This window comes from Micromonospora sp. NPDC048063 (genome assembly GCF_043202855.1).
GTDB lineage: Bacteria > Actinomycetota > Actinomycetes > Mycobacteriales > Micromonosporaceae > Micromonospora.
In genome coordinates this window covers 57,000-283,239 of record NZ_JBIDBG010000003.1, presented here as the reverse complement: position 1 = coordinate 283,239, position 226,240 = coordinate 57,000, and the positions used below count along the sequence as shown (strand labels likewise).

199 protein-coding genes, 3 tRNA genes, 7 pseudogenes and 1 riboswitch (1 of these 210 running past the window's edge) are annotated in these 226,240 nt (G+C 74.6%); of the genes and pseudogenes, 67 read left to right on the top strand and 142 right to left on the bottom strand.

What is annotated here, in order from left to right:
• On the bottom strand, window positions 1–1,286 hold the 5' portion of the coding sequence (gene rimO / locus ACGFZ2_RS09695) for a 30S ribosomal protein S12 methylthiotransferase RimO (RefSeq protein WP_393265528.1). The gene continues 217 nt to the left of window position 1, outside the view; only the first 1,286 of its 1,503 coding nucleotides appear in the window; its start codon is at window positions 1,284–1,286; its stop codon lies beyond the left edge, outside the window.
• 133 nt (window positions 1,287–1,419) lie between these two features.
• Window positions 1,420–2,343, bottom strand: coding sequence for an ornithine cyclodeaminase family protein (locus ACGFZ2_RS09690; RefSeq protein ID WP_393265531.1), 924 nt, complete (start codon window positions 2,341–2,343; stop codon window positions 1,420–1,422).
• Between the two features lie 97 nt (window positions 2,344–2,440).
• Window positions 2,441–2,505: riboswitch (guanidine-III (ykkC-III) riboswitch) on the top strand.
• A gap of 62 nt (window positions 2,506–2,567) precedes the next feature.
• Between ACGFZ2_RS09690 and ACGFZ2_RS09685 the strand changes: the two genes are divergently transcribed.
• Together ACGFZ2_RS09685 and ACGFZ2_RS09680 are read left to right on the top strand one after the other, a co-directional pair.
• Window positions 2,568–2,882: a multidrug efflux SMR transporter gene (locus tag ACGFZ2_RS09685; protein WP_350705037.1), complete on the top strand. Its 315-nt coding sequence runs from the start codon at window positions 2,568–2,570 to the stop codon at window positions 2,880–2,882.
• A gap of 84 nt (window positions 2,883–2,966) precedes the next feature.
• Window positions 2,967–3,212 carry a hypothetical protein gene (locus tag ACGFZ2_RS09680; protein ID WP_393451806.1) on the top strand — a complete coding sequence of 82 codons (246 nt, stop codon included), beginning with the start codon at window positions 2,967–2,969 and terminating at the stop codon, window positions 3,210–3,212.
• 112 nt (window positions 3,213–3,324) lie between these two features.
• On the opposite strand, the gene ACGFZ2_RS09675 is transcribed toward ACGFZ2_RS09680, so the two are convergent.
• Window positions 3,325–5,781 carry a DNA translocase FtsK gene (locus tag ACGFZ2_RS09675; protein ID WP_393451803.1) on the bottom strand — a complete coding sequence of 819 codons (2,457 nt, stop codon included), beginning with the start codon at window positions 5,779–5,781 and terminating at the stop codon, window positions 3,325–3,327.
• Window positions 5,782–5,894: 113 nt separating this feature from the next.
• Between ACGFZ2_RS09675 and ACGFZ2_RS09670 the strand changes: the two genes are divergently transcribed.
• From ACGFZ2_RS09670 to ACGFZ2_RS09660, 3 genes are all read left to right on the top strand, one after another.
• Complete coding sequence (locus tag ACGFZ2_RS09670) at window positions 5,895–6,374, top strand: YbjN domain-containing protein (protein ID WP_393265537.1); 480 nt, start codon at window positions 5,895–5,897, stop codon at window positions 6,372–6,374.
• Between the two features lie 101 nt (window positions 6,375–6,475).
• A complete protein-coding gene (locus ACGFZ2_RS09665; RefSeq protein WP_393452567.1) occupies window positions 6,476–8,197 on the top strand; it encodes a YbjN domain-containing protein in 1,722 nt (573 codons plus the stop codon).
• 74 nt (window positions 8,198–8,271) lie between these two features.
• Window positions 8,272–9,102: an isocitrate lyase/phosphoenolpyruvate mutase family protein gene (locus tag ACGFZ2_RS09660; protein WP_393265543.1), complete on the top strand. Its 831-nt coding sequence runs from the start codon at window positions 8,272–8,274 to the stop codon at window positions 9,100–9,102.
• Between the two features lie 69 nt (window positions 9,103–9,171).
• On the opposite strand, the gene ACGFZ2_RS09655 is transcribed toward ACGFZ2_RS09660, so the two are convergent.
• The 5 genes from ACGFZ2_RS09655 to ACGFZ2_RS09635 form a co-directional block, all read right to left on the bottom strand.
• A complete protein-coding gene (locus ACGFZ2_RS09655; RefSeq protein ID WP_393451800.1) occupies window positions 9,172–10,860 on the bottom strand; it encodes a ribonuclease J in 1,689 nt (562 codons plus the stop codon).
• A 52-nt stretch (window positions 10,861–10,912) separates the two neighbouring features.
• Window positions 10,913–11,839: a 4-hydroxy-tetrahydrodipicolinate synthase gene (dapA, locus tag ACGFZ2_RS09650; protein ID WP_393265547.1), complete on the bottom strand. Its 927-nt coding sequence runs from the start codon at window positions 11,837–11,839 to the stop codon at window positions 10,913–10,915.
• Between the two features lie 46 nt (window positions 11,840–11,885).
• The gene (gene thyX, locus ACGFZ2_RS09645; RefSeq protein WP_393265615.1) at window positions 11,886–12,629 is read right to left on the bottom strand and encodes an FAD-dependent thymidylate synthase; all 744 of its coding nucleotides are present in this window, start codon (window positions 12,627–12,629) and stop codon (window positions 11,886–11,888) included.
• A gap of 721 nt (window positions 12,630–13,350) precedes the next feature.
• Window positions 13,351–14,037: a DUF2752 domain-containing protein gene (locus ACGFZ2_RS09640; protein ID WP_393451797.1), complete on the bottom strand. Its 687-nt coding sequence runs from the start codon at window positions 14,035–14,037 to the stop codon at window positions 13,351–13,353.
• Window positions 14,034–15,263 (bottom strand): winged helix-turn-helix domain-containing protein, encoded by a 1,230-nt coding sequence (locus ACGFZ2_RS09635; protein ID WP_393265553.1) that lies wholly within the window; start codon window positions 15,261–15,263, stop codon window positions 14,034–14,036. The genes ACGFZ2_RS09640 and ACGFZ2_RS09635 overlap by 4 nt, the downstream gene beginning before the upstream one ends.
• A 78-nt stretch (window positions 15,264–15,341) precedes the next feature.
• Here ACGFZ2_RS09635 and ACGFZ2_RS09630 point away from each other — a divergent pair, with 78 nt between their 5' ends.
• Window positions 15,342–15,893, top strand: a complete 552-nt coding sequence (locus ACGFZ2_RS09630; protein WP_393265556.1) for a GNAT family N-acetyltransferase — start codon at window positions 15,342–15,344, stop codon at window positions 15,891–15,893.
• Here ACGFZ2_RS09630 and ACGFZ2_RS09625 read toward each other — a convergent pair.
• Complete coding sequence (locus ACGFZ2_RS09625) at window positions 15,810–17,099, bottom strand: glycosyltransferase 87 family protein (RefSeq protein WP_393451794.1); 1,290 nt, start codon at window positions 17,097–17,099, stop codon at window positions 15,810–15,812. The two genes, ACGFZ2_RS09630 and ACGFZ2_RS09625, sit on opposite strands and share 84 nt — an antisense overlap.
• A gap of 35 nt (window positions 17,100–17,134) precedes the next feature.
• On the opposite strand from ACGFZ2_RS09625, the pseudogene ACGFZ2_RS09620 reads away from it, so the two are divergent.
• From ACGFZ2_RS09620 to ACGFZ2_RS09610, 3 genes and pseudogenes are all read left to right on the top strand, one after another.
• A pseudogene (locus ACGFZ2_RS09620) lies at window positions 17,135–17,710 on the top strand (GNAT family N-acetyltransferase); the annotation flags it as partial.
• Window positions 17,711–17,855: 145 nt separating this feature from the next.
• Complete coding sequence (locus ACGFZ2_RS09615; protein ID WP_393451791.1) at window positions 17,856–18,887, top strand: sigma-70 family RNA polymerase sigma factor; 1,032 nt, start codon at window positions 17,856–17,858, stop codon at window positions 18,885–18,887.
• Between the two features lie 82 nt (window positions 18,888–18,969).
• Window positions 18,970–19,188: pseudogene (locus ACGFZ2_RS09610) on the top strand (VOC family protein); the annotation flags it as partial.
• A gap of 26 nt (window positions 19,189–19,214) precedes the next feature.
• Here ACGFZ2_RS09610 and ACGFZ2_RS09605 read toward each other — a convergent pair.
• The 7 genes from ACGFZ2_RS09605 to truB form a co-directional block, all read right to left on the bottom strand.
• Window positions 19,215–19,697, bottom strand: a complete 483-nt coding sequence (locus tag ACGFZ2_RS09605; RefSeq protein WP_393265564.1) for a GNAT family N-acetyltransferase — start codon at window positions 19,695–19,697, stop codon at window positions 19,215–19,217.
• A gap of 108 nt (window positions 19,698–19,805) precedes the next feature.
• Window positions 19,806–20,579 (bottom strand): 4-hydroxy-tetrahydrodipicolinate reductase, encoded by a 774-nt coding sequence (dapB, locus tag ACGFZ2_RS09600; RefSeq protein WP_393451788.1) that lies wholly within the window; start codon window positions 20,577–20,579, stop codon window positions 19,806–19,808.
• Between the two features lie 89 nt (window positions 20,580–20,668).
• Window positions 20,669–22,093 carry a M16 family metallopeptidase gene (locus ACGFZ2_RS09595; protein WP_393451785.1) on the bottom strand — a complete coding sequence of 475 codons (1,425 nt, stop codon included), beginning with the start codon at window positions 22,091–22,093 and terminating at the stop codon, window positions 20,669–20,671.
• 52 nt (window positions 22,094–22,145) lie between these two features.
• Window positions 22,146–24,530, bottom strand: coding sequence for a polyribonucleotide nucleotidyltransferase (locus ACGFZ2_RS09590; protein ID WP_393265573.1), 2,385 nt, complete (start codon window positions 24,528–24,530; stop codon window positions 22,146–22,148).
• A gap of 228 nt (window positions 24,531–24,758) precedes the next feature.
• Window positions 24,759–25,028, bottom strand: coding sequence for a 30S ribosomal protein S15 (rpsO, locus tag ACGFZ2_RS09585; RefSeq protein ID WP_043962418.1), 270 nt, complete (start codon window positions 25,026–25,028; stop codon window positions 24,759–24,761).
• A 181-nt stretch (window positions 25,029–25,209) separates the two neighbouring features.
• Entirely contained in the window at window positions 25,210–26,139 is a 930-nt protein-coding gene (locus tag ACGFZ2_RS09580; protein WP_393451782.1) for a bifunctional riboflavin kinase/FAD synthetase, read from the bottom strand.
• A gap of 114 nt (window positions 26,140–26,253) precedes the next feature.
• Window positions 26,254–27,138, bottom strand: a complete 885-nt coding sequence (gene truB, locus ACGFZ2_RS09575; RefSeq protein ID WP_393451779.1) for a tRNA pseudouridine(55) synthase TruB — start codon at window positions 27,136–27,138, stop codon at window positions 26,254–26,256.
• Window positions 27,139–27,323: 185 nt separating this feature from the next.
• Here truB and ACGFZ2_RS09570 point away from each other — a divergent pair, with 185 nt between their 5' ends.
• Complete coding sequence (locus ACGFZ2_RS09570) at window positions 27,324–28,349, top strand: hypothetical protein (RefSeq protein WP_393451776.1); 1,026 nt, start codon at window positions 27,324–27,326, stop codon at window positions 28,347–28,349.
• Window positions 28,350–28,400: 51 nt separating this feature from the next.
• Here ACGFZ2_RS09570 and ACGFZ2_RS09565 read toward each other — a convergent pair whose 3' ends face one another.
• The 12 genes from ACGFZ2_RS09565 to rimP form a co-directional block, all read right to left on the bottom strand.
• Entirely contained in the window at window positions 28,401–29,726 is a 1,326-nt protein-coding gene (locus ACGFZ2_RS09565) for an MATE family efflux transporter (protein ID WP_393451773.1), read from the bottom strand.
• A 47-nt stretch (window positions 29,727–29,773) separates the two neighbouring features.
• On the bottom strand, window positions 29,774–30,637 hold the full coding sequence (locus tag ACGFZ2_RS09560; RefSeq protein WP_393452564.1) for a DMT family transporter: 864 nt from the start codon (window positions 30,635–30,637) through the stop codon (window positions 29,774–29,776).
• A gap of 367 nt (window positions 30,638–31,004) precedes the next feature.
• The gene (locus ACGFZ2_RS09555; protein WP_393451770.1) at window positions 31,005–31,517 is read right to left on the bottom strand and encodes an adenylate kinase; all 513 of its coding nucleotides are present in this window, start codon (window positions 31,515–31,517) and stop codon (window positions 31,005–31,007) included.
• A gap of 538 nt (window positions 31,518–32,055) precedes the next feature.
• Window positions 32,056–32,265 carry a DUF6186 family protein gene (locus ACGFZ2_RS09550; RefSeq protein WP_393266999.1) on the bottom strand — a complete coding sequence of 70 codons (210 nt, stop codon included), beginning with the start codon at window positions 32,263–32,265 and terminating at the stop codon, window positions 32,056–32,058.
• Complete coding sequence (locus tag ACGFZ2_RS09545) at window positions 32,265–32,672, bottom strand: hypothetical protein (protein WP_350680576.1); 408 nt, start codon at window positions 32,670–32,672, stop codon at window positions 32,265–32,267. Before ACGFZ2_RS09545 ends, ACGFZ2_RS09550 begins: the two co-directional genes overlap by 1 nt.
• Window positions 32,673–32,758: 86 nt before the next feature.
• Complete coding sequence (locus ACGFZ2_RS09540) at window positions 32,759–33,736, bottom strand: bifunctional oligoribonuclease/PAP phosphatase NrnA (protein ID WP_393267002.1); 978 nt, start codon at window positions 33,734–33,736, stop codon at window positions 32,759–32,761.
• A 101-nt stretch (window positions 33,737–33,837) separates the two neighbouring features.
• Entirely contained in the window at window positions 33,838–34,317 is a 480-nt protein-coding gene (gene rbfA, locus ACGFZ2_RS09535) for a 30S ribosome-binding factor RbfA (protein ID WP_393451767.1), read from the bottom strand.
• A gap of 241 nt (window positions 34,318–34,558) precedes the next feature.
• The gene (locus ACGFZ2_RS09530; RefSeq protein WP_091096658.1) at window positions 34,559–34,852 is read right to left on the bottom strand and encodes a DUF503 domain-containing protein; all 294 of its coding nucleotides are present in this window, start codon (window positions 34,850–34,852) and stop codon (window positions 34,559–34,561) included.
• A gap of 87 nt (window positions 34,853–34,939) precedes the next feature.
• A complete protein-coding gene (infB, locus tag ACGFZ2_RS09525) occupies window positions 34,940–37,942 on the bottom strand; it encodes a translation initiation factor IF-2 (protein ID WP_393451764.1) in 3,003 nt (1,000 codons plus the stop codon).
• 93 nt (window positions 37,943–38,035) lie between these two features.
• Complete coding sequence (locus ACGFZ2_RS09520; protein ID WP_350704988.1) at window positions 38,036–38,368, bottom strand: YlxR family protein; 333 nt, start codon at window positions 38,366–38,368, stop codon at window positions 38,036–38,038.
• 16 nt (window positions 38,369–38,384) lie between these two features.
• Window positions 38,385–39,428, bottom strand: a complete 1,044-nt coding sequence (gene nusA, locus ACGFZ2_RS09515) for a transcription termination factor NusA (protein WP_357453215.1) — start codon at window positions 39,426–39,428, stop codon at window positions 38,385–38,387.
• Complete coding sequence (rimP, locus tag ACGFZ2_RS09510; RefSeq protein WP_393266621.1) at window positions 39,425–40,126, bottom strand: ribosome maturation factor RimP; 702 nt, start codon at window positions 40,124–40,126, stop codon at window positions 39,425–39,427. The genes nusA and rimP overlap by 4 nt, the downstream gene beginning before the upstream one ends.
• Before the next feature lie 230 nt (window positions 40,127–40,356).
• Between rimP and ACGFZ2_RS09505 the strand changes: the two genes are divergently transcribed.
• From ACGFZ2_RS09505 to ACGFZ2_RS09480, 6 genes are all read left to right on the top strand, one after another.
• Window positions 40,357–40,806, top strand: coding sequence for a hypothetical protein (locus ACGFZ2_RS09505; RefSeq protein ID WP_357693945.1), 450 nt, complete (start codon window positions 40,357–40,359; stop codon window positions 40,804–40,806).
• The gene (locus tag ACGFZ2_RS09500; protein WP_393451761.1) at window positions 40,803–41,255 is read left to right on the top strand and encodes a ferritin-like domain-containing protein; all 453 of its coding nucleotides are present in this window, start codon (window positions 40,803–40,805) and stop codon (window positions 41,253–41,255) included. Before ACGFZ2_RS09505 ends, ACGFZ2_RS09500 begins: the two co-directional genes overlap by 4 nt.
• Before the next feature lie 64 nt (window positions 41,256–41,319).
• The gene (locus tag ACGFZ2_RS09495; protein ID WP_350704982.1) at window positions 41,320–41,907 is read left to right on the top strand and encodes a PadR family transcriptional regulator; all 588 of its coding nucleotides are present in this window, start codon (window positions 41,320–41,322) and stop codon (window positions 41,905–41,907) included.
• Entirely contained in the window at window positions 41,904–42,662 is a 759-nt protein-coding gene (locus ACGFZ2_RS09490) for an ABC transporter ATP-binding protein (protein ID WP_393266627.1), read from the top strand. Before ACGFZ2_RS09495 ends, ACGFZ2_RS09490 begins: the two co-directional genes overlap by 4 nt.
• On the top strand, window positions 42,659–45,361 hold the full coding sequence (locus ACGFZ2_RS09485) for an FtsX-like permease family protein (protein ID WP_393451758.1): 2,703 nt from the start codon (window positions 42,659–42,661) through the stop codon (window positions 45,359–45,361). The genes ACGFZ2_RS09490 and ACGFZ2_RS09485 overlap by 4 nt, the downstream gene beginning before the upstream one ends.
• 198 nt (window positions 45,362–45,559) lie before the next feature.
• Window positions 45,560–46,297: a nucleotidyltransferase domain-containing protein gene (locus ACGFZ2_RS09480; RefSeq protein WP_393266631.1), complete on the top strand. Its 738-nt coding sequence runs from the start codon at window positions 45,560–45,562 to the stop codon at window positions 46,295–46,297.
• Window positions 46,298–46,379: 82 nt separating this feature from the next.
• On the opposite strand, the gene ACGFZ2_RS09475 is transcribed toward ACGFZ2_RS09480, so the two are convergent.
• Together ACGFZ2_RS09475 and map are read right to left on the bottom strand one after the other, a co-directional pair.
• On the bottom strand, window positions 46,380–47,096 hold the full coding sequence (locus ACGFZ2_RS09475) for a VIT1/CCC1 transporter family protein (RefSeq protein WP_350704974.1): 717 nt from the start codon (window positions 47,094–47,096) through the stop codon (window positions 46,380–46,382).
• Window positions 47,093–47,950: a type I methionyl aminopeptidase gene (map, locus tag ACGFZ2_RS09470; protein WP_357453238.1), complete on the bottom strand. Its 858-nt coding sequence runs from the start codon at window positions 47,948–47,950 to the stop codon at window positions 47,093–47,095. Before map ends, ACGFZ2_RS09475 begins: the two co-directional genes overlap by 4 nt.
• A gap of 96 nt (window positions 47,951–48,046) precedes the next feature.
• Here map and ACGFZ2_RS09465 point away from each other — a divergent pair, with 96 nt between their 5' ends.
• Window positions 48,047–48,364 (top strand): STAS domain-containing protein, encoded by a 318-nt coding sequence (locus ACGFZ2_RS09465; RefSeq protein WP_363702578.1) that lies wholly within the window; start codon window positions 48,047–48,049, stop codon window positions 48,362–48,364.
• A 34-nt stretch (window positions 48,365–48,398) separates the two neighbouring features.
• Here the strand turns inward: ACGFZ2_RS09465 and ACGFZ2_RS09460 are convergent, their stop codons facing one another.
• The 8 genes from ACGFZ2_RS09460 to pcaF form a co-directional block, all read right to left on the bottom strand.
• Entirely contained in the window at window positions 48,399–52,061 is a 3,663-nt protein-coding gene (locus ACGFZ2_RS09460; protein WP_393451754.1) for a SpoIIE family protein phosphatase, read from the bottom strand.
• 178 nt (window positions 52,062–52,239) lie between these two features.
• A complete protein-coding gene (locus tag ACGFZ2_RS09455; RefSeq protein WP_393451751.1) occupies window positions 52,240–53,007 on the bottom strand; it encodes a 3-oxoacyl-ACP reductase in 768 nt (255 codons plus the stop codon).
• Between the two features lie 5 nt (window positions 53,008–53,012).
• Window positions 53,013–54,377 (bottom strand): aldehyde dehydrogenase family protein, encoded by a 1,365-nt coding sequence (locus tag ACGFZ2_RS09450; RefSeq protein WP_393451748.1) that lies wholly within the window; start codon window positions 54,375–54,377, stop codon window positions 53,013–53,015.
• Between the two features lie 27 nt (window positions 54,378–54,404).
• Window positions 54,405–55,769, bottom strand: a complete 1,365-nt coding sequence (locus ACGFZ2_RS09445; RefSeq protein WP_393266642.1) for a glutamine synthetase family protein — start codon at window positions 55,767–55,769, stop codon at window positions 54,405–54,407.
• A 325-nt stretch (window positions 55,770–56,094) separates the two neighbouring features.
• Entirely contained in the window at window positions 56,095–56,595 is a 501-nt protein-coding gene (locus tag ACGFZ2_RS09440) for a DUF456 domain-containing protein (protein WP_393266645.1), read from the bottom strand.
• Window positions 56,592–58,766, bottom strand: a complete 2,175-nt coding sequence (locus tag ACGFZ2_RS09435; protein ID WP_393266648.1) for a putative bifunctional diguanylate cyclase/phosphodiesterase — start codon at window positions 58,764–58,766, stop codon at window positions 56,592–56,594. The genes ACGFZ2_RS09440 and ACGFZ2_RS09435 overlap by 4 nt, the downstream gene beginning before the upstream one ends.
• A 4-nt stretch (window positions 58,767–58,770) precedes the next feature.
• Window positions 58,771–59,589: an SAM-dependent methyltransferase gene (locus tag ACGFZ2_RS09430; RefSeq protein ID WP_393266650.1), complete on the bottom strand. Its 819-nt coding sequence runs from the start codon at window positions 59,587–59,589 to the stop codon at window positions 58,771–58,773.
• A 280-nt stretch (window positions 59,590–59,869) separates the two neighbouring features.
• On the bottom strand, window positions 59,870–61,075 hold the full coding sequence (pcaF, locus tag ACGFZ2_RS09425) for a 3-oxoadipyl-CoA thiolase (protein ID WP_393266652.1): 1,206 nt from the start codon (window positions 61,073–61,075) through the stop codon (window positions 59,870–59,872).
• A 107-nt stretch (window positions 61,076–61,182) separates the two neighbouring features.
• Here pcaF and ACGFZ2_RS09420 point away from each other — a divergent pair, with 107 nt between their 5' ends.
• From ACGFZ2_RS09420 to ACGFZ2_RS09405, 4 genes are all read left to right on the top strand, one after another.
• The gene (locus ACGFZ2_RS09420; protein WP_393266654.1) at window positions 61,183–62,148 is read left to right on the top strand and encodes a glutathione S-transferase family protein; all 966 of its coding nucleotides are present in this window, start codon (window positions 61,183–61,185) and stop codon (window positions 62,146–62,148) included.
• Complete coding sequence (locus ACGFZ2_RS09415) at window positions 62,141–62,818, top strand: DUF998 domain-containing protein (RefSeq protein ID WP_393451745.1); 678 nt, start codon at window positions 62,141–62,143, stop codon at window positions 62,816–62,818. Before ACGFZ2_RS09420 ends, ACGFZ2_RS09415 begins: the two co-directional genes overlap by 8 nt.
• A 264-nt stretch (window positions 62,819–63,082) precedes the next feature.
• Complete coding sequence (locus ACGFZ2_RS09410) at window positions 63,083–64,390, top strand: dicarboxylate/amino acid:cation symporter (RefSeq protein WP_393452561.1); 1,308 nt, start codon at window positions 63,083–63,085, stop codon at window positions 64,388–64,390.
• Between the two features lie 196 nt (window positions 64,391–64,586).
• On the top strand, window positions 64,587–65,654 hold the full coding sequence (locus tag ACGFZ2_RS09405; protein WP_393451742.1) for an NADH:flavin oxidoreductase/NADH oxidase: 1,068 nt from the start codon (window positions 64,587–64,589) through the stop codon (window positions 65,652–65,654).
• Between the two features lie 47 nt (window positions 65,655–65,701).
• Here ACGFZ2_RS09405 and ACGFZ2_RS09400 read toward each other — a convergent pair whose 3' ends face one another.
• From ACGFZ2_RS09400 to ACGFZ2_RS09345, 12 genes are all read right to left on the bottom strand, one after another.
• Window positions 65,702–69,241, bottom strand: coding sequence for an ATP-binding cassette domain-containing protein (locus tag ACGFZ2_RS09400; RefSeq protein ID WP_393451739.1), 3,540 nt, complete (start codon window positions 69,239–69,241; stop codon window positions 65,702–65,704).
• A gap of 95 nt (window positions 69,242–69,336) precedes the next feature.
• Entirely contained in the window at window positions 69,337–69,930 is a 594-nt protein-coding gene (locus ACGFZ2_RS09395) for a TetR/AcrR family transcriptional regulator (RefSeq protein ID WP_393266665.1), read from the bottom strand.
• 38 nt (window positions 69,931–69,968) lie between these two features.
• A complete protein-coding gene (locus tag ACGFZ2_RS09390; protein WP_393451736.1) occupies window positions 69,969–72,203 on the bottom strand; it encodes a YhgE/Pip family protein in 2,235 nt (744 codons plus the stop codon).
• Window positions 72,200–73,063 (bottom strand): ATP-binding cassette domain-containing protein, encoded by an 864-nt coding sequence (locus ACGFZ2_RS09385; protein WP_393451733.1) that lies wholly within the window; start codon window positions 73,061–73,063, stop codon window positions 72,200–72,202. Before ACGFZ2_RS09385 ends, ACGFZ2_RS09390 begins: the two co-directional genes overlap by 4 nt.
• Before the next feature lie 116 nt (window positions 73,064–73,179).
• A complete protein-coding gene (locus ACGFZ2_RS09380) occupies window positions 73,180–74,019 on the bottom strand; it encodes a GNAT family N-acetyltransferase (protein ID WP_393266673.1) in 840 nt (279 codons plus the stop codon).
• A 54-nt stretch (window positions 74,020–74,073) separates the two neighbouring features.
• Entirely contained in the window at window positions 74,074–75,300 is a 1,227-nt protein-coding gene (locus ACGFZ2_RS09375; RefSeq protein ID WP_393451730.1) for an MFS transporter, read from the bottom strand.
• Between the two features lie 120 nt (window positions 75,301–75,420).
• A complete protein-coding gene (gene ispG / locus ACGFZ2_RS09370) occupies window positions 75,421–76,593 on the bottom strand; it encodes a flavodoxin-dependent (E)-4-hydroxy-3-methylbut-2-enyl-diphosphate synthase (RefSeq protein WP_357693921.1) in 1,173 nt (390 codons plus the stop codon).
• A 9-nt stretch (window positions 76,594–76,602) separates the two neighbouring features.
• The gene (locus tag ACGFZ2_RS09365) at window positions 76,603–77,853 is read right to left on the bottom strand and encodes a M50 family metallopeptidase (protein ID WP_393451727.1); all 1,251 of its coding nucleotides are present in this window, start codon (window positions 77,851–77,853) and stop codon (window positions 76,603–76,605) included.
• Window positions 77,853–79,067, bottom strand: a complete 1,215-nt coding sequence (gene dxr / locus ACGFZ2_RS09360) for a 1-deoxy-D-xylulose-5-phosphate reductoisomerase (RefSeq protein WP_393451724.1) — start codon at window positions 79,065–79,067, stop codon at window positions 77,853–77,855. The genes ACGFZ2_RS09365 and dxr overlap by 1 nt, the downstream gene beginning before the upstream one ends.
• 43 nt (window positions 79,068–79,110) lie before the next feature.
• A complete protein-coding gene (locus tag ACGFZ2_RS09355) occupies window positions 79,111–79,776 on the bottom strand; it encodes a Uma2 family endonuclease (protein ID WP_357693929.1) in 666 nt (221 codons plus the stop codon).
• A gap of 177 nt (window positions 79,777–79,953) precedes the next feature.
• Window positions 79,954–80,460: a YcxB family protein gene (locus tag ACGFZ2_RS09350; protein ID WP_393452558.1), complete on the bottom strand. Its 507-nt coding sequence runs from the start codon at window positions 80,458–80,460 to the stop codon at window positions 79,954–79,956.
• A gap of 27 nt (window positions 80,461–80,487) precedes the next feature.
• Window positions 80,488–81,036: a GNAT family N-acetyltransferase gene (locus tag ACGFZ2_RS09345; protein ID WP_393266681.1), complete on the bottom strand. Its 549-nt coding sequence runs from the start codon at window positions 81,034–81,036 to the stop codon at window positions 80,488–80,490.
• 51 nt (window positions 81,037–81,087) lie between these two features.
• Here ACGFZ2_RS09345 and ACGFZ2_RS09340 point away from each other — a divergent pair, with 51 nt between their 5' ends.
• Complete coding sequence (locus tag ACGFZ2_RS09340; protein ID WP_393451722.1) at window positions 81,088–81,927, top strand: YhjD/YihY/BrkB family envelope integrity protein; 840 nt, start codon at window positions 81,088–81,090, stop codon at window positions 81,925–81,927.
• 57 nt (window positions 81,928–81,984) lie between these two features.
• On the opposite strand, the gene ACGFZ2_RS09335 is transcribed toward ACGFZ2_RS09340, so the two are convergent.
• The gene (locus ACGFZ2_RS09335; protein WP_393451719.1) at window positions 81,985–84,159 is read right to left on the bottom strand and encodes an MMPL family transporter; all 2,175 of its coding nucleotides are present in this window, start codon (window positions 84,157–84,159) and stop codon (window positions 81,985–81,987) included.
• Between the two features lie 103 nt (window positions 84,160–84,262).
• Between ACGFZ2_RS09335 and ACGFZ2_RS09330 the strand changes: the two genes are divergently transcribed.
• Together ACGFZ2_RS09330 and ACGFZ2_RS09325 are read left to right on the top strand one after the other, a co-directional pair.
• Complete coding sequence (locus tag ACGFZ2_RS09330) at window positions 84,263–84,976, top strand: TetR/AcrR family transcriptional regulator (RefSeq protein WP_393266688.1); 714 nt, start codon at window positions 84,263–84,265, stop codon at window positions 84,974–84,976.
• 61 nt (window positions 84,977–85,037) lie between these two features.
• Complete coding sequence (locus ACGFZ2_RS09325) at window positions 85,038–86,633, top strand: phytoene desaturase family protein (protein WP_393451716.1); 1,596 nt, start codon at window positions 85,038–85,040, stop codon at window positions 86,631–86,633.
• Here the strand turns inward: ACGFZ2_RS09325 and ACGFZ2_RS09320 are convergent.
• A complete protein-coding gene (locus ACGFZ2_RS09320; protein ID WP_393452555.1) occupies window positions 86,614–87,267 on the bottom strand; it encodes a TMEM175 family protein in 654 nt (217 codons plus the stop codon). The two genes, ACGFZ2_RS09325 and ACGFZ2_RS09320, sit on opposite strands and share 20 nt — an antisense overlap.
• Before the next feature lie 108 nt (window positions 87,268–87,375).
• On the bottom strand, window positions 87,376–88,965 hold the full coding sequence (locus ACGFZ2_RS09315; protein WP_393451714.1) for a Rieske 2Fe-2S domain-containing protein: 1,590 nt from the start codon (window positions 88,963–88,965) through the stop codon (window positions 87,376–87,378).
• Window positions 88,966–89,235: 270 nt separating this feature from the next.
• On the opposite strand from ACGFZ2_RS09315, the gene ACGFZ2_RS09310 reads away from it, so the two are divergent.
• On the top strand, window positions 89,236–89,457 hold the full coding sequence (locus tag ACGFZ2_RS09310; RefSeq protein WP_393266697.1) for a DUF2631 domain-containing protein: 222 nt from the start codon (window positions 89,236–89,238) through the stop codon (window positions 89,455–89,457).
• 100 nt (window positions 89,458–89,557) lie between these two features.
• Here ACGFZ2_RS09310 and ACGFZ2_RS09305 read toward each other — a convergent pair whose 3' ends face one another.
• The 9 genes from ACGFZ2_RS09305 to ACGFZ2_RS09265 all read right to left on the bottom strand — a co-directional run bounded on the left by ACGFZ2_RS09305 (window position 89,558) and on the right by ACGFZ2_RS09265 (window position 99,525).
• Window positions 89,558–91,021: a DivIVA domain-containing protein gene (locus ACGFZ2_RS09305; RefSeq protein ID WP_393451711.1), complete on the bottom strand. Its 1,464-nt coding sequence runs from the start codon at window positions 91,019–91,021 to the stop codon at window positions 89,558–89,560.
• Between the two features lie 31 nt (window positions 91,022–91,052).
• Window positions 91,053–92,201, bottom strand: a complete 1,149-nt coding sequence (gene rlmN, locus ACGFZ2_RS09300) for a 23S rRNA (adenine(2503)-C(2))-methyltransferase RlmN (protein WP_357453331.1) — start codon at window positions 92,199–92,201, stop codon at window positions 91,053–91,055.
• Between the two features lie 104 nt (window positions 92,202–92,305).
• A complete protein-coding gene (locus ACGFZ2_RS09295; RefSeq protein WP_393451708.1) occupies window positions 92,306–93,517 on the bottom strand; it encodes a phosphatidate cytidylyltransferase in 1,212 nt (403 codons plus the stop codon).
• Window positions 93,518–93,824: 307 nt separating this feature from the next.
• Window positions 93,825–94,382: a ribosome recycling factor gene (frr, locus tag ACGFZ2_RS09290; RefSeq protein WP_091096739.1), complete on the bottom strand. Its 558-nt coding sequence runs from the start codon at window positions 94,380–94,382 to the stop codon at window positions 93,825–93,827.
• Between the two features lie 78 nt (window positions 94,383–94,460).
• Window positions 94,461–95,228, bottom strand: coding sequence for a UMP kinase (pyrH, locus tag ACGFZ2_RS09285; protein WP_357453337.1), 768 nt, complete (start codon window positions 95,226–95,228; stop codon window positions 94,461–94,463).
• A gap of 163 nt (window positions 95,229–95,391) precedes the next feature.
• Complete coding sequence (gene tsf, locus ACGFZ2_RS09280) at window positions 95,392–96,219, bottom strand: translation elongation factor Ts (RefSeq protein ID WP_357695217.1); 828 nt, start codon at window positions 96,217–96,219, stop codon at window positions 95,392–95,394.
• Between the two features lie 135 nt (window positions 96,220–96,354).
• Window positions 96,355–97,200, bottom strand: a complete 846-nt coding sequence (gene rpsB / locus ACGFZ2_RS09275) for a 30S ribosomal protein S2 (protein WP_350704894.1) — start codon at window positions 97,198–97,200, stop codon at window positions 96,355–96,357.
• A 397-nt stretch (window positions 97,201–97,597) separates the two neighbouring features.
• Window positions 97,598–98,929 (bottom strand): hypothetical protein, encoded by a 1,332-nt coding sequence (locus tag ACGFZ2_RS09270; protein WP_393451705.1) that lies wholly within the window; start codon window positions 98,927–98,929, stop codon window positions 97,598–97,600.
• Window positions 98,930–99,042: 113 nt separating this feature from the next.
• Window positions 99,043–99,525, bottom strand: coding sequence for a diadenosine tetraphosphate hydrolase (locus ACGFZ2_RS09265; protein WP_393451702.1), 483 nt, complete (start codon window positions 99,523–99,525; stop codon window positions 99,043–99,045).
• 264 nt (window positions 99,526–99,789) lie between these two features.
• On the opposite strand from ACGFZ2_RS09265, the gene ACGFZ2_RS09260 reads away from it, so the two are divergent.
• The 3 genes from ACGFZ2_RS09260 to ACGFZ2_RS09250 are packed head-to-tail and all read left to right on the top strand — an operon-like array spanning window position 99,790 to window position 102,965.
• Window positions 99,790–100,149 (top strand): YraN family protein, encoded by a 360-nt coding sequence (locus tag ACGFZ2_RS09260; RefSeq protein ID WP_350704888.1) that lies wholly within the window; start codon window positions 99,790–99,792, stop codon window positions 100,147–100,149.
• A 51-nt stretch (window positions 100,150–100,200) separates the two neighbouring features.
• Window positions 100,201–101,721 carry a YifB family Mg chelatase-like AAA ATPase gene (locus ACGFZ2_RS09255; protein WP_393451699.1) on the top strand — a complete coding sequence of 507 codons (1,521 nt, stop codon included), beginning with the start codon at window positions 100,201–100,203 and terminating at the stop codon, window positions 101,719–101,721.
• On the top strand, window positions 101,718–102,965 hold the full coding sequence (locus tag ACGFZ2_RS09250) for a DNA-processing protein DprA (RefSeq protein ID WP_393266711.1): 1,248 nt from the start codon (window positions 101,718–101,720) through the stop codon (window positions 102,963–102,965). The genes ACGFZ2_RS09255 and ACGFZ2_RS09250 overlap by 4 nt, the downstream gene beginning before the upstream one ends.
• A gap of 17 nt (window positions 102,966–102,982) precedes the next feature.
• Here the strand turns inward: ACGFZ2_RS09250 and ACGFZ2_RS09245 are convergent, their stop codons facing one another.
• Window positions 102,983–103,318 carry a hypothetical protein gene (locus ACGFZ2_RS09245; RefSeq protein ID WP_393451696.1) on the bottom strand — a complete coding sequence of 112 codons (336 nt, stop codon included), beginning with the start codon at window positions 103,316–103,318 and terminating at the stop codon, window positions 102,983–102,985.
• A 470-nt stretch (window positions 103,319–103,788) separates the two neighbouring features.
• Between ACGFZ2_RS09245 and ACGFZ2_RS09240 the strand changes: the two are divergent.
• Both ACGFZ2_RS09240 and ACGFZ2_RS09235 read left to right on the top strand, forming a co-directional pair.
• Window positions 103,789–103,989: pseudogene (locus ACGFZ2_RS09240) on the top strand (site-specific integrase); the annotation flags it as partial.
• Entirely contained in the window at window positions 103,975–104,943 is a 969-nt protein-coding gene (locus ACGFZ2_RS09235; protein WP_393452552.1) for a tyrosine-type recombinase/integrase, read from the top strand. The pseudogene ACGFZ2_RS09240 and the gene ACGFZ2_RS09235, both read left to right, overlap by 15 nt.
• Before the next feature lie 142 nt (window positions 104,944–105,085).
• Here ACGFZ2_RS09235 and ACGFZ2_RS09230 read toward each other — a convergent pair whose 3' ends face one another.
• Window positions 105,086–105,676 carry a GNAT family N-acetyltransferase gene (locus tag ACGFZ2_RS09230; protein ID WP_393295405.1) on the bottom strand — a complete coding sequence of 197 codons (591 nt, stop codon included), beginning with the start codon at window positions 105,674–105,676 and terminating at the stop codon, window positions 105,086–105,088.
• Window positions 105,677–105,768: 92 nt separating this feature from the next.
• Here ACGFZ2_RS09230 and ACGFZ2_RS09225 point away from each other — a divergent pair, with 92 nt between their 5' ends.
• Window positions 105,769–106,950, top strand: a complete 1,182-nt coding sequence (locus ACGFZ2_RS09225) for an aminotransferase class V-fold PLP-dependent enzyme (RefSeq protein WP_393266720.1) — start codon at window positions 105,769–105,771, stop codon at window positions 106,948–106,950.
• A gap of 78 nt (window positions 106,951–107,028) precedes the next feature.
• Here the strand turns inward: ACGFZ2_RS09225 and ACGFZ2_RS09220 are convergent.
• Window positions 107,029–107,604 (bottom strand): annotated as a pseudogene (locus tag ACGFZ2_RS09220) (murein hydrolase activator EnvC family protein); the annotation flags it as partial.
• A gap of 197 nt (window positions 107,605–107,801) precedes the next feature.
• Between ACGFZ2_RS09220 and ACGFZ2_RS09215 the strand changes: the two are divergent.
• Window positions 107,802–108,431, top strand: a complete 630-nt coding sequence (locus tag ACGFZ2_RS09215) for a class I SAM-dependent methyltransferase (RefSeq protein WP_393451693.1) — start codon at window positions 107,802–107,804, stop codon at window positions 108,429–108,431.
• A 219-nt stretch (window positions 108,432–108,650) separates the two neighbouring features.
• On the opposite strand, the gene ACGFZ2_RS09210 is transcribed toward ACGFZ2_RS09215, so the two are convergent.
• The 12 genes and pseudogenes from ACGFZ2_RS09210 to proS all read right to left on the bottom strand — a co-directional run bounded on the left by ACGFZ2_RS09210 (window position 108,651) and on the right by proS (window position 116,940).
• A complete protein-coding gene (locus tag ACGFZ2_RS09210) occupies window positions 108,651–108,974 on the bottom strand; it encodes a DUF2469 domain-containing protein (protein ID WP_007075222.1) in 324 nt (107 codons plus the stop codon).
• On the bottom strand, window positions 108,971–109,783 hold the full coding sequence (locus tag ACGFZ2_RS09205) for a ribonuclease HII (protein ID WP_393451690.1): 813 nt from the start codon (window positions 109,781–109,783) through the stop codon (window positions 108,971–108,973). The genes ACGFZ2_RS09210 and ACGFZ2_RS09205 overlap by 4 nt, the downstream gene beginning before the upstream one ends.
• Window positions 109,777–110,250 carry an NUDIX hydrolase gene (locus ACGFZ2_RS09200; RefSeq protein ID WP_393451687.1) on the bottom strand — a complete coding sequence of 158 codons (474 nt, stop codon included), beginning with the start codon at window positions 110,248–110,250 and terminating at the stop codon, window positions 109,777–109,779. Before ACGFZ2_RS09200 ends, ACGFZ2_RS09205 begins: the two co-directional genes overlap by 7 nt.
• 48 nt (window positions 110,251–110,298) lie before the next feature.
• Entirely contained in the window at window positions 110,299–110,919 is a 621-nt protein-coding gene (gene lepB, locus ACGFZ2_RS09195; protein ID WP_357453366.1) for a signal peptidase I, read from the bottom strand.
• A 9-nt stretch (window positions 110,920–110,928) separates the two neighbouring features.
• Window positions 110,929–111,803 (bottom strand): annotated as a pseudogene (gene lepB, locus ACGFZ2_RS09190) (signal peptidase I).
• 183 nt (window positions 111,804–111,986) lie between these two features.
• Window positions 111,987–112,343, bottom strand: coding sequence for a 50S ribosomal protein L19 (gene rplS, locus ACGFZ2_RS09185; RefSeq protein WP_089001547.1), 357 nt, complete (start codon window positions 112,341–112,343; stop codon window positions 111,987–111,989).
• 141 nt (window positions 112,344–112,484) lie between these two features.
• Entirely contained in the window at window positions 112,485–113,258 is a 774-nt protein-coding gene (trmD, locus tag ACGFZ2_RS09180) for a tRNA (guanosine(37)-N1)-methyltransferase TrmD (RefSeq protein ID WP_393451684.1), read from the bottom strand.
• Between the two features lie 20 nt (window positions 113,259–113,278).
• Window positions 113,279–113,833, bottom strand: a complete 555-nt coding sequence (rimM, locus tag ACGFZ2_RS09175) for a ribosome maturation factor RimM (RefSeq protein WP_393267015.1) — start codon at window positions 113,831–113,833, stop codon at window positions 113,279–113,281.
• Between the two features lie 2 nt (window positions 113,834–113,835).
• Entirely contained in the window at window positions 113,836–114,096 is a 261-nt protein-coding gene (locus ACGFZ2_RS09170; RefSeq protein WP_172862164.1) for an RNA-binding protein, read from the bottom strand.
• Window positions 114,071–114,538: a 30S ribosomal protein S16 gene (rpsP, locus tag ACGFZ2_RS09165; RefSeq protein WP_393266730.1), complete on the bottom strand. Its 468-nt coding sequence runs from the start codon at window positions 114,536–114,538 to the stop codon at window positions 114,071–114,073. The genes ACGFZ2_RS09170 and rpsP overlap by 26 nt, the downstream gene beginning before the upstream one ends.
• A gap of 248 nt (window positions 114,539–114,786) precedes the next feature.
• Window positions 114,787–115,434, bottom strand: a complete 648-nt coding sequence (locus ACGFZ2_RS09160) for a DUF402 domain-containing protein (protein ID WP_393451681.1) — start codon at window positions 115,432–115,434, stop codon at window positions 114,787–114,789.
• A gap of 99 nt (window positions 115,435–115,533) precedes the next feature.
• On the bottom strand, window positions 115,534–116,940 hold the full coding sequence (gene proS / locus ACGFZ2_RS09155) for a proline--tRNA ligase (RefSeq protein ID WP_393266736.1): 1,407 nt from the start codon (window positions 116,938–116,940) through the stop codon (window positions 115,534–115,536).
• 113 nt (window positions 116,941–117,053) lie between these two features.
• Here proS and ACGFZ2_RS09150 point away from each other — a divergent pair, with 113 nt between their 5' ends.
• Window positions 117,054–117,650, top strand: coding sequence for a TetR family transcriptional regulator (locus tag ACGFZ2_RS09150; RefSeq protein WP_357695252.1), 597 nt, complete (start codon window positions 117,054–117,056; stop codon window positions 117,648–117,650).
• A gap of 60 nt (window positions 117,651–117,710) precedes the next feature.
• Here ACGFZ2_RS09150 and ACGFZ2_RS09145 read toward each other — a convergent pair whose 3' ends face one another.
• The 12 genes from ACGFZ2_RS09145 to ftsY form a co-directional block, all read right to left on the bottom strand.
• The gene (locus ACGFZ2_RS09145) at window positions 117,711–118,790 is read right to left on the bottom strand and encodes an amidohydrolase family protein (RefSeq protein ID WP_393451678.1); all 1,080 of its coding nucleotides are present in this window, start codon (window positions 118,788–118,790) and stop codon (window positions 117,711–117,713) included.
• 227 nt (window positions 118,791–119,017) lie between these two features.
• The gene (locus ACGFZ2_RS09140; RefSeq protein WP_357695256.1) at window positions 119,018–119,596 is read right to left on the bottom strand and encodes a Uma2 family endonuclease; all 579 of its coding nucleotides are present in this window, start codon (window positions 119,594–119,596) and stop codon (window positions 119,018–119,020) included.
• Between the two features lie 67 nt (window positions 119,597–119,663).
• On the bottom strand, window positions 119,664–121,223 hold the full coding sequence (ffh, locus tag ACGFZ2_RS09135) for a signal recognition particle protein (RefSeq protein WP_357695258.1): 1,560 nt from the start codon (window positions 121,221–121,223) through the stop codon (window positions 119,664–119,666).
• A gap of 127 nt (window positions 121,224–121,350) precedes the next feature.
• Window positions 121,351–122,007 (bottom strand): response regulator, encoded by a 657-nt coding sequence (locus ACGFZ2_RS09130; RefSeq protein ID WP_393266744.1) that lies wholly within the window; start codon window positions 122,005–122,007, stop codon window positions 121,351–121,353.
• Window positions 122,004–123,128: a sensor histidine kinase gene (locus ACGFZ2_RS09125; protein WP_393266746.1), complete on the bottom strand. Its 1,125-nt coding sequence runs from the start codon at window positions 123,126–123,128 to the stop codon at window positions 122,004–122,006. Before ACGFZ2_RS09125 ends, ACGFZ2_RS09130 begins: the two co-directional genes overlap by 4 nt.
• Before the next feature lie 20 nt (window positions 123,129–123,148).
• Window positions 123,149–123,970: an ABC transporter permease gene (locus tag ACGFZ2_RS09120; RefSeq protein ID WP_393451675.1), complete on the bottom strand. Its 822-nt coding sequence runs from the start codon at window positions 123,968–123,970 to the stop codon at window positions 123,149–123,151.
• Window positions 123,960–124,862 (bottom strand): ABC transporter ATP-binding protein, encoded by a 903-nt coding sequence (locus tag ACGFZ2_RS09115; protein ID WP_393451672.1) that lies wholly within the window; start codon window positions 124,860–124,862, stop codon window positions 123,960–123,962. Before ACGFZ2_RS09115 ends, ACGFZ2_RS09120 begins: the two co-directional genes overlap by 11 nt.
• Window positions 124,863–124,943: 81 nt before the next feature.
• Window positions 124,944–127,310, bottom strand: coding sequence for a [protein-PII] uridylyltransferase (locus ACGFZ2_RS09110; RefSeq protein ID WP_393451669.1), 2,367 nt, complete (start codon window positions 127,308–127,310; stop codon window positions 124,944–124,946).
• Window positions 127,311–127,326: 16 nt separating this feature from the next.
• Window positions 127,327–127,665: a P-II family nitrogen regulator gene (locus ACGFZ2_RS09105; RefSeq protein ID WP_350705125.1), complete on the bottom strand. Its 339-nt coding sequence runs from the start codon at window positions 127,663–127,665 to the stop codon at window positions 127,327–127,329.
• Window positions 127,666–127,691: 26 nt separating this feature from the next.
• Window positions 127,692–129,107 carry an ammonium transporter gene (locus ACGFZ2_RS09100; RefSeq protein ID WP_393451666.1) on the bottom strand — a complete coding sequence of 472 codons (1,416 nt, stop codon included), beginning with the start codon at window positions 129,105–129,107 and terminating at the stop codon, window positions 127,692–127,694.
• A gap of 194 nt (window positions 129,108–129,301) precedes the next feature.
• Window positions 129,302–130,165, bottom strand: coding sequence for an aminoglycoside phosphotransferase family protein (locus ACGFZ2_RS09095; protein WP_357453396.1), 864 nt, complete (start codon window positions 130,163–130,165; stop codon window positions 129,302–129,304).
• A 7-nt stretch (window positions 130,166–130,172) separates the two neighbouring features.
• On the bottom strand, window positions 130,173–131,360 hold the full coding sequence (gene ftsY / locus ACGFZ2_RS09090) for a signal recognition particle-docking protein FtsY (protein WP_393266756.1): 1,188 nt from the start codon (window positions 131,358–131,360) through the stop codon (window positions 130,173–130,175).
• A gap of 151 nt (window positions 131,361–131,511) precedes the next feature.
• On the opposite strand from ftsY, the gene ACGFZ2_RS09085 reads away from it, so the two are divergent.
• The 4 genes from ACGFZ2_RS09085 to ACGFZ2_RS09070 all read left to right on the top strand — a co-directional run bounded on the left by ACGFZ2_RS09085 (window position 131,512) and on the right by ACGFZ2_RS09070 (window position 134,912).
• Window positions 131,512–133,224 carry an alkaline phosphatase D family protein gene (locus ACGFZ2_RS09085; protein WP_393451663.1) on the top strand — a complete coding sequence of 571 codons (1,713 nt, stop codon included), beginning with the start codon at window positions 131,512–131,514 and terminating at the stop codon, window positions 133,222–133,224.
• Window positions 133,225–133,249: 25 nt separating this feature from the next.
• The gene (locus ACGFZ2_RS09080; protein WP_363703017.1) at window positions 133,250–133,690 is read left to right on the top strand and encodes a MarR family transcriptional regulator; all 441 of its coding nucleotides are present in this window, start codon (window positions 133,250–133,252) and stop codon (window positions 133,688–133,690) included.
• A gap of 67 nt (window positions 133,691–133,757) precedes the next feature.
• Window positions 133,758–134,252, top strand: a complete 495-nt coding sequence (locus ACGFZ2_RS09075) for a universal stress protein (RefSeq protein WP_350704838.1) — start codon at window positions 133,758–133,760, stop codon at window positions 134,250–134,252.
• 138 nt (window positions 134,253–134,390) lie between these two features.
• Complete coding sequence (locus tag ACGFZ2_RS09070) at window positions 134,391–134,912, top strand: DinB family protein (protein WP_357453412.1); 522 nt, start codon at window positions 134,391–134,393, stop codon at window positions 134,910–134,912.
• A gap of 117 nt (window positions 134,913–135,029) precedes the next feature.
• Here ACGFZ2_RS09070 and ACGFZ2_RS09065 read toward each other — a convergent pair whose 3' ends face one another.
• From ACGFZ2_RS09065 to ACGFZ2_RS09055, 3 genes are all read right to left on the bottom strand, one after another.
• Entirely contained in the window at window positions 135,030–135,653 is a 624-nt protein-coding gene (locus ACGFZ2_RS09065; RefSeq protein ID WP_393266765.1) for an HAD family hydrolase, read from the bottom strand.
• Window positions 135,653–139,267: a chromosome segregation protein SMC gene (smc, locus tag ACGFZ2_RS09060; RefSeq protein WP_393451658.1), complete on the bottom strand. Its 3,615-nt coding sequence runs from the start codon at window positions 139,265–139,267 to the stop codon at window positions 135,653–135,655. Before smc ends, ACGFZ2_RS09065 begins: the two co-directional genes overlap by 1 nt.
• 312 nt (window positions 139,268–139,579) lie before the next feature.
• Complete coding sequence (locus ACGFZ2_RS09055) at window positions 139,580–139,774, bottom strand: hypothetical protein (protein WP_091096806.1); 195 nt, start codon at window positions 139,772–139,774, stop codon at window positions 139,580–139,582.
• Window positions 139,775–140,148: 374 nt separating this feature from the next.
• Here ACGFZ2_RS09055 and ACGFZ2_RS09050 point away from each other — a divergent pair, with 374 nt between their 5' ends.
• Window positions 140,149–141,450 (top strand): CAP domain-containing protein, encoded by a 1,302-nt coding sequence (locus tag ACGFZ2_RS09050; RefSeq protein WP_393451655.1) that lies wholly within the window; start codon window positions 140,149–140,151, stop codon window positions 141,448–141,450.
• A gap of 108 nt (window positions 141,451–141,558) precedes the next feature.
• Window positions 141,559–142,401, top strand: a complete 843-nt coding sequence (locus ACGFZ2_RS09045; protein WP_393451652.1) for an endo alpha-1,4 polygalactosaminidase — start codon at window positions 141,559–141,561, stop codon at window positions 142,399–142,401.
• A 168-nt stretch (window positions 142,402–142,569) separates the two neighbouring features.
• On the opposite strand, the gene ACGFZ2_RS09040 is transcribed toward ACGFZ2_RS09045, so the two are convergent.
• The 11 genes from ACGFZ2_RS09040 to ACGFZ2_RS08990 form a co-directional block, all read right to left on the bottom strand.
• On the bottom strand, window positions 142,570–144,786 hold the full coding sequence (locus ACGFZ2_RS09040) for an MMPL family transporter (protein WP_393266777.1): 2,217 nt from the start codon (window positions 144,784–144,786) through the stop codon (window positions 142,570–142,572).
• A gap of 222 nt (window positions 144,787–145,008) precedes the next feature.
• Window positions 145,009–145,866 (bottom strand): bifunctional DNA-formamidopyrimidine glycosylase/DNA-(apurinic or apyrimidinic site) lyase, encoded by an 858-nt coding sequence (gene mutM, locus ACGFZ2_RS09035; RefSeq protein ID WP_393266779.1) that lies wholly within the window; start codon window positions 145,864–145,866, stop codon window positions 145,009–145,011.
• Window positions 145,859–146,677: a ribonuclease III gene (rnc, locus tag ACGFZ2_RS09030; RefSeq protein WP_393451649.1), complete on the bottom strand. Its 819-nt coding sequence runs from the start codon at window positions 146,675–146,677 to the stop codon at window positions 145,859–145,861. The genes mutM and rnc overlap by 8 nt, the downstream gene beginning before the upstream one ends.
• A complete protein-coding gene (locus tag ACGFZ2_RS09025) occupies window positions 146,674–147,648 on the bottom strand; it encodes a phosphate acyltransferase PlsX (protein ID WP_393452549.1) in 975 nt (324 codons plus the stop codon). The genes rnc and ACGFZ2_RS09025 overlap by 4 nt, the downstream gene beginning before the upstream one ends.
• A 135-nt stretch (window positions 147,649–147,783) precedes the next feature.
• Complete coding sequence (gene rpmF / locus ACGFZ2_RS09020; RefSeq protein WP_091096818.1) at window positions 147,784–147,957, bottom strand: 50S ribosomal protein L32; 174 nt, start codon at window positions 147,955–147,957, stop codon at window positions 147,784–147,786.
• Window positions 147,958–147,962: 5 nt separating this feature from the next.
• Complete coding sequence (locus ACGFZ2_RS09015) at window positions 147,963–148,526, bottom strand: YceD family protein (RefSeq protein ID WP_357695289.1); 564 nt, start codon at window positions 148,524–148,526, stop codon at window positions 147,963–147,965.
• A gap of 109 nt (window positions 148,527–148,635) precedes the next feature.
• Window positions 148,636–149,133 (bottom strand): hypothetical protein, encoded by a 498-nt coding sequence (locus ACGFZ2_RS09010; RefSeq protein ID WP_350680447.1) that lies wholly within the window; start codon window positions 149,131–149,133, stop codon window positions 148,636–148,638.
• A gap of 222 nt (window positions 149,134–149,355) precedes the next feature.
• Window positions 149,356–149,844, bottom strand: a complete 489-nt coding sequence (gene coaD, locus ACGFZ2_RS09005) for a pantetheine-phosphate adenylyltransferase (protein ID WP_350704816.1) — start codon at window positions 149,842–149,844, stop codon at window positions 149,356–149,358.
• The gene (gene rsmD, locus ACGFZ2_RS09000; RefSeq protein ID WP_393451646.1) at window positions 149,841–150,404 is read right to left on the bottom strand and encodes a 16S rRNA (guanine(966)-N(2))-methyltransferase RsmD; all 564 of its coding nucleotides are present in this window, start codon (window positions 150,402–150,404) and stop codon (window positions 149,841–149,843) included. The genes coaD and rsmD overlap by 4 nt, the downstream gene beginning before the upstream one ends.
• 100 nt (window positions 150,405–150,504) lie before the next feature.
• The gene (recG, locus tag ACGFZ2_RS08995) at window positions 150,505–152,706 is read right to left on the bottom strand and encodes an ATP-dependent DNA helicase RecG (RefSeq protein WP_350704813.1); all 2,202 of its coding nucleotides are present in this window, start codon (window positions 152,704–152,706) and stop codon (window positions 150,505–150,507) included.
• Entirely contained in the window at window positions 152,703–154,316 is a 1,614-nt protein-coding gene (locus tag ACGFZ2_RS08990) for a DAK2 domain-containing protein (protein WP_393451641.1), read from the bottom strand. Before ACGFZ2_RS08990 ends, recG begins: the two co-directional genes overlap by 4 nt.
• Window positions 154,317–154,686: 370 nt before the next feature.
• On the opposite strand from ACGFZ2_RS08990, the gene rpmB reads away from it, so the two are divergent.
• Together rpmB and ACGFZ2_RS08980 are read left to right on the top strand one after the other, a co-directional pair.
• A complete protein-coding gene (rpmB, locus tag ACGFZ2_RS08985; protein ID WP_088963534.1) occupies window positions 154,687–154,878 on the top strand; it encodes a 50S ribosomal protein L28 in 192 nt (63 codons plus the stop codon).
• Between the two features lie 253 nt (window positions 154,879–155,131).
• The gene (locus ACGFZ2_RS08980; protein WP_393451638.1) at window positions 155,132–156,388 is read left to right on the top strand and encodes an ATP-grasp domain-containing protein; all 1,257 of its coding nucleotides are present in this window, start codon (window positions 155,132–155,134) and stop codon (window positions 156,386–156,388) included.
• Window positions 156,389–156,496: 108 nt separating this feature from the next.
• Here the strand turns inward: ACGFZ2_RS08980 and ACGFZ2_RS08975 are convergent, their stop codons facing one another.
• Both ACGFZ2_RS08975 and ACGFZ2_RS08970 read right to left on the bottom strand, forming a co-directional pair.
• Window positions 156,497–156,964, bottom strand: a complete 468-nt coding sequence (locus ACGFZ2_RS08975) for a GNAT family N-acetyltransferase (protein ID WP_357453453.1) — start codon at window positions 156,962–156,964, stop codon at window positions 156,497–156,499.
• Window positions 156,965–156,993: 29 nt separating this feature from the next.
• Entirely contained in the window at window positions 156,994–157,932 is a 939-nt protein-coding gene (locus ACGFZ2_RS08970) for a thiamine-phosphate kinase (RefSeq protein ID WP_393451634.1), read from the bottom strand.
• A 123-nt stretch (window positions 157,933–158,055) separates the two neighbouring features.
• Between ACGFZ2_RS08970 and ACGFZ2_RS08965 the strand changes: the two genes are divergently transcribed.
• Together ACGFZ2_RS08965 and ACGFZ2_RS08960 are read left to right on the top strand one after the other, a co-directional pair.
• Window positions 158,056–158,289 (top strand): Lrp/AsnC ligand binding domain-containing protein, encoded by a 234-nt coding sequence (locus ACGFZ2_RS08965; protein ID WP_013284547.1) that lies wholly within the window; start codon window positions 158,056–158,058, stop codon window positions 158,287–158,289.
• Entirely contained in the window at window positions 158,290–158,934 is a 645-nt protein-coding gene (locus ACGFZ2_RS08960; RefSeq protein ID WP_393451631.1) for a DUF3515 family protein, read from the top strand.
• A 96-nt stretch (window positions 158,935–159,030) separates the two neighbouring features.
• On the opposite strand, the gene ACGFZ2_RS08955 is transcribed toward ACGFZ2_RS08960, so the two are convergent.
• Window positions 159,031–160,137 (bottom strand): D-alanine--D-alanine ligase family protein, encoded by a 1,107-nt coding sequence (locus ACGFZ2_RS08955; RefSeq protein WP_393267021.1) that lies wholly within the window; start codon window positions 160,135–160,137, stop codon window positions 159,031–159,033.
• Window positions 160,138–160,345: 208 nt separating this feature from the next.
• Here ACGFZ2_RS08955 and ACGFZ2_RS08950 point away from each other — a divergent pair, with 208 nt between their 5' ends.
• The gene (locus ACGFZ2_RS08950) at window positions 160,346–161,629 is read left to right on the top strand and encodes an ATP-binding protein (protein WP_393451628.1); all 1,284 of its coding nucleotides are present in this window, start codon (window positions 160,346–160,348) and stop codon (window positions 161,627–161,629) included.
• Between the two features lie 114 nt (window positions 161,630–161,743).
• Here ACGFZ2_RS08950 and ACGFZ2_RS08945 read toward each other — a convergent pair whose 3' ends face one another.
• Window positions 161,744–161,962 carry a hypothetical protein gene (locus ACGFZ2_RS08945; RefSeq protein WP_350704800.1) on the bottom strand — a complete coding sequence of 73 codons (219 nt, stop codon included), beginning with the start codon at window positions 161,960–161,962 and terminating at the stop codon, window positions 161,744–161,746.
• 278 nt (window positions 161,963–162,240) lie between these two features.
• Here ACGFZ2_RS08945 and ACGFZ2_RS08940 point away from each other — a divergent pair, with 278 nt between their 5' ends.
• Together ACGFZ2_RS08940 and ACGFZ2_RS08935 are read left to right on the top strand one after the other, a co-directional pair.
• Window positions 162,241–163,086 (top strand): helix-turn-helix domain-containing protein, encoded by an 846-nt coding sequence (locus tag ACGFZ2_RS08940; protein WP_393451625.1) that lies wholly within the window; start codon window positions 162,241–162,243, stop codon window positions 163,084–163,086.
• A gap of 4 nt (window positions 163,087–163,090) precedes the next feature.
• Entirely contained in the window at window positions 163,091–163,291 is a 201-nt protein-coding gene (locus ACGFZ2_RS08935) for a DUF397 domain-containing protein (RefSeq protein WP_393451622.1), read from the top strand.
• 214 nt (window positions 163,292–163,505) lie between these two features.
• Here the strand turns inward: ACGFZ2_RS08935 and ACGFZ2_RS08930 are convergent, their stop codons facing one another.
• From ACGFZ2_RS08930 to ACGFZ2_RS08915, 4 genes are all read right to left on the bottom strand, one after another.
• The gene (locus ACGFZ2_RS08930) at window positions 163,506–164,294 is read right to left on the bottom strand and encodes a putative protein N(5)-glutamine methyltransferase (protein WP_393266809.1); all 789 of its coding nucleotides are present in this window, start codon (window positions 164,292–164,294) and stop codon (window positions 163,506–163,508) included.
• 241 nt (window positions 164,295–164,535) lie between these two features.
• Entirely contained in the window at window positions 164,536–165,648 is a 1,113-nt protein-coding gene (locus ACGFZ2_RS08925) for a cystathionine gamma-lyase (protein WP_393451619.1), read from the bottom strand.
• A gap of 4 nt (window positions 165,649–165,652) precedes the next feature.
• Entirely contained in the window at window positions 165,653–166,651 is a 999-nt protein-coding gene (locus ACGFZ2_RS08920; protein ID WP_393451616.1) for an NAD(P)H-dependent glycerol-3-phosphate dehydrogenase, read from the bottom strand.
• A 76-nt stretch (window positions 166,652–166,727) separates the two neighbouring features.
• Entirely contained in the window at window positions 166,728–167,462 is a 735-nt protein-coding gene (locus ACGFZ2_RS08915; RefSeq protein ID WP_393451613.1) for a lysophospholipid acyltransferase family protein, read from the bottom strand.
• A gap of 127 nt (window positions 167,463–167,589) precedes the next feature.
• Between ACGFZ2_RS08915 and cofC the strand changes: the two genes are divergently transcribed.
• From cofC to ACGFZ2_RS08895, 4 genes are read left to right on the top strand one after another with little or no spacing between them, the layout of a single operon-like run.
• A complete protein-coding gene (gene cofC, locus ACGFZ2_RS08910; RefSeq protein ID WP_393451610.1) occupies window positions 167,590–168,285 on the top strand; it encodes a 2-phospho-L-lactate guanylyltransferase in 696 nt (231 codons plus the stop codon).
• 10 nt (window positions 168,286–168,295) lie between these two features.
• The gene (locus ACGFZ2_RS08905) at window positions 168,296–168,493 is read left to right on the top strand and encodes a cold-shock protein (protein WP_350684722.1); all 198 of its coding nucleotides are present in this window, start codon (window positions 168,296–168,298) and stop codon (window positions 168,491–168,493) included.
• 53 nt (window positions 168,494–168,546) lie between these two features.
• Entirely contained in the window at window positions 168,547–170,868 is a 2,322-nt protein-coding gene (locus tag ACGFZ2_RS08900; protein ID WP_393451607.1) for an RNA degradosome polyphosphate kinase, read from the top strand.
• A 24-nt stretch (window positions 170,869–170,892) separates the two neighbouring features.
• Window positions 170,893–171,861 carry an NUDIX domain-containing protein gene (locus tag ACGFZ2_RS08895; RefSeq protein ID WP_393451604.1) on the top strand — a complete coding sequence of 323 codons (969 nt, stop codon included), beginning with the start codon at window positions 170,893–170,895 and terminating at the stop codon, window positions 171,859–171,861.
• 117 nt (window positions 171,862–171,978) lie between these two features.
• Here ACGFZ2_RS08895 and ACGFZ2_RS08890 read toward each other — a convergent pair whose 3' ends face one another.
• The 4 genes from ACGFZ2_RS08890 to leuC all read right to left on the bottom strand — a co-directional run bounded on the left by ACGFZ2_RS08890 (window position 171,979) and on the right by leuC (window position 176,974).
• Window positions 171,979–173,943, bottom strand: a complete 1,965-nt coding sequence (locus ACGFZ2_RS08890; RefSeq protein WP_393451601.1) for an endonuclease/exonuclease/phosphatase family protein — start codon at window positions 173,941–173,943, stop codon at window positions 171,979–171,981.
• Window positions 173,944–174,081: 138 nt separating this feature from the next.
• Window positions 174,082–174,750, bottom strand: a complete 669-nt coding sequence (locus ACGFZ2_RS08885) for an HU family DNA-binding protein (protein ID WP_393451598.1) — start codon at window positions 174,748–174,750, stop codon at window positions 174,082–174,084.
• 172 nt (window positions 174,751–174,922) lie between these two features.
• Window positions 174,923–175,510, bottom strand: a complete 588-nt coding sequence (gene leuD, locus ACGFZ2_RS08880) for a 3-isopropylmalate dehydratase small subunit (protein WP_393266827.1) — start codon at window positions 175,508–175,510, stop codon at window positions 174,923–174,925.
• Between the two features lie 15 nt (window positions 175,511–175,525).
• Window positions 175,526–176,974 (bottom strand): 3-isopropylmalate dehydratase large subunit, encoded by a 1,449-nt coding sequence (leuC, locus tag ACGFZ2_RS08875; protein ID WP_393266829.1) that lies wholly within the window; start codon window positions 176,972–176,974, stop codon window positions 175,526–175,528.
• Between the two features lie 49 nt (window positions 176,975–177,023).
• Between leuC and ACGFZ2_RS08870 the strand changes: the two genes are divergently transcribed.
• Window positions 177,024–177,710, top strand: coding sequence for an IclR family transcriptional regulator (locus ACGFZ2_RS08870; RefSeq protein WP_350684716.1), 687 nt, complete (start codon window positions 177,024–177,026; stop codon window positions 177,708–177,710).
• A gap of 230 nt (window positions 177,711–177,940) precedes the next feature.
• Here ACGFZ2_RS08870 and ACGFZ2_RS08865 read toward each other — a convergent pair.
• From ACGFZ2_RS08865 to ACGFZ2_RS08850, 4 genes are all read right to left on the bottom strand, one after another.
• Window positions 177,941–178,013, bottom strand: a tRNA-Glu gene (locus ACGFZ2_RS08865).
• A 258-nt stretch (window positions 178,014–178,271) separates the two neighbouring features.
• A tRNA-Glu gene (locus tag ACGFZ2_RS08860) sits at window positions 178,272–178,344 on the bottom strand.
• Between the two features lie 136 nt (window positions 178,345–178,480).
• Window positions 178,481–178,552 (bottom strand) — tRNA-Gln (locus tag ACGFZ2_RS08855).
• A gap of 107 nt (window positions 178,553–178,659) precedes the next feature.
• Window positions 178,660–179,463: a fumarylacetoacetate hydrolase family protein gene (locus ACGFZ2_RS08850; protein ID WP_393266832.1), complete on the bottom strand. Its 804-nt coding sequence runs from the start codon at window positions 179,461–179,463 to the stop codon at window positions 178,660–178,662.
• A 285-nt stretch (window positions 179,464–179,748) separates the two neighbouring features.
• Between ACGFZ2_RS08850 and ACGFZ2_RS08845 the strand changes: the two genes are divergently transcribed.
• The 3 genes and pseudogenes from ACGFZ2_RS08845 (at window position 179,749) to ACGFZ2_RS08835 (ending at window position 182,391) form a co-directional block, all read left to right on the top strand.
• Window positions 179,749–181,035, top strand: coding sequence for a hypothetical protein (locus tag ACGFZ2_RS08845; RefSeq protein ID WP_393451595.1), 1,287 nt, complete (start codon window positions 179,749–179,751; stop codon window positions 181,033–181,035).
• Between the two features lie 34 nt (window positions 181,036–181,069).
• Window positions 181,070–181,468, top strand: a pseudogene (locus tag ACGFZ2_RS08840) (3-methyladenine DNA glycosylase); the annotation flags it as partial.
• Window positions 181,459–182,391 carry a 3-methyladenine DNA glycosylase gene (locus tag ACGFZ2_RS08835; RefSeq protein WP_393451592.1) on the top strand — a complete coding sequence of 311 codons (933 nt, stop codon included), beginning with the start codon at window positions 181,459–181,461 and terminating at the stop codon, window positions 182,389–182,391. The pseudogene ACGFZ2_RS08840 and the gene ACGFZ2_RS08835, both read left to right, overlap by 10 nt.
• A gap of 129 nt (window positions 182,392–182,520) precedes the next feature.
• Here the strand turns inward: ACGFZ2_RS08835 and ACGFZ2_RS08830 are convergent, their stop codons facing one another.
• A complete protein-coding gene (locus ACGFZ2_RS08830; protein WP_393451589.1) occupies window positions 182,521–183,915 on the bottom strand; it encodes a recombinase family protein in 1,395 nt (464 codons plus the stop codon).
• A 46-nt stretch (window positions 183,916–183,961) separates the two neighbouring features.
• Here ACGFZ2_RS08830 and ACGFZ2_RS08825 point away from each other — a divergent pair.
• Window positions 183,962–184,213: pseudogene (locus tag ACGFZ2_RS08825) on the top strand (3-methyladenine DNA glycosylase); the annotation flags it as partial.
• Between the two features lie 64 nt (window positions 184,214–184,277).
• Here the strand turns inward: ACGFZ2_RS08825 and arfB are convergent.
• The 7 genes from arfB to ACGFZ2_RS08790 all read right to left on the bottom strand — a co-directional run bounded on the left by arfB (window position 184,278) and on the right by ACGFZ2_RS08790 (window position 189,803).
• Complete coding sequence (gene arfB / locus ACGFZ2_RS08820) at window positions 184,278–184,703, bottom strand: alternative ribosome rescue aminoacyl-tRNA hydrolase ArfB (RefSeq protein ID WP_357695345.1); 426 nt, start codon at window positions 184,701–184,703, stop codon at window positions 184,278–184,280.
• A 9-nt stretch (window positions 184,704–184,712) separates the two neighbouring features.
• Window positions 184,713–185,015 (bottom strand): hypothetical protein, encoded by a 303-nt coding sequence (locus ACGFZ2_RS08815; protein ID WP_393266839.1) that lies wholly within the window; start codon window positions 185,013–185,015, stop codon window positions 184,713–184,715.
• 110 nt (window positions 185,016–185,125) lie between these two features.
• Window positions 185,126–185,989, bottom strand: a complete 864-nt coding sequence (locus ACGFZ2_RS08810; protein WP_393451586.1) for a S1C family serine protease — start codon at window positions 185,987–185,989, stop codon at window positions 185,126–185,128.
• A gap of 44 nt (window positions 185,990–186,033) precedes the next feature.
• Window positions 186,034–186,993, bottom strand: coding sequence for a VWA domain-containing protein (locus ACGFZ2_RS08805; RefSeq protein ID WP_350704764.1), 960 nt, complete (start codon window positions 186,991–186,993; stop codon window positions 186,034–186,036).
• Window positions 186,990–187,976, bottom strand: a complete 987-nt coding sequence (locus ACGFZ2_RS08800; RefSeq protein ID WP_393452546.1) for a DUF58 domain-containing protein — start codon at window positions 187,974–187,976, stop codon at window positions 186,990–186,992. Before ACGFZ2_RS08800 ends, ACGFZ2_RS08805 begins: the two co-directional genes overlap by 4 nt.
• 29 nt (window positions 187,977–188,005) lie before the next feature.
• Window positions 188,006–189,055, bottom strand: a complete 1,050-nt coding sequence (locus ACGFZ2_RS08795) for a MoxR family ATPase (protein ID WP_357695351.1) — start codon at window positions 189,053–189,055, stop codon at window positions 188,006–188,008.
• A 220-nt stretch (window positions 189,056–189,275) separates the two neighbouring features.
• Window positions 189,276–189,803, bottom strand: coding sequence for a hypothetical protein (locus ACGFZ2_RS08790; protein ID WP_393451583.1), 528 nt, complete (start codon window positions 189,801–189,803; stop codon window positions 189,276–189,278).
• A 413-nt stretch (window positions 189,804–190,216) separates the two neighbouring features.
• Here ACGFZ2_RS08790 and ACGFZ2_RS08785 point away from each other — a divergent pair, with 413 nt between their 5' ends.
• The gene (locus ACGFZ2_RS08785) at window positions 190,217–191,212 is read left to right on the top strand and encodes an endonuclease/exonuclease/phosphatase family protein (protein ID WP_393451580.1); all 996 of its coding nucleotides are present in this window, start codon (window positions 190,217–190,219) and stop codon (window positions 191,210–191,212) included.
• A gap of 91 nt (window positions 191,213–191,303) precedes the next feature.
• On the opposite strand, the gene cimA is transcribed toward ACGFZ2_RS08785, so the two are convergent.
• Window positions 191,304–192,884: a citramalate synthase gene (gene cimA, locus ACGFZ2_RS08780; protein WP_393266849.1), complete on the bottom strand. Its 1,581-nt coding sequence runs from the start codon at window positions 192,882–192,884 to the stop codon at window positions 191,304–191,306.
• Between the two features lie 340 nt (window positions 192,885–193,224).
• Here cimA and ACGFZ2_RS08775 point away from each other — a divergent pair, with 340 nt between their 5' ends.
• From ACGFZ2_RS08775 to ACGFZ2_RS08760, 4 genes are all read left to right on the top strand, one after another.
• Entirely contained in the window at window positions 193,225–193,785 is a 561-nt protein-coding gene (locus ACGFZ2_RS08775) for a peroxiredoxin (protein WP_350704756.1), read from the top strand.
• A 2-nt stretch (window positions 193,786–193,787) separates the two neighbouring features.
• Window positions 193,788–194,318: a carboxymuconolactone decarboxylase family protein gene (locus ACGFZ2_RS08770; RefSeq protein ID WP_357695359.1), complete on the top strand. Its 531-nt coding sequence runs from the start codon at window positions 193,788–193,790 to the stop codon at window positions 194,316–194,318.
• A gap of 187 nt (window positions 194,319–194,505) precedes the next feature.
• On the top strand, window positions 194,506–194,964 hold the full coding sequence (locus ACGFZ2_RS08765) for a PRC-barrel domain-containing protein (protein ID WP_357695361.1): 459 nt from the start codon (window positions 194,506–194,508) through the stop codon (window positions 194,962–194,964).
• 60 nt (window positions 194,965–195,024) lie between these two features.
• Window positions 195,025–195,762, top strand: coding sequence for a tyrosine-protein phosphatase (locus ACGFZ2_RS08760; RefSeq protein WP_393266853.1), 738 nt, complete (start codon window positions 195,025–195,027; stop codon window positions 195,760–195,762).
• Window positions 195,763–196,057: 295 nt separating this feature from the next.
• Here ACGFZ2_RS08760 and ACGFZ2_RS08755 read toward each other — a convergent pair whose 3' ends face one another.
• Both ACGFZ2_RS08755 and ACGFZ2_RS08750 read right to left on the bottom strand, forming a co-directional pair.
• Window positions 196,058–197,155 carry a branched-chain amino acid aminotransferase gene (locus ACGFZ2_RS08755; protein WP_393266855.1) on the bottom strand — a complete coding sequence of 366 codons (1,098 nt, stop codon included), beginning with the start codon at window positions 197,153–197,155 and terminating at the stop codon, window positions 196,058–196,060.
• Between the two features lie 203 nt (window positions 197,156–197,358).
• Window positions 197,359–198,390, bottom strand: a complete 1,032-nt coding sequence (locus tag ACGFZ2_RS08750) for a 3-isopropylmalate dehydrogenase (protein WP_393266858.1) — start codon at window positions 198,388–198,390, stop codon at window positions 197,359–197,361.
• Between the two features lie 221 nt (window positions 198,391–198,611).
• Here ACGFZ2_RS08750 and ACGFZ2_RS08745 point away from each other — a divergent pair, with 221 nt between their 5' ends.
• Together ACGFZ2_RS08745 and ACGFZ2_RS08740 are read left to right on the top strand one after the other, a co-directional pair.
• Window positions 198,612–199,457, top strand: coding sequence for an FAD:protein FMN transferase (locus tag ACGFZ2_RS08745; protein WP_393266861.1), 846 nt, complete (start codon window positions 198,612–198,614; stop codon window positions 199,455–199,457).
• Between the two features lie 393 nt (window positions 199,458–199,850).
• Window positions 199,851–200,207, top strand: coding sequence for a hypothetical protein (locus ACGFZ2_RS08740; protein WP_357695369.1), 357 nt, complete (start codon window positions 199,851–199,853; stop codon window positions 200,205–200,207).
• A 236-nt stretch (window positions 200,208–200,443) separates the two neighbouring features.
• Here the strand turns inward: ACGFZ2_RS08740 and serA are convergent, their stop codons facing one another.
• The 5 genes from serA to ACGFZ2_RS08715 form a co-directional block, all read right to left on the bottom strand.
• Window positions 200,444–202,042 carry a phosphoglycerate dehydrogenase gene (gene serA, locus ACGFZ2_RS08735; protein WP_393266864.1) on the bottom strand — a complete coding sequence of 533 codons (1,599 nt, stop codon included), beginning with the start codon at window positions 202,040–202,042 and terminating at the stop codon, window positions 200,444–200,446.
• Window positions 202,043–202,416: 374 nt separating this feature from the next.
• The gene (gene ilvC, locus ACGFZ2_RS08730; protein ID WP_357695373.1) at window positions 202,417–203,430 is read right to left on the bottom strand and encodes a ketol-acid reductoisomerase; all 1,014 of its coding nucleotides are present in this window, start codon (window positions 203,428–203,430) and stop codon (window positions 202,417–202,419) included.
• Window positions 203,431–203,554: 124 nt separating this feature from the next.
• On the bottom strand, window positions 203,555–204,070 hold the full coding sequence (gene ilvN / locus ACGFZ2_RS08725; RefSeq protein WP_091096900.1) for an acetolactate synthase small subunit: 516 nt from the start codon (window positions 204,068–204,070) through the stop codon (window positions 203,555–203,557).
• A 73-nt stretch (window positions 204,071–204,143) separates the two neighbouring features.
• On the bottom strand, window positions 204,144–206,030 hold the full coding sequence (locus tag ACGFZ2_RS08720; RefSeq protein ID WP_393266867.1) for an acetolactate synthase large subunit: 1,887 nt from the start codon (window positions 206,028–206,030) through the stop codon (window positions 204,144–204,146).
• Between the two features lie 187 nt (window positions 206,031–206,217).
• On the bottom strand, window positions 206,218–208,710 hold the full coding sequence (locus ACGFZ2_RS08715) for a putative bifunctional diguanylate cyclase/phosphodiesterase (protein WP_393452543.1): 2,493 nt from the start codon (window positions 208,708–208,710) through the stop codon (window positions 206,218–206,220).
• A 129-nt stretch (window positions 208,711–208,839) separates the two neighbouring features.
• Here ACGFZ2_RS08715 and ilvD point away from each other — a divergent pair, with 129 nt between their 5' ends.
• Both ilvD and ACGFZ2_RS08705 read left to right on the top strand, forming a co-directional pair.
• Window positions 208,840–210,687 carry a dihydroxy-acid dehydratase gene (ilvD, locus tag ACGFZ2_RS08710; RefSeq protein ID WP_393266870.1) on the top strand — a complete coding sequence of 616 codons (1,848 nt, stop codon included), beginning with the start codon at window positions 208,840–208,842 and terminating at the stop codon, window positions 210,685–210,687.
• Window positions 210,688–210,769: 82 nt separating this feature from the next.
• Window positions 210,770–210,955, top strand: coding sequence for a hypothetical protein (locus tag ACGFZ2_RS08705; protein WP_393266872.1), 186 nt, complete (start codon window positions 210,770–210,772; stop codon window positions 210,953–210,955).
• Window positions 210,956–211,178: 223 nt separating this feature from the next.
• Here the strand turns inward: ACGFZ2_RS08705 and ACGFZ2_RS08700 are convergent, their stop codons facing one another.
• The 3 genes from ACGFZ2_RS08700 to ACGFZ2_RS08690 all read right to left on the bottom strand — a co-directional run bounded on the left by ACGFZ2_RS08700 (window position 211,179) and on the right by ACGFZ2_RS08690 (window position 215,733).
• Window positions 211,179–212,843 carry a SulP family inorganic anion transporter gene (locus tag ACGFZ2_RS08700; protein WP_393451576.1) on the bottom strand — a complete coding sequence of 555 codons (1,665 nt, stop codon included), beginning with the start codon at window positions 212,841–212,843 and terminating at the stop codon, window positions 211,179–211,181.
• The gene (locus tag ACGFZ2_RS08695) at window positions 212,840–213,178 is read right to left on the bottom strand and encodes an ArsR/SmtB family transcription factor (protein WP_393266878.1); all 339 of its coding nucleotides are present in this window, start codon (window positions 213,176–213,178) and stop codon (window positions 212,840–212,842) included. Before ACGFZ2_RS08695 ends, ACGFZ2_RS08700 begins: the two co-directional genes overlap by 4 nt.
• A 185-nt stretch (window positions 213,179–213,363) precedes the next feature.
• A complete protein-coding gene (locus ACGFZ2_RS08690) occupies window positions 213,364–215,733 on the bottom strand; it encodes a putative bifunctional diguanylate cyclase/phosphodiesterase (protein WP_393451573.1) in 2,370 nt (789 codons plus the stop codon).
• Window positions 215,734–215,938: 205 nt separating this feature from the next.
• On the opposite strand from ACGFZ2_RS08690, the gene ACGFZ2_RS08685 reads away from it, so the two are divergent.
• Window positions 215,939–216,316, top strand: a complete 378-nt coding sequence (locus ACGFZ2_RS08685) for a PH domain-containing protein (protein ID WP_393266884.1) — start codon at window positions 215,939–215,941, stop codon at window positions 216,314–216,316.
• Window positions 216,317–216,341: 25 nt separating this feature from the next.
• On the opposite strand, the gene ACGFZ2_RS08680 is transcribed toward ACGFZ2_RS08685, so the two are convergent.
• The gene (locus ACGFZ2_RS08680; protein WP_393451570.1) at window positions 216,342–217,268 is read right to left on the bottom strand and encodes a 2-hydroxyacid dehydrogenase; all 927 of its coding nucleotides are present in this window, start codon (window positions 217,266–217,268) and stop codon (window positions 216,342–216,344) included.
• A gap of 112 nt (window positions 217,269–217,380) precedes the next feature.
• Between ACGFZ2_RS08680 and ACGFZ2_RS08675 the strand changes: the two genes are divergently transcribed.
• A complete protein-coding gene (locus ACGFZ2_RS08675; RefSeq protein WP_393266888.1) occupies window positions 217,381–218,556 on the top strand; it encodes a PQQ-dependent sugar dehydrogenase in 1,176 nt (391 codons plus the stop codon).
• 58 nt (window positions 218,557–218,614) lie between these two features.
• Entirely contained in the window at window positions 218,615–220,174 is a 1,560-nt protein-coding gene (locus ACGFZ2_RS08670) for a metallophosphoesterase (RefSeq protein WP_393451567.1), read from the top strand.
• A gap of 510 nt (window positions 220,175–220,684) precedes the next feature.
• Here the strand turns inward: ACGFZ2_RS08670 and ACGFZ2_RS08665 are convergent.
• The 3 genes from ACGFZ2_RS08665 to gatA form a co-directional block, all read right to left on the bottom strand.
• Window positions 220,685–223,042, bottom strand: a complete 2,358-nt coding sequence (locus ACGFZ2_RS08665; protein WP_393451564.1) for a pyruvate dehydrogenase — start codon at window positions 223,040–223,042, stop codon at window positions 220,685–220,687.
• Window positions 223,043–223,247: 205 nt separating this feature from the next.
• Window positions 223,248–224,741: an Asp-tRNA(Asn)/Glu-tRNA(Gln) amidotransferase subunit GatB gene (gene gatB, locus ACGFZ2_RS08660; RefSeq protein ID WP_350704713.1), complete on the bottom strand. Its 1,494-nt coding sequence runs from the start codon at window positions 224,739–224,741 to the stop codon at window positions 223,248–223,250.
• 13 nt (window positions 224,742–224,754) lie between these two features.
• Window positions 224,755–226,230 carry an Asp-tRNA(Asn)/Glu-tRNA(Gln) amidotransferase subunit GatA gene (gene gatA / locus ACGFZ2_RS08655; protein WP_393266896.1) on the bottom strand — a complete coding sequence of 492 codons (1,476 nt, stop codon included), beginning with the start codon at window positions 226,228–226,230 and terminating at the stop codon, window positions 224,755–224,757.
• Window positions 226,231–226,240: the final 10 nt, after the last annotated feature.

Sequence of the window (226,240 nt, the reverse complement as noted above, 5' to 3'; positions counted from 1 at the left end):
TCGACCAGCACCTCGACGGTGGAGCCAAGCCGCTCCTCGGCCCGCTGCGAACAGAGCTCGTCGGCGAGCGCGCCGAGCCGGTCGTACCGGCGCTTGACGGTGGCGGCGGAGACCTTGCCGGGCAGCCCGGCGGCCTCGGTGCCATCCTCGTCGCTGTAGTCGAACACGCCGATCGCGTCGAGCCGCGCCTCGGTCAGGAAGCGGACCAGCTCCTGGTAGTCGGCGCGGGTCTCGCCCGGGAAGCCGACGATGAAGTTGCTCCGCGCGCCCGCCTCCGGGGCCAGGGCGCGGGCGCTCGCCAGCAGCTCCAGGAACCGGTCGGTGGAGCCGAAGCGGCGCATCCGGCGCAGCACCGACTCGCTGGAGTGCTGGAACGACAGGTCGAAGTACGGGGCCACGCCGGGCGTGGTGGCGATCGCCTCGACCAGGCCGGGCCGGGTCTCGGCCGGCTGGAGGTAGCTCGCCCGCACCCGGACGATGCCGTCGATCGCGGCGAGCTGCGGCAGCAGCTTCTCCAGCGCCCGGGGATCACCCAGGTCCTTGCCGTACGAGGTCGAGTTCTCGCTGACCAGCACCAGCTCGCGGACGCCGGTCTTGGCCAGCCACTCCGCCTCGGCGAGCAGCTCGTCCGGCGTACGCGAGACGAAGGCGCCGCGGAAGGCGGGGATGGCGCAGAACGCGCAGCGCCGGTCGCAGCCGCTGGCGAGCTTCAGCGAGGCGACCGGGCCGGTGTCGAGCCGGCGGCGCAGCACCTGGCGCAGGTGCGCCGGGGTGTGCTCGTCGGTCTCGGTGACGCCCCGGGCGGGGGTGCCGTGGCCGGGCAGCGACACCGCGCTGTCCCGGCGGGAGACCGGGGTCAGCGGGAGCAGCTCGCGGCGGTCGCGTGGGGTGTGCGCGTGGATCGCCTCGCCGGCGACCACGGCGTCCAGCCGGGCGGCGATGTCCGGGTAGTCGTCGAAGCTGAGCACGGCCTGCGCCTCGGGGAGGCTGTCGGCCAGCTCACGGCCGTATCGCTCGGCCATGCAGCCGGCCGCGACCACCTTCGCGCCGGTGTCGGCGGCGGCCAGCAGGGTCTGGATGGAGTCCTGCTTCGCCTTCTCCACGAAGCCGCAGGTGTTCACGACCACCACGTCGGCGCCCTCGCCGTCGGTGGTGACCTGCCAGCCGTCAGCGTGCAGCCGGGCGGCCAACTCCTCCGAGTCGACCTCGTTGCGGGCGCAGCCCAGCGTCAGCAGGGCGACCCGGCGGCCGTCGGAGTTGTCGGAAGAGGAGGTGGCAGACACCATCCGAGGGTACCGGGCCGCCCGCGACCCCCCACGCACGCCCGTCCTGCAAGGAAGGGCACCTTGTTAACGGATTCGGTAGAGGAAGGGGCCCTTCCTTCGTGGCTCGGCGCCGGGGTGACGGACGCCGCGCCGGTCAGACGGTCGCCGCGCCGACCCGGACCAGGCGGTCGAGCAGGAACACCTCGGTTCCGGCCAGGCCGGTCGAGCAGAAGACCGAGACCTGGTCCGCGCCGGTCCGGCCCGGCACCGCGCCGGCCAGCACCCCGCCCAGGTCGCGCAGGCGCCCGGCGTACGCCGGGAGCGCCGCGAGCATCGGCGGATCGTACGCGGCGGCCTGCGCCGGCGAGTCGGTGACCAGCAGGTCGGCGGCGTCCAGCAGGTCGGGGCCGAACTCGTGCCGGTCGGCCTGCTTGAAGCCGACCGTGTTGACGTGGGTGCCGGGAGCGAGGTCGGCGGCGTCGAGCACCGGGGTGACGCTGGTGGTGGCGAGCACCACGACGTCGCGGTCGGCCACGGCGGCCCGGGCCGACGCCACGGCGCGCGCCGGCACGCCCAGCTCGGCGCGCACCCGGGCGGCGAACGCCTCTCGCCGGACGGCGGAGCGGCTGTGCACCGTGACCTCGCGCAGCGGGCGGACCGCAGCCGCCGCCCAGACCTGCGTCCACGCCTGCCGGCCCGAACCGACCACGCCCAGGGTCGCGGCGTCCGGGCGGGCCAGGGCGTCCACGGCGGCCCCGCCGAGCCCGCCGGTGCGGCGGGAGCCCAGCTCCTCCCCGACCGCCACCGCCCGGACCGCCCCCGTACGCCCGTCGTGCAGCACCACCACCTGCTCGCTCTCCGGGTGCCCGAACGTGTCGTACGAGCGGAAGCCGTACCACTCGCCGGTGAGGTGCCCGGCGGTGAGCACCATCCGCCCCCCACCCAGCGGCGCGGCGGCCCGGGGCGGGGCCACCAGGCGGCCGGCGTACGCGGCGAGCAGGGCGTCCCGCATGGCCGCCACGGTGGTGGGGGCGTCCAGCGCGGCGGTGACCTCGGCGTCGGAGAAGAGCAGCGGCATGCGCCCATACTGCAAGTTGAAGTCAAGTTAAGGTCAACGAGGGGTGGCGGGGCTCACCACCCTCCTCCGGCACGTCCCGTTCGGTGCTAGCGTCGGCCCTGACGGCCACGGCCGTCCCGGACGAGTGGTGGGCGTACCCGGTCAGGCCAAGACGCCCGCGTGACGTGCAGACCCGACTCGTCCCGGCCCCGGAGGTCCGGGCGCAACCGCAGAGGTGATCTTCAATGGCCTGGATCGTGCTGGTGATCTCCGGACTCCTGGAGACGGCGTGGGCGATCGCCCTCGACCGCAGCGCCGGCTTCAGCCGTCCCGTCCCGTCGGCGGTCTTCGTGGTGACGCTGGTGCTCAGCATGGCCGGGCTGGGGTACGCGCTTCGCGAGATCCCGGTCGGCACCGGCTACGCCGTCTGGGTCGGCATCGGGACGGTCGGCACCGCCCTGGTCGGGATGCTCGCGCTGAACGAGCCGGCCAACCTGCCCCGGATCGCCTGCCTCCTGTTGGTGATCGCCGGCATCGTGGGCCTGAAGATCTTCCACTGAGGACACGGGCCCGAGGCGTGACGAACGGCCACAGTGGGTAGAGGTCGGCCTGGTAACGCAGGCTCTCACCCACCGGAGGCAGACATGGCCGACATGCCCACCACCGCCCGCCCGCGCAGTGGCGCCGCCCGCATCTGCACCATCCTGGGCTTCGTCTTCGCGGTCATCGCGATCCTGTTCCTGCCGCCGCTGTTCGGCCTCGCCGGCCTGATCCTCGGGATCGTCGGCGCCGTGCTCGGCGACAAGCCGCTCGGCTGGTACGCCGCCGTCGCCAGCGTGGCCGGCGCGATCATCGGCATGGTCATCGGCGCTGCCCTCTACAACTCCTGACCGCCGCTCCCCCACGGACGGGCCCGCCGGCTTCCGGCGGGCCCGTCCGTGTCCTACCCGGTCGACCAGGGCGGGCCGAAGGAGCCGGCAACGCGTCGGCGCCCGGTCGGCGTCACTCCTCGCCGCCGCGCAGGCCGACCAGGACCTCCTCCAGCTCGTCGGGCTTGACCAGCACGTCGCGGGCCTTGGAGCCCTCCGACGGGCCGACCACGCCCCGGGTCTCCATCAGGTCCATCAGCCGCCCCGCCTTGGCGAAGCCGACCCGCAGCTTGCGCTGCAACATGGAGGTCGAGCCGAACTGCGAGGTGACCACCAGCTCGACGGCCTGCACCAGCAGGTCGAGGTCGTCGCCGATGTCCTCGTCGATCTTCTTCTTGCCGCTGTCCGGCGCGGCGAGCACATCGGGGCGGAACTCCGGCTCGCGCTGGCTCTTGCAGAACTTCACCACGTCGGCGATCTCGCGCTCGGTCACCCAGGCGCCCTGGATCCGGATCGGCTTCGAGGCGCCCATCGGCAGGAAGAGACCGTCGCCGCGGCCGAGCAGCTTCTCCGCGCCCGGCTGGTCGAGGATGACCCGCGAGTCGGCCAGGGAGGAGGTGGCGAACGCCAGCCGGGACGGCACGTTCGCCTTGATCAGGCCGGTGACCACGTCGACCGACGGGCGCTGGGTGGCCAGCACCAGGTGGATGCCGGCCGCGCGGGCGAGCTGGGTGATCCGGACGACCGAGTCCTCCACGTCGCGCGGGGCGACCATCATCAGGTCGGCCAGCTCGTCCACGATCACCAGCAGGTACGGGTACGGGCGCATCTCCCGCTCGCTGCCCGGCGGGGCCTTGATCTCGCCGGTGCGCACCTTGCGGTTGAAGTCGTCGATGTGCCGGACCCCGTTGGCGGCGAGGTCGTCGTAGCGCATGTCCATCTCGCGGACGACCCACTCCAGCGAGTCGGCCGCCTTCTTGGCGTTGGTCACGATCGGCGTGACCAGGTGCGGGATGCCCTCGTAGCCGGTCATCTCGACCCGCTTCGGGTCGATCAGCAGCAGCCGCACCTCGTCCGGCGTGGCCCGGGTGAGAATGGACACCAGCAGCGAGTTCAGGCAGGACGACTTGCCCGCGCCGGTCGCGCCGGCGATCAGGATGTGCGGCATCTTGGCGAGGTTTGCCACCACGTAGCCGCCCTCGATGTCCTTGCCGAGCGCCACCACCATCGGGTGGTGGTCGCCGGTGGCGGCCCGCGAGCGCAGCACGTCGCCGAGCGCCACGTTCTCCGGGTCGGTGTTCGGGATCTCCACGCCGACCGCGCTCTTGCCCGGGATCGGGCTGAGGATCCGCACGTCCGGCGACTTCACCGCGTACGCGATGTTGCGGGAGAGCTGGGTGATCCGCTCGACCTTGACGCCCGGGCCCAGCTCCACCTCGTAGCGGGTGACGGTCGGCCCGCGGGTGAAGCCGGTGACGGCGGCGTCCACGTCGAACTGCTCGAAGACGCCGGTGAGCGCGGCGATCACCTCGTCGTTGGCCCGGCTCCGGCTCTTCGGGGCCGCGCCGCTGCTGAGCATGTTCGCCGGCGGCAGGGTGTAGTCGCCGGCCAGCCCGGTCAGCGCGAGCTGCTCGGCCCGGGTCGGTGCGGGCGAGTGCTCCGGCGGCTCGACCGGCTTGCGGCTGGCCGGGACCTTGCCGGGGCGCTTGCGGGGCAGCACGAGGGTTTCCTGGAGGTCCGCCCCGTCGAGTTCGTCGTCGAACTCCGCCGGGTCGACCGGCGGCGGCGCCGCCCGCTTCGTCGCGCGCTTGCGGGCGGGCTTCGCGGGCGCCTCGTCCGTCTCCTCCTCCGCCGGCGGGGCGACCAGGGTGCCGGCGAGCAGGCCGAGCCGCTCCGGGATCTTGTTGATCGGCGTCGCGGTGACCACCAGCAGGCCGAAGACCAGCAGCAGGATCAGCAGCGGCACGGCGACCCAGGCGGTGACGGCCCGCTCCAACAGGCTGCCCACGCCCGCGCCGACCAGGCCGCCGGCGAAGTCGCGCTGGACCGCGTCGACCGGGTTCTGCCCGATGTGCAGCATCGCGGCGGTGGCGACCAGCATCGAGCCCCAGCCGACCAGCCCCCGGCCGCGGTGCTCCGGGTCGCCGGGCTCGCGCATGAGACGCCAGGCCCCGATCATCAGCAGCACCGGCACCACGATGGCGATCGCGCCGAGGAAGAGCCGGACGGTGTCGGCCAGCTGCTCGCCGACCGGGCCGGCGCCGGAGAACCAGATGGCCACCGCGCTGAGCAGGGCGAGACCGAAGACCAACAGCCCCGCGCCGTCACGGCGGTGCTCCGGGTCGAGCCCGCGGGCCGAGGCGGCCTGCCGGCCGGCGGCGCGGAACGCCCAACCGACGCCGTGCGCCAGCCCCATCCACAGTGCGCCGACCGCGCGCCCGACGAGGAGCCCCGGGCCCGGCCGCGCCGCGGGCCGCCGCCGGGGGGCCGGCCGGGCGGTCTTCTTCGCCGGCTGGCGGGCACGGCTGTTCGTGGTGCCACGCGGCGACGCGCCGCGCCGCCGACTCGCCTGAGAGGTACGGCCCGCCATAGCATCAACTTAACGGCGTGACCCGGCAGATCGCCGCTTTTCCGGGTCGTGTCCGCGCGTCGCAGCGCGGACCGCGCCGCTTCACGTGATATCTGCCTCAGAAGGGATGCCCGATGGCGTCGCCGGGAATCGAGGACGGTCCGGACGGCCCCCTGGCCGGACACCCGGCGGCGCTGCGACCGCTGACCGGTGAGCTGATCGCCGCCGTGCTGCACAGCCGGGGGTACGTGGTCCAGGCCGACGCGGACGGCGACCTGGTCGGCCGCTGGGCCGACAGCCTGATCTGGTTCCTGCGGCCGGGCGCCGCCGGTGAGCTGCTCCAGGTCCGCACCCTGGCCGCGCCGACGTTCCCGATCGAGTACGTGCCGGCGCTGCACGCCTTCTGCAACGCGTGGAACCACGACCGGCTCTGGCCGAAGGCGTTCGTGCACGTCGAGGACGACGGGCGGGCCCGGGTCTGCGGCGAGGTCATCACCGACCTGGAGCGCGGGGTCACCCCGCACCAGCTCGACCAGCTGCTCGACTGCGGCATCGCCACCGGCTGCCAGCTCGCCACCGAGGTCGCCCGGCTGCCCGGCGGGGTCGTGGCGTGACGGGCCGGGGCGGGGAGCCGGCCCCTCGCGGGCTGGACCCCTTCGGGCCGACCGGCCGGTGGGGCGGGCGGCGGCGCGGGGGCGGGCACCGGGACCCGGCGCTGGCCGAGGCGCTCGCCGACGCCCGCGACGCGCCCGACGGCGAGGCCCGCGGCGCGGAGCTGGAACGGATCGCCGCGCACGCCGACGCCACCGGCGACGACCGGTCCGCGGTGGAGGCCCGGTTCGCGCTGATCGAGGGCTATCTGCTGCACGGGGAGCGGTGGCGGCTGGTCGAGCCGGTACGCCGCTGCCTCGCCGCCGTCGACCGTCGCCCCGACCTGCTGCCCGGCCCGGACGCCGCGCTGCTGCTGCGGTACCAGCGGTACGCCGTGGAGGCCCTGCTCGGCAGCCCCCGGGTCGGGCTGGACCAGGCCCTGGCCATGCTGGACGATCTCGCCGCCCGGGCCACCGCCCGCTCCCCCGTCCCGCCGGACGGCGACGCAGCCGACCCGGCCTGCGGGACAGGCTCCGGCGGTGCCGCCCAGGCGGGCGTAACGGGCCACGGCCCCGTCCCGGCGGGCGTAACGGGCCACGGCCGCGCCCCGGCGGGCGCGACGGGCCACGGCGGCGCCGGCGGGTCGGGCGGGGACGCGGCGGTGGTCGCCGAGCTGCGCTGCCGGATCGCCGACCACCTGGGCGACGAGCCGGCCGCCCGGCGGTGGTTCGACCGCTGGTCGGCGGCCGGGGCAGCGCCGGCCGGCGGCTGCCCCGGCTGCGCGCCGGCCCGGCGGGCGGAACTGCTCGCCGGGTGGGGCGACCACCGGGCCGCGCTGGACGCGCTGGCGGAAACGGCGGCCGGCACGGGCGGCTGCACCGAGCAACCCGAGCGGGCGCTGGCCGCCGGGCTGCTGCCCTGGCTGCGCGCCGGGGAGCCGGCGCGGGCAGCCGAGGCGCACGTGCGGGCGTACCGGCGGCACCGGCGGGAGCAGGCCGCCTTCCCGTACCTCGCCGCGCACCTGCGGTGGTGCGCGCTGGGCGGGCACCCCGCCCGGGGGCTGGACGTCCTGGCCGAGCAGCTGCCCCGGCTGGACCGGCCGCACGACGACCTGTCCGCGATGGAGTTCGCCGCCGCCGGGGCGCTGGTCTGCGCGCTCGCCGTCGAGGCGGGGCTGGGGGGCCGGACGGTGCACCGACCCGGGTACGGCGACCGCCCGGCCGCCGACCTCGACGTGGCCACGCTCGGCGCCACCCTGCTCGGGTTGGCCACCGCGCTGGCCGGCAGCTTCGACGCCCGCAACGGCACCGGCCACCAGTCCGGCCGGATCGCGTCCTGGCTGGCCGAGCGGCCGCTCGCCGCACCGGTGCCGCTGCCGCCGGACGACGCGCCCGACGACGACCCGGGCGACCCGGCCGACGACGACCCGCCGGCCGACGGGGAGCCACGCCCGCTGAGCGTGGAGATGATCACGGCCGCCCTGGACCGGCGCGGGGACCACTACGCCGTGGACGCCGACGGCACCGTGGTCGGCCGGTGGGGCGAGGCGCTCATCCAGTTCCGCCGGGCCGGCGAGCGGGGCGAGATCCTCCGGGCGCGCGCGGTGGCGAGCCGCCGGCTGCCGGCCGACCGGCTCGCCGAGGCGTACGCGTTCTGCAACGCGTGGAACCACGACCGGCTGCTGCCGAAGGCGTACGTGCACGACCTCGGGGGCGAGCTGGTGCTGGCCGGCGACGTCAGCACCGACCTGGCGCACGGGGTGGCCCCGGCCCAGCTCACGGTCCTGCTCGACGCGGCCGTCGACACCGGCGTCGCGTACGCCGATGCCGTGGCCGCGCTGCCCTGACCGGCCGGGCGGGCACACGGGTGAGGTCCGAAACCCGCCGGACGGTCTCCTCCCGCCCTGGTGGACTCGTGCCTATGACGACGCACCGACAGCGCACCGCCCTGCTCCTGCACTCCCTGCACCGGCCCGGCTCCCCCCTCGTGCTGCCCAACGCCTGGGACGCCGCCAGCGCGCGGATCGTGGCCGACTGCGGCGCGACCGCCGTCGCCACCACCAGCGCCGGCGTCTCCTGGAGCCTGGGCGCGCCGGACGGCGACGAGCTGGACCGGGACGGCGCCCTGGCGGTGGTCGCCCGCGTCGCCGCCGCCGTCACCGTCCCGGTCACCGCCGACATCGAGAGCGGGTACGCCGCCGACCCGGCCGGGGTCGCCCGCACCGTGACCGCGGTGCTCGCCGCCGGCGCGGTCGGCGTCAACATCGAGGACGCCCCGCCGGCAGGGACGTCCCCGCTGCGCCCGGTCGACGGGCAGTGCGCCCGCATCCGGGCGGCCCGGGAGGCCGCCGACGAGGCAGGGGTACGGCTCTTCGTCAACGCCCGCACCGACGTGTTCCTGCGGGCCGTCGGCGACCCGGCGGACCGGCTGGCGGAGACGCTGCGCCGGGCGGCGGCGTACCGGGCGGCGGGCGCGGACGGCATCTTCGTGCCGGGCGTGGTCGACGCGGAGACCATCGGGGCGCTGGTCGCCGGGATCGACGGGCCGGTCAACGTGCTCGCCGGGCCGGGGTCGCTCCCCGTGGCCGCCCTGGCCGGGCTGGGGGTGGCCCGGGTCAGCCTCGGCTCGGCGCTCGCCGAGGCCGCGTACGGGCTGGTCCGCCGCGCCGCCACGGAGGCGCTGCGCTCCGGCTCGTACGACTCGCTGGCCGGCGCGATCAGCTACGGCGAGCTGAACGCGCTGCTGGCCTGAGCCGACGGCCCCGGACGCCGCGACGCCCGCCGGCACACGGGGTGCGGGCGGGCGTCGGTGAAGCGGGGGTCAGACCTCGACGACGGTGGGCACGATCATGGGCCGGCGCCGGTACGCGTCGTTCACCCACCGCCCCACGGTGCGCCGGACGATCTGCTGGAGCTGGTGCGGGTCGGTGATGCCGTCGGCCGCCGCCCGGTTCAGGGCCTCGGTGACCAGCGGGATCACCGGGTTGAACGCCTCCGGGTCCTCCGAGAAGCCCTTGGCGGAGAGGGTGGGACCGCCGACCACCTTGCCGGTCACGGAGTCGACGACCACGGTGGTGGCGATGAACCCGCCGTCGCCGAGGATCCGCCGCTCGGTGAGCAGCGACTCGCTGACGTCGCCGACGGCGAGGCCGTCGACGTAGACGTAGCGGCTCTTCACGTGCCCGACGAGGCTGGCCCGGCCCTCGACGAGGTCGACGACGTCGCCGTCCTCGCAGAGCACCACGCGGTCGGGGGCGACACCGGACTCGATGCCGAGCCGGGCGTGCGCGCGCAGGTGCCGCCACTCACCGTGCACCGGCATCAGGTTGCTGGGGCGCACCACGTTCAGCAGGTAGAGCAGCTCGCCGGCGGGGGCGTGGCCGGAGACGTGCACCTTGGCCACGTCCTTGTGCACCACCACCGCGCCGGCCCGGGCCAGCCGGTTGATGACCCGGTAGACGGACGTCTCGTTGCCGGGCACCAGCGACGAGGCGAGCACCACCGTGTCGCCGGGGGCGATGGTGATGTGCCGGTGGTCGCCGCTGGCCATCCGGCCCAGGGCGCTCATCGGCTCGCCCTGCGAGCCGGTGGACATCAGCACGATCTGCTCGGGCGGCATGGTGGTCGCCTCTTCCAGCCCGACGACCAGCCCGGCCGGGATGTTGAGCAGCCCGAGGTCGCGGGCGATGCCCATGTTGCGGACCATGGAGCGGCCGATCAGGGCGACCTTGCGGCCGTGCTCGGCGGCGGAGTCGAAGACCTGCTGCACCCGGTGCACGTGCGAGGCGAACGAGGCGACGATGATCCGGCCGCGCGCCTTCGCGAAGATCGAGTCGAGCACCGGCCCGATCTCGCGTTCGGGGGTGACGAAGCCGGGGATCTCCGCGTTGGTGGAGTCCGACAGCAGCAGGTCCACGCCCTCGGCGCCGAGCCGGGCGAACCCGGCCAGGTCGGTGATCCGGCCGTCCAGCGGGAGCTGGTCCATCTTGAAGTCGCCGGTGTGCAGCACCAGGCCGGCCGGGGTGCGGATGGCCACCGCGAGCGCGTCCGGGATCGAGTGGTTGACCGCGAAGAACTCGCACTCGAACGGGCCGAGCCGCTCCCGGCCGCCCTCCCGCACGGTCAGCGTGTAGGGCTGGATCCGCCGCTCGGCGAGCTTCGCCTCGACCAGGGCCAGCGTGAACTGCGAACCGACCAGCGGGATGTCGGGCTTGTGCGCGAGCAGGTAGGGAACCGCGCCGATGTGGTCCTCGTGGCCGTGGGTGAGCACGATCGCCTGGACGTCGTCGAGCCGGTCGAGGATCGGGCCGAAGTCCGGCAGGATCAGGTCGACGCCGGGCTGCTCCACGTCCGGGAAGAGCACCCCGCAGTCGACGACGAGCAGCTTGCCGTCGTACTCGAAGACGGTCATGTTGCGACCGATGGCGCCGAGCCCGCCGAGCGGGATGATCCGCAGCCCACCCTCCGGCAGCGGCGGGGGCAGTTCCGCCTCGATGTGCGCCTCGGTCACGCGTCCACCTCATTCTGCGGCGCCGTCACCCGGCGCCCGTCGTGTCGTTCGGTCATTCGGGCAGTTCCAGGCCCGCTGCCGCGCAGTCCGCGCGGAGCTGGGCGATCTCGTCGTCGGTCGCGTCGACCAGCGGCGGACGCACCGGGCCGGCGGGCATCCCGGCGGCGGCCAGGCCGGCCTTCACCAGGATCACGCCCTGGGTGCGGAAGATGCCGGTGTACAGCGGCAGCAGCCGCCGGTGCAGGTCCAGCGCGCCGGCGGTGTCCCCCGCGTCGTACGCCTCGATCATCCGCTTGGTGAGCGCGCCGGTGAAGTGGGTCGAGGTGCCGACCACGCCGACGGCGCCCACGGCCAGCGCGGGCAGGGTCAGCGAGTCCTCGCCGCTGTAGAAGGCGAGGTTGGTGCGGGCGGTGACCCAGCCGGTCGCGGTCAGGTCACCCTTGGCGTCCTTCACCGCGACGATCCGGCCGTGCTCGGCCAGCCGCACCATCGTCTCGGTGGCAATCGGCACGCCGGAGCGGTGCGGGATGTCGTAGAGCATCACCGGCAGCCCGGTGGCGTCCGCGACGGCGGTGAAGTGGCGCAGCAGGCCGGCCTGCGGCGGCTTGTTGTAGTACGGGGTGACCACGAGCAGGCCGTGCGCGCCGGCCTTCTCCGCGCCGGTGGCCAGCTCGATGGTGTGCCGGGTGTCGTTGGTGCCGACCCCCGCCACGACCTTGGCGCGGTCGCCGACGGCCTCCACCACCGCCCGGATCAGGTGTTCCTTCTCCGCGTCGGTGGTGGTCGGCGACTCGCCGGTGGTGCCGTTGACCACCAGCGCGTCGTTGCCCTGCTCGTCCACCAGGTAGCTGGCGAGGCGCGCCGCGCCGTCGAGGTCGAGCGAGCCGTCGGCGGTGAACGGGGTCACCATGGCCGTGAGCACTCGCCCGAAGGGGCGGGACACCGCCCGGGCGGGGGTGTCAGGGTGGTCGTGCGTCATGCCACCAACCTAGCGGACGACCACCGGCACCCCGCCGGGGAAGGGCTCAGGACAGCTCGGCGTGCGGGCTGGCGGCCACCTCGGTGCCGTCGGGCAGGGCCGAGACGACGAAGTCGGCGAAGACGTTCGGGGCGACCCGCTGGAGTTGCCGCAGGCACTCCACCGCCAGCTCGCGGATCTCGACGTCGGCGTGCTCGGTGGCGCGCATGGCGATGAAGTGCCGCCAGGCCCGGTAGTTGCCGGTGACCACGATCCGCGTCTCGGTGGCGTTGGGCAGGACGGCGCGGGCCGCCTGGCGGGCCTGCTTGCGCCGCAGCGTGGCGTTCTCCACGTCCGCGAAGCGCCGCTCCAGCCCCTCCAGCAGCTCGTTGTACGCGCGCACGCTCGCCTCGGCGGCCTCCACGAACTTCTTGTGCAGCTCCGGGTCCTCGGCGATCACCGAGGGCTCGACCATGGCGGCGTCCCGCTCCGGCACGTACCGCTGGGAGAGCTGGGAGTAGGAGAAGTGGCGGTGCCGGATCAGCTCGTGGGTGAACGAGCGGGACACGCCGCTGAAGTAGAAGCTGACCGAGCCGTGCTCCAGCACGCTCAGGTGCCCGACCTCGAGGATGTGCGCGAGGTAGCCGGCGTTGGTGGCCGTGGCCGGGTTGGGCTTCTTCCAGCTCTGGTAGCAGGCCCGGCCGGCGAACTCGGCGAGCGCCTGGCCGCCCTCGGCGTCGGTCGACCACGGCACGTCGTCCGGGGCCTCGAAGTGGGTCCACGCGATGAGCTTGACCTGTGGCTGCACCATGTCCGGCATTCCTGGCACTGTAGTGGCCCCACGGTCGTGGGGGAAAGTTGGGCTCACGAGCCGAACGGGTCGTTGAGCTGCGAAACGGTCGGACAGGTGCCGGTCCGCCTGACCGACACGTGGCCAAGATCTCGACGCGCTCGGGCTGCCGCTGGGTGGATGCGCGACGACGCTGGCGAGCTGCCCTCACAGACGGGGCAGCCACCCGAGCGGTCGGGCAGCCACCCGAGCGGTCGGGAGCCACGCGAGCGGTCGGGAGGCCGGCAACCGCCACCGGTCGTCGGCGCGGACGACAGCGGCCACGACCGGGCCGGCGGCGCGGAAGCGCCACCACCGGGTCGGCGGCGCGGGCGGCGGCCGCGAGCCCGGCGCGCAAGGAGGGTGCGCGCCGCCCGCCGGTGGAACGCCATGGGTGTCACGAGCCCTGCGTGACACCCATGACGTTCCACTCTGCGAGGTCAATGCCCCGGCGGGCGGCCGGGCGAGGCGAGCAGACCCCCACCACCCGTGGTGGTCCTACAGACGGGGCAGCTCGACAGTGTCGCGGCAGGGCACCGTGGGCTGCCGGAAGTCGATGGTGCGACGGGCCGACGACCGCCGCGCCCGACCCACCCGACCCACCGCGCCCGAGCCGCGCCCGACCCACCCGACCCATTCGACCCTGCCGGGAAGTCTGGAGGCGTGGGCCGCCTCGGAAAGCGTGGGCCGCGCCGGAGGAGGGTCAGACGTAGAGCGAGGTGAACGGCGCCCAGGGGAGGTTGCGTACCACCGAGAAGGCCAGCCAGGCGGCGAGGAAGCCGCCGATCACCTTCGAGCTGAGTTGCAGCTCGGGCAGGCGCCAGCCGAACGCCTGCTTCCCCGCCCAGGCGACGAAGAGGTAGGCCAGGAAGGGCAGCGCGAAGACGAAGAGGAAGTGGTGCCGGGCGGCGGCCGGCAGATCGGCGTGCAGCACGTACCAGAGCGCGCGGGTGCCGCCGCAGCCCGGGCAGTCCAGCCCCGTGGTCAGCTTGAGCAGGCAGGTCGGCGCGGCGTCCGGCGCGGCGTGGGTCGGGTTGCTGAGCAGCGTGTAGCCGATGCCGGCGGCGACGCAGCCGAGCGCGGCCAGCGGCACGGCCCAGCGCGGCGAGCGGTCGTAGAGGCGGACGACGAAGCGGGTCAGCCGGTCCGGCTCCGGCACCGGGTAGGGCGGCACCTGGCCCGCGGGCCACGCACCCGGCTCACCGGCGGGCCAGGCACCCGGCTCGCCCGCCGGCCAGGCACCCGGCCCGCCCGCCGGCCAGGCACCCGGCTCGCCCGCCGGCCCCGTGTGGGGCTGCCCCGACTGAGACGCCTGGGGCGGGGCGTCGACCCCGCCGCTCTGCGGATGCGGCTGGGGGGCCGGCCCGTCAACGCTCGTCACGTGGCTCACCGTACACCGGCCACGCCCAGCAGCGCGGCGGCCAGCGGGGCGGCCAGGTCGCCGGCAGCGGGCGGCGCCACCGCATCCAGGCCGAGCCAGCCGGCGAGGCGGTGCAGCTCGGCGGCGAGTGCCAACGCGGTCTCGCCCGGGTCGGCGCCCGGCTCGACCCAGGCGGCCGGCACCAGCAGCACCCCGGCCTTGCGATCGGCCTTCAGGTCGACCCGGGCGGTGAACCGCTCCCCCTGCAGGAAGGGCAGCACGTAGTAGCCGTGGACCCGCTGCGGCGCCGGGACGTAGATCTCGATCCGGTAGCTGAAGTCGAAGAGCCGCTCGGTGCGGGCCCGCTCCCAGACCAGCGGGTCGAACGGACTGACCAGGGTGTTGCCGCGCACCCAGCGGGGCAGCCGCGCCCCGGCGTGCAGCCAGGCGGGCTGCCGCCAGCCCTGCACGGCGACCGGCAGCAGCTCGCCCGCCTCGACCAGCTCCGCGATGGCCTGCCGGGCGCCGGCGAGGGGCAGCCGGAAGTAGTCGCGCAGCTCCGGCTCCGCGGCCACCCCGAGCGACCGCGCGGCGATGGCCACCAGCGTGCGGTACGCCTCGGCGTCGGTCGGCGTGGGCGCGTCCAGCACGGTGGCCGGCAGCACCCGCTCCGGCAGGTCGTAGCGGCGGGCGAACGAGGAGGTGCGGTCGGCGGCGGTCACCTCGCCGGCCCAGAAGAGGAACTCCAGCGCCCGCTTCACCGCCGACCAGTTCCACCCCCAGTTGCCGGTCTCCCGGGGCGCGTCGTGCTCGATCTCGGCGGCGGTGAGCGGCCCCCGGGCGGCCACCTCGTCGCGGACCCAGGCGACCAGCCCGGGCTGCTCCTCGGCGATCCGGCGCATCCCGCCCCACGCCTGCGAGTGGGCGCGGGCCATCCGCCAGCGCAACGCCGGGTGCGACCCGACGGGGACCAGCGACGCCTCGTGGCCCCAGTATTCGAACAGCTCCCGGGGACGTCGGTAGGCGGCGGTGTCGAGCAGCGACGTCGGGTAGGGCCCGAGCCGGCTGTAGAGCGGCAGGTAGTGCGCGCGTTGCAGGACGTTGACCGAATCCATCTGGATCAGCCCGACCCGGTCGAGCACCCGGCGCAGGTGTCGGCGGGTGGGCACGCCGGTGGGCGCGGGGTCGGCGAAGCCCTGGGCGGCGAGCGCCACCCGGCGTGCCTGGGCGAGCGAGAGTGTTTCCGGTGCGGCCATCGTCGGGCACCCTAATCCACCCGTACGACACGGGAGCGGACGCTGGACCGATCGCCCGCCGGGGCATAGAACGGACGCATGCTCACGATCCGGCACGAGGAGCCCGAGGACGCCGAGGCGGTCGCCCGGGTGCACATCCACGGGTGGCAGGCCGGCTACGCGGGGATCATGCCCGACGAGGTGCTGCGGCGGCTCAACGTCGCGGCGTGGGCGCAGCGCCGCCGGGACCTCGGCACCGCCGATCCGGAGCACCCGTTCACCACCCTGCTCGCAGAGGCCGACGGGACGCTGGCCGGGTTCACCACGTTCGGCCCGTACCGGATCAACCAGGACCGGGGCGACCTCGACCTCGCGCACGGGGAGGTGGTGGCGATGTACGTCGAGCCGGCGCACTGGGGCGACGGCACGGCGGGGGCGCTGCTGGCCTCGGCCCGCGCCGGCCTGGCCGGGCGGGGCTGGTCCGACTACCGGCTCTGGGTGCTGGCCGACAACCACCGGGCCCGCCGGTTCTACGAGCGGGCGGGGCTGTCACCGGACGGTGAGCGGTCAACCTACCCGGTGCCGTTGGCCGGCGGGCGACCCCCGGTCGGGCTCGTCGAGCTGCGGTACGCCGGACGCCTCGACGGCTGACCTGGCCGGCGTCGCCCGGCGGCGGCTGATCCGGCCGGCGTCGCCCAGGCGACGGACCGGCAGAAACGCCAGCAGCGCCAGGCTGATCCAGACGTAGGTGTTGCTGCCGAGGAAGCCGTCGAGCCCGGTGAAGTCCTTCTCCCAGGCCCAGACGATCCGGCTGATCAGGAAGCCGTACCCGACGATCGCGGCGCCCAGCAGGACGCGGCGTCGGCGGCCGCCGGCCGGTGCGGCCACGCCGTTGTCCACCAGCAGGATCAGCGCGGGCAGCAACCAGACCAGGTGGTGCACCCAGGTGACCGGGCTGACCAGGCACATCACCGCGCCGGTCAGCGCCAGGCCGGTCGCCTCGTCGCCGGCGGCCACGGCGGCCCGGGAGCGCCACGCCCACAGCGCCAGCGTGGCGAGCACCAGCGCCAGCCAGGCCAGGGTGCTCGGGTGTTCCGGATTCAGCCGGGCGACCACCCCGCGCAGCGACTGGTTGGAGACGAACGCCAACTCGCCCACCCGGCCGGTGTTCCACAGCGCCTCGGTCCAGAACTCCCGCGACGCGTCGGGGAAGAGCGCGGCGGCGAACAGGGTCGCGCCGGCCGCGGCGGCCATCGAGGTGAGCGCGGCCCGCCAGCGCCGGGTGACCAGCAGGTAGACGATGAAGATGCCCGGGGTCAGCTTGATCGCCGTGGCCAGGCCGATGCCCACCCCGGCCCAGCGGTTGCCGGCCGGCAGCAGCCGGAGCAGGTCGACCGCGACCAGGAAGAGCAACAGCATGTTGACCTGGCCGAAGTTGACCGTCTCGCGCATCGGCTCGTACGCGGCGGCCAGGCAGAGCGCCACGGCGAGGGCGTACCAGCGGGTCCAGCCGGCCCGGCGGGAGATCGGGTCGACCAGCCACCAGAACAGCACGGCGGTGACCACCACGCTGGCGGCCACGCTCACCACGATCGCCGCCGACCACGGCAGGTACGCCATCGGCAGCATGACCAGGGCGGCGAAGGGCGGATAGGTGAAGCCGTACTGCGTGCCGGGCTTGAGGAAGTCGTAGATCTCCCCGCCGTCGTGCACCCACCAGGTCAGCGCGCCGTAGTAGACCTTCAGGTCGAAGAATCCGTGTCGGACGGCCGCCACGGACAAAAACGCGGCCACCGCGACGGCGAGCCCCACCACGCTCACGACCTGCCGGACCGTCCGTCGGGGACCCTGCGCCACCGTCGCCTCCCTCGCCCTGCGTAGGCTTCCGTCCCATGGCTCTCGGGTACGTCCGCCCGGCGCGTCCGGAAGACGCCGGCGAGATCGCACGCATCCAGCTCGCGACCTGGCGGGTCGCCTATCGCCGGATCCTGCCCCGGCACGTGCTCGACAACCTGGACGAGACGTGGCTCGCCCGGCGGTGGAGCGCGGCGGTGCAGGAGCCGCCCTCCGGCACGCATCGGGTGCTCGTCGCCGTCGAACAGGCCGAGCAATCGTATCTGGTGGGGTTCGCCGCCTCCGGTCCGGCCGATGCCGAGGCACTCGCTCCGGGCGAGCCGGCCGAGGCGCTCGGGCCGGGCGTGGCGGCGGTGACCGACCTGCTGGTGGAGCCGCGCTGGGGGCGGCGCGGGCACGGTAGCCGGCTGCTCGCCGCGACCGTCGACCTGTGGCGCGCCGACGGGTTCGCCCGGGCGGTGGCCTGGGCGTTCGACGACGACGAGGCGACCCGCAAGTTCCTCACCAGCACCGGCTGGGAGCCCGACGGCGCGGCGCGTGCCCTGGACGTGGACGACATGCTCGTCCCGCAACTGCGCCTGCACGTGGCGGTGCCGACGGAGGCGGACCCCGCGGACGCGACGCCCACGGAGGCGACGCTGCCGGACGTCCCGCCGGCCGGGTCGGTGCCGTCGCCGGCGCCCCCCGTGGACTGACGACAGGCCTCCGCGCGGGCCCGGATCGGCGGACACTGTCGGGGGCGTCGCCTACGGTGACCCCATGACCGCAGCGACGGCGACCAGCGGAGCGGGCGTGGCCCACGGCGGCGCGACCGGTCGCGACCCCGACGGTGCCGCCGGGCCGGCGTCGGGCCCGGCCGACGCGACGTTCGAGGCGCACCGGGTCGGGCTGACCGGTTACTGCTACCGGATGCTCGGTTCGATCTTCGACGCCGAGGACGCGGTGCAGGAGACGCTGCTGCGCGCCTGGCGCGGGCGTGACGGATTCCAGGCCCGGTCCTCCACCCGGACGTGGCTCTACCGGATCGCCACCAACGTCTGCCTGGACCAGTTGCGGGGGCGGGCCCGGCGGGCCCTGCCGATGGAGTTCGGCGGGCCGGACGAGCCGGTCCTCGCCGCGCTGGGCGCGCCGGCGCCCGAGCGCTGGGTGGGCCCCGCGCCGGACGCGGCCGTGCTGCCGTCCGGTGATCCGGCGGCGGTGGCCGAGGCCCGCGAGTCGGTCCGGCTGGCGTTCGTCGCCGCTCTGCAGCACCTGCCGCCCCGGCAACGGGCCGTGCTGATCCTGCGCGACGTGCTGCGCTGGCGGGCCGACGAGACCGCCGAGCTGGTCGGCGCCTCGGTCGCGGCGGTGAACAGCGCCCTCCAGCGGGCCCGCGCCACCCTGGCCGCCCGCGACGGGCTGCCGCGCGCCCCGCTCGACGGGCGGCAGCGCGACCTGCTCGACCGCTACGTCGCCAGCTTCGAGCGCTACGACATCGACTCGCTCGTCGCGCTGCTGCGGGAGGACGCGGTGCAGAGCATGCCGCCGTTCGCGCTGTGGCTGCGCGGCCCCGGGGACATCCGGCGGTGGATGCTCGGCCCGGGCGCCGAGTGCCGCGGCTCGCGGCTGGTGCCGGTGTCCGCCAACGGCGGCGCCGCCTTCGGTCACTACCGCCCCGACCCGGCGGGCGGGCACCGGCCGTTCAGCGTCCACGTGCTCGAGTTCTCGGCGGGGCGGATCAGCCGGCTCACCCACTTCCTCACGCCGGAGCTGTTCGCGCGGTTCGGGCTGCCGCACCGCCTCGACCCCTGAGCCGGGCCGCCGCGCCCGCCCCGACCCGCCGGGGCGATGAGTTCCGAAGGCCCGGGCCGTCCACCCCTCGTACGCCACGACAAGGAGGAGCGACATGTTCACGGACACGAAGGCGATGAGCAGCTTCGCGGTGGACGACATCGACCGGGCCGTCGACGAGCTGACCGGGCGCGGCGTCCGGTTCGAGCGCTACCCCGGCATGCCGCAGGACGACAAGGGCGTCATGCGCGGCCAGGGGCCGTCGATCGCCTGGTTCACCGACCCGGCCGGCAACATCCTCTCCGTGCTCCAGGAGGGCTGACGCCCCGCCCGCGAACCGGCGGGCGGTCAGGCGGAGGCGGCGGGGCGCAACTCGGCGACCAGTTCGTCGTCCTCCATCGCGCCGGTGGGCGTGAAGCCCAGGCTCGTGTAGAGCCGGGCGGCCGAGGCGTTGTCGGGGTGGTAGGAGAGCCGGACGGGGTGCCCGCCGTCCTGGGCGGCGAGCCACGCGGCGAGGGTGCGCACGGCCGCCCGGCCGACGCCCCGGCCCTGCTCGGCCGCGTCGATGACCATCCCACCGATCCAGCGCGAGCCGTCGTCGTCCACGCCCCACATGACGTGCCCGGCCACCGTCTCGTCCGCGTACACGGCGAGCGAGTTCCAGACGTCGGAGCGCATCGTCAGCAGCAGGTAGCGGGCGGCCAGGGCCGGCACCCAGGCGCGCTGGTCGTCGCGGGGGGCGACGTCGGCCACCGCCCGCCAGTTGTCGTCGTCCACGGGGCGCAGGGTGACCCGGCGGCCCGCCCGGTCGAGGATGTCAGCGTCGATCACCCGGGCAGCCTAGGAGCCGCCCGGCAGCCACGCGACGGGATTCCCCCGGCGGTGAGCTGCATCTCGCCCATCAGGTGGCTGGAGACGAAGACGGTCCGACCCTCGGCGTCAGTCGAGCAGGGCGTCCAGGCCGACGGTCAGCCCCGGCCGGTTGCGGACCGCGCGGACGGCCAGCAGCACGCCCGGCATGAACGACGCCCGGTCGTACGAGTCGTGCCGGATGGTCAGCGTCTCGCCGGTGGTGCCGAAGAGCACCTCCTGGTGGGCGACGAGGCCGGTGGCGCGCACGGCGTGCACGCGTACTCCCTCGATGTCGGCACCCCGGGCGCCCGCCACCTCGTCCTTTGTCGCGTCGGGCGCCGGACCCAGCCCGGCCTCGGCGCGGGCCGCGGCGATCAGCCGCGCGGTGTGCGTGGCGGTGCCGCTGGGCGCGTCCAGCTTGCGGGGGTGGTGCTGCTCGACGATCTCGACCGACTCGAAGTGCCGGGCCGCGCGGGCGGCGAACTGCATCATCAGCACCGCGCCGATGCCGAAGTTGGGGGCGATCACCACGCCCACGCCGGGCTTGCGGGCCAGCCAGCCGCGCACCCGATCCAGCCGCTGCTCGGTGAAGCCGGTGGTGCCGACGACCGCGTTGATGCCCTGGTCGATGCACCAGTGCAGGTTGTCCATGACGACGTCGGGCGTGGTGAAGTCGACGACCACCTCGGCCCCGGCGTCGGAGGCCGCGAACAGGCCGTCGCCCTGGTCGACCATGGCCACGAGTTCCATGTCGCCGGCGGCGTCCACGGCCTTGCACACCTCGACGCCCATCCGGCCCCGGGCGCCCAGCACGCCGACCCGGATCGGCTCGTCCGCGCTCTTCTCCTGCTCGTCAGTCACGGGGCACAACCTATCCCAATCGGGACGTCCGCATCCCGCCGGACCCGAGGCAGGGCCCGGCCACGGGCGCGGGCGGGTGGCGCGGCCGGTCAGCGGGCGGAGAAGTCGCCCTCGCCGAACGGGCCGACCACGGCCAGCGACATCGGCCGGCTCAGCAACTCGGCGGCGAGGGTGTTCACGTCGGCCACGGTGACCGCGTCGACCCGACGGAGCAGCTCGTCGACCGGCATCAGGTCGCCGTAGAGCAGCTCGCCCTTGGCCAGCCGGCTCATCCGCGAGCCCGTGTCCTCCAGGCCCAGCACGAACGAGCCCTTGCTCATTCCCTTGCCGCGGGCCACCTCGGCCTCGGTCAGGCCGTCGGCGGCCACCCGGGCGAGTTCGGCCCGGGTCAGCTCCAGCACCTCGTCCACCTTGCCGGGCGCGCAGCCGGCGTAGACGGCGAAGAGGCCGCTGTCGGCGTACTGGCTGGCGTAGGAGTAGACCGAGTAGGCCAGGCCACGCTGCTCGCGGATCTCCTGGAACAGCCGGCTCGACATGCCGCCGCCGAGGACGTTGTTGAGCACGCCGAGGGCGAAGCGGCGCTCGTCCATCCGGTCGATGCCGGGGCAACCGAGGATGACGTGCGCCTGCTCGGTCTCCTTCGGCTCCACCAGGGTGGCGGCGGGCCTGGTGCGTACCGCCGGGGTGGCCGACCGGTGCGGCGCCGGCACCGCCGGGTCGGTGTCCAGCGGGGTGCCGCGCAGCGCCTGGCGGACGAGCTTCACCACCGCGGTGTGGTCCAGGTTGCCGGCGGCGGCGATGACGATCTGCGGGGCGGTGTAGCGGCGGCGGTAGAAGCCCTGGATCTGCCGCCGGGTCATCGGGGTGACCGTCTCCTCGGTGCCGGAGATCAGCCGGCCCAGCGGGTGGTCGCCGTAGACCGCCCGGGCGAAGAGGTCGTGCACCTCGTCGCCGGGCTCGTCGTCGTGCATGGCGATCTCTTCGAGGATCACGCCCCGCTCGGTCTCCACGTCGGCCGGCTTCAGCACCGAGTCGGCGACCAGGTCGCACATGACGTCGATGGCCAGCGGCAGGTCCTCGTCGAGCACCCGGGCGTAGTAGCAGGTGTATTCCTTCGTGGTGAAGGCGTTGGTCTCGCCGCCCACCGCCTCGATCTCGGAGGAGATGTCCAGGGCGCTGCGCTTGTTGGTGCCCTTGAACAGCAGGTGCTCCAGGAAGTGCGCCGCGCCGGCCTGCGGGCCGGTCTCGTCGCGGGAGCCGACCGCGACCCAGATGCCGAACGACACGCTGCGCATCGCCGGGATCGCCTCGGTGAGCACGCGCAGCCCGCTGGGCAGCACGGTACGGCGTACCGTGCCGCCCAGCGGGTCGTCACTGATCGTGCGGGTCACCGCCCGGGAGGCGCCGCCGGAGCGGGCCCCTCCGGTGCCGCGGAACGCGGCGTCCGAGGGGCCCGGGAACGACGCCACCCCCCGTCGATCCGGCGGAAACGGCGCACGAACGGCCCGACTCACGTGTTGTTGCTCCCAGATCGACGAGGGGTGGGTGGTGCGGTGCGCTGGTGCGTCAGCTGTGCCGGGTCCGGCGGCGCGGACGCTCGCCGCCCTCGCCACCCTCGCCGCCGCCCTGGCCGCGCTCGCCGCCGCCCGGGCCACGACCGCCCCGGTCGCCGCCGCGGTCGCGGTCGCCGCGGTCGCGCGGGCCCCGGTCACCCCGGTCCCGGCCGGCCGGCCGCTCGCCACCGGCGGCCTCGTCGGCGGCCGGCGCCTCGGCACCCTCCGGGCGGACCTTGTCCAGGTAGATCTTGCCGCGGGCGTCGATGTCGGCGATCTCGACCTCGACCCGGTCGCCGACGTTGAGGAAGTCCTCGACCTTCTCGACCCGCTTGCCGTCGCCCACCTTGGAGATGTGCAGCAGGCCGTCGCGGCCCGGCAGCAGCGAGACGAACGCGCCGAACGCGGCGGTCTTCACCACGGTGCCGAGGAACTTGTCGCCGACCTTCGGCAGCGTCGGGTTGGCGATCGCGTTGATCCGCTCGACCGCGGCCTGGGCCGACGGGCCGTTGGTCGCGCCGACGTAGATCGTGCCGTCGTCCTCGATGGAGATCTCGGCACCGGTCTCGTCCTGGATGGCGTTGATGGTCTGCCCCTTCGGGCCGATCACCATGCCGATCTTGTCCACCGGGATCTTGACGGTGGTGACCCGCGGCGCGTAGTCCGACATCTCGGCCGGGGCCTCGATGGCCCGCTGCATCACGTCGAGAATGGTCTGCCGGGCCTCGTGCGCCTGCTGGAGCGCGGCGGCCAGCACGTCCGACGGGATGCCGTCGAGCTTGGTGTCGAGCTGGAGCGCGGTGACGAAGTCCCGGGTGCCGGCGACCTTGAAGTCCATGTCGCCGAACGCGTCCTCGGCGCCGAGGATGTCGGTCAGCGTCACGTACTGGGTCTTGCCGTCGACCTCGTCGGAGATGAGGCCCATGGCGATGCCGGCGACCGGCGCCTTCAGCGGCACACCGGCGGACAGCAGGCCCAGCGTCGAGGCGCAGACCGAGCCCATCGAGGTGGAGCCGTTAGAGCCGAGCGCCTCGGAGACCTGCCGGATGGCGTACGGGAACTCCTCGCGCGACGGCAGCACCGGGATCAGCGCCCGCTCGGCGAGCGCGCCGTGGCCGATCTCGCGCCGCTTCGGCGAGCCGACCCGGCCGGTCTCACCGGTCGAGTACGGCGGGAAGTTGTAGTTGTGCATGTAGCGCTTGGACTTCTCCGGGGAGAGGGTGTCCAGCGACTGCTCCATGCGCAGCATGTTCAGCGTGGTGACGCCCAGGATCTGCGTCTCGCCGCGCTCGAACAACGCCGAGCCGTGCACCCGCGGCAGCACGCCGACCTCGGCGGTCAGCGGGCGGATGTCGCGCGGGCTGCGGCCGTCGATGCGGACCTGCTCGCGCAGCACCCGGTTGCGGACCTCGGACTTGGTCAGCGACCGGAGGGCCGCGCTGAGCTCCTTCTCCCGGCCCTCGAAGCGCGGACCGAGCTCGGCCAGCACGCGGCCCTTGATCGCGTCCAGGGCCTCCTCACGGACCGCCTTGCCGGCGATCTGCAGGGCCTCGGCGACGTCGGCGCGGGCCACGTCGGCCACCGCGTCGTACGCGTCGTCCTGGTAGTCCAGGAAGACCGGGAACTCGGCGACCGGCTTGGCGGCCACGTCGGCCAACTCGCTCTGCGCGCGGCACAGCTCGCGGATGGCCGGCTTGGCGGCCTCCAGGCCGCTCGCCACGACCTCCTCGGTCGGGGCGGGGGCGCCGCCGGCGACCAGCGCCACGGTGTGCTCGGTGGCCTCGGCCTCGACCATCATGATCGCGACGTCGCCGTCGGCCAGGGCGCGGCCGGCCACCACCATGTCGAAGGTGGCCCGGGCCAGCTCCTCGTGGGTCGGGAAGGCGACCCACTGGCCGTCGACGTGCGCCATCCGGGTCGCCCCGATCGGGCCGGAGAACGGCAGGCCGGAGAGCTTGGTCGACATCGACGCGGCGTTGATCGCCACGACGTCGTAGGGGTGCTGCGGGTCGAGCGCGAGGACGGTCTCGACGACCTGGACCTCGTTGCGCAGGCCCTTGACGAACGACGGGCGCAGCGGCCGGTCGATCAGCCGGCAGGTGAGGATCGCGTCCTCGCTGGGGCGGCCCTCACGGCGGAAGAACGAGCCGGGGATACGGCCCGCGGCGTACATCCGCTCCTCGACGTCGACGGTCAGCGGGAAGAAGTCGAACTGCTCCTTCGGCTGCTTGCCGGCGGTGGTGGCGGAGAGGACGACCGTCTCGCCGAGCTGGGCGATGACGGAGCCGGCGGCCTGGCGGGCCAGCCGGCCGGTGGAGAAGGTGATCTCACGGGTGCCGAAGGACCCGTTGTCGATCACGGCGGTGCGGGATTCGGTGCCGAGGTTGGTCTCGGTCATGGTGCTGTCGTGCTCCTTCGCATCGGGGGCCCACGACGCGGGAGCTGCTCAGACGGCCGGTCTTCGATCGAAGCGCCCGGGTGGCCGGCGAGGTGCCGGGGTGCCCGGGGGCCACTACCGGAGACCGGTACGCTGACCTGCTCCCATTCTCGGGTGGTCGCGCGACCCTGGTTTTCGGGTGGTACCGGAGCGGGGGAGCGGCCCGAGTCAGGCCACTCCCCCGTCACGTCACCGGCGCAGACCGAGCCGCTCGATGAGCGACCGGTAGCGGTTGATGTCCTTCTTCTGGACGTAGTTGAGCAGCCGACGGCGACGGCCGACCAGCAGCAGCAGCCCGCGGCGGCTGTGGTGGTCGTGCTTGTGCACCTTCAGGTGCTCGGTGAGCTCGGCGATCCGCTTGGTGAGGACCGCGACCTGCACCTCCGGCGAACCGGTGTCGCCCTCGGCGGTCGCGTACTCCGCGCGGATCTTGGCCTTGGCTTCCTGGTCGAGCGCCATGTTCTCCCTGTTTCGTGGGTTGTTCGATGATGTCCGTCGGATCGGTCGGTGGACCGGAAACGGACCGGTACCTCGCACCCGCGGCGTCGTGCAGGCACGCGAGGCCCCACGTCGGTCAGCCGACGTCCCCGCCAGACTACCAGTACGGCCGGGCGCCGGCCGGTCAAGGGCCGCGAGGCGGTCAGCCGAGGGCCCGGCGGGTCCGCTCGACGTCCTGCCCCATCTGGGCGATCAACGGCTCGATCGCGTCGTATCGGATCTGCCCGCGCAGGTGCGCGACGAAGTCCAGTGCCAGCCGCTCGCCGTAGAGGTCGCCGTCGAAGTCCAGCACGTACGCCTCCACCCGCCGCTCCCGCCCGGAGAAGGTCGGATTGGTGCCGACCGACACCGCCGCCCCCAGCGGTTCGGCGTGGCCCCGGCGCACCAGCCGGGCGGCGTAGACGCCGTCGGCGGGCACCGCCGCGTACCGGTGACAGAGCAGGTTGGCGGTGGGGAAGCCCAGCTCACGGCCGCGCTGGTCGCCGCGGACCACCACGCCCTCCAGCCGGTGCGGGCGGCCGAGCGCGGCGGCGGCGGCCACCACGTCCCCCGCGTCGACGCAGGAGCGGATGTACGTGGACGAGAAGACGGTGCCCGCCTCGGCGACCAGCGGGGCCCCCTCGACGCCGAAACCGAAGGTGCGGCCGAGCCGCTCCAGCAGCGCCACGTCGCCGGCGGCGCGGTGCCCGAAGCGGAAGTTCTCCCCCACCACGACCAGGGCGGCGTGCAGGTGCTCGACCAGGACGTCGTGCACGAACGCCTCGGCGGGCAGCCGGGAGAACTCCGGGGTGAACGGCACCACGCACAGCACGTCCACGCCGAGCGCCTCGATCAGCTCGGCCTTCCGGGCGGGCTCGGTGAGCACCGCCGGGTGCGAGCCGGGGCGGACCACCTCGGCCGGGTGCGGGTCGAAGGTGACCACCACCGACTGCACGCCCAGCTCGCGGGCCCGGGCCACGGCGTGCCCGATGGTCGCCTGGTGCCCCTTGTGCACGCCGTCGAAGACCCCGATGGTGACGACCGACCGCCCCCAGCCACCGGGCGCCGCGTCGTACCCCCGCCACCGCTGCATTGCGCTCCTCCCTGCCTCCGCCGGCCGGCGGTGTAAGGAAGGGCCCCTCATTAACGCCTGGTGTATAGGAAGGGCCCCTTGCTAACACTTTCCCGGCTGACCTGCGCCCCGCCGTCAGGCGGGGGCGAGCACGATCTCCGCGCGGGCCCGGCCGTCCCGCTCGCTGACGATAGCGATCAGCCCGCCGTCGGGGCCGAAGACCGCATAGGGGCCGGGAATGCCGGCCGGGTCGAGTGGCCCGCCGTGGGAGAGCACCTTCGCCTCGTCGGCGCCGGCGTCGCGCCGCGGGAAGAACCGGTCGGCCGCCGCGGCCAGCGGCAGGTGGACCACCTCGGGCGCGCGCCGCTCCAGCTCGTCGAGGGTGGCGGCCTCCGCGAGGGTGAAGCCGCCGACGGCGGTACGCCGCAGCGCGGTCAGGTGCCCGCCCACCCCGAGCGCCAGGCCCGCGTCCCGGGCGATGGCCCGGATGTACGTCCCGGAGGAGCAGGTCACGTCGATGTCGACGTCCACCACGTCGGGGGTGTCCCGGCGCACGGCCAGCAGGTCCAGCCGGGAGACGGTGACCCGGCGGGCGGGCAGCTCGACGCTTTCCCCCTCGCGCACCCGCTTGTACGCCCGCTGCCCGTCGACCTTGATCGCGCTGACCGCGCTCGGCACCTGGTCGATCTCGCCGGTCAGCGCGGCGAGGGCGGCGTGGATCGCCTCGTCGGTGACCCGGCCGGCCGGAGTGGTGGCGATCACGTCGCCCTCGCCGTCGTCGGTGACGGTGGCCTGGCCGAGCCGGACGGTGGCCGTGTAGCTCTTGTGCGCGCCGATCACATAGGTGAGCAGGCGGGTGGCCCGGCCGACCCCGATCACCAGCACGCCGGTGGCCATCGGGTCGAGGGTGCCGCCGTGCCCCACCCGGCGGGTCCGCGCCAACCGGCGGATCCGCGCCACCACGTCGTGCGACGTCATGCCGCCGGGCTTGTCGACCACGATCAGACCGTCTGCGCTCACGACACCCAAGCCTGCCAGACCGGCTCGGACGCCCCGTCGCCGCCGTACGCGGGTCGGGTGGACGGCCGGCGCGGCGTCCACCGGTCGGACAGCGCTGCCCGGCGGCGACCGAACGGGACCACGGCGGCGCGCGGCGGGTGCGAAGATCATGCGCCCCCTCCCCGCACTCCCACCTGGACAGCCGAATGAGCACCGACCAGCGGCCGAACGAGCCGACCGCGCCTTTCGACCCGTACGCCGACCAGCCCGCGGAGCCGGTCCGCGTCCCGACCTGGATGCGCGAGCCGGAGACGGAGCGCGCGCTGACCCGCCCGGAGCGGTTGCGGCTGGGCTGGGCGAGGCAGAGCGGGAAGCTGCTGGGCGGCGTCGCCGCCCTGGTGACGCTCTCGTTCCTCGCGGTGGTGGGCACCATCGGATTCGGCGTCTACGAACGGGTCCGCGACAACGAGCCCATCCTGCCCGACCGCCGGGCCGTGCCCGGCCAGGTCCGTCCCACTGACGCCGACGGCAACTCGGTGAGCCCGTGGGCGGCCACTCCGGCGGAGTCGTTCGCCGCCGGGAAGGACGCCATCGTCCTGCCGCCGGCGAAGACGGCCGCGCCGTTCACGGCGAAGCAGGTCGCCGAGGGTCTGGCAAAGGTCCGGCAGGCGCTCGTCGAGGGCCGCGTCGACAGGTCGATGCTGGTGGTCAACGACCCGGAGCCCTTCCTCGGGCTGATCGCGCCCGACAATCGGGACGACGTCCGGCGCGACCTGGCCGACGGCGCGGCGCTGAACTACGTGACCCGGGTGGACAACAAGGCCGACCCGCGGCTGGACAACGCCGACACCGTCCGCGCCCGGGGCACCGTCACCTACCGGGCGACCACCGATGCCGACGGCTTCCGGGTGTTGGAGATCACCACCAGCTTCATCTGGGTCTACCACTTCGACCTCTGGCGGGCGCAGGAGTACCCGCCGGGAGCCGAACTGGTCACGGTGCGCGACGAGGTGGTCTGGCACCTGCCGCACCCCGACGACGTGCGGCCCTCCTCACGGGGGCTGTGGGTGCACGAGGCGGCGAGCACCCTGTTCAACGCCGACTGCGCCGGAATCAAGCGGGGCTTCCTGGCCCTGGCCCCCGAGGAGCCGCTGCGCAGCCGGCCCTCGGCACGGCCGACCGGCAACGTCTACGACCCGGGTTGGCGGCCCGGCGACGGCGAAAGCTGCTGAGCCGCGACGACCCGAGCGCCCTTGCTGGCGCTCCCACCTCGCTGGCGGCGGTCAGCGCACCGCGCCGACCACGGCCCAGCCGCCCGAGCGCAGCCGCAGCAGCAGGGCGACCAGCCGGATCACCACGAACAGCGTGAGCCCGGCCCAGATGCCGCCGAGCCCGAGGTCGAGCCCGTACGCCAGCCAGATGGCGGGCAGGAAGCCGCCGAGGGCGGCCACGATGGTCAGGTTGCGCAGGTAGCGGACGTCCCCGGCGCCGATCAGCACGCCGTCGAGGGCGAACACGACGCCGGCCAGCGGCTGCATCGCCACGAACCACGGCCAGGCCAGCATCGCCTGGTCGCGTACCTGCGGATCGGAGCTGAACCAGCCGGGGACGACGCCGGCGCCGGCGGCGATGAGCACCGCGAACGCCACGCCGCAGGCACCGCCGAGCAGCCCGATCCGGCGGGCGAGGGCCCGGGCCCCGGCGGCGTCGTTGCCGCCGAGCGCGGCACCGACCAGCGACTGGGCGGCGATGGCGAGCGCGTCGAGCACCAGCGCGGTGAAGAACCAGAGTTGCAGGGCGATCTGGTGGGCGCCCACGGCGGCGGCCCCGAAGCGGGCGGCGACGGCGGTGGCGGAGAGGAAGCTCGCCTGGAACGCGACGCCCCGGATCAGCAGGTCCCGGCTGAGCACCAGTTGCTGCCCGATCAGCCGGGGCCGGGGCCGCAGCGGGACCCGCTCGGCGACCAGCGCCCCGGCGAAGAGCGCCCCGCCGATGGTCTGGGCGACCACGTTGGCCACCGCGGAGCCGACCAGGCCGAGGCCGAGCGGGTAGACCAGCAGGGGGCAGAGCACGGCGGAGAGCAGGTTCGGCCCGAGCACGAACGCCAGCGGCCGGCGGGTGTCCTGCACGCCGCGCAGCCAGCCGTTGCCGGCGGCGGCGAGCAGCAGGCCCGGGGCACCGAGCGCCGCGACCCGCAGCCACTGCGCGGCGGCGTCGGCCACCTCGCCAGGGCCTCCGGCGAGCGTACGCGCCAGCGCCCCGCCGCCGACCTGCATGCCGACCGCGACCAGCACGCCCACCCCGAGCGCCAGCCAGGAGGACTGCACGCCCTCGGCGACGGCGGCGGCCCGGTCGCCGGCCCCGAAGCGCCGGGCCGACCGCCCGGTGGTGCCGTACGCGACCACGGTGCCGAGCCACGCGATGAGGGTCAGCACCGTGCCGCCGACGGCGAGCGCGGCGAGCGGCACCCGGCCGAGGTGCCCCACCACCGCCGTGTCCACGAGCACGTAGAGCGGTTCGGCGGCCAGCACCACCAGCGCCGGCAGGGCGAGCGCGGCGATCCGGCGGGGTGACGCGGCGGGGGCGGCGGCGACGGCTGGCTGACTCATCGCCGCCGATCCTGGCACGGGCACGGTAAGGATCGCAAGCTATCAGATCACTTACCGGGTAAGAGGTGGACGACGGTCACGGCACCGAGCAGGAGCACTCCCCCGACGGCCACCCCCACGGGCAGCGTCTCGCCGACGAGCCACCCGGCGAGCAGCACGGCGGTGAGCGGCTCCGCCAGGGTCGACAGCGCGGCGGCGCTGCCCGTGGTGGTGCGCAGCCCGGCGTAGAACAGGGCGTACGCCACGGCCGTGGTGACCACCCCGAGATGGACCAGCAGGCCGACGGGCGCGAGCCGGGCCGGAACGGCGATCCCCCCGGCCAGCGCGACCGGCGCCAGAGCCACCGCGCCCACCACGACGGAGACGGTGGTGAGCGTCATCGGCGCGACACGACGCGCGGCATGCCGGCTCAGCACGATGCTGGCGGCATAGCCGACACCCGAGCCGAAGGCCGCGAGCAGGCCGAACAGCGGGCGCGGCGCGGCGGCGCCCGGCTGCCCGGCAGACACCGTGACGAGCACGAGGCCGGCGACGCCGGCCACCAGGGCGCCCAGCAGGGTCCGCCCGGGCAGCCGCCGCACGCGCAGGGTCTCCCACGCGAAGATGAGGACCGGGGCGAGCCCGAGGCTGACCAGCGTGGCCACCCCGACGCCGCCCGCCGCGACGGCGACGAAGTAGAGGGCCTGATAGGCCCCGAGACCAACCCCGATCAGGACGAGGACCACCGGTTCCGACCGCAGCGCCGCCAGCACCGGTCCCAGCCGGTGCGCCACGAGGGCGAGCAGCGCCACCGCGCCGATGGCGAGGCGGTAGAAACCGATGCCTGCCGGCGTCAGCGCGGTGGACTCGCGGACGAGTTGCACGGCGACACCGGTGGTGCCCCACAGCACGGCGGCGACGGTGACGTACAGCAGGCCGACACGAAGGCCGGCAGGGGACGAACGGCGGGGTTCTGGGGTGGACGGAGATTCGGACGACCAGGAAAGGGACGATCGGGACACGGGTGCGCTCCACGGAAGAATCGAGCCGCTGACAGAGGTGACGTCTGTCGGAGCGCACACAGGACGGACGGGCCGCGGGCGGCGGTGGCTCGGCCGGGATCGGCGGGAGGCCCGTCGTCCGGGCAGGTCGCACCGCGAGGGCCGGTGGTCACCCGGGCTCGGGGGACCCACCGGTGGCGTGACGCTCCGGTCAGGAGCGCGGTGGGGGCAGGACGCCGCGGAACGACCTCATGCGCGGACCCTATCGCAGCGCGTCCCCGCCGGCCCGGGTTTCTGCTCACGCCGGGGGCAGCTCGGCGAGCCAGCGGCGCACCTCGGCGCGGCTGCGCAGCCGGACCACCGGCAGCGCCGGCGCGTGCGTGGCGACCGCGGCGAGCAGGCGGGGCCGGGACCGGCGCGGATAGCGCCACACGTACCGGAGGAACTCGGCGTCGATCTTCTCCGGACAGCCGGGCGGGAGGTCGGGGCGGCCGGTGGCGCGGTACACCCACCGGCGGCGCAGCACCCGGCCGAGGCAGAGCAGCCGACCCGGGTCGCAGAGGACCAGCAGGTCGGCGCGGGGCAGGCGGAGGTCGAGGGTGCCGCCGTAGTTGCCGTCCATCACCCAGGACGGCCGGGCGGCGAGTTCGGCGACCGCGGCACGCCAGCGGGCATCGTCGGAGGCCACCCAGCCGGGCTGCCAGAAGTGCCGGTCCAGGTGGATCAACGGAAGGTCGAGCCGCTGCGCGACCTCGCGGGAGAGCGTGCTCTTGCCGGCGCCCGAACTGCCGGCGACGAGGATCCGACGCATGCGGCGACGGTAGCGGCCCGCCGGGGGCGCCCGCGACCGACGACGGGTGCGGGGCGGACAGCGACGGGCGCCGGACGGACGGTGACGCCGTCGGCGAAGGCCGTCGGCGGCGTCACCGCCGGTCGGCCTGGGTCACTGACGGGTGTCCATCGAGGTCTGCAGCGCGCGGCGCATCTGCTCGCGGGCCTCGTCGGTGGTCTCGGGCTTGGGCTTGCTCGGCATGGTGGTGGTCCCCTTCCAGGGCGCGGGCAGCCGCCGACGCGACGGCGGCCCTCACGGGCGGCGTGCTGAACGCCCGGCAGCGGTCCGGGGTCACCGGAGCGGCTGGTGGGCAGCGGGTGAGCCCGGGTCGGTCCGACCCTGGAGGGAGGCGTTGCCGGGTGTGGCACCACCGCCCACGACCGGCGCCGCCACACGACGCCGGCCGATTCCCAAGTTATCGTTCAGGTCCACATGCTGCCCACGGTTCCCGCGATCTGGACTCACATTGGTCCGTCGGGTCGTCCCGGGTCGCGGACCGGCGGGGGGAGGCCGGCAGTCAGCGGGCCAGGAAGTGCCAGCCGAGCCACCACCAGAAGCCGAAGAGCCCGATCCGGCCGACCGGCACCGGCCCCACCTCGTAGCGCATCACGTACGCGCAGACCTCGCCGAGCGTCGGGATCCGGGAGCCCTCGCGCCGGGCCGCCCACTCGACGGCGGCGAAGAGCACCAGCGCGGCCAGGAAGCCGCCGATCGCCATCGCCCGCATCATCGCCGCACCAACCCCCAGAACGCGGACAGCCAGGCCAGCCAGGCGGCCGACCGGACCAGCCGGTCCTCCAGCATCGGATCCGCCAGCCGGGAGAAGGTGGGGAAGTCGTCCCCGACCGCCAGCACGAACGTGGCCCCCTCGAAGACCCCGAAGACCACCACCGGAAGGGCCCACCAGGCCGCCGGGGCGCCGAGCCGGCGCGGGGCCGGCCGCCGGGGCACCCGGTTGCTCAGGCCCAGCCAGATCAACACGCCGCCGGTGCCGAGGGTCCAGAGGTTGGCCTCCGTCGAGAACGACGGGAACCGGCCGCCGACCAGCGAGAGGCAGACGAGCACCGGCACGGTGACGGCGGGACGGTCCCAGGCGCGGGGCGCCTCGACGGTGAGGTCGTGGGGCTGCTCCATCCCGCGATTCTCCCCGGACTCGCCGAGCGCGGGAAGACGGACACTCCCCGGAGCTGACCCTGATCTTCCCGTGCGGGCCCGCCGGGTCAGCGCCGGTCGGGCCCGGTCAGCGCGCCGTCGAGCTCCGCGCGGATCCGGTCGACGACCTCGTCGACCGTCCCCCGCCCGGTGAATCCGGCGGCGAAACGGTGCCCGCCGCCGCCCAGCGCGACCGCCACCCGGCTGACGTCCACCGCGCCCTTGCTGCGCATCGACACGGCCCAGTCGCCGGTCGCGGTCTGCTTGACCACACAGCTCACGTCGGCCTCTGCGGTGCACCGGACCGAGTCGATCAGCGCCTCCAGCACGTACGCCGGCTGGTCGTGCCGGGCCAGGTCGTCCTGCGTGGCGTACGTCCAGACGAGGCCGTGCCCGACGGCCGCGGCCGGCTCCAGGCGCGCCCGGCCGAGCACCTCGCCGAAGAGGCGGACGGCGCCGAACGGCCGGGTGTCGAAGATCCGGCGGGAGATGTCACCGGGGCGGATGCCGGTGGCGATCAGGCGGGCCGCGAGCTGGTGCACCGCCGGCGTGGTCGCCTCGAACCGGAACGAGCCGGTGTCGGTGCTCAGGGCGACGTAGAGGCACTCCGCGATCTCCGCGTCCAGCGCGACGCCGAGCCGGGCGAGCAGCCCCTCGGCGACCACCGAGGTGGCCGCCGCGTGCGGGTCCACCAGGTTGACCCGGCCGAAGCGGGTGTTCGACGCGTGGTGGTCGAGCACCAGCGCGCCGCCGGCCGCGCCCAGCCGGTCGACCAGCTCGCCGAGCCGGGACTCGCTGGCCGCGTCGAAGCAGACGACCAGATCCGGGTCCGGGTACGCCTCGGTCGCCGGCACGAGCAGGTCGAGGCCGGGCAGGCCGCGGAACGGCTCGGGCACCTCCGGCGGGCCGGGGAAGGTCGCCTGCATCCGCCGTACGCCCAGCCGACGCAGCCCGAGCCCGAAGCCGAGCATGCTGCCCAGCGCGTCGCCGTCCGGGTTGACGTGGCAGATCAGCAGCACCCGCCCGTCCGGCGGCAGCCCCCGCACCGCCGCGACGGCCGCCGCCCAGTCCGCCTCGGCGGGGCCGGAGTCGGCCGGTGGCGTCGCCTCGGCGAGGGTGCCACCGGCCGGACCGCCGGACGGTTCGGTCACCGCTGGTCCCCGCCCCGGGGCGGAGCCTCGTCCTCGTCCTCGTCGTGGGCCTCGTCGTCGGAGTCCAGCCGGTACGGCTGGGCCTCGCCCGCGTACGCGGCCCTGGCGGCGAGCCGCTGCACCTCGGCGTCGGCGGTGCGGGCCTGGGCGAGCAGGTCGTCGATGTGCTTGACCTGGTCCTGGACGTCGTCGAGGACGAAGGTCAGGGTCGGCGAGTGCCGCAGGCCGAGCGCCTTGCCGACGGTGCTGCGCAGCATGCCCTTGGCGCTCTCCAGCGCCGCGGCGGTGCCGGACTGGGCCGCCGCGTCGCCGAGCACCGTGTAGAAGACGGTCGCGTCGCGCAGGTCGGCGGTGATCCGGGCGTCGGTAATGGTGATCATGCCGAGCCGGGGGTCCTTGATCTGGCTGCGCACCACCGACGCGACCAGTTCACGCACCCGCTCCGCGTGCCGGCGTACCTTGGCCGGATCCGACATTTCGCCACCTCCACGGCGTCCCGTTCCCGGCCGTCACCGGCGACGCGGAGCGCCCCGGAGCCGACCGGCCAACATCTCGAACACTACCCGCGCGGCGACCGCCGCCGCGCGTCGCCGGCGGTGCGCCGGCCCGGCCCGACGCCCGGCACACCCGCACCACCGGGGTCGTCACCGCCCGCCGCGCGCACCCGCGCCGCCGGGCGTCGGCACCGCCCGCCGGACGCGGGCACCCGCGCCGGCGTCAGTCCTCCTCGCCGTAGAGCCGCCGGCGCACCGAGAGCAACTCGGCCTCCGGCCGGCCGGCCACCAGGCGCTCGCAGGAGTCCAGCACCTCGCGGACGTGCGACGCCTCGGCGGCCACCACGGCCACGGCTATCTCGGCCCGACCGTGCAGGTCGAGCGCCCCGACCTCGGCGGCCGAGACCTCGAAGCGGCGCAGGGCCGCCACGATCGGGCGTACGTATGATCTCTTGGCCTTGAGCGACCGGGAGTCGCCCGGCAGCAGCAGGTCGAAGACCGCGGTTCCGGTGAACATCGCCCCGGACGATACCCGGACGTACCCCCACATGATCAAGGGGTTTACGCCTTTCGGCGTAAACCCCTCGATCAGTGGTTCACCGGATCAGGCGCGAGCCTTCTCCCGCATCTCGAAGGTCTCGATGATGTCGCCGACCTGGACGTTGTTGTAACCACCCAGGGTCAGACCACACTCGAAGCCCTCGCGCACCTCCGTGGCGTCGTCCTTGAACCGCTTGAGCGAGCTGATGGTGAGGTTGTCCGCCACCACCGAGCCGTCGCGCAGCAGGCGCGCCTTGGCGTTGCGCCGGATGATGCCCGACCGGACGATGCAACCGGAGATGTTGCCGACCTTGGACGAGCGGAAGACGTCGCGGATCTCCGCGGTGCCCAGCTCGACCTCCTCGTACTCCGGCTTGAGCAGCCCCTTGAGGGCGGCGTCGATCTCCTCGATGGCCTGGTAGATGACGGTGTAGTACCGGATCTCCACGCCCTCGCGGTCGGCCATCTCGCGGACCTTGTTGGAGGCCCGCACGTTGAAGCCGATGATCGTGACCGCCTCGGACGAGGCGCTCGCGAGCATGACGTCGCTCTCGGTGATCGCACCCACGCCCCGGTGGATGATCCTGAGCTGGACCTCCTCCGGGATGTCGAGGTTGAACAGCGCGTCCTCGAGGGCCTCCACGGAACCGGAGACGTCGCCCTTGAGCACCAGGTTGAGCGAGGTCTTCTCGCCCTCCTTGAGCTGCTCCATGAGCGTCTCGAGGGTGGCCCGGCCACGGGAGTTGGCGAACGCCGCCGCCCGCCGCCGCGCCTGCCGCTGCTCGGCGATCTGGCGCACCGTGCGGTCGTCCTCGGCCGCCAGGAAGGTGTCACCCGCACCCGGCACCGCGGTCAGACCGAGCACCAGGACCGGACGGGCCGGACCCGCCTCGGCGACCTGGTTGCCGTTCTCGTCGAGCATCGCCCGGACCCGGCCGTGCGCCCCACCGGCGACGATCGAGTCGCCCGCCCGCAGGGTGCCCTTCTGCACCAGCACCGTCGCCACCGCGCCGCGGCCCTTGTCCAGGTGCGCCTCGATGGCCACACCCTGCGCCGGCCCGTCGATCGGAGCGGTCAGCTCCAGCGACGCGTCGGCGGTCAGCAGGACCGCCTCGAGCAGGTCGTCGATGCCGATGCCGGGCTTCGCCGCCACGTTGACGAACATCGTGTCGCCGCCGTACTCCTCGGCGACCAGCCCGTACTCGGTCAGCTGCTGGCGGACCTTGTCCGGGTTGGCCTCCGGCTTGTCGACCTTGTTGACCGCCACCACGATCGGCACGTCGGCCGCCTTGGCGTGGTTCAACGCCTCGATCGTCTGCGGCATCACGCCGTCGTCGGCCGCCACCACCAGCACCACGATGTCGGTCACCTGGGCACCACGGGCACGCATGGCGGTGAACGCCTCGTGACCCGGGGTGTCGATGAAGGTCACCGCCCGGTCCTCGCCCTCGTGCGGGACGTGGACCTGGTACGCGCCGATGTGCTGGGTGATGCCACCCGCCTCGCCGGCCACGACGTTCGCCTTGCGGATCGCGTCGAGCAGCTTGGTCTTACCGTGGTCGACGTGACCCATGACGGTCACGACCGGCGCACGGCTGACCAGGCGGTCCTCCGCGACCTCGGCGTCGAGGTCGATGTTGAACTGCGCGAGCAGCTCGCGGTCCTCGTCCTCCGGGCTGACGATCTGCACGTTGAAGCCGAGGTGCTCACCCAGCAGCTGCAGGGTGTCGTCGGAGCACGACTGGGTCGCGGTGACCATCTCGCCCAGGTTGAACATCTCCTGGACCAGCGAACCCGGGTTGGCGTTGATCTTGTCGGCGAAGTCCGACAGCGAGGCGCCACGGGAGAGCCTGATGACCTGACCCTGACCCCGGGGGGCACCCGAGCTCATGGTCGGGGCCGACAGGTTGTCGAACTCCTGTCTGCGCTGCTTCTTGGACTTGCGACCACGGGTCGGCCGGCCACCCGGACGCCCGAAGGCACCCGCGGCGCCACCGCCACGGCCACGACCGCCGCCACCGGGACGACCACCGCCACCAGCCGGGGCACCCGGACGGAAACCGCCGCCGGGAGCACCGCCGCCGCCACCACCGGGGCCGCCCCGGTAGCCACCGCCACCGCCGCCACCACCACCGGGACCGCCGCGGAAGCCACCGCCACCGCCGCCGCCACCGGGACGGAAGCCACCGCCACCGGGACGACCCGCGCCGCCGCCGGGGCCGCCACGTCCGCCACCGGGACCGCCGGGGCGACCCGTGGTGGGCCGCTGGCTCGGCATGGAGGCCGGGCTGGGCCGCGGCGGCATGGAGGCCGGGCTCGGCCGCGGCGGCATGCCCGCCGGGCTGGGCCGGGGACCGCCGGCACCGGCGGCCGGCGGCCGCTGCTGCTGCTGACCGCCCTGGATGCCGAACGGGTTGTTGCCGGCGCCGCGCGCCGGCGGGCGACCACCCGGCCGGGCACCCGGGCCCGGCTGCGGGGCGCCGGGACGACCCGCGGCCGGGGAACCCGGACGGGGCGGCACGGCGTTCGGGCCGGGACGCGGACCCGGACGGGGACCGCCCTCGGTCGGGGGCTCCCGTCGGACGTTCTCCCGCTGCTGCTGGCGGGCGGCCTGCGCGGCCTTGACCGCGGCCTCCTGCTCAGCCTTCAGCGCGGCGGCGCGCGCCTCGGCGGCCGCCACCTCGATGTCGTGCGCGCTCGCCGGCTTGGCGACCGGGGTCGCCGGCTGCGGCGGGCCGGGGACCGGGCCCTTGGGCTTCGGTCCAGGGGTCGGCGCGGCCGGCCGCCGCGGCGGCATCGGCTTGGCCGAGACCCGGGGGGCACCCGGGGTCGGGGACGGCGTCGGGGTCGGTGCCGGGCTCGGGGCTGCCGCCGGAGGGGCGGTCGGCGCCGAGGACCCACCGGCGGACGCGACGAATGCGCCACGCAGACGTCGGGCGACGGGCGCCTCGACGGTGCTGGACGCGGACTTCACGAACTCGCCCATCTCCTTGAGCTTGGCGAGAACGGTCTTGCTTTCGACCCCGAGCTCTTTCGCAAGCTCGTGTACGCGGGCCTTACCTGCCACTGCACTCCTCACTCCGAGGTCGTGCGGGCAGCACCCGCAGCGACCTCACTCGTGCACTTGAAGCCTGGTCATTTCAGGGACTTCATCGTGTGCTCATGTCGGTCGTCCTACCTTGCTAGCGACCCTCGCCCGGTCGGGCTGACCGGACGTAGTGGTTGGCGCATCGACGTGCTCCGCGAGCTCACCGTGGTCGAGGACCCCGGTGACGCGCAGCGCCCGCCCGAAGGCGCGCCGCCGCACCGCTTGCGCGAAGCAGGCCGGATCCGGGTGCATGTTCGCTCCCCGACCCGGCAGCCTGCGGGCCGGATCGGGCCGGAGGCTGTGACCAGCCTCGTCGCCGACCGCGACGATCCGCAGCAATTCGCTGGCCGGCGCACGTCGCCGGCAACCCACACAGGTGCGCTCCGGCAGCGCGCGTCGTACCACTGGAGAAAGTCTACCCCTAGGCGCCCGAGATCGCGCTGCCCGGCTCCGGGACGTGATCAGCCCCGCTCCGGCCGCTCGCCCCGGCCTGCTCCGCGTCGGACCGGATGTCGATCCGCCAACCGGTCAGCCGGGCAGCAAGCCGGGCATTCTGCCCCTCCCTGCCGATGGCGAGGGAGAGCTGGAAGTCCGGCACCGTCACCCGGGCCGTCCGGGTGGCCAGGTCGACCACCTCGACCCGCAGCGCCTTGGCCGGCGACAACGCGTTGCCGACGAAGGTCGCCGGGTCGTCCGACCAGTCGATGATGTCGATCTTCTCGCCGTGCAGCTCGCTCATCACCGCGCGGACCCGCTGGCCCATCGGGCCGATGCAGGCCCCCTTGGCGTTCACGCCCTGGGCGGTGGAGCGGACCGCGATCTTCGTACGGTGACCCGCCTCACGTGCGATCGCGCCGATCTCGACCGTGCCGTCGGCGATCTCCGGCACCTCGAGCGCGAAGAGCTTCTTGACCAGCGCCGGGTGCGAACGGGACAGGGTGATCTGCGGGCCGCGCATCCCCTTGGCCACGTGCACCACCACGCAGCGGATCCGCTCGCCGTGGACGTACCGCTCGCCGGGCACCTGCTCCGACTGCGGCAGGACGCCCTCCAGCTTGCCCAGGTCGACGGTGACGATGCCCTTCTCCGCCCGCGCCTCGTGCGCCTGCACCACGCCGGTGACCAGGTCGCCGTCGCGGCCGACGTACTCGCCGAAGTGCACCTCGTCGGTGGCCTCCCGCAGCCGCTGGAGGATCACCTGCTTCGCGGTCATGGCGGCGATCCGGCCGAAGTCGTGCGGGGTGTCGTCCCACTCCCGCACCACCGTGCCGTCGTCGTCCAGCTCCTGCGCGTAGACCAGGGCCGCGCCGGACTTGCGGTCGATCTCCACCCGGGCGTGCGGTTCCGCCCCCTCGGTGTGCCGGTAGGCCGTCAGCAGCGCGGTCTCGATCGCCGCGAGGATCGTGTCGAACGGGATCTCCCGCTCGCGCTCGAGTGCGCGCAGCGCCGCGAGGTCGATGTTCACCTCTCCTCGTCCTCCACATCATCTTCGTCGTCGAAGTCGTCGGTGTCGTCCATGTCGTCGGGTTCGTCCGTCTCCTCGATCTCGTCGAGGCGGTGGAACTCGACCTGCACCCGGCCGGGGCCGAGCTCGGCGTAGGTCCACGTGGTGCGGCCGGTGTCGGTCTCCAGCACCACGCGTTCGTCGTCGGCCTCGACCACCCGGCCGGTGACCTGCCGGTCGCCGGCGGGCTGCCCGGCGCGCTGCCCGGGCGGAGCGCCCGCGCCGCGGGCGGTCACCTTGACCAGCCGCCCGACGTTGCGCCGCCAGTGCCGGGGCAGGGTCAGCGGCCGGTCCACGCCCGGGGAGCTGACCTCCAGCTGGTATTCCCCGGCGACGATGTCACCCCCGGACTCCTCGGCCGCGTCGAGGGCCGCGGAGACGGCCCGGGAGACCTCGGCGACGGCGTCCAGGTTGATCCCGCCGTCGGCGTCCACGATCACCCGCACCACGTGCCGGCGGCCCGCCCGGGAGACGGTGAGCTCCTCCAGGTCGTAGCCGGCGCCGGCGACCACCGGCTCGATGACCTCACGCAGCCGGGCCCGCCGGGCGGCGAGGTCGCCGCGCGGGCCGCCGGCGCGTTCCCCGCCCCGGGGGGCGTCGGCGCGCCGGGGTCTGCCCGCCGGACCCGTCGACCTCGTGGCACGGCCACGCTGCGTCATCTCCGCACCCTTCTCGTGATCGACGGCGCCCCGATCGGTCGCCATGCCGGTATGCCACCGGAGCTGACGCGCCGGTGGCTGCGCAGAGCGTAACGCGCCTGCCGGGCACCGGACCGGGCGGCGCACCGACGCCGGTGGCCCACGTACGGCCGGTGATGGTGTTGACTTGTCCGGTGGCGACGGGCAGAACGACACAACGCGGCGGAGCAACCGGGCATTCCCGGCGAACGGTGCTGCGCGCCGGGGCGCTCCTGGCACTCGGCGGCGCGACGGCGCCACTGACCGGCTGTGATCTTCTCGACCGCGACGACGATCCCAGTCCCGGGCCCGACCCGCTCACGCCGCTGCTCGACGAGGCGCTCCGGCTCGCCGCCGGGCACCGCGACGCCGCCGCGGCGCACCCCGCGCTGGCCGGCCTGCTCACCCCGATCGCCGAGGCGCACGGCGCGCACGCGGCCGAGCTGGCCCGGGTGATCGGCGTGCCGCTGCCCTCGGCGCCCGCCGCGGCCACCCCCGCCCCGGCGGCCGACCCGGCCGCCGCCCGGGCCGCGCTGCGGGAGCGCGAGCGCACCGGCCGGGAGACGGCGACCAGTGCCTGCGCGGCGGCGCCGGCGGAGCGGGCCGCCCTGCTCGCCTCGATCGCCGCCGCCCGGGCCACGCACGTGGAGGCGCTGAAGTGACCGCACCGACACCGTCACCGACCGGGCCGGCCGGAGCCCTGGGCGCGGCGCTCACCGCCGAGTACGCGGCGATCTGGGCCTACGGCCCCATCGGGGTACGCCTCACCGGCGCGGCCCGGACCGCCGCCCGCGAGGCGGAGGCCGCGCACCGGCGCCGCCGCGACGACCTGGTGATGCAGCTGAGCGCGGGCGGCGGCAGCGTCCCGCCCGACCGGGCGGGCTACGCCCTGCCGTTCCCGGTGACCGACCGGGCGAGCGCGCTGCGGCTCGCCGTCGAGGTGGAGGAGCGCACCGCGGCGTTCTGGCGGGCGGCGGTGCCCGCCACCACCGGCGCCGACCGCGACCGGGCGCTGGCCGCCCTGGTCGAGTACGCCCTGCGGGCGACCCGCTGGCGCCGGACGGCCGGAATCACCCCGCTGACCGTGCCGTTCCCCGGCCGGCCCGCCTGACCGCCGCTGCCGGCGGTGACGCTCCGGTTGCGGGTCGCATACCAGGTATGCATACTCCGGAGCCATGTCCATCCGTCACGGGCTGCTCGCCCTGCTCGAACGCGGCCAGATGTACGGCTACCAGCTCCGCGCCGCGTTCGAGGAGTCGACCGGCTCGACCTGGCCGCTGAACATCGGGCAGGTCTACACCACCCTGTCCCGCCTGGAGCGGGACGGGCTGGTCCGCTCGCTCCCCGAGAGCGAGGCCGGGCAGCGCCCGTACGAGATCACCGACGCCGGGCGGACGGACCTGGCGCTGTGGTTCGCCACCCCGATCAGCCGCACCGACCGGCCCCGCGACGAGTTGGCGATCAAGCTGGCCCTCGCGCTGACCACGCCCGGCGTCGACGTGCGCTCGGTGGTGCAGACCCAGCGCAGCGCGACCATGCGGACGCTGCAGGAGTTGACCCGGTTGAAGTACGCCAGCGACCGCCCGGAGGACCTGCCGTGGCGGCTGGTGCTGGACGCCATGGTCTTCCAGGCCGAGGCCGAGGTGCGCTGGCTGGACCACTGCGAGACGAGCCTGGTGCGCTACCGTCCGACGGGGCCCGGCCGCGCGCCGACGACGCCCGCCGAGGCGGTGGACCGGGCGGACGAGGAGGCGCGACGGTGAGCGTGGGCAGCGGGCCGGCGGGCGACAGCCCGGCCCCGGCCGTGCTCGATGTGCGCGACGTGCACCGCACCCACGGCACCGGGCCGGCGGCGGTGCACGCGCTGCGCGGCGTGAGCCTCGCCGTCCACCCGGGCGAGCTCGTCGCGGTGATGGGGCCCTCCGGCTCCGGGAAGTCCACCCTGTTGGCCCTCGCCGGTGGGCTGGACGGCCCGACCGCCGGCGAGGTGCTCGTCGAGGGCGAGCACCTCGGCGCCCTGGACCGGCGCCGCCTCGCCCAGGTGCGTCGCCGCCGGATCGGCTACATCTTCCAGGACCTGAACCTGCTCGGCAGCCTCACCGCCGTGGAGAACGTCGCGCTCCCCCTGGAACTCGACGGGACCGGCGTCCGGCGGGCGCGCCGGCTGGCGCTGGACGCGCTGGCCGAGGTGGGCCTGCCGGAACTCGGCGACCGGTTCCCCGACCAGCTCTCCGGCGGCCAGCAGCAGCGGGTGGCGATCGCCCGCGCGCTGGTCGGCGAGCGCCGGCTGGTGCTCGCCGACGAGCCCACCGGGGCGCTGGACTCGCAGACCGGCGAGGCGGTGCTGCACCTGCTGCGCCGGCGGGTCGACGCCGGGGCCGCCGCAGTCCTGGTCACCCACGAGGCGCGGCACGCCGCCTGGGCCGACCGGGTGGTCTTCCTCCGCGACGGGGTGCTGGTCGACTCGACGGCCCCGCTCGGCAGCGTGGAGCAGCTGTTGACCGGCAGCGGTCGGTGACGGCGGGCCGGGGCGGCCGGCTCGCGGGCGCCGTCGGCTCCTGGTGGGTGGCGCTGCGGATCGCCCGCCGGGAGGCCCGACGGGCGCGGGGGCGTACGGCGCTGGTGCTCGCGATGATCACGCTGCCGGTGCTGGTGCTGACCTTCACCGCGGTGAGCTGGGACATGTCCGAGCTGACCCGGGCCGAGCGGACCGAGCGACAGCTCGGTGTCGCCGACGCGGAACTGCTCTGGGTGGCGCGCGGGCCGGTCACCCAGGACTCCTGGGGCGATGGCTGGGTGTCCGACCACGACGCGACCCCGCCGGCCGAACGGGTCACCGCCGAACAGGTCACCGCCCTGCTGCCGGCCGGGAGCCGGGTCGTCCCGCTGCGCCGCTGGGTGAACTTCGACGCCCGGGTCGGCGACCGGGTCGACCGGGACGTCACCGGCCGCGCCGTGGACCTCGCGGACCCGCTCGGCCGGGGGCTGGCCCGGTTCCGTTCCGGCCGGGCGCCGGCCGGGCCGGACGAGATCGCGCTGAGCCCCGCCGCGCTGCGCCGACTCGACGTCCGTCCCGGTGGCACCGTCACGTCCGGGGACGGCTCCCGCTCGTGGCGGGTGGTCGGGGTGGTCGAGTACCCGGACGACCTGGGACCGATCGTCACGCTGCACCCGGCGACCGCCGGTCCGACGGACGCCGAGCCGGACATGACCTGGCTGGTGGACCTGCCCGGGACGGCGGACGAGACACTGTTCCGCCGGCTCAACGACCACGGCGTCGTGGTCCACGCCCGCACCCCCGCCCCGCCCTCGGGGGTGGACTTCGCCGGGCCCGAACCGTTCTCCTCGGTCGACGTCGAGGGGATGAGCGTGTCGGTACTCGTCGGCGGGCTGGGGCTGCTGGAGGTGGTGCTGCTCGTCGGCCCGGCCTTCGCGGTCGGCGTACGGCGGCGGCGCCGGGACCTCGCGTTGGTCGCGGTGGCGGGCGGCGACGACGCCCACCTGCGCCGGATCGTGCTGGCCGACGGCGTGGTGCTGGGCGCCCTCGGGGCGGCCACCGGGCTCACGCTCGGCGTCGCCGCCGCGTTCGCCGCCCGGCCGCTGGTCGAGCAGCACCTCTACGGCGCGCGCTTCGGCGGGTACCGCTGCTGGCCGGAGGCCCTGGTGGCGGTCGCGGCCGTCGCGGTGCTGTCCGGCGTGCTGGCCGCGCTGGCCCCGGCCTGGGCGGCGGCCCGGCAGGACGTGGTGGCCGGGCTGGCCGGCCGCCGCACCCCGCCCGCGCACCGGCGGCGCTGGCTCACGGCCGGCGTGTGCATGGCGGCCGGCGGGGCGGCGCTGGCCGCGTTCGGGGCCGCCCGGACGTCGCCGCCGGTGATCCTCGCCGGTCTGGTCCTCGGCGAGCTGGGGCTGGTCTTCGCCACCCCGACGCTGGTCGGCCTGCTCGCCCGGCTCGGGCGGTCGCTCCCGCTGGCGCCCCGGATCGCGCTGCGCGACGCCAGCCGCAACCGTTCCTCGGCCGCCCCGGCGATCTCGGCGGTGATGGCGGCGGTCGCCGGCAGCGTCGCGGTCGGGGTGTACCTGGCCAGCGACCACGCGCGGAGTGCCGCGACGTACGAGCCGAGTATGCCCGCCGGCACGGTGCTGGTGCACCGGCCGGACCTGGACACCGCACCCGCCCTGGCCCGGGTCACCGAGGCGGCCCGCGACCAGCTCGGCGCCGCCACGGTGGCGCCGCTGGCCGGGGTGCGGTGCACGACGGAGGCCGAGCCCTGCTCGGTCGCTCCGGTGCTGCCGCCGCACCGGGCGTGTCCCTGGCCGGCCGGCGACGGCCTGAGCGAGGCCGAGCGGCGGCAGGCCCGGGCGGACGCCCGCTGCCGGGGCGACAACCTCCACGGCGCGTACTTCCAGGTGCTGGTGGACGATGGGAACGCCCTGCCGCTGCTGACCGGTGCCGACCCCGCCGACGTCGCCGCCGCGGCCGCCGTGCTGCGCGCCGGCGGCGCGGTGGTGACCGATCCGCGCTACGTGGTGGACGGGCGGATCGAGGTGGCGGTGAACGGGTCGGGACCGGCCGGGCCGGTGACCTCGGCGCCCACCGCCGTCGCCGCGTACGCGCTGCGCACCGGGGTGCCGACGGAGCGGCTGCTGCTCTCGCGGCGGGCGGCCGACCGGCTCGGGCTGGCCACCCGTGCGCTCGGCTGGGCCGTCGCGGCCGACGGGGCACCCGACCAGGGCCGGCAGGACCGGTTCGCCACCGCGCTGCGCCCGCTCGGCGCCCACGTGGAGATCGAGCAGGGCGACCGGTCGGACGACGGGCGGCCGGTGCTGCTCCTGCTGGCCGCCGCGGCCGGGGTGATCACCGTGGGCGCCGCCGGCATCGCCACCGGGCTGGCGGCGGCCGAGGGGCGCGCCGACCTGTCCACGCTGGCCGCGGTGGGCGCCGGCCCCGGCCTGCGCCGGCTCCTGTCGCTGTGCCAGTCGGGGGTGATCGCCGTGCTGGGCTCGGTGCTCGGCATCGTCGCCGGCCTCGGCTCGGCGGTGATCATCCTGACCGCCCTGAACCGCCGGTACGCCGGCTCGTGGCCGGTTCAGGACCCGTACCCGGTGGTGGTCCCGTGGGCGACCCTCGGCGTCCTGGTGGTGGTGCCGCTGGTCGCGATGCTCGGCGCGGGACTGTTCACCCGGTCCCGGCTGCCGGTCGAGCGACGCCTCGACTGACCGGCCGGCGCCGCGCACACTGGTGCCCGGGCCCGTCCTGCAAGCCCTCACCCGCCGCGTCGAGAGTCCCCACCGGGCGCGGCGGGCCGGGCGGGTCGGGCGGGCGCGACTAGGCTGGTGCGGTGACCTGCGCCGCCGCGACACCGCGGGCCGGCTCGTGCCGGGCGGCCCGGTCGGCGAGGGCGTGAGGTGGTCGGCGTGGACGTGGACGGCGTGGCCTCCGGCGGCGACCCGCACCCGGGCGATCCACGCTGGGCGGTGGCCGAGCGGGTCGCCGACGCCGCCCGCCGGCGCTTCCCGGCCGACGTGCTCGCCGTCGCCGTGCACGGCCCGCTCGCGCACGGCGACGACGACGGCGGCGGGGACGGCGAGGTCGGGCTGCTGGTGGTGACCTACCGGCCCGGCGGCGGCCCGCCCCCGGCGACCCGGCGGGTCGACGGCGTGCTGGTCGACCTGACCGTGGCCGGCGCGGACGACTACCTCCACCAGGCCCGGCTGATCTCCCCGCTCTGGCCGCTGACCGCCGACCGGTACGTCAGCACCCGGGCGCTGCACGACCCGACCGGCTGGCTGCGCACGCTCCGTGACGAGCACCTGGGCCGGCTGGCCCGTGCCCGGCCGGCCGAGTTCAGCACGGCGGCCCGGCAGGCGTGGTACAGGGGCAGCGCGGCGCACGCCCGGGCGGCCCGGCTGGCCGGGTGGTACGAGACCGACCAGGCCCTGCTGATGCTCGGCGAGGCGCGGCTGGCGGCGGCCACCGTGAACGGGCTGCTCAGCCGCACCTACTTCCGCGACCCCGGGGACGCGGTGCGGCGCACCGGCCTGGCCGGCGCGGACATGACCGAGGTGGGTGCCGTGCTGGCCCGCCAGGCGGCGGAGCTGACGGCCCGGGGCCGCCCCGTCGACGGGACGGTCGACGACCTCCTCGACGGCTGACCCGCCGCGCGGCGGCGGGACGCCCTGGCCGACGAACCGGAGCGCCTACGACCGGCTCCGCCGGCCCGAGGGCGCGGCGGCGTCAGCCGAGGGCGCCCTGGACGCCGATGAGGGCGCCGACGAGGTAGGTGGCGCCGGCCGCCGCGGCACCCAGCAGGAGCTGGCGCAGGCCGCCGGACCACCAGGGCCGGGCGGTGAACCGGGCGACCACCGCCCCGGCCGCGAAGAGCCCGAGCCCACCGACGGCCAGCGCCAGCCAGAGGCTGGTCGAGCCGAACAGGTAGGTCAGCAGCGGCACCAGGGCCCCGACCGAGAAGAACAGGAACGACGAGATCGCGGCCGCCCACGGGCTGGGCTGGTCGTCGGGGTCGACGCCCAACTCCTCCCGGACGTGCACCCGCAGCGCCTCCTCCGGGTTGCGCCGCACGGCCTCGGCGACCTGCATGGCGAGGTCGTGCGGCAGGCCCCGGGCGACCCACGCCTCGGCCAGCTCGCGCGCCTCCGCCTCGGGGTGCCGCTCCAGCTCGCGGCGTTCCTTGGCCACCTCGGCCGCGACCTGCTCGTTGGCCGAGCGGACGCTCGTGTACTCCCCCAGCCCCATCGAGATGGCACCGGCCACCAGGCCGGCGGTGCCGGTGAGCACGATGCTGCGGGGCGACACCCCGCCGCCGCCGACGCCCGCGATCAGGGCGATGTTGGTGACGAGGCCGTCCATCGCGCCGAAGACGGCGGGCCGCAGCCAGCCGCCGGACACGTCCGCGTGGTGCGCCTCGCGCAGCGCCGCAGGGGTGTCGGTCACGGCAGTGTGAGGATCTCGTGGCCGTCCTCGGTCACCACGATGGTGTGCTCGAACTGCGCGGTCCACTTGCGGTCCTTGGTGACCACCGTCCAGCCGTCGTCCCACATGTCGTACTGGTGGGTGCCGAGGGTGATCATCGGCTCGATCGTGAACGTCATCCCCGGCTCCATCACGTCGGTCGGGCGGGGGCTGTCGTAGTGCGGCACGTAGAGCCCGCTGTGGAAGGACTCGCCGATGCCGTGGCCGGTGAAGTCGCGGACCACGCCGTAGCCGAAGCGCTTCGCGTACGACTCGATGACCCGGCCGACCACGTTGATCTGGCGGCCCGGGGCGACCGCGCGGATGCCGCGCATCATCGCCTCGTGGGTCCGCTCGACCAGCAGCCGGGCCTCCTCGCTGACCTCGCCGACGCAGAAGGTGGCGTCGGTGTCGCCGTGCACCCCGTTGATGTACGCCGTGACGTCGACGTTGATGATGTCGCCGTCGGCGAGCACGGTGGAGTCGGGGATGCCGTGGCAGATCACCTCGTTGAGGCTGGTGCAGCAGGACTTGGGGAAGCCCTTGTAGCCCAACGTCGACGGGTAGGCGCCGTGGTCGCAGAGGAACTCGTGCACGACCCGGTCGATCTCGTCGGTGGTCACGCCGGGCTTGCAGTGCTCACCCGCGAGCTGGGTGGCCTGGGCGGCGAGCCGACCCGCGATCCGCATCTTCTCGACGGTCTCCGGGGTCTGCACGTGCGAGCCGCGCCACTCCTGGGGACGCTTCTTGCCCACGTACTCGGGGCGGACGATGTGGGCGGGCACGGGCCGCAACGGAGAGAGCGTGCCTGGGGTCAGCGGCGCACGGACGGTCATGGGCCCAAGCCTATCGCCGCGGGGCCGGGCGGCCCCCGCCCCCGCCCGCCCGGCCCGGTTGTTGCCGCGCCCGAGAGGCTGTGCCATTGTGGCTGCGTGGATCAAGGGGACGGCGCGCCTCCCGTATTCTCCGCCAGCGCGGAGGCCGACGGTGGTCACGTCCGCGTCGTGGTGACCGGCGAGGTCGACATGGCCACCGCCGACACGATGGTCCAGACCGTGCTGCGGGAGCCGGCCGAGCGGGTGACGCTCGACCTGCGGGCGGTCACCTTCTTCGACTCGGCGGCGATCCACGCCGTGGTCCGGCTCGCCCAGCAGTTCCCCGACGCCCTCGCCGTCCTGCCGTCCCGGCAGGTCCGCCGCGTGCTGGACATCGCCGGTCTGGGCGAGCAGACCTGGCTCCGCCCGGCCTGATCCCGCGCCGCTCCGGCCGCCGCCGGGCGGGTGCTCAGTCCGCCAGCCGCCGGCGCAGCGTCACTTCCGTCCCCTCGGGGGTACGCGTGACCGACATCTCCCCCAGCGCCTCGATAAGGGACAACCCCCGCCCGCGGAAGCCCGACCCGGTCGACTCCCGCCACCGCCCGCTGTCGCGCACGGTGGCCACCACGGTGCGATCCTCGATGACCACCTCGACGGCGATCGCCGGCTCCGCGGGGTCGACGGGATGCTCGATGGCGTTGGCGGCCGCCTCGGAGACGGCGACGGTCAGGTCGAACAGGTCCGTCTCGTTGACGGAGTGGGCGACGAGGAAGTCCTCCAGCCGCTTGCGCAGCACGCTGAGCCGGGTGGGGTCGGTCGGCAGCCGCAGCGCGAACCGGTTGAGTTCCGCCGCCTCCAGGGCCAGCACCGCGACGTCGTCGCGCAGGGGCCGCCCGGCGATCCGCCGGACCACGGCGTCGATCACGTCGGTCACGTGCTCGCCGGGCGTCGCCGCGTCCTGCCTGAGCCGGGCCAGCGCGTCGTCGATGTCTAGCTGCCGGTCCTCGATCAGCCCGTCGGTGTAGAGCAGCAGCCGGCTGCCCGGGGTCAGTTCCCCCTCGACCGTCCGGTAGGACGTGTCGGGGATCGCCCCGACGGGCGGGCCGAGCGCCCGGTCGTGCAGGAACGCCACGTCGTCCCCCCGGATCAGCAGCGGCGAGGGGTGGCCGGCGCTGGCGTACCGCAGCCGGCCGGTGCGCGGGCTGAACCAGAGGCAGACCACGGTGGCGAAGGAGCGGCCCTCCGTCGTCCCGACCAGCCGGTTGAGCCGGGTCAGCGACTCGCCCGGGTCGAACCCCTCCAGCACGTACGCCCGCAGCGCGTTGCGGAGCTGGCCCATCGCCGCCGCCGCGCGGACGCCCTTGCCCACCACGTCGCCGATGACCAGCACCAGCTCGTCGTCGCACAGGGCGACGACGTCGTACCAGTCTCCGCCGACCTCCACGTCGGCGCTGCCCGGCAGGTAGCGGCTGGCGACGACGGCGCCCGGCAGCTGCGGCAGCGACCGGGGCAGCAGGCTGTGCTGGAGCGTGGTGGCGATGCGGTGCTCGGCCTCGTAGAGCTGGGCGTTCTCCAGTCGCACGCCGACCAGCCGGGCGAGCTGGGTGAGCGCGGCCTCGTCGGTGCGGGCGCCGTCGCCGTCCGGCCGCCAGACCCGCAGCTCGCCGAGCTGCTCGCCGACGGTGCCGGTCAGCGGCAGCACGAAGGACGGCTCGACGGGGGCCGACCCGCCGCCGTCGGCCTCGAAGCGCATCCCGGTCGCCGAGACCACCACCCGGGCGGCCTCGGCGAGGCTGAGCGCGTGCCGCGCGGCGACCTGGAGCACGTCGGCCGTGGATCGGGCGGTGTTGACCGCCACCGCGGCGTCGGCCAGCGCCCGTAGCCCGCGGATGATCTGGCCGCGGAGCTGGCCCAGCTCGACGTTGGCCCGGACCCGGGCGATCAACTCCTGGCCGGAGAAGGGCTTGGTGAGGTAGTCGTCGGCGCCGGCCGAGAGCCCGGCGACCGCCTCGGCGGAGCCGGCGCGGGCCGACAGCAGCACGATCGGCACGTGCCGGGTACGCGCGTCCGCACGCAGCGCGGCGACCAGCCCGAAGCCGTCCAGCCGAGGCATCATCACGTCGGTCAGCACCAGGTCGAAGGCGCCGTCGACGGCCAGCCGCAGCGCCTCCAGGCCGTCGGTCACCGCGACCACCTCCCATGACGGGGCGAGCAGCCGGGTGACGTGTTCGCGCAGGTCGGCGTTGTCGTCGGCGACCAGGATCCGCCCGGCGGCGCCCGACCCGGCCACCCGGGTCGCCCCGGCTCCCGCGGCGTCGGCCCAGCGGGCGGTCTCCGCCACGTACAGGTCGGCCCGCACCAGCTCGACCGGCGCCGGGGGGCCGGCGTCGGCGACCCGTTCGGGCGGCAGGTGCCCGGTGCCGAAGGGGACGGTCACGGTGAACGTGCTGCCCTCGTCCACGCGGCTGCTGGCGGCCACCTCGCCGCCGTGCATCTCGACCAGCTCGCGGACCAGCGCCAGACCGATCCCGGTGCCCTCGTGGGTGCGCGAGCGCGCCCCCGGCGCCCGGTGGAAGCGGTCGAATACCTGCGGCAGCTCCTCGGGGACGATGCCGACGCCCGTGTCGGCGACCTCCAGCCGGGCGGTGCCGTCGACGGCGCGGACCCGCACCCGGATCTCCCCGTCGAAGGTGAACTTCACCGCGTTCGACACCAGGTTGAGGACGATCTTCTCCCACATGTCCCGGTCCACGAAGACCGGTGCCGGCAGCGGCGGGCAGTCGACCACCAGGCGCAGCCCGGCCCGATCGGCCGCCGAGCGGAACGTGCTGGCCAGCCGGGAGGTGTAGTCCGCCAGGTCGGTCGGCTGGTAATGGGCGGCCAGCCGACCGGACTCCAGCCGGGAGAAGTCGAGCACCGTGTTGACGAGCTTGAGCAGCCGCAGCGCGTTGCGGTGCATGGTGGTGAGCCGGTCCGTGTACGCCGCGGGCAGCGCCGGGTCGGCGAGCAGGTCCTCCAGCGGGCCGAGCACCAGGGTCAACGGGGTGCGGAACTCGTGGCTGATGTTGGCGAAGAAGTTGGTCTTGGCCCGGTCGAGGGCGGCCAGCTCGGCGGCCCGGGCGCGCTGGTGCTCGTACGCCTGCTGCTTGCCGACGGCCCGGGAGACCTGCGCGGCGACCAGGTCGAAGAAGTCGCGGTACTCGGCGGTCAGCGGCAGCCGGCGGGCGAGGCCGACGACCAGCGTCCCGACGGTCTCGTTCGCCGCGGTGACCGGCAGCACCAGCGCCCGCTCGGCCGCGCCGGCCGGGACCCGGGCGAGCAGGTCCGTCACGGCGACGGTGGTGGCGGCGCCGCCGGCGGCGACCTCGGCGAGCGACGCCGGGGACGGCGTGGTGACCGCCGCGGCGTCGACGCCGCTGCGCCCCGCCAGCGCGAGGCGGCCGGTGTCGTCGGGCAGGTGCACCAGGGCGAACGGCACGTCCGGCCGGTGCCGGTCGAACACCGCGGCGGCGGCCCGGCCCAGCTCCGCCGTGCTGCCCACCTCGGCCAACTCGCTGCCCAGCTCCGCCAGCAGCCGCAGCCGGCGCTCGCCGAGCACCCGGCCGGTGGTCTCGTTGACGATGCAGAAGATGCCGTCGACGGTGCCGTCGACGCCCAGGATCGGGTCGTACGAGACGTCGAAGTACGTCTCCTCGAGGAAGCCGTGCCGGTCGAGCGGGAAGGGATGGTCCTCGGCCCGGTACGACCGGCAGCCGCGCCGGACGCCCTCCAGCAGCGGCCCGAGCACGTCCCAGGTCTCCGCCCAGTGCTCGCGGGCCGGCCGGCCCAGCGCGTCCGGGTGCTTGCCGCCGATCGTCGGCCGGTAGGCGTCGTTGTAGAAGGCGAGCTGCTCCTCGCCCCAGAACATGACGATCTGGGCGCTGGAGGCGAGCATCATGCCGACCGCCGCACAGAGCGCAGCCGGCCAGCGGTCCGGGGTGCCCAGCGGGGTGGTGGACCAGTCGAACGCGCGCATCCGCTCGCCCATCTCGCCGCCGGCCGCGAACGCCGCGGCGAGCAGCGGGGGAAACTCCGCTTCCCGGACGCGGTCGGGCGGGTGCCCCTCGTCCACGCCCCCCTGGGCCGAGCTCATGCAGCCTCCCGCTCCGGCCTTCCCCGCCTCGGCCCGATGATCCATCCGGCCGTGCCCCGCTCAGTACCCTGACGGGCCGGCAACGTAACGCATGCCACGCCCTGGTCGCTGATTACGTCCGCTCGGCCGGCCGTCGGCTGCTCGACGGCACCTCCCCCGCCATCCGGAGGGCGCGGGCTCACAGCGGGGTGACGTACGCGCCGGTGATGCCGCCGTCGACCACGAACTGCGCGGCGGTCATGAAGGAGGCGTCGTCGCTGGCGAGGAAGGCCACCGCGGCGGCGATCTCCTCCGGCCTGCCGAACCGCCCCATCGGCACGTGCACCAGCCGGCGGGCCGCGCGCTCCGGTTCGGCGGCGAAGAGCTCCAGCAGCAGCGGGGTGGCGACCGGGCCGGGGCAGAGCGCGTTGACCCGGATGCCCTCCCGGGCGAACTGCACGCCCAGTTCCCGGGTCATCGCCAGCACCCCGCCCTTGCTCGCCGTGTACGCGATCTGCGAGGTGGCCGCGCCCATCAGCGCCACGAACGAGGCGGTGTTGACGATCGAGCCCTTGCCCTGCCGGCGCATGTGCGGGATGACGTGCTTGCAGCAGAGGTAGACGCTCGTGGTGTTGACCCGCAGCACCCGCTCCCAGGCGTCCAGCCCGGTCTCCAGGATGGAGTCGTCCTCCGGCGGGGAGATGCCGGCGTTGTTGAACGCGATGTCGATCCGCCCGTGCCGCTCGGCCACCCCGTCGAAGAGGTCCCGTACGGCCGTCTCGTCGGCGACGTCCGCCGCGACGAACTCGCCGCCCACGGAGTCGGCGGCCCGCTTGCCGGCCTCCGGGTCGATGTCCACGCAGACCACCCGCGCCCCCTCGGCGGCGAACCGCCGCACGGTGGCCAGCCCGATCCCGCTGCCCGCACCGGTGACCACGGCCACCCGGTCCTGAAGACGACCCTGCACGCGCCTCACTCCTCCGTTGCGATGAACACGTTCTTGACGTCGGTGAAGGCGTGCAGCGCGTCCGGGCCCAGCTCGCGGCCCAGCCCGGAGCGCTTCATCCCGCCGAAGGGGGTCCAGTACCGCACCGAGGAGTGCGAGTTGACGCTGAGGTTGCCCGCCTCGACCGCCCGCGCCACCCGGACGGCGCGGCCCACGTCCCGGGTCCAGACCGAGCCGGACAGGCCGTACTCGGTGTCGTTGGCGAGTCGCACCGCGTCGGCCTCGTCGTCGAACGGGAGCACCGAGACGACCGGGCCGAAGATCTCCTCCCGCCAGTGCCGGTCCGCCGTGGAGTCGGCGAGCAGCACCGTCGGGGCGTACCAGAAGCCGGGGCCGTCGGGGCGGGAGCCGGTGAAGGCGACGGTCGCCCCGTCGACGTACCCCGCGACCCGGTCCCGCTGGCCGGCGGAGATGAGCGGGCCCATCTCGGCGGTCTCCCGGGCCGGGTCCTCCACTCGCAACGCCCGCACCGCCAGCTCGAGCAGCTCCAGGAAGCGGTCGTACGCCGGCCGCTGGACCAGGATCCGGGACCGGGCGCAGCAGTCCTGGCCGGCGTTGTCGAAGACGGCGTACGGGGCGGTGGCCGCCGCCTTCTCCAGGTCGGCGTCGGCGAAGACCAGGTTGGCGCTCTTGCCGCCCAGCTCCAGCGTCACCCGCTTCACCTGGGCGGCACAGCCGGCCATGATCCGGGTGCCGACCTCGGTGGAGCCGGTGAAGCAGACCTTGCGGACGGCGGGGTGGGTGACGAAGCGCTCCCCCACCACGGACCCGGCTCCCGGCAGCACCGTGAACACGTCCTCGGGCAGCCCCGCCTCGCGGGCCAGCTCGGCCAGGCGCAGCGCGGTCAGCGGGGTCAACTCGGCGGGTTTGAGCACCACCGTGTTGCCGGCGGCGAGGGCCGGCGCGAAGCCCCAGGCGGCGATCGGCATCGGGAAGTTCCACGGCACGATCACCCCGACCACGCCGAGTGGTTCGTGGAATGTCACGTCCAGCCCGCCCGGCACGGGGATCTGCCGCCCGGTCAGCCGCTCCGGCGCGCCCGCGTAGTAGTCGAGCACGTCCCGGACGTTGCCCGCCTCCCACCGCGCGTTGCCGACGGTGTGCCCCGAGTTGCGCACCTCCAGCTGCGCCAGCTCCTCCAGGTGCGCGTCCACCAGCGCGGCGAACCGGCGCAGCAGCCGCGCCCGGTCCCCCGGCGCCAGTGCCCGCCACCGCGGGTACGCCGCGTCCGCCCGCCCGATCGCCGCGTCGACCTCGTCGGCCGAGGCCGACGGCACGACCGCCACCACCTCGCCCGTCGTCGGGTTCACCACCTCGGTCACGGGCCCCATCCCTTCCCGTCGAGCACGCGGTCGAGGTCAGAGGCGTTCGAAGCCACGGAAGAGCTCCCAGTCGGTCACGGCGGCGTCGAAGGCGGCCAGCTCGACCCGCGCCTGGTTGGCGTAGTGCGCCACCACCTCGTCACCGAATGCCTCCCCCGCCACCGTCGAGGACTCCCACCGGGCGAGGGCGTCGCGCAGCGTGCCGGGGACCCGCTCGGCGGCCGGGTCGTCGTACGCGTTGCCGGTGCACTCCTCGCCCAGCTCCAGTCCGCGCTCGATGCCGTGCACGGCGCCGGCGACCAGCGCGGCGATGGCCAGGTACGGGTTCACGTCCGCCCCCGGGACCCGGTTTTCCACCCGCATGCCCTGCCCGTGCCCGACCAGCCGCAGGGCGCAGGTGCGGTTGTCCGTGCCCCACCGCAGCGCGGTCGGGGCGAACGACCCGGGCTGGTAGCGCTTGTAGGAGTTGACGTTCGGGGCGAACAGGAGGCTGAACTCCTGCATGGTGGCGAGCAGCCCGGCCAGCACCCGCCGCCCGGTCGCCGACAGGTGCGCCGGCCCGTCGCCGAGCAGCGCCGACCGGCCGTCCGCGTCACGCAGGGAGAAGTGGATGTGGCAGGAGTTGCCCTCCCGCTCGTTCGGCTTGGCCATGAAGGTGATCGACATGCCCTCCTGGGCGGCGATCTCCTTCGCCCCGTTCTTGTAGATGACGTGGTGGTCGGCGCAGGCCACCGCCTCGTCGTAGCGGAAGGCGATCTCGTGCTGGCCTAGGTTGCACTCCCCCTTCGCGCTCTCGGGGGTCAGCCCCGCCCCCGCCATCTCCCGGCGGATGCGGCGCAGCAGCGGCTCCACGCGGGCGGTGCCGAGCAGGGAGTAGTCCACGTTGTACTGGTTGGCGGGGGTCAGCTCCCGGTAGCCGCGCCGCCAGGCGTCCTCGTAGGAGTCGCGGAACAACACGAACTCCAGCTCCGTGCCGGCGTACGCGGTCAGCCCGTGCCCCGCCATCCGGTCCAGCTGACGGCGCAGGATCTGCCGGGGCGAGGCGGCCACCGGCCCTGACCCGTCCAGCCAGGCCAGGTCCGCCAGGAGCAGCGCGCTGCCCGGCTGCCAGGGCACCCGGCGCAGCGTGTCGAAGTCCGGCACCATGGCGAAGTCGCCGTAGCCGCGTTCCCAGCTCGACATCGCGTACCCGTCGACGGTGTTCATGTCGACGTCCACGGCGAGCAGGTAGTTGCAGCCCTCGCTGCCGTGCGCGACGACGTGGTCGAGGAAGTGGGGGGCGTGGAACCGCTTGCCCTGCAACCGGCCCTGCATGTCCACCAGGGCCAGCACCACGGTGTCGATCTCGCCCTCGGCGATGGCGACCCGCAGTTGTTCCAACGTGAGCGGAGCTTTCCTCATCGGCGGGCCTCCATCACCAAGGTCTACTGGCTAACCTGACCACCGTCAATGCCCAGCCCCGGATCCCGGCAACCGCCCGGGGTGGGTGCGCCGGGCTCGCTCCCGCCGACCGGCCCGGGCCGGCGAGCGGGCAAATTGCGTTGCCGTCCGGGCGCGTGCGCCGCATGCTTGAGCCCGTGACCAGGCCCGATCGCGACGGGCCACCGCCGGGCGCTCGGACCGCCCCGGCACCGCGGCGGCGCGGGGCACGTCACCTCTCTCTCACCCGTGCGGCGCTGCGCCGTACCCGACGCCCGCCCCGCGCCGCCGCCCCACCACCACGCCGTCAGGTCAGCAGCAGACCGACGACCCAGAGCGCCGCCACGAGCAGGCCGGCGAGGAACTCGACCAGCATGGACAGGCCGGCCGCCGCCACGGCCTGCTTCGTCGCCGGCCAGGCCAGCCGGGAGTCGCCCAGCCGCAGCCGCTCCGCCGCCCACACCCCGCCGACGAAGCCGAGCACCAGCCCGACCACCGGTACGACGAAGAAGCCGACCAGTCCCAGCACGCCGCCGGCGAGCAGCGACGAGGTGGGCACCCCGGTGCGTTTCAGGTTCCGCCCCGGCCAGGCGTACTTCACGACGGTGCCGCCGGCGACGACCACCGTGGCGGCGGCGAGCACCGCCCAGCGCCCCGGCCCGGCGCCGCCGAAGAGCGCCCAGACCAGCACCCCGCCCCAGCACAGCGGCAGCGCCGGCAGGCCGGGCACCACCACGCCGGCCAGCCCGGCGAGGATGGCCAGCGCGGCGAGGACGGCGACGGCCGCCTCGGTGTCGGCGAGGCTCATGCCGCGGCTCCGTGCCCGCCGCCGCGCAGCCGGGCCGTGATCTCCGCCGCCGGCGCCGGCGGGCCGAAGTACCGCCCCTGCCCGGTGTCGCAGCGCAGCGCCCGCAGCCGCTCGGCCTGCACCCCGGTCTCGACCGCCTCCGCGGTGACCCACAGCTCCAACGCGTGCGCCAGCCGCACCAGCGCGTCCACGATCCGCTCGTCCCGGTGGTCGGTGGCCGCCTCCGGGCCGTCGCCCCGGATTCCCTCGACGAACGGGCCGGCCAACTTGAGGCAGTGGATCGGCAGCCGCCGCAGGTACGCCAGGTTCGAGTAGCCGGTGCCGAAGTCGTCGATCGCCAGCCGTACGCCCAGCGCGGCCAGCCGGTGCAGCGACCGCAGCGGCTCCCCCGCGGTGCCCATCACGGCGCTCTCGGTCAACTCCAGTTGCAGCAGCCCGGCCGGGAGCCCGGTGGAGGCCAGCGCGTCGGCGACGGTCTCCACGATCCGCGGGTCGTCGGCCTGCCGGGCGGCCAGGTTGACGCTGACCACCAGCCGGGCCGCGGGGAACTCGCGCCGCCACTCCTCCGCGTCCCGGCAGGCCTGCCGCAGCACCCACTCGCCGAGGCGGACGATCAGGCCGGTCTCCTCCGCCAGCCCGATGAACCGGTCCGGCCCGATGAGCCCCAGCTCCGGGTGCTGCCAGCGGACCAGCGCCTCCACGGCCAGCATCGAGCCCTCCAGCAGGGACACGATCGGCTGGTAGTGGAGCACGAACTCGTCCCGGTCCAGCGCCGCCGGCAGCCCGGCGGCCAGCGCGGAGCGGGCGATGTCCCGGGCGCCGCGCTCCGGGTCGTAGACCGCCCACCGGCCGCGGCCCTCCGCCTTCGCCCAGTAGAGCGTGGTGTCGGCGGCCTTCATCAGCTCCGAGGCGCTCGTCCCGCCGACGGGACACTCGACGATGCCGACGCTCGCCGAGACGGCGAGCTGGTGCTCGCCGATCCGGACCGGGGCGGAGACGGCGGCCAGAGCCGCCTCGGCGACGGCCACCGCGTCGTCGATGCCGGTGCCGTCGTCGACCAGGATGACGAACTCGTCCCCGCCCATCCGGGCGACCAGGTGGCCGCGCCCGGCGACGCACTCGGCGAGCCGCCGGGCGATCACCACCAGCAGCCGGTCACCGAGGTCGTGGCCGAGGCTGTCGTTGACCGCCTTGAAGCCGTCCAGGTCGAGAAAGCAGACCCCGACGCGGTGGTCCGCGTCGGCCATCTCGAAGACCTGGCCCAGCGTCTCGAAGAACAGGGTCCGGTTGGGCAGGCCGGTGAGCGGGTCGTGCAGCGCCTGGAAGCGCAGCCGCTGCTGGAGCTCGTACCGCTCGGTGATGTCCTCGATCATCGCGACGGTGAACCGGGGCCGGCCGTCGTCGTGCCGGATCAGCGAGACGGACAGGTCGGTCCAGACCACGCTGCCGTCCTTGCGGTGGTAGCGCTTCTCCACCCGGGCGCTGTCGTGCTTGCCCTCGACCAGCTCCTGGTAGAGCTCCCACATCCCGGCCGCGTCGTCGACGTGGAACAGCGACGCCACGTTGATCTGCCGCAGCTCCTCGACGGAGTAGCCGAGCATGTCCGCGAACGCCTGGTTGACGTCGATGATCCGACCGTCGATGCCGGCGATGCCGATGCCCGTGGGCGCCCCGACGAAGACCGCCCGGAACCGGGCCTCGCTGTCACGCAGGGCCTGCTCCACCTCGTCCCGCGCCTGCCACGCCGAGCGGGCGATCCGCTCCTGCTGGGCGAAGGTGCGGTCGCGCAGGGCGCGGGCGAACCCGGCGGCCAGCCCGCCCTGCAGGGCCGCGACCCGCTCCACCGTCTCGTCGTGGTGCGCCCGGGCGGGCAGCACCTCGGGAAGGAAGCGCTCGCCGAGGGCCCGCACCGACCAGTCGAGCACCCGCGGCTCCGTCAGGTGCTCCTCGACCAGTGCGCGCCCGACCTCCTCGGCCGGCAGGGCCGAGAAGGGTTCGGCGAGCACGGCCAGCGCCAGCCGGACGGTGTGCAGGTGCAGCAGCCGCTCGGTCTCGGCCGCGCTGAGCGGCACGAAACCGAGCCGGCGCACCGCCCGGGACCACTCGGTCGCGTACCGCAGGGCGCCCGACCGGCTGAGGTCGTCGCCGCCGGGCTCCGGTACGGCGCCCATGGGCTCAGGCGGTGGGCTGGTCGTACCGGGCGACGCCGCCGAAGGCACCGAACCGCTCCGGCTGGTCGTCCACGTCGGACGGCGAGTCCGGACGCCAGAGCGGCATGTGCACCACGCCCGGCTCCAGGATCGTCCAGTCGCCGAAGAAGCTGGTGACCTCGGCCCGCGAGCGCAGCGTGATCTCGGTGTCGGTACGCGCCGAGAGGCGCTGCGCGTCGAGCATCTCCTGCGGCTGGTCCTCGAAGGTGGAGTGCGAGATGACCAGGAAGCTGCCCGGGGCGGCGGCGGCCCGCAGGGTGGCCAGGACGTCGCCGGGTCGGTCGGCGTCCGGGATGAAGTGCACCACCCCGGCGAGCAGGATGCCCAGCGGCCGGCTGAAGTCGAGCAGCGCCAGCTCACGGGCCTCGGTCAGGATCCGCTCCGGCTCGCGCAGGTCGGCGTGGATCACCCCGGTCAGCTCGTTGCCGGCGAGCAGCTCCCGGCTGTGCGCCACCGCGACCGGGTCGATGTCGACGTAGACCACCCGGGCCTTGGGGTTGGCCGTCTGGGCGACCTCGTGCACGTTGCCGACGGTCGGGATGCCGGAGCCGATGTCGAGGAACTGGTCGACCCCGGCGTCCAGCAGCGTACGCACGGCCCGGCGCAGGAACTCGCGGCCGGCGCGCATGGTGGCCGCCAGGTTGGGGGTCATGCCGGCGATCTGCTCGGCGAGCTGCCGGTCGATCTCGAAGTTGTGCGCCCCGCCGAGGAAGTAGTCGTAGACCCGGGCCGCGCTCGGCCGGGAGAGGTCGATCTCGGCGGGAAGTCCGTCCGGCATCTGCACTGCTGCACCCCATGTCGTCGCCGCGGTGCGGGAGGGAACCGGCGTCGGGGCGCGTGGGGGGCACGCGGAGCCACACCGGCCGACCCGCGGATCGAGTGGTGCTCACCACTCTAGGCCGCCCACTCCCGGCACGGCGAGGTCCCATGACCCACTTCGTCGGCCCGTCCGGTGTCCGTCACCGACCGGACACCCGGGCGCCGACCGGCCCCGCCCCGCGCCCCTCCGGCCGGCGGGGGCGGCGGGCCCAGGACGGGCCGGCCGGTCTCCGACCGGCGACGGGTCAGCCGGCGGACTCCAGCAGCAGCGAGATGCCCTGCCCCACGCCGACGCACATGGTGGCGAGCGCCCGTCGCCCGCCCCGGCGCCGCAGCTCCAGCGCCGCGGTCAGGGCCAGCCGGGCGCCGCTCGCGCCGAGCGGGTGCCCGAGCGCGATCGCCCCGCCGTTCGGGTTGACATGCTCGGCGTCGGTGGGCAGGCCCAGCTCGCGCAGCACCGCGACGGACTGCGCGGCGAACGCCTCGTTCAGCTCGATCACGTCGACCGCGTCGAGGCCGACGCCGAGCCGGTCGAGCAGCTTCCGGGTGGCCGGCACCGGCCCGACGCCCATGGTCCGGGGCGGTACGCCGGCCGCGGCGGCCCCGGCGAACCGGGCCAGCGGGGTCAGGTTGTACCGGGTCACGGCCGCCTCGGAGGCGACCAGCAGCGCCACCGCGCCGTCGTTGACGCCGGAGGAGTTGCCGGCGGTCACCGTGCCGCCCTCGCGGAACGGGGTGGGCAGCGCGGCCAGCTTCTCCAGCGAGGTCTCCCGGGGGTGCTCGTCGACCTCGACGAGCTTCGTCTCGCGCCGCCCCGCCGGCACGCTCACCGGCACGATCTCCTCGGCGAACCGGCCGTCGGCCTGCGCCTTCGCGGCCCGCTGCTGCGACCGGTACGCGAACTCGTCCTGCTCGGCCCGGCCGACGCCGTACTCGGCGGCGACGTTCTCCGCGGTCTCCGGCATGGAGTCGATGCCCCAGTGCTTCTTCATCAGCGGGTTGACCAGCCGCCAGCCGATGGTGGTGTCGTACACCTCCGCGTTGCGGGAGTACGGGGTCGTCGCCTTCGGCATCACGAACGGGGCGCGGCTCATGCTCTCCACCCCGCCGGCCACGACGAGGTCGGCCTCGCCGGCCACGATCGACCGGGCGGCGGTGGCCAGGGCGTCGAGGCCCGAACCGCAGAGCCGGTTGACCGTGCTGCCGGGCACCTCCTCGGGCAGCCCGCCGAGCAGCGCCGCCATCCGGGCCACGTTGCGGTTGTCCTCCCCGGCCTGGTTGGCGCAGCCCAGGATCACGTCGTCCACCCGCGCCCAGTCCACGGACGGGTGCCGGGCGACCAGCTCGCGGATCACGTGCGCGGCCAGGTCGTCGGGGCGGACGCCGGCGAGGGCGCCGCCGTACCGGCCGATCGGGGTGCGGACACCGGCCACCAGGTATGCCACGGTCATCAGCGCGATCCTTCGGGGGGTGGGAAGGGGCGGGGGCAGGCGCTTTCCGGGTCACGGGGTCGCCCGGCCGCCAGGATATCCGCGCGCCCAGCGGATAGGTTGACGGCATGGCCCGGGCCCAGTTCAGCGCAGAGACCAGCGGCGGTGGCGCGTTCGTCCGCCAGCCCAACCGGTTCACCGGTCGGGTCACCCCCCACTCGACCTCTCCCGCAGGGGGCGGCCCGGACGACCAGGACCGCTGGCCGCTGGAGCCGGGCCGCTACCGACTGATCTGGTGCCGGGCCTGCCCCTGGGCGCACCGGGCCCGGATCGTCCGTAACCTGCTCGGCCTCCAGGACGCGATCTCACTCGGCACGGTCGACCCGATCCGCGACGAGCGCGGCTGGCGGTTCAGCCTCGACCCGGACGGGTTCGACCCGGTGCTCGGCATCGGCTTCCTCTCCGAGGCGTACCTGGCCACGGACCCCGACTACACCGGGCGGGTCACCGTGCCGGCCCTGGTCGACACGCACACCGGGCGGGTGGTCACCAACGACTATCCGCAGCTCACCCTCGACTTCTCCACCGAGTGGCGCAGCCTGCACAAGCCGGGCGCGCCGGACCTCTACCCGGTGGAGCTCCGCCCGGAGATGGACGCGCTGATGGCGGAGATCCACCGGGACGTCAACAACGGCGTCTACCGCTGCGGCTTCGCCACCTCGCAGGCCGCGTACGAGGAGGCGTTCACGGCGCTGTTCGCCCGGCTCGACGCGCTGTCGGAGCGGCTGGCGGGCCGGCGTTACCTGATGGGCGACGCGATCACCGAGGCCGACGTGCGGCTGTTCACCACCCTGGTCCGCTTCGACGTGGCGTACCACGGGCACTTCAAGTGCAACCGGCAGAAGCTCACCGAGATGCCGGTGCTCTGGGCGTACGCGCGGGACCTGTTCCAGACGCCGGGCTTCGGCGAGACGGTCGACTTCGACCACATCAAGCGGCACTACTACGGCACCCACGCGGCGATCAACCCGACGGGCATCGTCCCGCTCGGCCCCGACACCTCCGGCTGGACGACGCCGCACGGGCGTGGCTGAGCCGCGCCGGGCGGACCCGACCGCCGCCCCGGGCGTGGCCGAGCCGCGCCGGGCGGGCCCGTCCGTCTCCCCGTCCCGGGCCGCCGCCGCGTCGGCCGCGACCGGCTGCATCGTCGCGGGCGCGACCGCCGTGACCGTCGCCGTGGTCGCCGGTCCCGGCCCGGGCCTGACCGGGTACGTCAGCGAGGCGGGCGTCACCGACAGCGCGTACGCCCCGGCGTACCGGATCGGGGTCTTCGCCCTCGCCGCGGCGCTGCTGCTGCTCGCGGCGGCGCTGCCGGCGGGGCTGCGGTTCGCGGCCGCACTGCTCGCCGCCGGGAGCGTCTGCACCCTGGTCTCGGGCGCGGTGACGTGCAGCGCGGGCTGCCCGCTGCCGCCGTTCGAGCGGGCCACGGCGGCCGACCTGGTGCACGGCGGGGCGAGCATCGTCGCGACCGCGGCGGTGGTCTTCGCGATGCTGGCGATCGCCTTCCCGCCCGGGGCCGACCGGTCGCTGCGCCGGCTGGCCGCCGGGGCGGCGGCGGCGGCGCTGCCGCTGGCCGGGGTGGTGGGCCTGGCGATGCTCGCGGTGGGCCGGGGCACCCTGGTCGGGGTGCTGGAGCGACTGCTGCTCCTGGTGGCGCTCCTCTGGGCCACCGCCACCGCCACCACCATCGCCCTCCGCCGGTAAGGAAGGGCACCTTGTTAACGCCTCCGGTAGAGGAAGGGCCCCTTCCAAGCATTCGCTGTAAGGAGCGTCACCGGAGTCGATCCTTCCGGTCAGTCGGCCGGGGGGATAACCTCGGCGGGCGATGACCAACGTCTGGCACCTCACCGTGCGCCTGTATGTCGACCTCCGACTGCAGGCCAGCGGCATCTGTCCGGCGCAGCCGCTCTCCTGACGCTGCCCCGTTCGACCCTCCAGACCCTGGGACACATCCTCATGGCTTCCGCCCTGCGCAAGATCCCCTTCTCCGTGCAGATCCTGCTCGGCCTCGTCCTCGGCGTGGCGCTCGGCTTCCTCGCCCGCGCCAACGACCTGAGCTGGCTCACCAGCACCCTCGACACCGTCGGCGGCCTCTTCGTCCAGCTCCTCAAGCTGGCCGTGCCGCCGCTGGTCTTCACCGCCATCGTGGTCAGCGTCGTCAGTCTGCGGGGGGTGGCCAACGCCGCCCGGCTCGCGCTGAAGACCCTGCTCTGGTTCGGCGCCACCGCGTTGGTCGCCGTGGCCGTCGGCATCGGGCTCGGCCTGCTCACCAACCCCGGCCGTGGCGTCACCCTGGACACCGCCGGCGCCGCCGCCCCGAAGCGGACCGGCTCCTGGACCGACTTCCTCACCGGCATCGTGCCGACCAACCCGGTCGGCGCGTTCGTCGAGGGCAACGTGCTCCAGATCGTCTTCCTGGCCCTCGTCGTCGGCGCCGCGGCGCTGCTGGTCGGCGAGAAGGCCGAGCCGTTCGTGGCGCTCAACCGGGCGCTGCTGGAGATCGTCCAGAAGGCGCTCTGGTGGGTCATCCGGCTCGCCCCGATCGGCACGCTCGGCCTGATCGGCAACGCCGTCGCCTCGTACGGCTGGAACCTGGTGGCCCCGCTCGCGAAGTTCACCACCGCCGTCTACGTCGGCTGCGCGATCGTGCTGTTCGTGGTCTACCCGCTGGTGCTGCTGGCCGCCGGCCGGCTCAACCCGCTGCGCTTCTTCGCCGGCGCCTGGCCCGCGATCGAGCTGGCCTTCGTCTCCCGTTCCTCGGTGGGCACGATGCCCGTGACCCAGCGCTCGGTCGAGCGGCTCGGCGTTCCCCGCGAGTACGCCTCGTTCGCGGTGCCGTTCGGCGCGACCACGAAGATGGACGGCTGCGCGGCGATCTACCCGGCCCTCGCGGCGATCTTCGTCGCCCAGGTCTTCGGGGTGGACCTCGGCGTCACCGACTACCTGCTGATCGCCTTCGTGTCGGTGGTCGGCTCGGCTGCCACCGCCGGCCTGACCGGCGCGATCGTGATGCTCACGCTGACCCTGAGCACGCTCGGCCTGCCGCTGGCCGGCGCCGGCCTGCTGCTGGCGATCGACCCGATCCTCGACATGATCCGCACCGCCACCAACGTGGCCGGTCAGGCGCTGGTGCCGACCATCGTCGCGGCCCGCGAGGGCACGCTGGACCGGACCGCGTACGACTCGGCCGGCCGGCGCTCGCCGCTCGACCCGGCGGACGCCGAGGCCGACGCCCGGTCCCGCCGGCCGGAGGACCTCAGCCCCGTCCCGGCCTGAGGACTCCTCCCGCCCGCCGCTGCGGGACGCCGCTGCGGCACCTCCCCGGCGGACCACGCCCGCCACGACCCCGGCGGGCCAGCCCCGCCACGACCCCGGCGGGACGTCCGGGCGACGCCCACCACCGACGGGCGCGTCGACGCCGAGGAGGACCTCCGTGGGGAGGTCCTCCTCGGCCGGTAGAGAGGATGACGACATGAGTGTCCTGTTCACACCGCTGGCCCTGCGCGCGGTGACCCTGCCCAACCGGATCGCCCTGGCGCCGATGTGCCAGTACACCGCTGGCCCGGACGGCCTGCCCACCGACTGGCACCTGGTGCACCTCGGCGGCCGGGCGGTCGGCGGCGTCGGCCTGGTGCTGACCGAGGCCACCGCGGTGGTGCCGGAGGGTCGGATCAGCCCCCAGGACACCGGGCTCTGGTCCGGGGCGCACGTCGACGCCTGGCGGCCGGTGACCGCGTTCGTCGCGGCGCACGGCGCCGTGCCGGCGGTGCAGCTCGCGCACGCCGGGTTCAAGGCGTCGACGTACCGGCCGTGGGCGCCGCGCCGGGGCGGGGTGCCCGACGCCGAGGGCGGGTGGGCGCCGGTCGGCCCCGGGTCGACGCCGTTCGTGCCCGACTACCGGGTGCCGACCGCCCTGGACGAGGCCGGGATCGCCGGCGTGGTCGAGGCGTTCGCGGCGGCGGCCGGGCGGGCCGTCGACGCCGGGTTCGCCGCCGTGGAGATCCACGCCGCGCACGGCTACCTGCTGCACGAGTTCCTCTCGCCCCTGACCAACCACCGGCAGGACGGCTGGGGCGGGGACCGGGCCGGCCGGATGCGGCTGACCCTGGAGGTGGCCCGGGCGGTCCGCGCGGCGGTCGGCGAGGACGTGCCCGTGCTGACCCGGATCTCCGCCACGGACTGGGAGCCCGATGGCTGGACGGTCGAGGACAGCGTGGTGCTCGCCGGCGAGCTGGCCGGTGCCGGGGTCGACCTCGTCGACTGCTCCTCGGGCGGCGCGTCCAGCACCGCCACGATCCCCGTCGGCCCGGGCTACCAGGTGCCGCTGTCCGCCCGGGTACGCCGCGAGGCGGGCGTGGCCACCGGCGCGGTCGGCCTGATCGTCGAGCCGGAGCAGGCCGAGGAGGTCGTCGCCGCCGGCGACGCCGACCTGGTCCTGCTCGGGCGGGAACTCCTGCGCGACCCGTACTGGCCGCACCGCGCCGCCGCCAAGCTCGGCGCCACCCCCACCTGGCCCGCCCAGTACACCCGCGCCCGCTGACCCCACCCCCTCCCCGGCCCCCTCGCGGTGGGGCCGGGGAGAGCGGGTCAGCCGGCCAGGTGGGACCAGTGCGGTTCCAGGTCGCGCCAGGGGCCCTGGGCGGCGACCGAGCCGGACAGCAGGACCACGACGTGGTCGGCCCGCACCAGGGCGGCCCGCTTCGAGGTCGAGCCCACCACGGTCACCCCGTGCTCGCGCAGGGCCTGCCAGAGCGCCAGCTCCGTGGTGACGTCCAGCGCCGAGGACACGTCGTCGGCGACCAGCAGCTCGGTACGCGGCGCGAGCGCCCGGGCCAGCGCGAGGCGCTGCAGCTGCCCGCCGGAGAGCCGGGTGCCCTTGTGCCCGATCAGCAGCCCGAGCCCGCCCCCGGCCGCCGCCAGGTCGTGGTCGAGCTGGGCGGTCGACACCGCCGCGGCGGCGTCCACCTGGTGGCCGAGCGTGATGTTGTCGGCCACCGTGCCGGAGAGCACCCGGGGCAGCTGGCCGACGTAGCCCACCTGGTTGGGGCGCAGGAACAGCTCCGGCTCGGTGACCGGCTCGCCGTTCCAGGTCAGCAGGCCGGTGTGCGGCGCGATGCCGGCGAGCGCCCGCAGCAGCGACGACTTGCCCGCGCCGACCGGCCCGACGACCAGCACCAACTGGCCGCGTTCCACCGTCAGGTCGACGTCGCGGACGGCCACCGTCCCGTCGGTGTGCCGGACCCCGAAGCCCGTCAGCTCCAGCCGGCGCAGCGGGCGCCGGGGCGGCACGTCCGGCGCCGGGGCGGTGCCCGCGCCGAGGTCCACGTCCGGCACCGCCGCCGAGTACGCCGCCACCCCGGTCATCGCCACCGTCCGCCGCGTCCACACCCGTGCGGAGGGGATCTGCGAGATCAGCGACGCCGTCGTCCAGGCGAACCAGCGGGCCGCCGCCAGGGTGGCGACCGCGACCAGGGTAGCGCCGGCCGACAGCTCGCCGGCCAGGAACAGCGCCCACGCGCCGATCGGCAGCAGGCCGCTGACCAGCGACGGGGTCGACCGCGACCACACCTGCACCGCGATCTCGCGGCGTTGCCGGTCGCTACGGACCACGTCGAGGTCGGCCAGGTGGGCCAGCACCGGCCGGGTGGCCCCGGCGAGTTTCACCGTACGGGCGGCCGACAGCGAGGAGACCAGGGCGGTGGCGAACGCGGCCCGCGCGGCGACGGTGGCCCGGGCGGAGCGCTCCAGCCGCGGCCCGAACAGCGTCGCGGCCAGCCCGGAGACCACCATCGTCCCGGCGAAGAACAGCCCCGGCACGACGCTGCCGGTCACGGCCGTCATCGCCGCCAGCAGCACGAGCGAGATCCCCTGGTCGCTCACGTTGTCGGCGAGCTGCACCACCCGCTCGGTGTCGCCGCCCTGGGCCACCACCTCCGCCGGGGTGTGCCCGCTGACCCGGCGCGGCCCGGTCTGCCCGTGCACCAGCCGCAGGCTGATCCGCAGCATCTGCCGGACCCACCACTGCGGGAACCGGTAGCCGGTGAACCAGTGCACCGGCAGGGTGACCAGCAGGGCGGCGACGATCCCCACCGCCGGCAGCCAGGGGTCCCCGACGCCGTCGACCAGGTCGGCCCAGAGCCAGGGCAGCACCGGCCCGTCCATCCCGAGGACCACCAGCAGCACGAACATCGCGAGCGAGGCCAACCCGTACCGGGCGTCGTTGACGCACAGCCGCAGGACCTCCCGCAGCCCGCGCAGGCCACGCAGCCCCCGGGGCGACGCCGGGGCCGTCGCCTCGGGCTCCGCCGCCGGCGTCGGGTCGCCGTCGGGCGCGGCCGGCCGCCCGGCCTCCGGCTCCACCGGGTCGGGGCCGGCGGACGGCCACGGGTCCGGCGGGCCGGTCAGCAGGTCCACCCCGCCGGACCGGGCCCCCGACCCCGCGTGCGCGTACGCGGTGGCGTGGCTGCTGGCGAGCAGGTCGGCGAAGCGGGCCGACTCCCGCAGCGGGCCCGCCTCGACCACCGCCCCGTCGGCCATCACCACCACCTCGTCGCAGCGGCGTACGGACGAGAGGCGGTGCGCGATGACGATGCCGATCCGGTCGCGCAGCAGCCGCTCGGTGGCCTGCTGCACCCGCGCCTCGGTGACCGGGTCGAGACGGGCGGTGGCCTCGTCGAGGATCACCACGTGCGGGTCGCGCACCAGGATCCGGGCGAAGGCGACCAGTTGCTCCTGCCCGGCCGAGAGCACGTGCCCACCCTCGCCGAGCCGGGTCTCCAGGCCGTCGGGCAGCTCGGCGATCCAGCCCGCCAGGCCCAGCTCGTGCAGCGCCCGGGCGGCGGCGTCGCGCAGTTCCGGCTCGAACAGCGCGACGTTCTCGGCGAGGGTGCCGGCGAGGATCTCCGTGCGCTGGGGCACCACGGCGATCCACCGACGCAGCTGCTCGACGTCGAGGTCACGCACGTCGCGGCCGGCCAGGAAGACCGTCCCTGGTGGCACGTCGACGGCCCGGGTCAGCACCTTCGCCAGGGTGGACTTGCCGGAGCCGGTCCGGCCGACCAGGGCGTACGAGCGGCCACGGGCGAAGGTCAGGTGGACGTCACGCAGCGCGGGGCCGCGCCCGCCGTCCGGCTCGGCGCCGTCGTAGTGGAAGGTGAGGCCGCGGACCAGCAGGTCGCCCTCGGTCGGGGCGGCCCCGCCCACCGGCTCCTGCGGGGAGTTCGCCAGCAGTTGCACCCGGCCCCACGCGCCGAGGGCGTACTGGAGCTCGGGGACCATCCGGCTGACGTGCTCGACGGTCATGCCGAACCCGATCGCGAGCAGCCAGACGGCGGTGAGCCGGGCGCCGTCGACCCGGCCGGCGACCAGCGCCCACGCGCCGCCGAGCACCACGGCGGCGATCCCGGCCAGGGTGGCGCCGGCGGCCACCGTGGTGACCCGGGCCGACATCCGCCACACGCGGACGCCCCGGTCGAGCACCTCGGCCGCCCGCCGGGCGTAGAGGCGCAGCACGTACGGCCGGGCCAGGCTGGTCCGCACGTCGTCCTGGCCGTGGACGGCCTCCTCCATCACGGCGGCGAGGTCGGACCACGCCTCCTCCTCGGCCATCCGGGCCGGGGCGATCCGCGCGGTCGGCCGGCGCAAACCGACCGCGAGCAGCACCGTGAGCAGCAGCATCCCGACGCCGGCCGGCCACCAGACCGCCAGGGCGACGACCGTCGAGAGCAGGCCCGTCGTCAGCGCCTGCGCGATCCGTACGCCCTGGTTGCGCACCGCGGCGGCGACCTGGTAGACGTCGCCGTCGATGCGGTCGAGCAGCTCGCCGACCGGAGTGGTCTCCAGGGTCGGCAGGTCCTGCCCGAACGCCACCCGGCACAGCCGGCGGCGCACGTCGGCGGACCAGTCGGCGGTCAGCCCGGCCATCAGCAGGCTGACCACGAGGTCGGTGAGCACGGCGGCGACCAGCGCCACCGCCAGCAGCGCGAAGAACCCGGCGGCGCGGTGCACCAGGACGGGACCGGCCAGCGCGGCGGCGGCGGCCTGACCGCCGGCGCCGAACACGATCAGGCAGGTCACGACCGCCATGCGGCGGGGCGAGGTGACCCACAGGTCCCGGAGCAGACGCATCGGAGTCCCTTCGGGAAGGCGGTGGGGAGACGTCCAGCCTGCTCGGTGGGGGTGTCCGGTTCAACGCATTTACGGCCCGTGGCGGGGCGGCCGGGTCAGGTCCGGGCGACCCGACGGACGATGCCGAGCAGCGCCTCCTCGACGTCCTCGATCGGCCGGTCCGGCTGGAACACCAGCCAGTCCACCGCCACCACCAGCCCGACGCCGAACAGCGCGGACGAGGCGGTCCGCACGTCCAGGTCCGCGGGCAGGTCGCCGGCGGCCACCCCGGCCCGGACCGTCTCGGCGATCACCTCGATCGCCTCGCCGCGCAGCAGCCGCAGCGTCTGCTGCCACTCCCGGTTCGTCCGCCACATCTCGGAGAGCAGGAGCTGCGCGAAGGCCCGGTACCGCCGGATGTACTCCAGCTCGGCGCGCACCAGCGCCGCCAGCGCCTCGCGCGGCGGCAGCCCGGCCACGGCGGCCCGGAACTCGGCGGTGAGCAGGCCGATCCCGTGCCGGAGCAGCTCCTCGAAGAGCACCGTCTTGGACTCGAAGTTGTAGTAGACGGTGCCCTTGGCCACCCCGGCGCGGGCCGCGATGTCGTCCACGGTGGTCGCCGAGAAGCCCTGTTCGGCGATGAGCTCCACGGCCGCCTCGAAGAGGCGCTGGCGGGTGTCCTCCCGCCGCCGCGACCGTCCGTCCGTCACTGGCCCTCCCCGTCCGCACCTCCGGCCCGTCAGCATCCTCACATGGACAGCTCGGGGTGCAGGGTGGCCGGGGTCAGGCGGCGCGCCCGGCGGGCGGTGACCACGGTGAGCGCGAGCGCCGCCGCGCCGAAGCCGGCCAGCACCAGCGCCCCCGTGCCGACGGGCCCGGCCGACCCGCCGTTGACGGTGTGCCGCAGGGCCGTGACCACGTAGGTCATCGGCAGCCAGGGGTGGATCGCCTGGAAGAAGCCCGGTGAGGTCTGCACCGGATAGGTGCCGCCGGACGAGGTGAGCTGGAGCATCAGCAGGGCCAGCGCGGCGAGCCGGCCGGCGGGCCCGAGCAGCGCGCCGAGCCACTGCACGATCGCGGTGAAGGCGAGCGCGGCCAGCGCGAGCAGGCCGAGGGTGGCCGCCGGGCGCGCCGGGTCGAGGTCGAGCGCGAGGGTCACCACCGCGAAGAGCACCCCGGCCTGGGCCAGCCCGATCGCCGCGGCGGGCAGCCAGCCCGCCAGCGCCACCCGCCAGGCGGGCGCGCCGGACATCACGTGCCGCCGGTTGACCGGCCGCAGCAGCATGTACGTGATCATCGCGCCGACCCAGAGGGCCAGCCCGAGGAAGTACGGGGCGAAGCCCACGCCGTACGCGCCGGCGGCGTTGCGGGCGGTGCGGTCCAGCGAGACCGGGTCGCCGAGGACGGCGGCGCGGGCCTCCGCGTCGGCGTACCCGGGGATCTTCTCCTCCCCCTCGGCGAGGCCGTCGGCCAGGTCGCCGGCGCCGCCGCCCAGCCGGGTCAGGCCGGCCGCGAGGTCGCCCGCGCCGCTCTCCAGCCGGGTGAGGCCGTCGGCGAGCCGCTCGCCACCGGTGCTGAGCCGGTGCAGGCCGCCGTCGAGTTCCCGGGCGCCGGTGGCCAGCCGGAACAGCCCGCCGCGCAGCTCGCCGGCGCCGGTGGCCGCCGTACCGAGGCCGTCGCGCAGCTTGGCGCTGCCCTCGGCGAGGGTGCCCAGCCCGGTGGCCAGCTCGTTGACCTTGGCCTGGGCGGCGACGACGTCGTCGGCCAGGTGGGGCGCCCCGGCGGCGATCTCCCGGGCGGTGGCGGCGACCCTGGTCATCCGGTTCTCCAGGGTGGTCAGGTCGGCGTCGTCCAGCGTGCCGGCCACGGTGCGGGCCGCCTCGACGGTGGCCTTCGCGGCCGTACGGGCGGCCACCACGCTGGGATCGTCGGTGAGTTCGGGGTGCGCGGCGACCAGCGCGTCGAGCCGGTCGCGGACCTGCTCGGCCTGGCTGACCGCCTCCTGTGCCCGCCGGGGCAGGGCGTCCAGCCCGTCGGCGAGCGCCTGCGCCCCCTCGGCGATCGCCGTGGCCGACTCCTCGATCCGCTTCGCGTTGTCCCTCAGCACCGGCTCGATCCGGCCGGCCGCGCCGTTGACCCTGTCCGCCACCGCGCGGGTCTGCGTCGCGGCGCGGGCGGTGCCGTCGGCGAGCTGCACCGCCCCGGTACGCAGTTCGCCGAGCCCGGCGGCGAGTTCGTCGGCGCCCTTCGCGGTCTTGTCGAGCCCCGCCGAGAGGCTGCCCGCCCCGGTCGCGGACGCGTCCAGCCCGTCCGCGAGCTGGCCCGCGCCGTCCTGCGACGTGCCCAGCCCGTCGGCTACCCTGCCCGCGCCGGTGGTGGAGGAGTCGAGCCCGTCGGCGAGCTTCGCGGCTCCGTCGGCCGCCCGGCCGGTCTCGGCCTTGGCGTCGGTGAAGCCCACGAGCATCTTCTCGAAGTAGTTCCCGGCGGCGCTCTGCGCGGCGGCGGCCCGGATCTCGCTGAACGCCGTGCGGGCCAGCAGCCCGGAGAGGTAGTTGGTGGCGTCGTCGTTGACCACCCGCAGCTCCCCCCGCCGGGCCGGCCGGTCGGGCTCCGGGCTGTCCGCCAGGCTGGCGGAGAAGTCCTCCGGGATCGCGAAGACCAGGTGGTAGCGGCCGCTGCGCAGGCCGGCGGCGGCGTCCCCGGCGTCGGTGACGTGCCAGCCGAAGACCCGCCGGTCGAGCAGCTCGTCGGCGAGGTCCTGCCCCGCGTGCACCACCGTGCCGTCGCTCGCGGTGGCGGGGCGGTCGGCGTTGACCAGCGCCACCGGGATGCGGTCCAGCTTGGCGTACGGGTCCCAGAAGGCGTAGAGGTAGAGCGCCCCGTAGAGCAGCGGGACGACGGTGAGCACGGCGAGCGCGGCGCGGGGCAGCCGGCCCCGGGTCAGCCGGCGCAGCTCGAACCGGGCGAGTCGGAAGACGCTCATCGGGCCACCTCGACGGTCTCGGTCGGATCGGTCTCGTCGCCCGGACCAGCGGCGGCGGGCGGCCGGGCCGCCGCCTCGGACGATCCGGCCGCCGCCTCGGTCAGCCGGGCGCTGGCCTCGGGCGGTCCGGCCGCCGCCTCGGTCAGCCGGGCGCTGGCCTCGGGCGGTCCGGCCGCCGCCTCGTCGGGGGGTGACGGCGCGGCCGGGGGGTCACCGAGGCGGTGCACGATCGCGGGGCTGTCCGCCTCGACCGCGCGGGCACTGGCGACCACCGCGTAGCCCTGGTCGGCCAGGCGGGTGAGCGTCGCCCAGAGCCGAGCGCGTTCCGGGGCGTCGCAACCGGCGTCCACGTCGTCGGCGACGATCAGCCGGGGCGCGCCCAGGGTGGCCAGGACCAGGCCGAGCACCTGCCGTTGCAGCGGGGTGAGGTCGCGCCCCCGGGTGTCCGGGTCGAAGGGCGCCTCCCCGGTGAGCCCGGCCCCGGCGATCGCGGCGGCGAAGGCGTCCCGCCGGTACGCCCGGCGGGCCCGCAGCGCGGCGACCGGCACCAACTGCCGCCGGCGGCGGGGCACCGGCCCGAGCAGCAGCAGCCGCTCCCGGACATGCTCGGCGACGGTCAGCGCGGGGTCGGGCTCGTGCACGCCGGCGACCTGCCCCAGCGCGGCGGGGCCGTGCCGGGTCAGCCGTCCCTCGCTGGTCGGGAAGCGGCCGGCCAGGGCGAGCAGCAGCGAGGTGCGTCCGCTGCCGGGCGGGCCGGTCACCGCGTGCAGTTCACCCGCGGCGGCGGTCAGGTCGACGTCCCGGAACACCCACCCCCGCCGGGTACGCAATCCCAGCCCGCGCGCTTCGACGACCACCATCCGACCCGGCCCACCTTCTTGAACTGACTGGTCAGTGCAAAAACATGCCCAGCCTAGCCCCGGTCGTCCGGTTCGGCACTCCCGCCGGGGGTGATCCGGGCCATGCCCGGGAAGGTTCAGAAGAGCACGGTGGCGAGCGTGCCGACCGGGCGGAAGCCGCAGCGCTCGTAGACCCGGCGGGCCGGCAGGTTGAAGTCGTTGACGTAGAGGCTCACGGTCGGGGCGACCCGCAGCAGCGCGTCGCGCACCACGGCCGCCATCGCCGCCGTCGCGATGCCCCTCCCCCGCCACTCGGGGGCCACCCAGACCCCCTGCACCTGGGCGGTCCGGCGGGTCACCACCGCCAGCTCGGCCTTGAACACCACCTGACCGTCGACGAACCGCGCGTACGCCCGCCCGGCCCGGACCAGTTCGGTGACCCGCCGCCGGTAGCCGCGCCCGCCGTCGTCGGCGAGCGGCGAGACGCCCACCTCCTCGGTGTACATGGCCACCGCCGCCGGGAAGAGCCGGTCGATCTCCCCGCCGCGCACCAGCCGCACCTCCGGGTCCGCCCGCAGCGCCGGCAGCGCGTCGGTGGCCAGCAGCGGCTGGTTGGGGCGTACGTCCCGGGCCGGCCCCCAGACGTCGGCGAGCCGGTCCCAGAGGCCGAGCACGGCGTCGGCCCGGCCCACGATCGACGAGCAGAGCCGCTCCTCGCCGGCGAGGAGGTCGGCGTAGGCGGCGACGGCCGGCTCGGTGGCGAGGACGGGGGTGAGGTTGCCGCCCAGCCAGCAGACGGACTCCAGGTGGCGGCGGGTGCCGTAGCCCAGCACCCGACCCTCGGCGCGCCACCAGGCCAGGCCGCGCGCGGCGACCCGCTCCGCGACCTGCGCGCCCGCGAACGGGTCGAGGTCGAGCAGCCGCTCGACAGCGCGGCGCTCCGACTCCCCGAGTTGCCGTACCGGCACCGTCAGCACGGATACCAGCCTGCCAGATCCGCCCCCCGCCGCGCCGGTCGAGTGGCGAGAGGACTACGGCACCGGGACCGGTCGCGGCGCGGGCGCTGCGCCCCGGTTGCGGGCGGCCCAGCCGACCACTCCGGGCACCAGGGCACCGAGCAGCAGGAACAGCCCACCGAGCAACAACCAGCCGGGCACACCCCACCCGACGGCCAACGTGGTCACCACCACCGGCGCGATCATCTTCCCCAGCTCGTAACCCATGCTGTACGCCCCCTGGTACTGCCCGTGGGCGTGCTCGGGCGCAAGCCCGAAGGAGATCCCCCAGCCGGCGGCGGAGTGCCACAGCTCCCCGACGACGTGCGCGAGCGCGCCGGCGACCAGCAGCGCGACGGCGGCGACCGTCGGCAGCCCGCCGCTGGCGGCGAAGAGGACGCAGGCGGCGGCGATGGCGAGCCCGGCGCGCCGCGACGCCCGGGCCGCCCCGGCGAGGCTCTCGGTGCCCCGGGCGGCGCGGACCTGGAAGAGCACCACCACGAGGGTGTTGACCAGCATCAGCCCGGAGATCACCCAGGCCGGCGCCCGGGTGTGCCCGACGATCCACAGCGGCAGGGCGATGTTGAGCAGCCCGAAGTGCATCGACATCAGGCCGTCGAGCACGGTGAACGCCAGGAAGGGGCGGTCCCGCAGCGCGACCAGCCGGGGGCCCTGCGTGGGGGCGGGCGCGGGGGCGATGGCCGGCAGCCGGGTGAAGACGACGGCGGCGAGCAGGTACGTCGTCGCGGCGGTGACGATCAGCGCCACGTACGCCGACTGGGTGTCGGCGGCGAGCGCGAAGCCGGCGAGCACGGCGCCCACCGAGATCCCGACGTTGGTGGTGGCGCGCAGGTAGGCGCGGGTGCGGACCCGCTGGTCGGCGGGGACGGAACCGGCGATGAGCGCGCCCCGGGCGCCCCGGTCGGCGGCGTCGGCCAGGGCGGTGGCCGCACCGACGGCCAGGAACGCGGCGAACGACTGGACGGTCACCAGGGCGGCGGTCAGCGCGCCCCCGGCGACCAGCGCGGCGACCTGGGTGCCCCGAGGCCCGAGCCGGTCGGCCAGGTAGCCGGTCGGCGCGCTGGCCAGCAGGCCGATCAGAGCCGAGACGGTCAGCCCCACGCCCACCTCGGTGGCGGTGAGGCCGACCGAGCGGGTGAGGAAGAGCGCGCTGGCCACCAGCCACAGGCCGCGTCCGACGGTCCGCACGAGGGTGCCGAGGGTGAGGGTCCGGGCCGGGCCCGGTGCAGGAAGCAGCCGCACGCCCACACCCTAGCAAGACGTACGTACGGTATGGTAACCGGGTGCCGGCGTACGCCGTGAAAAGCGCACCGGCCCCGACCGCCGGGTGGCGGTGGGGCCGGTGCGCGACGGCGCGGTAGGTCAGTGCACGGAGACGGTGGCGCCCGGCAGCAGGCCGCGCAGCTCCTCTGGCAGCTCGGCACCCATCTCGTCGGCGATGCGCAGCGCCTCCTCGATCAGCGTCTCCACGATCTGCGCCTCGGGCACGGTCTTGACGACCTTGCCCTTGACGAAGATCTGGCCCTTGCCGTTGCCGGAGGCCACGCCCAGGTCGGCCTCGCGGGCCTCGCCCGGGCCGTTCACGACGCAACCCATCACGGCGACCCGCAGCGGCACCGGCAGCCCCTCCAGGCCGGCGGTGACCTCCTCCGCGAGCTTGTAGACGTCGACCTGGGCCCGGCCGCAGGACGGGCAGGAGACGATCTCCAGGCCGCGCTCGCGCAGCCCGAGCGACTCCAGGATCGCGGCGCCGACCTTGATCTCCTCCACCGGCGGGGCCGACAGCGAGACGCGGATCGTGTCGCCGATCCCCTCGGCCAGCAGCGCGCCGAACGCCACCGCCGACTTGATCGTGCCCTGGAACGCCGGGCCGGCCTCGGTGACGCCCAGGTGCAGCGGGTAGTCGCACTTCTCGGCGAGCTGGCGGTAGGCCCGGATCATCACCACCGGGTCGTTGTGCTTCACCGAGATCTTGATGTCGCGGAAGCCGTGCTCCTCGAACAGCGAGCACTCCCACAGCGCCGACTCGACCAGCGCCTCGGCGGTGGCCTTGCCGTACTTGGCCAGCAGCCGCTTGTCCAGCGAGCCGGCGTTCACGCCGATCCGGATCGGCACGCCCGCGTCACCGGCCGCCTTGGCGATCTCCTTGACCTTGTCGTCGAACTGCCGGATGTTGCCCGGGTTCACCCGGACCGCCGCGCAGCCCGCGTCGATCGCGGCGAAGACGTACTTCGGCTGGAAGTGGATGTCGGCGATGACCGGGATCTGCGACTTCTTCGCGATCGCCGGCAGCGCCTCCACGTCGTCCTGGCTGGGCACCGCGACCCGGACGATCTGGCAGCCGGACGCGGTCAGCTCGGCGATCTGCTGGAGGGTGGCGTTGACGTCGGACGTGAGGGTGGTGGTCATCGACTGCACGGAGACCGGCGCGCCCCCACCGACCGGCACGGAGCCAACCATGATCTGGCGGCTGGCCCGGCGCGGGGCGAGCGGCGGAGGCGGTACGGCCGGGATGCCGAGACTGACAGCGGTCACTTCAGGCACTCACCTTGAGAAGAGCGTGATCGGGTTGACGACGTCCGCGGTGATGGTCAGCAGCGTGAACGCGCCACCGATCAGGATCATCGCGTACGTGAGGGGCATGAGCTTGAGGTAGTCGACGCGGCCGGGGTCGGGGCGGCCGAACCGCGCGTAGACCCAGGAACGGGCCCGCTCGAACCAGGCGATGGCGATGTGCCCGCCGTCCAGCGGCAGCAGGGGCAGCAGGTTGAACACGCCGATGAAGAAGTTCAGCGAGACGAACAGCATGAAGAACAGCAGCCAGGCGTTGTTCTCCACCGCCTCGCCGCCGAGCCGGCTCGCGCCGACCACGCTGATCGGGGTGTCCATGTCCCGCTCGCCGCCGGTGATCGCCGTCCACAGGGCCGGGACCTTCTGCGGGATGCGCTTCATCGCCTCGAAGGTGTTGACCGCCATGTCGCCGGTGAAGTCGGCGGTCGCGCCGAACGCGCCGACCGGCCCGTACGTCACCCGGGTCGGGGTGCTGGGGACGAGGCCGACGCCGAGCGCGGCGACCGTGGCGACCTGACCCTTCGGGTCGTCCAGCGGGGGGCGCTGGGTCTGCGCGAGCACCGCGCTGGCCGTGCCCGGCTGGCCGTCCCGGACGTACGCGATCTGCGCCGTGTCGCCCGGCTTGAGGGCCCGCAGGGTGGTCAGCAGTTGGCCGTAGTCGTTGATCGGCGCGCCGTTGATCGCGGTGATCCGGTCGCCGTCGCGCAGCTGCGCCTGGGCGGCGGGGCTGGCGGGGTCGGCGGTCGTGCACGCCCGCAGGGTGTTCTCCGGCACCACGCAGTCCGACAGCTGGATGACCGCCGGCTCCTTGCGGATCTCGGCCTCGGTGCTCGGGAAGTCCGGGTTGGGCAGGCCGGCGGTGACCGCGATCACCCAGAGGGTGACCAGGGCGAGGGCGAAGTGGGTGATGGAGCCCGCGGACATGACGATCGTCCGCTTCCAGACCGGGTAGCGCCACATCGCGCGCGGCTCGTCCGCCGGGTCGACGTCGTCGTCCTGCGGGGTCATGCCGACGATCTTGCAGAAGCCGCCGAGCGGGATGCCCTTGATGCCGTACTCCGTCTCGCCCCGCTTGAACGACCAGAGCGTGGGGCCGAAGCCGACGAAGTAGCGGGTGACCTTCATGCCGAAGGCCTTGGCGGTGAGCATGTGCCCCGCCTCGTGCAGGCTCACCGAGATGAGGATCGCGAGGGCGAAGAGCACCACCCCGAGCAGGTACGCCATCAAGCTCCTTCCACCGAACCCGCGATGATGATCTCCTGCGCGTGCGCGCGGGCCCACGACTCCGCCGCGAGCACGTCCTCGACGGTACCTGGTTCGTCGAAGTCGGGAGCGTCCTCCAACACCCGCTCAAGGGTGTCGACGATGCCGAGGAAGGGCAGCCGGCCGGCCACGAAGGCGGCCACGCACTCCTCGTTGGCCGCGTTGTAGATCGCCGGCCGGCAGCGCCCGGCCTCGCCGGCGGCCTTGGCCAGCGCGACCGCCGGGAACGCCTCGTCGTCCAGCGGCGCGAACTCCCAGGTGTGCGCCGTCGTCCAGTCGACCGCGGCGGCGGCGTCGGCCACCCGGTCCGGCCAGCCGATGCCGAGCGCGATCGGCAGCCGCATGTCTGGCGGGCTGGCCTGGGCGAGGGTGGACCCGTCCACGAACTCGACCATCGAGTGGATCACCGACTGCGGGTGCACCATCACGGTGATGTCGGCGTACGGCACGTCGAACAGCTCGTGCGCCTCGATCACCTCCAGCGCCTTGTTGACCATCGTGGCGGAGTTGATCGTGACGACCGGCCCCATGTTCCACGTCGGGTGCGCCAGCGCCTGCTCGGGCGTGACCGCGGTCAGCTCGTCACGCCGCCGGCCCCGGAACGGGCCGCCGCTGGCGGTGACGACCAGCCGGCGCACCTCGCCCCGGGCGCCGCCGCGCAGGCACTGGGCGAGGGCCGAGTGCTCCGAGTCGACGGGGACGATCTGCTCCGGCCGGGTCACCGCGGCCTTGACGAGGGAACCGCCGGCGACGAGGGACTCCTTGTTGGCCAGCGCGAGCGTACGCCCGGCGCGCAGCGCGGCCAGGGTCGGCGCGAGCCCGAGCGAGCCGACGACGCCGTTGAGCACGACGTCGCAGGGCCACTGCGCCAGCTCGGTCATCGCGTCCGGGCCGGCCACGATCTTGGGAAGCCTGAAGTCGCCGGTGGCCCAGCCGCGCCGGCTCGCCTCGGCGTAGAAGGCGAGCTGGAGGTCCTGCGCGGCGGACGCCTTCGCCACACCCACCGCCTCGACGCCGAGTTCGAGGGCCTGGGCGGCGAGCAGCTCGACGTTGCCGCCGCCGGCGCCGAGCGCGACCACCCGGAACCGGTCCGGGTTGCGCCGCACGATGTCGACGGCCTGTGTGCCGATCGAGCCGGTGGAGCCGAGCAGAACAAGATCGCGTGGGGAGGTCACCGGGCCATTCTTCCCCACCATCCCTGTGCCTCCGCTGGGAGCCTCAGCCCTCCGCGTCGGCCTGCTCCTCCGGCGGCGTTTCGCCTTCCTCGGGTGCCTCCTCGTCGAGGAGATCGGCCGGATCGACGGCGAACACGAAGGGCTCGGTCATGGTGAAGGTGCTGCCGGCCGCCGCCGCGCTCACCGGCTGGTACTCCCCCTCGACCAACTCGAACAGGGCGATGGTCGGCACCCGGTTGCGCAGGTCGACCCGGAGGAAGAAGGGAACACCGACGGCGGCGTACTCGCGCGGCCGGTCGATTACGTCCTTGCGCCGGTTGCCAGGTGACACGATCTCGCCAAGCAGGACGGCCTGACCGATGTCGACGGCCGGCCGGCCGCCGCCAGAGGACCGGAGTACGGCGATGTCGGGGATGAAGAGGTCCTCGCCCGAGACCACGTTGATCTCGGGATAGACCCACAGGCCCGCCCTGCGGGCGGCACGGTGCAGACGGTAGGGCAGCTCACGTTCGACCGACTGGTGGTCGATTCCGGCGTGCGGGGTCACGATCACGCTTCCGCTCAGGACCTCAACCTTGGGGCCGTTGGTCTCCGGCAACAGGTCGAGGGCGAGCTGGGCGGTCCACGGCTCGTCGCGCCACCGCAACACGTCGAACGACGGCTCGGTGGACTGCGGCGCCGGCTCGGGCGCGAAGGCTGCCTGGGCCATCCGGGCTCACCCCCTCAGCGGGACATTCTGCTCAGACCACCCTAGCCGCCGCAGCCCCCGCCGCACGCCATCGCACACCCGGTCCGACGCCGGGCGGGAAGAGGCGACATGACAGTTCCGGGGCTGGGGCACGCGGCCGTTCGTTCCCAGCCCGCCGCATCTCGCCGGTCGCCTCGCTCACCTCTGACCGACGGGCCCGGTCAGCGCCGCCGGGTCGCCGGTGAGCAGCCCTCGCCCGCGCAGGAAGGCGAGCAGCCGCTCCCGGTCCGCCGCGGCCAGCCCGTCGACCGGCACCGGGAACACCTGGCTCCGGCCGATCCAGAACAGCAACTGACCGGGGATGGCCTCGACCCGCTCGATCGCCGCCCAGCTCAGCGTGCCGTCGCTGACGGCGTTGACGCTGCGGGCGCCCTCGTCGGTGAAGGTCCAGGTGATCGGGATGCCGTGCATCTTCCAGTTGGCGCGGACCAGGGACCGCAGCGTCAGCGGTCCGGCGAGCGCCAGCACGGCCGCGACCAGCGCCCAGCCGCCCGCCATGAGCAGGTCCCCGAAGACCAGCCCCGCCAGCGCCGGCAGCAGGGTCACGAACGGGCAGACCCGGAACAGCAGCAGCGTCCGGCGGTAGGCCCGGCGCAGGCCGGCGACGAGACGGCGGCGGTCCGGCTGCGTCTCGAAAGTGATCATCACGCCGAGAGAGGATACGGCGGGCCGTCAGGCGTCGTCGGCGCGGCGCACGAAGGTCTCCACCTCCTCGCCGCCGTACCAGTCGGTGCGGCGGCCGACGTGGGTCATGCCGAGCCGGCGGGCCACCGCCATCGACGCCTCGTTGCCGGGCGCCACGACCGCGTAGACCTCCCGGGTGCCGGCGGCGAGTTCCCGCGCCACCGCCGCCCGGGCCGCCTCGGTGGCGTAGCCGTGGCCCTGGGAGTCGGGGTGCAGGTGCCAGCCCACCTCGATGTCCTCGGTCGGCACGTTCTCGTCCCGCCCGGGCAGCGGCTTGAGCAGCACGGTGCCGGCCACCACGCCGGTGTCGCGGACCTCGATCGCCCAGGTGCCGTACCGGCCGCCGTGCCCCGCGTGCCGCTTCCGCCACAGCGCGAGCCGGTCGGCGGCCTGCGCCGGGTCGGTCAGCGGCAGGCCGGGGGCGTTCAGCCAGCGGGTCACCTCCGCCCGGGAGTAGAGGTCGAAGATCCGGGCCAGGTCGGCCGGGTCGGCGGTCCACTCCCGCACGAACAGGCGCTCGGTGGTGAGCACGGTCATGGCGGGTAATCCTATTGAGTGGCGCGGGGCGCGGCGGGGAACGAGAGCGCGATGGGTGGGGGCTGGCAGCGGGCGAGGCGGATCACCCGTGCCGCGTTCCGCCCGCTGCGCGGCCGGGACCTGTCGCTGCACGCCGCTGCCATCACCTTCTACGGGGCGATCGCCGTGGTTCCGGTGGCGCTGCTGGCGATCTGGCTGACCTCGCTGGTGGCGGGGGCCGACCGGGTCCGCCGGCTCACGTCGCACGCCGTGGCGACGCTGCCGGACGCGATCGGCGCGCCCCACGCGGTGGCCGCGCTGGTCGAGGCCGGGGTGGGGTTGACCACGCTGCCGGCGTTGGCGTCGCTGCTGCCGGCGTCCCTGTACGGCGAGGGGCTGCGCCGGGCCTTCGTCTCGGTGGCCGGCGGGCGCGGCGACGAGTCCCTGGTGGGCTGGCGCGGGCGGCTGCTGCTGCTTCCCCTGCTCGCCCCGGCCCCGGCCCTGCTGCTGTCGATCCTGGTCGCGCTGCCGACGACGACCCGGCTGGTCCGCCAGGGCGGGTTGGCCGGCGCGCTGGGCGTGGTGCTGTCGTTCCTGGCGGTCTGGCTGGTGCTCACCCCGGTGCTGCTCTGGGTGTTCCGGGTGGTCGGCCCGGCGTCGCCGGACTGGCTCTCCGCGCTGGGCGTCGGCTCGTTCACCGCGGCGAACCTGTCCGGGTTCCTGCACGGCTTCGTGCTCTTCGCCTCGCTCCCGATCGACCTGGGCGTGCCGTTCGGGGGCTTCGACGAGATCGGGGCGGGGGTGGCCGTCCTGCTCTGGCTCTATGTCTTCCACGTGATCGTGCTCGCGGGCTACTCCGCCACGCTCGCCCTCTCCCGCTGGCGGGCGGCCCGCGCCCGACCCGCCGGATGAGCGACCAGGGGGTCCGCGTCCGACGCGGACCCCCTGGTGGATGCCGGCGACGGCCGGTCAGCGGGTGAGGGCGGGCTCCCGGGGCGCCGGCTCCGGGTCTGCCGCCTCGCGGATGCCGTAGCGGCGGTAGACCCGGCCGAGCGGGCCGGGGGCCCACCAGTTCCAGCGGCCCAGCAGCCGCATGGTGGCCGGCACCAGCAGGGCCCGGACCAGCGTCGCGTCCACCACGATCGCCACGATCATGCCGATCCCGATGAGCTTGATGTACGCCATCGCGCCGCTGGCGAAGCCGGCCACCACGATGATCAGCAGCAGCGCGGCGGCGGTGATGATCCGGCCGGTGTGCTGGAGCCCGGCGGCCACCGAGCCGGCGTTGTCCCCGCTGCGGTCCCACTCCTCGCGCACCCGGGAGAGCAGGAACACCTCGTAGTCGGTCGCCAGCCCGAAGAGCACGGCGAGCATGAGGATCGGGTTGCTGGGCTCGATGAACCCGGTCGGGGTGAAGCTGAGCAGGTCGGCGAAGTGCCCGTCCTGGAAGATCCAGACCACCACGCCGAACGAGGCGCCGATCGACACCAGGTTCATCAGCACCGCCTTCACCGGCAGCACCACCGAGCCGAAGGCGAGGAAGAGCAGGACCAGGGTCGCGGCGGCCATCAGCAGGGCCATCCAGGGCAGCCGGTCGCCGAGGCTGTCCAGCAGGTCCCGGTCGGCGCCGGGCCGGCCGCCGACGAGCACCTCCGCGCCGGCCGGGGCGGGCAGGTCGCGCAGCGCCCGGACCACGTCCTGGGCGACGTCGCCGGTCGGCTCGCCGGGGTAGGTCACCGTCAGCAGCGTCGACGTGCCCCGGCTGGCCGCCACCTGCACCCCGGTCACGCCCGGCACGGCGGCCACCCGGTCGGCGAAGGGCCGCGCCTGCGCCGGGGACGCCCCGGACACCAGCACGTCGATCGGCGCGACCGTGCCGCCGGGGAACTCCGCGGCGATCCGCTCGGAGACGACCCGGGGCGTGGCGTCCGCCGGCAGCACCCGCTCGTCGAAGCCGCCGAAGGTGATCCGCAGGAACGGCGCGGCGAGCAGCAGGAGCAGCAGGATCACGCCGACCAGGTAGCGCACCGGGCGGCGCATCACGCTGCGCGCGATCCGGGCCCAGGCGCCGCCCGTCTCCCCCGCCGCCGGCCGCCCGGCCCGCGCCCGGCGCCGCCACGGCAGCGGTACGCGCAGCGCGTTGATCCGGTGGCCGAGCACCGCGAGCAGGGCCGGCAGCACGGTCAGCGCCGCCAGCATGGCGACCAGCACGGCGGCCATCCCGCCGAGCCCCATCGAGCGCAGGAACGCCTGCGGGAAGATCAGCAGGCTGGCCATGGCGAGCGCGACGGTGAGGCCGGAGACCAGGACCGTACGACCGGCGGTGGTCATGGTGCGGCGGATCGCGGCGGGCGTGTCGTGGCCGGCGGCCAACTCCTCGCGGAACCGGCTGACCACGAAGAGGGCGTAGTCGACCGCCATGCCCAGGCCGATCAGGGTGATGACGTTGATGGCGAAGATCGACACGTCGGTGACCAGGTTGACCAGCCGGACGGCGACGAACGCGCCGAGGATGGCCAGCCCGCCGATCAGCAGCGGGGTGGACGCGGCCACCAGCCCGCCGAAGATCAGCACGAGCAGCACCAGCAGCACCGGCATGGAGAGGATCTCCGCCCGGGTGATGTCCTCGGTGGTCTGGCGGTTCGACTCGTGCAGGAACGCCACCGTGCCGCCGACCTCGGTCCGTACGCCGGGCGTCGCCAGGGCCGGCCGCAGGTCCTCGTACGCGGCGGTCTTGGCGTCCTCGTCGGCGGCCCGGAGCTGGACCAGCGCGTAGGTGGCGCGCCGGTCGGTCGACAGCAGCGCGGGGGCCTGGGTGTCGTACCAGGTGACGACACTGGTGACCTCGGGGCGCTGCCGCAGGCCGGTGACGGTGGCCGTGACCGGGTCACGGAAGGCCGGCTGGTCGACGGTCGCCCCGTCGCTGGTCCAGAGCACGACCAGGTCCGCGCCCTGTGGCCCCAGCTCGGCGGTGATCCGCTCGGCGGCGCGGCTGGACTCGCTCGCCGGGTCGTCGTATCCACCCCCGGTCAACTGCCCGAAGACCCCGGCCCCCCAGGTCGAGCCCAGCACGACCACCACCAGGGCGGCGGCCAGCACCGCCCAACGCAGCCGTACCACCGCTCTTCCCCACCAGGCGAACATTCGCCTCCCCCTCCGTCGACGGCTAAGCTGTAACCATCACTCATTCGAGTGAACGCCGTTAACTATGGCAACGGGGTTCGCTTTGGTCAAGGGGGTTAGCTGTATGCCCGCACCGTCCCGACGCGAACGCCTGCGCACCGCGACCGTCGCCGAGATCAAGGACGGGGCACGGCGCCTGTTGGTGACCGGCGGGGTGGAGGCGGTCTCGTTGCGGGCCATCGCCCGGGACATGGGCATGACGGCGCCGGCCATCTACCGCTACTTCCCCAGCCTGGAGGCGCTGGTCGCGGCGCTCGCCGGCGACCTCTACGACGAGCTGCGGCTGCGGCTGGAGGCGGCCCGGGACGACGCCGGGGCCGAGCCGGTCGACCAGTTGCTGGCCATGGGCCGCGCGTTCCGCTCCTGGTCGGTGGCCCACCCCACCGAGTTCGGGCTGATGTTCGGCGCCCGGGCCCCCGGGCTGGACGCCTTCGTCGACGACTGCGCCGACCCCGACCACCCGGGCGCCCGGTTCGGCGCGGTCTTCGTGCAGCCGATCTTCGAGCTCTGGCACCGCGCACCCTTCCCCACCCCGCCCGCCGAGCTGCTCCAGGAGCGCCTGGGCGGGCGGCTGGAGCCGCTACGGCTCAGCCACGGCGAGGTGCCGATCGAGGTCGCGTACGCCCTGCTCTCCGGCTGGACCCGGCTCTACGGGCTGGTCGCCATGGAGGTCTTCGGCCAGCTCGCCTGGGCGGTCACCGAGGCCGAGGCACTGTTCGAGCTGGAGCTGGCCGCGTTCACCGCCCAACTGCGCGCCGATCCGCCGGCGGCTGACTGACACCGGCGACCGGCGGCGAAGGGCTGACCGGCGGGGCCGGCGGGCACTAGGCTCCCCCGGCATGAGCGACGAGCTGCCGACCCGGGCCGACGTGGTGATCGTCGGGTCCGGGCACAACGGTCTGGTGTCCGCGATCCTGCTCGCCCGCGCCGGGCTCGACGTGCTGGTGCTGGAGGCCGCCGACGTGATCGGCGGGGCCACCCGGACGGAGAACCCGTTCCCGAAGGTGCCCGGGCTGCGCCACTCCACCGGCTCCTACCTGCTCGGGTTGATGCCGCCGGAGCTGCTCGCCACGCTGGACGTGCGCATCCCGGTGCTGCGCCGCGACCCGCACTACTTCCTGCCCACCCCGGGCCCGAAGGGATCCCCGTACCTGCTGTTCGGCAGCGACACCGCGGCCACCCGGGCGCAGCTCGCGGAGTTCTTCTCCCCCGCCGACATGGCCGCCGACGACGCCCTCCAGGCCGAGCTGGCCGCGCTGCGCGCCGACCTCGCGCCGGTCTGGCTGGCTGACCCGCTGCCGGTCGAGGAGACCGCCGAGCGGTACGTCCGCCCGGCGCTGCGGCAGGTCTTCGTCGACCTGGTCCGCGGCTCGGTCGCCGACCACCTCGCCCGCTTCGACTTTCGCTCCGAGCTGCTGCTCAGCATGTACGCGGTGACCGACGGCCTGTCCGGGCTGAACGCCGGCCCCGACGACCCCGGCACCGGTCACAACTTCCTCGTGCACAACATGTGCCGCCTGCCCGGCTCCGACGGCACGTGGATGATCGCCGAGGGCGGCATGGGCACGGTGTCCCGCACCTTCGCCGACGCCGCCCGGGCCGCCGGCGCGACGATCCTGACCGGCACGCCGGTCAGCGCGATCACCCTGGCCGGCGGCGCGGCCAGCGGCGTGGCCCTGGCCGACGGGCGGGAGGTGGGCGCCCGGGTGGTGCTCGGGGCGTGTGACCCGTACCGGCTGATGGACCTGCTGCCCGACGGCGCGCTCCCGGCGCCGCTGGCCGACCGGATGGCGGCGGTCCGCCGCCCCGGCACCACCCTCAAGCTCAACCTGGCGCTGACCGGCCTGCCCCGCTTCTCCTGCCTGCCGGCGGACGCGCCGAGCCCGTTCGGGTCGACCATCCACCTGCTGCCCGGCTCGACGTCGCTGATCGGCGGCGGCGGCGAGTCGCCGATGGCGGCGCTGCGCGCGATGTGGGCGGACGTCCAGGCGGGCCGGCTGCCCGAGGAGCCGACGATCGAGTGGTACCTGCACACCACCGTCGACCCGTCGCTGTCGGACGGGCGGGGGCACCACTCCTCGGCGCTCTTCGTCCAGTCGGTGCCCTACGAGCTGGCCGGCACGACCTGGGACGAGGCGCTGCCCGGGTACGTGGAGCGGCTGGTCGGGATCTGCGAGCGGTACGCCCCCGGCACGGCCGACCTGATCGCGGACGCGGTGCCGCTGCCCCCGCCCGGCATCGAGGCGCACTTCGGCATCACCGGCGGGCACATCCACCACGTCGACAACACCGTCTCGTTCACCGACCGGATGCCGTACGCCACCGGCGTCGACGGCGTCTACGCCGGCAGCGCCGGCTGCCACCCCGCCGGCAGCGTCATCGGCGCCGCCGGCCACAACGCCGCCCGCCGCATCCTCACCGATCTCGGTCGCTGACCTCGCCGCCGGCCCCGGCGGAGCGGGGTAGGTCGCCGGGGCGGCGGACGAGGGACAGGCCGACGAGCAGCAGCAGGTAGAGCAGCAGGCTGAGGATCGGGTCGACGAAGACGAAGGCGAAGGCGACCGTGTAGAGCAGCGGGCGCACCACCAGCCGCCGCGAGACCGCCCGGGCCAGCGCCGGGTCCAGGTCGGGGTGGAGCAGCCGGCGCCGGCGGGCCCACCACCAGCTCAGGTTGAAGAAGAGCGACTCGCCCAGCACGGTGCCGAGGTACAGGGCGGCCGTCAGCCGCTGCTCGGTTCCGCTGCCGCGCAGGTTGTCCGCCAGCAGGTCGGCGGTGAACGGGATCGCCGCCACGAAGAGCAGCACGAGCAGGTTGAACATGAGCAGCGCCTGGTCGACGCGGACCACGTACCGCCACATGTTGTGGTGGCCGAGCCAGATCTGGCCGGCGATCCCGAAGGTGATCACGTACGCCAGGTAGGTCGGCCAGGCCTGGACGAGGGCGTCGGGGAGCTGCCGCCCGGGGTCCCGGGCCGGCCCGTTCTGGAGCAGTTCGACGGCCATCACCGTCAGCACGACCGCGAAGACGCCGTCGCTGAACGTCTCCACCCGGGAGGCGTCCCGGGTCATCTCCCGGTCGCGCGCGTACCGGTAGCCGTCCCTGCCCGCGCCGTCCGCCACGCCGCCCCCCTTCCCGACCTGATGGTCGCCCGGCGGGGGCGGCGGGCGGAGGAAAACTCAGCTGATCGCCTCGCCGGCGGGAGCGGGGGTCTCCGCGTCGGCCCGGTGCGCGCGGATCTTGTGGCCGACGCTGGTCAGGCAGCGGCCGCTGGACAGGTCGAACTTCCACCCGTGCAGCTGGCAGGTGAGCTGGTCGCCGTCCACGATCCCGAAGCGGCTCAGGTCCGCCTTGAGGTGCGGGCAGCGGCGCTGCACCACCCAGCCGTCGAGGGTGATGTCCTCGGCGTCGACGGCCCGCTCGTGCTCGTCGTACCAGCCCTCGGCGTACTGGAGGCGCTCCTCGGAGAGGCACTTGAAGAACGCGTAGACGAACTCGTTGTACTGCCCGATCCGGGCGGCGGAGAAGCGGCAGGAGAGGAAGAGGGAGTTGACCCAGTCCACCTCGCCGATGTGCAGCAGGTGCTCGACCAGCGCCCGCTCGGTGCGGAACCGGTAGCGGACCTTCTCGTCCGCGTACGGCCGGACCTCCTTGCCCGGGAAGTCCACCACGATCGACTCGATCGTCTCCCCGCCTGAGCTGTCGGTGCCGACCAGGTCGAAGCGGACCGGCCCGCCGACCCCCTTGGCCAGGTAGATCGACTCGTCCAGCAGCGGCTCGATCCGGCGCTTCATCTCGCCGAGCACGTCCACCTCGGGGTGCCGCCAGGACGCCTTCTCCGCCTCGATGACCGGCCGCTTGCGTTCCCGCATCTCCTCCAGGTGCGCGACCTTGTTCGCGAAGAACTCCTCCACCGGCACCGGGTGGACGGTCTCGCAGCTCTCGGTGGTGATCTCGGCGACGCTGCCCGGGAGCAGCACGACGCCGTTGGTGCCGCCGACCTTCGCGTACTCGCTGAGGAAGACCGACTGGTCGGGGAAGATGTTGCCCTCGTCGCCGTGGATGTCGTTGAACTGCCACAGCTCGTCGTCGAGGAAGCAGGGCGGGCCGGCGATCGGGAAGACGTGGTCGGCCTTCAGGTCGTCGATGTAGCGCCAGGTACGGTCGAACTGCCGGTCCCGCTTCTGCTTGCCGAACGCGGTCTTCGCCGCCTGCGGCAGCTCGTAGACCATCGGGTACCAGATCGCGCCGGAGAACTGGAGCATGTGCGCGTGCACGTGGCCCAGCTCGGCGAAGACGCTCAGGTCGGTGGGGCGGGCGTCATTCTGGTTGAGCAGCCGGACCCCGTCGTACTCCACCCACAGCGACGAGTCGCCGATCGGGCCGTCGGTCGGGCTGGTCAGCGCCTGGATCATGACCTTCAGGCCGCCGTCCAGCTCGACGACCTGCTCGTTCGGCGCCTTCAGGAACTTCGTGAAGCCCAACTCCCGCAGCTCGTCCTCCATCTCGGAGGTGGGGAACGCGGGCAGCAGCACGGTGGCCGACTTCGACACGAAGTTCTTCAGGTGCGCCGCGTCGAAGTGGTCCCGGTGCAGGTGGGAGACGTAGAGGTAGTCGACGTCGCCGAGGGTCTCCCAGTCGAGCTGGGAGTTGTCCGGAAACGGGAACCACGACGCGAAATAGGCCGGGTTGACCCACGGGTCGCACAGGATGCTGCCCGCGGCCGTGTCGATCCGCATGCTGGCGTGTCCCGTACCGGTCACTCGCACCGCAGTTCCCCCTCGAAGACAAACAAAAGGTGTACGTCCGAAACGCTACCGGAGGCAGTCTGGCGAGCGACCCGCGACGCCGGTAGTGCCGTTACGCCCGACACCGCCGGGACCTTGGACCCACCCGGCCGTACGCGAGGGCCGTTCGGGCCGGCGCCCGGCCGTCGGCGCGGATCGTGCGGTCCGCCCCATCCGACCGGACCCAGCGCCGAGCCTGGCACGGGGCGTGCCAGACTAACCGGAGATCCGATCGCGAGGGAAGGACCGACAGTGGCAGGAAGCGAGCCGGTAACGTCGCCAGACCAGCACAAGCCGGGGCACCGCAAGTCCGGGCGAATCGGCGCGGTCCTCTCCGCGCTGGTGCTGCTGGCGATGCTCTGCGGCAACCACGAGGGCAGGGTCGAGGACATCTGGCTGATCGGCCTGGCCGTCCTGCTGCTGGTCATCGTCATCGGCGACACCGTGCTGCGGCGCAACGGCCTGCGGTCCTGACCGCACCCCGTCAGCCGGCGTCGAGCCGGTCCGCGCACCGGAGACGACACGCACGAGGGCCCGCCCCCGACCGGGGAAGCGGGCCCTCGTCGTACGCGGGTCAGCGGCGGAACAGGATGTCCTGCACGTCCTTGAGCGCGGCGTCGACCTCGGCCTCGAAGTAGCCGCCGGGCACCAGCCCGAAGCGCAGCGTGTCCAGTTCCTTCGGGTTCACCGGCATCGGGTTGCGCCCCTGCATGCCGCCGAGCAGGGTCTCGAAGAACCGGTCGACCTGGTCCGGGTCGTACCCGCTGCCGAACCGGCGCACCTGGAAGCTGCGGCGGATCTGGTCGACGCGGTAGAGGTCGCTGCCGGGCGGGCCGGCCATCGGCGGGCCGGCCACCGGCGGCGGGCCACCGACCGGCGGGCCACCAACCGGAGGACCACCGGCCGGCGGGCCGGCCACCGGCGGCGGGCCGCCGAAGCCCTGCTGCGGGGGCGGCCCGGCCGGGCCCCGGCCCCGCAGGTCGCGCAACTCCCGCTCGGGCATCCGGATCTCGGCGGTCATGTCGGTGCGCCCGTGCCGGCCGGCCTCGAAGCCGTCGAAGCGCGGCTCGTCGCCGTAGCCGCCCGGACCGTCGCCGTAACCACCGGGGCCGTAGCCACCCGGACCGTCACCGTAGCCGCCGGGGCCGTCACCGTAGCCACCCGGACCGTCGCCGTAGCCACCGGGACCGGCGGGCAGGCCGCGCGGGGGCGGGCCGCCGTGGCCCATCGGCGCGCCCGGACCCATCGGGCCGGGGCCGCCCGGGCCGCGGGGCGGCTCGTAGCCACCCCGGGGGCCGTCGTAGCCCCCGGCGAAGGCGCCGGTCGGCTCGTCGTAGCGGCCGTAGCGGTCGGCGGACGGGCCGGCCGGGGCGGGCATCGGCCGGGGCGGCATCGGCTGCGGACCGGGAGGCATGCCGCGATCGTCGCGCATCGGCGGCCCCATCCGGTCCGGCGGGCCCATCTGGTCCGGCGGGCCGAACCGGTCCGGCGGCCCCATCCGATCCGGCGGCCCCATCTGGTCCGGCGGACCGAACCGGTCCGGCGGGCCCATCCGGTCCGGCGGGCCCATCCGATCCGGCGGCCCCATCTGGTCCGGCGGACCGAACCGGTCCGGCGGGCCCATCCGATCCGGCGGGCCCATCCGATCCGGCGGGCCCATCCGATCCGGCGGCCCCATCTGGTCCGGCGGGCCGAACCGGTCCGGCGGGCCCATCTGGTCCGGCGGGCCCATCCGATCCGGGGGGCCCAGCCGGTCGGCGGCCCGGGGGTCGCCGCCGCGGCCACCGACGCCGCCGCGCTCCTCCAACTCGGCCAGCTGCCGCTCGACCCGGTCCAGGTGCAGGTCGACCTGCCACTCGTCGTAGCCGTTGAAGCGGACCCGGAAGACGACGTCGTGGACCTCCTGGGAGGCCACGGGGGCGCCGACCGGCTGACCGTCGAGCGTCGCCTCGACCCGGTCCAGGAAGGCGTCGACCTCGTCGACCTTGTATCCCCGGCGGAGCGCCTTACGCCGGAAACGCTGACCCTGACTCGCCACTATGTCTCCTGGTCTCGTTCGCTACGCCCGGTCACGCAGTCTCCCCGGTCCGGTCGGTGTCCCTGTTGTCGACGGCGGCGGCGAGCTGCCCACACGCTCCGTCGATCTCGCGACCCCGGGTGTCCCGCACCGTCGTCGACACCCCGGCCTCACGCAACCGCCGGACGAACTCCCGCTCGACCGGCTTCGGGCTGGCGTCCCACCGGCTGCCCGGAGTCGGATTGAGCGGGATGAGGTTCACGTGGGCCAGCTTCCCGGCCAGCAGCCGCCCGAGCAGATCAGCTCTCCACGGCTGGTCGTTCACGTCCTTGATCATCGCGTACTCGATCGACACGCGGCGCCCCGTCGTTGCCGCGTAGTCCCACGCTGCGTCCAGCACCTCGGACACCTTCCAGCGCTGGTTGACCGGCACGAGTTCGTCGCGCAGCTCATCATCGGGGGCGTGTAGCGACAACGCAAGGGTCACCGAGAGGTCTTCGCTGGCCAGTCGGCGGATGGCCGGCACGAGGCCGACCGTGGAGACGGTGATGTGACGCTGCGACAGCCCCAGCCCCTCCGGCGCCGGTGCGACGAGCCGGCGGATCGCCGCGATCACCCGGGAGTAGTTGGCCAGCGGCTCGCCCATACCCATGAAGACGACGTGCGACAGGCGGGGCGGCGAGCCCGCCACCGCGCCGGAGGCGGCCACGCCGGCCAGGTAGACCGCCTGGTCGACGATCTCGGCGGTGGACAGGTTGCGGGTCAGCCCGGCCTGGCCGGTGGCGCAGAACGGGCAGGCCATGCCGCAGCCGGCCTGGCTGGAGATGCAGACGGTGACCCGGTCCGGGTAGCCCATCAGCACGCTCTCCACCAACGAGCCGTCGTGCAGGCGCCAGAGCGCCTTGCGGGTCGCGCCGTCGTCGCAGGCCAGCTCGCGGACCGGGGTGAGCAGGCGCGGCAGGAGCTGGTCGGCGAGCCTGTCCCGGGCGGCGGCCGGGAGGTCGGTCATCTGCGCGGGATCGCGTACCAGGCGACCGAAGTAGTGGGTGGAGACCTGCTTGGCGCGGAACGCCGGCTCCCCCAGCTCGGCGACCAGCGCGCGGCGGCCGGCGAGGTCGAGGTCGGCGAGGTGACGGGGAGGCATCGCGGGCCGGCGCCCGGGGGCGTCGGGGTCTGCGGGGATCAGGGGCAGGCTCGTCATGGCGGGTCCAGTCTGTCACGCCGGACGGCCGACGCACCTGTCCGGAGGTGCCGAATCGCCCCCCGCCGCCCGGCCGGGGCCCGCGACGGCCGGTGATTCACGCCTCACTCCAGCACCGGGACGAAGACCGCCAGCAGCAGGTACGCGGTCGGCAGCGCGAAGAGGATCGAGTCGAGCCGATCCATCAGGCCGCCGTGCCCGGGGAGCAGGTTGCTCATGTCCTTGACCCCGAGGTCCCGCTTGATCATGGACTCGGCGAGGTCACCGAGGACGGCCGCACCGGAGACCGCCAGCCCGAAGAGCGCGCCCCACCACGGGGCCACGTCGAGAAGCAACCAGAGCAGCAGGGCGCTGCCCAGCGCTGCGGCGGTGACCGAGCCGGCGAAGCCCTCCCAGGACTTCTTCGGGCTCACCGAGGGGGCCATCGGATGCTTGCCGAAGCTGACGCCGGCGGCGTACCCGCCGGTGTCGGAGAGCACCACCGCGACCAGCGTCACGAGCACCCGCAGGTGGCCGTCGTCCGGCGCCGCCGCCAGCAGCGCGGCGAACCCGCCGAGGAACGGCACGTACACGGCGATCAGGGTGGCGGCGGTCAGGTCGCGCTGGAAGCCGCGCGGCCCGTCGCCGAGCCGCCAGACCATCGTCCCGAGCACGGTGACCAGCAGGCCGAGGCTGAGCGCGTCAGGACCGGCGAACCAGGCCAGCCCGACGGTGAGCACCCCGCCGGCAATCAGGGGCACCAGCGGCGGGTGGGCACCGCTGCGGCGCACCGCCCGGGCCATCTCCCAGCTGCCGACTGCGACCGCGCCGGCCACCACCAGCAGGAAGGCGGGCCGGTAGAAGAACAGCGGGACCACGATCAGGGCGCCGAGGGCCACGCCGACCGCGATGGCGGCCGGCAGGTTGCGCCCGGCCCGACTCGATGCGGGCTGCTGCGTCGGGGGCCGGTCGACGCTGGCCCGGCGTCGGCCGGGCTGCCGCCGGCCCGGGGCCCGCGCGGGCTCCGGCTCCGGCTCGGCGTCCCGCACCGGTTCCAGTTGGGTCGTCGGGTACTCGGAGTCGTCCGGGTGGTGACCGTTCGTCCCAGCCGGGGGGTCGTACGGGGCACGGTCCGCACTCCCCGGCTCGGAGTGGGCGTCGACCTGCGGGCGGGCGCGGGTGTGCGGCTCGGCGTACACGTCAGGGGCGACGCCGGGCCGGCGGTGCCACTGGCCGGGCTCCATCTCGGGCTCCGGCCAGGGCATGGCAGGGGCGGGGCGGTCGGGGCGGTCCCAGCCGCGGGGCTCGGCGCTGCCGTAGGGGTCGAGGTGGGACATCACGCACCTAACGGGCCCGGCACGAGATCCACCGCATGACGCACAACCACAACCATTCCCCTACCCGCGCGACTGTTCCGTCCGGTTGACCCGCCCGACGGCCGGCCGATCCCCACCGTTCACCGCAGGGTGGCCGGGAATCGTGCCGAGCCTACTGCACCCGTCGTGTCCCCACGCCGGACCGTGTCCCGCGCCCGCCACCGGGCGGCGGGCGCAACGACGATGGCACCGGACCCCGCCACCCGGGTGCGGGCGGCGGCGCCGGTGCCACGGTGTCGTCGTCGCCGGTGGTGACCGGCGTACGGCCTCAGACCTCGAGGAGCTCGTTCTCCTTGTGCTTCACCAGCTCGTCGACGGCGGCGACGTAGCGCTGGGTCAGGTCGTCGAGCTCCTTCTCCGCGCGCCGGCCGTCGTCCTCGCCGACCTCGCCGTCCTTGACGAGCCGGTCCAGCTCCTCCTTGCCCTTGCGACGGATGTTGCGGATGGCCACCTTGGCCTCCTCACCCTTGTGCCGGGCGACCTTGATCATGTCGCGGCGGCGCTCCTCGGTCATCTGCGGGAGCAGGATGCGGAGCTGGTTGCCCTCGTTGTTCGGGTTCGCGCCGAGGTCGGAGTCGCGGATCGCCTTCTCCATGGCGTTGATCTGCGAGTTGTCGTACGGCTTGATGATCACCATGCGCGGCTCGGGCACGCCGATGGACGCCATCTGGGGCAGCGGGGTGGGGCTGCCGTAGTAGTCAATGATGATCTTGGAGAACATGGCGGCGTTGGCGCGACCGGTGCGGATCGCGCCGAACTCCTCCTTGGCGTGCTCGATCGCACGCTCCATCTTCTCCTCGGCCTCGAGGAGGGTGTCGTCGATCACCGGTCTCCTCGCCTCCTTCTTGTGCTCGTCGTGGCTTGTCGTGTCGGAGGAACCGCTGAACGCGGTCGCGAGACCCGCTCAGGCGGTGATCAGGGTGCCGATCTTTTCGCCACCCACGGCCCGGATGATGGTGTCGTCGCCCTGCGCGCCGAAGACCAGCATCGGCAGGCCGTTCTCCATGCACAGGCTGAACGCGGCGGCGTCCGCGACCCGCAGGTTGCGGCGCAGCACCTCGGAGAAGGTGATCGAGTCGAACTTGCTGGCGGTCGGGTCGACCCGCGGGTCGGCGGTGTAGACGCCGTCCACGCCGTTCTTGCTCATCAGCACCACGTCGGCGCGGATCTCCAGGGCGCGCTGGGCGGCCACCGTGTCGGTGGAGAAGTACGGCATGCCGGCGCCCGCGCCGAAGATCACCACGCGCCCCTTCTCCAGGTGCCGGATGGCGCGCAGCGGGATGTAGGGCTCGGCGACCTGGGCCATCGTGATCGCGCTCTGCACGCGCGTCTCGACGCCCTCCTTCTCCAGGAAGTCCTGCAGCGCGAGGCAGTTCATCACGGTGCCGAGCATGCCCATGTAGTCGGCCCGGGCCCGGTCCATGCCGCGCTTCTGCAGCTCGGCGCCCCGGAAGAAGTTACCGCCGCCGACCACCACCGAGACCTGCACACCGCGGCGCACCACGGTGGCGATCTGCCGGGCGACGGCCTGCACCACGTCCGGGTCCACGCCGACCGCGCCCCCGCCGAACACCTCGCCGGAGAGCTTCAGCACCACCCGTCGGGCCCGGCCGGGGGGCGGCGCCGTCGGATCGTCCGCCGCCAGACTCCGGTTACTCACAACCTGCGTCATCCGCCCCGCCCTTCCCCATGCGCACGTCCCGTACGCCGCGTACCGCGAAACTGCCGTAGCCGACCCTATGTGACAAGGAGGCCGCGGTGCCTGTCACGTACACCGGCGGCCTCCTCGTCGACGTTTACCCTTCCCGCGGGCGCGCGACGCGCCCCGGGGCGGCTCAGGCCTGGCCGACCTCGAACCGCACGAAACGGGTGACCTCGATGCCGGCCTCGGCCAGCATCTGCTTCACCGTCTTCTTGTTGTCGGCGACCGACGCCTGCTCGACCAGGACGTAGTCCTTGAAGAAGGCGTTCACCCGACCCTCGACGATCTTCGGCAGGGCCGCCTCGGGCTTGTTCTCCTCGCGGGCGGTCTGCTCGGCGATGCGCCGCTCGGACTCGACGACGTCGGCCGGCACCTCGTCACGGGTGAGGTACTTCGGCCGCATCGCGGCGATCTGCATGGCGACGGCACGCGCGTCGGCGTCGCCGGCCTCGTCGGTCTTGCCCGCGTACTGCACGAGCACGCCGACCGCCGGGGGCAGGTCCTGGCTCTTGCGGTGCAGGTAGACGGCGGTGGTGCCGTCGAGCTTGGCGAACCGGTTGAGGACCAGCTTCTCGCCGATCTTGGCGGACTGCTCCTGGACCAGGTCGGCGACGGTCTTGCCGTCCAGCTCGGTGGCGAGCAGCTCCTCGGCGGTGCCGACGCCGCTGCGCTCGCCGTGCTCGACCAGCCGCTGGGCCAGCTCGATGAAGGCGTCGGTCTTGGCGACGAAGTCGGTCTCGCAGTTGAGCTCGAGCAGCGCCTGGCCGGAGTGGGCGATCAGACCGTTGGCGGCCGTGCGGCCGGCCCGCTTGCCGACGTCCTTGGCGCCCTTGACGCGCAGGATCTCGACGGCCTTGTCGAAGTCGCCCTCGGCCTCGGTCAGCGCCTTCTTGCAGTCCATCATGCCGGCGCCGGTGAGGTCGCGGAGCTTCTTGACGTCCGCGGCGGTGAAGTTGGACATGGCTCTCTCTTCGGTGTTGAGACTGCGGGTGGGTTGGTCCTGGTGTCGGTTACCCGGATCCGGGCGCGACGTGCCCGGCGTACCGGCCGCTCCCCGCCGTCCGAAAAAACGGACGGCGGGGAAGCGGCGGCGCGGTCACTCCGCGGCGGCGGTCGCCGGCTGCTCGGCCGGCTGCCCCTGCTGCTCGTCGGCCTTCTTCGGCTCCTCGAGCAGCTCGCGCTCCCACTCGGCCAGCGGCTCGTCGGAGGCCACACCCGGCTCCGGCTTCTCGTCGGTGCCCCGACGACGGCCGGAGCGGGCGATCAGGCCGTCGGCGACGGCGGCGGCCACGACCTTGGTCAGCAGCTCCGCCGAGCGGATCGCGTCGTCGTTACCCGGGATCGGGAAGTCGACCTCGTCCGGGTCGCAGTTGGTGTCGAGCACCGCGATCACCGGGATGCCCAGCTTGCGGGCCTCGTCGACGGCGATGTGCTCCTTCTTGGTGTCGACCACCCAGATCGCGGCCGGAAGCTTCTGCATGTCCCGCAGACCGCCGAGGGTGCGGGTCAGCTTGTCCTTCTCGCGGGAGAGCTGCAGGGTCTCCTTCTTGGTGTAACCGGCGGCCGTGCCGCTCAGGTCACCCAGGGCCTCCAGCTCCTTCATCCGCTGCAGCCGCTTGTACACCGTCTGGAAGTTGGTCAGCATGCCGCCGAGCCAGCGGTGGTTGACGTACGGCTGGCCGACCCGGGTCGCCTGCTCGGCGATGGCCTCCTGGGCCTGCTTCTTGGTGCCGACGAAGAGGATGCTGCCACCCTCGGCGACGGTCCCGCGCACGAAGTCGTAGGCCTTCTCGATGTAGTCGAGGGTCTGGCGCAGGTCGATGATGTAGATACCGTTGCGCTCGGTGAAGATGAAGCGCTTCATCTTCGGGTTCCAGCGTCGGGTCTGGTGCCCGAAGTGGACACCGCTCTCCAGCAGCTGGCGCATGGTCACGACGGCCATGGTGGGTACTCCTTGCGTCCCTGGTTGTCCCGCCCGGCCGGCGGCCGGGCGTCCTGGCGCCCGGTCGCCGGCCATGACGGGCCCGACCAAGATCGGGACCAGGGAGGCCGTCGCCCCACGACGACTCGTGGAGAGGGCGCGCGAGGTCGACCGCACGAGGCGGTCGCCAGTCGACCAGTGTACGCCCCTTCCCCGCCGCCGCCGCTGCGGGTGGCGGGAAGGGGTCAGAACGCCCATTTCCGGCACCGACCGCACCCTCATCGCCGGCGCTCGCCGGGCGACCGCAGCTCGGTCCGGCGGCAGACCGGGGGCAGCGGCCCGCCGGACGGTCCGCGGCCGGGACGGCGTCAGCTCGAGGGGTGGCGGTCCGCCGGACAATCGCCGGCTCGGGCCGGCGTCAGCCGACCGCGAGGGCGGCGGCGACGAACAGCACCAGACCCACGGTCAGGTAGGCCGTCGGCGGGCGCAGCCAGCCCCGGCTCCCCTCCGCCAGCGACAACCCGCCGGTACGCAGCCCGTACAGGCCGATCGCGAAGATCGGCAGGCCGCAGACCAGGAAGGTGCCCGCCACGACGTCGGCGGCCGAGACCGGGTCGCCGGTCACGCCGCCGAGCAGCACCCGCAGCGCGGGGACCTCGAACACCGCGACCAGCAGGGTGAAGAGCGCGGCCAGCGCGGGCCGGCGGGTCCGGTAGACCCCGTCGCCCGCTGGCGGGGCCGGGTGCGGGCCGACCACCGGCGGATAGACCGGCACCTCCCCAGGCGGCATGTCGCCACGGGGGCCGATCGGCGGCATCGGCCCGGTCGGCAGCTCCAGCGGGTTCGGCGTCCCGACCGCCGGCTGGGGCGCGACGACCGGCGACTCCGGCGGGTTCGCGGACTCGACCCCCCGATGGGGCTCGACGATCGGATAGCCGCCCAGCGGGGCCGGGCGGGTCGGCTCGTCGGCCCGCTCGACCGGACCGGCACCGGCCAGCGCGTCGACGCCCGACGTCGAGACCGCGTCCCGCGACTCCCTCGCCTCCCGCGCCGCACGCCGACCCGGCCGGTCGGCCGGCAGCTCACCGGAGAACTCCGGGTCCGGCTCGGCGCGTCGGACGCGGCTCGCCCGGAATCCCTCGGTCTCCGCCCGGTCGTCCCCGAGCGGCGGCACCGCGACGAGTCGTCCCAAGTCACTCTCGGCGCCGCCGAACCGCCCGGACGCCGGCTCGACCGCCGCGAACCGGCCAGAATCCGGCTCGACCACCGCGAAGCGGCCCGAGTCCGGCTCGACCGCCCCGAAGCGACCGGAATCCGGCTCGACCACCGCGAAGCGGCCCGAGTCCGGCTCGACCACCGCGAAGCGACCCGAGTCCGGCTCGACCACCGCGAAGCGACCCGAGTCCGGCTCGACCGCCGTGAAGCGACCGGAATCCAGGTCGGCCGCTGCGAAGCGACCCGAGTCCTCCGGGCCGCCGAAGTGCGCCCGGTCGGCATCGACGGCGCCGAAGCGTCCGGAGGCGGGCTCGGTCGTCGTACCGAAGCGGCCCGGCTCACCGCGCCGGCCGGTCGCGGCCTCGCCGTGGCGGCCGTCCTCTGCGGCGCGGCGCTGCTCGGGGGTGCTCAGCTCGTCGTCCCGGTGCCGGGTCTCGGCCGGTCCGCGCCAGTCCGGCTCCCCGTAGCCACGGTCGCGGTCTGCGGGATACCAGCGCGACTCCTGATCTTCGGCAAAGCTCCGTCGTCCGTCCACGTCCGGCACCGTATGCGACGGGCTCCACGGGCGCCATTCGCCCCTCGGGCACCCGCCGCAGCCGAGCGGCCGGGCTCCGCAGGACGGCGGTCCAGGGGGCAGTGCGACGGCGGTCAGGGGCGGGAATCCGCGAGCCGGTCCAGCTCCGCGACGAGCTGCGCGCGCAGCTCGCCGTGTGCGGGCCCGAGGGCGTACGCCGGGTCGCGCCACACCTGCGTCGGATACCGGTAGACCGGTCCCTGCCGCAGCTCGGCCGGCTCCCAGTCGTACCGGGGGCGCACGTGCGCGTGCAGGAAGGCGTCGAGGTTGCCGAGGATCTCGTAGTTGATCCGCCGGAACCCCGGGTCCCGCCGGGCGCAGACCCGGGCCACCGCCTCGCCGAGCAGGTCCATGTCCGCCAGGAACGCCAGTCGCCGCTCCCTGGGCAGGTCGGTCAGCCGGTCGACCGACGGGTCGTCCGTGATCAGCACGCAGTATCCCGGGAGGTGCTGGTTGTCGCCGATCACGGCGAACCCGGCGGAGAGCCGGCGGAGGACGGTGGGATTCTCGCCACGCAGGGCCGCGCGGACCCGGTCGCTCCGCCAGTCGACGCTCATCCGTCGCACGCTAGCGGACGGCCGGGTATCCGAGGGTCTTACGCCGACCGCCTCGGTACCGTCGCGCCGCCGAGGCGCCGAGGCGGCGAGGCGGCGAGGCGGGCCCGCCGGCAGCAGCACGAACTCCTCGGACCGGCCGCGCCCGCGGCCGTCCACATAGCACAGCACGGGCATGATCGTCCGCTCGTCCACAACGCGTCCGCCTGTCCACAGGTCGGCGACGGGGGGCGGCGGAACCCCGCCCGGGCCGGGCACCGTGCCGGCATGACGAAGCGGAACCAGGCGGTCGGCGCGTACGGCGAGCGGTGCGCCGTACGGCACCTGATCGGGGCGGGGCTGCGCCCCGTCGCCCGGAATTGGCGCTGCCCGGCCGGGGAGATCGACATCATCGCCTGGGACGGGCCGGTGCTCGCCTTCTGCGAGGTGAAGACCCGCCGCTCGGACGAGTTCGGCCCGCCGGCCGAGGCCGTCGTACCGGCCAAGGCCCGCCGGTTGCGCGGGCTCGCCGCCCGGTGGCTGGCCGACACCGGCACCACCGCGGACGAGGTGCGCTTCGACGTGATCTCGGTACGCCTCACCGGCGCCGGCGCCGCCCGGGTCGAGCACCTCAAGGGCGCGTTCTGAGATGGCCGGGCACAGCGGCCGGATCTCCGATGGCCTGGGGCGGGTGGCGGCGTGAGCTACGCGAAGGTGCTCTGCGTGGGCCTGGTCGGCGTCACCGGGCACCTGGTGGAGGTCGAGGCCGACCTGGCGGCCGGTCTGCCGGCCGTCGTCATCTCGGGGCTGCCGGACACCGCCCTGCACGAGGCCCGGGACCGGGTCCGCGCGGCGGTGGTCAACTCCGGGCAGCGGTGGCCCAACCGCCGGATCACGCTCAACCTGCTGCCCGCCGACCTGCCCAAGTTCGGCTCGGCGTTCGACCTGGCGATCGCGGTGGCCCTGCTGGGCGGCTCGGGCGAGCTGCCGCTGCTGCCGCTGGAGCGCGTGGCGGTCCTCGGCGAGTTGGGCCTCGACGGCACCGTCCGACCGGTGCGCGGCGTACTGCCGATGGTCGCCGCGGCCGCCCGGGCCGGCGTCGAGCGGGTGATCGTCCCGGCCGACAACGCCGCCGAGGCGGCGGTCGTCCCCGGGGTCCGGGTCCGGGCGGTCGACACGCTGCACCGGCTGGTCAGCTTCGTCCGTGACGGCACACCCCTGATCGAGCCGGAGGCGGGCGGCCCGGCACCGGCCGGCGACGGGCCCGACCTGGCCGAGGTCGCCGGGCAGGGGCTGGGCCGGCGGGCGCTGGAGGTGGCCGCGGCGGGCGGGCACCACCTGGCGCTGCTCGGGCCGCCGGGCGCCGGCAAGACCATGCTCGCCGAGCGCCTCCCGTCGATCCTGCCCGAGCTGGACGACGAGGCCGCGCTGGAGGTCACCGCCCTGCACTCGATCGCCGGGCTGCTCCCGCCGGGCGGCCGGTTGCTGCGCCGCCCGCCGTTCCAGGCGCCGCACCACACGGCGACGGTGCCGTCCCTGGTCGGCGGCGGTTCGGGGCTGGCGCGTCCCGGCGCGATCTCGCTCGCCCACCGCGGGGTGCTCTTCCTCGACGAGGCGCCCGAGTTCAGCCGGGGCGCGCTGGAGGCGCTGCGCCAGCCGCTGGAGAACGGCCGGGTCCGGCTGGCCCGCAGCCGCGGCGGCGCCGAATACCCGGCCCGTACGCAACTCGTGCTGGCGGCCAACCCGTGCCCGTGCGCGAAGCCGGCCGGGGACGCGTACTGCGAGTGCCCGCCGCAGGCCCGCCGGCGCTATCTCAGCCGGCTGTCCGGTCCCCTGCTGGACCGGATCGACGTGCAGGTGAAGCTGCCACCCGTCCGGGCGGCGGAGCTGATGGAGGCCACCATGGACAGCGAGTCGTCTGCCATCGTCGCCCGGCGGGTGGCAGCCGCCCGGGAGGCCGCAGCCGCACGCTGGGCGGTCCTCGGCCGCCGGCTCAACGCGGAGATACCCGGGCCGTACCTGCGTCGACCGCCCTGGCGGCTGCCCGGGCCCGACACCGCCGAGCTGCGGGCGCGACTGGACTCTGGGGCGCTCTCCGCCCGGGGCTTCGACCGGATCATCCGCCTGGCCTGGACGATCGCGGACCTCGACGGCCGGGACCGGCCCGACCGGGAGGACGTCCGGGAGGCCATTCAACTGCGAACGGGGGACGGCACGTGAGCACCGACGAGGAGACGCTGGCCCGGGTGGCGCTGACCTGGCTCGCCGAGCCGGGCACCCGGTCGGTACACCGACTGGTCGACCGGCTCGGCCCGGCGGCCACACTCGACCTGCTGCTCGACGGGGGCGCGCCGGACGAGACGTTGCGGGCGACGGTGGCGGCGCGCACCGCTGCCGGGGACGCCCGGGCGGTCGCGGCCGAGGCGCTGGCCCACGGGGACCGCCTCGGGGCCCGGATCGTGGTCCCCGGCGACGACGAGTGGCCCGATCGGATCGACCAGTTGCGCGGGCTGCGGCTGCCGGGCGCGTACCGCCGGGTGGACACCGAGACCGCGCCGCCGCTCTGCTTCTGGGTACGCGGCTCGTGGCCGCTCGCGGAGGCGCTCGACCGCTCCGTCGCGGTCGTCGGCGCCCGGGCCGCCACCGGGTACGGCACGCACGTCGCCACCGAACTCGGCTACGGGCTCGCCGACCGGGACTGGACCGTCGTCTCCGGTGGCGCCTTCGGCATCGACGCGGCGGCCCACCGGGGCGCGCTCAACGCCGGGGGCATCACGGTGGCCGTGCTCGCCTGCGGCGTGGACCGTCCCTACCCGATGGGCAACGCGGCGCTGTTCGACCGGATCGCCGACACCGGGCTGCTGGTCAGCGAGTGGATCCCGGGGGCCGACCCGCTGCGTCCCCGGTTCCTCATCCGCAACCGGGTGATCGCGGCGGGGACCCTCGGCACCGTGCTGGTGGAGGCGGCGGCGCGCAGCGGCGCCACCCAGACCACGCACCGGGCACTCGCCCTGACGAAACCGGGGATGGTGGTGCCGGGCCCGGTCACGTCGGCGATGTCGGTGGGCACGCACGAGCTGCTGCGCGACTACCCGAAGGCCCGGCTGGTCACCGGGGTCGCCCAGGTGCTGGAGGAGGTCGGGCGGATCGGCGAGCTGGCGCCGGTGCCGCGCGGCCCACAGCGGCCGGTCGACCAGCTCGACGACGACGCCCGGTCGATCGTCGAGGCGCTGCCCCGCCGGGGCGCCGTGGGGGTGGACGTCCTCGCCGCCCGGGCCGGCGTCGCCGTCCGCACCGCCCTGCGCAAACTGTCGATGCTGGAGGAGCTGGCCCTGGTGGTCCAGCGCGCGGACGGGTACGCCCTCGCGCCGCCGGCCGGCGCGGGTCGGGCCGGCCAGGGGCGGCGCGGTCACGACCAGCCGCCGCACGCAGGCGGGCGGACGGGCGAGGAGGCCCGACGCTGAACGGGCCGCCAGCCCGGTCAGTCCCCCTCGAAGCGGATCTCCATGTCGCGGTCCGGTCGGCAGTGCCGCGCCAACAGGTCCAGGCGGCGCACGTGCGTCACCTCGGGCGTCGTCCGGGCCACCTCGGCGAGGCGACCCAGCTCGGCGAGGAGCTGCGGGGCCTGGTCGGCGGGGACCACCAGCTGACCGACGGGGTCGATCCGCTCCAACATCGGGGTACGCCCGGTGCCGCGGACCCGCTCGACGAGATCCAGCAGCACGTCGTCGGGATCGGGCAGCACCTCGGCCGGCACGAGGCGGCGCCGGCCCGAGCCCGCCCCGACCACCCGGTAGAGGACGACGTCGACCCCCATGCCCCGCCCCCCTTCGTCGAGCATCGTCCGTCGCGTGGCGACGACCTGCGCCCACCCGTTGGTACGACAAGTCTGCGCGCACCGGCCGCGGTAATCCATCGCCCCGCCCGGACGGCTGGGACAGCAGCGACTCCCGTCGGGGCCGCGCCGGCTTTCGCCCCGGCGTCGCATCGGGGCCGCCCCGGTCGGTCCGGCCGATCGCGCCCGCCCTGCGGCCCGGCGCCCCGCCGGGGCGGGTGGACCGGGCGCGTGGTCGTCGGGTCCCGTCGACCGTAGGCTGACGCTGTGCCAGAGGATCCGCCACCGCCGGCCTGCACGAGGGTCGCGCCCTGCCGGCCGCGCCGCCCACGGTGCCGGCGGCCGGCCACGGGGAGCGGAACTGTTCACCGGGGCTGGCGGCGAAGCGGGGCGTCGCGGTGAGCCGGGAGCCGGCCGGCACCCGGGCGACGCACGAGGCGCTCCCGTCGGCGATGCGCGAGGCGGTGGACGAATTCGCCGGGCACCTGGCCGGGGTGCGCAACCGGTCCGCGCACACGGTCCGGGCGTATGTCGGCGACGTGGTGTCGCTGCTGGACCACGCGCGCCGGATGGGCTGCGCCGAACTGGTGGAACTGGACCTGACGGTGCTGCGCAGCTGGCTGGCGAAGCAGCGGACGATGGGCGCCGCGCGGACGTCGCTCGCCCGCCGGTCGGCCTCGGCGCGGGCGTTCAGCGCCTGGGCGCACCGGTCCGGGCTGCTTCCCACCGACGTGGCGGGTGCGCTGGCCAGCCCCCGCGCCCACCGGGACCTGCCGTCCGTTCTCCGTGCCGACCAGGCCGCCGCGCTGGTCGAGGCGCCCGGCCGGTCCGCCCCGGGCGCGCCGACGCCGCCGGGCACCGTCGCCGGCTCACGGCCCCGGGTCCTGGCGCCGGGCGAACGCCTGACCGCTCCGGGCAGTGCTTCCGGGCCGACGGAGACGCACACGCCGGACGAAGCCGCGACGGCACACGCGGCGGACGGAGCCGCGACGGCATACACGCCGGACGGAGCCACGGCGGCGCACGCGGCGGACGGCACCGCCGAGGCCAGCGCCGCGAGCGGGGCCACGGTGGACGGGGCCACGGCGGACGGTACCGCCGAGGCCGTGGTGCTGCGGGACAGGGCGCTGCTGGAGCTGCTCTACGGCACGGGCGTACGGATCAGCGAGGCGTGCGGCCTCGACATCGCCGACGTCGACCACGCGCGGCGGGTCGTGCGGGTGTTCGGCAAGGGCGGCCGGGAGCGCGCGGTCCCGTACGGGGTGCCGGCGCAGCGGGCGCTCGACGAGTGGCTGCGGCACGGCCGCCCCGCACTGGCCGGACCGCACTCCCGGGAGGCGCTGCTGATCGGTGCCCGCGGCGGGCGGCTCAACCCGACGATGGCCCGACGGATCGTCAGCGGGTACGCCGAGGCTGCCGGGCTGCCCCCGGTCAGCCCGCACGGGCTGCGGCACTCGGCGGCGACCCACCTGCTTGAGGGCGGTGCCGACCTGCGGGCGGTGCAGGAGCTGCTGGGGCACTCGTCCCTCGCGAGCACGCAGATCTACACCCACGTGTCGGTGGAGCGGCTCCGCGCGGCCTACCGCCAGGCCCACCCCCGCGCCTGACCGGTGGGAGGGAGCCGGACGGCCATGCCCGACCGTCGCGGCGATGGCCCGGCCGCCGAAATGCTGGCCGGTGTGGTCGCCTGGCAGCTACAGGCGGAGCACCACGGACGCGAGCCGAGCTGGCGGTCGCCGACGTCGGTTCTCAGGACCGGCGCGGCGACGAGCCCGGGCCGTCCGGGGCAGAGCCGCGGAGCAGCACGTGCGGCGGCCGGCCCAGGTCCAGACACATCCGCACGTCGTCGTAGCGCTCGTCGCCCACCTCGATGACGTTCGGCAGCCGGCCCCATTCACGGAACCCGAGCCGCTCGTAGAGCTCGATGGCTCCGTGGTTGTTGCCGCGTACGCCCAGCGCGAGGGTCTCGATGCCGGCCTTGCGGGCGTCGTCGATGAGCGCCCCGGTGACCAGCCTGCCGATGCCTCGGCCGCGGGCGGCCGGGTGCGCGGTGATCTTCTCCAGGTCGGCGTAGTGGGCGAAGATCGGCTTCGGGCCGCGCCGCCACAGCCCGGTGCCCACGACCCGGGAGTCGAGCACGGCGAGGACCAGCGCGGCGTCGCCGGCCCCGACCAGGCTCAGCACCGCGTCCAGCCAGGCGTCGGTCTCGGCGCGGCCGGGCGGGACCGCGTACCCGATCGCGCCACCGTGCTCGGCCACCGCGTGCAGCACCCGGTGCACGTCGGCGCGGAGCTGTCGGTCGGCGGCGGTCGGCCAGCGCAGTTCCACGTGGGTGTCCACGATCCGCAATTCTGCGGGATCGAGCGGGGTCGACCGGCACGGGCACCCGGCGGAACGCCGACCGGAGATCCACCGGCCGCTACGATCACCAGGTGAGCGTCCCGCAGCCGCCAGAGCCGATCGCGGCAGCCCGCCTGCTCTTCTCGCTGGACCCGGCGGTCAGCCACCTCAACCACGGCTCGTTCGGCGCGGTCCCGGTCCCGGTGCAGCGGGCCCAACAGCGGCTGCGCGACGAGATGGAGGCCAACCCGCTGCGCTTCTTCACCCAGGGGCTGGTCGACCGGATCACGCACACCCGCCGTCATCTGGCCGGATTCCTGGGCGCCGACCCGGACGGCACCGCCCTGGTGCCGAATGCCACCACCGGCGTGGCGGTGGTGCTCCAGTCGCTCGGCCTGCGCCCCGGCGACGAGGTGCTCACGACCGACCACGGCTACGGCGCGGTCGGCCTCTCCATCGCCCGCGAGTGCCGCCGTACGGGGGCGGTCACCCGGGCGCTGCGGGTGCCGCTGGCCGCCACCGACGAGGAGGTCGTCGAGATCGTCCGCGCGGGGCTGCGCCCCGGCCGGACCCGGCTGCTCGTGGTGGACCAGCTCACCTCGGCCACCGCCCGGCTCTTCCCGGTCGCCGCCGTCGTCGGGGTGGCCCGGGAGCACGGGATACCGGTCCTGGTCGACGCCGCGCACGCCCCGGGCATGCTGCCGACCCCGGTCGGTGGCATCGGCGCCGACTTCTGGGTGGGCAACCTGCACAAGTGGGCGTACGCGCCGCGCGGCAGCGCCGTGCTGGTGGTCGCGCCGCCGTGGCGGGAGCGCATCGAGCCGCTGGTCGTCTCGTGGGAGCAGGAGTCGGGGTTCCCCGGTCGGGTCGAGTGGGCGGCGACGCAGGACTACACCGGCTGGCTGGCCGCACCAGTGGGCTTGTTCACGCTGCGCAGCCTCGGCGTCGACCGGGTACGGGCGCACAACGCCGCGCTGGTGGCGTACGGCCAGCGGGTGGTCGGGGACGCGCTGGGGGTGGCCCCCGCCGACCTGCCGAACCCCGGCGGGCCCGGGGTCGCCATGCGGATCGTCCCGCTGCCGGCGGGCCTGGGCGCCACGTTCGACGCGGCGCGGGCATTGCGGGCACGCATCGCCGAGCGGCTCGCCACGGAGGTGGCCGTCATGGCCTGGAACGGGCGGGGCTGGCTGCGGCTGTGCGCGCAGGTCTACAACACCGCCGACGAGTACGAGCGCCTCTCGGTGCGGCTTCCCCCGCTGCTCGCCCAGCGTTGAGCCACCGCCGCCCCACCGCCGCCCGCCCGACACCGGCTGTCCCGGTCCGCCGGTTGCCGGCGGCGGGTCGGTGCCGGCGCCGTCGAGCGGCAGCAGCCGCACCGGGCCGAGGCCGAGCAGCGCCAGCGGGTCGAGGTAATCCGTGCCGCGCCGCAACCCCCAGTGCAGGCAGGCCGGGGCGGGGCAGCCGGGGTGGCCGGGGAGCAGCACGCCCAGCGGCGCCCCGGCGGTGAGCCGGGCGCCGGGGCGGACCGTCGGTGACACCGGCTCGTAGGTGGTGCGTAGTCCGTCGGCGTGCCCGACGCTGACGACCGGGCGGCCGGCGACCAGGCCGGCGAAGAGGACCGTGCCGGCACCGGCGGACCGCACGGCGGCGCCCGGCGCGGCGGCCAGGTCGACGCCCCGGTGGCCGGGCAGCCACGGCTGCGGCGGCGGGTCGAACCGGCGGACCGGGCGGGGCACGCCGTCGAGCGGCCACCGGAACCGCGCGGCCCCGGGTGTCGGGGCCTCGGGCGACGGCGGAAGGTCGGGTGCCACGGCCGCCGCCGCCCCGACCGGCGCCGGACCCGGCCCCGTGGCGGGCACGGCGGCCGGCCCGAGGGACAGCAGGGCGGCGCAGAGCGCGGCGACGCCGGTACGGGTTGCTGGTCGCATGGGGCGCAGCCTGCTCGGCGCGCGTCCCGCCCCGCCACCCCGGATGCCCGCCCCTGTGGACAACGGGTCTCCTGTGGACGGCCGCCGGAACCCCGACGTAATCTGCTATGTGCCGGCTCGACCGACGCGCTCTTCCCCCGTCACCACCGCCACGAGGGCATCCTCCGGCCGGCGGAGCCGACGCCTAGGCTGGGCCGGTGACGCGGGACTGGTACGCCTGGCACGACGACTACGAGGACCCTGGCTCGGCGCTGTCCCGCCGGCTCGCCGAGGTGCGGCTGCGGGTCGGGCAGGCGCTCGACGCGGCCCCGCCCGGCCCGCTGCGGGCGGTCAGCCTCTGCGCCGGGCAGGGACGCGACCTGATCCCCGTGCTGGCGGCCCACCCCCGCCGGGACGACGTGACGGCCCGGTTGGTGGAGATGGATCCCCGCAACGCGGAGGTGGCCCGGTCCGCCGCCCGCGCGGCGGGCCTGTCGGCGGTGGAGGTGGTGGTGGGCGACGCGGCGCGCACCGACGCGTACACGGATCTCGCTCCGGCCGACCTGGTGCTGGTCTGCGGGGTGTTCGGCAACGTCAGCGAGGCGGACATCCGCGCCACGGTGCGGCACTGCGCGGCGCTCTGCGCGACCGGCGGCACGGTGTTCTGGACCCGGCACCGGCGCAGCACCGACCTCGTGCCGACCATCTGTGGGTGGTTCGCCCAGGAGGGCTTCGCGCCGGTGGCGGTGAGCAGCCCGGCGGACGGCGTGGGCGTGGGCGTGCACCGGTTCCTGGGCGAGCCCCGTCCACTCCCGACCGGGGTGACGATGTTCGAGTTCGTCGACTGAGACCGGCCACACTGGACGACCAGGTCAGTGACGAGTTCGCCCGGCGTCGGGTCGAGGTCGTGGTGCTGCCCCGGCGACCACCGGACCGACGGCAGGGACCGCGCCGGGATCACGTCAGGGCGCGGGTGCGGGACGAGCGAGGGCTGCCGTGGCGGGTGGGGGCGCCGACGGGCCGGGCGCCCGGTGGTCGCGGCCCCCGGGCGGGGCGTGGGCGGTGGGTCAGCCGCCGAAGCCGGAGTCGGCGGGGAGGGAGATGTCGGGCTTCTCCAGCTCCTCGACGTTGACATCCTTGAAGGTCATCACCCGGACGTTCTTCACGAACCGGGCGGGACGGTACATGTCCCACACCCAGGCGTCGTGCATCTCGACCTCGAAGTAAACCTCGCCGTCGGAGTTGCGGACGTGCAGGTCCACCTGGTTGGCCAGGTAGAACCGGCGCTCGGTCTCCACCACGTAGGAGAACTGGCGGACAATGTCGCGGTACTCCCGGTAGAGCTGCAGCTCCATCTCGGTCTCGTACTTTTCGAGATCTTCCGCGCTCATCGCACTCCGCCTTCCATGACCACATCTTCCCCCACCGACGCCGGAGGCCGAGGCTGCTCGCCCAACGCCACGCCGACGGTACCCCCTGCCGGCCCGGAGCGCTCCATCGGCTCGTCCGGCCTTGCGCCCACCGGGCGACGCGCCCTGGGTGGGGCGCCGTCCCGACCGGACACCACCGCCACGTTGACGTACGAGAACCGGTGCTCCCGACACGGCCCCCGCTCCCGCAGCGCCGCGCTGTGCTCCGGCGTGATGTAACCCTTGTGCTCGGCGAACCCGTAGCCGGGGAACGTCCCGTCCAACTCGACCATGATCCGGTCCCGGGTCACCTTGGCGAGCACGCTGGCCGCCGCCACGCAGGCGGCCACCCGGTCGCCCTTCCACACCGCCAGCCCCGGCACGTCGAGGCCGTCCACCCCGAAGCCGTCGGTCAGCACGTATTCCGGGCGGGTGGCCAGCGAGGCGAGGGCGCGGCGCATCGCGGCCAGGTTGCACACGTGCAGGCCCCGCTCGTCGACCTCCTCCGCCGGGATGACCACCACGGAGTACGCCAGGGCGCGGGCGACGACCTCGTCGTAGACCCGCTCCCGGCTGGCCGGGGTGAGCAGCTTCGAGTCGGCCAGCCCGTCGATCTCGCCCCGGCGCCCCTCGGGCAGGATCGCGGCGGCGGCGACCAGCGGGCCGGCGCAGGCGCCGCGGCCTGCCTCGTCGGCCCCGGCGACGTGCCGGAAGCCGCGCCGCTGCAACGCCCGCTCCAGCGCGTAGAGCCCGCCCTCGCGGCGTACCACCGTGCGCGGCGGCGTCAGCACGGCACACCTCCGTCGGCCAGCGCCCGGCTCAGCACCGCCGGCAGGTCCGGCGGGTAGTAGCGCTCGTCGGTGGCGGCCAGCTCGGCCAGCGGCCACCACCGGTGGGCGGCGACGCTGGCCCGCTCGATCTCGCTGAAGCCGGCGGTGTCGACCTCGTGATCCGCCACCCGCACCAGGAAGAACTCCTGCTCCTGCCGGTACCACACGCCGTCGAACGGGAACTCCGTGACGTCGCGGTGCACCGGCGCGCCGAACGCCGAGGCCGGCAGCCGCAGCCCCGTCTCCTCGGCCAACTCCCGCGCGGCGCCCTCGGCGTACGTCTCGCCGGGGTCCAGACCGCCACCGGGGGTGAACCACCAGCGGCCGTGCTCGGGACGGGCCGGGTCGGAGCCGCTGAAGAGCAGCACCCGACCCGCCGCGTCGACGAGCAGGACGCGGGCCGCACGCCGCGGGGTGTAGTCGGTCACCGCACCAGCCTGCCAGACGCCGCCGACAACGCCCACGCCCGGCGGCCCCTACGGCTCGGGAATGCCCTCGAACCCCTTCGGGACACTCAGCCAGGTGGCCCGGTTGACCGGCCAGAAGACGGTGAACGCCCGCCCGACGACCTCGTCCTCGGGGATGGTGGCCGTCGTGATGTCCTGCCCGGACTGCTGCCAGTGCTCCAGCGAGTCGCCGGACGCCTCGCGGTGGTCGCCCATCACCCAGAGCCGTCCCTCCGGGACGGTGATGTCGAACTCCTCGGCGGTCTTGTCCCCCGGGTAGATGTACGGCTCGTCCAGCGGCTTGCCGTTGATCACCAGCCGCTCCTGCGGGTCGCAGCAGACCACGTGGTCGCCGCCGACTCCGATGACCCGCTTGATGAAGTCCTCGCCGTCGGGGTTGCTGCTCCACTCCAGGGGAGCCTTGAAGACGATCACCTCGCCCCGGCGCGGCGACCGGAAGTCGTAGACCAGCTTGTTGACCAGCACCCGATCGTCGATCTGGAGGGTGTTCTCCATGGACGGGGAGGGGATGAAGAAGGTCTGCAGCACGAAGGCTCGCACCAGCACCGCGACCAGGATCGCCACGCCCAGGAGGATGGGCAGCTCCTTCCAGAAGGAACTGCGGGGCTTGTCGGTCTGCTCGTCAATCACGGATGGAGCCTACGTTGCCCGGCTGGGCGCCACCGTCCGGAACGCGCGAGAACGGCCAGCGCGGCCACGAACGGGACGAGGAGCACCACCCCACCGCCCGGGGTGGGACGCACCGGGGGCGGGGCCCCGGTGGCGGCGGCGGGCGGATCGGCGACGTCGTCGAAGGTGGCCGGCACCGACAGCGTGCTCCACCGTGACGAGGGCCAGACCACCGCGAAGGCGCGGCCCACCACGTTGTCGATCGGCACCGGCCCCTGGCAGCGGGCGTCCTGGGAGACCAGCCGGTGGTCGCCCATCACGAAGATCTGCCCGGGCGGGACCACGACCTCCTCGAAGCGCCGGGACCGGCACTCGCGGGGGTTCGGCGGGATGTCGAGCGGCGAGTCCCGGATGACGTACGACGACTCGTCGAGCGGCGTGCCGTTGACCAGCACCCGGCCCTGGGCGTCGCAGCACTTGACGCGGTCACCGGGCAGCGCGATGACCCGCTTGATGAAGTCCTTCTCGCCGGGGCGGCTGACGCCGATCAGGTCGCCGACCGTCCGGCCGACCTTGCCCACGAACCCGGGCTCCGGCTGCTTGTCGACCTGCGGGGCCCACCGGTCGGTGCCTCGGAAGACGACCACCTCGCCCCGCACCGGGTCGCGTACGTCGTAGACGACCTTGTTGACCAGGACCCGGTCGCCGACGAGGAGCGTGTCTTCCATCGAGCCGGAGGGGATGAAGAACGCCTGGAGCAGGAAGGTGCGGATCAGCACCGCGAGGCAGAACGCGACGACCAGCAGCAGCGGCAGCTCCTGCCAGAGCGGCATCTGGCGGCGGGGACGTCGCGCCCGGCGGCGCCACGGGTCGACGGCGCCGTCCTCGTCCAGCGTCTGCACCACGCCACTCCCCGGTCAGCAGATATGACAACTACCGCCCGGGAGCCTCGTCGAGGCCCCCCGGGCGGTAGTGGACGTCGCTCCCGCCCTCGTGGCGGGACGTCGCCCGGCTGCGCCCGTACGACCAGGGTAGTGCGGTCCGGTCGGGACGACACGCGCAGCTCGGGCGGCGTGGCGAGCGTGAGGTCAGCTCGGCTGCTTCTCGCGCTTCTCCTTGATCTTGGCCTTCTTGCCCCGCAGCTCGCGCAGGTAGTAGAGCTTGGCGCGACGCACGTCACCGCGGGTCACGACCTCGATCCGGTCGATGGCCGGGCTGTTGATCGGGTAGGTGCGCTCGACACCGACACCGAAGCTGATCTTGCGGACCGAGAAGGTCTCGCGCAGACCGTCACCCTGGCGGCGGATGACGACGCCCTGGAAGATCTGGACACGGGACCGGTTGCCCTCGACGACCCGGGCGTGCACCTTGACGGTGTCACCGGCACGGAAGTCGGGGAGGTCGGTCCGCTTCGACTGGGCGTCAAGGGCGTCCAGGATGTTCATCGCTGCGTCCTCGTGAGGCTCACGGCGCACCGTCAATCGGCGCGCGGGTGGGTGATTCTGATCCCCGGGTGTGGTCGGTGGCCCGACCTCGGTCGAGGATCCTCGCAGCCGTCCGCGGCGCGGCCGGTTGCGGCAACCCCCCTACTTTGCCACATCCCCCGGGGGCACCTGAAATCCGGCCCCGTCCAGCGCGGCGATGTCCCGTTTGTCCAGGCGCTCCGGGTCGAGCGCGGCGAGCATGTCCGGGCGGCGCCGGGCGGTGCGGGTCAGCGCCTGGTCCCGCCGCCAGCGGGCGATCCGCCCATGGTCGCCGGAGCGGAGCACCTCCGGCACCTCCAGCCCGCGCCAGGTCGCCGGCTTGGTGTACATGGGGGCCTCCAGCAGCCCGTGGGCGTGCGACTCCTCGTCCAGCGAGCCCGCGTTGCCGAGCACCCCGGGCAGCAGCCGGGTGACCGCCTCCAGGATCACCAGGACGGCCACCTCCCCGCCGAAGAGGACGTAGTCGCCGAGGGAGACCTCGCTCACCGGCATCCGGGTGGCGGCGTGGTCGAGCACCCGCTGGTCGATGCCCTCGTACCGGCCGCAGGCGAAGAGCAGGTGCGGCTCGGCCGCCAGCTCGTGCGCCATCGCCTGGGTGAAGGGGGCACCCGTCGGCGCGGGCACCACCAGCCGGGGCGGGGCCACCTCCGCCGGGGCCAGGGCGTCGAGCGCCTCGCCCCACGGCTCCGGCCGCATCACCATGCCGGGCCCGCCGCCGTACGGCGTGTCGTCGACCGTGCGGTGCACGTCGTGGGTCCAGCTCCGCAGGTCGTGTACGGCCAGCCGCAGCGTGCCGTTCGCCCGCGCCCTGCCGATCAGCGACAGGTCCAGCGGGGCGAAGTACTCCGGGAAGATCGACACGATGTCGACGCGCATGCGGGGGTGCTCCAGCGGCTCTACAGGTCGAGCAGACCGGCCGGCGGGTCGACGACGACGCGACCGCCGGCGAGGTCAACCTCGGGGACGATCGCCTTGACGAACGGGATGAGCGCGGTGCGGCCCTCGGGGCGGCGCAGCACCAGCAGGTCGGAGGCGGGGGCGTGGTCGATCCGGTCCACCTCGCCCAGCCGCTCGCCGCCCGGGGTGACCACGGCCAGCCCGACGAGCTGGTGATCGTGGAACTCCTCCGGGTCCTCCGGTGGGGCGACGTCGGCGCTGTCGACCGCGACGAGGGTGCCGCGCAGCGCCTCGGCGACGTCCCGGTCCAGCACGCCCTCGAACGCCACCAGCAGCCGCCCCTGGTGCGAGCGGGCGGATTCCACGGTCAGCTCGGCGGGGACCCGGAACGGCTCCCCGTGCTCGGGCGCGGCCTGCTGCGGCGGCGCCGCTCCCGGCACGGTACGGAGTACCGAACCGGGAGCGAAGCGCGCCTCGGGCTCGTCGGTCCGCACCTCCACGGTGACCTCACCGCGGATCCCGTGCGGCTTGCCGATCCTGCCGACGATGAGCAGCATCAGTACGAGTCGACGATGTCGACGCGTACGCCGCGCCCGCCGATGGAGCCGATCACCTGGCGCAGCGCCTTGGCGGTCCGGCCGGACCGCCCGATCACCGTGCCGAGGTCCTCCGGGTGCACGCGGACTTCCAGCCGCTTGCCCCGACGGGAGTCGACCATCCGGACGCGCACGTCATCGGGGTGGTCGACGATGCCCTTGACCAGGTGCTCCAACGCCGGACGCAGAGGCATGTCAGGCCTGCTCACCGGCGTCGGCAGCGGCAGCCGGGGCCTCGGCCGGAGCCTCGGTCTTCGGCGCCTCGGCCGGGGCCTCGGCCTTGGCGGCCTTCTTGGCCGGCTTGGCCGGGGTCTCGGCCAGCCCGGCGGCGGCCTTCGCCTCGGCCTCGTACGCGGCGGTGCGGTCGACCCGCTCCGCGGCGACCTTCAGCGGCGGCGGGGCCGGCAGGCCCTTGAACTTCTGCCAGTCACCGGTCAGCTCCAGCAGCCGCTGCACCGCCTCGCTCGGCTGGGCGCCGACGGACAGCCAGTACTGGACCCGCTCCGACTTGACCTCGATCACCGAAGGGTCTTCCTTCGGCTGGTAGACCCCGACGAACTCGATCGCCCGGCCGTCGCGCTTGGTGCGCGAGTCGGCGACGACGATGCGGTACTGCGGGTTGCGGATCTTGCCCATCCGCAGGAGCCGGATCTTTACGGCCACAGTTGTTTCGCTCCTGTTGCGATCTCACCAGCCCTGACGAGGGCGGTGCACGGGTGAGCGCCGACCGGCACAGTGGGGTTTGGGCCGGAGACTGCTCGGTGGACTGGCGCGGTGCCCGGGTTAGAGGGCGCCGGACACACGCCGGATACCAGCCAGCCATTCTGCCAGATCGGGCCCGGATCTCTCACACCGGACCGCCTGGGGCCACCCGCGCAGCGACGGAAGTGACCGAAAACACACCTGCCGGGTCAGCGCACGGGGGCGCGGTCCCAGCCGGGCGGAAGCTCGTCCGGGGTGGTCCACTCCGGCGGCGGGACGAAGTCGCACCAAGTGCCGTCGAACGGAAACTCCCCCGCCTCGGCCAGCGCGATCACCCGCTTGCCCTCGGCCCGGACGGCGTCGGGGTCGGCGACCCAGTAGTGCGCGGGGAAGGCGAGCCGCTCGACGAACTCGTCCTCGTCCTTCCACTCCCAGCCCAGGTCCGGCCGGACGACCACGTCGAGGTCCTGGTCCACCATGTCGACCCCGGCGAGCGCGCCGTCGTCCCAGCGCACCCCGGGCTCCTCCAGGTTGACGTACCAGGCGGCGAAGCGGTCGTGCGCGTCGCGGAACCACCACACCGAGTGGCTCGCCCCGGCGGGCAGGAACTTCAGCACGGGCGGGCCGTTCCACCGGCCGGCGGCCAGGCGGTAAAACGAGGCGACCCACTCGGCGAACGGCACCGCCCGCATGCCCAGCCCGGCCTCGGTGACCTCGCTCGCCACCGGGGAGTTCCGGGCCACCCAGAGCACCAGGCCCCGGTCGTCGTCGCTGACCACCCGGGCGGTACGCACCCAGCCGATCCGGCCCCGCCGCACGTTGCGGTGCACGATCAGCCGCCCCGGTTCGAATCTCACGCCCCGACCCTACCGCTGCCCGCCCACCCGCTTTGGGTGTAAGGAAGGGCCCCTTCCTCTACCTCAGGCGTTAGGAAGGGCCCCTTCCTTACACCGCGCTCAGTAGGCGCGGGCCAGGATGGCGACGAGGTCCGGCTCGTCCTCGGAGTCGGGCACGGAGCCGTCGGCGCGCACCAGGCAGCGCACGGTGACGCCCTGCCCGTTGGCCTCCGCCTCGCCCTGGACGCCGACCGCCGACCACGGCACCCGGGCCCAGCCGGTGGCGGCCGCCTCGATCGCCTCGGCCAGCGTCGACACCTCGACGGTGCGGGACTGGCGGTGCGCCAGGGCCTGGTCGTGCAGCGCCTGCTGGTCGGCGTCGAGGGCGGCCAGCACGGTGGTGACCACGTCGGCCACGGCCGTCGGGGACTTCGAGCCGTCGGTGCGCCGGACCACGACGGCGTTGCCGGCGGCCAGGTCGCGGGGGCCGACCTCGACGCGTACCGGATAGCCGCGCAGCTCGGCGTCGACGGCCCGGCGGCCGAACGGGGTGTCGGTGCGGTCGTCGAGCGCGACCCGGACGCCGGCGTCGCGCAGCGCGTCGCGCAACTTGGTCGCCGCCTCTCCGACGCCCTCGCCGTCCTTGACCACCATGACGTACGCCTGCACCGGCGCCAGCTTCGGCGGCACCCGCAGGCCGTTGTCGTCGCCGTGGCACATGATCAGGCCGCCGAGCATCCGGGTCGAGGTGCCCCAGGAGGTCGTCCAGGCGTGCTCCCGGCCGCCCTCGGCCGACGAGTAGCTGATGTCGAACGCCTTGGCGAAGTTCTGCCCCAGCTCGTGGCTGGTGCCGAGCTGGAGGGCCTTGCCGTCACCCATCATGCCTTCGCAGGTGTAGGTGGCGGTCGCGCCGGCGAAGCGCTCGCGGGCCGTCTTCAGGCCGACGACCACCGGGATGGCGAGCACGTTGACCATCAGGTCCTCGTACGCCTCGTGCAGGATCCTGCGGGCGTAGGCCCGCGCGTCGGAGCGGGTGGCGTGGGCGGTGTGCCCCTCCTGCCACAGGAACTCGCTGGTGCGCAGGAAGACCCGGGGGCGCAGCTCCCAGCGGACCACGTTGGCCCACTGGTTGAGCAGCAGCGGCAGGTCCCGGTAGGAGTCGATCCACTTGGCCATGAACTCGCCGATGACGGTCTCGCTGGTGGGGCGCACCACGACCGGCTCGGCGAGCTGCTTGCCGCCGCCGTGGGTGACCACCGCGAGCTCCGGCGAGAAGCCCTCGACGTGCTCGGCCTCGCGCTTGAGGTAGCTCTCCGGGATGAAGAGCGGGAAGTACGCGTTCTCCGCGCCCGCCGCCTTGATCCGGGCGTCCATCTCGGCCTGCATTCGCTCCCAGATGGCGTAGCCGGCCGGCCGGATGACCATGGTCCCCCGGACCGGGCCGTTGTCGGCCAGCTTCGCCTTGGCGATCAGGTCCTGGTACCAGCGGGGAAAGTCCTCCGCACGGGGAGTGAGCACGCGTGCCATGACCGCACATCCTATGCGTCGGCCATCCGGACGGCGCGATCGGGCGCGGTGTCGTCGTCAGCTGCCGGGACGGCCGGGTGCGGCGGGCCGGGGGCGTACGCCACCATGGCAGCGTGAACAACGGCAGCCGGTCCAGGGACGCAATCGTCGACGCCGCCCGGGCGCTGACGGTCGCGAGCGGTTGGGACGCCGTCCGGATGGGTGCCGTCGCACGGGCGGCCGGGGTCAGCCGGCAGACGGTCTACAACGAGTTCGGCAGCAAGGCGGGGCTGGCCGAGGCGCTCGCCCGGCGGGAGGTCGACCGGTTCGTCGGCGACGTGCGCGCCCTCCTGCGCGCACACGGCGACGACGTCCGGGCGGCCGCGCACGCCACCATCTCGCACACCCTCACGCAGGCGGCCGGCGACCCGTTGATCAAGGCCGTCCTGACCAGCACCGGGGGCGGCTCCGACGAGCTGCTGCCCTACCTGACCACCCGGTCGGACCTGGTCCTGACCGAGGCCACCGAGGCGCTCCTGGAGTGGGCCGACGGCGTGCTGCCGGGCGCCGACCGGGCCGCGGTCGCCTTCGCCACGGACTCGGTCGTCCGGTTGGTGATCAGCCACATCGTCCTGCCCGGTGCCCCGGTCGCACAGACCGCCGCCGACCTCGCCGACCTGGCGGTGTACCTGCTCCTGCACGCGGTCACCCGGGGCGCCCACACCGGCTGACCGGCACGGCACCGGAGCGGGGGCGCCCACCGCCGGCTCGCCGGCGGTCGGCACGGCAGGTCAGCGGACGACGCGACCGCGCAGCACGATGCGGGCGGGGCTGCGCACGGCGCGCAGGTCGGCGCGCGGGTCCTCGGGATAGACGACGAGGTCCGCCAGACCGCCCTCGACCAGGCCGGGAAAGCCCAGCCACTCGCGGCCCCGCCAGGACGCGGCGGCGAGGACGTCCACCGCCGACATGCCGGCCTGCTCGTGCAGCAGCAGCATCTCCTCGGCAGCCAGGCCGTGGTCGATGCCGCCGCCCGCGTCCGTGCCCACGTAGATCGGCACCCCCGCCTCGTACGCGGCTCGCACCACCTCGGGGAAGCGGTCGCGCAGGGCGAGCATGTGGTCGGCGTACCCGGGGAACTTGGGCCGGGCCTGCTCGGCGATCCCGCCGAAGGTGCGGATGTTGATCATCGTGGGGACCAGGGCGGTGCCCTGCCGGGCCATCAGGTCGATCAGGTCGAGGCTCAGGCCCGTGCCGTGCTCGACCGAGTCCACTCCGGCCCGCACCATGATCTCCACGGCCGACTCGCTGAAGGTGTGCACCGCGGCGCGTACCCCAGCGGCGTGCGCGGCCGCGACGGCCGCGGCCATCGTGTCGGCGTCCCAGGACGGCGCCAGGTCCCCCACGCCCCGGTCGATCCAGTCGCCGACCAGCTTGACCCAGCCGTTGCCGGCGGCCGCCTGCGCGGCGACCGTGTCGGCGACCTCCGCCGCGCCGACCTCCACCCCGATGTCGCGCAGGTAGCGCTTCGGCGGCGCGACGTGCCGGCCGGCGCGGGCCAGGCGCGGCAGCTCCGGCTCGTCGTCGAGTTCCGGGTACGGGTACGGCGAGCCGGCGTCGCGGATGGCGAGCACCCCGGCGTCGACGTCGGTGCGGGCCAGCTCGCGGGCCTGGTCGAGGGAGGTGATCGGCGCCCCGCCCCGGGCGATGCCGATGTGGCAGTGCGCATCGATCAGGCCGGGCAGCACGAAGCCGCCGTCGACGATCGTCTCCGCGCCGGGCACCGGTTCGAAGGTGACCCGGTCGCCGACCAACCAGAGGTCCCGGACCTCGTCGTCGGGCAGCAGCACGCCGCGTACGTGCCAGGCCATGCGTCCTCCGGTCTGTGGGCGAAAGAGCGGTCTGCGGCCATTCTTCCCGGTCGGCGTGGGCCGGTCCCGGCCGGGCCGTCCCCAGCGGGCGACAGGCCGCCGGGGTGACCCGGGCATCGGCGCTCTCGCCCCGCCGTGAGGCCCGGCCGGGCCTGGTGTCCTGGCCGGTGGCACGGAAGCGGGGCCCGGCCGGTCACGGCCGGGCCCCGCCCGTGTGGATGGTGCGGTCAGTCGCCGTCGCGCGCGAGCAGCCCGGCCCGCCGCGTCGTAAGCGCGGGCAGGTCGACGGAGACCTTCCAGGGTCGCTCGGTGACGAAGAGGTCCTCGGTGTGGGTCACCACCTCGTACTCGCCGGTGGGGCCGAGCGTGTATTCCGTCAGGGTCATCCGCTCGTGCAGCGGGTCGACCACCCAGTACGTCCGCACCCCGGCGTGCGCGTAGACCTTCGCCTTGTCGTAGAGGTCGCGGAACGTGGAGGTCGGCGAGAGGACCTCGACGGCCAGCAGGGCGTCCTCGACGGGGACGGGCGACCGGTCGGCGTGTTCGCGGCGGATCGCGACCACGTCGGGGCGGGGCTCGTTGCGGCGGTCGATCCGCATCGACAGGTCGATGCTGACCAGGTAGTCGGCGGGGCAGTTGACCCGGAGTGCGAGCAGCAGCTCGACGCACAGGTCCTGGTGCACGGCGGTGGGGGACGGCACGATCAACCTTCCGTTGACCAACTCGTACGGAAGGTCCTTCGGCAGGTCACCGAGGTCGTCAACCGTCCACTCCGACCGCTCGGGCAGGATGGGTGCCACGGTCATGACTCCTCCTTCCAGGGGCGACATCACCCTAAGCAAGGATGACGTCACCCGCCGCCAACGACACGCCTCAGCGGGGCCGGCCGTCGCCGCCCTTGCCGAGCTTGTTGAAGTCGATCTTCGGAAGCTTGAAGCCCGGGGGCAGGCCCTGGCCGGCGGCCAGGTCGTTCGGGTCCATCCCCGGCGGGAGCTGCGGCATGCCGCCCGGGAAGCCGCCCGGCAGGCCGGCGCCCGCCCCGGCGCGCGGCCGACCGCCGCCCTTGGTGCCCTTGCGCTTGTTCTTCGGCGACTTGGTCGCCTTGCGCCGGCCGCCGCCGGGCAGGCCCATCATGCCGCCCATCTGCTTCATCATCTTCTGCGCGTCGGCGAAGCGGTTGAGCAGCTGGTTGACGTCCATCACGGTGACGCCGGAGCCGTTGGCGATGCGGGCCCGGCGGGAGCCGTTGATGATCTTCGGGTTGGTGCGCTCGCCCGGCGTCATCGACCGGATGATCGCGGTGACCCGGTCGAAGTGCTTGTCGTCCAGCTCCGCGAGCTGGTCCTTCATCTGCCCCATGCCCGGCATCATGGCCAGCACGTTGGCGATCGGGCCCATCCGGCGGACCGCGATGAGCTGGTCGAGGAAGTCCTCCAGGGTGAACTGCTCGCCGCCCATCAGCTTGGCGGTCATCTTCTCCTTCTGATCGGCGTCGAAGGCCTGCTCGGCCTGCTCGATCAGAGTGAGGACGTCGCCCATGCCCAGGATCCGGCTGGCCATCCGGTCGGGGTGGAAGACGTCGAAGTCCTCCAGCTTCTCGCCGGTGGAGGCGAACAGGATCGGCTGCCCGGTGACCTCCCGAACCGACAGCGCGGCGCCGCCGCGGGCGTCGCCGTCGAGCTTGGAGAGGACCACGCCGGTGATGCCGACCCCGTCGCGGAACGCCTCGGCGGTGCGCACGGCGTCCTGACCGACCATGGCGTCGATGACGAAGATGACCTCTTCGGGGTCGACGGCGTCACGGATGTCGGCGGCCTGCTGCATCATCTCGGCGTCGATGCCCAGCCGGCCGGCGGTGTCGACGATGACGATGTCCCGGGCCGCCCGCTTCGCGTGCTCGATCGAGGCGCGGGCGACCTGCACCGGGTCGCCGACGCCGTTGCCGGGCTCGGGGGCGTACACCTCGACGCCGGCGCGGCCACCGAGCACCTGGAGCTGCCCGACGGCGTTGGGGCGCTGGAGGTCGGCGGCGACGAGCAGCGGCTGGTGCCCCTGGGCCTTCAGCCAGCGGGCCAGCTTGCCGGCGAGGGTGGTCTTGCCGGAACCCTGGAGACCGGCCAGCATGATCACGGTCGGCGGCTGCTTGGCGAACTGGAGCCGCCGCCCCTCGCCACCGAGCACGTTGACCAGCTCGTCGTTGACGATCTTGATGATCTGCTGGGCGGGGTTGAGCGCCTGCGAGACCTCGGCGCCGCGCGCCCGCTCCTTGACGTTCGCGATGAAGCCCTTGACCACCGGCAGCGCGACGTCCGCCTCCAGCAGCGCGAGGCGGATCTCGCGCGCGGTGGCGTCGATGTCGGCGTCGGTGAGCCGACCCTTGCCGCGGAGCTTGGTGAAGATCCCGGACAGGCGGTCACTCAAGGTGTCAAACACGCGAACATCCCGTTTGTCGTTTTCGGCGGGCACAGGGCGGCCGGGCAGGTGTCCAGCCCACCGCTAGGGTAGCCCGCCGCCCGCACCCGCGCCTCCGGCCCAGGCCCGCCCCCGCCGCCCCGGACGGTCAGGAGGCGACCAGGCCGGACTGGTAGGCGAAGACCACCAGCTGGGCGCGGTCCCGGGCGCCCAGCTTGACCATGGCCCGGCTGACATGGGTCCGGGCGGTCGCCGGACTGACCACCAGCCGCTCGGCGATCTCGACGTTGCTCAGCCCCTCGCCGACCAGCCCCACCACCTCGCGTTCCCGGTCGGTGAGGGTGCCGAGTCGGGGGTGCGGGCGGGGCACCCGGGCCGGCCGGGTGGCGAACTCCCGGACCACCCGCCGGGTCACCGACGGGGAGAGCAGTGCCTCCCCGTCGGCGACCAGCCGGATCGCCCGCAGCAGCTCGGCCGGGCGGGTGTCCTTGGTCAGGAAGCCGCTGGCCCCGTGCCGGAGCGCGTCGAAGACGTACTCGTCCAGTTCGAAGGTGGTCAGCACGACCACCCGGGTGCCGGCGAGCGCGGGGTCGGCGACGATCCGGCGGGTCGCCTCGATGCCGTCGACGCCGGGCATCCGGACGTCCATCAGCACCACGTCGGGGCGTTCCCGGCGGGCCGCCTCGACGGCGGCGAGCCCGTCGGCGGCCTCACCGACCACGGTGAGGTCGTCCTCGCTCTCCACCAGGGCACGCAGCCCGATCCGGACCAGGTCCTGGTCGTCGGCGAGCAGCACCCGGATCATGTGACCTCCTCCACGGGCAGTGTGGCGGACACCCGGAAGCCTCCGGCGGAGGCGGGGCCGGCGGTGAACGACCCGCCCAGCGCGGTGACCCGCTCGCGCATGCCGGCCAGCCCGTAGCCGGGCCGGTCCGTCGAGGCGGCCGGGCCGCGGCCGGTGTCGGTGACCTCCACGGCCACCTCGGTGGGCGCGTACCGGAGCGAGACCGTGGCGGTGGCCGGGCCGGCGTGCCGCAGCACGTTGGTCAGCGCCTCCTGCACCACCCGGTACGCGGCCAGGTCCACCGCGACCGGGAGCGGGCGCGGCGCCCCGGCCACCTCGACGGTGACCGGGAGCCCGGCGCCGGCCAGCCGCTCGCGCAACTGCGGGAGCTGGGCCAGCCCGGGCGCGGGGGCGCGCTCGTCGGCGGCCTCGTCGCGGCGGACCACGGTCAGCGTCACCCGCAACTCGTCGAGCGCCTCCTTGCTGGTCCGGCTGATCGCGGTGAGCGCCGCCTCGGCCTGCTCGGGCTTGCGGGCCAGCAGGTGCAGGGCGATCTCGGCCTGGAGGTGGATGGCGGCGAGCCCGTGCCCGACCACGTCGTGCACCTCCCGGGCCACCCGCAGCCGCTCGGCGTCGGCCAGCCGGCGCGCCTCGTCGGTGCGGCTCCGCGCCGCGTTGTCCCGGCCGAGCCGCACGGTGACCCCCACGGCGAAGGGCACCACCACCCAGGCGGCGGCCGGCATCAGCCCGACCAGGCCGGGCGGGCGCACCCCGACGAAGACGTGCGTGAGCAGAACGAGCAGCGCCACGCCGTTGGCCACCGCCGCGACCCGCACCGGCCGGTACGCGGCCGTGGTGTAGACCGCGACGAGGAACGACAACAGGATCGGGCCGTACGGGTAGCCGAGCACCAGGTAGGCGGTGCTCGCCGCGGTGGCCACCGCCAGGGTGACCAGCGGCCAGCGCCGGCGCACGGCCACCGCGAGCGCGGCCACGGCGACCAGCGGGTAGGTGGCCCGGCCGGTGCCCACGCCCTGGTTGAGGCCGGCCGGCGCGGTGCCGGCCAGCCCGATCACCAGCAGGGCCAGGGCGATGAGGCCGTCCAGGAGCCGGCGGCTCCAGTCGCCACGCTCGCGCTCCACGTCCCCTCCCCCGCCCCGCCTCAGCCGATGTCCCGCCGGCACAGCAGCACCGCGCCGACCGCCGCGAACCCGACCAGGTACGCGGCCACCACCACGGCCGCCTGCCCGCCGCCGACGGTGGCCGCGACCCCCGGGGTGTCCCCCGGCGCGCCGAGCGCGGCGGCCAGCGACCCGGCGTTCGGCCCGGGCAGCCCCTCCTGCGCCTTCGCCACCCAGTCGACCAGCGGCGCGGCGATCGCGGCGAGCAGGTTCTGCACCGCGAGCATCCACACCAGGCCCAGCCCGACCGGCAGCGCCACGGCGCGCAGCGCGACGGCGAGCACGGCACCGAGCATGGCCCACATCGTCGCGATGAGCCACCCCGCCCCGATCCCGGTGAGCAGGTCGCCGACCGGCGGCCAGGTCACCGGCTGCGCCTCGGCGGAGGCGATGAGCAGGCTGGTCACCGCGCCGACCGCGAACACGGCGAGCACCACGGCCAGCGCGGCGGCGGCCAGGGCGAGCAGCTTGCCGGCGTACACCTCCAGCCGGGTCGGGCCCTGGGTGAGCACGGTCTTCCAGGTGCCCCAGCCGTACTCGCCGCCCACGGTGAGCACGCCGAGGATCAACAGGATCGCGCCGAGGAAGACCGGCAGGCCGCCGAGGGAGTTCCCGACCAGGTGGTCGGGGAGCAGCGCGGGCAGCGCCCGGTCGGTGTTCGGCCCGTCGGTGCCGCCGGCGAGGCCGGCGTACGGGAAGACGTAGGTGAAGATCAGCGAGAGCACCAGCGTGATGGCCAGCAGCAGCCAGGTGGCCGGCCGCCGGACCAGCTTGACCGTCTCGGCGCGGAAGCTACGCGACATCGGCCGTTCCCTTCTCCACGAGGTCGAAGAAGACCTGTTCCAGGTCCCGTTCCCGGGGGCGCAGCTCGCGCACGGCGAGCCCGGCCCCGACCAGTTCGGCGTTGAGCCAGGCGGCCCGGTCCGGCGCGACGGCCAGCTCCAGCCCGCCGTCGACCACCCGGACCCGCTCGGCGCCGACCAGTTCCCGCGCCCGGGCGGCCGCCTCGTCTAGCGGGTCGGCGAGCAGCCGCAGCCCGGCCGCTCCGCGCAGCTCGGCGACACTGCCCTCGGCGACCAGCCGGCCCCGGGCGATCACCCCGACCCGGTCGCAGACCTGCTCCACCTCGCCGAGCAGGTGGCTGGAGACCAGCACCGTGCAGCCGGCCGCGCCGAGCCGGCGGATGAGGGTGCGCATGTCCGCCATGCCGGCCGGGTCGAGGCCGTTGGTCGGCTCGTCCAGGATCAGCAGGCGGGGGTCCTTCAGCAGCGCGGCGGCCACGCCGAGCCGCTGCTTCATGCCCAACGAGTAGCCGGCGTAGCGGTCGCCGGCCCGGTCGGCCAGGTCGACCAGGTCGAGCACGAGCGCGACCCGGTCGGCGCCGACCCCGGCGTAGCGGGCCAGCACCCGCAGGTTGTCCCGGCCGGAGAGGTACGGGTAGAACGCCGGCCCCTCGATCAGCGCCCCTACCCCGGTCAGCCGGCCGGCGGTGGGCGGCCGGCCGAGCAGCCGGACCGTGCCGGCGGTGGGCCGGACCAGCCCGAGCAGCATGCGCAGGGTGGTGGTCTTGCCGGCGCCGTTGGGGCCGAGGAAGCCGTACACCTCGCCGGCCTGGACGGTGAGTTGGAGGTCCTGCACGGCGGTCAGGCCGCCGTACCGTTTGGTGAGCCCTTCGGTCTGCACTGGCAGGTTCATGCCCCGAGCGTGCCGCCGCGCCGCTCTCGGCGCGTCGCCCCGACGGCGGCTGTCGGCGTACGTCGGGGGACGTAGCCGCCCTCAGACGGCGGCCAGCACCGCGGCCTCGACGCGCTCCCGTTCCGCCTCGGAGGGCCAGCCGCCGACGAGGTAGAACGCGTCCACCACGTCGCCGCCGAGGGTGGAGATCCGGGCGGCCCGCACCTGGGCGCCGGCCTCGTCGAGGGCGCAGGCGACCCGGTAGAGCAGGCCCGCCGCGTCGGCGGCGCGCAGCTCCAGCAACACGGCGTCGGTGGCCGCCTCCCGGTGCCAGACCACCCGCGGCGCGGCCCCCTCGGCCCGCGCCGCCAGGGCCCGGCCGCGCAGCCGCTGGGTGACCGAGACGTCGCCGTTCACCGCGCGGCGCAGGTCGGCGCCGAGGGCGATCGGGTCGGGGGCCAGGCCGTAGCGGGGCTGCACCCGGCACTCGACCAGGGCCCGGCCGTCGACCGTGGAGGCGTCGGCGGAGATCACCTCCAGCCGGTGCAGGGCCAGGCACCCGGCCACCGTCGCGAGCAGGCCGCGCCGGTCCGCCGCGGCCACCGCCACCCGGTCCCCGGTCAGGTGTACGACCGGCAGGGGCCCCGCCAGCAGCGCCGGGTCCGGGGCGGGCGGGGCGGGCAGCGCGCCGGTGTCCAGCGCCGTGCGGACCCGGGCGACCAGCTCGGCGACCAGCCGGCCCTTCCAGTCCGACCAGGCGGCCGGCCCGGTGGCCACGGCGTCGGCGCGGACCAGGACGTGCAACAGGTCCAGGGTGGTGGTGTCGCCGACCCGCTCGGCCACCCCGGAGATGGTGACCGGGTCGGCGAGGTCCCGCCGGGTGGCGACGTCGGGTAGGAGCAGGTGCAGCCGGACCAGCGTGCCGATCAGCGCCACCTCGGGCTCGGGCAGGCCGATCCGGGCGGCCACCGCCTCGGCCAGCGGAGCCCCGACCGTGCTGTGGTCCCCCGGCAGCCCCTTGCCGACGTCGTGCAGGAGGGCGCCGAGCAGCAGCAGGTCGGGACGGTCCACCTCGCGGGTGTGCCGGCTGGCCTCGTACGCGGTCTGCACGAGGTGCCGGTCGAGGGTGAACCGGTGCACCGGGTTGTGCTGCGGGAGGCTGCGCAGCCGGGTCCACTCGGGCAGCCAGCGCTCGATCAGCCCGTACCGGTCGCAGGTCTCCCAGGCCGGTACCAGGCCGGGACCGGCGCCGAGCAGGGTGACGAGCGCGGCCCGGGCCTCGGCCGGCCACGGCGTCGGCAGCGGCGGACAGTACACGGCCAGCCACTCGCAGGTGGCCCGGGCGATCGGCAGCCGGGTGGTGGCCGCGGCGGCGGCGACCCGCAGCGACAGGCTCGGGTCGGGTCGCGCGCCGATCGCGGTGCGGGCCAGCACCAGCTCGCCGTCGTGCTCCACGACGTCCCGGGCCACCGGCCGGCGCACCGGGCGCCCGTCGGTCCCCCGGCGGCGGCCCGAGCGGAGCCGGTCGGCGGCGCGGAAGGCGTCGTCGAGGGCGTGGCTGACGGTCCGGGCATCCCCGGCCACCCGGCGCAGCAGCGCGTCGCCGTCCGCGGCGACCGCTCCGGCCCGCGGCCCGGCGTGAGGCGCGCCGGGCGCGGGTTGGCGCAGCCCGGCGTCGGGCACGCCGGGCGTGGGCTGACGCAGCCCGAGCAGCGCGGCGACGCCGTCGCGTTCCTGGGCGACCAGCCGGTCGACCCGGCGGCCGACCTGCACGTGCAGCGCGTCCCGGGTGTCCAGCAGCCGCCGGTGCGCGGCGCGGACGGCGGGGCGCAACGCGTCGGTGATCCCGGCGGTGGCGATCGCCCGCAGGATGCCCACGTCGCGCAGCCCGCCGGCGGCCTCCTTCAGGTCGCCCTCCAACAGGAAGGCCAGCTCGCCGTGGGCCTCCCAGCGGGCGGCGGTGACCTCCCGCAGCCCGGGGAGCTGCCGTACGGCGGTGCGCCGCCAGTGGTCGGCGGCGGACCGGACGAGCGTGTCGGCGAGGGCGGCGTCCCCGGCGACCAGCCGCGCGTCGAGCAGCCCGAGGGCGACCTTCACGTCGTCCTGGGCGACCGACAGCGCCTCGGCGACGGTGCGGACGGAGTGGTCGAGCCGCAGCCCGGCGTCCCAGACGGGATACCAGACCGCCGCGGCGAGCGCGTCCACGCCGGGCACGCCGGCGTGCAGCAGCACGAGGTCGAGGTCGCCGTGCGGGGCGCACTGCCGTCGTCCCAGCCCGCCGACGGCGACGAGCGCCACACCGGGCCGGTCCGGCAGCAGCGCGCGTAGCCACCGGTCGTGGGCGTCGGCGCGCGCGGCCCGGGCCGCCTCCCCCACGCCCGTGTCCGCGCCGACGAACCCGTCGACCGGGAGGTCCGGGCCGCCGTTGCCGGCGTGGCCCGACGCGTTCCTCCCGGTCGACGAGGTCATGTCGGTCGTGGCCCGGTCAGAGCGCGTCGAGGCCGCGCTCGCCGGTGCGGACCCGGACGACCTCGTCGACCGAGGTCACCCAGACCTTCCCGTCGCCGATCTTGCCGGTCCGGGCGGCGACGACGACGGCGTCGACGATCTTCTCCAGGTCGATCTCGTCGGTGAGCACCTCCACCCGGATCTTGGGCAGGAACTCGACCGTGTACTCGGCACCCCGGTAGACCTCGGTGTGCCCCTTCTGCCGGCCGTAGCCCTGGACCTCGCTGACGGTCAGGCCGGCCACGCCGAGGGCGTGCAGGGCCTCCTTCACCGCGTCCAGTTGGTACGGCTTGATGACCGCGGTCACCAGCTTCATGTCCAACCCCTCCATCACAGGAAACGTTAACCGGCGATCTTCTCGTCGACCGGCTCGGCGGCCGGCTCGGCGGGGGACGCGGCGGGCGCGGCCGGTGCCGCCGTCTGCTTGGCGCCGGTCAGCCCGGCCATGGCAAAGGCGCCGCCGCCCGCGGCCGGCGACAGGTCGTAGCCGCTCTCGGCGTGCTCGGCGATGTCGATGCCGCCGACCTCGTCCTCGGCGCGGAGCCGGAAGCCGATGGTCTTCTCGATCGCGACGGCGAGCACCCAGGCCACCGCGAAGGACCAGACTGTGACGATCAGGCCGGCCAGGGCCTGCCGGCCGAGCTGGGTCACCCCACCACCGTAGAGCAGGCCGTCCGAGGCGCCGACCACGTCGGTGATCGCGCCGTTGACCGAGTTGGTGGCGAACAGGCCGAGCCAGAGCGACCCGATCCAGCCGCCGACGAAGTGCACGCCGACCACGTCGAGCGAGTCGTCGTAGCCGAGCTTGTACTTGAGGCTGATCGCCAGCGCGCAGACCGCCCCGGCGACGACGCCGAGCAGCACCGCCGCCCAGGGCGCGATGAAGCCGCAGGCCGGGGTGATGGCGACCAGGCCGGCGACGGCGCCGGACGAGGCACCGACCAGGGTCGGCTTCCTGTCCTTGATCCACTCGACGGCGATCCAGCCGAGCACCGCGGCGGCGGTGGCGAGCTGGGTGTTGATGAAGGCCAGGCCGGCGACCGAGTCGACGGTGAGTTCGGAACCGGCGTTGAAGCCGAACCAGCCGAACCAGAGCAGCCCGGCGCCGAGCGCGACGAGCGGGATGTTGTGCGGCTTCATGCCCTCCCGGGGCCAGCCGAGCCGCCTGCCGAGCACCAGGGCCAGGGCCAGGGCCGCCGCGCCGGCGTTGATGTGCACGGCGGTGCCGCCGGCGAAGTCGAGCGCGTGGATGTCGCCGCCGATGATGCCGCCGCCCCACACCCAGTGCGCGACCGGGAAGTAGACCAGCGTCGCCCAGCCGAACGCGAACAGCAGCCAGCCGGCGAACTTCGCCCGGTCGGAGATCGCGCCGCTGATCAGCGCGACGGTGATCACGGCGAAGACCATCTGGAAGGCCATGAACACGTAGAGCGGGACGCCGATGCCGCTCGGGTTCTCCGCCGTCGCGCCCCAGAGGTCGGTCTCGGCGAGGAAGGTCTTGGTGCCGAGGTAGGCGCCCGGGTCGCCCCAGAAGCCGTTGACATCGCTGCCGAACGCGATGCTGAAACCGTAGAACCACCACAAAACGGAGATGAGCCCGATCGCGGAGAAGCTCATCATCATCATGTTCAGTACACCCTTGGCCCGGTTCAGGCCGCCGTAGAACAGCGCCAGTCCGGGCGTCATGAGCAGCACGAGCGCCGTCGACACCAGCAACCAGACGGTGTTGCCGGAATCGATCATGGGTGCGTCGGGCACGCCGGCCTCCTAAGGTGAAGTCCCTCCTTCCCGGCTTCCGGGGCAGCGTCGCCCGTACGCCGGATGCGCGGAAGCCTGCTCGCTCCCTGTTTCCCCCAGCGTCACCCGTCGATTTCCGGACGGTGACGCCTTGTTTCGGACGTGTGAAGACAACCTCACCGCCGGCAGGAACGGCCCTCGGCGGGACGGACCGGTCAGCGCAGCGCGTACTCGAGGGCGTTGCGCTCGTAGTCGAGCAGCCGCAGGTCCCGCATCGGCCGGCGCAGGTGCCCCTTGTGCACGATCCGGACGAAGGCCGGCTCACCGGCGGCGGCCATCCGGCGGATGCCCTCGACGTGGTCCACGATCCGCTTGCGGATGGTCCGGATCAGCCGGTGCCGGTCCCGCGGGATCAGCCCGTACGCGTCCGCGAAGAGGCGCAGCCGGCGCGGCCGGTCGGGATGCTTCCAGCCGAGCGTGATCGAGTCGCGGTCGGAGAAGATCGGCACCCACGTCCAGGCCGCGTACGCCACGTCGTAGATCCGGGCGCCGGGCGAGGCGAGGTCGAAGTCGATCAGCCCGAGGGTGCCGTCGGGCCGCCAGATGACGTTGTGCGGGGCGGCGTCGTGGTGGCAGATCACCTCGGTGTCCGGCGGCGGCGGGCCGAACGAGCGCCACACCGCCCCCGGCGGCGGCACGAAGCCGTACTGGGCGTCGTGGAACATCCGCAGCATGGTGGCGACGGTCACCAGGGCCTCGTCGGTGACCCAGTGCGGGGCCAGCGGGTACTCCCCGCACTCCCCCTCCAGGTACGACAGGACCTCCCGGTTGCGCTCGTCCATGCCGAGCGCGCGGGGGGCGCCGGTGAACCCGACGTACTCCAGGTGGCGCAGCAGGGCGTGCACCGAGGGCGTCCACGGCCCGGCGTTGCGCCGGACCGTGTCGCCGACCCGCACCACGGTGCTGACGTTCCCGCCGTGCAGCGGGATCTCCTGCGAAGTCACGTACGGTCTCCCGAGGCGCTGCGACGGGTGGCTGGGGTCGCGCCATCCGGCGTAGGCGCGATCGTTGCTCGTCACTGCGAGGTTACGCGTCCCGGGCGAGCGGCTCGGTACCGAGCAGCGCGTCGACGAACTGCGCGGGGTCGAACGGGGCGAGGTCGTCCTTGCCCTCGCCGAGCCCGACCAGCTTCACCGGGATGCCCAGCTTGCGCTGCACGGCGATCACGATGCCGCCCTTGGCGGTGCCGTCGAGCTTGGTGAGCACCACGCCGGTCACGTTGACCACCTCGGTGAAGACCCGGGCCTGCTCCAGCCCGTTCTGCCCGGTGGTGGCGTCCAGGATCAGGATCGTCTCGTCGATCGGGCCGTGCTTCTCCACCACCCGCTTGACCTTGCCCAGCTCGTCCATCAGGCCGACCTTGTTCTGCAGCCGGCCGGCCGTGTCGATCAGCACCGTGTCCACGCCGGTGTCGATGCCGCGCTTGACCGCGTCGAAGGCGACGCTGGCCGGGTCGGCCCCCTCCGGACCACGCACGGTCTCGGCCCCGACGCGGCCGGCCCAGGTCTCCAGCTGGTCGGCGGCGGCGGCACGGAAGGTGTCGGCCGCGCCGAGGATCACGCTCCGGCCGTCGGCGACGAGCACCCGGGCGACCTTGCCGCAGGTGGTGGTCTTGCCGGCGCCGTTGACGCCGACCACCAGCAGCACGGCCGGCACGCCGTCCTTGGGCGCGGTGTGCAGCGAACGGTCCAACGTCGGGTCGAGGGCGTTGACCAGCTCGGCGGCGAGCAGGGCGCGCAGCTCGGTGCCGGACCGGGTGCCGAGCACCCGGGTGCGCTCGCGCAGCCGGTCGACGATCTCCCGGGTGGCGTCGATGCCGACGTCGGCGGTGATCAGGCTGTCCTCGATCTCCTCCCAGGTGTCCTCGTCCAGGTGGTCGCGGCTGAGCAGGCCGAGCAGGCTCTTGCCGAAGACGTTCTGCGAGCGGGACAGCCGGGAGCGCAGCCGGACCAGCCGCCCGGCGGTCGGCTCGGGCACCTCCAGCACCGGGGCCGGGGCTTCCACGACCGGCGGTTCCACCAGGATCCCGGTGGAGATTTCGGCCTCCGGCGCCGCCACCGGCGGGCCGGCGAGACCCTCCTCGGCCCGGGTCTCGACCTCCGTCTCGGGCAGCGGCGGCTCCGGGCGCCGGCGCAGCCGCGGCACGACCAGCCCGATGCCGCCAAGGATCAGCACGCCGAGCAGGGCGAGTGCGATGAGGAGGTATTCGGTCATGCCGGAATCCTGTCAGATGCCGGCGATGCTGTCCCAGCCACCGCTCCCGGCGGGCCCGTCCGGGAGCCGGCGGTAGGCTCGGTCACAGCCAGCAGTGGTGCGACCGCCGGCCGGGTAGTAAAAGTGAAGTCCGCTTACCTGGAGGTCGACCATGCCCGCGGCACACCTGCTCATCGGCCCGTTGCTGCGGCGGGTGGTCGACACGCGGGCCACCGTCTGGGTCGAGACCAGCGCGCCCGCCGTGGTCACCGTCCGCACGGCCGACGGCGCCCGCGGCACCGCGCCCACCTTCTCCGCGTACGACCACCACTACGCGCTCGTCGTGGTGGAGGGGCTCACGCCCGACAGCGCCACCAGCTACGAGGTGCTGATCGACGACGAGGTCGCCTGGCCGGTGCCGAGGAGCGGGTTCCCGCCCAGCGTCATCCGCACCCGGGCGGCCGACGACCTCGACCAGCCGGTCCGGTTGATCTTCGGATCGTGCCGGGAGACCACCCAGCACGCCACCACCCGCCGGCTGCCCCCGGACGCGCTCGACGCGTACGCCCGGCGGCTGATGGCCGACCCCGACCCGGCCGGCCTGCCCGATCTGCTGGTGCTCCTCGGTGACCAGGTCTACGCGGACGTGACCTCCCCCACGGTGCGACGGCTGCTGAAGCGGCGCCGCCGGCGGCCCAGGGGCGCGCCCAGCGACCAGGTGGTCAGCTTCGACGAGTACACCAAGCTCTACCTGGAGTCCTGGCGTGACCCGGAGATCCGCTGGCTGCTCTCCACCGTGCCGAGCGTGATGATCTTCGACGACCACGAGATCATCGACGACTGGAACACCTCGGCCGCCTGGCGGGCGGACATGCGCGACCAGCCCTGGTGGGCGGAGCGGATCACCAGCGGCCTCGCCTCCTATTGGGTCTACCAGCACCTGGGCAACCTCTCCCCCGACGAGATCGCCGCCGACCCGGTCTTCGCGAAGGTCAGCGCGGCGGAGGACGCCACCGGCGTGCTGCGTGAGTTCGGCCAGCGGGTCGACACCGAGGCCGACCTCGCCCACGACACCGAGCGGTGGCGGGCCGTGCAGTACCAGTGGAGCTACGCGCTGGACCTGGGCCGGACCCGGCTGGTGATGCTGGACAACCGGTGCAGCCGGGTGCTGGAGCCCGGCCGGCGGGCGATGCTGCCCCCGGGCGAGTGGTCGTGGTTCCTCGACCGGGCCCACGGCGTCTACGACCACCTCGTGGTGGGCGCCTCGTTGCCCTGGCTGCTGCCGCCGGGCATCCACCACGTGGAGGCGTGGAACGAGAAGCTCGCCGACTCGCGGCGGCGCTGGCTCGGGCGCCTGTCGGAGAAGCTGCGCCGGGGGCTGGACCTGGAGCACTGGGCCGCCTTCCGCCGCTCGTTCGACGCGCTCGGCGCGCTGTTCGCCCGGATCGGCAGCGGCACCCCCGGCGAGCCCGGCGACCGGGTCGGGGCCGGCCCGGCGTACGCGCCGCCGGCGTCGATCAGCGTGCTCTCCGGTGACGTGCACCACTCGTACGTGGCGCGGGCCCGGTTCGACGACCGGAGCGTGGTCACCCCGGTGCACCAGCTCACCTGCTCGCCCATCCACAACCAGGTGCCCGCCGGGATGCGCCCGCTGATGCGGCTGGGCTGGTCGTCCGGGCCGGCCGGAGCCGCCCGGGCGCTCGCCCGCTCGGCCGGGGTACGCCGCCCGCCGTTCCGCTGGAAGCGGCTGGCCGGCCCCTACTTCGGCAACGCGGTCGCCACGCTGGTGCACACCGGGCGGGCGGCCGAGGTGACCATCGAGGGCACCACCAGCGACGGCCACCTGCGCGAGGTGATGCGGCAGCGGCTGGCTCCGGGTGCCTGAGACCGTCCGCCGTACCCTGGCCACCGTGGACGAGCACCTGCCGGAGGCGATGCGGGCGGTGGAGCACGAGCTGACCGCCCTGCTGCGCCGGGGGCGGGCCGTCTCCTCGGAACTTGCCCGGGAGGTGCACCCCGGCCTGGAGCCCGACGCGTACGGGCTGCTGCTGTGGCTGCGCCGGTGCGGCTCGGTCCGGCTCACCGACCTGGCCGCCCGGCTCGGCGTCGGCAAGGGGACGCTGAGCCGGCAGATCCACGGGCTGGAGGGCCTGGGCCTGGTCCGGCGCGACCCGGACCCGGCCGACCGGCGCGCCGCGCGGCTCAGCCTCACCGAGGAGGGGCAGCGCCGGTTCGACGCGGCGCAGGGCGGCCGGCTCGAACGCTTCCGGCAGACCCTGGGCACCTGGTCGGCGGCGGACGTCGGGGACTTCGCCCGGCTGCTGCGCCGCTTCAACGAGGAGTACTTCTAGGCCGGCCGGAATAGGGCTGTGCCCGGCCCGGTTGTTGCCTAGGGCAACCGGAGAGGACGGAGCTGGCATGAGCACGGACGCGCCGGAACGGGAGGAGTACGGCCCGCGCACCCGGCCGGGGCCCTACGAGCGCGGCACGGACGGGCCGAGGGTCGTGCTGGTCGGCGTGGACGGCACCCGCACCTCGGAGCGCGCCGGCTGGTACGCGGCCGGGCTGGCCCGCCGGCAGGGCTCCGCCCTGGTGGTGGTCCACGTCAGCCCCGCACCCGGGCTGACCACGCTCGTGCCCGGCCTGGACGCCGGGGAGGTGCAGCGCTGCCACGACGAGCTGACCGCGGAGCTGCGCCGGGAGTGCCGGCGCGGCGCCGAGGAACTCGGCCTGCCGGTCACCTTCCTGCGCCGGCGCGGGGACGCGTACGCCGAGCTGCGTGCGGCGGCCGACGAGTTCCGGGCCGACCTGGTGGTCGTCGGCTCCTCCGAGCAGGCCGGGCACCGGCTGGTCGGCTCGGTCGCCACCCGCCTCGTCCGGGCCGGCCGCTGGCCGGTCGTCGTGGTGCCCTGACACGTCGCGGCGCGGCGGAGCCCGGACACGTCGCGGTGCGGCGGCGCGCCGCGGAGCCCGGACACGTCCTGACGCCGGGACGGGTCACGGCGGATATGCGGTCGCGGGTTGTCGGTCGGGCCGGCGAGGATGGCCGGCATGACCTGGAGAGCACCGGAGATCACCCGGACCCCCGAGCCGTACGTCGGCGACGAACGCACCATCCTGGAAGGCTGGCTGGACTACCACCGGCAGACGCTGCTGCTCAAGTGCGCCGGGCTGACCGCCGAGCAGTTGCGGACGCCGAGCGTCGAGCCCTCCGGGCTGACCCTGCTCGGGCTGGTCCGGCACCTGGCCGAGGTGGAGGCCTGGTGGTTCCGGGAGAACTTCGCCGGCGAGCGCGTCGACTACCCCTACTTCACCCCCGACAACCCGGACGCCGACCACGACGTCAGCGCCGCCGACGCCGAGGCCGACCTCGCCACGTTCCACCGGGAGGTGGAGCTGGCCCGGGCCGCCGCGGCGGGCCGCTCGCTCGACGACACCTTCACCGAGGTCGGCCCGAAGCGCCGGACGTTCAACCTGCGCTGGGTCTACGTGCACATGATCGAGGAGTACGCCCGGCACAACGGCCACGCCGACCTGATCCGCGAACGCATCGACGGCGTCACCGGCGACTGACCGCCCCGGGCGGCGCCGCGCCAGGCCCGCCGGCGCCGCCCACCGGCACCGGGGAGCCCCACGCCGCCAGCCCGGCAGCCCCCGCACCACGGCCGAGCGGACCAGCCGGGGCAGGCCTCAGTACGCCAGCGCCGCCCGCAGGTAGCGCAGGTCCTCGGGGCGGCCGGTCCAGCGGAGCGCCGACAGCCCGGCGGCCCGGGCACCGCGCACCGACCAGTCCTCGTCGTCGACGAAGAGCACCCGGTCCGGCGGGGTGGCCACCGCCCGGCAGGCGGCCTGGAAGTACTCCTTGGCCGGCTTGTTCACCCCGAGCCGGTACGAGTTGACCACCGCGTCGAACTCGCCGACCAGGCCGAGCGCGGCCAGGTCGTCGTCGAGCAGGTCGGTGGCGTTGGTGGCGAGGCCGACCGGGAGGCCGCCGGCGCGCACCCCGCGGACGAAGTCGAGCACCTCGGTGTCCACCTCGCCCCGGTAGCGCTGCCACTGCTCGACCGCGGCCCGGGCGCGCTCCGGCCCGCCGGCCGGCCCGGCCAGCGCGTCGGCGACGCTGGTCATCCAGTCGGCGTGGCTGACCTGGCCGGTCAGCACCGGCTGGAGCCGCCCCCACTGCATGGCGATCTCGGTGAGTACGCCCTCGGACAGGCCGTACTCCCGCTCCACGCCGGCGGCCACCGCCGGGTCCCAGCGTCGCAGGACGCCGTCGAAGTCCACCAGGAGCGCCGTGGCGCGTTCCCGACCCACTACTCGTTCTCCTCGCCGCGGCCGCGCCGCTCGTCGTCCCCGTCGGCCCGGTTGAGCCGTTGGCTGATCACCTGGGTCACCCCGTTGCGCATGGTCACGCCGTACAGGGCGTCGGCGACCTCCATCGTCCGCTTCTGGTGCGTGATGACGATGAGCTGGCTCTTCTCCCGCAACTGGGCCAGCAGCGTGATCAGCCGGCCCAGGTTGACGTCGTCGAGCGCCGCCTCCACCTCGTCCATGATGTAGAACGGGCTGGGCCGGGCGCGGAAGATCGCCACCAGCATCGCCACCGCGGTCAGCGACCGCTCGCCGCCGGAGAGCAGCGACAACCGCTTGATCTTCTTACCCGGCGGGCGGGCCTCCACCTCGACGCCGGTGGTGAGCAGGTCCTCCGGGTCGGTGAGCACGAGCCGGCCCTCGCCGCCGGGGAAGAGCACGGTGAAGACCTGCTGGAACTCCCGGGCCGTGTCCTCGAACGCGCTGGCGAAGACCTCCAGGATCCGGTCGTCGACGTCCTTGACCACGGTGAGCAGGTCGCGGCGGGTGGCCTTGAGGTCCTCCAGTTGCTCGGAGAGGAACTTGTAGCGCTCCTCCAGCGCGGCGAACTCCTCCAGCGCGAGCGGGTTGACCTTGCCGAGGAGGGTCAGTTCCCGTTCCGCCTTGGCGGCCCGCTTCTCCTGCACCGGACGCTCGTAGCGCGCCGGCTCGGGCACCGGCAGGCCGTCCCGCTCGGCCGCCGCCACGTCGGCCTGGGTGGGCGGGACGGGCTGGTGCGGGCCGTACTCGGCGACCAGGGTCTCCACGTCCAGCCCGAAGTCCTCCGCGGCCTTCGCCTCCAGCTGCTCGATGCGCAGCCGCTGCTCGGCGCGGGCCACCTCGTCCCGGTGCACCTGGCTGGTCAGCCGCTCCAGCTCCGCGCCGAGCCGCTTGGCCGCGCCGCGTACCTCCTGCAGCTCGGCCTCGCGGGAGGCGCGCTCGCGCGCCACGGCGTCGCGGTGCTCCTCCGCCGCGGCGATGGAGGTGGCCAGCCGGGTGAGGGCCTCGCGGGCGCCGCCCGCCACGGCGCGGGCGATCCCCGCGCCACGGGTGCGCGCCGCCCGCCGCGCCGCCGCGCGTTCCCGCGCGGCCCGCTCGGCGGTGGCCTGCCGGCGCAGCGAGTCGGCGCGACCGGCGATCGAGGAGACCCGCTCCTCGGCCGTACGCACCGCCAGCCGGACCTCCATCTCGTTCTGTCGCGCCTGCGGCACCATCGCGGCGAGCTGGTCGCGGTCCTCGGTGGAGGGTTCCGCGTCGACCGGGGTCTCCTCGGCCAGCCGCAGCCGTTCCTCCAGCTCGGCCAGGGTGAGCAGGTCCCGTTCCCGGGCCGCCTCGGCGCGGGCCCGGGACTCGCCGAGCCGGTCGGTCTCGGCCTTCGCGGAGCGGGCGGCCGCGCCCAGCTCGGCCAGCCGCCGGGCGGCGGCGTTGCGGTGGCTCTCCGCCTCCCGCTTGGCGGCGGCGGCGTGCTGCACGGTGTCCTTCGCGGCGGCCACCTCGGCGCGGGCGTCGACGAGCTGTTCGCGCAGCTCCGCGCCGGTCCGCTCGGCCGCGAGCCGGTTCGACCGGGCCTCCTCGACCGCCGCCTGTACCTCGATGAAGCTGGGCGCCTTGGCCGACCCGCCGGCCGCCGCGTACGCGCCCACCACGTCGCCGTCCGGGGTGACCGCGCGCAACTCGGGATTGCCGGCGACCACCTCGGCCGCGGCGGCGAGGTCGTCGACCAGCACCACGTCGCGCAGCGCCCGGTGCACCGCCGGTCGAAGCTGCGGGGCGCACTCCACCAGGTCGGGCGCCCAGCGGGCGCCGTCGGGCAGCTTCGGCCGCAGCGCGTCGGGGTGGGCGTCCATGCCGGGGCCGGCGGGGCTGCCGACCAGCAGGCCGGCCCGGCCGGCGTCGGAGATCTTCAGCAGCCGCATGGCCTCGACGGCCTCGTCGACGCCGCTGACCGCGACCGCGTCGGCGAGCCCGCCGAGCGCGGCGGCGAGCGCGGCCTCCTGCCCGGGGGCGACGGTGAGCAGCCCGGCCAGGCTGCCCAGCAGGCCCGGGACCTCGTCGGCGCGGGCCAGCAGCGCCCCCGCCCCGTCCTTGCGGCGCAGGCCCAGGGCGAGCGCCTCCTCCCGGGCCTTCCAGGTGGCGGCGTCCTTCTCCGCCGACCGCTCGGCGTCGGTCAGCGACCGCACGGTGGCCTGCGCCCGCTCCAGGGCGGCGGCCGCCTCGGCGTGCCGGGCGTCGAGGTCGGCGTTGTCCCGGTCCGCCTCGGTGGACTGCTCGGCCACCGCGTCCAGCTCGGCCTGCGCCTGCTCGGCCCGGGCGAGCGCGTCGGCGTGCGCGGCGGCGAGCCGTTCGATCTCCTCGCCCGCGCTGGTGGTCCGGGCCCGGGCGGAGTTGACCTGACCGGTCAACCGGGCCAGCCCCTCCCGCCGGTCGGCGATCGCCTTCGCGGCGGCGACCAGCTCGCGTTCGGCGGCGGCGAGCTGCCGTTCCAGCTCCTGGCGGTGCTCCACCGCCTCGGCGAGCCGGATCTGGTCGTCGGTGAGCGCGGCGCGCAGCTCCTCCTCCTGCTCGCGGACCCGCTCGGCCTCGGCCTCCAACTGGTCCGGGTCGCGGCCGGGGCGCTCGTCGTCCGGCGTGGCGCTGAGGTGCCGCAGCCGCTCCCGGGCGAGCTGCTCGATGGAGCGGAACCGCTCGGAGAGGGCGGAGAGCTTGTACCAGGTGTCCTGCGCGGCGGCCAGCAGCGGCGCGTCCTCGGCGAGGGCGGCCTCCAACTCGGCGAGGCGGGACTGCACCTCGGTGTGCTCGGCCTCGACCTGCTCCCGCCGCTCGCGCACCGCGGTCTCGTCGGCGATCTCCCGGTCCAGGGTGGCGCGCAGGGTGGCCAGGTCGTCGGCGAGCAGCCGCAGCCGGCCGTCGCGCAGGTTCGCCTGGATGGCGGCGGCGCGCCGGGCCACCTCGGCCTGCCGGCCCAGCGGCTTGAGCTGGCGGCGCAGCTCGGCGGTGAGGTCGGTGAGCCGGTTGAGGTTGGTCTGCATCGCGTCGAGCTTCCGCAGCGCCTTCTCCTTGCGCTTGCGGTGCTTGAGGACGCCGGCAGCCTCCTCGATGAACGCCCGCCGGTCCTCCGGCTTGGCGTGCAGCATGCCGTCGAGCCGGCCCTGCCCGACGATGATGTGCATCTCCCGGCCGATACCGGAGTCCGACAGCAGCTCCTGGATGTCGAGCAGCCGGCAGGAGTCGCCGTTGATCTCGTACTCGCTCTCGCCGGAGCGGAACATCCGGCGGGTGATCGACACCTCGGTGTACTCGATCGGCAGCGCGCCGTCGGTGTTGTCGATCGTCAGGGTCACCTCGGCCCGGCCCAGCGGGGCCCGGCCGGCGGTGCCGGCGAAGATGACGTCCTCCATCTTGCCGCCGCGCAGCGCCTTGGCGCCCTGCTCGCCGAGCACCCAGGCGATGGCGTCGACGACGTTGGACTTGCCGGAGCCGTTCGGGCCGACCACGCAGGTGATCCCGGGCTCCAGCTTCAGCGTCGTCGCGGAGGCGAAGGACTTGAAGCCCTTCACCGTCAGGCTCTTGAGATACACCTTCTCGATCCTCGTCCGGTGGCCGCCGTACCGTCGCCGGCTGCGCGGACCTGGGTGAACCCGCAGACTAACCCGGGACCGACGGCCGCCCGGCACGCGACCCGCCTGCCGGGCGCCCGGCCGCGCCGTGGGGCGGGCCAGCCGGGGTACGCCGGGCGACGTCGGGAGGACCATTTTCGCCGGTCCCCGACAGATCCACACAAGATCGCGAATTGGTGCCGGCGAAAAGGGGCGCGGACAGAGCTGCGCGCCGGCACAGAAGTGTCGGCGCGCTTTTTTGCGTGGTGCGATTCAGTTTTTCGATCCCGGAGCTCAGGTCAGCGCGGGCTCGGCCAGACGGAGCAGATCGTCCGCCTCCGCCGCAGCCGCCGCGAGCCGATCGTTCTCGGCACGCAACCGCGTGATCTCGAACTCCAGTGCCCGAACCGTGGCACGCAGTCGGGTGACCTCGTCGAGCAGACGCCGATCGGGCGCCGCACCTACGTGGCCGTACAGGGCCTTGGCCATGATGACTCCTTGATATGCGCTGCCGGAAAGGCCGGCCAACGCGCGCCCAATGTGTACGCGGCTGTCATTCCAGGCGATTCTGGGCATGACCGGGCGCGACTGGCGACACCTATATATTGAGCCGATACCCCCTCCTTCGTCAAGTTCCCGCAGGCCGTAGATCATTTCCACGTCGACCTGTCCACTTGCCGGGGGGGCTGCCACAAGGCGCGGACACTCTCTGTCCGGACACCTTGACTCTACGCCCCGGATCCCGGGAAGTCCCTACCCGGCCGTCCGACTTCCCCTTAACTCTTCCTTAGCCACGTTGCCGCTGCTCAGGCCCCCCACGTAGCGTCACTCCGCCCGCACCCGATCCCCTTGGAGGCAGAGGCGTGTACCGCTGGACCGACCCGAACGACCCGGACGGCGCCGCCCGGCACCCCGAGCAGCCGCGCAGCGAGGAGCCGGCCTGGCTGACCGACCGTCCGGAGCCGAGGTCGGCCTACCTGTTCGGGGACGACCCGGACCGACCCGCCGACGAGTGGCACCGCGACCAGCCGACCGCCCGCTGGCAGGCCGAGCCCGCCGAACCGGCCGCACACCGGCAGGCCGAGCCCGCCGCGCGCTGGCAGGCTGGACCCGCCGACGCCGCCGAGCCCACCGGGCGCTGGCGGGACGAGCCCACCGAGCGCTGGCGGGACGAGCCGACCGGGACCTGGCCGGCCGCGCCGGCCGCCGCCTGGCAGGGCGAGCCGGTTGCCGCCTGGCAGGGCGAGCCGGGCGTCCGCTGGCACGCCGACGCCGACCTGCGGGACGGCGGGCCGTACGGGACGGACGCGCCCCCGCCCGGCGAGCGGGCGGCCGGCGGCTGGCCGGTCGACGCCCCGACCGCCCCGATCGACCTCGGGACGCACCAGGACACCGACGCCGGGACGACACCCGCCGAGGGCCGGCACCGCCGCCACCGCCGCTTCCCCCGCCCCGTGCTGATCGGTGGCGCCGCCGCAGCCGCCACGCTGGTGGTGAGCCTCGGCGTCGGCGCGGTCGCGCTGGGCGGCGACGGCCCGGAGACCGACCCGACCGCCGTCGACGACACGATCGCCGCCGCCCCGGCGTTGCCGGGGACGCCCGGCGACGCGCTGGCCGCCCCCACCCCGAGCACCGCGCCGACCACCGTCAGGCCCGCCCCGTCGCCCACGAAGGCCACCAGGCCCACGCCGGTGCCCTCGCGCTCCACCGCGCCCTCGCGGCGCACCGAGCGGAGCAGCGCGCCGTCCGGCGGCGGCACGAAGGCCCCCGTGAGCAGCGGGGTCAGCGCCCAGGCCCGCGAGGTGGTGAACCTGGTGAACGCCGAGCGCGCCAAGGCCGGCTGCGGGGCGCTGAGCATCGACGACAAGCTCATGACCGCCGCCCAGCGGCACAGCCAGGACCAGGCGGACCACCGGAACATGTCGCACACCGGCAGCGACGGCAGCGACGCCGGAGACCGGCTGGACCGGGTCGGCTACGCCTGGCGCACGTACGGCGAGAACGTCGCCTGGAACCAGAAGACGCCGGCCGCGGTGATGGACGCCTGGATGAACAGCTCCGGTCACCGGGCCAACATCCTGAACTGCGCCTTCACCGAGATCGGCGTCGGCGTGGCGAGCAGCAACGGGCCGTACTGGACGCAGGTCTTCGCCGCGCCGCGCTGAACGCGAGTCGTGGCCGGGTCCGCGCTCGTTTGACCGGGTGAGGTACGCCGGACCGGCGTACCCGCTCCGGGCGGCACTCCCGCCGCCCCGGTACCCGGGAGCTTGCCGATGCGGATCCGGCCGCGTACGCGCGCCGTCGGGCGGGGCCCGCGCCGCGTCCTGTCCGCCTGCGTCGTCCTCACGCTGCTGGCCACGGTCGGCGGTTGCCGCGTCGCGCTCCCCCCGCCCGGCGCCCCGACCACCTGGCCGGCGGAGTCGGCCGGCCGGTGGCGGTGGCAGTGGCAGCTCAGCGGCGTGCTCGACCCGACCGTCGACGCCGACGTCTTCCTGCTCGACCCGGTCGCCACCACCGCCGCGCAGACCGCCGAGCTGCGGTCCCGCGACCGCCGGCTGGTCTGCCAGGTGCACGTCGGCTCGGTCCTGCCCACGGATCCGGACGCGAGCCGCTTCCCGGCCGCCGTGTGGGGCGCCGCGGCCCGTCGCCCGCAGAGCCGCTGGCTCGACGTACGGCAGTGGGACGCGCTGCGGCCGGTGCTGGCGGACCGGCTCCGGCTGTGCCGGGGCAAGGGCTTCGGCGCGGTCGCGCTCGCCGACGCCGACGGGTACGCCCACCGCGCCGGCTTCCCGCTCGGCTTCGACGACCAGTTGCTGTTCAACCGCCGGCTCGCCGAGTTGGCCCGGTCCCTGGACCTCTCCCCCGGCCTGGTCAACGACGTGCCCCAGGTGGCCGCCCTGGCGCCGGACTTCGACTTCGCCGTCAACGAGGAATGCGTGCGGCTGGGCCTGTGCGCCAAGCTGTTGCCCTTCGTCGAGGCGGGCAAGCCGGTGTTCCACGCCGAGTACACCGGCTCGACCACGGACTTCTGCGTCACCACGGTGGGCTACGGCTTCTCCTCGATCCGCAAGGACCGGGAGTTGGGTGCCTGGCGGGCCTCCTGCCCGGTGTTCTGACGCCGACCGTCACGCACACGGGCCATGCCGGCCGCCCCGCACACACCACGTGCCCGGCCGGTCGCCCCGTACGGAGGTCGGCCCGACGGCAGGACCCGCCGCGCGTACCGACGGACGGACGGCAGGGGCCGGACCGCGGGTGCGGTCCGGCCCCTGGTGTGGCGTGGGTCAGCGGGCGCCGACCAGCTCCGGGGTCGGGGCCGGCGGGTCCGTGGGGGCCTTCGCGGGGCGCCCCCGCAGGAACTTCGGGGCCCACCAGTTCGCGTCGCCGAGCATGGTCATCAGCGCCGGCAGCACCACCGCGCGGATGATCGTGGCGTCCAGCAGGATCGCCGCCGCCAGGCCGATGCCGAGCTGCTTCATGTCGATCGTGCTCAGCGTGGCGAAGATCGAGAAGACCCCGACCATCACGATCGCCGCGCTGGTCACCACGCCAGCCGACGAGGTGATGCCGTACGCCACCGCGTCCCGGTTCGACATGCCGGCCCGGACGCCCTCGCGGATCCGGCTGACCACGAAGACGTGGTAGTCCATCGAGAGCCCGAACAGCACCACGAAGAGGAACAGCGGCAGCCAGGTGACGATCGCACCCATCGAGGTGAAGCCGAGCAGGCCCTCGGCCCAGTCGCCCTGGAAGACCAGCACCAGCAGCCCGTACGCGGCACCGGCGGAGAGCAGGTTGAGCAGGATCGAGCTGAGCGCGATCACCACCGAGCGGAACGTCAGCACCATCACCACGAAGGTCAGTACCAGCACGAAGCCGATGACGACCGGCAGCTTGTCGCGGATGTGCTGCGAGTAGTCCTCGCTGTCGGCGATGTCCCCGCCGACCGCGTACTCCACGCCGGGCACCGCGCCGAGCGCGGCCGGGACGAGGTCGTCGCGCAGCCGCTCCAGGGAGCGGGCCGCCTCGTCGGTGCGGCTGGCGTGCGGGGTGGCGACCTCCAGCACCGACACCCGCCGGTCCGCCGACACCTCGATCTTCGGGCCGTCCGCCTCGGTCGGCGCGAAGAGCGGGTCGGCCGACGCCGCGCCGGCCAGCGCGGTCAGCGCCGCCGCGACCCGGTCCGCCTCGGCCGCCGGCGCCCGCACCGCGACCGTGTGGCTGGTGCCGCTGCTCGGGAACGCCGCGGTGAGCCGGTCGTACGCCTGCATGGCCGGCGTGCTGCGCGGCAGGTCCTCCATGCCGGGGAACTTCATCTTCATGCCGAGCGCGGGCGTGGCCAGGGCGAGCAGCAGCCCGACCGAGATCACCAGGGTGGCCACCGGCGCCCGCAGCGCGGGCTTCAGCACGGCCGGCCAGAACCTCGGCTTCGCCTCGCCGTGCCGCCCGGTACGCGGGGCGGTGAGCCGCCACAGCAGCGGCACCCGGGGCCGGTCGACCCAGCGGCCGAGCTTGGCCAGCAGCGCCGGCAGCACGGTCAGCGAGCCGATCACCGCGACCGCGACCACCAGCATCGAGCCCACCGCGAGGGAGGAGAAGATGGCGTCGTTGGCGAGCAGCAGCCCGCCCATCGAGATCATCACGGCGAAGCCGGAGACCACGACGGCGTGACCGGAGGTCTCCGCGGCGATCTCCACCGCGTCGAGGCCGGAGCGCCCCTTCGCCCGCTCCTCCCGCTCGCGCCGCACGTAGAACAGCGAGTAGTCGACCCCGACCGCCATGCCGATCAGCAGGATGACGCTGGCCGTCGTGTCGGTCGCCGGCACCAGGTGCGAGGCGAGGGTGGAGAGCCCCATCGCCGCGGCGACCGAGGAGAGCGCCAGCAGAACCGGCACGCCGGCGGCGATCAGCGCCCCGAACGCGATGATCAGGATGGCCAGGGTCACCGGCAGGCTCAGCAGTTCGGCCCGCTTGAAGTCCTCGCCGAGCGTGTCGTTCAGCGCCTTGCTGATCGACGGGCCGCCGACCTGCTCGACGCGCAGCTGCGGGTGCCCCTCCTGCACCCGGGCGGTGGCGTCCCGCAGCGGCTGCACCCGGTCGGACGCGGTCTCCGCGTCACCCGACATCGTGATCGGCACCAGCAGCGCGGAGCCGTCCCGCGCCGTCACCGGCTCCCCCACCGAGGCGACTCCGGTCACCGAACGCAGTTCGGTCGCCGCGTCGGCGGCGGCGGCCTTCGCGGCGACGGGGTCCAGCGTGCCGCCGCGCGCCGTGATCAGGACGTTCTCCACCGCCGGGTCGGCGAAGTCGCCGGCGTCCACGATCAGCCCCGCCCGGCCCGACTCGCCGACGGCCTGGTCGGCGCCGGTCGCCTCCTTGAGTCCCGCGGCGTTCCCGCCGACGAAGCACACCGCCACGAACACGACCCACAGCGCGATGGCCCGCCACGGATGCTCCGCGCTCCACCGCGCCAGCCGCACCGTCACCGGTCTTGCCCCCATTCCGGGTCCCCCTGTCACGTCAACCCCCTGTCAACGGGGTTGACGCTATGGACGGAACGGGCCCGGGACATCAGGGAACGGCCCCGGCCCTTCCCCGGAACCTGTACGCGGCCTGAACGACGGTCCGGCCGGGCGAGTCGGGCCGAAACCGGCGTGTCGGGAGGGCGATCCCCGACCGGCCGGGGCCGACGCGCCGACGGCGACCCGGAAAACGCCTCGGGGTCATCCCCGAAGGGCCCCCCGGGGGCGGGGCTGACAGCGCGGGCAACTGTACGACGAACGGTTCATGAACGCCTCCCGACGCACGGGCGCGCCGCAGCGGTGGCACGGCAGGCCCTCCCGGCCGTAGACGTTCAGCGACCGGTCGAAGTAGCCGCTCTCCCCGTTGACGTTGACGTAGAGGGCGTCGAAGCTGGTGCCGCCGGACTTGATCGCCTCGGCGAGGACGTCCCGGACGTGGCCCAGCAGCCGCAGCGCGGCCGGGCCGGTCAGCGCGTCGGTGGGACGGGCGCCGTGCAGCCTCGCCCGCCACAGCGCCTCGTCGGCGTAGATGTTGCCCACCCCGGAGATCAGCGTCTGGTCCAGCAGGGCGCGCTTGACCTCCGTACGCCGCCGGCGCAGCGCGGCGGCGAACGACGCGTCGGAGAACTCCGGGTCCATCGGGTCACGGGCGATGTGCGCGATCTCCGCCGGCAGCTCCGCGCCGCCCGCGGAGACCGACAGCCCGCCGAACGTGCGCTGGTCGACGAAGCGCAGCTCCGGCCCGTCGTCGGCGAAGCGGAACCGGACGCGCAGGTGCGTCTCGTCGGGCGCGTCGGCCGGCTGCACCAGCAGCTGGCCCGACATGCCCAGGTGCCCGACGACGGCGTCCCCGCTGTCCAGCGGCAGCCACAGGTACTTGCCCCGCCGGCGCACGTCGCGCACCGTCCGGCCGGCCAGCACGTCGGCGAAGTGCCCGCCGCCGGGGGCGTGCCGGCGCACCGCGCGGGGGTGGTGCACCTCGACGGAGGCGATCCGCCGGTCGGTGACCCACCGGGCCAGCCCCTGCCGGACCGTCTCGACCTCCGGCAGCTCAGGCACGGCCCAGGCCCGCCTCGACCTCGGCGCCCGCCGCCCCGGCGGCTGCCTCGGCCCGCTCCTGCTCGGCCCGCTCGGCCTGCTCGGCCTGCTCGGCCTGCTCGGCCTGCTCGGTGAGCGTGCGCCAGGCTGCCTCGGCAGCCCGCTGCTCGGCCTCCTTCTTGCTCCGCCCGTCGGCCCCGCCGTAGCGGTTGCCGGCGACCACCACCCAGGCGGTGAAGGTCTTGAGGTGGTCCGGCCCGGTGCCCTCGATGCGGTACTCGGGCACACCGAGCCCCAGCGCCGCGGTCAACTCCTGGAGGCTGGTCTTCCAGTCCAGGGCGGCGCCCCGCCCGGCCGACTCGGCCATCAGCGGGTCGAACAGCCGGTGGATGACGATCGCCGCGGTGTCCAGACCGTACTGGAGGTAGATCGCGCCGAGCAGCGCCTCCAGGGTGTCGGCGAGGATGCTCGCCTTGTCCCGGCCGCCGGTGGTCTCCTCCCCCTTTCCGAGCAGCAGGTAGGCGCCGAGCCCGTCCGGGCCCAGGCCGCGCGCCACGTCGGCGAGGGCGCGCATGTTGACCACGCTGGCCCGCAGTTTGGCCAGCTGCCCCTCGGGCAGGTCGGGGTGGTTGTGGAACAGCGCGGTGGTGATCACCACGCCGAGCACCGAGTCGCCGAGGAACTCCAGCCGCTCGTTGGTGGGCAGGCCGCCGTTCTCGTACGCGTACGAGCGGTGGGTCAGCGCGCGCTCCAGCAGCTCCGGATCCAGGCTGACGCCGAACGCGGCTTCCAGGTGACCGACGGACGCCCGCCGCCGCTTGTCGTTGCTCATGATGTGGGTACCTCGGTGTCGGTGGTGCGGTCGGTGCATTCCTCGCGGTCGCCCGCCTCGGTGCCGTCGAGCAGCGCGCGGACCTGGTCGGCGGCGCGCCGCCGCCAGAGGTGGGCGGCCAGGGCGATGCCGGAGGCGACGTCCTCGGGACGGGCCGCGCCGTGGCAGACGACCACCGTGCCGGCCACCCCGAGCAGGGCGGCTGCCCGGGGGGCGCCACCGCCGGGCGGGGGCCCGCCGGCCATCGCGTACGCGCCCTCGATCGCCTTGAGCAGCACGTTACCGGTGAAGCCGTCGGTCACCACCACATCCGCGCGCGCGCCGAGGGAGACGTCGTACCCCTCGACGAGGCCGACGTAGCGACCACCGCAGGGCAGCGACGCGGCAGCGAGGACGGGATCGGCGAGCCGGCGGGCACGGTCACCCTTGCCGGCCTCCGTGCCGACCGAGAGCAGCCCGACGCGCGGGGTCCCGACGGCGTGCGCCACCGCGGCGTAGGCCGCGCCGAGGACGGCGTGCCGGGCGAGGGTGGCCGGGCGCGGCTCGAGCGAGCCGCCGACGTCGAGCAGGACCACCGGGCCCGCGACGGCCGGCAGGGTGGCGACCAGCGCGGGACGGCGTACGTCCGGCCAGCGGCCGAGGCCGAGGGCGACCGCGGTGACGGTGGCGCCGGTCGAGCCGGCGGAGACGAGGGCGTCCGCGGCGCCGTCGCGAACGGCGTGCACGGCGGCGCGGACGGTGCTGTCGGAGCGGGCGGCCACGGGGTGGTCGGCCATGCTCACGGCGGTGCGGACCGGCCGGACGGCGACCCGCGCGCGCTGCGCCGGGTCGAGGGCGTGGACCACCTCGCCGGCGACCTCGGCCGGGCCGACGAGCAGCAGGTGCAGGTCAGGATCGGCGCGCACGGCCCGCAGAGCGCCGTCAACCACGACGTCGGGAGCGTCGTCCCCGCCGAGGAGGTCAACGGCGATCCGCGCGGTGCCCGGCTCCGCCGCGACGCCGGCCGGACCAGGCCGGCCGGCGTCGGTGGGAGCCGGGGCACCGGGCGTTCGCCAGGGTGCGCGCGCCGCCCGACCTGCGGTCGGGGGCGTCACTCGGCGTCCAGGTCAGACCTCGAGGACCTGGCGGCCGTTGTAGGTGCCGCAGACGGAGCAGGCGGCGTGCGGCAGCTTGGCGGACTTGCACTGCGGGCAGGCCACGGTCGCGACCACGGCAGCCTTCCAGTTCGCCCGGCGGGCGCGGGTGTTGCTGCGCGACATCTTGCGCTTGGGGACGGCCACGGTTCCTACTCCTCTTTACGGGTCAGTTGCGACAGGCCCGCCCATCGCGGGTCGATCTGCTGGTGACTGTGGTCGGCCGGCAGATCATCCCAGTGCACCCCGCAGTCGGGGCACAAGCCTGGGCAGTCCTCCCGGCAGAGCGGGTTGGTCGGCAGCGCGAGCACCACCGCGTCCCGCAGCGCCGGCTCCAGGTCGATCAGGTCTCCCTGCATCCGGCCCACCTCGTCCTCGTCGGTCGTGGAGTCCGTGGTGCTGTTCTCGTACGCGTACAGCTCCTGGATCCGCACGGCCACCGAGTCGTTGATCTCGCGCAGGCACCGGCCGCACTCGCCCCGCACGGGACCGGTGACGGTCCCCGAGACGAGCACGCCCTCGGACACCGACTCCAACCTCAGGTCGAGGTCGAGGTCCGCGCCCTCCGGCACGCCGATCAACTCCACGCCGAGGTCCGCCGGTGCCGGTGCCACCCGCTTGACCGTACGCAACGCACCAGGCCGGCGCGGCAGCTCCCTCGCGTCGAGGACCAGCGGCGACCTGGGGTTGAGTGTGGAAGGCGTGTGTTTGGGCATAGTCAGACTCCGGCCGGTGAGAGGCCGACAAAAAAGGTTACCTGGGCGACCGCCGGACCGTCGAACCGGGGGCGACGCCCGCCCCGTCCGTCGGCTGGTGAGGTGCCGTTCAGAAGGGTAGCGGGCGTTCCGCCTCGTCCCCAGCGAAGGTGCCGATCTCCCGCAGCGCGTGCATCTTGTCCCGGCCGCGCTCTATCGAGGCCAACGCCCGGGTGAGGAACTGCTCGAAGTTGGCCAGCGCGGTGTCGACGTAGTCGTCGACCTCCTCGCGCAGGCGCTGTGCCTCGGCCCGGGCCTCGGCGATGATCCGGGCGCCCTCGTGCTCGGCGGAGACGGTGATCTCGTTCACCGAGACCAGGCGGGCGTGTTCCGCCTCACCCTCGCTGATGATCCGGTCGGCCTCCCGCTTGCCGGCCTCCATGATCTTGTCCCGCTCCTCCAGCAGCGCGACGGCCTTGCGCACCTCCACCGGGAGTTCGGCGCGCAGCTCGTCGAGGGCCGCGATGAACTCGCCCCGGTCGACCATGCAGTTGTTGCGTGACATCGGGACGGAACGCGCCTGCTCCACCATGGCGATCAGTTCGTCGATGCGATCGAGCGAGTCCACCGGTAGCTCACTCCTGTCGTTCGTCGGGCCGACCTACATGATGCGGGCTACGGCCGGGTTCCCGCTCCACACATCATGTCGCGCCCCGGCCACACCGCGCCTCTCACCCCGGCCCGGCGCGTCGCGCCGTCCGCCCCGCCGACCCCGGCGGGGCGGGCGGCGGGCAGGAGCCGGCGGACGGTCGGGGCCAGCGCGCCCGACCGCCCGGTGGCGCGGCGGAGGTCAGTCGCGGGCCGGCGGCGCGAGGCGGGCCCGCAACTCCTCCCGAACCCGGTCGGGCACGTGGGCGGAGATGTCGCCGCCCCACTTCGCCACGTCCTTGACCAGGCTGGAGGAGAGGAACGAGTAGAGCGGGTTGGTTGGCATGAACAAGGTCTCGACGCCGGCCAGGCCGATGTTCATCTGCGCCATCTGCAGCTCGTAGTCGAAGTCGCTGACCGCCCGCAGGCCCTTGATCAGCACGCTCGCCTGCTGCGCCCGGCAGAAGTCGACCAGCAGGCCACGGAACGACTCGACCCGGACGTTGTCGTAGGAGGCGGTCACCTCGCGGAGCATGTCGATGCGCTCCTCGACGGTGAACAGGCCGCTCTTCGACTGGTTCACCAGCACGCCCACGATCACCTCGTCGAACAGGCGGCTCGCCCGGCCGATGATGTCGAGGTGTCCGTTGGTGACCGGATCGAACGAGCCGGGACACACCGCACGTCTCATGATCGGCGACCGTACCAAAGGGTGGTCTCGCCGTACCGGCGGCTGCGCTCGCCGGTGACACCGTCCCCCCACCCGACCGGCCCGGTGCGGCTGGACCGCTCCACCACGACCAGGGCGTCGGGGGCCAGCCAGCCGCCGTCGGCCAGCGCGGCGAGCATCGCGGTGACCTCCGCGTCCGACACCGCGTAGGGCGGGTCGGCGAAGACCACGTCGTACGGGTCGCCGTCCGGGCCGGCCGCCAGCACCGTGGCCACCTTGCCGGTGACCAGCCGGGCGGCCGGGGCGGCGCGCAACGCCGCGACGTTCTCCCGGATCACCCGGGCCGCCCGCGGGTCGGACTCCACCAGCAGCACGTGCGCGGCGCCCCGGGAAAGTGCCTCCAGGCCGACCGCGCCGGACCCCGCGTAGAGGTCGGCGAAGCGGGCGCCCGTCAGGTCCACCTCGGCCTGCACGGCGCTGAACAGCGCCTCGCGGACCCGGTCCGAGGTGGGCCGGGTGCCCGCCCCGGGCGGGGCGGCGATCCGGCGCCCGCCGAGCGTCCCGGCCACGATCCGGGTCACGGACTCCTCCTGCTCATGCGCACGACGCTACGCGACGCGCCGGCGGCCGACGCCCGCCCGGTGCACGCCACGGCCGCGACCTGCGCCCGCCGGCGCCGGGTCAGCCCTTCTCCAGGTATTCCGCGCGTTCCTCGTCGACCAGCGCCGCCACCGACGCGGCCAGCGCCGGGTGCCGCGCCAGCTCCGGATCCTCCTCGACCAGGGCGATCGCCTCGGCCCGGGCGTCCCGGATCAGGTCGGCGTCGCGCAGCAGCGACAGCAGCCGCAGGTGCGACCGCCGCCCCGACTGGGTGGCCCCCAGCACGTCGCCCTCGCGCCGCTGCTCCAGATCCAGCTCGGCGAGCTTGAACCCGTCCGTCGTGGAGGCGACCGCGTCGAGCCGCTCCCGCGCGGAGGCGCCCTCCAGCGCCTCGGTGACCAGCAGGCACAGCCCGGGCGCCGAGCCCCGGCCGACCCGGCCGCGAAGCTGGTGCAGCTGGGACACGCCGAACCGGTCGGCGTCGAGCACGATCATCACGGTGGCGTTCGGCACGTTGACGCCCACCTCGACCACGGTGGTGGCGACCAGCACGTCGACGTCGCCGGCGGCGAAGGAACGCATGACCGCGTCCTTCTCGTCGGCCGGCAGCCGGCCGTGCAGCACGCCGATCCGCAGGCCGTGCAGCGGCCCCTCGGCGAGCAGCGGCGCCACCTCGGTGACCGCCATCGGCGGCCGCCGCCCGTTGTCGTCGACCGGCGGCGGCTCCTCCTCACTGGCCGGGCCCTCCCCGATGCGCGGGCAGACCACGTACGCCTGGTGGCCGGCGGCCACCTCCTCGCGCAGCCGCCGCCAGGCCCGGTCCAGGAACGCCGGCTTCTCGGCGGCCGGAACCACGTGCGAGGCGATCGGCGAGCGGCCCTGCGGCAACTGGGAGAGGGTCGAGGTCTCCAGGTCGCCGTAGACCGTCATCGCCACCGTGCGCGGGATCGGGGTGGCCGTCATCACCAGCACGTGCGGCGGCTGGTCGGCCTTGGCGCGCAGGGCGTCGCGCTGCTCGACGCCGAACCGGTGCTGCTCGTCCACCACCACCAGGCCCAGGTCGGCGAAGTCGACGCCCTCGTAGAGCAGGGCGTGGGTGCCGAGCACGATGCCGGCCGCCCCGCTGGCCACCTCGGCCAGGGCGCGCCGACGGGCCGCCGCGCCCAACGAGCCGGTGACCAGCTCGACCCGGGTGGCGTCGTCGGCCGCGCCCAGCTCGCCGGCCCGGCCGAGCGGCCCGAGCAGGTCGAGGATGCCCCGGTGGTGCTGCGCCGCGAGCACCTCGGTCGGGGCCAGCAGCGCGGCCTGCCCGCCGGCGTCGACCACCTGGAGCATCGCGCGCAACGCGACCACCGTCTTGCCGGAACCGACCTCGCCCTGGAGCAGCCGGTGCATCGGGTGGGCGGTGGCCAGGTCCGCCGCGATCTCCACCCCCACGTCCCGCTGGCCGGGGGTCAGCTCGTACGGCAGCCGGGCGTCGAACGCGTCGAGCAGGCCGCCGGGCTTCGCCGGACGGGGCCGGGCCGGCCACGCGGCGGCCCGGTGCTTGCGCTGCACCAGGGTGAGCTGCACGGCGAACGCCTCGTCCCACTTGAGCCGCCGGCGGGCCCGGTAGAGCGCCTCCTTGCTGGACGGCCGGTGGATCTCACGCAACGCGACGTCGATGCCGGCCAGCTTGCGGCTCGCCCGCAGGGTGGCGGGCAGCGGGTCCTCCGGCGGGGTGAAGGTGTCCAGCACCACCCGGACGCAGCGCGCGATCACCCAGGTGGGCACCGCCGCAGCGGCCGGGTAGACCGGGATCAGCGCCCCGGCGAACTCCTCGATCTCCTCGCTGGCCGCCGCCTCGCCGTCGCCGCCCTCGCCGAGCAGGACGTACTCGGGGCCGTTGAGCTGCCGCTTGCCCCGGAACTCGGTGACCTTGCCGGCGAACAGCCCCCACCGGCCGGGGCGCAGCTCCCGCTCCCGCCACGCCTGGTTGCCGAAGAAGGTGAGGGTCAGGGTGCCGCCCGAGCCGTCGCCGACCGTCACCTCCAGCAGGTTGCCCCGGCGCTGGCGCATCGGGCGTACGGCGGTGCGCTGCACCTGGGCCAGCACGGTGACCTGCTCGCCGACGTCGAGCGAGCGGATGTCGGTGTGCTCGCCGCGCTCGTCGTAGCGGCGCGGGAAGTGGTAGACCAGGTCACCCGCGGTGTGCAGGTCGAGGTGGCTCGCGAGGGCCTTCGCGGTCTTCTCCCCGACCAGCTTCTTCAGCGGCGTGTCCACCGTGCACGGCTCGGACGTCATTCGACCCCCACCAGGAGCGGATAGTACGGCTGCCCGCCCGGGTACGCCTGCACCTCGACGAACGGCCAGCGCCGGCCGACGTGCTCGCGGACCACCTCGGCCAGCCCGGCCGGGGCGTCCGCCCCGGAGAGCAGGGTGACCAGCTCGCCGCCGCCGCCGAGCATCCGGTCGACCACGGCGGCGCAGGTGTCGGCCAGGTCCGACCCGATCAGGTGCACCTCGCCCTCGACCAGCGCCAGCACGTCACCGGGGCGGCAGGGGCCGGCGACGGTCAGCGCCTCGCGGCTGGCGTAGCAGACCTCGGCGTAGCGGCAGGCACCGGCCGCCTCCGCCATCGCGATCACGTCGTCGGAGAAGCGGCGGGCCGGGTCGCGCACCGCGAGGGCGGCCAGCGCCTGCACCGGGGACCGGGTGGGCACCACGCTGACCTTGATGCCCAGCCGGTGCGCCTCCTCGGCGGCGGCGCTCGCCACCGCCTGCGTGTTGGGGTCGTTGGGCAGCACCACCACCCGGGCGGCGCCGGTCGCGCGGATCGCGTCCAGCAGCTCGCCCGTGGACGGGTTGCCGGGCACCACCGTGGCGCCCTCGCCGGCGACGAGTTCGGCGATGCCCGCGCCGGCGGCCACCACCACCGCCGCGCGGCCGTCGCGCGCCATCGGCGGGGCGAGGGCCGGCTGGTCGGCGAAGCGGGTCACCGAGATGCGGTGCGGCCGGCCGGCGACCACGCCCGCCTCGATCGCCGCGCCCACGTCGTTGACGTGCACGTGCACGTTCCAGGTGCCCGCACCGGCGCTCCCGTCGCCGACGACCACGAGCGAGTCGCCCAGGGCGGCCAGCTCGGCCCGCAACCGGCCCACCGCCTCGGGCGCGGCGTCGAGCAGGAACTGCACCTCGTAGGCGTACTCCTCGGAACCGGTCTCGCGGACGGCGGTGGCCGGCGGGCGGGCCGCACGCGGCGCGGGCGCGGGACGCTCCGGGCTCTCCCCCGTGACGACCTCGACCAGGGCGTCGAGCAGCAGGCAGAGGCCCCGGCCGCCGGCGTCGACCACGCCGGCCCGGGCCAGCGCGGGGAGCTGCTCCGGGGTGCGCGCCAGCGCCCGCGCCGCCTCGCCCGCCGCCGCCCGGGCGACCGCCCGCAGGTCGTCGCTGTCCGCCCGCTCGGCGGCGCGGGCCGCGGCGGCGACGACGGTGAGCAGCGTGCCCTCGACGGGGCGGGCGACCGCGGCGTAGGCGGCCGTGGTCGCGTCGCGCAGCGCGGCGGCCAGCTCCCGCCCGCGCACCGCGGGCACGGCGGCGACCGCGTCGGCGAAGCCGCGCAGGATCTGCGACAGGATCACCCCGGAGTTGCCCCGGGCGCCGAGCAGCGCGCCCCGGGCCATCAGCCGCAGCGCGTGCCCGTGCGGGGTGGGCCCGTCCTCCGGGAGGGTGCCGAGGTCCATCGCCAGCGCCTGCTGCGCGGAGGTGAGGGTGAGCACCAGGTTGGTGCCGGTGTCGCCGTCGGGCACCGGGTAGACGTTCAGGTCGTCGATCTCGCCCTGGTGCCGCCTGAGCGCGGCCAGCCCGCCCGCGCACCAGCGGCGGACCGCGGCGGCGTCGAGGGTGTCCAACACGGCGAGAAGCCTACTGGCGGGCACCGACGCGCGCCGGGGTCGCCGGCCGTCCGGCGGCGTGTCCGGCCCGGCGCTCCCCGGCCGCCCGTCACGTCGACACCCCGACGAGCCGGCGCGACCCGGCCCGCTGGTCGGGGGCCGCCGGCTCCGGTGCCCCCGGCCGGCACTACCCTCGTGGTCGCGTCCCTTCGTACGGTGCTGCCGGAAGGGACGGCGCCGACCGGGCGACCCCGCCGCGCCGTGCCAGCTCCGCCCCGGGCGCCGCCCGGGGCCGGTTGGTCGGGTGCGCGGGTCATCGGGTAACCTGGCCAGGTTGCCCGGGCAGCGCCTGGCGGCGACCTCATGAACGTTTCAAACCCAGGAGTATCCCGTGGCTAGCGTGTGCGACGTCTGTGGCAAGGGACCGGGCTTCGGCCACAACGTGTCCCACTCGCACCGGCGGACCAACCGCCGCTGGAACCCGAACATCCAGTCGGTGCGTACCCCGGCCGGTGGCGGGAACACCAAGAAGATGCAGGTCTGCACCTCGTGCATCAAGGCCGGCAAGGTCACCCGCGCCTGACGCGGTAGGCCCCAGCTTCACACTCGTCATTACCGGCGGGCCCTCGAGGGCCCGCCGGTTCTGTCGTGTCCAGGGTTGCCCGCCTCGTGCCGGTTCCCGGCGGCCCCGGGCCGGTTCGTGTCGGGTCCGGACGGGTCGGCTGACGGGTACGCGACCGCCCTTCGACGCGCGGCGCGGGCCCGGTTAGGGTCTGCGTGCGCCGCGAGTCCGGGTCGGACCGGCGCGGGGGCGACCGAGCACGGAGGGACGACTGGTGCAGCTTGACCTAGGCCGGGACGAGATGGTCATCGTCGGTGCCTCCCTCGGGATGCTGCGCTGGTTCAGCGAGGAACTGCCCGCCGACAGCGTCGTCCTCGTCGAGGAACCCGACGTCATCGAGCGCCGGGGGCTGGAGCGGTTCGCCCGCGAGATGCCCTTCATCTCCCGCGTGGTGCCCGCCGAGTACCAGATCGGCTTCGACGCCGCCGCGCTGGTCACCCGGGCACCCGGGCTGGCCGCCGCCCGGCTGGTCATGCCCGGCCTCGAGTACGCCGTCGGGGCCACCGCCCGGCTCGCCGAGGCGCTCGGCCTGCCCGGCGCCGGTCCGGCGGCGGCCGACGTCTTCTCCGACAAGCACCGGATGCGGCTGCTCGCCGCCGAGGCCGGCCTGGCCAACCCGGCCTTCGCGCTGGTCGACTCCGCCGCCGGGGCCACCGAGTTCGCCCGACGGCACGGCGGCCGGTGCGTGCTGAAGCCCACCCGCCGCTCGGGCAGCCTGGGCGTGCAGATCATCGCCGACCCGGCGGAGGTCGCCGGGGCGTGGGCGGGCACCGCCTCGCCCGAGGACCCGCCGGAGGCGACCGGTCGGGGGCTGCCAACGGGCGTCCTCGTCGAGCAGGTCGTCGACGGGCGCGAGCACAGCGTCGAGCTGCTCGTCGCCGACGGCGAGGTGATCTTCGCCAACGTCACGGACAAGCGGGTGCTCCCGGGGCGCTCCCCGGTGGAGACCGGCCACACGGTGCCGACCGCGCTGCCCGACCCCACCCGCCGGGCACTGGTCGAGGTGGCGACCCGGCTGGCCGCCGCCGCCGGCTTCCGCACCGGCACCCTGCACAGCGAGTGGATCGTCGCCGACGGGGTGCCGACGCTGGTCGAGTGCGCCGCCCGGCTGCCCGGCGACATGATCACCGCGCTGGTGTCGATCGCGTACGAGTGCGGGTTCATCGAGGCGTACCTGCGGACGCTGTGCGGGGAGCGGCCGGCCCTGCCGGCGCGGCCGACCGGCGCGGCGGCGGTCGAGTTCCTGCTGGCCGCGCCCGGCACCGTCACCGCCGTCGACGGGCTGCGCGCGGCCCGCCGGGTGCCCGGCGTGCTGGAGGTGCAGCTCGACGTGGCAGTCGGCGACACCGTGACGGAGGTGACGTCCTCGCTGCGGCGCAGCGGTCACCTGCTGGCCTGGGGCGCCGACCCGGCCGAGGCGACCGACGCGGCTGGCAAGGCCGCCGAGCAGATCCTGTTCACCACCGCCTGATCGTGCCGTAGCCGGCCCGGCGGCTTCCCCGGCCGGGCCGGGAGCCGCCGCCGGGTCCGACGGCTCAGGGGGTGCGACGGTTCAGGGGGTGCGACCGAAGGAAAGGGCTCAGAGGGTGCGGCCGAACGAGAGGCAGCCCGGGGCGTCCTTGTAGAAGCCGAAGTTCGGGATCCGCTCGTAGCCGGCCGCGGTGTACATGGCGATGGCCTCGGGCTGCTTGTCGCCGCACTCCAGGACGATCCGCTTGCGCCCGTGCTCGCGGGCCGAGCGCTCCACGGCGGCCAGGACCGCCCGGGCCACACCCCGGCCCCGGGCCGCCGGGTCGGTGTACATCCGCTTCAACTCGGCCGTGTCGCCGTCGTCGCCGTGGCTGCGCCAGCCGCCGCAGCCGACCGGCTCGCCGCCGAGGTGGGCGACGAGGAAGGCGCCGGCCGGCGGCACGAACTCGCCCGGGTCCACCGGGGTGTCGTCGCCGCTGCCGCCGTACCGGGCGCCGAGGTCGGCCAGCGCGGCGCGGATCAGCCGCTGCGCGACCGGCGAGTCGAAGCGCTCGGCACGGATCTCGATCTCACTCACGGCGTAAAGGGTACGACCAACGCCGGCCCTTACCGGAAGTGGTCCCAGCCGGCGGGTCCGTCGTACGGGGCGCCGTCGACCGTGACGCCGGAGCCCGCCGTCACCCGCCCGATCGGGCGCCAGTCGGGCGGCAGCGCCACCGCCGGCGGGAAGGTCGCGGCCAGCGCGTGGTCGTCGCCCCCGGTGAGGAGCCAGGAGTACGGGTCGACGCCCAGGGCCTGGGCGGCGTCGCGCATCTGCCGGGGCACCTCGAAGGCGTCCCGGCGCACGTCGAGGGCCACGCCGCTGGCCTTGGCCACGTGCCCGAGGTCGGCGAGCAGCCCGTCCGACACGTCGATCATCGAGGTGGCGCCGAGCCGGGCCGCGTGCGGTCCGGCCCGGTACGGCACCTCCGGCCGCCGGTACGCCTCCACCAGCAGCCGCGGGGTGCGGAAGCCCCGGGAGAGCACCGTCAGCCCGGCCGCCGCGTACCCGGTCCGGCCGGCCAGGGCCAGCACGTCCCCGGGCCGCGCCCCGGAGCGCGTCACCGGCGGCCGGCCGCCGAGGTCGCCGAGGGCGGTGACCGCGATCGTCAGCGTGGGGCTGGCGGACATGTCCCCGCCCACCACGCTCGCGCCGACCTTCGCCGCCTCGGCGCCGAGCCCGTCGGCGAGTTCCTCGGCCCACCCGGTCTCCAACTCGGGCGGCATGCAGAGCGCGACCAGCAGCGCGGTCGGCTCCGCCCCCATCGCGGCGATGTCGGCCAGGTTGGCCGCCGCCGCACGGTGGCCGACCTCACGCGCGGCGGACCAGTCCCGCCGGAAGTGCCGCCCCTCCACCAACACGTCCGTCGAGGCCGCGACCCGGGCGTCCGGGGCGGCCACCACCGCCGCGTCGTCCCCGGGACCGAGCAGAACGGTTGATCCGTACGACAACCGGGCGGTCACCCGGTCGATCAGGCCGAACTCGCCGACCCCCGCGACACTCATGCCGGCCCTCCGCCGTGCTCGCTCACCGCTTCTCCTTGACCACCGATAGGGATCAGACCTGGTCCGTAAGGTACTTTCTCCCTTCGGGCCGCCCCGCAGGCGGCGACGGACGGAGGTCGAGTCGTGGTACAGGCGTACATCCTCATCCAGACCGAGGTCGGTCGCGCGCGCGACGTGGCCGGTCTCATCGCGGACCTTGCCGGCGTGGTGCGGGTCGACGCCGTCACCGGGCCGTACGACGTGGTCGTGCTCACCGAGGCGAACACCGTCGACGAGCTCGGCAAACTCATCGTCAGCAAGGTGCAGATGGTGCCCGGCATCACCCGCACCCTCACGTGTTCGGTGGTGCGCCTGTAAGTGGACAAGATCACTGACTCTCCCGCGACCGATTCCGCCCAGGCGGACGAGGCCGCCCCCGACCGCCCGGCCCGGGACCGGACGACCCGGAGCGCCGCGCTGATCGCCACGCTGGTCGCGCTGCCGATCACCGCGCTGGTCGGCGTGCTCGCCTTCGTCCAGCTTTCCCCGGACGAGCCGGCCGAGCCGGCCGCCGCGCCGAGCCCGACGGCAAGTGCTTCCCGCGCCCAGTCCACCGCCCCGGTCGAGATGGCCGCCCCGGCGCTGGCCGAACGGCCCGCCACGGTCTGCCGGGCGCTGCTCTCCCAGTTGCCGCCGACGGTCAACGACCTCGCCCAGCGCCCGGTCACCGCCGGCCCGGAGCAGAACGCCGCGTACGGCGACCCGGCGCTCACGCTGGCCTGCGGCGGCGCCGAGCCGACCGTCGGCGAGACGGACGACGTGTGGACGGTCAACAAGGTCTGCTGGTACGCCCAGGAGGAGACGGACGTCACCGTGCTCACCACGCTGGACCGGGAGACCGCCGTGACGGTCCGCGTGCCGCGGTCGTACGGGCAGGCGTTGCAGTGGGTCTCCCCCATCTCGGAGACGATCGTGGCCTCCGTGCCCTCCGGCGGCGACACCCCGCGGGGCTGCCAGGGCTGACGCCCAGCCACCCGGAAGGGTCCCTCCCCGACGCCAGTCGTTAGGAAGGGACCCTTCCTATGCATCAGGCGTTAGGAAGGTGCCCTTCCTTACAGGTCAGTGCAGGCCGACGCCGCGGTGCAGGGCGGTGCGGATGAGGCGGTTGACCAGCTTCGGGTACTCCAGCCCGGACGCCGCCCACATCCGGGGGAACATCGACGTCGAGGTGAAGCCCGGCATCGTGTTGATCTCGTTGAGGTAGACGTCCAGCTCCGGGGTGACGAAGAAGTCGACCCGGGCCAGGCCGGCGCAGTCCAGCGCGGTGAAGGCGCGGACGGCGTACTCCTGGACCTGCCGGGTCACCCGCTCGGGCAGGCCGGCGGGGATGTCGTACTCGCAGGCCTCCTCGGAGTCGATGTACTTCGCCTCGAAGTCGTAGAAGTCGTACTCGCCGACCACCCGCACCTCGGCGAGCACCGACGCCTCCGGCGCGCCGCCGGCCTCGCCCTCCAGCACGCCGCACTCGATCTCGCGGCCGACGACCGCCCCCTCGACCAGCACCTTCGGATCGATCTGGCGAGCGGTGGCGACGGCGGCGTCCAGGTCCGCCCAGTCGGTGACCTTGGTGATGCCGAACGACGAACCGGCCCGGGAGGGCTTGACGAACACGGGCAGGCCGAGCCGCTCCTTGTCCGCCTCGCTCAGCGTCATCCCGTTGCGCAGCACCGCGTACGGGCCCACCGGGATGCCCTCGGCGGCGCAGAGCTTCTTGGTGAACTCCTTGTCCATGGCGGCGGCGGAGGCGAACACGTTCGCCCCGACGTACGGGATGCCGGCCATCTCCAGCATGCCCTGGATGGTGCCGTCCTCCCCGTACGCGCCGTGCAGCACCGGGAAGACCACGTCGACGTCGGCGAGCGCCCGGGGACCCTCGGTCGGGTCGAGCACCATCAGCCCGTTGCCGGTCGGGTCGGCGCGCAGCACGATGTCGGCGCCGGACTCGGCGGTGATCTCCGGCAACCGGCGCGCGTTGATCGCCAACTGGGCCGGGTCGCCGCTGGTCAGCACCCACTGCCCGGCCCGGGTGATGCCCACCGGCACCACCTCGAACTCGTCCGGGTCGAGGGCGCCGAGCACGCTGCCGGCGCTGACGCAGGAGATGCCGTGCTCCGGGCTGCGGCCGCCGAAGACGATCGCCACGCGGGTCCTGCCTGGGGTGGTCACTCCGGTCACCTCTTCGTACGCGACTGCTGCGCCGGTGGTGGCGCTCACCCGGTTGACCTTACTGTGCGTGGCGGGCCTCGGCTGCCGATACCCGGGGGACAGGCGACAGTGCGCGGCAATCGGTCAACAAAGGATATACGTTGCGTAATCGCTCGGGCGGAGATCCGGGGCGGTGACGGCACCGGACGCCCACTACGCTGCTCGTCCTATGAGCGCTGATCCCCTCATCGAGTCCCTGACGGCGGCCCTGGACGCCCGCCCCGACGACCTGCCGCTGCGACTCCACCTCGCCTCGCTGCTGCTGGACGCCGGCCGGGCCGGGGAGGCGATCGCGCAGGTGGGTCAGGCGCTCGCCCGGGATCCGGGCAACGACCAGGCGCAGGCCCTGATGCAGCGGGCGCTGGGCGGCTCCGTACCCCCGCCGTCGGCGCCGGCCCCGGCGGCCCCGCAGCCGCCGGCGCAGCGCCCGGCGCCGGCCGGGCCCGGCGGCCCCGCCGCGACCGCCGGCCACGACCCGCTGGCGGCCTACGAGCAGGAGCTGGCCGACGTCGTGCCGCCGCGCTTCGCCCGTGCCGGCGACGAGCCGGAGCCGGTGACCGGCGACTCCGACCGGGTGTACGACGTGGAGACCTCCGGCATCCGGCTGGCCGACGTCGGCGGCATGGCGGCGGTCAAGGAGCGGCTGGAGCTGGCCTTCCTCGGCCCGCTGCGCAACCCGCAACTGCGCAAGATGTACGGCAAGAGCCTGCGCGGCGGCCTGATGCTCTACGGCCCGCCCGGCTGCGGCAAGACCTTCCTGGCCCGCGCGGTCGCCGGGGAGATGGGCGCCAAGTTCATCTCGTTGTCGATCGTGGACGTGCTGGACATGTGGATGGGCAACTCGGAGCGCAACCTGCACGAGCTGTTCCAGGCGGCCCGCCGCAACGCCCCGTGCGTGCTCTTCCTCGACGAGGTCGACGCGCTCGGGCACAAGCGCTCGCAGGTCGGCTCCAGCTCGATGCGGACGCTGGGCAACCAACTGCTGGCCGAGCTGGACGGGATGGAGGGCAGCAACGAGGGCGTCTTCGTGCTGGCCGCCACCAACACCCCGTGGGACGTCGACCCGGCGCTGCGCCGCCCGGGCCGGCTCGACCGGGTGGTGCTGGTGCTGCCGCCGGACGCGGAGGCGCGCGCGTCCATTTTGGAGTACCACCTGCGGGAGCGGCCGATCGCCGGGATCGACCTGCGGAAGATCGTGGCGGCCACCGAGGACTACTCCGGCGCCGACCTGGCACACCTCTGCGAGACCGCCGCCGAGTACGCGATGGCCGACTCCGTACGCACCGGCGAGGTGCGGATGATCGAGCAGCGGGACCTGGAGCGGGCGGCGAAGGAGGTCCGGCCCTCGACGAATCCGTGGATGGCCACCGCCCGCAACGTGGCGATGTTCGCCAACGAGGGGGGCGTCTACGACGACCTGGTGGCGTACCTGAAGCGGCGCCGGATGCTGTGACGCCGGACGGCCCGGCGGGGCGCCGGGCCGCGCCTCTCCGCCGGGCCGGGCCGCCGGCCGGGCGGGCCGTCCGCCCGGCGGGGCCGTCTCCCGACCGCGCCGCCCGTGGCGGCGTCAGCCGCGCGCGTGCCGCCGGCCGATGGCGATCACCTTGACCCGCTGCCGGCCGGCCCGCACCATGCCCAGCGCCATGAACGCGCCGGCGATCCGGTCGGCCGCCTCGCGGCTGGTCGCGCCGACCACCTGGCGGCGCCGCTCGGGGCAGGTCCGCTCGTCGCGGCCGGCGCCGTCGACGGGCCGGACGTCGGTGAGCACCACGAGGAACCGGGTCATCGGAGGCCGCCGGCGCGGTCGGCGCGGGCCTGCTGACCAGTACGCACGTCGAATCCCTTCCGGCTGGCGGCCACGGGGCGTGGCACGCGGCGATCGGGCTCGGGGGAGAAACCCGATCGCCGCGCGCCCCATCCCCTCCGGTCACTCACCACCACCGTCGCCACGACAACCGGCGGTGAGGACGCGATGACAGATTGACATGTGCACAGCCGTGAATGCAACTCTCATCGACGTTCTCTCATCTACACCTTCCCGGCAAGATGTGCGACGATCGATGCATGGCTCCCAAGACCGCCCGCGCCCGGCGCCTGGGCATCGCGCTGCGCACCCACCGGGAAGCCGCCGGCCTCACGCTGGAGGCGGCGGCGGACGAGATCAGCAGCACCCGCAGCACCCTGTCCCGCTACGAGAACGCGCAGACGCTGGTCAGCCCGGCCACCGTGCGCGCCCTGCTCACCCTCTACGGGGTCGGCGCGGACGAGGTGGCGGCGGCCGTCCAGCTGGCCAAGGACGCCCGCAAACCCGGCTGGTGGGTGTCGTACTCGTACCTGCTGGACCGGCGCACCATCGACTTCATCGCGCTGGAGGCCGAGGCGACCGGGATCGCCAACTTCGAGCCGTCCGTGGTGCCGGGGCTGTTGCAGACCGCCGACTACATCCGGGGCGTCATGCGGGGCGGCCCGCACACCCTCGGCGACGACGAGGTCGAGCAGCGGGTCCAGGTCCGGCTCGACCGGCAGCAGCGGCTCACCAGCGACAAGCCGCCGATCCTGGACGCCATCATCGACGAGGGCGCGCTGCTGCGGCCGGTCGGCGACCGGTCGGTGATGGAGAGCCAGCTGCACCACCTGCTGAAGATGGGCGAACTGCCCAACATCACGGTGCAGGTGATCCCCCTCGCCGCCGGCTACCACCGGGGCACCCGGGGCTCGCTGCACATCCTGGAGTTCGCCGACCCGGAGGACCCGATCATCGCCTCGGTGGAGACCGTGGCCGGGCAGATGGTCCTGGACCGGCCGGGCGACCTGCGTACCTGCACCAAGATCATGGAGCACCTGCGGACCGTCGCGCTCAGCCCGTCGGCCAGCCGAGACCAGCTCCTCCAACTCCTGAAGGGACGGTAGGACGATGACACCGACGACCAGCGCGACGCTCACCGCGGCCCGGTGGCGCAAGAGCAGCCACAGCGGCGACGAGGGGGCGTGCGTGGAGATGGCGATGCTTCCGGGAACCGTCGCCGTCCGCGACTCCAAGGACCCGTCCGGCCCGGCGCTGATCTTCCCGCCCGCCGCCTGGTCCGTCTTCGCCGGGGCGCCGCCCCGCCGCTGACCCCACCCTCGGCGCCGGCGCCGCTTGCCCGCACGCGATGCCGGCGCCCCCGCGCCGTCGACGGTCTCGCCGTTGGGAGCCGGTGGGGCCGTCGACGGGCGGGTCAGGGCGGGAGCTGCCGCGCGCCGCCACCTGTCGCGCGCCGCGAGCGGGCGGCCCGCAGGCGGCCGGCGGGCAGCGCCGGCCGGCCGGCCGCCGGAGACGCGGAGCCCGGTCAGGCGGGACGGCGGGCGGTGACGGCGGTGGCGTCCCGGTCGTCGTCGCGGGTCACCGTGGGGTGCAGGCCGGCGGCGGTCAGCGCCGCGCAGAGCGCGTCCGCCTGCGCCTCGCTCGTCTCCACCACCAGGTGCCCGCCCGGGGCCAGCCAGCGCGCCGCGCCCGCGGCGACCCGGCGCAGCACCGCCAGCCCGTCCGACCCGCCGTCCAGGGCCACCTGCGCCTCGTGCAGCCGGGCCTCCGGCGGCATCAGCGCCACCGCCGCCGTCGGCACGTACGGGGCGTTGGCCACCACCAGGTCCAGGCTCCCCCGCCAGCGCACCGGCAGCGGCTCGTACAGGTCGCCGTGGAAGACCGGCACCCCCAACGGCGCCAGGTTGCGCCGGGCGCAGGCCACGGCGGCGGGGTCGACGTCGGCGGCGGCCAGCCAACGCGGCGCGAGCCGGCGGGCCAGCGCGACGGCGGCGGCGCCGGAGCCGCAGCACAGGTCCACCACGGCCGCCGCCGGGCCGGTCACCGCGACGGCGGCGTCGACCAGCAGGGCGGTACGCGCGCGCGGCACGAACACCCCGGGGTCGACGGCGACCCGCTCGCCGCAGAACTCGGCCCAGCCGAGCAGGTGCTCCAGCGGGAGCCCCGCGACCCGGCGGTCGGCCAGGTCGGAAAGCGCCTGCGGCGAGTCGGCGGCGGCGATCAGCAGGTCCGCCTCGTCCTCGGCGTAGACGCAGCCGGCGGCGCGCAGCCGGTGCACGAGGGCGGGTCGGTCGGGGCGGAAGGAAACGGTCATGGTGGACCTCCGGGAGCGCTCGTCGACGCTCCCGGCCGCCGGGTCAGCCGGCGTGGCGTCGGAGGGGAGCGTCGGTCCTGCCTGTCGGGTGGATCGGACTCACCTCCTCCGGTCAGGCCCGGCGCGGGCCGCGGACGGCCCCGCTCGGGGCCACGGTCAAGATAGCCCAACGGCCGGCACACAACACACCGGGTGCGCAACGGCCCGCGCCCGAGCGCTCAGCGGCCGGTGCCCCGAGCGCTCAGCGGCTGGCATCGAGCGCGGCGGCCACGTCGGCGACCAGGTCGACGGCGTCCTCCACGCCGCAGGAGAGCCGGACGAAGCCGGGCGGGGTGTCGTCGCCCCACTGGGCCCGGCGGTCGGCGGTGGTGTGCAGGCCGCCGAAGGAGGTGGCCGCGGCGACCAGCCGGGCCGCGTCGAGGAACCGGGCCACCCGCGCGGCGTCGCCGAGGTCGAAGGAGAGCACGCCGGGGATCCGTCGCATCTGGACCGACGCCACCGGGTGGGCCGGGTCGCCGGGCAGCCCGGGCCAGCGCAGCCCGGTCACGTCGGACCGCCCGACGAGCAGCCCGGCGAGCGCCTCGGCGTTCGCCGTCTGCCGGGCCAGCCGCAGGTCGAGGGTGGCCAGCGACCGGTGCGCGAGCCAGGCGTCGAACGCGCCGGGCACCGCGCCGGTGACGTTCCGCCAGGCGGTCACCGCGTCCAGCAGTTCGGCCGAGCGGGTGGCGACGTAGCCGAGCAGCAGGTCCGAGTGCCCGGTGAGCGCCTTGGTGCCGGAGGCCACCACGAGGTCGGCGCCGAGGTCGAGCGGGCGCTGCCCGAGCGGCGTGGCGGTGGTGTTGTCGACCGCGACCAGGGCGCCGGCGGCGTGCGCGCGGGCGGCCAGCGCCGGCACGTCGGCGACGTCCAGGCCGGGGTTGGCCGGGGTCTCCAGCAGCACCAGGCGTACGCCGTCGAGGTCCGGGTGGGGGCCGGCGGTCGGGGCGAGGAGCACCCGCACCCCGATCCCCTCCAGCGTGTCCCGGGCGAAGGCCCGGACGGAGAAGTAGCCGTCCGACGGGAGCACCACGGTGTCCCCCGGCTTCAGCACCGTCAGCAGCAGCCCGGTGATCGCGGCCTGCCCGCTGGCGAAGACCCGGCAGTCGCCCCCCTCCAGCTCCCCGATGGCCGCCTCCAACAGCCGCCGGGTGGGGTTGTCCGGCCGGCCGTAGCCGTTCGGTGCCGCCGCCGGCCCCGCCCACGGGTCGAGGTGGTACGGCGCGGCGAGGACCGGCCCCGGCAGGAACGGCTGGCCGGGGGCCGGCTCGGGCAGGCCGGCGCGGACGCATCGGGTGCCGTCGTGCGGTGCGGTCAAGGGCTCACTCCGGTTTCGTCGTCCGGCTCATCAGGGCGTCGACGGCGAGGCGCGGGTCGACGCCCTCGTGGCAGACCAGCTCCACCTGCTCGGTGATCGGCATCTCCACCGCGTGCGCCCGGGCCAGGTCGCGGATGGCGAGGGCGCTCTTGACCCCCTCGGCGGTCTGCCGGGTGGCGACGCGGGCCTCCTCCAGGGTCGCGCCCCGGCCCAGGTGCTCGCCGAACATGCGGTTGCGGGCCATCGGCGAGGAGCAGGAGGCGACCAGGTCCCCCATCCCGGCCAGGCCGGCGAAGGTGAGCGGGTCGGCACCCAGGGCCACCCCGAGCCGGGCGGTCTCGGCCAGCCCCCGGGTGACCAGCATGGCCCGGGTGTTGTCGCCGAAGCCCATCGCGACGGCGATGCCGTACGCCAGCGCGATCACGTTCTTCACCGCGCCGCCCAGCTCGCAGCCGATCACGTCGTCGTTGGTGTAGGGGCGGAAGTAGGACGTGGTGATCGACCGCTGCACCAGCGTGGCCCGGTCCGGGTCGGTGCAGGCGACCACGGTGGCGGCCGGCTGCTCGGCGGCGATCTCGGGGGCCAGGTTGGGCCCGGAGACCACCACCACGCGGTCCGCCGCCACCCCGGCGGTCTCCACGATCACCTCGCTCATCCGCCTGGTGGTGCCGAGCTCGATGCCCTTCATCAGCGAGACCAGGGTGGCGTCCGGGTGCAGGTACCCGCTCCACTCGGCGAGGTTGCCGCGCAGCGTCTGCGACGGCACGGCCAGCACCACCAGCTCGGCCCCGGTGATCGCCTCGGCGGCGTCCCCGGTCGCCGTGACCCGGGACGGCAGGAGCACGTCCGGCAGGTACTCCGGGTTGCGCCGCTCGGCGCGGATCGTGTCGGCGACCGGCCGGCGGCGCGCCCAGATGGTGACGTCCCGGCCGGCGTCGGCGAGGATCTTGGCGAAGGCCGTCCCCCACGAGCCGGCCCCCAGCACCGCGACGTGCCCGCTCACGCCGCCACCTCGCTCCGCTCGGCGGCGGCGCGAGGCGCCACGCTGCGGTGCCTGATGGTTCGCTCGCTCCGCTCGCTCATGCCGCCGCTCCCGGCCGGCGCTCGCCACCGGGGCGGCCCGGTCGTTCCCACAGGGGCGGCGGCGTGCCGCCCCGAACCTCCGCGAGCATGTCACGCAGCCGCAGCATGATGGTGTCGGTCATCTCCTCGAGGACGGCCTTCGTCGGGGTGGCTTCGGTCCACCGGCTCAGGTCGACGGGCGGGCCGGCGACCACGGTCACCGGGATCCGGGGCCGCGGGTTGAGCCGGGCCCGGCGCGGGTCGAAGATCCGCTCCGGGCCCCACATGGCGACCGGGATCACCGGCGCGCCGGTGGCGAGCGCGAGCCGGGCCGCGCCGGTCTTGCCCTTCATCGGCCACAGGTCGGGCTCGCGGGTGGTGGTGCCCTCCGGGTAGATCACCACGGCGCCGCCCTCGTCGAGCGCGGCGACCAGGGCGTCCAGCGACTTCACCGCGTCCACGGTGCCCCGCTCGACCGGGATCTGCCGGCACCGGTGCAGGATCCAGCCGACCACCGGGACCCGGAACACGCTGGCCTTGCCGAGGAAGCGCGGCCAGCGGCCGGAGTCGTAGACGAAGTGCGCCGCGACCAGGGGGTCGGCGTGCGAGATGTGGTTCGGCACGATGATCACGCCACCGTCGCCGCGGAGGTGCTCCATGCCGCGCCAGGTGCGCCGGGTCCAGACCGTCATGACCGGCTTGACCAGCACCACGGCGAACCATTGCCAGAACCCCAGCCTCCGCCGTGTCACCGCGCCTCCTCGTGCCGCCCCGACCCGCACCGGTCCGCACCCGGTGACGCCCGCAGCGGAAATCATGCCTGCTCGCCCCGGGTCCGGCCAGAGAGGGTACCGCCGTCCGGCTGGCAGGATGGCGGGTGTGAGTCAGCCGAGGTGGACTGTCGTGGTGCCGGTGAAGCGCCTCGCCGCCGCGAAGAGCCGGCTGCGGGGGGCGCTGCCGGCCGTACCGCACGAGGCGCTGGCGCTGGCCCTGGCGGCCGACACGGTCGCCGCGGTGCGGGCCTGCCCCGCGGTGGCCGGGGTGCTGGTGGTCACCGACGACGCCCGGGTGGCCGCGGCGGCCCGCCGGGCGGGCGCCCGCCCGCTGCCGGACGCCCCGGACGCCGGCCTGAACGCGGCCTTCCGGCACGGCGCGTCGGCCGTCGGCGGAGGCTGGGTGGCCGGGCTCACCGCCGACCTGCCCGCGCTGCGCCCGGCCGAGCTGGCGGCGGCGTTGCACGCGGCACAGGCCGGCCCGGCGGGCGTACGCCGGTACGTGCCCGACGCCCCCGGCGACGGCACCGTGCTGCTGGCCGCGCCGCCGGGCGTGCCCCTGGATCCCCGGTTCGGCGGCGGCTCGGCCGCCGCGCACGCGGCGAGCGGGGCGCTGGCCCTGACCGGGGACTGGCCGAGCCTGCGCCGCGACGTGGACACCGCCGACGACCTGGCCGCGGCGGCCCGGCTCGGGCTGGGGCCGGAGACCGCCGCGCTCGCCGCCGCCGGCTGCCCCGCCGACCCGCGCCGGCCGCGTGGTACGGCGGTGTGCGGGCGGGGCTGCGGGGTGCGGGCGGTGTAGCGTGCGGGACATGCAGGGCACGGTGGCCACCTACGACGCGGCGACCCGCAGCGGGATGCTGCTCCTCGACGACGGCACCGAGCTGGCCTTCCCGGCCCGGGCGTTCGACGCCTCCGGCCTGCGGCTGCTCCGCCTCGGCCAGCGGCTGCGCGTCGAGACCGACGCCGCCGGCGAGGTCGTCCGGGTGACGTTGCCGACGATGGCCTGAGCGACTGGTCGAAGTTCATTTTGCGTTAACCCGGACCGGGTGATTATGGGCGGGTGAGCACCCCTCGCGAGCCCGCCAACCGACCGCCCTCCGCCGCCGAGCCGGCCGCAGCCCGCAACGGCACCCGCTCCCGGGGCGCCGACGGCCGCTTCCGCCCCACCGGGTCGGCCGAGACCGCCCGGACGGACGACGCCGGCCCGGACGCGGCGACCGCCTCCGCCGGCCTGGAGGAGGTGCTGGACCCGGTCACCGGGCCGTCCCCCGCCGCCCCGGCGGCCCCCGGCGCCGACGACGAGCCGCCCGCCGTGGCGCCGCTGCCCGAGGACCGCTTCCTCAACCGGGAGCTCTCCTGGCTCGACTTCAACGCCCGGGTGCTGGCGCTCGCCGAGGACCCGCGCACGCCGCTGCTGGAGCGGGCCAAGTTCCTGGCCATCTTCGCCAGCAACCTGGACGAGTTCTACATGGTGCGGGTGGCCGGACTGAAGCGGCGGCTCCAGGCCGGCCTGCCCGTGCGCGGCGGCGACCGGATGCCGCTGCGCACCCAGCTGGAGCTGGTCGCCGAGAAGGCCGCCACACTGGTCACCCGGCACTCGGCCTGCTTCACCGACGACGTCCTGCCGAAGCTGGCCGCCGAGGACATCCGCATCCTGCGCTGGGCGGACCTCGACGACCCCGAACGGGAGCGGCTGCGCGCGTACTTCCGGGAGCAGATCTTCCCGGTGCTGACCCCGCTGGCGGTCGACCCGGCGCACCCGTTCCCGTACATCTCGGGGCGGTCGCTCAACCTGGCCGTGACGGTGCGCGACCCGGACGGCGGCTCCGAGCTGTTCGCCCGGGTGAAGGTGCCGAACAACGTGCCCCGCTTCGTCCGGGTGCACCGGGACCTGCCGGGCGTGCGGATGCTGCCGGTGGAGGACCTGATCTCGGTGCACCTGGGGCAGCTCTTCTCCGGCATGCAGGTGGTCGAGTGCCACCTGTTCCGGGTCACCCGCAACGCCGAGGTGGAGGTCGACGAGGACCGCGACGAGGACCTGCTCCAGGCCCTGGAACGGGAGCTGGCCCGGCGCCGGTTCGGCCCGCCCGTCCGGCTGGAGGTGGACGCCTCGATCTCCGACCACATGCTGGAGCTGCTCGTCCGCGAACTGGACATGCACGACCAGGAGGTGCTGCGGGTGCCCGGCCTGCTGGACCTCTCCGCACTGTGGCAGCTCTACAACGAGGCCGACCGGCCGGACCTGAAGGACCCCCCGTTCGTGCCGGCCACCCATCCCCGGCTCACCGAGGGCGAGGTGCCGCGCAGCGTCTTCGCCACCCTGCGCGACGGCGACATCCTGGTGCACCACCCGTACCACTCGTTCGCCACCAGCGTGCAGCGCTTCATCGAGCAGGCCGCTGCCGACCCCGACGTGCTGGCCATCAAGCAGACCCTCTACCGCACCAGCGGCGACTCGCCGATCGTCGACGCGCTGGTCGACGCGGCGGCCGCCGGCAAGCAGGTGGTGGTGCTGGTCGAGCTGAAGGCGCGCTTCGACGAGGTGGCCAACATCGGCTGGGCGCGCACCCTGGAGCGGGCCGGCTGCCACGTCGTCTACGGCCTGGTGGGCCTGAAGACGCACTGCAAGACCGCCCTGGTGGTACGCCAGGAGGGCAACCAGATCCGCCGCTACTGCCACATCGGCACCGGCAACTACCACCCGAAGACCGCCCGGCTCTACGAGGACTTCGGCATGCTCACCGCCGACCCGGAGATCGGCGCCGACCTGACCGACCTGTTCAACGTCCTCACCGGCTACAGCCGGCAGACCGCGTACCGGCGGCTGCTGGTCGCCCCGCAGGGCATCCGCAGCGGGCTGATCGAGCGCGTCGAGCGGGAGATCTCGCACGTGCGGCTCGGCATGCCCGGGCTCGTGCAGATCAAGGTGAACTCGCTGGTCGACGAGGAGATCACCGACGCCCTCTACCGGGCCTCCCGGGCCGGCGTGCACGTCGACCTGGTCATCCGGGGCATGTGCACGCTGCGGCCGGGGGTGCCGGGCCTGTCGGAGAACATCCGGGTCCGCTCCATCCTGGGCCGGTTCCTGGAGCACTCCCGGATCTTCCGGTTCGGCAACAACGGCGACGCCGAGTTCTGGATGGGCTCGGCCGACCTGATGCACCGCAACCTGGACCGCCGCGTCGAGGCGCTGGTGCAGGTCAGCGACCCGGTCGCCCGGGCCGAGCTGGACCACGTCATGGCCGCCGCGATGAGCCCGGACGTGGAGGCGTTCGAGCTGGCGGCGGACGGCACCTGGAGCCGGCGTACCGGCACGGCCGAGGAGCCGCTGGTGCACCTGCAGGAACTGCTGCTGCGTCGCGTCGGTGGCACGGCGGGCTGACCGGCGCGCGCATAGGCTGACCGGATGTTGGATGAGCGGGACGCGGCCGGCCCGGGTCGGAGCTGGGCGGCCGACGTCCCCGACGGGACGACGCCGATCCGGGCGGCCGGCGGCGTCGTGTGGCGCCCCGCCGACGACGCCGGCCCCACCGTCATGGGCCCGGACGCGCGGCGCGCCGGGGTGCTGGTGTGCCTGGTGCACCGGCCCCGCTACGGCGACTGGTCGCTGCCGAAGGGCAAGTTGGAGCCGGACGAGCACCCCCTGCTCGCCGCCGTACGCGAGGTGGCCGAGGAGGCCGACGTCCGGGCGGTGCCGCAGCTGCGGCTGCCCAGCGTGCGCTACCGCAGCGAGGGCCGGCCGAAGCTGGTCGACTACTGGTCGATGCGGGCGGTGGCCGACGGCGGCTTCCAGCCGGGCACGGAGGTCGACGAGGTGCGCTGGCTCGACGTCGACGCGGCCGTGCGGCTGGTCAGCTACCCGCACGACGCGGAGGTGCTGGCCGCGTTCGCGGCCCTGCCGGCGGTGACCGGGACGATCGCGCTCGTCCGGCACGGGCACGCCGGCAAGCGGGGCACCTGGTCCGGCCCGGACAGCGGCCGGCCGCTCGACGCCCGGGGCTGGGCGCAGGCGCAGGCGCTGGCCCCGCTGGTGGCGCTGGTCCGCCCGGCGCGGCTGCTGTCGGCCTCGGCCCGCCGCTGCGTGCAGACCCTCGACCCGGCGGCGGCGCTGCTCGACCTGCCGATCGAGGTGAGCGGCGACCTGGACGAGCCGCGGCCGGGCCAGCAGCCCGACGAGTGCGCACTGGCCGTCGCCGCCCGCCTGGCCGAGCTGGCGGCCTCCGGCGAGCAGGCGGGGGTGTGCAGCCAGGGCAAGGTGATTCCGGCCGCCCTGGAGCGGCTCAGCGGGCGGGCGGGCGACTTCACCACGCCGAAGGGCGGCGGCTGGCTGCTCGCCTTCGCCGGGGACCGCCTGCTCGCCACCGACCGCCTCTGACCGGCCGCCCCATCCGACCGCCTCTGACCGGCCGCCCCATCCGGCCGCCTCTGACCGGCCGGCCGAGCCGGTGCGGTGCGGGCGCCCGCGCCCCGGCCGACGCGCCCCGGCGGCGGGTCAGGCCGGTGGCAGGGCCAGGGTCACGGCGACCGGCAGGTGGTCGCTGGCCGTGCCGGGCGGGGCCACCGGATCGCCGGCCCCCAGGTCGGGCGTCACGAAGACGTGGTCGATCTGCTGGCGCGGGTCGTCCGCCGGGCTGGTCGGCAGCGGGCGGGCCGCGGCCAGCGCGTCGACCAGCCCGGCCCGGGTGAACTCGGCGAACGCCGGATCGCCCGGCTCGGTGTTCAGGTCACCGGCGACCACCAGCGGGCGGCCGGCCGCGTACCGGAGGGCGAAGTCGGCGACCGCGCGGGCCTGGACCACCGGGCCCTGGCCGGGCGGCGGTTGCAGGTGGGTGGCGACCACCGCGAGGCGGACGCCGTCGCCGAGGTCGACCGTGACCCCGAGGGCCTGCGCGCCGGTGGGCGCGCCGACCGCCGGCAGCGGCCGGGTCCGGGCTCCGTCCAGGGGCCAGCGGCTCAGCACGGCGTCGCCCCAGAGCGGGTCGGCGGCCGGCGCGAAGACGTACGGCATGTCCAGCCGCTCCGCCAGCAGGTCGAGCGTGTCGTGGCCGCCGTTGAGCAGCCAGCCCCGGTCCACCTCGCTGAGCGCCACGACGTCGGCCCCGGCGACGGCCCGCGCCAACGCGTCCGGGTCGAAGCGGCCGTCCGCCCCGAACCCCATCCGGACGTTGTACGCCGCCACCCGCACCGTGTCGGGCGGCCCGTCTCGGTTGCTCGCGGAGAGCAGCTCGTCGCTGGCGATCGCGGCGACCAGCGCCAGCGCGGTGGCCGCGGCTGCGGTCCGCACCGGCGGCAGCGGCGACGGCACCGGCCCCACCGCGGGCCGGGCGGCCAGGGCGACCGCGGCGACCAGCACCGCCACGGCCACGGGCACCCCGGCGTTGGGGTGGCCCAGGTCGTACGCCGCGTAGTAGAGCACCGCCACGACGGCGAAGAGCAGCATCCCGGCGACCGCCGCGTACGCGCGCCGGCCCGCCGCCCGGCCCGGATCGGCGGTGCCGCCGTCGACCACGGCGAGCCCGGCGGCGTCGGTCTCCTCGGTGGAGCCGGCGGCGGGGGTGTCCCGTTCTTCGGCCGCGCCGGCGGACGCCAGGCAGCCGCCGAGCCCCACCGCGGCGAGCAGGACGGCCGGCAGCAGCAGCTCCCCGCGCTCGAGGGCGAAGAGGACGGCCCCGGCCACCAGGGCCGCCGGGGCGAGCCACCGCCACGCCCCCTGGCGCGGTGACGCCAGCGCGGCGAGCAGGAATCCGCCGACCGCCACGGCGATCGGGGCGGGGCCGAGGAGCGGCACGGTGGCGACCCCCACCTCGTCGCCGGGATGCGACCGCAGCAGCCCGAACTGGTACGTCGTCGCCGTCCGGGCGACCGCCGGGGAGAGCGCCACCATGCCGGCGAGCAGCAGCGCCGGGCCGGCCAGCAGCCAGCTCCGTACGCCGCCCGGGCCGGCCGGCGGCGCGGGCCGCGCCTGCCCCGCCAGGAAGAGTCCGCCGACCAGGCCGGCGGCGAGCCACGACTGCCAGCTCCCGAGGAAGCCCAGGCGGTACGTGTCCAGCGCGGTGTGCAGGATCGCCCCGAGGGCCAGCCCGAGCGCCAGGCCGGGCACCGGCCGGTCGGTGGCGGCGGCGACACCGGCGAGCCAGACCAGCCCGGCGAGCAGCCCGGCCGCGGCGAGCCAGAGCTGGAGCCGCCCGCCCGGTTGGCCGGTGACGGCGAGCCGGGCGGCGACCAGCAGGACGGCGGCGACGAGCGTGACCGGGCGGGCGCCGACCCTGCGGACCAGCGCGGGCGCGGCCAGTGCGAGCACGAACCAGCCGAGCGCGAACGCTCCCAGCAGCTCGGCCGGGGTCGACGCGGCCTGCCCGAAGATGGTGATGACCGCCGGCAGGAAGACACGCAGCACGTCGACCAGCAGCACGACGCCCAGGGCGAGGGTGAGGGTGGTGCGGTGGCGGTAGCGCACGGGGCTGCCTTTCGCCGACCGGAAGGGGTGCGGCGATTCTGCGTGCGGCGCACCGCCCCGGTCAACGCCCCGTCGACAGGAGCGTGGACGCGGCGAGGGCGCCCACCGTGCCGGTGGACGCCCTCGTACCGCTGGACATCAGCGCTTGGCCGCGGCCTTCTTCGCCGGGGCCTTCTTCGCCGGGGCCTTCTTGGCCGCCGTCGTCTTCTTGGCTGCGGTCGTCTTCTTCGCCGCGGTCGTCTTCGCCGCGGTCGTCTTCGCCGCGGCGGTCTTCTTCGCCGGGGCGGCCTTGGCGGTCGTGGTCTTCTTCGCCGCGGTCGTCTTGGCCGCCTTCGCCGCCGGGGCCTTCTTGGCCGCGGTCGTCTTCTTCGCCGCGGTGGTCTTCGCCGCGGTGGTCTTCTTCGCCGCAGCCGTGGTGGCCTTGGCGCCGGTCGCCTTGGCGCCCGCCGCCTTGGCACCCGTCGCCTTGGCGCCAGTGGTCTTGGCGGCGGCCGTGGCGGTCTTCTTCGCCGCCGCCGTGGCCTTCGGCACCTTGCCGCTGGCCACCATCTCCTTGAACCCGGCGCCCGGGCGGAAGGTCGGGACGGATGTCTTCTTGACCTTCACCGCCTCGCCGGTCCGCGGGTTGCGCGCTGTTCGGGCGCCCCGGACGCGCTTTTCGAACGCTCCGAATCCGGTGATCGCCACCTTCTCGCCCTTGGTGACCGCCGCCTGGACCTCAGCGAGGACCGCGTCTAGCGCGGCCGTCGCCGTCTTCCGGTCCCCCAGGCGAACGGCGAGCGCCTCGATGAGCTCGGCCTTGTTCACGACTTCCTCCCGATTGTGCAACTGACTCGACGCGAGCCATTCTGCGCGCACGGTATGCCCTGTGCTGCCGGGACACAAACATTCGGTGGAAAAAAGCCCTTGTGTCGTAACGGATTCGCCCCCACCGGTCAGACCGGCGGGGGCGGAAACCGCTGCGGGATCGGGCGTACGGCTATGCGACCGAGGGCAGGAACGGCGGCCGGGTGGCCTCGAAGGCACTGATCTCGGCCTCGTGCCGGAGGGTGAGTCCAATGTCGTCCAAGCCCTCCAGCAGCCGCCAGCGGCTGAAGTCGTCGAGCGGGAACGACCAGGTGGCCTCGCCGACCCGGACCTGCCGGGCGGTCAGGTCGACGGTGACCGGGGTGGTCGGGTCGGCCTCGACGAGATCCCAGATCTCCTCGACCGCTTTCAATTCCAACTCGACCGGGAGCAACCCCTCCTTGAGCGCGTTGCCCCGGAAGATGTCGCCGAAGCGGGGGGAGATCACGGCACGGAAGCCCCAGTCGCGCAGCGCCCAGACCGCGTGCTCCCGGGAGGAGCCGGTGCCGAACTCCGGACCGGTCACGAGAATCGACGAACCGGAATACGCCGCATCGTTGAGCACGAATTCGGGGTCCTCGCGCCAGGCGCTGAACAAGCCGTCCGCGAAACCGGTCCGGGTCACCCGCTTGAGGTACACGGCGGGGATGATCTGGTCGGTGTCCACGTTGGAACGGCGCAGCGGCACGGCCGTGCCGGTGTGGGTGGTGAACCTTTCCATCTGCGGTGTGCCCTTCTACAGGTCGGCGGGAGCGGCCAGCCGGCCCGCCACGGCGGTGGCGGCGGCGACCGGCGGGGAGACCAGGTGGGTGCGTCCGCCCCGGCCCTGGCGGCCCTCGAAGTTGCGGTTGGAGGTGGACGCGGAGCGCTGGCCCGGGGAGAGCGTGTCCGGGTTCATGCCCAGGCACATCGAGCAGCCGGCGAAGCGCCACTCGGCCCCGGCGTCGGTGAAGACCTTGTCCAGCCCCTCCGCCTCGGCCGCCTCGCGGACGGCGGCGGAGCCGGGCACGACGAGCATCCGCACCCCGTCGGCGACCCGGTGCCCGCGCAGCACGTCGGCGGCGGCCCGGAGGTCCTCCAGCCGGCCGTTGGTGCAGGAGCCGACGAAGACCACGTCGACCGCGAGGTCGCGCAGCGGGGTTCCGGGGCGCAGGTCCATGTACTCCAGGGCGCGGCGCGCGGCGGTCCGCTCGGCGTCGGTGACGAACTCCTCCGGGTCCGGCACCGCCGCGCCCAGCGGCGCGCCCTGACCCGGGTTGGTGCCCCAGGTGACGAACGGGGTGACCGCGCCGGCGTCGAGGGTCACCTCGGCGTCGAAGGTCGCGCCCTCGTCGGTGGGCAGGCTCCGCCAGTAGGCGACCGCCGCGTCCCAGTCGGCGCCCTGCGGGGCGTTCGGCCGCCCCTTCAGGTACGCGAACGTGGTCTCGTCGGGCGCGATCATGCCGGCCTTGGCGCCCCACTCGATCGACATGTTGGCGATGGTCATCCGCCCCTCCATGGACAGCGACCGGATCGCCTCGCCGCGGTACTCGACGATGTGGCCGCGACCGCCGCCGGTGCCGACCTGGGCGATCAGCGCGAGCACCAGGTCCTTGGCGGTGACCCCGGGGGCGAGCTGCCCCGTGACGTTCACCGCCATGGTCTTCGGCCGGCTCTGCGGCAGCGTCTGGGTGGCCAGCACGTGCTCGACCTCGCTCGTGCCGATGCCGAACGCGAGCGCCCCGAACGCGCCGTGGGTGGCGGTGTGCGAATCGCCACACACGATGGTCATGCCGGGCTGGGTGACGCCGAGCTGCGGGCCGATGACGTGCACGATGCCCTGGTTGGCGTCGCCCAGCGGGTGTAGCCGCACGCCGAACTCGGCGCAGTTGCGGCGCAGCGTCTCGATCTGCGTACGCGAGGTGGGGTCGGCGATGGTGAGCAGGTCGCCACGCCGTTCCCGGAACGACGGGTCGGCGTACCCGGTCGGGGTGTTGTGGTCCTCTGTCGCGAGCGTGAGGTCGGTGCGGCGCACCCGGCGGCCGGCGAGGCGCAGCCCGTCGAAGGCCTGCGGGCTGGTCACCTCGTGCAGCAGGTGCAGGTCGATGAAGAGCAGGTCGGGCTCGCCCTCGGCGGACCGTACGACGTGCGCGTCCCAGACCTTCTCGGCCAGGGTCCTCGGCTCGGTAGTAGTGACTCCCACCATCTGGACATCCTAAATTCTGGGAGGTAAATTTCGGCTTGTGGGACACAGTATGAGCGGTGTCGGCGTTCTCGACAAGGCGGTGGTCATTCTGGCCGCCTGCGTCGACGGCGCCAGCCTGGCCGAACTCGTTGAACGCACCAAGCTGCCCCGGGCGACCGCGCACCGGCTGGCGCAGGCGCTGGAGATCCACCGGATGCTCGTCCGGGACACCCAGGGCCGCTGGCGCCCCGGCCCGCGCCTGGGTGAGCTCGCCAACGCCGCGCCGGACGTGCTCCTGACGGCGGCGGAGCCGCTGCTGGCCGCCCTGCGCGACGCCACCGGCGAGAGCGCGCAGCTCTACCTGCGCCGCGCCGACGAGCGGATCTGCGTGGCCGCCGCCGAGCGGGCCAGCGGCCTGCGGGACACCGTGCCGGTCGGCTCGGTGCTGCCGATGACGGCCGGCTCGGCGGCCCAGATCCTGCTCGCGTGGGAGCCGCCGGAGGCGGTGATGCCGCTGCTGCCCCGGTCGAAGTTCACCGGCCGCACCCTCGCCGAGGTACGCCGCCGTGGCTGGGCGCAGAGCGTCGCCGAGCGGGAGGCCGGTGTGGCGAGCATCTCAGCGCCGATCCGCGACCGCACCGGCCGGGTCATCGCCGCGATCAGCGTCTCCGGCCCGATCGAGCGCCTCGGCCGCCGCCCCGGCGAACGCCACGCCATGGCCGTCGTCCGGGCCGGTCAACGCCTCTCCGGCCTCTGACCCACCCCGCCGGCGGCCTTCCGGGGCCAGATCCGGAAGGCGGGCGGGCCGCCGGGAGCCGGGCGGTGCCGAGAGCCCGAGCGGGCCGCCAGGGGCCGGGGGCGGGAGCCGGGAGCCGGAGGCCGGGGCGGGAGGCCGGGGCCGGGAGCCGGACCGGCTGGGGAGCGGGTGGGGGGCCTGGAACAGCGAAATGGTCCGCCTCGCCGGAGCGAGGCGGACCATTCGTGTTGTAGCCCCGACCGGATTCGAACCGGCGCTACCGCCTTGAGAGGGCGGCGTCCTGGGCCGCTAGACGACGGGGCCAAGACTTTCCCTGCTTCCACCGCCCTCACGAGCGGTGCCGCTGTAGTCTAGCGGCGTCCCCTGAGGGAGCCGGCACCGGGTCGGGCGGGCGCGCGGGCCTCCGTGACGCCAGGCGCCGGCACGCGATCGCCGCAGGGAACCGGCACCCGCGACCGCCGCAGGGAGCCGGCACCACAGGAGGCCGGGCGGGTGGCACCGGACCGGGCTGGGAATGCGAAACGGCCCGCCTCACCAGAGCGAGACGGGCCGATCATGCTGTAGCCCCGACCGGATTCGAACCGGCGCTACCGCCTTGAGAGGGCGGCGTCCTGGGCCGCTAGACGACGGGGCCAGAACTTCCTTGCCGCACCGCTCTCCCGAGCGGCGCTGTTGGACTCTATCAGAGAGAACCTCCGACCCCCTGACGGGAACCGGAGCTGCTCTCCACCGAGATCCAGCGCCCGAGGCTCTCTCGAACCTCGGCTGCGCTGGGGTACCAGGACTCGAACCTAGACTAACTGAACCAGAATCAGTCGGGCTGCCAATTACCCCATACCCCATTGGCCCCTTGCGGCGCCGGGAACAAACTTTACCCTCCCGGTGCCGACAGGCCAAATCGAGCCCCCGGAACCGCCTCTGAGCTGCGAAAACCGGGCCTCGACCCGGATCAGGCGACGGGCACCACCGGATTGGTCAGCTCCCCGATCCCCTCGATCCGCACGGTGACCGTATCCCCGTCCGTGAGCGGGCTAACCCCCGCCGGCGTGCCCGTGAGCACCACGTCGCCGGGGAGCAGCGTCATCACGTGCGAGACGTACGACACCAGGGCCGGCACGTCGAAGACCATGTCCCGCGTACGGCCGAGCTGGCGGACCTCCATCTCCTCGGGATTGCGACCCACCTCACACCGGACCTCCAGGTCCCGCACGTCGAGCCCGGTCGTGATCCACGGCCCGATCGGGCAGAACGAGTCGAAGCCCTTGGCGCGGGTCCACTGGCCGTCGGAGCGCTGGAGATCCCGGGCCGTGACGTCGTTGGCACAGGTGTAGCCGAAGATGGCCCGCTCCGCGGCGGCCCGGTCGGCGCGCCGGGCGCCCGGCGCGCCGATCACCACCGCCAACTCCGCCTCGTGCTCGACCTGCTTGGAGAAGATCGGCAGCCGGATCGCGTCGCGGGGCCCGATCACCGACGTGGACGGCTTGAGGAACAGCAGCGGCTCCTTCGGCACCTCGGTGCCGTGTTCGGCGGCGTGCTCGGCGTAGTTGCGCCCGACGCAGACGACCTTGCTGGGCAGGATCGGCGAGAGCAGCCGGACGTCGGAGAGCGCCCAGCGGGCGCCGGAGAACTGGATCTGGCCGAACGGGTGGCCCTCGATCTCGGCGACGGTCAGGCCCTGCGGGCCCGCCTCCGGCTCGCCCTCGACGACCCCGAACGACATTCCCTTGGCATGAGCAAAACGAGCGATACGCACCAGGCCAATCTAGTCCCGGACGACTCGCACCCCGGCCCAGGCCACGACCCGTCCAGGCGGATCCCGGCCGGCGGGCGGCAGCGCGGCGTCGCCCCGCCCGGCCCGAGGCACCGTAGGCGCGCCGTCCGGCAGTCGCACCCTGGCACCGACCCGGCCCGCGCAACCCCGGGCGCGCCGCCCGGCCGCGCACCCTACGCCACGTCCCGCGTCCCGGGGCGGACTTCGCGACTTCGTACCCGCCCGGCGTCGCCCCGCCCCTAGCGTCGGCTCCGGAGGTTCGTTCGTATGCCTGCATCGACACGACACCACAGGGCCCTCGCAGTGTTCGTCCACTGCCTCGGCATCCTCGCCGCCGTGCCGGCACTGCCCACGGCGGCACCACCCGCGGCGGCCGCGCAGCCACCACCGGCGGCGGCCGCGCCGACCCCGGCGCCGGCGATGCCGTCGGTGCCACCGGCGGTGCCCACCCCGACCCGGGCCGCCCCGCCGCTGCCGAAGCCGCCGGTCACGGTGGCGGTGGCGCCGGAAAGCACGCCGGCGCCGCGCTACCGGATCCAGGTCCGCAACGCCGGCAACACGCCGCTGGACACCACCGTGCGGCAGGAGCTGCCGCCCGGCGCCTCGGCGACCGCCATCACCACCGGCGGCCGGGCCACCCGCACCGCCGGCCAGTCGGCCACCGCGGTGACCTGGCAGCTCAAGCTGCCCGCCCGCAGCACCACCACCCTGGGCACGACGCTGACCACCGCCGCTCCGGACCGGCCGCTGACCGCGCCGGCCTGCGCCTTCGCCCGCGACGGCAGCCGGCCGTACGACTGCGCGACGGCGACCTGGAACGCGGCCGCGCCGGCGGCGGCGAAGGAGACCCGGGAGACGCCGGCGTGGCGTCGGACGCCCGTGCTGCTGGCCGGGCTGGCCACGGTGGCGGTGCTCGCGCTCGGCGGGATCTGGACGTGGCGGCGGCGCCGCCGGCCCGTCGCCGCGGCCCTCTCGGCCGGCGGGCGGGGGACCGTCTACCCGCGGCCCGCCACGCCCCGGCCGGCGCAGACCCGCCGCACGCCGTCCGTCTGGCTGATCGTGCCGGTGGCCGCCGCGGTGCTGGCCGGCACGGTGGGCACCGCCGCCTGGACGGCCACCCGGGAGGTCGCGGCCATCGACACCGACAGCCAGCCGACCAGCGGCGCGTGGATCGGCCGGGGCACCAACGGCGCGATCGGCGAGCCGCTGCGCGAGTCGGCGTTCGAGTTCACCGTCTTCCGGGTCGCGTGCGAGCCGGGCCGCGGCGCGCGGCAGTGCCAGGCCACGGTCGGGGTGCGCAACCTCACCCCGGAGAAGCAGAGCTGGCACGGCCGCCTGCAACGGGCGTACCTGCCGGACGGCAACTTCGTCAGCACCGACGAGCAGGCCACCCGGGCCGCCAACCAGGGCCGGGACGTCTTCGCCCAGCCGCTGGCGGGCGGCAGCCGGACGGTGCTGCCGCTGGTCTTCACGGTCGACGGGCAGGCGCCGCCGCAGCAGTTGGAGCTGCGCAGCGGGGTGTTCTCCGCCGGGGTCCGGGTGGACGTGCCCTGACCGGCGGCGGGGCGGCGGTCGTACCCTTGGCTCCGTGACCGCCGCCCTCGCCCCGACCGCCGTGCTCGACGCGGCGCGCTGGCGGGCCCGGCGCCGGGCGCACGAGGAGCGGGTCGACGCCTGGCTCGCCCCGCATCTGGCACGCCGCCGCCGGGGCGGGAAGCACCCGGTGGAGGACTTCCTCTTCACCTACTACTCGCACCGCCCGGCCCAGCTGCGCCGGTGGCACCCGGGGGCCGGAGTGGCGCTGCGCGACGCGGACCCGGCCGAGTTCGGCCGGGACTACCGCGCCACCGCCGCCGGGGTCACCCTCGACACCGAGGGGGTACGCGCGCGGCGCGCCGAGTCGGTCGAGTGGATCCGGGCGCTGCTGGTGGCGACCGCCGGCCGGCCGGCGCACCTCGGCTGTTTCGGGATGCACGAGTGGGCCATGCACGAAGCGGACAACAAGGGTCCGTACAGTTGACCAGCATCCCCGCCGCAAGCTGGCTTCCCCTCTTGGAAGCTCACGAGAAGCGCGCCGACTCCCTTACCGCAGGCCACCGCGCCCGCAAGGCCACGAGGGAACGCCACGCGATCGATGACTTCTTGTACGACTACTACGGCACCCGGCCCTCCGTTCTCCGACGGTGGCACCCCGGCGTGGGCATCTCCTTGGAACCGGGACCGCACGGCTCTGCCCCACACCAGCAGTGGCGTTGGTATGCCACGGACGCGGACGGGATCGTGAGCTTCGACATCGCAGCGTTCCTCGCCGACCGGGCTGAGTCGGTGCGCTTTATTCATCGACTGTTGTCCGCCATCTCGTCACGACCAGCCTTCACTGGCTGCTTCGGCCTGCATGAGTGGGCGATGGTGTATCGCCAACGTGAGCATCGGCATCCGCTCCCCTTGCGACTTGGGCAAGAGGGAACTGACGCGGTAGTCGAGTCTCACCAGATCCGCTGCACGCACTTCGATGCGTTCCGGTTCTTCACCCCTGACGCGGTCAGCCTCAACCGGCTCCAACCAACGAGGGAGAGCCAGGTAGAGCTTGACCAGCCGGGCTGCTTGCATGCCTCGATGGACTGCCACAAGTGGGCAACCAAGCTGGGCCCTGCGGTTCCGGGGGATCTGGCGCTCGACTGCTTCGAGTTGGCGAGGGACATCCGGCTGCTCGACATGCAGGCGTCCCCGTACGACTTCTCCTCCTACGGGGAACCGGCGGTGGCCATCGAGACACCCGAGGGCAAGGCCGAGTACGTCGCTCGTCAACGCGAGTTCTCGCAGCGCGCGGGCCGACTACGCGCCCGGTTGATCGATGTGTGTGCGGCGCTGCTTGAGGGAGCGGAGTCACCGGCAAGGGTGGGGGCATGACCCCCAAGCGTCCGCGCCACAGGATCGCTGCGCTCCCTGGTGTTCATGTATCGGCGGAGAACCCGAAGATCAGGAGCCCGAAGATGGGCCCCTTCGGGGCCCTCTCCCCGGTTCGGTTCCTTCCCCGGGTCAGATGCTCGCAACCTTCGCGGGGTCTCCCGCCCTGAACAACACATCGACATGCCGCTCATCGGTGCGGCGGACGCCACGCCCCTTCTGGCGGAGACGGCAGCTCACGACAACCGCGAGGATCAGGGACCGCCTGCGGTCTACATCCAACCCATCCCAGTGACGGCGTACCTGCTCGTCCGTCATCCCGGCGACGCCCTTGACGGCGCTGTCACTCCCTAACTGGGATAGCTGATCCTCCAACTCATCCACCCGGCTGCGCATGGTCTGGGATGCAGTCAGAAACTGCGATCGAGTAACGAGCCCAGCGGCATAGTCGGTGGCCAGATCATCGAGCCGTGACCGCAGGCTCCCCAGCTCGTCCCTCATCTGCTGAACAGGCAGGTCATCCTCGCTCAGCTCGAACGCTTCCGCGAACTGCGGCGCGGTCAGGAACCGGATCACACGTTCAGTGACCATGGTGTCAGCCTCGTCCTGACGGTGGGATACGCAGTGCTTGAACTTGCACTCATAGACGGCGTAGCTACCCTGCTCGCCCTTCCGTCCACGCCATGCCGTGCGGATGGGGCCACCACAGTTGGCACAGGTAGCGACGCCCGTCAGCAGGCTCCGACGGGGACCGCCACCACCAGCCTTGCGGGTAGGAGAGTTGAGCACACGGACAGCGGACCGGTAGATCTCCTCGGGCACCAGGGCATCCCAGTTACCAGGGCCGACCTCATCCCCTGCGTACGTCCGGATAGCGCAGTTCCTGGCAGACATGAGGAGCTGACGAACAGTTGCTCCGGTCCAGTTCCTCCCCCTGGTGGTGAGCATGCCCTGACGGTTCCACTCATCGGCGATCGACAACAGGGAGCGCCCCGCCAACAGATCCTGGTACGCACGCTGAACGGCCTCGGCTTCACCACCACGAGGTGTTCCGTCGCGCTCGTATCCGAAGGGTCGAGCAGACCACCAGGGCCGACCCTGGGAAGCGCGCTGCGTGGCTGCCAGACGCTGACGTGCAGCCTTCTGCTGACCCTCGAACTGAGAGAACGCCGTGACCACGTTCGCCATCAGGACGCCTGTCGGGTTGCTCAAGTCCAGCATCCCTGCGGTCACGGCGTGGACGGGTACGCCATTGCTGATCACCCGGTCCAGCTCACGGGTGAGGCGGACGAGCCGGTCGAGATGCCAGACGATGATGGCGTCCGGCTTCGGGCTCAGGGTGAGCAGCTTCTCGAACGCCGGCCGGACGCGGCCGGTCGTGGCGCTGATGCTGTTGTCGATCAGCTCGCGCGTCACCGTCCAGCCCTGACGAGCTGCCAATTCCCGGCAGGCTTCGAGCTGCCGATCAACGCCCAGCTCGTTACCCAGCTTGTCTAGGCTGAGCCGTGCGTAGATGACGACGTCCATCCCTGCGTTCCCTCCCTCGAAGTTGCGTGAGATGAGGATACGCAGGGACCTCTACAAGTGGGCGTACAAGCTGTCGCCACTCGTGCCCGCCGAACTCGTCGCGGACTGCTTCGAGCTGGCCAGGGAGATCCGCACCCTGGACATGCGCGCCTCTCCGTACGACCTGTCCGACCTGGGCTACCCGCCGGTGCGGGTGGAGACCCCGGAGGGGCGGGCCGAGTACGCCGCCGCGCAGCGGGGGTTCGCCGACCGAGCCGCCGTGCTGCGAGCCCGGCTGCTCGACGCCCTGCCGGCGTAGCTCCGCCGGTAGCGGCCCGCCGGCCCGTCGGCCGCCCCTGCCCGTCGGTCGCCGCAGTCGCCCGTCAGTCGCCGTCGACGCGGCGGTCGCGCTTGCGCTGCGACTGGCGCTTCTTCTCGGCCAGCCGGCGCTCCTTGGCGCCGCGCGAGGGCCGGGTCGGCCGCCGGGGCGGGGGTGGCGGGGCCGCCGCCTCGCGCAGCAGCGCGGCCAGCCGTTCCCGGGCCGCCTCCCGGTTGGCCAACTGCGCCCGGTGTTCACTGGCGGTGACGGTCAGCACGCCGTCGACGAGCCGCCCGGCGAGCCGGTCCAGCGCCCGCGCCCGCAGCGGTTCGGGCACCCCGGGCGAGGCGCCCAGGTCGTAGCTCAGCTCGACCCGGGAGTCGGTGGTGTTGACGCCCTGGCCGCCGGGGCCGGATGAGCGGGAAAAGCGTTCCCGCAGCTCAGCGGCGGGGACGACCCACCGGTCGGTCACCCGCAGTCCGTCGTCCACACCCCGAGGCTAACGCCCCGGCCGGATGCTCGGGGTGGCGGACGGGCTCGGGGTCGGGCCGGGTGGCGCGGGCTCGGCGTCGGAGTCGACGGCGGCGTACGCGACCGCCCCGACGAGCAGCAGGGCGATCACCCCGATCTTCGTGGTGACCACCTTGATCAGCAGCCACGCGGTGCGCCGGGCACCGGGCACGGTCTTCTTGACGGTCTGGTAGTCGGCCCACCCGCGTCGCGCCCGGGCGTACGCCGACCCGACACCGGTTCCGATGATCAGGCCCACCAGCAGGAGGGCCACGATGACAGGACGCTCCACCCACGCCAGTATCCACACTCAGCGTAATATTTCCATTGTCCGATCATTCCGCGCCGGGTATCCGACAGTTCTCACGTTCCCACGCCGTCTCCGGCGGGCATGAGGGCAGCTCAGCCGCCCTTTCCGATGATCGTGTCGGCGGTCTTCTGCACCTGTTCGATGGGGATGGCGAAGCCGATCCCGATGGAGCCGTTGCCGTCGATGGTGGCGATCGCGGTGTTCACCCCCACCACCTCGCCGCGCGCGTTGACCAGCGGGCCGCCCGAGTTGCCCGGGTTGATCGAGGCGTCGGTCTGCACCGCGGTGTGCCGGTTGTCGCCGAGGCGCACCTCCCGGTCCAGGGCGCTCACGATGCCGGCGGTGACGGTGCCAGCGAGCCCCAGCGGCGAGCCGACCGCCAGCACCGGCTCGCCGACCCGGGTCGACCCTGGCTTGGCCAGCGGCAGCGCCGCCAGGCCGGCCGACGGGGGCACCCGGAGCACCGCCAGGTCGCTGCGCGGCTCTCGGCCGACCACCTCGGCGGCGAACCGCCGCCCGTCCGGCAGCTCCACCGTCACCGAGCCGCCACCCCCCTTCGCCAGGATGTGGTCGTTGGTGATGATGTGCTGCTGGTCGTCGACGGCGAAGCCGGAGCCGGTCGCCGAGGCCCCGCCGCTGCCCCCCACGAGCACCGAGACGACCCCCGGCACGGTCTTCTCGGCCGCGGTCACCAGCTCCGCCGGGACCGGGGCCGCCGTGGCCGCCGCCGGGCCGGGCGCGCCGTCCCGGCTGGCCACCACGCCGCCGGCCACCGCGCCGGAGGCGGTGGACAGGGCCACCACCGCCAGCCCGGCCAGCAGCCGCCCGTGCCGGCGCCGTCCGGCCGGGCCACGGTCCGACCCGGGCCCGTCCCACCGGGACCGCCCGTCCGGGTCCAGCTCCGGCGAGATGAACCAGGGGCCGCGCGGCTCGCCCAACCCGGTCTGCACTGCCATGCGTACGCTCCTCACGTGTTCTTCTCGACGATGGCCGTACGGGGTCAGGGCAGCCGGGAGAACCAGCGCATCGAGCCGGCCGCGGCGCCCATCGCGAACACCAGTCCCAGGCCGATGAAGCGGGCCGAGACGTCCTGCCGTTCGGTGCGGTAGCCCACCGAGGTGCCGATGTCGTCGTAGACGGCGCGCAGTTCGTCGCTGGTGTGGGCCTCGTGGAACCCGCCCCCGGTCTCCTCGGCGACCGCGCGCAGGGTCTGCCCGTCCACCGGCACCTGGATCGGCCGGCCGCCCCGGTCCACGGTGCCGCCGGGGGTGCCGAACGAGATGGTGTGCACCGGCACCTTCATGGTCACCGCGTCGGCCGCCGCCTCCATCGGGTCCATGCCGGAGGTGTTCGCGCCGTCGGAGAGCAGGATGATCCGGGCCGGCGGCGGGTCCTTGGCCGCCTGGCTGTCGAAGCCCTTCACCGCGCCGAGCGAGGTGCTGATGGCCTCGCCGATGGCCGTGCCCTGCACCCCGGTGGCCCCCTCGACCAGCCGCTCGACCCCCTCGTGCAGCGCCTCCCGGTCGGTGCTCGGCGGCACCAGCACCGCCGCGCTGCCCGCGAAGGCGACCAACCCGACGTTGAACTCGTCGGGCAGGCTGTCGACGAAGCGCCGGGCGGACTCCTTGGCGGCGCTGAGCCGGTCGGGTTCCACGTCGCCGGCGAGCATCGAGGTCGAGACGTCCACGGCCACCATCACCGTCGCCCGCTCGCGGGGGACCCGCACCTCCGCCGTCGGCCGGGCGAAGCCGACCACCAGCAGCGCCAGCATGGCGAGGAAGAGCCCGGCCGGCAGGTGCCGCCGCCAGGTCGGCCGCTGCGGCGCAACCCGGTCGAGCAGCCGCAGGTTGGTGAAGCGGACGGCGTACCGGCTGCGCCGGCGCTGCATCAGCAGGTAGCCGACGGCCAGGGCGAGCACCCCGAGCAGCAGCCAGAGCCGGACGGGCGACTGCCAGATCACGCCGCACCTCCCCGGGCCGCGCCGGCCGGGGCCGCCGCGAGCCGCCGCTGGGCGTGCACGTGGCGCACGATGTCCGCGCTCCAGTCGCGGTCGGTGCGCAGCGGCAGGTGGGTCGCCCCGCTGCGGCGCAGCGCCTGGCCCACCTGGTCACGCTGGGCGGCGGCGGCGACCGCGTACCGCTCGCGCAGGCGGGGGTCGCCGGTCCACACCTCCCGCGTCCGGCCGGTCTCCGGGTCGGCCAGGGTGATCAGGCCGACGTCCGGCAGTTCCAGTTCGCGCGGGTCGGTGACCTGCACGGCGAGCACCTGGTGCCGCACGGCGAGCCGGCGCAGGGGCGCCTCCCAGGCCGGCGCGTGCCGGGGGTCGTCGGGCAGGCCGTCGAGGAAGTCCGAGACCACCACCACGAGGCCGCGCCGCAGCGCCACCCGGTGCACGGCGGCCAGCCCGTCGGCCAGGTCGGGGCCGCCGGGCGGCGGGCGGCGCTCGTCGTACGCGCTGGCGCGCGGCGCGGTCAGCAGGGCCCGGAGCAGCCCGAGCAGGTGGGTACGCCCGCTGCGGGGCGGGAAGCGACGCAGCCCGGCCGGGCCGAGCACCTGCGCGCCGAGCCGGTTGCCGACCCCGGCGGTGAGGAAGCCGACCGCCGCCACGGCTGCCACGGCCAGTTCGCGTTTGTCCAGCTCGGCGGTGCCGTACTCCATGCTCGGGCTCGCGTCCACCAGCAGCCAGGTGGTCAGCTCCCGGTCGGCGTCGACCTCGCGGACGTGCGGGACCGTGGTCCGGGCGGTCACCGCCCAGTCCATCCGGCGCACCTCGTCCTCGCCGGGGCGGTACTCCCGGCTGCCGGCCGGCTCGCTGCCCGGCCCGGGGAGCAGGCCGCGGTACCGGCCGTGCAGCAGGCCGTCGAGCCGCCGGGTGACGGTCAGTTCCAGCCGGCGCAGCCGCCGGTCCGGGGCGAGGTCGGCCAGCCCCGGGTCGGCCGGCACGGGCGCCGGCGCGGTGGCCCCGCGCCATCTCATGCCGCCGCCAGGTCGGTCGCGAACTCGGGGTGGCCGGTGGCGACGCGGGGCGGCGGCACCGCCTCGACCAGCCGGCGCACCAGCGACTCGGCGGACACCCCGTCGGCGACCGCGTCGAAGGAGAGCACCAGCCGGTGGGCCAGCACGTCGACGGCCAGCTCGCGGATGTCCTCGGGCAGCACGTACTCCCGGCCGCGCAGCAGCGCCTGGGCCCGGGCGGCGGCGACCAGCCCGAGCGTGGCCCGGGGGCTCGCCCCGTACGCGAGCAGCGGGGCGATCTCCGGCAGGCCGAACCGGCCGGGGTCGCGGGTGGCGAGGATGAGCCGGACGACGTACTCGGCGAGGGCGTGGTGTACGAAGACGTGGGTGGCGCGGGCCTGGAGGTCGCGCAGCCGCTGCGGGTCGAGCACCCGCCGGGCGGTGGGCCGGTCGGCGCTCATCCGGTAGAGGATGGCCAGCTCGTCGGCGTCGCTCGGGTAGTCGACCACGATCTTCATCAGGAACCGGTCGCGCTGCGCCTCCGGCAGTTGGTAGACCCCCTCGGACTCGATCGGGTTCTGGGTGGCCAGCACCAGGAACGGGTCGGGCACGGGGTAGCTGCGCCCGCCGATGGAGACCTGGCGCTCCGCCATCGCCTCCAGCAACGCGGACTGCACCTTGGCGGGGGCACGGTTGATCTCGTCGGCGAGCACCAGGTTGGCCATGACGGGGCCCAGCTCGATGTCGAAGGTCTCCTTCGACGCCCGGTAGATCCGGGTGCCGACGATGTCCGACGGGACGAGGTCGGGGGTGAACTGGATCCGGGAGAAGGTGCCGCCGACCACGGTGGCGAGGGTCTGCGCGGCGAGGGTCTTGGCCACCCCGGGCACGCCCTCCAGGAGGCAGTGCCCGTCGGCGACGAGGGCGGTGAGCAGGCGCTCGACGAGCCGATCCTGCCCGACGATCACGCGTTTGACCTCGAAGAGGGTCTGTTCCAGCTCGGCCGAACTCGCGTCGGGATCGGCCGGGCTGGGCACGCTGGCCAGGGTGTCCGAGATGTCCGTCACGGTGCTTGCTTCCCGTGGCGGCCCTCGGACAAACGTCGGATTATCAGCGCCGGGGCGGTCCTTACCGGCCCGAACCGGGACGAGCATCCCGGGCCGGCAGCGACGACGCGGCCGGCCACACACCGGCAGGGGGCGCCCGCGTGCCCGACTCGCCCGCCGGTGGCCCACCGCGTGGCGCCGGCCCCCACGGGCGGTGGGGGCCGGCGGGTCAGCGGGTGCGTCAGTTGGTGATGGTCAGGTGGAAGGGCCGGTCGGACGGGCTGCCGGACGAGTTGCGGGTCTGGACGAAGACCGCGTTCGGCGTCTGGAGCCGCGGCGCCACCGAGATCTCCCCGCCCGGCGGCACGTTGTACGGGTCGGTGGTGCCGATGGTGGCGTGGAAGCCCTTCAGGGTGACGTTGTAGGTGAACAGGACCTGGTACTGCCCGGGGCCGTACCTGGTGGCGGAGACCGCCTCGGGCGAGCCGCGGAGCAGCGTGCCACCGCTGCTGACCACGGCGAAGGAGATGGTGCCCGGCGCGGTCGCCTGCGTGGACGGCCCCTGCGCCAGCGCGGCCTTGGCCTTGCGGGCCTCGGCGGGGGTGACCGCCGGCTGGCTGCCGTCGCCCGGCTGACGGAGGGACGGCTGGGCGACCTCGGCGGGCGCCTTCGCCGCCGGCTGGGCGACGGCGATGCCGCCCCCGGCCAGGGTGAGCGCCAGGGCGGCGAAGGCCACCGCCACCGCCTTGCGTCGGAAGAGTGTGGTCATGACAGGGTCTCCCTTTTGTTGACCGTGCGAATTCGACCGTTCCCGCGCTGTCACGGGACGGCAGATTTCCATTCTTGGGCCGGGAAAATGAGCGACAACCGCCGGAAGCCCGCACTTCAGGCCGCACCCTAGATGTTGTCGCCTCAACGATTTTCACCTGCCCTGAGCAGGCATTACTACTCAGAGTTTCGACGTCTCAACCCACTGGAACGTAGCACCACAAAAAGCCGGACGTCAATAGTTGATCACGCTTCATCAAAACGGTCGACAGTCGCCGACAATTTGTGAAAAGCGAATGCCACGGCATTCACGAATGCGCGCGGCGGAGGCGACGGGGCCGCGGCGCGCGGGGGGCCGGGCTACTCTCCAGCCATGATCACGCCAGGCGCGCCCATGATCGCCAAGGCCCGGCCATGACCACCGGGGCGGCGGAACGGACGACGGGCAGCCGGGCGGGACGATCGGGCGCCGCGCTCTGCTGGGCGGCCGTCGCGCCCGGGGTCGCCTGGGCAGCCCTGCGGCTGGCCGGCCTCGACCATGGGCCGCTGGTCCAACTGCTGGCCTTCACCCCGTACGTGGCCGCCGGGAGCCTGCTGCCGCTGGTGCTCGCGCTCGCCCTGCGGTGCCGGTGGCCCGCGGTGGTCGCGGCGGTGGTCACGACGGCGCTGGTGGCCGTGGTCGCGCCCCGGGCCCTGCCCGCCGGGCAGCCCTCGGCCGCGGGGCCGACGGTGCGGGTGCTGACCGCCAACCTGCTCGCCGGGGCCGCCGACGCGCGGGCGCTGGTCGACCTGGTCGAGCGGCACCGCGTCGACGTGCTCACCGTGCAGGAGTTCACCCCCGGGGCCGGAGCGGAGCTGGACCGACTCGGCCTGGACCGGCTGCTCCCCCACCGGCACCTCGACCCGCAGCCGGGCACGGTCGGCTCCGGGCTCTACGCCCGGTTCCCGGTCGACGAGGGCGGCGTCCGACGCAATCGCGGCGGTTGGGGCTTCGACCAGGCGTACGGCACGGTGACGGTGCCCGGGGCGCCGCCGGTGCGGGTCGAGTCGGCGCACCCGGCGGCGCCGTACGCGGTGGACCAGGTCGGCCACTGGCGCACCGACCTGGCCGCGCAGCCGCCCGCGACGCCGGACGGGCCGCTGCGGATCCTGGCCGGCGACTTCAACGCCACCCTCGACCACGCCCCGCTGCGCGCCCTGCTGGCCACCGGCTACGTCGACGCCGCCGACGAGGTCGGCGCCGGTCTCACCGGCACCTGGGGCCCCTACGACGGCGACCCGATCCCACCGGTGACCATCGACCACGTGCTGGTCGACCGCCGGATAGCCGTACGGGCGGTGGCCGTGCACCGGGTGCCGGGCAGCGACCACCGCGCCGTCCTGGCCGAGTTGCGCCTGCCGGCCGGCTGATCCCCGCCGGGGCCGCCGCGGGGGCCGGCGCCCGCGCGGCGGCCCGGTCCCGGCGCCCGCGCGTGGCCGCCGGTGCCGGGACCGGGCCGCCTCAGACCCGGGCGCGGTCGAGGCCGTAGGTGAGGGCGTCGACGAGGGCGTGCCAGCTCGCCTCGACGACGTTGGGGTGCACGCCGACCGTGGTCCAGTCGCGGCCGTTGCGGTCGGCGGTCTCCAGCAGCACCCGCGTCACCGCTCCGGTGCCGCTGCTGCCCTCCAGGATCCGCACCTTGAAGTCGGCCAGCTCGAAGTCGCGCAGCTGCGGGTAGTGCCGGGCCAACCCGGCCCGCAGCGCCTCGTCCAGGGCGTTGACCGGGCCGTTCCCCTCCGCGGTGGCGATCACCCGCTCCCCGCGTACGCGGATCTTGACGGTCGCCTCGGAGACCACCGCGCCGTCCTCCCGGTGCTCGACCAGCACCCGGTACGACTCCAGCGTGAACGGCCTCGGCGGCGCGGTGTCCAGCTCGGCGCGGACCAGCAGCTCGAACGAGGCGTCGGCGGCCTCGAACGACCAGCCGTCGGCCTCCAGCTCCTTGACCCGCCCGGTCACCCGGGACAGCGCCTCCGGATGGCCGGCCAGGTCCAGGCCCAGCTCGCGGCTCTTGAGCTCGACGCTGGCCCGGCCGGCCATCTCGGTGACGAGGATCCGCATGTCGTTGCCCACCACCTGTGGGTCCACGTGGTTGTAGAGCAGCGGATCCACTTTGATCGCGCTCGCGTGCAGCCCCGCCTTGTGGGCGAAGGCCGCGGCCCCGACGTACGCCTGGTGGGTGTCGGGGGCGATGTTGGCGATCTCGGCGATGGCGTGGGAGACCCGCACCATCTGCCCCAGGCAGCCGTCCGGTAGGACGGGCAGCCCGAGCTTGAGCTGGAGGTTGGCGACCACGGCGAAGATGTCGGCGTTGCCGGGGCGTTCGCCGTAGCCGTTCGCGGTGCCCTGGAAGTGCCGCACCCCCGCCTCGACGGCGGCGATCGTGTTCGCCACGGCGCAGGCCGTGTCGTTCTGGCAGTGGATGCCGAGCAGCTCCGGGCTCACGCCCAGCCGGGCGGTCAGGTCGGCGATGGCGGCGCTCACCTGGGAGGGCAGCATGCCACCGTTGGTGTCGCAGAGCACGAACCGCTCGGCGCCGGCGGCGAGTGCGGTCTCCACCACGGAGGCCGTGTACGCCGGGTCGGACCGGTAGCCGTCGAAGAAGTGCTCGCCGTCGACGAAGACCCGGCGACCCTCCGCCACCAGGTGCGCCACGGTGTCGTGGACCATCGCCAGGTTCTCCCCGGCGGTGGTGCGCAGCGCCCGCTCGACGTGCCGCAGGTCGGCCTTGGCGACCAGGGCGACCGCCGGGGTCTGCGCGTCGAGCAGACCCCGCACCTGCGGGTCGTCGGCGACCTGCACGCCGGCCCGGCGGGTGGCCCCGAACGCCACCAGCAGCGCGTGTCTCAGGTCCAGCTCGCTGCGCGCCCGGCGGAAGAACTCCGTGTCCTTCGGCACCGCGCCCGGCCAGCCGCCCTCGATGAAGCCGACCCCGAACTCGTCGAGCAGCCGGGCCACCGCGAGCTTGTCGACCACCGAATAGCTGAGCCCCTCGCGCTGGGCACCGTCGCGCAGCGTCGTGTCGTACACCTGGAAGGTCATCAGGGATCCTTTCGAGAGCAACAAAAAGACCCCCCGCGGATGCGGGAGGTCTGCGCGCTCGGCGGAGGGGAGGCCGGCGCGCTAGGTGCGAATAATCAGGTGGGTGCTGGTCACGATCGCCACTCTGCCACTCGAGCACTGGTTTTGGGAGGCATAGTCCACATGACGGGACGGTGACGGAGGGTCGCGACACCCCGGCCGGCGCAAGCACGCGGGCGGAACCGGAAGCTGGTGATCCACTTCACAAGCAACCCGGCCGCCGCCAGGCGGAAACAGCGCTGAGGAAGAATCTGGAACCGATCCAGTTTTACCGGCCTCGTGCCACTGTCAAGGAGGACCTGTGCTCACTGTCGGTGACCGCTTCCCCGAGTACGAACTCACCGCCTGCGTGTCGCTGGACGCCGAGAAGGCGTTCGAGACGATCAACCACAAGTCCCACGAGGGCAAGTGGCGGGTCGTCTTCTTCTGGCCGAAGGACTTCACCTTCGTCTGCCCGACGGAGATCGCCGAGTTCGGGCGGCTGAACGACGAGTTCGCCGACCGGGACGCCCAGGTCCTCGGCGTGTCGGTGGACAACGAGTTCGTCCACTACGCGTGGCGCAAGGACCACCCGGACCTGCGCGAGCTGCCCTTCCCGATGCTCAGCGACATCAAGCGCGAGCTGACCGCCGCCTGCGGCGTGCTCGGCGAGGACGGCGTGGCCCAGCGGGCGACCTTCATCGTCGACCCGAACAACGAGATCCAGTTCGTCATGGTGACCGCCGGTTCGGTCGGCCGGAACGTCTCCGAGGTGCTGCGGGTGCTCGACGCCCTGCAGACCGACGAGCTCTGCCCGTGCAACTGGAACAAGGGCGGCGAGACCCTGGACGCCACCAAGCTGCTCGCCGGCGCCGGGGCCTGACCGTGGGTCTGGACGCGGTCAAGGCGGCTCTGCCGGAGTACGCCAAGGACATCAAGCTCAACCTCGGCTCCACCATCGGCACCAGCACGCTGAAGCCGGAGCAGGCGTGGGGCACCGCCCTGGCCTGCGCCGTCGCCGCGCGCAACCCGGTGGTGCTGCGGGAGATCGCCGACGAGGCGACCACCCACCTCGGGCCGGAGGCGATCGAGGCGGCCAAGGGCGCCGCCGCGATCATGGCGATGAACAACGTCTACTACCGGGCCAAGCACCTGATCGGCGACGAGCAGTACCAGTCGATCCCGGCGCGGCTGCGGATGCAGATCATCGCCAAGCCGGGCGTGGAGAAGGCCGACTTCGAGCTCTGGTGCCTGGCCGTCTCGGCCATCACCGGCTGCGGAGTGTGCCTGGAGTCGCACGAGAAGACCCTGCGCGGCGCGGGCTTCAGCCGCGAGCAGGTGCACGAGGGGCTGCGCATCGCCGCCGTCGTGCACGCCGCCGCGGTCACCCTGGACGCCCAGGCCGCGCTCGCCTGACCCGTACGCCCCGGTGGGCCGGCGCCGCACGACGGCGCCGGCCCACCGCCGTCTCCAGCGCCGGCCCACCGCCGTCCTCGGCACCAGCCCACCGCCGTTTCCGGCGGCGACCGCCCGGGTAGCTCCTCCCAGGACGAGGACTCGATCCGGCGAGACGACTGACGACAGTCGGGGCAGGAGTTGTCACATGGACAGGCTCGACCCGCACAGCACACACGGCAGCCCGGACCCCGTGCGCCACGGCGGCCAGGGCGAGTTCGCCGGCGGCGCGCCCGCCGGCACGTTCGACCCGTGGCGCTACCGGGACACGGCGCGGGTGGCCGACGCCGACCTGGTCGGCTACAAGGTCGAGGCCACCGACGGCGGCATCGGCAAGATCGACAATGCCAGCCACGAGGTCAACGACAGCTACCTGGTGGTGGACACCGGCCCGTGGATCTTCGGCCGGAAGGTCATGATCCCGGCCGGCACCGTCAACCACGTCGACCACGACGAGCGCAAGGTCCACGTCGACCGGAGCAAGGACCAGATCAAGGCCGCCCCGGAGTACGACGAGACCGCCGACACCGACCCCACCTACCGGGACCGGCTCGGCGGCTACTACGGCGAGACGTACTCGGCGATCCCGCCCGGCACCGCCCGCTAGCCGTAGTCACCGGCGCGCGACGGTCTCCCGCCAGCCGCGGGAGGCCGTTACCGTGTCAGCGTGGACGCCACCGAGGTCAACCGCAGGATCCCGTTCGCCACGATGTTCAACTTCCGCGACGTCGGCGGCCACTCCGGCCGTGACGGGCGCACCGTCCGCCGGGGCCGGCTCTACCGCTCCGACTCGCCGCACCGCATCGACGACGCCGACCGGGAGGCGTTCGCCGCCCTCGGTGTGCGCACGGTCATCGACCTGCGCCGCCCCTACGAGGTGGAACGCGACGGCCGGATCCCCCACTTCGACGGCCTGACCTGGCGCAACATCCACCCCGAGCACGCCGAGTGGGGCGAGCGGCCCTACCAGCCGGGCACCGACCTGGCCCGCTACCTGGCCGACCGGTACGCCGACCTCGCGGAGACCGGCACGGCCGGGCTCGCCGAGGCCGTCGGGCTGATCGCCGACAGCGCCAACGCCCCCGTGGTGGTGCACTGCGTCGCCGGCAAGGACCGCACCGGCATCGTCTGTGGGCTCACCCTCGCGGTGCTCGGCGTCGACGACGACGAGATCGCCGCCGACTACGCGCTGAGCACCGAGGCCGGCGAGCGGTACCGCGCCTGGTTCGAGGCCACCGGGCAGCAGGCGGGGCACACCCTGCCGGTGCTGACCTGCCCCGCCGAGGCCATGACGCTCTTCCTCGCCGAGCTGCGGGCGGCCCACGGCTCGGTCGAGGGCTACCTCCGCCACGCCGGCGTCACCGACGCCCAGCTCGCCGCCCTCCGCGCCCACCTCCTGACCTGACCCGCCCCCGCCCCGCTCCCGCCCCCGCTCCCGCTCCCGCTCCCGCTCCCGCTCCCGCTCCCGCTCCCGCTCCCGCTCCCGCGATCTTGCAGTTGTGCCCCCCGAATGCGCGACCTGCCCTGATTTGTCCGGGCACAAAGTGCAAGATCGACGCGGCAAGGGCGGGGCGGCGGGGGCGGGGTGGCGGGGGCGGGGTGGCGGGGGTGGGATCGGGTGGGGTGGGGTGGGGTGGGCACGGACGACGCCGCCCCCGCGCCGAGGGCGGCGCGGGGGCGGCGTCGGTCGCGCGTACGGGTCAGAGGATGCGCCGGACCCAGCCGTGCGGGTCGTCGGCCATGCCCCGCTGGAGGTCGACGAGCTGCTGGCGCAGGGTCATGGTGACCCGGCCGGGCCCGCCGTCGCCGACCAGGAACTCGCCGTCGGGGAAGCGCACCTGCCCGATCGGGGTGATCACGGCGGCGGTGCCGCAGGCGAACACCTCGCGGAGCCGGCCGCTGGCCGCGTCGGCCTGCCAGTCGGCGAAGCTCACCGGCCGCTCCTCGATCCGGTGCCCCGCGCCGGCGGCCAGCTCGAGCACCGACTCCCGGGTGATGCCGGGCAGGATCGTGCCGGTCAGCGGCGGGGTGACCACGGTGCCGTCGTCGTAGACGAAGAACACGTTCATGCCGCCCAGCTCGTCGACGTAGCGGCGCTCGACCGCGTCGAGGAAGACCACCTGGTCGCAGCCGTGCTCGATCGCCTCGGCCTGGGCCACCAGCGAGGCGGCGTAGTTGCCGCCGCACTTCGCCGCGCCGGTGCCCCCGGGGGCGGCCCGGGTGTAGTCCGGAGAGACCCAGACCGTCACCGGCTTGACCCCACCCGAGAAGTACGCGCCGACCGGCGAGGCGATCACCACGTAGAGGTATTCGTTGGCCGGGCGGACGCCGAGGAACACCTCGCTGGCGAACATGAACGGACGCAGGTAGAGGCTGCCGTCCTCGCCCTCGGGAATCCAGTCCCGGTCGATCTCGACGAGCCGGCGCAGCGAGTCGACGAACGCCTCCTCGGGCAGCGGCGGCATCGCCATCCGCCGGGCGGAGGCGGCGAACCGGGCGCCGTTGGCCTCCGGCCGGAACATGGTGACCCCGCCGTCGGGCGTCCGGTACGCCTTCAGGCCCTCGAAGATCTCCTGCGCGTAGTGCAGGACCGCGGCGGCCGGGTCCATCGGGATCGGCGCGCGCGCCTCGACCCGGGCGTCGTACCAGCCCTTGCCGTCGGCGTAGCGGATGGTGACCATGTGGTCGGTGAAGACCCGGCCGAACCCGGGGTTGGCCAGCAGGGCGGCCCGGTCGGCGACGGATACCGGCGCGGGATTCGGACGGATCTCGAAGTCGAGCTTGTCACCACCGCTCATCGCGCTGACCTCCCTGGGGACGGACGGCACACGGGTCCGCATGCCGAAAAATATGGTGCGAGAAACTTACCCCGAACGGTCGTTCAGGGGGTAGCTACGCCCGGCGCATCGACGGCGCCGGACGGGTGACCCGCCGCGGCGCCCGTGGCGGCGGAGGGGCGGCGGACGGGAAGGGGCGCCCCGGTGGGGCGGGCCCGCCGGCTTCAGGAGGCGGCGTACCCGGCCAGCCGGTCGCCGACCTCCTCGGTGCGCAGCGGTACGCCCGGGGCCCGGCCGGCCAGCTCCGTGCCGACCGCGGCGGTGACGCGGGCCGCGGCGTCGGCGTGCCCGAGCTGGTCGAGCAGCAACGCGGCCGAGAGCACGGCCGCGACCGGGTCGGCCACGCCGCGCCCGGCGATGTCCGGCGCGGAGCCGTGTACCGGCTCGAACATCGAGGGGTAGGCCCCCTCGGGGTTGATGCTGCCGCTGGCCGCCAGCCCGATCCCGCCGGTGACCGCCGCGGCGATGTCGGTGAGGATGTCGCCGAACAGGTTGTCGGTGACCACCACGTCGTAGCGCTGGGGCTGGGTGACCAGGAACATCGCGGCGGCGTCTACGTGCTGGTATTCCGTGGTCACGTCGGGGTGCTCGGCGGCGACGGCCTCGAACGCGCGCGCCCACAGCGAGCCGGCGTGGGTGAGCACGTTGGTCTTGTGCACCAGGGTGACCTTGCGCCGCTCGCGGCGCGTGGCGCGGGCGAAGGCGTCGCGGATCACCCGCTCCACCCCGTGCCGCGTGTTCAGGCTCTCCTCGGTGGCGACCTCGGCGGGGGTGCCGCGGTGCAGCGCGCCACCAGCGCCCGCGTACAGGCCCTCGGTGCCCTCGCGCACCACCACCAGGTCGACCTCGCCGGGCTTGACGCTGGCCAGTGGCCCGGCCACGCCGGGCCAGAGCCGCGCCGGACGCAGGTTGACGTACTGGTCGAAGGCGAACCGCAGCTTGAGCAGCAGGCCCCGCTCCAGCACGCCCGGCGGCACGGTGGGGTCGCCGACCGCACCGAGCAGGATGGCGTCGTGCCCGGCCAACTCGTCCAGCACCGAGTCGGGCAGCACCTCGCCGGTGCGGTGCCAGCGGGCGGCGCCGAGGTCGTATTCGGTAGCCTCCACCCCCGGGAGCACGGCGTCGATGACCTTGCGGGCCTGCGCGACCACCTCGGGTCCGATCCCGTCCCCGGCCACCACCGCGATCCGTGCCACGTCCTGCGCTCCTTCGCCTCGCCGTTACGTCTGACCGTACGCCGCTGTCCCGCCTCCCGGTACGAAGGTTCCACGATTCGGGAAACCGAGATGCACAGGATGCTCTCAGGTGACATTCATGGTGGGGTCATCTCCGCTGCCTAGCGTGGTGACGAGCGGGTCACGGGGGCCCGCGACGGCACCGCGACGACGCGGCCCGCCGGCAGCGAGGGAGCACTGTCATGCGGATCGACCAGCAGCCACGGACCCGCTGGGTGGACCAGCCGGCCTTCCAGCCCCGCCGGCCTGACCTGCGCCTCGGCGCCCGCAGCCACCGCGTCGACCGCCCCGGCGCGGCCACCGGCGACCGGATCGCCGTCCAGCACACCGTGCGGACCTCGACGGCGGAATACTCGCTGCTGCTCAACGCGCCCGAGTGGCTGGGCCGCCGCGGCGTCGGGGACGCGCTGCGCGACGCGGTGGCGGAACTGCGGGCCATCGACCTCACGTACGGCCCGAGCCGGCCCGAGAGCCTGGTCTCCCGGCTGCGCCGCGGCGAGATCAGCCCCGAGTCGTACCCGCCGCTGGCCGACCTGGTCGACCGCTGCGCGGCGATGCGGGCGGCCACCGACGGCTGGTTCGACGCCTGGGCGGTGCCCGGCGGCTTCGACCCGGGCGGCCTGCTCGGCGGGTGGGCGGTCGAGCGTGCCGCCGCCCGGCTGCGCGCCGCGGGCATCCACGACTACGCCGTGCTCACCGGCGCCGACCTGGTCGTACGCGGGCACGCGGCGCACGGCGGCCCGTGGCGGGTGGCGGTGCACCACCCGACGGATCGGCACCGCGCGCCGCTGGTGCTGGAGATGACGGCGGGTGCGGTCGGCACGTCCGGGGTGAGCGGCCGGCAGGGACACGTGGTGGACCCGCACACGGGCGAGCCGGCCGAGCAGTTGGTCGCCGCGACGGTGGTCGGCCCCGACCTCGCCGTCGCCGACGCCTACGCCACCGCGCTCTACGCCGCCGGGCCGGCCGGTCTCGTCTGGTTCCGCAACGGGTCGGACTACCGCGCGCTCTTCGCCCACCGCCGCTGAGCCGCCGACCGGTGCGGGCGCCGAGCCGGCGACCGGTGTGGAGCGTCGCCGAGACGCCGGCCGGTGCCGTGCGGTCGGGTGCCGTGCGGCGGCGGGCGATGCGGGGCCGGCATGCGCGATCGGCCCCCACGGTCTCGGCAACGACCGTGAGGGCCGGTCAGCGACGAGTGCGCGTGGCTCGCGCAATCGAGGGGTGCGGGCCGGTCGGCCGGACGTCGACCTCGCCACCCGAAGACGGGCCTACGCCGCGAGCTCGGCCAGTGACCGCACCGGTACGCTAGCGAATCGACGTAACTCGACGCAAGGGTCTCCACACCGGACCGTCGCGGCACGGAAGGGCCCATCGGCGGGGCGATTTCGACAGGCTGAACGGCGGATGGCACGCTGTCCGCCGTGAGTTTCGATCTGAGCGTGTGGGCCCTGGCGGACGGGGCGACACCCGAGGACGTGCGGGCCGCGGTGCGGCGCTGCCGGCAGGGGCAGCACGTCGAACGCCACCCGGATCCGCGGGTGGTGGCGTTCTACCGGGCGATCACCAGAAGCTATCCGGACCGGCCCGCCGGGCGGGACACCCCGTGGGCGGTGGCGCCGCTGCACGCGGCGAACGACCACGTCGAGCTGAACCTGCACCCGACCTGTCCGGACCAGGTGCTGCTCGACATCGAGCGGCTGGCCGGCGAGCACGACCTGATGCTCTTCGACGCCCAGGACGGCTCGGTCTACCCGCCGCCGGCGCGCCTACCCGGCTGAACGGGCGGTCCGGGTCGGTCACGTCCTGCATCGCCGCGATACCGCCCGGCATCACGACGCCCCCGCCGCCGGCTGACCGTCGAACGGACGACGAAGGGCCCGCCGCCGCCCGGAGCGGTCCGCACGCGACGACGGGCCCGCCGCCCGGAGCGGCCCGCACGCGACGACGGGCCCGCCGCACGGCGGACGACGAAGGGCCCGGCGGAATCGCCGGGCCCCCGTCGTCGTGCGTCAGGTCACTCGTCGCGCAGGTCGGCGGCGCTGGCCGCGACCGCCCCGATCGAGTCCGCCGCGGAGGTGAGCAGGTCCGCGCCGAGCGCCTGGTCCACCGTGAGGGTCATCAGCGTCTCGCCGCCGGCCTCCCGGCGGGCCACCTGCATCGCCGCGATGTTGATGCCGGCCTCGCCGAGCAGGGTGCCGACGGTGCCCACGACGCCCGGCCGGTCGACGTAGCGGAGGAAGACGAGGATGCCCTCCGCGCCGATCTCCACGTCGAAGCCGTCCACCTCGGTCAGCTTGAGGACGTCCCGCGTGCCCGCCTGGGTGACCGTGCCGGAGACGCTGACCGTACGCCCGTCGGGCAGCGCGCCCCGGACGGTGACCAGGTTGGGGTGGTCGACCGTCTCGGCCTGGGTGACCAGGGTGACCTCGACGCCGCGCTCGGCCGCCAGGTGCGGGGCGTTGACATAGGTCACCTGCTCCTCGACCACCGAGCTGAACAGCCCCTTGGTGGCGGCGAGCTTGAGCACCGACACGTCGTGGTTGACGATCTCGCCCCGCACCTCGACGGTGACGCTGGCGGCGACCCCGCCCGCGACGGCGGTGAAGGCCCGGCCGAGCTTCTCGGCCAGCGGCAGCAGCGGCCGGACGTCCTCGGCGACGACGCCGCCGGCCTGCACGTTGACCGCATCCGGCACGAACTCGCCCTGGAGCGCCAGCTTGACGCTCTTGGCCACGGCCAGACCGGCCTTGTCCTGCGCCTCGGCGGTGGAGGCGCCCAGGTGCGGGGTGGCCACCACGTTGTCGAAGGCGAACAGCGGCGAGGAGGTGCAGGGCTCCTTGGCGTAGACGTCCACGCCCGCGCCGGCGACCCGGCCCTCGGCGATGGCGTCGGCCAGGGCCTGCTCGTCGACCAGCCCGCCGCGGGCGGCGTTGACGATCCGGACGCCGGGCTTGACGACGGCCAGCTCCTTCTCACCGATCAGGCCGACGGTCTCCGGGGTCTTCGGCAGGTGGATGGAGATGAAGTCGCTCTCCCGCAGCAGCTCCTCCAGGCCCACCAGGCGGACGCCGAGCTGGGCGGCGCGGGCCGGCTGGATGTACGGGTCGTACGCGATCAGCCGGGTGCCGAAGGCGGCGATCCGCTGCGCGAAGAGCACGCCGATGCGGCCGAGCCCGACCACGCCGACGGTCTTGCCCTGGATCTCCACGCCGGTGTACTTCGACCGCTTCCACTCCCCCGCCTTCAGCGCGGCGCTGGCGCTGGCGGTGTTGCGGGCCACGGCCAGCAGGAGGGCGACGGCCTGCTCGGCGGCGGAGACGATGTTGGAGGTGGGGGCGTTGACGACCATGACGCCCCGCGCGGTGGCGGCCGGCACCTCGACGTTGTCCAGGCCCACGCCCGCCCGGGCGACGACCTTCAGCCGCGGCGCGGCGGCGATCGCCTCGGCGTCGATCTGGGTGGCGCTGCGCACGATGACGGCGTCGGCCTCGGAGAGCGCCGAGAGCAGGGCCGGACGGTCGGTGCCGTCGACGTGGCGGACGTCGAAGTCGTGGGCGAGCACCTCGATGGCGGCGGGAGCGAGTTCTTCGGCGATCAGTACGACAGGAGTCATTGGTCCTCGTAGTTGTCGTCAGAGCGGTAGGCCGGGCTGCGGGACGCCGCGCTGCGCCCTGCACTGATCCGTGCCATGGCCGTCAGGTGCCGGCTACGCACCTACCCGCGATCGTAGGGGGCCGGCCGGCCGGCATGTCCCGGACCGTGGGGTGAGTGCCCTCACAACGGGCGACGACCTGCCGGTGAACGGCGCACGACGGGGCGCCCGCGCCGCCTCGGCGAGGCGGGCGAGGTCCCGTTCGGGGCGGGTGGCTCCGGCTCGGATCGGCCGGATGGCGTCGGCGCGGCGAGCGGTGTCGGTGGGTGGCGGAGAGGAGGCGGCCCGGCCGGGCGCCGGGGAGAGCGCCCGGGCCGGGCCGCCGGGGGTGTTCGTCAGGCGGTCTCGGTGATCGGGCGGTCGACCCAGCTCATCATGCCGCGCAGCTTGCGACCGGTCTCCTCGATCGGGTGCGCCGCGCCCTCGGCCTGCCACTTGCTGAAGTTCGGCCGGCCGGCCTCGTCCTCGGTGACCCACTCCCGGGCGAACTCGCCGGACTGGACCTCGCTGAGGATCTTGCGCATCTCCTCCTTGACCCGGGCGTCGATGACGCGCGGCCCGCGGGAGAGGTCGCCGTACTCGGCCGTGTCCGAGATGCTGTAGCGCATCTTGGCGATGCCGCCCTCGTACATGAGGTCGACGATGAGCTTCAGCTCGTGCAGGCACTCGAAGTACGCCACCTCGGGGGCGTAGCCCGCCTCGGTGAGCACCTCGAAGCCGGTCTGCACGAGTGCCGCCGCACCACCGCAGAGCACCGCCTGCTCGCCGAAGAGGTCGGTCTCGGTCTCCTCGGTGAAGGTGGTCTTGATCACGCCGGCCCGGGTGCCGCCGATGCCCTTGGCGTACGACAGGGCCAGGGCGAGCGCGTTGCCGCTGGCGTCCTGCTCGACGGCGACCAGGCAGGGCACACCCTTGCCGTCGGCGTACTGGCGGCGCACGAGGTGACCGGGGCCCTTCGGGGCGACCATCGCCACGTCGACGTCGGCCGGCGGCTTGATCAGGCCGTAGCGGATGTTGAAGCCGTGGCCGAAGAAGAGGGCCTTGCCCGGCTTCAGGTTCGGCGCGATCGAGTCGGCGTAGAGGCGTCGCTGGGCCGTGTCCGGCGCCAGGATCATGATGACGTCGGCCTCGGCCGCCGCCTCGGCCGGCGTGACCACCCGCAGGCCCTGCTCCTCCGCCTTGGCCCGGCTCTTGGAGCCCTCCGGCAGACCGATCACCACGTCGACGCCGGAGTCGCGCAGCGACAGCGCGTGCGCGTGGCCCTGGCTGCCGTAGCCGATCACGGCGACCTTCCGGCCCTGGATCAGGCCCAGGTCGGCGTCGTCGTCGTAGTACACCTCAACGCTCATGATTTTCCCTTTCGTACGGCGGCCCGGGCGGCCCGTCGTGGATCTGTGCGAATGGCGGTTCCGGCGGCGCGCCGCGCCGGCCAGGTGGGGCGGGTCAGGCGGCGCGCCGCGTGGGCGGCCGGGGTCAGGCGGCCCGGAGCGCGGGCCCGGCGGTGATGGAACGCGAGCCGCGCCCGATCGCCACCAGCCCCGACTGGACCATCTCCTTGATGCCGAAGGGCTCGAGGTCGCGCAGCAGCGCGTCGAGCTTGTCCGGCGTGCCGGTGGCCTCGATGGTCAGCGTGTCCGGTGCCACGTCGACCACCCGGGCCCGGAACAGGCCGACCGTCTCCAGGACCTGGGCCCGGGCCGCGCGGTCGGCGCGCACCTTGACCAGGAGCAGTTCCCGGGCGACCGAGACCTGCGGGTCCAGCTCGACGATCTTGAGCACGTTGACCAGCTTGTTGAGCTGCTTCGTCACCTGCTCCAGCGGGGACGACTCGGCGTTGACCACGATGGTGATCCGGGAGACGTCCGGGTTCTCGGTCTCGCCGACGGCGAGGCTGTCGATGTTGAAGCCGCGCCGGGAGAACAGGCCGGAGACCCGGGCCAGGACGCCCGGCTTGTTCTCCACCAGCACGGACAGGGTGTGCATCGTCATGCCACGACCTCGCTGCGCACGGTCGCGTCCTGACGCGGGTGGGGGCGGAACCGAATGATTCGCTCGCTCATGGTCAGAGTTCGTCCTCGTCGAAGGCGGGGCGGACGCCCCGGGCGAACATGATCTCGTCGTTGCTGGTGCCGGCGGCGACCATCGGCCACACCATGGCGTCCTTGCCGACCACGAAGTCGATGACCACCGGGGCGTCGTTGATGGCCATCGCGGCCTCGATGGTCCTGTCGACGTCCTCCGCGTTCTCGCAGCGCAGGCCGACGCAGCCGAGCGCCTCGGCGAGCTTCACGAAGTCGGGGATGCGGTGCTTGTGGGTGCCGAGATCGGTGTTGGAGTAGCGCTCCCCGTAGAACAGGGTCTGCCACTGCCGCACCATGCCGAGGTTGCCGTTGTTGATCAGGGCGATCTTGACCGGGATGCCCTCCAGCGCGCAGGTGGCCAACTCCTGGTTGGTCATCTGGAAGCAGCCGTCGCCGTCGACCGCCCAGACCACCGTGTCCGGCTTGCCGACCTTGGCACCCATCGCCGCCGGCACCGCGTAGCCCATCGTGCCGAGGCCGCCGGAGTTCAACCAGGTGTACGGCTTCTCGTACGAGATGAACTGGGAGGCCCACATCTGGTGCTGCCCGACCCCGGCGACGTAGATCGCGTCCGGGCCGGCGATCTCGCCGAGCCGCTTGATCACGTACTGCGGGGAGAGGGTGCCGTCGGCCGGCTCCTCGTAGCCCAGCGGGTAGCGCCGGCGCAGGTCGTCGAGCTGGGTCCACCAGTCGGCGGTGTCGGCGCGGTGGCCGGCCGACTGCTCGGTGGTCACCGCCGCGACCAGCTCGTCGATGACGTGCCGGGCGTCCCCGACAATCGGGACGTCGGCGTGCCGGTTCTTCCCGATCTCGGCCGGGTCGATGTCGGCGTGCACCACCGTCGCGTCCGGGGCGAACGAGTCCAGCTTGCCGGTGACCCGGTCGTCGAAGCGCGCGCCGAGGGCCACGATCAGGTCGGCCTTCTGCAATCCGTAGACGGCGGCGACCGTGCCGTGCATGCCGGGCATGCCCAGGTGCTGCGGGTGCGAGTCGGGGAACGCGCCCAGCGCCATCAGCGTGGTGACCACCGGAATCCCGGTCAGCTCGGCCAGCCGGCGCAGCCCCTCGGTGGCGCCGGCCTTGAGCACGCCGCCGCCGACGTAGAGCACCGGGCGGCGGGCGGAGGTCATCAGCCGGGCCGCCTCGCGGATCTGCTTGCCGTGCGGGTGCAGGGTCGGCCGGTAGCCCGGCAGGTCCAGCGTCGGCGGCCAGGTGAAGGTGGTGGGCGCCTGGAGGACGTCCTTGGGGATGTCGACCAGGACCGGCCCGGGCCGGCCGGTGGCGGCCAGGTGGAACGCCTCGGCCAGCACCCGCGGGATCTCCTCGGCGTTCTGCACGAGGAAGTTGTGCTTGGTGATCGGCAGCGTGATGCCCTGGATGTCCGCCTCCTGGAAGGCGTCCGTGCCGATCGCCGGCCGCGCGACCTGGCCGGTGATCGCCACCATCGGCACCGAGTCCATGTACGCGTCGGCGATCGGGGTGACCAGGTTCGTCGCGCCGGGGCCGGAGGTGGCCATGCACACGCCGACCCGGCCGGTCGCCTGGGCGTAGCCGGTCGCCGCGTGCCCGGCGCCCTGCTCGTGGCGGACCAGGATGTGCCGGACCGTGGAGTCGTAGAGCGGGTCGTACGCCGGCAGGATCGCGCCGCCCGGGATGCCGAAGACGACGTCGACGCCGAGCGCCTCGAGGGACCGCACGAGCGAGCCGGCTCCGGAGACCTGGGCCGTGGCGGGTGTGCGTACCCCCGGGACGGCCGAGGTGGCCGCGGCGCGGGTGGCGCCGGCGTGGTCGGCGTCGGTCGCGGGCTCGGCGGCCGGGCGGGCGCGCCGGGCGGAGTGGGCGAGTGTCTCTGGCGTGGGTCTCGTCATTGCGGTTCAGCCCCTCGGCTGGAGTGGGTGCGGCTGTTCGAGCGGTGTGACGCGGGGCACGGGCCCCCGTCGATGGGTTCGACGGCAACAAAAAAGCCCTCGTGCAGGTTGCACGGGGCCGGCGCACTCTCGACAGGGAGAGTGCGCTCAGGTAAGTACTCGCAGCGACCGGTACGACGACATGCGGTCAAGCCTGACGCATCTCACGCGATGAGTCAACTGATCCCACATGTTGGTTAACGGAGTGTGGAGATTCACCCGTCCGAGGGGCCTGCGCACCCCGCTCCACCTGCCCGGACTCGGGCTCGGGCGGGCGCGGGGCGGGCACCGTCGGCAGCCGCCGGGGCGGCGGGGCCGGCGAGACGGAGGCGGGGGCCGTCGGCAGCCGCCGGGGCGGCGGGGCCGGCGAGACGGAGGCGGGGGCCGTCGGCAGCCGCCGGGGCGGCGACACGGGCGGGGCCGGGGCGGGGGCCGGCCGGGCGCCGGGGGACGTGGCCGCCTCCAGCATCGCCCCCAGGTGCTCGGCCGGGACGCCCCAGCCGGACAACGCGCCCTGGCCGAAGCGGCAGCCGGCGGCGACCACGGCGGCCAGCTCGGTGCGCGTGGTCACCCCCTCGGCGATGACCTCCAGGCCGAGCTGGTGACCGAGCCGCATGACGATGTCGACCATCGGCGCGAAGGCCGGGCCGTCCCGGCCCACCGGCCGCACCGGCTCGTGCTCGGCGACCAGGCTGTGGTCGATCTTGAGGATGTCGATCGGCAGGCGTCGTAGCTGCCCCAGCGAGGAGTAGCCGGCACCGAAGTCGTCCAGCGCGATCCGGACGCCGGTCAGCCGCAGCGCGGTCAGCCGCCGGATCAGCTCGTCCAGGTCGGTGGCGACGGCGTGCTCGGTGACCTCCAGCACCAGCCGCTGCGGCGGCACGTGGTGGACGCGCAGCGCCTCGGCGACCTGGACCACGTACTCCGGGGCGTGCAGCTCGCGCGGCGAGACGTTGACGGAGACCCAGACGTCGTGGCCGTCGGCCAGCCAGCGGGAGAGCTGGTGGCAGGCCTGGTGCAGCACCCAGGCGCCCAGCTTGGCGATCATCCCGCACTCCTCGGCCAGCGGGATGAACTCGTCGGGGCGGACGTTGCCCAGCGTCGGGTGGTGCCAGCGCAGCAACGCCTCCGCGCCGACCGGGCGCACCGAGGGCAGCGAGGCCACCGGCTGGAACACCAGCCGCAGCTCGTCGCGCTCGATCGCGCCGCGCAGCTCGTGTTCGAGCGTGGTGCGCCGGCGCAGCAGCTGGTCGTACGCGGCGTCGTAGCGCTCGATCCGGTTCTTGCCGCGCTGCTTGGCGTAGCGCAGCGCCAGGTCGGCGTGGCGCTGCAGCAGCTCCACGTCGGGCTCCCCGGCCCAGCCCGCCAACCCGATGCTCACCGAGAGGAAGACCGGCCCCTCGGGCTGGTCGTAGGCGCGGCCGAGCACGCCGAGCAGGCGCTCGGCGACCCGGTCCGCGTCGGCCGGGCAGCCGTGCATCAGCACCGCGAACTCGTCGCCGCCGAGCCGGGCCGCCACGTCGCCGGGGCGCAGGTTGCCGCGCAGCCGCCGGCCCACCTCGGCCAGCACCGCGTCGCCGACGTCGTGGCCGCGCATGTCGTTGACGTTCTTGAAGCCGTCGAGGTCGAGGCCGAGCAGCACGCAGGGCGTGCCGGCCTCGGCGCAGCGGTGCAGCGCCCGCAGCAGCCCCCGCCGGTTGGCCAGGCCGGTCAGCGGGTCGGTGTGGGCCAACTCACGGAAGTGCGCCTCGCGCTCCACCAGCCGCCGGGCGTAGCCGCGCACGTCGTGCAGCGTCAGGTACTGCCGGGTCACCAGGGCGAAGCCCTCGACGCTGCCGGCGACGATGCCGAGCGCGTCGAACCGGCCGTCCTGGAGGAGGTGGTACATCGCCGAGGCGGCCATCGCGAACATCGGGACGAACGCGTGGTCGCCGTCGCGGCGGATCAGGTCGAGGTCGGCCTGGCCGGCCGCGTCCACCCGCCGGGCGGCCAGCGCGGCGGCGCCCAGGCCGGCGGCGAGCGCTCCCGCCCCGGCCAGCGCCACTTCCGGCCCGGCCTGGCAGAGGCCGGTGGCGACGCCGAGCCCGCCGCAGGTCACCATGGTGGCCCCGGCGCCGAGACCGGCGAGGAACCGGCGCGGGGGCGGGGCGCGGAACGCCACGACGAGGGCGGTCCCGGCGGTCAGGGCCGCGCTGACCGTGGCCAGCAGGATCGGCGGGCAGGCCAGCGGAGTGGCGTCGCCGAGCAGCCGGGTGGGCTCGGAGAACAGCACCCAGCCGACGAACCAGAACGCGGCCGCCAGGACCAGGCCGTCGAGCGCCAGCCGCACCGTGGCCGCCCCCGAAGCGGCCACGCCGGGCAGCCGGAGCAGCCCCGCGGCGAAGAGCAGCCCGCTGACCGTCGTGCCGACCGCGACGACGGTGGCCCAGCCCGTACGCCGGTCCGGCCCGTGCGCCCCGTGCCCGGCGGCGGCGAACGTCACGGCGATCCCGACCAGCAGGCCGGCCAGCGCCACCGCGGACGCCGCGGCGAGCAGCGCGTGCGCCTGCCGGTGCGGCCCGGACCGCCGCCGGGCGTCGGCTGCCGACAGCGCGCCGGCCGCCGCCGCGACCAGCCCGCACAGCACCGCTGCCGCGACCATGCCCGGGGGGAGATGCACGTCCCCAACTGTGCCGGATGAGGGTCCCGCGTGGGGCCCCGGGTGTGCATCCTTTGGGACACGGCGCGCGCCCCCGGCGGGTGCTCCGGCGGCGGTGCAACACTGGTAGGCATGCCTGAGCTGCGGTCGAAGACCTCCACGCACGGTCGGACGATGGCCGGCGCCCGGGCCCTGTGGCGGGCCACCGGGATGACCGACGACGACTTCGGCAAGCCGATCGTCGCCATCGCCAACAGCTTCACCCAGTTCGTACCCGGTCACGTGCACCTCAAGGACCTCGGCGGCCTGGTCGCCGAGGCGGTGGCCGAGGCCGGCGGGGTGGGCCGCGAGTTCAACACCATCGCGGTGGACGACGGCATCGCCATGGGCCACGGCGGCATGCTCTACTCCCTGCCCAGCCGGGAGTTGATCGCCGACGCCGTCGAGTACATGGTCAACGCGCACTGCGCCGACGCCCTGGTCTGCATCTCCAACTGCGACAAGATCACCCCGGGCATGCTGCTGGCCGCGCTGCGGCTGAACATCCCGACCGTCTTCGTCTCCGGCGGGCCGATGGAGGCCGGCAAGACGGTGGCGATCGAGGGCGTGGTGCACTCCAAGATCGACCTGATCGACGCGATGGTCGCGGCCTCCAACGAGGCCGTGACCGAGGACCAGCTCGGCGCCATCGAGCGGTCCGCCTGCCCGACCTGCGGCTCCTGCTCCGGCATGTTCACCGCCAACTCGATGAACTGCCTCACCGAGGCGATCGGGCTGGCCCTGCCGGGCAACGGCTCGACGCTGGCCACCCACGCCGCGCGCCGGTCGCTCTTCGTCGAGGCCGGCCGCACCGCCGTGGAGATCGCCAAGCGGTGGTACGACGGCGACGACGCCTCCGTGCTGCCCCGCGCGATCGCCAACCGGGCCGCGTTCGAGAACGCCGTCGCCCTGGACGTGGCGATGGGCGGGTCGACCAACACGATCCTGCACCTGCTCGCCGCCGCCCGCGAGGCCGAGCTGGACTTCGACGTCGCCGACATCGACGCGATCTCCCGCCGGGTGCCCTGCCTGGCCAAGGTCGCGCCGAACTCCCCGCAGTACCACATGGAGGACGTGCACCGGGCCGGCGGCATCCCGGCCATCCTCGGCGAGCTGGACCGGGCCGGCCTGCTCCACCGGGACGTGCACGCGGTGCACTCCCCCAGCCTGGAGCGCTGGCTGGCGGACTGGGACGTCCGGGGCGGCTCGCCGACGCCGGAGGCGGTCGAGCTGTTCCACGCCGCGCCCGGCGGGGTGCGCACCACCGAGCCGTTCTCCACCACCAACCGCTGGTCGTCGCTGGACACCGACGCGGCCGACGGCTGCGTCCGGGACCTCGCCCACGCCTACAGCGCCGACGGCGGGCTGGCCATCCTGCACGGCAACCTGGCCCCGGACGGCTGCGTGGTGAAGACCGCCGGCGTGCCCGAGGAGTGCCTGACCTTCCGCGGCCCCGCCAAGGTCTACGAATCCCAGGACGACGCCGTGTCGGCGATCCTCGCCAAGGAGGTCGTCGCCGGCGACGTGGTGGTGATCCGCTACGAGGGGCCGAAGGGCGGCCCCGGGATGCAGGAGATGCTCTACCCCACCTCCTTCCTGAAGGGCCGGGGGCTGGGCCGGGCCTGCGCGCTGCTCACCGACGGGCGCTTCTCCGGCGGCACCTCCGGCCTCTCCATCGGGCACGTCTCCCCCGAGGCCGCCTCCGGCGGGCTGATCGCCCTCGTCGAGCCCGGCGACGAGATCGTCATCGACATCCCGGGCCGCTCGATCGAGCTGGACGTGCCGGAGGACGTGCTCCAGGCCCGCCGGGTCGCCCAGGAGAAGCGCGACCGGCCGTACACCCCGGTCGACCGGCAGCGGCCGGTGTCCGCGGCGCTGCGCGCGTACGCCTCGATGGCGACCTCGGCCAGCGACGGCGCCTACCGCCGCGTCCCGGAGTGAGAGGGCACATTCCGTCGGTTACCATCGCCGTCAATCAGACTGAAGGAGCAGGGCTCGCAGACTGAAGGAGCAGGGCTCGCAGATGGTAGTCGAGACGCCCGACGCGGCGACGGAGGAACTCTTCGAGGGCGAGGCCATCGGCCCTGAGATCGAGGACGCCAGCCAGGAGACCGAGCCGCACAACCTGTGGGGCGTGGCGATGGAGTTCGGCCATTTCGGGGTCGGTCTCTCTCCGGAGAGCCCAACAGCCGCGGCAGTGCGAAGCTGATGAGTGAGCGAACGGTCCATCTGGACGGCACGGCGTACCGCTGTGAATGGCACGCCAAGCTGGTGCCCCACCGCAACCCAATCCACTTCAGCCTTCCCCACGATGCCATCGACGGCCGCCGCAGCAGCGGGGACGGCGGACAGGGAGGAATCCCCCGGGTCGGCGGCAGACCGTGTCGCTCCGGGGGACGGTCAGCCATCGCCCGTCCGTGGTCCCGACCGCCTCAGTGGGCCGAGGCGAGAGCCAGCTCGCGGGCGTGGCGGATGGCGGCCGGGGTGTCTGGGAAGACCAGCCCGTCGCGGCGCAACCGCGCGGCGACGCCGAGGGTGGCGAGCACCTGGTCGTGGCCGGGGGCGATGCCGGAGAGCAGCACGGTGATGCCGCGCTCCTGGAGCCGGAGGATGGCGTCGCCGAGCACCTGCGCACCGGTGGCGTCCAGGGCGGACACCCGGGACATCCGCAGGATGACCACGCGCACGTCGGCGACGTCGGAGAGCTGGAGCAGGAAGCTGTGCGCGGCGGCGAAGAAGAGCGGGCCGTCCAGCCGGTAGGCCACGATGTGGTCGGCGAGCAGGGCCCGCTCCTCGGCGCTGTGCTCGCCGGGGTCGAGCGGAACCCGTTCCACCCGCGCCGTGCGGGCCACCGCGCGCAGGGCGATCACGATCGCCACGCCCACCCCGACCGCCACGGCGGTGACCAGGTCCAGCGCCACCGTGACCGCGAAGGTGAGCACCAGCACGAGGGCGTCGCCCCGGGTGGCACGGGCCAGCGCCCAGAGCGACCCGGCCTCGACCATCCGGACGGTGGTGGCCAGCAGGACGCCGGCCAGGGCGGCGAGCGGGATCCGGCCGACCAGCGGCGCGGCGGCCAGCACGATCCCGGCGAGGGCGACGGCGTGGGTGAGCGCGGCCAGCTTCGAGCCCGCGCCGGCGCGCACGTTCACCGCCGTACGGGCGATGGCGGCGGTGGCCGGGATCCCGCCGAACGCCGGGGCGGCGAGGTTGGCCAGCCCCTGACCGAACAGCTCGCGATCGGGATCGTGGCACTGGCCGATGGTCATCCCGTCGGCCACGGTGGCGGAGAGCAGGCTCTCCAGGGCGGCCAGCGCCGCGACCGCGAGGGCCGAGGGCAGCAGGACCCCGACGGCGTCGAGGTCGAGAAAGCCCAGCGAGGGCGCGGGCAGGCCGGCGGGCAGGGCGCCGATGCGGGCGAGCTCGACCGGGGTGGTCTCGGCCAGGACGGTCGCGGCGGCCACGCCGAGCAGGGAGAACGGCCAGCCGGGACGCCACCGGGCGCCGAGCAGCATAACCGCCGCGACGCCGAGGGCCACAGCGACCGGGACCGGCCGTGGGTCCGCGACGAACCGGGTGACCGCGTCGGCGGCCACGGCCCAGACGCGGTCACCGTGCGCGTCGGCCACCCCCAGCGCGGCCGGCACCTGTTGCAGGGCGATGACCACCGCGATTCCGGCGGTGAACCCCTCGATCACGGGGACGGGCAGGTAGTGCACGTACCGGCCGAGGCGGGCGAGGGCCAGCGCGATCAGCACCAGCCCGGCCAGCGCCCCGACCATCAGCACCCCGGTGGCGCCGAACTGCTGGACCACCGGCACCAGCACCACGGTCATCGCCCCGGTCGGCCCGGAAACCTGGAGGTGGGAGCCGCCGAAGACCGCCGCGACCGCGCCGGCCACCACCGCCGTCACCAGGCCGGCCTGGGCCCCGAGCCCGGAGGTGACACCGAAGGCCAGCGCCAGCGGCAGCGCCACCACCGCCACGGTCAGCCCGGCGAGCAGGTCGCGCCGGGGTGCGCGGCGCACCGCCAGCCAGTCGGCGCGCCGCGGCAACAGCCCGACAAACCGCTCGCGCAACGACAGTGTCCGGCTCACCGGTCCCGCCCGTCGGCCCGCAGCTCGTTCAGCAGCGCGTCGCGGTCGGTGAGGACTGCGCCGAGGATGCGGCGGCCTGCGGCCAGCAGGTCGACCACGTCCGGGGTGCTGAGCGCGTAGACGACTAGGGCGCCGTCGCGGCTGGAGGTGACCATGCCGGTCCGGCGGAGCACCGCGAGTTGCTGGGACAGGTTCGACGCCTCGACGTCGATCGCCGCCAGCAAGTCGCGAACGGGCTTCGGCCCGTCCTGGAGCAGCTCCAGCACCCGGATCCGCACCGGATGGCCGAGGGTGCGGAACAGCTCCGCCTTCGCCTGATAGAGCGGTACCGACATGCCAGCCTCCCTCTCAACCGCAACCAGACATGAAGACTTTAGCACTTGCGAAATCCTTCAACTCCCTGCCGGAAGATGCGGAAGGACGCGCGGCGGGAACGCGGCCGGCGCGGGTCGCCAGGTCTAGCTGTACTGCCCAGCGACCTTGGTTGAGGTCGTGTGACGACACGACGTAGGCAGTACATCTAGCGCGACGCCGACGGGAACTCCTCGAAGTACGCCTCCACCCGCTCCGCGGTGGCCGGGCGGGCCAGCGCGAAGCCCTGCCCGTAGCGGCAGCCGGCCCGGCGCGCGCCGTCGACCAGGCCCGGCGACTCCAGCTCCTCCACCACGATGTCCAACCCCAACCGGTCCCCCACGGCCACCACCACGTCGATCAGCGGGCGCTGCGGGTCCGCCGGATCCACCAGCTGCGGGCCGACCTTGAGCAGGTCGATCGGCAGCCGGCGGAGCTGGGCGAGCGAGGCGTGCTCGGCCCGGAAGTCGTCCAGCGCGGTGCGGATGCCCAGCGACCGGAGCCCGGCCAGCCGGGCCACCACGGTCGGCAGCTCGCCGGCCACCCTCGGCTCCGCCACCTCGACCACCAGGCGGTCGGGCGGCACCCCGTACGCGTCCAGCACCGCCGCCGTGCGGGGCACGAAGTCGGGCGCGGCCAGCTCCCGGACGGTCACGTTGACCGCCATCCAGAGCTGCCGGCTCCCCGCCGACCAGGCGGCGAGCTGCCGGCAGGCCCGGTCCAGCACCCAGCAGCCCAGCTCGCCCACGATGTCGAGGTCCTCCGCCACCGGCAGGAACTCGGCCGGGAGCACCGTGCCGAGGACCGGGCTGCGCCAGCGCAGCAGCGCCTCCGTGCCGACGGGCTGCCGGTCGGCCAGGTCGAGCACCGGCTGGTAGACGAGGTCCAGCTCGCCCCGCGCGACCGCCCCGGGCAGCTCCCGCTCCAGGTCCAGCCGGCGGACGAGCTGCTCCTCCAGGTAGGCGTCGTACCACTCGACCCGGTCCCGGCCGAGCTGCACGGCTCGCCGCCGGGCCAGGTCGGCCTGGCGCAGCACGTCCTCCGGGGCGGTGCCGGCGACCTCGGCCAGCCCGATGCTGGCCCGCAGCCGCAGCACCCCGCCCGGCACCTGGTAGGGCTGGGTGAGCGCGGCGAGCAGCCGGGTGCCCAGCGCGTACGCCAGCACGGGGCCGGTCCCGGTGACCACCGCGAAGCCGGCGGCGGTGAGGTCGGCGAGCAGGTCCCCGGGGCCGACGACGGCGCGGACGCGACGAGCGACCTCGGCCGTCACGGCCTCCCGGGCGGCGTGGCCGGGCCCCTCGGCGGTGGCGCCGGGGATGTGCAGGTCGACGACGAGCAGCGCGCCGCAGGGAGACGGCGAGTCCCGCAGCGCGGCGAGGGCCCGCAGCAGCTCGGCGTGGCCCGCCGGCCCGCCGGATCGGCCGGTTCCGGACGAGCGGTGCCGGGCCGGTGCCGCCTCGGCGCAGGTGGGCATGGTGTCGACGCGGGCCGGCGCCGCCTCGGCGCAGATCGCCGCGGCGTCCGCACGCGCCGGCGCCTCCGCACGCGCCGGCGGGGCGGCGGCGGGGGCCGGCGGTGGCGGTTCGCCCGCCCGGAGCAGGTCGCGGAGCACGAGTGGCGGCGCGACCGCGAGCGCGAGCAGCACGGCGGTGAGGTCCGGCGGCCCGTCGGAGCGGAGCTCCCAGCCGGTGGCCGCCACGGCCGCGGCGGCCGGGACCACCGCCCGGGGCCACACGAGGGTGGGCAGGGCCGGCGGGTCGGGCTGCGGCCGGGCCGCCCACCGCGCCCCCGCCGCGGTCAGCAGCACCCCGCCCACCAGTGGGGGTACGGCCAACAGCGCCGCCCAGACCGGCGACGTCCCGACCGGAAGCGCGGCCAGCGCCACCAACCCGAGCAGGGTGAGCGCCGCGCCGCCCCGGCACCGGGCGGCGCCGGAGCGCCGGTGCGGCCCGGTCAGCGCCGTGAGCACCGCGATCGCGAGCCCGCCGAGGGCCACCGCCGCCGCGAGCCGGGCCGGCGGGTCGAGGCGGTCGCGGGGCAGCAGCAGCCAACCGGCGAGGACCAGCCCGAGGCCGGCGGCGGTCGCGTCGAGGGCCCGCCGCAGCCGGACCCGGGTGGCCGGGTGCGGCGTCCGCGCCCGCGAAGGCAGCCCGGCGGCGAAGAGCGGGGCGGCGACGACCAGCCCCGCCACGGCGACGGCGGGCCGGTGGCGGGGGTCGGCGAGCGGGAGGACGGCGGCGGCCAGCCCCGCCGTCACCACGGCGGCGTCGAGCAGCACGGCGACGCGACGGGGCAGCGCCGTGCGGCAGCGGGCCGCCCGGGAACGGCTGGGCGCCGACGTGGGCGGGCCGACGGCCAGCCGGGACAGCCGCGCGCCGGCCAGCGCGGAGCCGGCGGCGCCCGCCAGCGCCACGACGGCCGGTGCCGGCATCCGGCCGGTCGCGCCGGCGAGCAGGAGCAGCGCGACGGCGGCGAGGACGAGGGTCTCCGGCACGGCCGGACGGCGGGCGCGGGCGTGGGACGGGTACGCGAGGGGCACGGCGGTCGCCTTCGTGAGGGGGCACGGGCGGTGCGGCGGTGCGGGGCGCCGGAACGAGGTGGGTCCGCTGCCCATCTATCGCCAACGAGCGCGCAGGCACTCGGTGACGCCGAGGCGACAGTGGCCCTCGTCACTGCCAGCCGTCGGGTGGAGCCCGGCGCCGCCCGGCGCGTACCGGGGGCGGCGGGGGTGGGATCATCGGGGGGTGAGCAGCTCCGGCACCGTCCGCTTCCGGCACAACCAGGCGATCCTGGCCGCCGCGATCATCGCCTTCATCGGCGCCCTGCCGTTGGCCGGCGCCCGGTGGTACCTGCTGCCGGTGCTGCTCGTCCCGCTCGCCGTCGGGGTCTGGGCGTGGCGGGCCGGCACCGACGTGGACGCCCGCGAGCTGCGCCTGCGGGCGCTCGTCGGGCAGCGCCGGATCAGCTGGGACCGGGTCGTGGAGCTGGCCCCGGACGCACGGGGCCGGGCGGTGGCCCGACTCGACGACGGCCAGGCGGTGCTGCTGCCGGCCGTCCGCGGCGCCGACCTGCCGCGGCTGGTCGAGGCCACCGGCCAGACCCTGCCCGACGCGGCCGGCTGACCCGCCGCGCCAGCGCCGGCGCCGGTCAGTAGCCGTCCACGACCGCGTTCACCAGCGGCTCGCCGGCCGCGAACCGCCGGACCTGCTCCCCGACCAGCCGGTACGCGCGCGGCAGCAGGCCGCGCACCGAGCCCGCCACGTGCGGGGTGAGCAACACGTTCGGCATCGCCCACAGCGGGTGGTCGGCGGGCAGCGGCTCCGGGTCGGTGACGTCCAGCGCGGCCGAGATCCGGCCGGTCCGCAGCTCGGCGACGAGCGCCTCGGTGCGGGCCACCGGCCCGCGCGCGGCGTTCACCAGCAGCGCGCCGTTCCGCATCGCCGCGAGGAACTTCTCGTCGACCAGCCCCCGGGTCTGCTCGGTCAGCGGCACCAGCAGCACCACCACGTCGGCCTCGGGCAGCAGGCCCGGCAACTCCTCGACGCCGTGCACCCCCTGCTCCGGGCGGGCGGTCCGGGCCACCAGGGTGAAGCTCACCTCGAACGGCGCGAGCCGGTCCCGCACCGCCGCGCCGATCGAGCCCGCCCCGACGATCAGCACCCGCTTGCCGGCCAACTCGTCGGTGGGGGCCACCTCCGCGTACGCCCACTCCCGCCGGGCCTGCGCCCGGGCCAGGGCCGGGAAGGCCCGCAGCTGGGACAGGATCGCCGCGACCACCCACTCGGCGGTGGACGGATCGTGCACGCCCCGGGCGTCGCAGAGCGTCACCCCCTCCGGGATCCGGCCGGCCCAGGCGTCCGCCCCGGCGGAGAGGAGCTGCACCACCGCCAGGTCGGGCAGCTCGCCCAGCAGCGCGGTGGCGTCGCCGCCGGCCAGGAACGGCGGCACCCAGAACCGGACGCCGGCCGCCGCCGAGGGGAGCCGGGCGGGGTCCTCGACCACCTCGACGGTGATGTCCCGGGGCAGCTCCCCGAGGAGCGCGCGGCCGGACTCGTGCGGGATCCATACCTTCACGCCCGCCGACGATAGGCCCCCGGCCGGGCCGCCGGCCGGGCGGGGCGGATCGCGGCACCCGGTCCGATCCGTCGGCCCCGGTACGGCGCCCCGGCGGGCTACCCTGGGCCGGGTGAGCGCCCGTCCCCCGTACCCTCGCACCCGCCGCCTCCGGGCGGCCCTGGCGGCGTCGTGCGCGGCGCTGCTGCTCGCGACCGCCGGTTGCAGCTTCGGCGAGCCCGAGCCGGACCCGGCCGGCGAGCCGCCGACCTTCCCGACCCCCTCGACCACGGCGAGCGCCGGCGGCGCCGGCAGTGAGGTGGTCACCACCGTGCTGGCCAAGGGCCTGCGGGTGCCGTGGGGCATCGCCTTCCTGCCCGACGGCGCCGCACTGGTCACGGAGCGGGACAGCGGCCGGATCCTGCGGGTCGGCCCCGAGTCGGGGCCCGACGGGCTGAAGGTCACCCCGGTGCAGACCGTCCCCGACGTGGCCGCGTCCGGCGAGGGCGGGCTGATGGGCATCGCCGTCTCCCCCGACTACCAGCGCGACAAGTCGGTCTTCGTCTACTACACGACGGAGCGCGACAACCGGATCGCCCGGCTGGAGCTCGGCGGCACGCCCACCCCGATCCTCACCGGCATCCCCAAGGCGGGCATCCACAACGGTGGCGGCCTCGCCTTCGGCCCGGACGGCCTGCTCTACGCGAGCACCGGCGACGCCGGCGACCGGCCGCAGGCGCAGGACGTCAAGCGCCTCGGCGGGAAGATCCTGCGGATCACCAGGGACGGCAAGCCCGCGCCCGGCAACCCGTTCCCGAACTCCCCGGTGTGGTCCCTCGGCCACCGCAACGTCCAGGGGCTCGCCTGGGACCCGGGCAAACGGATGTACGCCGTCGAATTCGGCCAGAACACCTGGGACGAGATCAACCAGGTCACCAAGGGGCGCAACTACGGCTGGCCGCAGGTCGAGGGGCGCGACGACGACAAGCGCTACGTCAACCCGATCACCCAGTGGCCGACGTCGGACGCCTCCTGCTCCGGGCTGACCGCCGCGGACCGGCTGCTGGTCACCGCGTGCCTGCGCGGCGAGCGGCTGTGGCTGGTCGAGCTGACCGACACCGGCACGGTGCTCGGCCAGCCGCGCGAGCTGCTGACCGGGCGGTTCGGGCGGCTGCGGGCCGTGGCCGCCGCGCCCGACGGCTCGATCTGGGTGAGCACCTCCAACCACGACGGGCGGGGCGACCCCGCGCCCGAGGACGACCGGCTGCTGCGTCTGGTCTTCGCCGACGGCGGAGCCGGCCGGAGCTGACCCGACCGGCTCCGCCGGGTTTACCAAGATCCCTCACTGGGCAGGTCAGAATCTCAACATGGACGGGCAGGAGAACGAGCAGCACGAGCACCGGGACGAGGACGCCCCGGTGACCGGTGGTGCCCGCCGGGGCGACCCCGACCGGGCCGGCCGGCGCGCGCTCCGTGCGGCCGGGGTGACGCTGGCGGTCCTGGTCGTCACCCTGATCGGGGTGGTCGTCGGCGTGCTCGCCGGCGGCCGGGTGAGCACCGACATCGGCCCGTTCCAGGCGGACCTCACGGTGGCCCCGGCCGTCAGCGGCAGCACCACCGTCGACATCCCGCCGCTGGGCGCGTTGCTGCTCGACAGCCACGACGGGCCGACGCACCTGACGGTCGACCTGGGCGCGCTGGACCAGAGCCGCGTCCAGGCGCTGATCGACGACCCGGCCAGCATCAACCGGGCGAGCCAGACCGCCGTCGACGACGTCCGCGAGGGGGTGATGCGGCTCGGTCTGCGTACGCTCGCGTCGGCCGTGCTGGTGACCCTGCTGCTGGCCCTGCTGGTCTTCCGCGACGCCCGCCGGGCGGCCTGGGCCGGCGGGCTGGCGCTGGTGATCACCGCCGGCGGCCTCGGCGCCGCCGCGGCGACCCTCCGGCCGCAGGCCATCGAGGAGCCACGCTACGAGGGGCTGCTGGTCAACGCCCCCGCGATCGTCGGCGACGCCCGGCGGATCGCCAACGACTACACCCGCTACGCCGAGCAGCTCCAGCACATCGTCGGCAACGTCAGCCAGCTCTACACCACCGTGTCGTCGCTGCCGGTCTACGAGCCGGCCCCCGGCACGACCCGGGTGCTGCACGTCTCCGACATGCACCTCAACCCGACCGGTTGGCAGCTCATCCGCACCGTCGTGGAACAGTTCGGCATCGACGTGGTGATCGACACCGGGGACATCACCGACTGGGGCAGTGAGCCGGAGGCCTCGTTCGTCGGCTCGATCGGCCTGCTCAAGAAGCCGTACGTCTACATCCGCGGCAACCACGACTCGGGCCGGACGGCGGCGGCGGTGGCCCGCCAGCCGAACGCGATCGTGCTCAACAACACCACCACCACGGTCGCCGGGCTGACCATCGCCGGCGTCGGCGACCCGCGCTTCACGCCCGACAAGAACACCTCGCCGGCGGGCAGCGGCCTCACCAAGCAGGTCGCCGACCAGGTGATCGGCGCCGGCGACCAGCTCGCCGCCACGGTGCGCAGCTCGCCGCGGCCGGTGAACATCGCGCTGGTGCACGACCCGGCCTCGGCCGGCCCGCTGTCGGGCACCTGCCCGCTGGTGCTCGCCGGGCACACCCACAGCCGGCAGGTGTCGAAGCTGCCGGAGGTGCCCGGGAAGATACCGACCCAGCTGCTGGTGCAGGGCTCCACGGGCGGTGCCGGGCTGCGCGGGCTGGAGGGCGAGAAGCCCACCCCGCTGACGATGAGCGTCCTCTACTTCGACAAGGACAAGCTGCTCCAGGCGTACGACGACATCACCGTGGGCGGCACCGGCCAGGCGCAGGTGAACCTGGAGCGGCACATCGTGGAGAACCCGAAGGTGGGCGTCCCGGCCCCCGTCACCCCCACCCCGACCCGCTGACCCACACCACCCTGCCCCCGCGCCGCCCTGCCCCCGCGCCGCCCTGTTCCCGCGCCGCCCTGCCCGGACGCCCTGATCGGCCGTCTGTCGGTGGCCCCGCTCGGTTGCCCTGGTCTCCGACGTGTGGCAGCCCACTCAAGGTCCGTTGCGTAGAGTAGCGACCTCCGCGCCGCGGCCGACCTCGTCCTCCGACGCTTTGCTCTGCACCCACCGACGCGCCAGTAACCAGGCGTAGCCAAACGCCGCCGCTCGCCAATCGAAGCTCCGGACGTCGTCGCTGCTCAGAGGCGTGTCGCGTATATGGCTGCAGAGCAAAGGGCGCGCACACCTGCCATGTCGCCCCGCACTGACGGTTACGCTCCGCCACCTCGGACGCTGATTACTCTCGGCAACCTCGGCAGGGGATCCGGACCGCCTCCCGGCCCCACGACGGCCCCACGACGGCCTAGCGACCGCCCCGCAACGACCCAGCGACGGCCCGCAACGGCCCCGCGACGGTCCCGGCGCGGCTCAGCGCAGGGACAGGGCGGCGAGGGCTGCGTTGACGATGCTGCCGGGCAGCAGGTCGTGCAGCTCGTACAGCTCGTGGACGCTGCCGGACTGGCCGAACTCGTCCACCCCGAGCGGCACCGCCGGGGCGCCGACCGCCGAGCCGAGCCACGCCATCGCGTGCGAGGCGGCGTCGTGCACGGTCACCACCGGCACCCGGTCGGCGAACGCCGAACGCAGCGCGCCGGGCACGCTCGGCACGGTCGCCGTACGGACGCCCTGGCGCAGGGTGCGCTGCCAGGCCCGGTAGAGGCGGTCCAGCGAGGTGACGTCGACGACGTGCGCGGCGATGCCCTCCTCGGCCAGCTCCGCCGCCGCGACGAGCACCTCCGGCAGCACCGCGCCGGAGGCGGCGAGCTGCACGACCGGGGCTTCGGCCAGGTGCGGGTACGCCTGGTGGGCGTCCACCAGGCGGTACGCCCCGGCGACCGCCTGCCGGCGGAGCACCGCGTCGCCGAGCCGGGCCCGGGCCGCCTCGAAGGGCGCCTGGTCGATCGGGCGGGTGCTGAGCCGGAAGTAGTACGCCCCGTCCTCGGCCGGCGCGGCCGTCGCCGACGGGGTCGACCCGCCGGCGATCTGGCCCAGCGCGTCGCAGAGCAGCCAGTCCAGCGTGGCTGCGTACGCGGGTTCGAGGAACGTCACCCCCGGCAGCTCCAGGCCGACCGAGGCGGTGATGGTCGACTGGTGCGCCCCGCCCTCGGGGGCGAGGGTGATGCCCGACGGGGTGCCGGCGACCACGAACCGGGAGCCGGAGTAGGTGCCGTAGAGGAACGCGTCGAGCCCGCGCAGCACGAACGGGTCGTAGACCGTGCCGACCGGCAGCAGCGGCTGGGCCGACAGGTCCCAGGCCAGGCCGAGCTGGCCGAGCAGCAGGAACAGGTTCATCTCCGAGATGCCCAGCTCGATGTGCTGGCCGGCGGGGCTCTCCGTCCAGCGCAGCATCCGGTCCTCGGTCCAGGAACGCTGCTCGGTGGGCGCGAAGACGCCGGTCTTGTTGATGAACCCGGCGAGGTTCGTGGAGGTGGCCACGTCCGGCGCGGTGGTGACCAGGTAGCGGCCGACCTCGGGGTTGCGGGCCAACTCGACCAGCACCCGGCCGAAGACCTCCTGCGTCGAGATGGGCTTGTTGGCGCGTACCCGCGTGGTCTCCGGGACGGTGACCTCCAGCGCCCGCTCGCGGGGCGCGCGGGACAGCGCCTCCCGGCGCTCGCCGGCCCGGATGCCGGCCGGGGACGCCGGGTCGAGGCGGTCCCACTCGGTCCCCGGCGTCAGGCCGTGCGCGGCGCGCAGCGCGTCGACCTGCTCGGTGGTGAGCAGCGCCGAGTGGTTGCGCGGGTTGCCGGCGATCGGCAGCCCCCACCCCTTCACGGTGTACGCGAACACCACGCTGGGCCGGTCGGTGACGGCGTCGCACTGGGCGTACGCGTCGAGCATCGCCGCCATGTCGTGCCCGCCCAGGTCGGTGACCAGCGGCCCCAGCTCGTCGTCGCCGATGTCGGCGATGAACGCCTCGATCCCGTCGGGCGCGCCGTCGAGGAACTGCTTGCGCAGCGCCGGCCCGGCGAGCCCGAACAGCGACTGGTACTGCTCGTTCGGCATCGCGTCGATCCAGTCGCGCAGCCGCTCCCCGCCCGGCCGGGCGTACGCCCCGGCGAGCCGGCGGCCGTACTTGACCTCCACCACGTGCCAGCCGGCGGCCTCGAACTGGCCCCGCCACTGGTTGATCCGCACCCCGGGCACCACCCGGTCGAGCGACTGCCGGTTGAAGTCGACCAGCCACATCACGTTGCCCAGGCCGGTGGTGGCCGGGTCAGCGACCGCCTCCCAGATGTTCCCCTCGTCCAGCTCGGCGTCGCCGATCAGCGCGACGAACCGGGAGTGCGGGCGGGCGCCGAAGTGCGCGTCGACGTAGCGCCGCGTCGCGGCGGCGAAGAGCGGCGCCGCCGCGCCGAGCCCGACGGAGCCGGTGGAGAAGTCCACCTCGTCCGGGTCCTTGGTGCGCGACGGGTACGACTGGAGCCCGCCCCGGGCCCGCAGCGTCGTCAGGTACGACCGGTCGAGGTTGCCCAGCAGGTACTGGATGGCGTGGAACACCGGCGAGGCGTGCGGCTTGACCGCCACCCGGTCCTCGGCGTCCAGGTGCGCGAACCACAGCGCCGTCATCGCGGTGACCAGCGAGGCGCTGGACGCCTGGTGCCCGCCCACCTTCACCCCGTCGCCGGTGTCACGGTCGTGGTTGGCCGCGTCGACGATCCGGGTGGCGAGCCAGAGCACCCGCCGCTGGATCTCGTCGAGGAGGTCGAGGTCGGTTCGGTTCACGTTCGGCTCCAGGGGTCCGGCACGTCACCGTTGACGGCCGGTCGGGGGCGGGAACTGCGCGGGTACGCAGCTGAACTGCGCAGATACTCAGCCGCACTGCGCGGGTACGCAGCCGCCGCGCACAACGGACGCACGCGGCGGCTCGGGTGTAAGGAAGGGGCCCTTCCTATACAAAATGCGTTAGGAAGGTGCCCTTCCTTACACCTCAGGCGCCGAGGCGGGAGAGGATCAGCTCGCGGACGGTCTTGGCGTCGGCCTGGCCGCGGGTGGTCTTCATGACCGCGCCGACCAGTGCGCCGGCCGCGGCGACCTTGCCGCTGCGCACCTTCTCGGCGATGTCCGGGTTGGCCGCGATCGCCTCGTCCACGGCGGCGGTGAGCGCGCCGGTGTCGGAGACGACCTCCAGGCCCCGGTTGGTCATGATCTCGGTCGGCGAGCCCTCGCCGGCCACCACGCCCTCCAGGACGCTGCGGGCCAGCTTGTCGTTGAGCTTGCCGGCGTCGACCAGACCCTGCAGCTCGGCGACCTGCGCCGGGGTGGCCCCGACGTCGGCCAGCTCCACGCCGGTCTCGTTGGCCCGCCGGGACAGCTCGCCCAGCCACCACTTGCGGGCCGCGGCCGGGGACGCGCCGGCGGCGACGGTCTGCTCGATCAGCTCGACCGCGCCGGCGTTGAGCACGGACTGCATGTCCGCGTCCGACAGGCCCCACTGCTCCTGGAGCCGGCGGCGGTGCAGCCGGGGCAGCTCGGGCAGGGCGGCCTTCAGCTCGGCGACCCAGGCGGTGTCCGGCGCGAGCGGCACCAGGTCAGGCTCCGGGAAGTAGCGGTAGTCGGTCGCCGTCTCCTTGGACCGTCCGGGCGTGGTGTCGCCGGTGTCCTCGTGGAAGTGCCGGGTCTCCTGGGTGATCCGGCCGCCCGCGTCGAGCACGGACGCCTGCCGGATGATCTCCGACCGGACCGCCCGCTCGACCGACCGCAGCGAGTTGACGTTCTTGGTCTCCGTCCGGGTGCCCCACTCCTCACCGGGCAGGTTGAGGGAGGTGTTGACGTCGCAGCGCAGCGACCCCTCCTCCATCCGCACGTCGGAGACGCCCAGCGAGCGGATCACGTCGCGCAGCTCGGTGACGTACGCGCGGGCCACCTCGGGGGCCAACGCGCCGGTGCCGGGGACCGGCTTGGTGACGATCTCCACCAGCGGGATGCCGGCCCGGTTGTAGTCGACCAGCGACTCGGTGGCGCCGTGGATGCGCCCGGTGGTGCCGCCGACGTGCAGCGTCTTGCCGGTGTCCTCCTCCAGGTGCACCCGCTCGATGCCGATCCGCACCAGTTCGCCGTTCACCTCGACGTCCAGGTAGCCCTCGAAGCACAGCGGCTCGTCGTACTGGCTGATCTGGAAGTCCTTCGGCATGTCCGGGTAGAAGTAGTTCTTCCGGGCGAATCGGCACCACTCGGCGATCGAGCAGTTCAGCGCCAGGCCGATCCGGATCGTCGCCTCGATGGCGGCCCTGTTGGCCACCGGCAGCGAGCCGGGCAGACCCAGGCAGACCGGGCAGACCCGGGTGTTCGGCGCGCCGCCGAAGTCGGTCGGGCAGCCGCAGAACATCTTGGTGTTCGTGCCCAGCTCGACGTGGGTCTCCAGGCCGATCACCGGTTCGTAGCGCGCGACGACCTCGTCGTACGCGGGCAGTGTCGTCGTCATCTGAGCTCCTGCCTCACAGTGCCGGTGGGGTGAACGTGCCGACCGCGCTCTCCAGCGCCGCGGCGACCCGGTACATCCGGTCGTCGGCCATGGTCGGGGCCATGATCTGGAAGCCGACCGGCAGCCCGTCGGAGAGCCCGCACGGCACCGAGATGCCCGGCCCGCCGTACAGGTTGGTCGGGATGGTGAACAGGTCGGCCAGGTACATCTGGTACGGGTCGGAGGTGCGCGCCCCGATGGGGAACGCCACGAACGGGGTGGTCGGCGAGATCAGCGCGTCGACCTTCTCGAACGCGGCCGTGAAGTCCCGGGTGATCAGGGTCCGGACCTTCTGCGCCTGCCCGTAGTAGGCGTCGTAGTAGCCCGACGAGAGCGCGTACGTGCCGATCATGATGCGGCGCTTGACCTCGGGGCCGAAGCCGGCCTCCCGGGTCAGCGACATGACCTCCTCCAGCGACCGGTTGCCGTCGTCGCCGACCCGCAGGCCGAACCGGACGCCGTCGAACCGGGCCAGGTTGGAGGAGCACTCGCTCGGGGCGATCAGGTAGTACGCCGGCAGCGCGTACGTGAAGTTCGGGCAGGACACCTCGACGATCTCGGCGCCCAGCTTGGTCAGCGCGTCGACCGACTCGCGGAACGCGGCCAGCACGCCGGGCTCGGCGCCCTCGCCGGTGAACTGGGTGACGATGCCGAGCTTCACGCCGGTCAGGTCACCGGTCGCGCCCCGCCTCGCGGCGGCCACCACGTCCGGCACCGGCTGCGGGATCGAGGTGGAGTCGCGCGGGTCGTGCCCGCCGATCACCTCGTGCAGCAGCGCGGCGTCCAGCACCGTACGGGCGCACGGGCCGGGGGTGTCCAGCGAGGAGGAGAACGCCACCAGGCCGTAGCGGGAGGTGCCGCCGTAGGTCGGCTTCGCGCCGACGGTGCCGGTGACCGCGCCGGGCTGGCGGATCGAGCCGCCGGTGTCGGAGCCGATCGCCAGCGGCGCCTCGTACGCCGCGAGGGCCGCGGCGCTGCCGCCGCCGGAGCCGCCCGGGATGCGGCTCAGGTCCCACGGGTTGTGCGTCGGGCCGTACGCCGAGTACTCGGTGGAGGAGCCCATGGCGAACTCGTCCATGTTGGTCTTGCCGAGCATCACCGTGCCGGCGGCGCGCAGCCGCTGCACGATCGTCGAGTCGTACGGCGGGCGCCAGCCCTCCAGGATCTTCGACCCGACGGTGGTCGGCACGCCCTTGGTGGTCAGCACGTCCTTCACCGCGACCGGCACGCCGGCCAGCGGGCCCAGCTCCTCGCCGGCGGCGCGGCGGGCGTCCACCTCGCGGGCGGCGGCGAGCGCGCCCTCGCTGTCGACGTGCAGGAAGGCGTGCACCCGGTCGTCCACGGCGGCGATCCGGTCCAGGTGCGCCCGCGTGACCTCGACGGCGGAGGTCTCGCCGGCGGCGACGAGCCCCGCGATCTCCGTCGCGGTCAGTCTGGTCAGGTCACTCATGCCGCCGCCT

Excerpts from the sequence above, each read along its gene's own strand:
- ACGFZ2_RS09555 (WP_393451770.1), bottom strand. The coding sequence starts at position 31,517 with ATGCGTCGGATCCTCGTCGCCGGCAGTTCGGGCGCCGGCAAGAGCACG.
- ACGFZ2_RS09105 (WP_350705125.1), bottom strand. The coding sequence starts at position 127,665 with ATGAAGCTGGTGACCGCGGTCATCAAGCCGTACCAACTGGACGCGGTG.
- ACGFZ2_RS08940 (WP_393451625.1), top strand. The coding sequence starts at position 162,241 with ATGGCTCCCAAGACCGCCCGCGCCCGGCGCCTGGGCATCGCGCTGCGC.
- ACGFZ2_RS09365 (WP_393451727.1), bottom strand. The coding sequence starts at position 77,853 with ATGGCGTACCTGCTCGGGGTGGTGCTCTTCGCCCTCGCGATCCTCATC.
- ACGFZ2_RS08765 (WP_357695361.1), top strand. The coding sequence starts at position 194,506 with ATGGACAGGCTCGACCCGCACAGCACACACGGCAGCCCGGACCCCGTG.
- ACGFZ2_RS08845 (WP_393451595.1), top strand. The coding sequence starts at position 179,749 with ATGCCTGCATCGACACGACACCACAGGGCCCTCGCAGTGTTCGTCCAC.
- ACGFZ2_RS08905 (WP_350684722.1), top strand. The coding sequence starts at position 168,296 with ATGCAGGGCACGGTGGCCACCTACGACGCGGCGACCCGCAGCGGGATG.
- ACGFZ2_RS09530 (WP_091096658.1), bottom strand. The coding sequence starts at position 34,852 with ATGTTCACCGGAACCGCGGTCTTCGACCTGCTGCTGCCGGGCGACTCC.
- ACGFZ2_RS09320 (WP_393452555.1), bottom strand. The coding sequence starts at position 87,267 with ATGACCCGGGACGCCTCCCGGGTGGAGACGTTCAGCGACGGCGTCTTC.
- ACGFZ2_RS09330 (WP_393266688.1), top strand. The coding sequence starts at position 84,263 with ATGCCCGCACCGTCCCGACGCGAACGCCTGCGCACCGCGACCGTCGCC.
- ACGFZ2_RS08945 (WP_350704800.1), bottom strand. The coding sequence starts at position 161,962 with ATGACCCGGTTCCTCGTGGTGCTCACCGACGTCCGGCCCGTCGACGGC.
- map (WP_357453238.1), bottom strand. The coding sequence starts at position 47,950 with ATGACCGTCCGTGCGCCGCTGACCCCAGGCACGCTCTCTCCGTTGCGG.
- recG (WP_350704813.1), bottom strand. The coding sequence starts at position 152,706 with ATGACGTCCGAGCCGTGCACGGTGGACACGCCGCTGAAGAAGCTGGTC.
- ACGFZ2_RS08830 (WP_393451589.1), bottom strand. The coding sequence starts at position 183,915 with ATGGACGTCGTCATCTACGCACGGCTCAGCCTAGACAAGCTGGGTAAC.
- ACGFZ2_RS08870 (WP_350684716.1), top strand. The coding sequence starts at position 177,024 with ATGAGCGGTGTCGGCGTTCTCGACAAGGCGGTGGTCATTCTGGCCGCC.
- ACGFZ2_RS09350 (WP_393452558.1), bottom strand. The coding sequence starts at position 80,460 with ATGATCACTTTCGAGACGCAGCCGGACCGCCGCCGTCTCGTCGCCGGC.
- ACGFZ2_RS09615 (WP_393451791.1), top strand. The coding sequence starts at position 17,856 with ATGACCGCAGCGACGGCGACCAGCGGAGCGGGCGTGGCCCACGGCGGC.
- ACGFZ2_RS08790 (WP_393451583.1), bottom strand. The coding sequence starts at position 189,803 with ATGACCACACTCTTCCGACGCAAGGCGGTGGCGGTGGCCTTCGCCGCC.
- ACGFZ2_RS09580 (WP_393451782.1), bottom strand. The coding sequence starts at position 26,139 with ATGCAGCGGTGGCGGGGGTACGACGCGGCGCCCGGTGGCTGGGGGCGG.
- ACGFZ2_RS09635 (WP_393265553.1), bottom strand. The coding sequence starts at position 15,263 with ATGGCCGCACCGGAAACACTCTCGCTCGCCCAGGCACGCCGGGTGGCG.
- ACGFZ2_RS09015 (WP_357695289.1), bottom strand. The coding sequence starts at position 148,526 with ATGCCCAAACACACGCCTTCCACACTCAACCCCAGGTCGCCGCTGGTC.
- ACGFZ2_RS08970 (WP_393451634.1), bottom strand. The coding sequence starts at position 157,932 with ATGAGTGTCGCGGGGGTCGGCGAGTTCGGCCTGATCGACCGGGTGACC.
- ACGFZ2_RS09325 (WP_393451716.1), top strand. The coding sequence starts at position 85,038 with ATGAGCGACGAGCTGCCGACCCGGGCCGACGTGGTGATCGTCGGGTCC.
- ACGFZ2_RS09590 (WP_393265573.1), bottom strand. The coding sequence starts at position 24,530 with ATGACCGAGACCAACCTCGGCACCGAATCCCGCACCGCCGTGATCGAC.
- ACGFZ2_RS09115 (WP_393451672.1), bottom strand. The coding sequence starts at position 124,862 with ATGAACCTGCCAGTGCAGACCGAAGGGCTCACCAAACGGTACGGCGGC.
- ACGFZ2_RS09690 (WP_393265531.1), bottom strand. The coding sequence starts at position 2,343 with ATGCCGCTGCTCTTCTCCGACGCCGAGGTCACCGCCGCGCTGGACGCC.
- ACGFZ2_RS08755 (WP_393266855.1), bottom strand. The coding sequence starts at position 197,155 with ATGAGCGGTGGTGACAAGCTCGACTTCGAGATCCGTCCGAATCCCGCG.
- ACGFZ2_RS09075 (WP_350704838.1), top strand. The coding sequence starts at position 133,758 with ATGAGCACGGACGCGCCGGAACGGGAGGAGTACGGCCCGCGCACCCGG.
- ACGFZ2_RS09385 (WP_393451733.1), bottom strand. The coding sequence starts at position 73,063 with ATGGTGGTCGTCGAAGCGCGCGGGCTGGGATTGCGTACCCGGCGGGGG.
- gatA (WP_393266896.1), bottom strand. The coding sequence starts at position 226,230 with ATGAGTGACCTGACCAGACTGACCGCGACGGAGATCGCGGGGCTCGTC.
- ACGFZ2_RS09085 (WP_393451663.1), top strand. The coding sequence starts at position 131,512 with ATGCCCGCGGCACACCTGCTCATCGGCCCGTTGCTGCGGCGGGTGGTC.
- ACGFZ2_RS08670 (WP_393451567.1), top strand. The coding sequence starts at position 218,615 with ATGGACGGGCAGGAGAACGAGCAGCACGAGCACCGGGACGAGGACGCC.
- ACGFZ2_RS09420 (WP_393266654.1), top strand. The coding sequence starts at position 61,183 with ATGGCCCGGGCCCAGTTCAGCGCAGAGACCAGCGGCGGTGGCGCGTTC.
- rbfA (WP_393451767.1), bottom strand. The coding sequence starts at position 34,317 with ATGTCGGATCCGGCCAAGGTACGCCGGCACGCGGAGCGGGTGCGTGAA.
- ACGFZ2_RS09140 (WP_357695256.1), bottom strand. The coding sequence starts at position 119,596 with ATGACCGTGGCACCCATCCTGCCCGAGCGGTCGGAGTGGACGGTTGAC.
- coaD (WP_350704816.1), bottom strand. The coding sequence starts at position 149,844 with ATGAGACGTGCGGTGTGTCCCGGCTCGTTCGATCCGGTCACCAACGGA.
- rpsO (WP_043962418.1), bottom strand. The coding sequence starts at position 25,028 with ATGGCGCTCGACCAGGAAGCCAAGGCCAAGATCCGCGCGGAGTACGCG.
- thyX (WP_393265615.1), bottom strand. The coding sequence starts at position 12,629 with ATGGTGCAGCCACAGGTCAAGCTCATCGCGTGGACCCACTTCGAGGCC.
- ACGFZ2_RS09675 (WP_393451803.1), bottom strand. The coding sequence starts at position 5,781 with ATGGCGGGCCGTACCTCTCAGGCGAGTCGGCGGCGCGGCGCGTCGCCG.
- ACGFZ2_RS09045 (WP_393451652.1), top strand. The coding sequence starts at position 141,559 with ATGCGGATCCGGCCGCGTACGCGCGCCGTCGGGCGGGGCCCGCGCCGC.
- ACGFZ2_RS09245 (WP_393451696.1), bottom strand. The coding sequence starts at position 103,318 with ATGGGGGTCGACGTCGTCCTCTACCGGGTGGTCGGGGCGGGCTCGGGC.
- ACGFZ2_RS09630 (WP_393265556.1), top strand. The coding sequence starts at position 15,342 with ATGCTCACGATCCGGCACGAGGAGCCCGAGGACGCCGAGGCGGTCGCC.
- ACGFZ2_RS09670 (WP_393265537.1), top strand. The coding sequence starts at position 5,895 with ATGGCGTCGCCGGGAATCGAGGACGGTCCGGACGGCCCCCTGGCCGGA.
- trmD (WP_393451684.1), bottom strand. The coding sequence starts at position 113,258 with ATGCGCGTCGACATCGTGTCGATCTTCCCGGAGTACTTCGCCCCGCTG.
- ACGFZ2_RS08935 (WP_393451622.1), top strand. The coding sequence starts at position 163,091 with ATGACACCGACGACCAGCGCGACGCTCACCGCGGCCCGGTGGCGCAAG.
- leuD (WP_393266827.1), bottom strand. The coding sequence starts at position 175,510 with ATGGAAAGGTTCACCACCCACACCGGCACGGCCGTGCCGCTGCGCCGT.
- ACGFZ2_RS09145 (WP_393451678.1), bottom strand. The coding sequence starts at position 118,790 with ATGGCCTGGCACGTACGCGGCGTGCTGCTGCCCGACGACGAGGTCCGG.
- ACGFZ2_RS08950 (WP_393451628.1), top strand. The coding sequence starts at position 160,346 with ATGAGCGCTGATCCCCTCATCGAGTCCCTGACGGCGGCCCTGGACGCC.
- gatB (WP_350704713.1), bottom strand. The coding sequence starts at position 224,741 with ATGACGACGACACTGCCCGCGTACGACGAGGTCGTCGCGCGCTACGAA.
- rlmN (WP_357453331.1), bottom strand. The coding sequence starts at position 92,201 with ATGACGAGCCTGCCCCTGATCCCCGCAGACCCCGACGCCCCCGGGCGC.
- ACGFZ2_RS08720 (WP_393266867.1), bottom strand. The coding sequence starts at position 206,030 with ATGACGAGACCCACGCCAGAGACACTCGCCCACTCCGCCCGGCGCGCC.
- ACGFZ2_RS09435 (WP_393266648.1), bottom strand. The coding sequence starts at position 58,766 with ATGGGCGCCGTACCGGAGCCCGGCGGCGACGACCTCAGCCGGTCGGGC.
- rplS (WP_089001547.1), bottom strand. The coding sequence starts at position 112,343 with ATGAACATCCTGGACGCCCTTGACGCCCAGTCGAAGCGGACCGACCTC.
- ACGFZ2_RS09450 (WP_393451748.1), bottom strand. The coding sequence starts at position 54,377 with ATGGGGCCCGTGACCGAGGTGGTGAACCCGACGACGGGCGAGGTGGTG.
- leuC (WP_393266829.1), bottom strand. The coding sequence starts at position 176,974 with ATGGTGGGAGTCACTACTACCGAGCCGAGGACCCTGGCCGAGAAGGTC.
- ACGFZ2_RS09685 (WP_350705037.1), top strand. The coding sequence starts at position 2,568 with ATGGCCTGGATCGTGCTGGTGATCTCCGGACTCCTGGAGACGGCGTGG.
- ACGFZ2_RS09570 (WP_393451776.1), top strand. The coding sequence starts at position 27,324 with ATGAGCACCGACCAGCGGCCGAACGAGCCGACCGCGCCTTTCGACCCG.
- rpsB (WP_350704894.1), bottom strand. The coding sequence starts at position 97,200 with ATGGCCGTCGTGACCATGCGCCAGCTGCTGGAGAGCGGTGTCCACTTC.
- ACGFZ2_RS09390 (WP_393451736.1), bottom strand. The coding sequence starts at position 72,203 with ATGAGCGTCTTCCGACTCGCCCGGTTCGAGCTGCGCCGGCTGACCCGG.
- ACGFZ2_RS08895 (WP_393451604.1), top strand. The coding sequence starts at position 170,893 with ATGTTGGATGAGCGGGACGCGGCCGGCCCGGGTCGGAGCTGGGCGGCC.
- pcaF (WP_393266652.1), bottom strand. The coding sequence starts at position 61,075 with ATGACCGTGGCATACCTGGTGGCCGGTGTCCGCACCCCGATCGGCCGG.
- ACGFZ2_RS08715 (WP_393452543.1), bottom strand. The coding sequence starts at position 208,710 with ATGGTCGCGGCAGCGGTGCTGTGCGGGCTGGTCGCGGCGGCGGCCGGC.
- ACGFZ2_RS09295 (WP_393451708.1), bottom strand. The coding sequence starts at position 93,517 with ATGTCCCACCTCGACCCCTACGGCAGCGCCGAGCCCCGCGGCTGGGAC.
- ACGFZ2_RS09440 (WP_393266645.1), bottom strand. The coding sequence starts at position 56,595 with ATGAGCCTCGCCGACACCGAGGCGGCCGTCGCCGTCCTCGCCGCGCTG.
- ACGFZ2_RS09040 (WP_393266777.1), bottom strand. The coding sequence starts at position 144,786 with ATGGGGGCAAGACCGGTGACGGTGCGGCTGGCGCGGTGGAGCGCGGAG.
- ACGFZ2_RS09495 (WP_350704982.1), top strand. The coding sequence starts at position 41,320 with ATGTCCATCCGTCACGGGCTGCTCGCCCTGCTCGAACGCGGCCAGATG.
- ACGFZ2_RS09565 (WP_393451773.1), bottom strand. The coding sequence starts at position 29,726 with ATGAGTCAGCCAGCCGTCGCCGCCGCCCCCGCCGCGTCACCCCGCCGG.
- ACGFZ2_RS08810 (WP_393451586.1), bottom strand. The coding sequence starts at position 185,989 with ATGGCAGTGCAGACCGGGTTGGGCGAGCCGCGCGGCCCCTGGTTCATC.
- rimP (WP_393266621.1), bottom strand. The coding sequence starts at position 40,126 with ATGACGCAGCGTGGCCGTGCCACGAGGTCGACGGGTCCGGCGGGCAGA.
- ACGFZ2_RS09550 (WP_393266999.1), bottom strand. The coding sequence starts at position 32,265 with ATGCGGGCGATGGCGATCGGCGGCTTCCTGGCCGCGCTGGTGCTCTTC.
- ACGFZ2_RS09345 (WP_393266681.1), bottom strand. The coding sequence starts at position 81,036 with ATGACCGTGCTCACCACCGAGCGCCTGTTCGTGCGGGAGTGGACCGCC.
- ilvC (WP_357695373.1), bottom strand. The coding sequence starts at position 203,430 with ATGAGCGTTGAGGTGTACTACGACGACGACGCCGACCTGGGCCTGATC.
- ACGFZ2_RS09355 (WP_357693929.1), bottom strand. The coding sequence starts at position 79,776 with ATGGCCCAGGCAGCCTTCGCGCCCGAGCCGGCGCCGCAGTCCACCGAG.
- rnc (WP_393451649.1), bottom strand. The coding sequence starts at position 146,677 with ATGAGCAACGACAAGCGGCGGCGGGCGTCCGTCGGTCACCTGGAAGCC.
- ACGFZ2_RS09110 (WP_393451669.1), bottom strand. The coding sequence starts at position 127,310 with ATGACCTCGTCGACCGGGAGGAACGCGTCGGGCCACGCCGGCAACGGC.
- proS (WP_393266736.1), bottom strand. The coding sequence starts at position 116,940 with ATGGCACGCGTGCTCACTCCCCGTGCGGAGGACTTTCCCCGCTGGTAC.
- ilvD (WP_393266870.1), top strand. The coding sequence starts at position 208,840 with ATGCCTGAGCTGCGGTCGAAGACCTCCACGCACGGTCGGACGATGGCC.
- ACGFZ2_RS09235 (WP_393452552.1), top strand. The coding sequence starts at position 103,975 with ATGGGCGCCGCGCGGACGTCGCTCGCCCGCCGGTCGGCCTCGGCGCGG.
- ACGFZ2_RS09265 (WP_393451702.1), bottom strand. The coding sequence starts at position 99,525 with ATGAGCGTCGACTGGCGGAGCGACCGGGTCCGCGCGGCCCTGCGTGGC.
- ACGFZ2_RS09460 (WP_393451754.1), bottom strand. The coding sequence starts at position 52,061 with ATGAGCTCGGCCCAGGGGGGCGTGGACGAGGGGCACCCGCCCGACCGC.
- ACGFZ2_RS09340 (WP_393451722.1), top strand. The coding sequence starts at position 81,088 with ATGGGTGGGGGCTGGCAGCGGGCGAGGCGGATCACCCGTGCCGCGTTC.
- ftsY (WP_393266756.1), bottom strand. The coding sequence starts at position 131,360 with ATGACCGAATACCTCCTCATCGCACTCGCCCTGCTCGGCGTGCTGATC.
- ACGFZ2_RS09400 (WP_393451739.1), bottom strand. The coding sequence starts at position 69,241 with ATGCGTCTGCTCCGGGACCTGTGGGTCACCTCGCCCCGCCGCATGGCG.
- ACGFZ2_RS09445 (WP_393266642.1), bottom strand. The coding sequence starts at position 55,769 with ATGAGGAAAGCTCCGCTCACGTTGGAACAACTGCGGGTCGCCATCGCC.
- ACGFZ2_RS09545 (WP_350680576.1), bottom strand. The coding sequence starts at position 32,672 with ATGGAGCAGCCCCACGACCTCACCGTCGAGGCGCCCCGCGCCTGGGAC.
- cimA (WP_393266849.1), bottom strand. The coding sequence starts at position 192,884 with ATGACCTTCCAGGTGTACGACACGACGCTGCGCGACGGTGCCCAGCGC.
- ACGFZ2_RS09660 (WP_393265543.1), top strand. The coding sequence starts at position 8,272 with ATGACGACGCACCGACAGCGCACCGCCCTGCTCCTGCACTCCCTGCAC.
- pyrH (WP_357453337.1), bottom strand. The coding sequence starts at position 95,228 with ATGACGCAGGTTGTGAGTAACCGGAGTCTGGCGGCGGACGATCCGACG.
- ACGFZ2_RS08930 (WP_393266809.1), bottom strand. The coding sequence starts at position 164,294 with ATGACCGTTTCCTTCCGCCCCGACCGACCCGCCCTCGTGCACCGGCTG.
- ACGFZ2_RS08745 (WP_393266861.1), top strand. The coding sequence starts at position 198,612 with ATGCGGATCGACCAGCAGCCACGGACCCGCTGGGTGGACCAGCCGGCC.
- ACGFZ2_RS09210 (WP_007075222.1), bottom strand. The coding sequence starts at position 108,974 with ATGAGCGCGGAAGATCTCGAAAAGTACGAGACCGAGATGGAGCTGCAG.
- ACGFZ2_RS08695 (WP_393266878.1), bottom strand. The coding sequence starts at position 213,178 with ATGTCGGTACCGCTCTATCAGGCGAAGGCGGAGCTGTTCCGCACCCTC.
- ACGFZ2_RS08705 (WP_393266872.1), top strand. The coding sequence starts at position 210,770 with ATGGTAGTCGAGACGCCCGACGCGGCGACGGAGGAACTCTTCGAGGGC.
- ACGFZ2_RS09055 (WP_091096806.1), bottom strand. The coding sequence starts at position 139,774 with ATGGCCAAGGCCCTGTACGGCCACGTAGGTGCGGCGCCCGATCGGCGT.
- ACGFZ2_RS09260 (WP_350704888.1), top strand. The coding sequence starts at position 99,790 with ATGACGAAGCGGAACCAGGCGGTCGGCGCGTACGGCGAGCGGTGCGCC.
- ACGFZ2_RS09680 (WP_393451806.1), top strand. The coding sequence starts at position 2,967 with ATGGCCGACATGCCCACCACCGCCCGCCCGCGCAGTGGCGCCGCCCGC.
- ACGFZ2_RS08785 (WP_393451580.1), top strand. The coding sequence starts at position 190,217 with ATGACCACCGGGGCGGCGGAACGGACGACGGGCAGCCGGGCGGGACGA.
- tsf (WP_357695217.1), bottom strand. The coding sequence starts at position 96,219 with ATGTCCAACTTCACCGCCGCGGACGTCAAGAAGCTCCGCGACCTCACC.
- ACGFZ2_RS09130 (WP_393266744.1), bottom strand. The coding sequence starts at position 122,007 with ATGATCCGGGTGCTGCTCGCCGACGACCAGGACCTGGTCCGGATCGGG.
- ACGFZ2_RS09120 (WP_393451675.1), bottom strand. The coding sequence starts at position 123,970 with ATGTCGCGTAGCTTCCGCGCCGAGACGGTCAAGCTGGTCCGGCGGCCG.
- dapA (WP_393265547.1), bottom strand. The coding sequence starts at position 11,839 with ATGACGCACGACCACCCTGACACCCCCGCCCGGGCGGTGTCCCGCCCC.
- ACGFZ2_RS09070 (WP_357453412.1), top strand. The coding sequence starts at position 134,391 with ATGACCTGGAGAGCACCGGAGATCACCCGGACCCCCGAGCCGTACGTC.
- ACGFZ2_RS09405 (WP_393451742.1), top strand. The coding sequence starts at position 64,587 with ATGAGTGTCCTGTTCACACCGCTGGCCCTGCGCGCGGTGACCCTGCCC.
- serA (WP_393266864.1), bottom strand. The coding sequence starts at position 202,042 with ATGACTCCTGTCGTACTGATCGCCGAAGAACTCGCTCCCGCCGCCATC.
- ACGFZ2_RS09335 (WP_393451719.1), bottom strand. The coding sequence starts at position 84,159 with ATGTTCGCCTGGTGGGGAAGAGCGGTGGTACGGCTGCGTTGGGCGGTG.
- ilvN (WP_091096900.1), bottom strand. The coding sequence starts at position 204,070 with ATGACGATGCACACCCTGTCCGTGCTGGTGGAGAACAAGCCGGGCGTC.